The organism is Chitinophaga cymbidii (genome assembly GCF_007992715.1).
Lineage (GTDB): Bacteria > Bacteroidota > Bacteroidia > Chitinophagales > Chitinophagaceae > Chitinophaga > Chitinophaga cymbidii.
In genome coordinates this window covers 115,343-310,180 of the sequence record NZ_BKAU01000007.1, presented here as the reverse complement: position 1 = coordinate 310,180, position 194,838 = coordinate 115,343, and the positions used below count along the sequence as shown (strand labels likewise).

170 protein-coding genes, 1 tRNA gene and 1 riboswitch (1 of these 172 running past the window's edge) are annotated in these 194,838 nt (G+C 53.3%); of the genes, 72 read left to right on the top strand and 99 right to left on the bottom strand.

Annotated features, from left to right (window positions below; translation table 11 throughout):
• The coding region (locus tag CCY01nite_RS25435; protein ID WP_146867377.1) for a DUF8696 domain-containing protein at positions 1–4,152 on the bottom strand (4,152 nt) is incomplete at its 3' end.
• 443 nt (positions 4,153–4,595) lie between these two features.
• On the opposite strand from CCY01nite_RS25435, the gene rpmI reads away from it, so the two are divergent.
• A complete protein-coding gene (rpmI, locus tag CCY01nite_RS25430) occupies positions 4,596–4,793 on the top strand; it encodes a 50S ribosomal protein L35 (RefSeq protein WP_109700507.1) in 198 nt (65 codons plus the stop codon).
• Positions 4,794–4,832: 39 nt separating this feature from the next.
• Positions 4,833–5,177: a 50S ribosomal protein L20 gene (gene rplT, locus CCY01nite_RS25425; RefSeq protein WP_146867376.1), complete on the top strand. Its 345-nt coding sequence runs from the start codon at positions 4,833–4,835 to the stop codon at positions 5,175–5,177.
• Positions 5,178–5,413: 236 nt separating this feature from the next.
• Here rplT and ispE read toward each other — a convergent pair whose 3' ends face one another.
• The 4 genes from ispE to CCY01nite_RS25405 all read right to left on the bottom strand — a co-directional run bounded on the left by ispE (position 5,414) and on the right by CCY01nite_RS25405 (position 8,827).
• Positions 5,414–6,223, bottom strand: a complete 810-nt coding sequence (gene ispE, locus CCY01nite_RS25420) for a 4-(cytidine 5'-diphospho)-2-C-methyl-D-erythritol kinase (protein ID WP_146867375.1) — start codon at positions 6,221–6,223, stop codon at positions 5,414–5,416.
• A 6-nt stretch (positions 6,224–6,229) separates the two neighbouring features.
• The gene (locus CCY01nite_RS25415) at positions 6,230–6,832 is read right to left on the bottom strand and encodes a bifunctional nuclease family protein (protein ID WP_146867374.1); all 603 of its coding nucleotides are present in this window, start codon (positions 6,830–6,832) and stop codon (positions 6,230–6,232) included.
• A gap of 189 nt (positions 6,833–7,021) precedes the next feature.
• The gene (locus CCY01nite_RS25410; protein ID WP_146867373.1) at positions 7,022–7,996 is read right to left on the bottom strand and encodes an electron transfer flavoprotein subunit alpha/FixB family protein; all 975 of its coding nucleotides are present in this window, start codon (positions 7,994–7,996) and stop codon (positions 7,022–7,024) included.
• 87 nt (positions 7,997–8,083) lie between these two features.
• Positions 8,084–8,827, bottom strand: a complete 744-nt coding sequence (locus CCY01nite_RS25405; protein ID WP_146867372.1) for an electron transfer flavoprotein subunit beta/FixA family protein — start codon at positions 8,825–8,827, stop codon at positions 8,084–8,086.
• A 104-nt stretch (positions 8,828–8,931) separates the two neighbouring features.
• On the opposite strand from CCY01nite_RS25405, the gene CCY01nite_RS25400 reads away from it, so the two are divergent.
• Both CCY01nite_RS25400 and tilS read left to right on the top strand, forming a co-directional pair.
• Positions 8,932–9,243, top strand: a complete 312-nt coding sequence (locus CCY01nite_RS25400; RefSeq protein ID WP_146867371.1) for a tetratricopeptide repeat protein — start codon at positions 8,932–8,934, stop codon at positions 9,241–9,243.
• 57 nt (positions 9,244–9,300) lie between these two features.
• Entirely contained in the window at positions 9,301–10,626 is a 1,326-nt protein-coding gene (gene tilS, locus CCY01nite_RS25395; RefSeq protein WP_246130048.1) for a tRNA lysidine(34) synthetase TilS, read from the top strand.
• On the opposite strand, the gene CCY01nite_RS25390 is transcribed toward tilS, so the two are convergent.
• Together CCY01nite_RS25390 and CCY01nite_RS25385 are read right to left on the bottom strand one after the other, a co-directional pair.
• Positions 10,612–11,217: a rhomboid family intramembrane serine protease gene (locus tag CCY01nite_RS25390; protein ID WP_146867370.1), complete on the bottom strand. Its 606-nt coding sequence runs from the start codon at positions 11,215–11,217 to the stop codon at positions 10,612–10,614. The two genes, tilS and CCY01nite_RS25390, sit on opposite strands and share 15 nt — an antisense overlap.
• A 29-nt stretch (positions 11,218–11,246) precedes the next feature.
• Positions 11,247–11,720: a 23S rRNA (pseudouridine(1915)-N(3))-methyltransferase RlmH gene (locus CCY01nite_RS25385; RefSeq protein WP_146867369.1), complete on the bottom strand. Its 474-nt coding sequence runs from the start codon at positions 11,718–11,720 to the stop codon at positions 11,247–11,249.
• A gap of 126 nt (positions 11,721–11,846) precedes the next feature.
• On the opposite strand from CCY01nite_RS25385, the gene CCY01nite_RS25380 reads away from it, so the two are divergent.
• Positions 11,847–11,920: transfer RNA gene (locus CCY01nite_RS25380), tRNA-Arg, on the top strand.
• A 56-nt stretch (positions 11,921–11,976) separates the two neighbouring features.
• Here CCY01nite_RS25380 and CCY01nite_RS25375 read toward each other — a convergent pair.
• From CCY01nite_RS25375 to CCY01nite_RS25345, 7 genes are all read right to left on the bottom strand, one after another.
• Complete coding sequence (locus CCY01nite_RS25375; RefSeq protein ID WP_146867368.1) at positions 11,977–14,322, bottom strand: ABC transporter permease; 2,346 nt, start codon at positions 14,320–14,322, stop codon at positions 11,977–11,979.
• 126 nt (positions 14,323–14,448) lie between these two features.
• Positions 14,449–15,384 (bottom strand): glycerophosphodiester phosphodiesterase family protein, encoded by a 936-nt coding sequence (locus tag CCY01nite_RS25370; protein WP_186831264.1) that lies wholly within the window; start codon positions 15,382–15,384, stop codon positions 14,449–14,451.
• Between the two features lie 5 nt (positions 15,385–15,389).
• The gene (locus CCY01nite_RS25365) at positions 15,390–16,757 is read right to left on the bottom strand and encodes an arylsulfatase (protein WP_146867366.1); all 1,368 of its coding nucleotides are present in this window, start codon (positions 16,755–16,757) and stop codon (positions 15,390–15,392) included.
• On the bottom strand, positions 16,757–18,397 hold the full coding sequence (locus CCY01nite_RS25360; protein WP_186831263.1) for a RagB/SusD family nutrient uptake outer membrane protein: 1,641 nt from the start codon (positions 18,395–18,397) through the stop codon (positions 16,757–16,759). The genes CCY01nite_RS25365 and CCY01nite_RS25360 overlap by 1 nt, the downstream gene beginning before the upstream one ends.
• Before the next feature lie 19 nt (positions 18,398–18,416).
• Positions 18,417–21,707: a SusC/RagA family TonB-linked outer membrane protein gene (locus tag CCY01nite_RS25355; RefSeq protein WP_186831262.1), complete on the bottom strand. Its 3,291-nt coding sequence runs from the start codon at positions 21,705–21,707 to the stop codon at positions 18,417–18,419.
• Positions 21,708–21,898: 191 nt separating this feature from the next.
• Positions 21,899–22,966 carry a FecR domain-containing protein gene (locus CCY01nite_RS25350; RefSeq protein WP_146867363.1) on the bottom strand — a complete coding sequence of 356 codons (1,068 nt, stop codon included), beginning with the start codon at positions 22,964–22,966 and terminating at the stop codon, positions 21,899–21,901.
• An 89-nt stretch (positions 22,967–23,055) separates the two neighbouring features.
• Positions 23,056–23,616 carry an RNA polymerase sigma-70 factor gene (locus tag CCY01nite_RS25345; RefSeq protein ID WP_146867362.1) on the bottom strand — a complete coding sequence of 187 codons (561 nt, stop codon included), beginning with the start codon at positions 23,614–23,616 and terminating at the stop codon, positions 23,056–23,058.
• Between the two features lie 202 nt (positions 23,617–23,818).
• Between CCY01nite_RS25345 and CCY01nite_RS25340 the strand changes: the two genes are divergently transcribed.
• Positions 23,819–26,548 (top strand): family 78 glycoside hydrolase catalytic domain, encoded by a 2,730-nt coding sequence (locus CCY01nite_RS25340; protein ID WP_146867361.1) that lies wholly within the window; start codon positions 23,819–23,821, stop codon positions 26,546–26,548.
• Between the two features lie 50 nt (positions 26,549–26,598).
• Complete coding sequence (locus CCY01nite_RS25335; RefSeq protein ID WP_146867360.1) at positions 26,599–27,537, top strand: DNA-3-methyladenine glycosylase family protein; 939 nt, start codon at positions 26,599–26,601, stop codon at positions 27,535–27,537.
• Here the strand turns inward: CCY01nite_RS25335 and CCY01nite_RS25330 are convergent.
• From CCY01nite_RS25330 to CCY01nite_RS25305, 6 genes are all read right to left on the bottom strand, one after another.
• Positions 27,495–27,755, bottom strand: a complete 261-nt coding sequence (locus tag CCY01nite_RS25330; RefSeq protein WP_146867359.1) for an Ada metal-binding domain-containing protein — start codon at positions 27,753–27,755, stop codon at positions 27,495–27,497. The two genes, CCY01nite_RS25335 and CCY01nite_RS25330, sit on opposite strands and share 43 nt — an antisense overlap.
• Entirely contained in the window at positions 27,752–28,597 is an 846-nt protein-coding gene (locus CCY01nite_RS25325) for a methylated-DNA--[protein]-cysteine S-methyltransferase (RefSeq protein WP_146867358.1), read from the bottom strand. The genes CCY01nite_RS25330 and CCY01nite_RS25325 overlap by 4 nt, the downstream gene beginning before the upstream one ends.
• A 9-nt stretch (positions 28,598–28,606) precedes the next feature.
• Complete coding sequence (locus CCY01nite_RS25320) at positions 28,607–29,317, bottom strand: 2OG-Fe(II) oxygenase (protein WP_146867357.1); 711 nt, start codon at positions 29,315–29,317, stop codon at positions 28,607–28,609.
• A gap of 2 nt (positions 29,318–29,319) precedes the next feature.
• Positions 29,320–29,850 (bottom strand): methylated-DNA--[protein]-cysteine S-methyltransferase, encoded by a 531-nt coding sequence (locus CCY01nite_RS25315; RefSeq protein ID WP_146867356.1) that lies wholly within the window; start codon positions 29,848–29,850, stop codon positions 29,320–29,322.
• 62 nt (positions 29,851–29,912) lie between these two features.
• Positions 29,913–31,655 carry a hypothetical protein gene (locus tag CCY01nite_RS25310; protein ID WP_146867355.1) on the bottom strand — a complete coding sequence of 581 codons (1,743 nt, stop codon included), beginning with the start codon at positions 31,653–31,655 and terminating at the stop codon, positions 29,913–29,915.
• A 20-nt stretch (positions 31,656–31,675) separates the two neighbouring features.
• Positions 31,676–32,161, bottom strand: a complete 486-nt coding sequence (locus CCY01nite_RS25305) for a hemerythrin domain-containing protein (RefSeq protein ID WP_146867354.1) — start codon at positions 32,159–32,161, stop codon at positions 31,676–31,678.
• Positions 32,162–32,254: 93 nt separating this feature from the next.
• Between CCY01nite_RS25305 and CCY01nite_RS25300 the strand changes: the two genes are divergently transcribed.
• From CCY01nite_RS25300 to CCY01nite_RS25290, 3 genes are read left to right on the top strand one after another with little or no spacing between them, the layout of a single operon-like run.
• Entirely contained in the window at positions 32,255–32,680 is a 426-nt protein-coding gene (locus tag CCY01nite_RS25300; RefSeq protein WP_146867353.1) for a 6-pyruvoyl trahydropterin synthase family protein, read from the top strand.
• 29 nt (positions 32,681–32,709) lie between these two features.
• On the top strand, positions 32,710–33,162 hold the full coding sequence (locus tag CCY01nite_RS25295) for an RrF2 family transcriptional regulator (RefSeq protein ID WP_146867352.1): 453 nt from the start codon (positions 32,710–32,712) through the stop codon (positions 33,160–33,162).
• A 20-nt stretch (positions 33,163–33,182) separates the two neighbouring features.
• Positions 33,183–34,337, top strand: coding sequence for a hypothetical protein (locus CCY01nite_RS25290; protein WP_146867351.1), 1,155 nt, complete (start codon positions 33,183–33,185; stop codon positions 34,335–34,337).
• Here CCY01nite_RS25290 and CCY01nite_RS25285 read toward each other — a convergent pair.
• The 8 genes from CCY01nite_RS25285 to ric form a co-directional block, all read right to left on the bottom strand.
• On the bottom strand, positions 34,256–35,023 hold the full coding sequence (locus tag CCY01nite_RS25285; RefSeq protein WP_146867350.1) for an ABC transporter permease subunit: 768 nt from the start codon (positions 35,021–35,023) through the stop codon (positions 34,256–34,258). The two genes, CCY01nite_RS25290 and CCY01nite_RS25285, sit on opposite strands and share 82 nt — an antisense overlap.
• Complete coding sequence (locus CCY01nite_RS25280) at positions 35,017–35,736, bottom strand: ABC transporter ATP-binding protein (RefSeq protein ID WP_146867349.1); 720 nt, start codon at positions 35,734–35,736, stop codon at positions 35,017–35,019. The genes CCY01nite_RS25285 and CCY01nite_RS25280 overlap by 7 nt, the downstream gene beginning before the upstream one ends.
• Positions 35,733–36,956, bottom strand: a complete 1,224-nt coding sequence (locus CCY01nite_RS25275) for a nitrous oxide reductase family maturation protein NosD (RefSeq protein ID WP_146867348.1) — start codon at positions 36,954–36,956, stop codon at positions 35,733–35,735. Before CCY01nite_RS25275 ends, CCY01nite_RS25280 begins: the two co-directional genes overlap by 4 nt.
• Positions 36,956–37,363, bottom strand: a complete 408-nt coding sequence (locus CCY01nite_RS25270; RefSeq protein WP_186831261.1) for a nitrous oxide reductase accessory protein NosL — start codon at positions 37,361–37,363, stop codon at positions 36,956–36,958. The genes CCY01nite_RS25275 and CCY01nite_RS25270 overlap by 1 nt, the downstream gene beginning before the upstream one ends.
• Positions 37,360–37,947, bottom strand: coding sequence for a hypothetical protein (locus tag CCY01nite_RS25265; RefSeq protein WP_146867346.1), 588 nt, complete (start codon positions 37,945–37,947; stop codon positions 37,360–37,362). The genes CCY01nite_RS25270 and CCY01nite_RS25265 overlap by 4 nt, the downstream gene beginning before the upstream one ends.
• A gap of 55 nt (positions 37,948–38,002) precedes the next feature.
• Positions 38,003–39,973 (bottom strand): Sec-dependent nitrous-oxide reductase, encoded by a 1,971-nt coding sequence (gene nosZ, locus CCY01nite_RS25260; protein WP_146867345.1) that lies wholly within the window; start codon positions 39,971–39,973, stop codon positions 38,003–38,005.
• A 31-nt stretch (positions 39,974–40,004) separates the two neighbouring features.
• Positions 40,005–40,502 carry a c-type cytochrome gene (locus CCY01nite_RS25255; protein WP_246130047.1) on the bottom strand — a complete coding sequence of 166 codons (498 nt, stop codon included), beginning with the start codon at positions 40,500–40,502 and terminating at the stop codon, positions 40,005–40,007.
• Between the two features lie 86 nt (positions 40,503–40,588).
• The gene (ric, locus tag CCY01nite_RS25250) at positions 40,589–41,344 is read right to left on the bottom strand and encodes an iron-sulfur cluster repair di-iron protein (protein ID WP_146867344.1); all 756 of its coding nucleotides are present in this window, start codon (positions 41,342–41,344) and stop codon (positions 40,589–40,591) included.
• A gap of 341 nt (positions 41,345–41,685) precedes the next feature.
• Here ric and CCY01nite_RS25245 point away from each other — a divergent pair, with 341 nt between their 5' ends.
• The 5 genes from CCY01nite_RS25245 to CCY01nite_RS25225 all read left to right on the top strand — a co-directional run bounded on the left by CCY01nite_RS25245 (position 41,686) and on the right by CCY01nite_RS25225 (position 48,214).
• Positions 41,686–42,729 carry an NAD(P)-dependent alcohol dehydrogenase gene (locus CCY01nite_RS25245; RefSeq protein WP_146867343.1) on the top strand — a complete coding sequence of 348 codons (1,044 nt, stop codon included), beginning with the start codon at positions 41,686–41,688 and terminating at the stop codon, positions 42,727–42,729.
• A 101-nt stretch (positions 42,730–42,830) separates the two neighbouring features.
• A complete protein-coding gene (locus CCY01nite_RS25240) occupies positions 42,831–44,570 on the top strand; it encodes an alpha-L-rhamnosidase-related protein (RefSeq protein WP_146867342.1) in 1,740 nt (579 codons plus the stop codon).
• A gap of 69 nt (positions 44,571–44,639) precedes the next feature.
• Positions 44,640–46,064, top strand: coding sequence for an alkaline phosphatase (locus CCY01nite_RS25235; RefSeq protein WP_146867341.1), 1,425 nt, complete (start codon positions 44,640–44,642; stop codon positions 46,062–46,064).
• A gap of 121 nt (positions 46,065–46,185) precedes the next feature.
• Positions 46,186–47,469: an acetyl-CoA hydrolase/transferase family protein gene (locus CCY01nite_RS25230; RefSeq protein WP_146867340.1), complete on the top strand. Its 1,284-nt coding sequence runs from the start codon at positions 46,186–46,188 to the stop codon at positions 47,467–47,469.
• Between the two features lie 235 nt (positions 47,470–47,704).
• Positions 47,705–48,214, top strand: a complete 510-nt coding sequence (locus CCY01nite_RS25225) for an RNA polymerase sigma factor (RefSeq protein ID WP_222614497.1) — start codon at positions 47,705–47,707, stop codon at positions 48,212–48,214.
• A 27-nt stretch (positions 48,215–48,241) separates the two neighbouring features.
• On the opposite strand, the gene CCY01nite_RS25220 is transcribed toward CCY01nite_RS25225, so the two are convergent.
• On the bottom strand, positions 48,242–48,718 hold the full coding sequence (locus tag CCY01nite_RS25220) for a DUF4405 domain-containing protein (RefSeq protein WP_146867338.1): 477 nt from the start codon (positions 48,716–48,718) through the stop codon (positions 48,242–48,244).
• A gap of 108 nt (positions 48,719–48,826) precedes the next feature.
• Positions 48,827–49,339: a Crp/Fnr family transcriptional regulator gene (locus tag CCY01nite_RS25215; protein ID WP_262713330.1), complete on the bottom strand. Its 513-nt coding sequence runs from the start codon at positions 49,337–49,339 to the stop codon at positions 48,827–48,829.
• A 123-nt stretch (positions 49,340–49,462) separates the two neighbouring features.
• Between CCY01nite_RS25215 and CCY01nite_RS25210 the strand changes: the two genes are divergently transcribed.
• From CCY01nite_RS25210 to CCY01nite_RS25150, 13 genes are all read left to right on the top strand, one after another.
• Positions 49,463–50,581 (top strand): FecR family protein, encoded by a 1,119-nt coding sequence (locus CCY01nite_RS25210; protein ID WP_146867336.1) that lies wholly within the window; start codon positions 49,463–49,465, stop codon positions 50,579–50,581.
• Between the two features lie 113 nt (positions 50,582–50,694).
• The gene (locus CCY01nite_RS25205; RefSeq protein ID WP_146867335.1) at positions 50,695–54,126 is read left to right on the top strand and encodes a SusC/RagA family TonB-linked outer membrane protein; all 3,432 of its coding nucleotides are present in this window, start codon (positions 50,695–50,697) and stop codon (positions 54,124–54,126) included.
• A 99-nt stretch (positions 54,127–54,225) separates the two neighbouring features.
• Entirely contained in the window at positions 54,226–55,632 is a 1,407-nt protein-coding gene (locus CCY01nite_RS25200; RefSeq protein ID WP_186831260.1) for a RagB/SusD family nutrient uptake outer membrane protein, read from the top strand.
• Positions 55,633–55,646: 14 nt separating this feature from the next.
• A complete protein-coding gene (locus tag CCY01nite_RS25195; RefSeq protein WP_186831259.1) occupies positions 55,647–56,375 on the top strand; it encodes a DUF4843 domain-containing protein in 729 nt (242 codons plus the stop codon).
• 19 nt (positions 56,376–56,394) lie between these two features.
• Positions 56,395–57,900: a PKD-like family lipoprotein gene (locus CCY01nite_RS25190; protein ID WP_146867332.1), complete on the top strand. Its 1,506-nt coding sequence runs from the start codon at positions 56,395–56,397 to the stop codon at positions 57,898–57,900.
• 16 nt (positions 57,901–57,916) lie between these two features.
• Positions 57,917–59,005 (top strand): TlpA disulfide reductase family protein, encoded by a 1,089-nt coding sequence (locus tag CCY01nite_RS25185; protein WP_146867331.1) that lies wholly within the window; start codon positions 57,917–57,919, stop codon positions 59,003–59,005.
• A 158-nt stretch (positions 59,006–59,163) separates the two neighbouring features.
• Positions 59,164–59,376, top strand: a riboswitch (cobalamin riboswitch).
• A gap of 112 nt (positions 59,377–59,488) precedes the next feature.
• Positions 59,489–60,796: a DUF5074 domain-containing protein gene (locus CCY01nite_RS25180; protein ID WP_146867330.1), complete on the top strand. Its 1,308-nt coding sequence runs from the start codon at positions 59,489–59,491 to the stop codon at positions 60,794–60,796.
• Positions 60,797–60,879: 83 nt separating this feature from the next.
• Positions 60,880–62,973: a TonB-dependent receptor gene (locus tag CCY01nite_RS25175; RefSeq protein WP_186831258.1), complete on the top strand. Its 2,094-nt coding sequence runs from the start codon at positions 60,880–60,882 to the stop codon at positions 62,971–62,973.
• Positions 62,973–64,085 carry a DUF5074 domain-containing protein gene (locus tag CCY01nite_RS25170; RefSeq protein WP_146867328.1) on the top strand — a complete coding sequence of 371 codons (1,113 nt, stop codon included), beginning with the start codon at positions 62,973–62,975 and terminating at the stop codon, positions 64,083–64,085. Before CCY01nite_RS25175 ends, CCY01nite_RS25170 begins: the two co-directional genes overlap by 1 nt.
• Before the next feature lie 11 nt (positions 64,086–64,096).
• Positions 64,097–65,065 carry a PKD domain-containing protein gene (locus CCY01nite_RS25165; protein ID WP_146867327.1) on the top strand — a complete coding sequence of 323 codons (969 nt, stop codon included), beginning with the start codon at positions 64,097–64,099 and terminating at the stop codon, positions 65,063–65,065.
• Positions 65,066–65,136: 71 nt separating this feature from the next.
• Positions 65,137–66,045 (top strand): mechanosensitive ion channel family protein, encoded by a 909-nt coding sequence (locus CCY01nite_RS25160; RefSeq protein WP_146867326.1) that lies wholly within the window; start codon positions 65,137–65,139, stop codon positions 66,043–66,045.
• A 40-nt stretch (positions 66,046–66,085) separates the two neighbouring features.
• Entirely contained in the window at positions 66,086–66,631 is a 546-nt protein-coding gene (locus tag CCY01nite_RS25155) for a DUF8685 domain-containing protein (RefSeq protein WP_146867325.1), read from the top strand.
• A gap of 50 nt (positions 66,632–66,681) precedes the next feature.
• On the top strand, positions 66,682–67,422 hold the full coding sequence (locus tag CCY01nite_RS25150) for a Bax inhibitor-1/YccA family protein (protein WP_146867324.1): 741 nt from the start codon (positions 66,682–66,684) through the stop codon (positions 67,420–67,422).
• Between the two features lie 54 nt (positions 67,423–67,476).
• On the opposite strand, the gene CCY01nite_RS25145 is transcribed toward CCY01nite_RS25150, so the two are convergent.
• From CCY01nite_RS25145 to CCY01nite_RS25135, 4 genes are all read right to left on the bottom strand, one after another.
• Complete coding sequence (locus CCY01nite_RS25145) at positions 67,477–68,034, bottom strand: hypothetical protein (RefSeq protein WP_146867323.1); 558 nt, start codon at positions 68,032–68,034, stop codon at positions 67,477–67,479.
• A 22-nt stretch (positions 68,035–68,056) separates the two neighbouring features.
• Positions 68,057–68,230, bottom strand: coding sequence for a hypothetical protein (locus CCY01nite_RS26700; RefSeq protein ID WP_186831257.1), 174 nt, complete (start codon positions 68,228–68,230; stop codon positions 68,057–68,059).
• A 50-nt stretch (positions 68,231–68,280) separates the two neighbouring features.
• Positions 68,281–68,784 carry a hypothetical protein gene (locus tag CCY01nite_RS25140; protein ID WP_146867322.1) on the bottom strand — a complete coding sequence of 168 codons (504 nt, stop codon included), beginning with the start codon at positions 68,782–68,784 and terminating at the stop codon, positions 68,281–68,283.
• A gap of 105 nt (positions 68,785–68,889) precedes the next feature.
• Positions 68,890–69,144, bottom strand: coding sequence for a hypothetical protein (locus CCY01nite_RS25135; RefSeq protein ID WP_146867321.1), 255 nt, complete (start codon positions 69,142–69,144; stop codon positions 68,890–68,892).
• 258 nt (positions 69,145–69,402) lie between these two features.
• On the opposite strand from CCY01nite_RS25135, the gene CCY01nite_RS25130 reads away from it, so the two are divergent.
• The gene (locus CCY01nite_RS25130) at positions 69,403–71,577 is read left to right on the top strand and encodes a S9 family peptidase (RefSeq protein ID WP_146867320.1); all 2,175 of its coding nucleotides are present in this window, start codon (positions 69,403–69,405) and stop codon (positions 71,575–71,577) included.
• A gap of 113 nt (positions 71,578–71,690) precedes the next feature.
• Positions 71,691–72,080, top strand: a complete 390-nt coding sequence (locus tag CCY01nite_RS25125) for a hypothetical protein (protein ID WP_146867319.1) — start codon at positions 71,691–71,693, stop codon at positions 72,078–72,080.
• 30 nt (positions 72,081–72,110) lie between these two features.
• Here CCY01nite_RS25125 and CCY01nite_RS25120 read toward each other — a convergent pair whose 3' ends face one another.
• Genes CCY01nite_RS25120 through CCY01nite_RS25110 form a run of 3 tightly spaced genes read right to left on the bottom strand, consistent with a single transcriptional unit; the run spans position 72,111 to position 74,256 of the window.
• Positions 72,111–72,746 (bottom strand): VIT1/CCC1 transporter family protein, encoded by a 636-nt coding sequence (locus CCY01nite_RS25120; protein WP_146867318.1) that lies wholly within the window; start codon positions 72,744–72,746, stop codon positions 72,111–72,113.
• On the bottom strand, positions 72,743–73,981 hold the full coding sequence (gene rocD, locus CCY01nite_RS25115) for an ornithine--oxo-acid transaminase (protein WP_146867317.1): 1,239 nt from the start codon (positions 73,979–73,981) through the stop codon (positions 72,743–72,745). Before rocD ends, CCY01nite_RS25120 begins: the two co-directional genes overlap by 4 nt.
• 17 nt (positions 73,982–73,998) lie before the next feature.
• The gene (locus CCY01nite_RS25110) at positions 73,999–74,256 is read right to left on the bottom strand and encodes an acyl-CoA-binding protein (protein ID WP_146867316.1); all 258 of its coding nucleotides are present in this window, start codon (positions 74,254–74,256) and stop codon (positions 73,999–74,001) included.
• Positions 74,257–74,386: 130 nt separating this feature from the next.
• Between CCY01nite_RS25110 and lepA the strand changes: the two genes are divergently transcribed.
• Both lepA and CCY01nite_RS25100 read left to right on the top strand, forming a co-directional pair.
• On the top strand, positions 74,387–76,186 hold the full coding sequence (gene lepA / locus CCY01nite_RS25105; protein WP_146867315.1) for a translation elongation factor 4: 1,800 nt from the start codon (positions 74,387–74,389) through the stop codon (positions 76,184–76,186).
• Entirely contained in the window at positions 76,179–76,844 is a 666-nt protein-coding gene (locus CCY01nite_RS25100) for a Dph6-related ATP pyrophosphatase (RefSeq protein ID WP_146867314.1), read from the top strand. Before lepA ends, CCY01nite_RS25100 begins: the two co-directional genes overlap by 8 nt.
• A gap of 55 nt (positions 76,845–76,899) precedes the next feature.
• Here CCY01nite_RS25100 and CCY01nite_RS25095 read toward each other — a convergent pair whose 3' ends face one another.
• On the bottom strand, positions 76,900–77,493 hold the full coding sequence (locus CCY01nite_RS25095) for a DUF6580 family putative transport protein (protein WP_146867313.1): 594 nt from the start codon (positions 77,491–77,493) through the stop codon (positions 76,900–76,902).
• 37 nt (positions 77,494–77,530) lie between these two features.
• Positions 77,531–78,727, bottom strand: coding sequence for a mannose-6-phosphate isomerase, class I (manA, locus tag CCY01nite_RS25090; protein ID WP_146867312.1), 1,197 nt, complete (start codon positions 78,725–78,727; stop codon positions 77,531–77,533).
• 35 nt (positions 78,728–78,762) lie between these two features.
• Here manA and CCY01nite_RS25085 point away from each other — a divergent pair, with 35 nt between their 5' ends.
• Both CCY01nite_RS25085 and CCY01nite_RS25080 read left to right on the top strand, forming a co-directional pair.
• A complete protein-coding gene (locus CCY01nite_RS25085; protein WP_146867311.1) occupies positions 78,763–79,119 on the top strand; it encodes a YraN family protein in 357 nt (118 codons plus the stop codon).
• Positions 79,120–79,242: 123 nt separating this feature from the next.
• The gene (locus tag CCY01nite_RS25080; protein WP_146867310.1) at positions 79,243–79,524 is read left to right on the top strand and encodes a hypothetical protein; all 282 of its coding nucleotides are present in this window, start codon (positions 79,243–79,245) and stop codon (positions 79,522–79,524) included.
• A 136-nt stretch (positions 79,525–79,660) separates the two neighbouring features.
• Here CCY01nite_RS25080 and CCY01nite_RS25075 read toward each other — a convergent pair whose 3' ends face one another.
• Together CCY01nite_RS25075 and folP are read right to left on the bottom strand one after the other, a co-directional pair.
• Positions 79,661–80,470, bottom strand: coding sequence for a diadenylate cyclase (locus CCY01nite_RS25075; protein ID WP_146867309.1), 810 nt, complete (start codon positions 80,468–80,470; stop codon positions 79,661–79,663).
• Positions 80,471–80,497: 27 nt separating this feature from the next.
• Positions 80,498–81,274 (bottom strand): dihydropteroate synthase, encoded by a 777-nt coding sequence (folP, locus tag CCY01nite_RS25070; RefSeq protein ID WP_246130045.1) that lies wholly within the window; start codon positions 81,272–81,274, stop codon positions 80,498–80,500.
• Between the two features lie 126 nt (positions 81,275–81,400).
• Between folP and CCY01nite_RS25065 the strand changes: the two genes are divergently transcribed.
• The 7 genes from CCY01nite_RS25065 (at position 81,401) to CCY01nite_RS25035 (ending at position 86,450) form a co-directional block, all read left to right on the top strand.
• Positions 81,401–81,943, top strand: coding sequence for a DUF1599 domain-containing protein (locus CCY01nite_RS25065; RefSeq protein ID WP_186831256.1), 543 nt, complete (start codon positions 81,401–81,403; stop codon positions 81,941–81,943).
• Positions 81,944–81,946: 3 nt separating this feature from the next.
• Entirely contained in the window at positions 81,947–83,035 is a 1,089-nt protein-coding gene (locus CCY01nite_RS25060; RefSeq protein ID WP_146867306.1) for a BT_3928 family protein, read from the top strand.
• A gap of 88 nt (positions 83,036–83,123) precedes the next feature.
• Entirely contained in the window at positions 83,124–84,182 is a 1,059-nt protein-coding gene (locus tag CCY01nite_RS25055) for an ABC transporter permease (protein WP_146867305.1), read from the top strand.
• 145 nt (positions 84,183–84,327) lie between these two features.
• Positions 84,328–84,816 carry a GFO_1088 family ECF-type sigma factor gene (locus tag CCY01nite_RS25050; RefSeq protein ID WP_246130044.1) on the top strand — a complete coding sequence of 163 codons (489 nt, stop codon included), beginning with the start codon at positions 84,328–84,330 and terminating at the stop codon, positions 84,814–84,816.
• Complete coding sequence (locus CCY01nite_RS25045) at positions 84,803–85,306, top strand: PG0215 family putative anti-sigma factor (protein ID WP_146867303.1); 504 nt, start codon at positions 84,803–84,805, stop codon at positions 85,304–85,306. Before CCY01nite_RS25050 ends, CCY01nite_RS25045 begins: the two co-directional genes overlap by 14 nt.
• 59 nt (positions 85,307–85,365) lie before the next feature.
• Positions 85,366–85,887: a DUF4252 domain-containing protein gene (locus tag CCY01nite_RS25040; protein WP_146867302.1), complete on the top strand. Its 522-nt coding sequence runs from the start codon at positions 85,366–85,368 to the stop codon at positions 85,885–85,887.
• A 59-nt stretch (positions 85,888–85,946) separates the two neighbouring features.
• Positions 85,947–86,450 carry a DUF4252 domain-containing protein gene (locus CCY01nite_RS25035; RefSeq protein ID WP_186831255.1) on the top strand — a complete coding sequence of 168 codons (504 nt, stop codon included), beginning with the start codon at positions 85,947–85,949 and terminating at the stop codon, positions 86,448–86,450.
• Here the strand turns inward: CCY01nite_RS25035 and CCY01nite_RS25030 are convergent.
• From CCY01nite_RS25030 to CCY01nite_RS25020, 3 genes are read right to left on the bottom strand one after another with little or no spacing between them, the layout of a single operon-like run.
• Entirely contained in the window at positions 86,447–86,734 is a 288-nt protein-coding gene (locus CCY01nite_RS25030; protein ID WP_146867300.1) for a DciA family protein, read from the bottom strand. The genes CCY01nite_RS25035 and CCY01nite_RS25030 overlap by 4 nt on opposite strands.
• Before the next feature lie 17 nt (positions 86,735–86,751).
• Entirely contained in the window at positions 86,752–87,174 is a 423-nt protein-coding gene (locus CCY01nite_RS25025; protein WP_146867299.1) for a DUF6841 family protein, read from the bottom strand.
• Between the two features lie 49 nt (positions 87,175–87,223).
• A complete protein-coding gene (locus CCY01nite_RS25020; protein ID WP_146867298.1) occupies positions 87,224–88,837 on the bottom strand; it encodes a M1 family metallopeptidase in 1,614 nt (537 codons plus the stop codon).
• An 85-nt stretch (positions 88,838–88,922) separates the two neighbouring features.
• On the opposite strand from CCY01nite_RS25020, the gene CCY01nite_RS25015 reads away from it, so the two are divergent.
• Positions 88,923–90,533, top strand: a complete 1,611-nt coding sequence (locus CCY01nite_RS25015; RefSeq protein ID WP_146867297.1) for an ABC transporter substrate-binding protein — start codon at positions 88,923–88,925, stop codon at positions 90,531–90,533.
• A 117-nt stretch (positions 90,534–90,650) separates the two neighbouring features.
• Complete coding sequence (locus tag CCY01nite_RS25010; protein ID WP_146867296.1) at positions 90,651–91,427, top strand: acyl-CoA desaturase; 777 nt, start codon at positions 90,651–90,653, stop codon at positions 91,425–91,427.
• Positions 91,428–91,485: 58 nt separating this feature from the next.
• Here the strand turns inward: CCY01nite_RS25010 and CCY01nite_RS25005 are convergent, their stop codons facing one another.
• The 6 genes from CCY01nite_RS25005 to CCY01nite_RS26695 all read right to left on the bottom strand — a co-directional run bounded on the left by CCY01nite_RS25005 (position 91,486) and on the right by CCY01nite_RS26695 (position 96,324).
• Entirely contained in the window at positions 91,486–92,064 is a 579-nt protein-coding gene (locus CCY01nite_RS25005) for a YdeI/OmpD-associated family protein (RefSeq protein WP_146867295.1), read from the bottom strand.
• A 16-nt stretch (positions 92,065–92,080) separates the two neighbouring features.
• Positions 92,081–92,635, bottom strand: a complete 555-nt coding sequence (locus CCY01nite_RS25000; protein WP_146867294.1) for a DUF4256 domain-containing protein — start codon at positions 92,633–92,635, stop codon at positions 92,081–92,083.
• Between the two features lie 44 nt (positions 92,636–92,679).
• Positions 92,680–93,063, bottom strand: a complete 384-nt coding sequence (locus CCY01nite_RS24995; RefSeq protein WP_146867293.1) for a DoxX family protein — start codon at positions 93,061–93,063, stop codon at positions 92,680–92,682.
• Positions 93,064–93,069: 6 nt separating this feature from the next.
• The gene (locus CCY01nite_RS24990; RefSeq protein ID WP_146867292.1) at positions 93,070–93,537 is read right to left on the bottom strand and encodes an SRPBCC family protein; all 468 of its coding nucleotides are present in this window, start codon (positions 93,535–93,537) and stop codon (positions 93,070–93,072) included.
• A gap of 6 nt (positions 93,538–93,543) precedes the next feature.
• Positions 93,544–93,867, bottom strand: a complete 324-nt coding sequence (locus CCY01nite_RS24985; RefSeq protein WP_146867291.1) for an ArsR/SmtB family transcription factor — start codon at positions 93,865–93,867, stop codon at positions 93,544–93,546.
• Between the two features lie 162 nt (positions 93,868–94,029).
• Positions 94,030–96,324: a family 43 glycosylhydrolase gene (locus CCY01nite_RS26695; protein WP_186831254.1), complete on the bottom strand. Its 2,295-nt coding sequence runs from the start codon at positions 96,322–96,324 to the stop codon at positions 94,030–94,032.
• 227 nt (positions 96,325–96,551) lie between these two features.
• On the opposite strand from CCY01nite_RS26695, the gene CCY01nite_RS24975 reads away from it, so the two are divergent.
• Positions 96,552–100,673 (top strand): hybrid sensor histidine kinase/response regulator transcription factor, encoded by a 4,122-nt coding sequence (locus tag CCY01nite_RS24975; RefSeq protein ID WP_186831253.1) that lies wholly within the window; start codon positions 96,552–96,554, stop codon positions 100,671–100,673.
• A gap of 6 nt (positions 100,674–100,679) precedes the next feature.
• On the opposite strand, the gene CCY01nite_RS24970 is transcribed toward CCY01nite_RS24975, so the two are convergent.
• The 7 genes from CCY01nite_RS24970 to CCY01nite_RS24940 are packed head-to-tail and all read right to left on the bottom strand — an operon-like array spanning position 100,680 to position 115,206.
• Positions 100,680–102,353, bottom strand: coding sequence for a glycoside hydrolase family 43 protein (locus tag CCY01nite_RS24970; protein ID WP_146867289.1), 1,674 nt, complete (start codon positions 102,351–102,353; stop codon positions 100,680–100,682).
• Between the two features lie 18 nt (positions 102,354–102,371).
• Positions 102,372–104,531, bottom strand: coding sequence for an endo-1,4-beta-xylanase (locus CCY01nite_RS24965; protein WP_146867288.1), 2,160 nt, complete (start codon positions 104,529–104,531; stop codon positions 102,372–102,374).
• A 31-nt stretch (positions 104,532–104,562) separates the two neighbouring features.
• Positions 104,563–105,516, bottom strand: a complete 954-nt coding sequence (locus tag CCY01nite_RS24960; RefSeq protein WP_146867287.1) for a DUF5627 domain-containing protein — start codon at positions 105,514–105,516, stop codon at positions 104,563–104,565.
• A 28-nt stretch (positions 105,517–105,544) separates the two neighbouring features.
• Positions 105,545–107,317: a RagB/SusD family nutrient uptake outer membrane protein gene (locus tag CCY01nite_RS24955; RefSeq protein WP_146867286.1), complete on the bottom strand. Its 1,773-nt coding sequence runs from the start codon at positions 107,315–107,317 to the stop codon at positions 105,545–105,547.
• A 25-nt stretch (positions 107,318–107,342) separates the two neighbouring features.
• Complete coding sequence (locus CCY01nite_RS24950; RefSeq protein WP_146867285.1) at positions 107,343–110,144, bottom strand: SusC/RagA family TonB-linked outer membrane protein; 2,802 nt, start codon at positions 110,142–110,144, stop codon at positions 107,343–107,345.
• A 32-nt stretch (positions 110,145–110,176) separates the two neighbouring features.
• Positions 110,177–112,054 carry a RagB/SusD family nutrient uptake outer membrane protein gene (locus tag CCY01nite_RS24945; RefSeq protein WP_146867284.1) on the bottom strand — a complete coding sequence of 626 codons (1,878 nt, stop codon included), beginning with the start codon at positions 112,052–112,054 and terminating at the stop codon, positions 110,177–110,179.
• A gap of 11 nt (positions 112,055–112,065) precedes the next feature.
• The gene (locus CCY01nite_RS24940) at positions 112,066–115,206 is read right to left on the bottom strand and encodes a SusC/RagA family TonB-linked outer membrane protein (protein ID WP_146867283.1); all 3,141 of its coding nucleotides are present in this window, start codon (positions 115,204–115,206) and stop codon (positions 112,066–112,068) included.
• A 488-nt stretch (positions 115,207–115,694) separates the two neighbouring features.
• Here CCY01nite_RS24940 and CCY01nite_RS24935 point away from each other — a divergent pair, with 488 nt between their 5' ends.
• Positions 115,695–116,042 carry an MmcQ/YjbR family DNA-binding protein gene (locus tag CCY01nite_RS24935; protein WP_146867282.1) on the top strand — a complete coding sequence of 116 codons (348 nt, stop codon included), beginning with the start codon at positions 115,695–115,697 and terminating at the stop codon, positions 116,040–116,042.
• 185 nt (positions 116,043–116,227) lie between these two features.
• Here CCY01nite_RS24935 and CCY01nite_RS24930 read toward each other — a convergent pair whose 3' ends face one another.
• From CCY01nite_RS24930 to gyrA, 4 genes are all read right to left on the bottom strand, one after another.
• Positions 116,228–117,163, bottom strand: coding sequence for an NADP-dependent oxidoreductase (locus CCY01nite_RS24930; RefSeq protein ID WP_146867281.1), 936 nt, complete (start codon positions 117,161–117,163; stop codon positions 116,228–116,230).
• A gap of 116 nt (positions 117,164–117,279) precedes the next feature.
• Entirely contained in the window at positions 117,280–117,669 is a 390-nt protein-coding gene (locus tag CCY01nite_RS26815) for a KGG domain-containing protein (RefSeq protein WP_222614496.1), read from the bottom strand.
• A 303-nt stretch (positions 117,670–117,972) separates the two neighbouring features.
• The gene (locus CCY01nite_RS24920) at positions 117,973–119,226 is read right to left on the bottom strand and encodes a tetratricopeptide repeat protein (RefSeq protein ID WP_146867280.1); all 1,254 of its coding nucleotides are present in this window, start codon (positions 119,224–119,226) and stop codon (positions 117,973–117,975) included.
• A gap of 47 nt (positions 119,227–119,273) precedes the next feature.
• Positions 119,274–121,853: a DNA gyrase subunit A gene (gene gyrA / locus CCY01nite_RS24915; protein WP_146867279.1), complete on the bottom strand. Its 2,580-nt coding sequence runs from the start codon at positions 121,851–121,853 to the stop codon at positions 119,274–119,276.
• Positions 121,854–122,228: 375 nt separating this feature from the next.
• On the opposite strand from gyrA, the gene CCY01nite_RS24910 reads away from it, so the two are divergent.
• On the top strand, positions 122,229–123,554 hold the full coding sequence (locus tag CCY01nite_RS24910) for a saccharopine dehydrogenase C-terminal domain-containing protein (protein ID WP_146867278.1): 1,326 nt from the start codon (positions 122,229–122,231) through the stop codon (positions 123,552–123,554).
• A gap of 2 nt (positions 123,555–123,556) precedes the next feature.
• On the opposite strand, the gene CCY01nite_RS24905 is transcribed toward CCY01nite_RS24910, so the two are convergent.
• From CCY01nite_RS24905 to pdhA, 8 genes are all read right to left on the bottom strand, one after another.
• Positions 123,557–124,243 (bottom strand): SIR2 family NAD-dependent protein deacylase, encoded by a 687-nt coding sequence (locus CCY01nite_RS24905; protein ID WP_146867277.1) that lies wholly within the window; start codon positions 124,241–124,243, stop codon positions 123,557–123,559.
• A gap of 8 nt (positions 124,244–124,251) precedes the next feature.
• The gene (locus CCY01nite_RS24900) at positions 124,252–125,121 is read right to left on the bottom strand and encodes a hypothetical protein (RefSeq protein WP_146867276.1); all 870 of its coding nucleotides are present in this window, start codon (positions 125,119–125,121) and stop codon (positions 124,252–124,254) included.
• A 56-nt stretch (positions 125,122–125,177) separates the two neighbouring features.
• Positions 125,178–125,348 carry a hypothetical protein gene (locus CCY01nite_RS26690; protein ID WP_186831252.1) on the bottom strand — a complete coding sequence of 57 codons (171 nt, stop codon included), beginning with the start codon at positions 125,346–125,348 and terminating at the stop codon, positions 125,178–125,180.
• Between the two features lie 41 nt (positions 125,349–125,389).
• Positions 125,390–125,797 carry an EVE domain-containing protein gene (locus tag CCY01nite_RS24895; protein WP_146867275.1) on the bottom strand — a complete coding sequence of 136 codons (408 nt, stop codon included), beginning with the start codon at positions 125,795–125,797 and terminating at the stop codon, positions 125,390–125,392.
• 29 nt (positions 125,798–125,826) lie between these two features.
• Positions 125,827–126,546, bottom strand: a complete 720-nt coding sequence (locus tag CCY01nite_RS24890) for a (Fe-S)-binding protein (protein ID WP_146867274.1) — start codon at positions 126,544–126,546, stop codon at positions 125,827–125,829.
• A gap of 106 nt (positions 126,547–126,652) precedes the next feature.
• On the bottom strand, positions 126,653–127,147 hold the full coding sequence (gene ribH, locus CCY01nite_RS24885; RefSeq protein ID WP_146867273.1) for a 6,7-dimethyl-8-ribityllumazine synthase: 495 nt from the start codon (positions 127,145–127,147) through the stop codon (positions 126,653–126,655).
• A 9-nt stretch (positions 127,148–127,156) separates the two neighbouring features.
• Complete coding sequence (locus tag CCY01nite_RS24880) at positions 127,157–127,846, bottom strand: tetratricopeptide repeat protein (RefSeq protein WP_146867272.1); 690 nt, start codon at positions 127,844–127,846, stop codon at positions 127,157–127,159.
• A 46-nt stretch (positions 127,847–127,892) separates the two neighbouring features.
• Positions 127,893–128,885 carry a pyruvate dehydrogenase (acetyl-transferring) E1 component subunit alpha gene (gene pdhA / locus CCY01nite_RS24875; RefSeq protein WP_146867387.1) on the bottom strand — a complete coding sequence of 331 codons (993 nt, stop codon included), beginning with the start codon at positions 128,883–128,885 and terminating at the stop codon, positions 127,893–127,895.
• Between the two features lie 134 nt (positions 128,886–129,019).
• Between pdhA and recF the strand changes: the two genes are divergently transcribed.
• Positions 129,020–130,096, top strand: a complete 1,077-nt coding sequence (recF, locus tag CCY01nite_RS24870; RefSeq protein ID WP_146867271.1) for a DNA replication/repair protein RecF — start codon at positions 129,020–129,022, stop codon at positions 130,094–130,096.
• Between the two features lie 7 nt (positions 130,097–130,103).
• Here the strand turns inward: recF and CCY01nite_RS24865 are convergent, their stop codons facing one another.
• The 3 genes from CCY01nite_RS24865 to CCY01nite_RS24855 form a co-directional block, all read right to left on the bottom strand.
• The gene (locus CCY01nite_RS24865; protein ID WP_146867270.1) at positions 130,104–130,265 is read right to left on the bottom strand and encodes a DUF1328 domain-containing protein; all 162 of its coding nucleotides are present in this window, start codon (positions 130,263–130,265) and stop codon (positions 130,104–130,106) included.
• Between the two features lie 73 nt (positions 130,266–130,338).
• Positions 130,339–130,995, bottom strand: coding sequence for an NADPH-dependent F420 reductase (locus tag CCY01nite_RS24860; RefSeq protein WP_146867269.1), 657 nt, complete (start codon positions 130,993–130,995; stop codon positions 130,339–130,341).
• 51 nt (positions 130,996–131,046) lie between these two features.
• Entirely contained in the window at positions 131,047–131,784 is a 738-nt protein-coding gene (locus CCY01nite_RS24855) for a menaquinone biosynthetic enzyme MqnA/MqnD family protein (RefSeq protein WP_146867268.1), read from the bottom strand.
• Between the two features lie 93 nt (positions 131,785–131,877).
• Here CCY01nite_RS24855 and purB point away from each other — a divergent pair, with 93 nt between their 5' ends.
• Positions 131,878–133,218 (top strand): adenylosuccinate lyase, encoded by a 1,341-nt coding sequence (purB, locus tag CCY01nite_RS24850; RefSeq protein ID WP_246130042.1) that lies wholly within the window; start codon positions 131,878–131,880, stop codon positions 133,216–133,218.
• Between the two features lie 43 nt (positions 133,219–133,261).
• Here the strand turns inward: purB and CCY01nite_RS24845 are convergent, their stop codons facing one another.
• From CCY01nite_RS24845 to CCY01nite_RS24835, 3 genes are all read right to left on the bottom strand, one after another.
• Positions 133,262–135,625, bottom strand: coding sequence for a TonB-dependent siderophore receptor (locus CCY01nite_RS24845; RefSeq protein WP_146867266.1), 2,364 nt, complete (start codon positions 135,623–135,625; stop codon positions 133,262–133,264).
• Positions 135,626–135,803: 178 nt separating this feature from the next.
• Complete coding sequence (locus tag CCY01nite_RS24840) at positions 135,804–136,679, bottom strand: FKBP-type peptidyl-prolyl cis-trans isomerase (protein WP_146867265.1); 876 nt, start codon at positions 136,677–136,679, stop codon at positions 135,804–135,806.
• Positions 136,680–136,741: 62 nt separating this feature from the next.
• Complete coding sequence (locus CCY01nite_RS24835) at positions 136,742–137,746, bottom strand: DHH family phosphoesterase (RefSeq protein WP_146867264.1); 1,005 nt, start codon at positions 137,744–137,746, stop codon at positions 136,742–136,744.
• Between the two features lie 196 nt (positions 137,747–137,942).
• On the opposite strand from CCY01nite_RS24835, the gene CCY01nite_RS24830 reads away from it, so the two are divergent.
• A complete protein-coding gene (locus CCY01nite_RS24830) occupies positions 137,943–138,359 on the top strand; it encodes a nucleoside-diphosphate kinase (protein WP_146867263.1) in 417 nt (138 codons plus the stop codon).
• Positions 138,360–138,439: 80 nt separating this feature from the next.
• Here the strand turns inward: CCY01nite_RS24830 and CCY01nite_RS24825 are convergent, their stop codons facing one another.
• Positions 138,440–141,892 (bottom strand): pyruvate carboxylase, encoded by a 3,453-nt coding sequence (locus CCY01nite_RS24825; protein ID WP_146867262.1) that lies wholly within the window; start codon positions 141,890–141,892, stop codon positions 138,440–138,442.
• Between the two features lie 260 nt (positions 141,893–142,152).
• Here CCY01nite_RS24825 and CCY01nite_RS24820 point away from each other — a divergent pair, with 260 nt between their 5' ends.
• Together CCY01nite_RS24820 and CCY01nite_RS24815 are read left to right on the top strand one after the other, a co-directional pair.
• A complete protein-coding gene (locus CCY01nite_RS24820) occupies positions 142,153–142,713 on the top strand; it encodes a hypothetical protein (RefSeq protein WP_146867261.1) in 561 nt (186 codons plus the stop codon).
• Positions 142,714–142,899: 186 nt separating this feature from the next.
• On the top strand, positions 142,900–143,865 hold the full coding sequence (locus tag CCY01nite_RS24815; RefSeq protein WP_186831251.1) for an AraC family transcriptional regulator: 966 nt from the start codon (positions 142,900–142,902) through the stop codon (positions 143,863–143,865).
• Between the two features lie 160 nt (positions 143,866–144,025).
• On the opposite strand, the gene CCY01nite_RS24810 is transcribed toward CCY01nite_RS24815, so the two are convergent.
• Positions 144,026–144,697 carry a tyrosine-protein phosphatase gene (locus CCY01nite_RS24810; protein ID WP_146867259.1) on the bottom strand — a complete coding sequence of 224 codons (672 nt, stop codon included), beginning with the start codon at positions 144,695–144,697 and terminating at the stop codon, positions 144,026–144,028.
• A gap of 70 nt (positions 144,698–144,767) precedes the next feature.
• Here CCY01nite_RS24810 and xerD point away from each other — a divergent pair, with 70 nt between their 5' ends.
• On the top strand, positions 144,768–145,664 hold the full coding sequence (gene xerD, locus CCY01nite_RS24805) for a site-specific tyrosine recombinase XerD (protein ID WP_146867258.1): 897 nt from the start codon (positions 144,768–144,770) through the stop codon (positions 145,662–145,664).
• Positions 145,665–145,772: 108 nt separating this feature from the next.
• On the opposite strand, the gene CCY01nite_RS24800 is transcribed toward xerD, so the two are convergent.
• Positions 145,773–146,654: a hypothetical protein gene (locus tag CCY01nite_RS24800; protein ID WP_146867257.1), complete on the bottom strand. Its 882-nt coding sequence runs from the start codon at positions 146,652–146,654 to the stop codon at positions 145,773–145,775.
• A 449-nt stretch (positions 146,655–147,103) separates the two neighbouring features.
• Between CCY01nite_RS24800 and CCY01nite_RS24795 the strand changes: the two genes are divergently transcribed.
• Genes CCY01nite_RS24795 through CCY01nite_RS24775 form a run of 5 tightly spaced genes read left to right on the top strand, consistent with a single transcriptional unit; the run spans position 147,104 to position 150,522 of the window.
• The gene (locus CCY01nite_RS24795) at positions 147,104–147,493 is read left to right on the top strand and encodes a hypothetical protein (RefSeq protein WP_146867256.1); all 390 of its coding nucleotides are present in this window, start codon (positions 147,104–147,106) and stop codon (positions 147,491–147,493) included.
• A gap of 10 nt (positions 147,494–147,503) precedes the next feature.
• A complete protein-coding gene (locus CCY01nite_RS24790; RefSeq protein WP_146867255.1) occupies positions 147,504–148,184 on the top strand; it encodes a hypothetical protein in 681 nt (226 codons plus the stop codon).
• Entirely contained in the window at positions 148,181–148,975 is a 795-nt protein-coding gene (locus tag CCY01nite_RS24785; RefSeq protein ID WP_146867254.1) for a sensor histidine kinase, read from the top strand. Before CCY01nite_RS24790 ends, CCY01nite_RS24785 begins: the two co-directional genes overlap by 4 nt.
• 17 nt (positions 148,976–148,992) lie before the next feature.
• Positions 148,993–149,652 (top strand): response regulator transcription factor, encoded by a 660-nt coding sequence (locus CCY01nite_RS24780; protein WP_146867253.1) that lies wholly within the window; start codon positions 148,993–148,995, stop codon positions 149,650–149,652.
• 27 nt (positions 149,653–149,679) lie between these two features.
• Entirely contained in the window at positions 149,680–150,522 is an 843-nt protein-coding gene (locus tag CCY01nite_RS24775) for a DUF2911 domain-containing protein (protein WP_146867252.1), read from the top strand.
• A 70-nt stretch (positions 150,523–150,592) separates the two neighbouring features.
• On the opposite strand, the gene CCY01nite_RS24770 is transcribed toward CCY01nite_RS24775, so the two are convergent.
• The 5 genes from CCY01nite_RS24770 to CCY01nite_RS24760 form a co-directional block, all read right to left on the bottom strand.
• Positions 150,593–152,314: a sodium:solute symporter family protein gene (locus CCY01nite_RS24770; RefSeq protein WP_146867251.1), complete on the bottom strand. Its 1,722-nt coding sequence runs from the start codon at positions 152,312–152,314 to the stop codon at positions 150,593–150,595.
• Positions 152,311–152,433: a hypothetical protein gene (locus CCY01nite_RS27015; protein WP_262713329.1), complete on the bottom strand. Its 123-nt coding sequence runs from the start codon at positions 152,431–152,433 to the stop codon at positions 152,311–152,313. Before CCY01nite_RS27015 ends, CCY01nite_RS24770 begins: the two co-directional genes overlap by 4 nt.
• Before the next feature lie 15 nt (positions 152,434–152,448).
• Positions 152,449–152,610 (bottom strand): hypothetical protein, encoded by a 162-nt coding sequence (locus tag CCY01nite_RS26685; protein WP_186831250.1) that lies wholly within the window; start codon positions 152,608–152,610, stop codon positions 152,449–152,451.
• A gap of 1 nt (position 152,611) precedes the next feature.
• On the bottom strand, positions 152,612–155,086 hold the full coding sequence (locus CCY01nite_RS24765; RefSeq protein ID WP_146867250.1) for a PIG-L family deacetylase: 2,475 nt from the start codon (positions 155,084–155,086) through the stop codon (positions 152,612–152,614).
• 99 nt (positions 155,087–155,185) lie between these two features.
• On the bottom strand, positions 155,186–155,515 hold the full coding sequence (locus tag CCY01nite_RS24760) for a DMT family protein (protein WP_146867249.1): 330 nt from the start codon (positions 155,513–155,515) through the stop codon (positions 155,186–155,188).
• A 156-nt stretch (positions 155,516–155,671) separates the two neighbouring features.
• On the opposite strand from CCY01nite_RS24760, the gene CCY01nite_RS24755 reads away from it, so the two are divergent.
• Entirely contained in the window at positions 155,672–158,032 is a 2,361-nt protein-coding gene (locus CCY01nite_RS24755) for an ABC transporter permease (protein WP_146867248.1), read from the top strand.
• Between the two features lie 4 nt (positions 158,033–158,036).
• On the opposite strand, the gene CCY01nite_RS24750 is transcribed toward CCY01nite_RS24755, so the two are convergent.
• Both CCY01nite_RS24750 and pyrR read right to left on the bottom strand, forming a co-directional pair.
• Positions 158,037–158,963, bottom strand: a complete 927-nt coding sequence (locus CCY01nite_RS24750) for an aspartate carbamoyltransferase catalytic subunit (protein ID WP_146867247.1) — start codon at positions 158,961–158,963, stop codon at positions 158,037–158,039.
• A gap of 23 nt (positions 158,964–158,986) precedes the next feature.
• The gene (gene pyrR, locus CCY01nite_RS24745; protein ID WP_146867246.1) at positions 158,987–159,517 is read right to left on the bottom strand and encodes a bifunctional pyr operon transcriptional regulator/uracil phosphoribosyltransferase PyrR; all 531 of its coding nucleotides are present in this window, start codon (positions 159,515–159,517) and stop codon (positions 158,987–158,989) included.
• 93 nt (positions 159,518–159,610) lie between these two features.
• Between pyrR and CCY01nite_RS24740 the strand changes: the two genes are divergently transcribed.
• Positions 159,611–160,123 carry a peroxiredoxin gene (locus CCY01nite_RS24740; protein WP_246130041.1) on the top strand — a complete coding sequence of 171 codons (513 nt, stop codon included), beginning with the start codon at positions 159,611–159,613 and terminating at the stop codon, positions 160,121–160,123.
• A gap of 58 nt (positions 160,124–160,181) precedes the next feature.
• Here CCY01nite_RS24740 and CCY01nite_RS24735 read toward each other — a convergent pair whose 3' ends face one another.
• The 7 genes from CCY01nite_RS24735 to prfB form a co-directional block, all read right to left on the bottom strand.
• The gene (locus tag CCY01nite_RS24735; protein WP_146867245.1) at positions 160,182–161,813 is read right to left on the bottom strand and encodes a SusD/RagB family nutrient-binding outer membrane lipoprotein; all 1,632 of its coding nucleotides are present in this window, start codon (positions 161,811–161,813) and stop codon (positions 160,182–160,184) included.
• A 34-nt stretch (positions 161,814–161,847) separates the two neighbouring features.
• A complete protein-coding gene (locus tag CCY01nite_RS24730) occupies positions 161,848–164,964 on the bottom strand; it encodes a SusC/RagA family TonB-linked outer membrane protein (protein ID WP_146867244.1) in 3,117 nt (1,038 codons plus the stop codon).
• 102 nt (positions 164,965–165,066) lie between these two features.
• Positions 165,067–168,369: a SusC/RagA family TonB-linked outer membrane protein gene (locus CCY01nite_RS24725; protein ID WP_186831249.1), complete on the bottom strand. Its 3,303-nt coding sequence runs from the start codon at positions 168,367–168,369 to the stop codon at positions 165,067–165,069.
• Positions 168,370–168,514: 145 nt separating this feature from the next.
• Positions 168,515–169,777 carry a FecR family protein gene (locus CCY01nite_RS24720; RefSeq protein WP_186831248.1) on the bottom strand — a complete coding sequence of 421 codons (1,263 nt, stop codon included), beginning with the start codon at positions 169,775–169,777 and terminating at the stop codon, positions 168,515–168,517.
• Positions 169,778–169,813: 36 nt separating this feature from the next.
• Positions 169,814–170,431: an RNA polymerase sigma factor gene (locus tag CCY01nite_RS24715; RefSeq protein WP_146867241.1), complete on the bottom strand. Its 618-nt coding sequence runs from the start codon at positions 170,429–170,431 to the stop codon at positions 169,814–169,816.
• A gap of 12 nt (positions 170,432–170,443) precedes the next feature.
• Positions 170,444–172,075, bottom strand: a complete 1,632-nt coding sequence (gene pruA, locus CCY01nite_RS24710) for an L-glutamate gamma-semialdehyde dehydrogenase (protein WP_146867240.1) — start codon at positions 172,073–172,075, stop codon at positions 170,444–170,446.
• Positions 172,076–172,101: 26 nt separating this feature from the next.
• Positions 172,102–173,200, bottom strand: a protein-coding gene (gene prfB, locus CCY01nite_RS24705) for a peptide chain release factor 2 (RefSeq protein ID WP_146867239.1) whose coding sequence is annotated in 2 segments (ribosomal slippage) — positions 172,102–173,139 and positions 173,141–173,200 — 1,098 coding nt in all. Because the reading frame shifts where the segments join, the coding sequence is not laid out codon by codon here.
• Between the two features lie 138 nt (positions 173,201–173,338).
• On the opposite strand from prfB, the gene CCY01nite_RS24700 reads away from it, so the two are divergent.
• The 3 genes from CCY01nite_RS24700 to pgi all read left to right on the top strand — a co-directional run bounded on the left by CCY01nite_RS24700 (position 173,339) and on the right by pgi (position 176,502).
• Entirely contained in the window at positions 173,339–173,935 is a 597-nt protein-coding gene (locus CCY01nite_RS24700) for a MuF-C-terminal domain-containing protein (protein ID WP_146867238.1), read from the top strand.
• Between the two features lie 86 nt (positions 173,936–174,021).
• Positions 174,022–174,831: a TspO-related membrane protein gene (locus CCY01nite_RS24695; RefSeq protein WP_146867237.1), complete on the top strand. Its 810-nt coding sequence runs from the start codon at positions 174,022–174,024 to the stop codon at positions 174,829–174,831.
• A 45-nt stretch (positions 174,832–174,876) separates the two neighbouring features.
• A complete protein-coding gene (gene pgi, locus CCY01nite_RS24690) occupies positions 174,877–176,502 on the top strand; it encodes a glucose-6-phosphate isomerase (protein WP_146867236.1) in 1,626 nt (541 codons plus the stop codon).
• A 280-nt stretch (positions 176,503–176,782) separates the two neighbouring features.
• On the opposite strand, the gene CCY01nite_RS24685 is transcribed toward pgi, so the two are convergent.
• The 3 genes from CCY01nite_RS24685 to CCY01nite_RS24675 all read right to left on the bottom strand — a co-directional run bounded on the left by CCY01nite_RS24685 (position 176,783) and on the right by CCY01nite_RS24675 (position 180,987).
• The gene (locus CCY01nite_RS24685) at positions 176,783–177,220 is read right to left on the bottom strand and encodes a DUF3276 family protein (RefSeq protein ID WP_146867235.1); all 438 of its coding nucleotides are present in this window, start codon (positions 177,218–177,220) and stop codon (positions 176,783–176,785) included.
• 164 nt (positions 177,221–177,384) lie between these two features.
• Positions 177,385–179,181, bottom strand: coding sequence for an ABC transporter ATP-binding protein (locus CCY01nite_RS24680; protein WP_146867234.1), 1,797 nt, complete (start codon positions 179,179–179,181; stop codon positions 177,385–177,387).
• 99 nt (positions 179,182–179,280) lie between these two features.
• Positions 179,281–180,987: a chloride channel protein gene (locus CCY01nite_RS24675; protein WP_222614495.1), complete on the bottom strand. Its 1,707-nt coding sequence runs from the start codon at positions 180,985–180,987 to the stop codon at positions 179,281–179,283.
• A 101-nt stretch (positions 180,988–181,088) separates the two neighbouring features.
• Between CCY01nite_RS24675 and CCY01nite_RS24670 the strand changes: the two genes are divergently transcribed.
• Positions 181,089–181,760, top strand: a complete 672-nt coding sequence (locus CCY01nite_RS24670; protein WP_146867233.1) for a Crp/Fnr family transcriptional regulator — start codon at positions 181,089–181,091, stop codon at positions 181,758–181,760.
• A gap of 122 nt (positions 181,761–181,882) precedes the next feature.
• Here CCY01nite_RS24670 and CCY01nite_RS24665 read toward each other — a convergent pair whose 3' ends face one another.
• Positions 181,883–182,818: a phosphoribosylaminoimidazolesuccinocarboxamide synthase gene (locus tag CCY01nite_RS24665; protein WP_146867232.1), complete on the bottom strand. Its 936-nt coding sequence runs from the start codon at positions 182,816–182,818 to the stop codon at positions 181,883–181,885.
• A gap of 84 nt (positions 182,819–182,902) precedes the next feature.
• On the opposite strand from CCY01nite_RS24665, the gene CCY01nite_RS24660 reads away from it, so the two are divergent.
• Entirely contained in the window at positions 182,903–183,145 is a 243-nt protein-coding gene (locus CCY01nite_RS24660) for a hypothetical protein (RefSeq protein ID WP_246130039.1), read from the top strand.
• A gap of 69 nt (positions 183,146–183,214) precedes the next feature.
• Positions 183,215–183,889, top strand: a complete 675-nt coding sequence (locus CCY01nite_RS24655; RefSeq protein ID WP_146867230.1) for an MgtC/SapB family protein — start codon at positions 183,215–183,217, stop codon at positions 183,887–183,889.
• Between the two features lie 2 nt (positions 183,890–183,891).
• Here CCY01nite_RS24655 and CCY01nite_RS24650 read toward each other — a convergent pair whose 3' ends face one another.
• The 3 genes from CCY01nite_RS24650 to CCY01nite_RS24640 all read right to left on the bottom strand — a co-directional run bounded on the left by CCY01nite_RS24650 (position 183,892) and on the right by CCY01nite_RS24640 (position 187,244).
• The gene (locus CCY01nite_RS24650) at positions 183,892–184,779 is read right to left on the bottom strand and encodes an EamA family transporter (protein WP_146867229.1); all 888 of its coding nucleotides are present in this window, start codon (positions 184,777–184,779) and stop codon (positions 183,892–183,894) included.
• Positions 184,776–185,393 (bottom strand): CGNR zinc finger domain-containing protein, encoded by a 618-nt coding sequence (locus CCY01nite_RS24645; protein ID WP_146867228.1) that lies wholly within the window; start codon positions 185,391–185,393, stop codon positions 184,776–184,778. Before CCY01nite_RS24645 ends, CCY01nite_RS24650 begins: the two co-directional genes overlap by 4 nt.
• A gap of 231 nt (positions 185,394–185,624) precedes the next feature.
• Complete coding sequence (locus CCY01nite_RS24640) at positions 185,625–187,244, bottom strand: hypothetical protein (RefSeq protein WP_146867227.1); 1,620 nt, start codon at positions 187,242–187,244, stop codon at positions 185,625–185,627.
• Positions 187,245–187,308: 64 nt separating this feature from the next.
• On the opposite strand from CCY01nite_RS24640, the gene CCY01nite_RS24635 reads away from it, so the two are divergent.
• The 7 genes in view from CCY01nite_RS24635 to CCY01nite_RS24605 are tightly spaced (at most 54 nt apart) and all read left to right on the top strand, a layout consistent with a single transcriptional unit that may run on beyond the window.
• On the top strand, positions 187,309–188,244 hold the full coding sequence (locus CCY01nite_RS24635; protein WP_307726091.1) for a decaprenyl-phosphate phosphoribosyltransferase: 936 nt from the start codon (positions 187,309–187,311) through the stop codon (positions 188,242–188,244).
• 1 nt (position 188,245) lies between these two features.
• Complete coding sequence (locus CCY01nite_RS24630) at positions 188,246–189,574, top strand: FAD-binding oxidoreductase (RefSeq protein ID WP_146867225.1); 1,329 nt, start codon at positions 188,246–188,248, stop codon at positions 189,572–189,574.
• A gap of 9 nt (positions 189,575–189,583) precedes the next feature.
• The gene (locus CCY01nite_RS24625) at positions 189,584–190,315 is read left to right on the top strand and encodes an SDR family oxidoreductase (RefSeq protein WP_146867224.1); all 732 of its coding nucleotides are present in this window, start codon (positions 189,584–189,586) and stop codon (positions 190,313–190,315) included.
• Positions 190,312–190,905, top strand: a complete 594-nt coding sequence (locus CCY01nite_RS24620) for an HAD-IB family hydrolase (protein WP_146867223.1) — start codon at positions 190,312–190,314, stop codon at positions 190,903–190,905. The genes CCY01nite_RS24625 and CCY01nite_RS24620 overlap by 4 nt, the downstream gene beginning before the upstream one ends.
• A gap of 54 nt (positions 190,906–190,959) precedes the next feature.
• Positions 190,960–192,507, top strand: a complete 1,548-nt coding sequence (locus tag CCY01nite_RS24615; RefSeq protein WP_146867222.1) for a patatin-like phospholipase family protein — start codon at positions 190,960–190,962, stop codon at positions 192,505–192,507.
• On the top strand, positions 192,507–193,175 hold the full coding sequence (locus CCY01nite_RS24610; RefSeq protein WP_146867221.1) for a hypothetical protein: 669 nt from the start codon (positions 192,507–192,509) through the stop codon (positions 193,173–193,175). The genes CCY01nite_RS24615 and CCY01nite_RS24610 overlap by 1 nt, the downstream gene beginning before the upstream one ends.
• Positions 193,176–193,197: 22 nt before the next feature.
• On the top strand, positions 193,198–194,838 hold the 5' portion of the coding sequence (locus tag CCY01nite_RS24605) for an ABC transporter ATP-binding protein (protein ID WP_146867220.1). 135 nt of this gene lie beyond the right edge of the window; only the first 1,641 of its 1,776 coding nucleotides appear in the window; it begins with the start codon at positions 193,198–193,200; its stop codon lies off the right edge, out of view.

Sequence of the window (194,838 nt, the reverse complement as noted above, 5' to 3'; positions counted from 1 at the left end):
ACCGTTGGTGCGGGTTTCAACAAATGACGTGTCAATATTGGCCTCCACGGAGCAGTTATCAGATACCTGGAAGGTAGCCGGATCAGGCACCGCGTCGCAGGATACCGTAGTATCAGCAGGAGCGGGGCCCACCACAACAGGATGCGTAGTATCGATCACATAAATCCGCTGGCTGATAACCGTGTCATTACCACACTCGTCCGTCAACGTCCACTCCCTCAACAGCTCATAAGTGTTGGCGCAGGTGACATTGATGCGTGTTTCAGTAAACACCGTATCCACATCCGCATCCGCTGAACAGTTATCGGACACAGGGAACGTGACCGGATCAGGCACCGCATCGCAGGAAACCGTCGTGTCCGCAGGCGTCGGGCCTACGGGCCAGGGTTTGATCGTGTCAATAACCGTGATCGTCTGCGAAGTAGTGGTGGTCTTGTTACAGGCGTCTGTCGCCGTCCACGTACGGGTAATGGTCTGGCCGCATGCTGCCGGCGTCACCACGTCCGCATAGGTTACGTCGATCGCCAGTCCTTCCGGATGATCGAACTGCGGTGTGCCGAAATAGATCGTATAGTCGGTACCGGTATAGCATTGAACGGAAGTATCCGGCGGAGTGGACACAATGTTTGGCACTGCGGTGGAAACGGTGATCTCCACAGCGTTGCTGTTGGAAGTACATGCGCCGCTGGTCACTACTCTTCTATACCACGTGGTCTGCGTCAGGGCAGGCGGCTGGTAGTTGATGCCGGTTGCGGAACCGATATTCATGAAACCGCTTGTTGCGCTCGTGGTGCTGCGCTGCCATTGGTAAGTATAGGAGCCGTTGCCGCCGGTTGGCGTGCCTACGGCGGTGATCTCTTCAGGCTGATCGCCGGAGCAGATCAGTTGATCTTCTTCAATTACATTGTTAATTATCGGCGCCAGGTTTGTCAGCAGCACGGTATCGGGGCCCACAACGCATTTGCCGAGGACGACGGTCCATCCGAGCGCAACGGTCTGGCCTACGGGTACGGATACGGTCGATTTCGGGTTAAGGATGCTGCCGGAGACGAAGGTAACGCCTGGCGGCAATGTCCATCTGCCGGTGCCGACGTTCGGCGTCTCGGCATCCAGTACGAACAGCGGGTTGTTACAGTTTTCCTGATCTACACCGGCATCGGGAAATGCGGGCCTTTGGTTCACCGTAACTGAAACGGAGCCGCAGGCTGTGTTCGCGCATGGTCCGCCACCTTCCGCTCTCACGTAATAAGTGGTGGAACTGGTGGGAGATACCGTAATGGATGCTCCGGAGCCTATCGATGTTCCCGATCCGCATCCACCTTCATACCAAACCCATTGCGCATTGGAGCCTAAGGTGCCGGTTACGGTCAGCGTAGCGGAATTTCCTATACATATGGTATTCTCGTTGGAGCTTACCGAACTGAGCGTTGAAGGCGTTTCGATCCTTACCGAGAAGAAGGTTTCCACTTCGCAGGTGGCAAGGTTCGTTCTTCTCGCTACCATGCGGAAAGTATAAGTGCCTGCCGGCGTACTGGCCGGATAGGTGATCCGCAGCGGAGTTACGAAAGCGCTGTTGGTGATGTTGGAAAAGCCGGGCAGGGGGTTGGGGCCTACAGCCTCCAGATCGAACACCTGCGCATTGGTCTGGGTGTACGGGATCTCGAAGCGGTAGAATCCGCCGGCGCCGCGGCAGCTGGATATATCGGTGCTGTTGATCGTCAGGGTCGGCGGGTCTACATACCGGATGGTCATCGTTTTGGTATCGGGTCCGCAGGCGGACGGGCTGTTCAGCTTGGCCATGGTCCAGGCCAGCGTTACGATCCCTACACCGCTGGTAATGGTAGCGGTGGTGTTCGGGTCGTGAATATCGCCAAAGGTCACGGAGCCGGCTCCCGAAACGCTCCAGGTGCCTTGCATGGTGGCGTTTGCCGGTGCATTCGCCGCCAGGGTGAACACATTGGTACAGCTTGTCTGGTTGGGGCCAGGTGTTGATACCGGCCTGGATTCCCGTATAATGTCCTGCTCCGCGTAATCGGAACAATCGGTGCCGTCCGCTGTTACCGTCCATCTTACGGTTACGGGCTGATCAAACGGCATGTTCAGCAGGAGGGCGTTATCGTAGGAGGTGGGATCATCGATGCTGGCGCCATGATCGTCGCCAACGATGGTCCATTCGCCGGAATAGCCGGGATCAGGTTCCACTGCTACCAGCGGAATAGGGCTGGTATTACAGAAGGCTGCCTGGCTGACGATGGTGGCTTCAGGATAAGCCACCGCGGTAATATTCACGGTGTCGCTTACTTTACATTCGCCATTGGTCACCGTTACACGGTATGCCTGCGTGCTGCTCACACCGGGGGCGTTCACCGTGATGGTTTGCGTGGTGGCGTTTGTTGGTTGCCAGAGGATGGGGTATACGGCGTTCGCGGCGCCCGCATCCAGGGTTATCGGCTCGTTTACGCAGACACGTTGATCCGGCCCGACGTTAACGGTTGGCGGCTGGTCTACTTCAATGGTGATGTTCGCTTCCTTCTGGCAGACGCGCGGCTGGCCGTTACCATACTGACCGTACAGGATACTGCCCGTTACTTCATAGGTGCTGGTGACAACGGGTGTTACCATTACTTTGTCTTTCGGCGCGGGCAGCGTGGGCCAGGTGAGAATATTCGGACCGGTAAACTCGAAGGTCTCATAACCGGTAATGCCAGGCCCTTCCAGGGGCGTGGCGGTAAGCGTGGTGGTATCTCCCCGGCATATTCGCGGCCGGGACGCGATGATCGTTGGCAGCTCGGGCACGCTGATCGTTACCATGTTCCCGGGCGTGTAGCATCCTCTTGTATTGACGTTATTTCTTTCAAATACGTATAGCCGGTACTGTATGTAATCCAGTTCCTGTAATACGCCGGGCCCGATGTGCAGGATAGAATCACCATTCGGATAAGTATAACCCGGTTCGGTGATCGGTCCCCATCCGGCGCCGTTCTTGTTCATTTCCCATACATACACGGGATCTTCAAAATAATCTGCGGGTTCTATTTTGGAAGTGATGGTCAGCTCGGCTCCGGGGCACACCATGTCGTTATCCACACCAAGGCCATCTATATAAGAATAAATTTTCGGCGCGCAGAATACGAATTCGATATCATCCACCGCAACGTCGTTACCGCAACCGCCGGGGTTGTTGTTCATGATCTCTACGATCACATTCTCTTCACCGGGGGCCAGTGTTACGGTACCGCCGAATTGTTGCCAGCCTGTTAAACGATGATCTCCCGAAAGGTTCCGGGAGAGGTCCATCGATACATCATAGGTATTGAACTGTTTGATGATGCTGTTGTCGCTGGCGTTCCGCACAATGAACGTTACGCCGGCATAGCGGTAGTCTTCCGTTTGGCAGACATTGTTCAGTACTTCCAGCGAGTTCAGGTTGATGAACCATGCGGAGAAGTTATATTTCGCACCGGGACAAAGATTGTTGACCGGTCTTCTGTAGAAGAGTTTAGGGGTGTTGGAGGAGTTGGCGATAAGCATGCCGCCGTAGCCGTTATCCGTGTGGTCGAACACGTTATCCCATTGCGCCTTGCCGCCTAACCTTGCACTATAATAAATACTATATTGATCATCCGCCAGCTCGCCGCTTGCCAGAAAGTTATAGGTAATGGTGGCGGGCGCTTCTACCTGCCTGCGGGGCGCGCCGGAGTAGAAGGTGCCGAACGTTTCCTTGAAGTTGGTGGCCGGCGTAAAAGTACCTTCGCACTCATCCATCGTACAATCGTAGGAGGTGAATGTTTTGGTACGTTCTTCTGACCAGTTGCCATCGCGCCGGATCCTGATGGTGACCGTGTAGGTACCTACCTGTCTGACTTCAAAAGTAACAGACTGTCCCGCGCCGGGGCTCATATATCTGAAGTCGGGATGATGGTCGTCCGGATAATTATCTTGCCAGGTAATCCTGTGATCAAGTACGGTCCCGTCGGGGTAAGTAATTTCCCAGTTCACCAGGTCTTCCGTGCCGCTGGTCAGAAAGGCATGCATGGTGGCATACCCGTTCAGACACACGTTCTTCGGAGCGGTGAGCCTGGGCTCTTGTGCCTGTACCTTTGATATAAATACAGAACATAGGATGGATAATAGGAGTAGAAATCTTCTCATTGTCGCAAACGTTAGGTGAAACATAGGCAGGGCAACGCAGGGATAGGCGTTACACTCCGGATGCCAGCGGCATTACATTATTATTATACGTTTGTGAACAGGAGAAGCCTTTCAGCAGGCTTTCAGAGATACAGGTGTAGAGGATCGGTTTCATAGGCTTTCGGTTAATTCGGTTCGGTAGATATGGAATAAATTTTAAATAAAACTAAATTAAAATTAATGATAATATGGTTAACTGCAAAAATAGAAAATTTCCTCAAATAGATAATTTGAGCTTAATTGCTGTTTATAAAGTATGAGCAATTTGAGATTCAACTAATTACCCCGGGTGGAAAAGTTGTTAACTTTTTTTTGTGGAAAACGGGAATGTGGACAATTTTTGCGCTGCGCTGCGTTATTTTTAAAATAATTACCTACCTTTGCAGACCTTAATTCAATGTAAGATGCCTAAAGTAAAGACTCATAGCCGTGCGAAGAAGACGTTTACGGTGACCGGAAGCGGAGCTATCAAACGCCCGAAGGCTTATAAAAGTCACTTGTTGACGAAGAAGTCTAACAAAAGAAAGCGTTCTCTGAGAGGTAGCAGCCTGGTAGCAGATGCCAATCTGAACCTGGTGAAGCGTATGCTCGTACTGCGCTGATTTTAATCAATTTATTAAACAAGTTTTAAAAAGCATAACATGCCTCGTTCAGTAAACGCAGTTGCGTCCAGAGCCAGAAGAAAAAAGATCCTGAAACAAGCGAAAGGCTTCTACGGGAAACGTAAGAACGTATATACGGTTGCCAAGAACGTTCTGGAAAAGGGCCTTACATATAGCTATGTTGGCCGCAAACTGAAGAAAAGGAATTACCGCCAGCTCTGGATCGCCCGTATCAACGCTGCGGCAAGGGCAGAAGGCCTGACCTATTCCGAGTTCATTCACAAATTGTCAGAAAAGCAAGTAGGTCTTAACAGGAAAGTGCTGGCCGACCTGGCAATGAACGAACCCGAAACGTTCAAAAGCCTTGTTGCTTCTGTGAAATAAGAGATGTTCATTTTTAGATAAGTATTAGCCGGTTCTTGCAGAGGCCGGCTAATTTTTTGCCCCATACCCATCCCTTCTCCCTGCCACATCCGCATCAAATCCGGGGATTACCCATGGATTATCCATGGATCATCCATAGCATATCCATGGCATACCCATAGATACGAAAAGTGAATAATTCTCCATTAGCGTTTTCTGATTCAAAAAAGGAGGGGAGGGTTAAAAAAGAACCTGTTTCAGGGAACCTCAAATGCCCGGTAACCTTCTTCCCATTGCAATACCGGGATGCTGTTCTTCGGATAGATCGCCACCACCGCCGAGCCGCTGCCGCTCATGGCTGCGTAAACCGCGCCGGTGTCGTACATTTTCCGTTTGATCGCGCCGATGGCGGGGTAGGCGGCCAGCACCACATCTTCAAAATCATTCGTCAGCCGGTCTTTCCAGGATAGCACGTCCTGCCAGTCTATTTCGCGCAGCGGTATGGCCGGGGGGCCGGGCGTCAACCGGGAGAAGGCCCAGCCGGTATTAACGTGTATGCCGGGATGCACCAGCAGGAAGGAATAGCCGCTGAGGTCCAGCTGCAGGGGCTCCATGATCTCCCCGCGGCCACTGGCGAAGCAGGCGGTATTGCGGATGAAGAAGGGGCAATCGCTGCCGAGGACGGCGGCGTACTGTTCCAGCTTTTGCGCCGGTATGTTCAGGTTGTATTTTTCGTTCAGCAGTTTCAGGGTGAAGGCGCCGTCTGAAGAGCCGCCGCCGAGGCCGGCTCCCGTGGGAATGTGTTTGTGCAGGTGCATATGCACGGGAGGCAGTTGGGGGTGATCGGCTTTCAGCAGCTGGTAAGCCTTCACGCACAGGTTTTCGGTAGCGTCGCCGGGTATCTCTATGCCGCTCTGGCTGAAGATCATCTCGGTGGTGGTGAGCACTTCCAGCGCATCTTCGAGGGGCAGGGGGTAGAAGACCGTTTCCAGGTCGTGGAAGCCATCTTCCCGCTTCCGCAGGATGTGTAAGCCAAGGTTGATCTTGCAGTTGGGAAAAAGGATCACAAGTCGTTATTTACTTTTACGGCTATTGATCTCATCGCGGATGGCGATGGCGCGGATGTAATCCTCCTGTTCGAGCACTTCCTGCAGCAGTGTGTTCAGCTCGTCCAGGTTCAGCGCTTTCAGGTCATCTTCCACCCCTTTTTCGTGCTCTGAAATAGAGGGGCCGCCTACCGGCTTGGTGACCTTTTTGCCCGCCGGATCATCCAGCAGGATGCCGGCGCTGTTCAGAATATTCTCGTACGTATAGATGGGGCATCCGAAGCGCACCGCCAGCGCCAGGGCGTCTGAGGTGCGGGAATCTATTTCGATGGTGTCTTCATTATTGGAGCAGATCAGCTTGGAGTAAAAAATGCCTTCCTGCAAATTGCTGATTATCACTTCATGCAATTCAATGTTAAATGCATTCATGAAATTCTTCATGAGATCATGCGTAAGGGGTCTGCTGGGCTGCATTTTTTCCAGTGCCACCGCGATGGCCTGTGCTTCAAATCCGCCGATTACAATGGGCAAACGTCTCAATCCGTTCACTTCTCCCAACACCACGGCGTATGAGTGGGTCTGCGTAATACTGTGCGACAAAGCAACTATTTCCAATTCTATTTTTCTCATACTGTCAATACGCGTTAGCGCTCACGTTTTAATCGGTATAAGATGTGAAGTTAGAAAAATATCCGATATCTAAAAAGCGCTAACATTAGTGAATTACGAATTATTAATTACGAATTACGGATATGTTTTAAAACGTATGTATAAATGCTATCCGTAATCCGTAATTAATTGCCTTTGGCATCCTGACTGTCAGGAGATCCCTTTGTATTTTTTTACTGCTTCCGTCAGCTTCGGCACTACTTCAAATGCGTCGCCAACGATGCCGTAATCTGCTGCTTTAAAGAACGGCGCTTCCGGGTCTTTATTGATGACCACGATCACCTTACTGCCGTTTACACCCGCGAGGTGCTGAATGGCGCCGGAAATGCCGATGGCCACGTACAGGTTCGGGCGTACGGTAAAGCCGGTTTGCCCCACATGCTCATGGTGCGGGCGCCAGTCGGCATCGGCAACGGGGCGGCTGCAGGCGGTTGCGGCCCCGAGGGCATGCGCCAGGTCTTCCACCAGTCCCCAGTTCTCGGGACCTTTCAGCCCGCGTCCGCCGCTCACTACGATCTCCGCTTCCGTTAACGGCACTTCGCCGCTGACGGTTTCCACTTTCAGGGGCTTCACCCTGAAGTCGCTATCACTGATCGTAGCCGCAAAAGGCTCTACCGTGGCGGTTCCGCCGGTGTTTTCCAGGCTGAAGGTATTCGGCAGTACGGAAACGATCTTCTTTGGAGAAGTAATATTTACGTTAGCAAAGGCCTTGCCGGAAAATACGTTCTTCTTCACCACAAAGCCGTTCGATGTATCCGGCAGTGCGATGGCGCCCGCTACCAGTCCGGCTTTCAGGCGGGCGGACAACTGGGGCGCAATGGCGCGGCCGGAAAAGTTATGGGAAAAGATCACCACACCCGCATCTTCCTTACCAACGGCTTCCGCTATGATCTTCGCGGCTACGCCGGTTTCCAGTTCATTCAGACGGGCGTCCGCCACATGCAGCACTTTTGCGGCGCCATATTGTCCGGGCAGGGCCAGCTCTTCCGCGGCCACTTCTCCCAATACGAGCGCCGTTGCCGTAGTGCCCAGCTGCTGTGCTACCTTTGCGCCGTATTGCACGGCTTCCAAAGCTGATTTTTTTATCTTTCCCTGAAATTGATCGGCAAATATTAAAACAGACATTCTTTAATTTTTTAGGATTTAATGATGGTTTCCGGCTTTTAGCGCCTGATCCGCAGATAACCTGATCGTTCTGCGCAAACCGTTTTATCAGATCACTTTCGCTTCATCGTGCAGCAGCTTCACCAGCTCTTCCACATTTTCCGGCGCGATCATCTTTACACCGGCCTTGGCTGGCGGCAATTCGAAAGACACAATGCTGGTCAGCGTTTCCACCTGCTCCGGTTCAATCACTTTCAAAGGTTTGGTGCGGGCGGCCATGATACCGCGCATGTTGGGAATGCGCGCTTCCGCCATTCCTTTCTGGCAGGAGATCACCACGGGCAGGCTCACTTCACATACTTCTTCTCCGCCTTCGATCTCTCTTTTCAACGTTGCGGTGCTGCCGTTCAGGTCCAGCTTTGACGCGATGGAAACATAGGGGATATCGAGCAAAGCGGCCACCATGCCGCCTATTGAAGAACCGTTGTAATCAATGGTTTCCTTGCCGGTAAGGATCATATCGTAGTTTTCCTGCCGGGCATGCGCCGCGATCTGCGAAGCGATGAAATAACTGTCCTGGCTGTCTGCATTCACCCGGAAAGCCTCATCGCCGCCAAGGGCAAGGGCTTTGCGGATCACGGGCTCCGTGTCTGCACCGCCGACAGTGATCAGGTGCACAGCGGTGGCGCCGCCGCTTTCTTTCAGCTCCAAAGCCCTAACCAGTGCATACCATTCGTCATACGGGTTAATGATAAACTGTACGCCCGCTTCACTGAATTTCGTGTTGTTGTCTGTGAAAGCTATTTTTGCAGTTGTGTCGGGCGTTTTACTGATACATACTAAGATCTTCATATCCGTTAGCTGGTTTAGTGAATAATGCAGTATTAGCAAATATATGGGATTTAGCTTTTGCAGCCTCAACCGTCAAAGGAGCATTTAAATTAGAAATAAATAATATGGATAGAATCGCGCAAATAAAAGCTTTCCTGGAAAACAGTCCGGGTGACAGCTTCCTGAAACACGCGCTGGCACTGGAATACATCAAGCAACAGAACGATGCGGCGGCAAAGGATATCTTTGAAGAATTATTGGCGGCGGAGCCGGGATATGTAGGTTCTTATTACCATCTCGGGAAATTATTGGAACGCAACGGGGAGCACTTTGCGGCGATCGCCACGTATGAAAAAGGAATGCTTGTAGCGAAGGAGGCGAGAGATATGCATGCCTATAGCGAGCTGCAGGCCGCATTCGAGGATTTGACAGACTGATACCTTTTAATGACCTGCCTGCTGCGGCAAATAGCGGCTGCGGTCAAACACCAGATCATGATGCTTTCACAGCTGCAATCATATATTCACCGGGAACGGCTTTTTGACCCCGCGCAACGCCTGCTGCTGGCCGTCAGCGGGGGAATGGACTCTGTCGTGCTGACGCATCTGTGCGTAGCCGCCGGGTTTAATATCGGCATCGCGCATTGCAATTTCCGGTTGCGGGGCGGAGAATCGGAGCGGGATGAACAATTCGTACGCCGGCTGGCGGAGCGGTATAACGTGCCGTTCTACTTGCAGCAATTTGACACGGCGGAACGGGCGCAGGCGCAAAAGCAATCCATCCAGGTGGCGGCGCGCGAGCTGCGCTACATGTGGCTGGAAAAGATACGGCAGGAGGAGGGATATGATCATGTCGCTACCGCGCATCATATGCAGGACAATGTGGAAACGCTCTGGATGAACATCTCCAAAGGCACGGGCATGGCGGGTTTACACGGCATCCTGCCAAAGCAGGGCAAGCTGGTGCGGCCGCTTTTGTTCGCCACCCGCGAGGAGATTACCGCCTATGCAAACGCGCATCAGCTGGAACATGTGGAAGACAGCTCCAATGCAACGGACAAGTATACACGAAACTTTTTCCGGCACCGCGTATTGCCTTTGCTGGAAGAAGCCTATCCGCAAGTGGTAAAGAACACCGGCGCCGGCATACAAAGGTTCCGGGAGGCGGAAATGCTCTATCAGCAGGCGATTGCCGTACACCGGCGCAACCTGCTGGAACAGCGGAAACAGGAATATTTCATTCCCGTGCTCAAGCTGAAACAGGCGCAGCCCCTGCAAACCATCTTATATGAATTGCTGAAACCCTTCCAGTGCAGCGCCGCGCAAGCCGCGCAGGTGGCGGAGCTGGTGGACAGCGAGCCGGGTAAATGGGTGGCTACGCCCACCTACCGCATTGTGCGTGACCGGAAATGGCTGATCATTACGCCCCTGGAACCTGCGGCATCCGCGCATTTCGTGATCGAAAAAGGGCAGGAGACGGTACAGCTGCCGGAAGCGCAGCTGCTGCTCAAAACCTGTGATCCGGCGCATATTTCAACAGATCCCCACATCGCCTATATCGATAAACAACAGGTGCAATTCCCGCTGCTGCTGCGCAAATGGAAGCAGGGTGATTATTTCTATCCCCTCGGCATGGATAAAAAGAAAAAACTCAGCCGCTTTTTCATCGACCAGAAATTATCCCTCCCCGAAAAGGAAAAAATATGGGTACTGGAATCGCATAAAAAGATCGTCTGGATCGCGGGCATGCGGATAGACAACCGTTTCAGGATCACCCCCGGCACCAGGGAAGCGCTCAAAATAGAACTAAAAAATACTTAACAGCTGCTGCACGAACAGCTTGCCCAGCTCGGGCCGGAAGATCAGCGGGTACACCAGTCCGAGTACCGCGCCCCAGAAGTGCGCATCGTGATTGATGCCGTCGCCGCCGCGCCTGGACATATAAGCCGAGTATGCCAGGAAGAGCACGCCGTAAATCACGGCCGGCAGGGGAATGAAGAACACGAGTAGTTTGGACCAGGGAGCGAGCAGTATGGCGGAGAACAGTATGGCGGATACGGCCCCGGAAGCGCCGATCGAGCGGTAACCATACGTATCCTTGTATTTAAAATAGGTGGATATATCCGGCAATACCAGTCCCAGCAAGTACAACAGCACAAAATGCAGCTTCCCCCCGAAAATGATCACGAAAGCGGATTCTATCGTCCTTCCAAAGAACCACAACGTAAGCATGTTAAAGAAAAGATGCATGTAATCCGCGTGCACGAAACCGGAGGTAATGAAGCGGTAGAACTGCTTGCGCTCCTGCACGTAATAAGGCCAGAAGCTCAGTTTGTCGATCTGCTCCGGGCGGTTAAAGGATGTAAAAGATATAATACAGGTGAGAATGATAATGGCTAAGGTAATGGTCATGCGATTGTGCTGTTAGTTTGTAAAAATAATCATTGATGATGATATTTTTCGTTGTTGAGGACAGTATATGCCCGGTAAACCTGTTCTGTTACGATGAGGCGCACGAGCTGATGGGGAAAGGTGAGCGCTGAAAGCGAGAGTTGCAGCTGCGCGCGCTGCAGCACCGCCGCATCGATCCCGAAGGCCCCGCCGATGAGGATGATCAGCTGCCGGGTGCCGGCATTGGTGCGCTGCTGCAGGAAGTCTGCCAGCTGTACGGTGGTCATCGTTTTGCCTCTTTCATCGAGGGCCAGCAGGTAATCCTGCGGCTGCAGCATGTCCAGGATGATCCTGCCTTCCTGTTTCTTCAGTTCGGGAACAGAAAGACTGGCCGCCTGCTTCACGGTGGGGATTAGTTTAATGTCAAAATCGGTGTAATGCTGTAATCGTTTTTGAAAAATTTTAATACCTTCATTGATGTAGGCGTCGTTTTCCTTTCCAATGCTCCAAAGCTGTATTTTCACGGGTTTCAGCGTGTTTGATGATCATTCAAATGTAAAAGGAAAAATAAATTTGGAGAAAAAAAGGCGAAAGATTTGCAGAAATAAAAATTCTACCTACATTTGCATCCCGTTCAACACAAGAACAACGGCTCTGTAGCTCAACTGAATAGAGCATCTGACTACGGATCAGAAGGTTTCAGGTTTGAATCCTGACAGAGTCACAAAAGAGCTTCAACGAAAGTTGAGGCTTTTTTTATTTATGCCGGGACATATACAATTATTCCATCCGCAGCGATTTAACCGGATCTCTCAACGCCGCTTTTACACCCTGGAAACTCACGGTTATCACCGCAATGATCAAAGCCACCAATCCGGACAGCACAAACATCCACCAGGATAGCTCTATCCGGTAGTCTGCATCATTCAGCAGTTGCTGCATTACCCAGGCAGCGAGGGGAGAGGCGAGCATAAATGCCACCAATACAGGTTTTATAAAGTCTTTGGATAAGGAGAACCATATCTTCGTAATCCCGGCGCCAAATACTTTGCGGATACCGGTCTCTTTTGTACGTCTTTCAGCAAGGAAAGTAGAAAGGCCAAAAAGCCCGAGGCAGGAAATGATGATCGCAAGCACACCCAATGCGAAAGTAAGCTGTGCCCCTGCACGAAGGCCGCGATATTCTTTATCATATTCGGCTTTCATGAACTGCAGCTCAAAAGGATAATTGGGATTGCTTCGTTTGGCGGCAGTTTCTATCAGGCTCACCGTTTTTCGCCAGTTATTATCATTCTTTATTCTGATGAAGAAATAGCTGCCGCCATTGCCCAGGTTGATCATCATGGGACCGGGATCGGAATTGACCTGGTTGAACACAAAATCCTCCACTACACCAATCACCGTTTTATCGCCCAGCTTAGTACCGATAACAGGTTCTTTCAATCCCATTTTTCTTACCGCTGCCTCGTTGAGCAGGCAGGCGGATGAATCCGCACCATAAGCAGGGTCGAAATCACGGCCTGCCGTCATTTTTAAACCAGTCGTTTTTGTCCAGTCGTAGTTCACGGTTGTAACAGTAACCGCGAAATTCTGATCATCTGTTTTGCCCGGCCATGGAATGCCATCCGTACTACCACCAAATTTGATCATATTGTTGCTGCCTGCTGAAATACTCTGTACGCCGGGGATCTGCTGCACTTCTGCTTTGAATAAATTAAACTTGTCACCCATATCGCCTCTTGCCGGTATGATGAGCAGGTTTTCTTTATCATAACCTATCGGCCGGTTTTGTATATGTTGCTGTTGCTGAAAAATAACAACGATGGAAATGATCAGGAAGATGGAGATCACAAACTGGAAGGTCACCAGTCCTTTCCGGAGAAGAGCGCCTCCCTTGTTATTGGTAACCACGCCTTTCAATACCTTTACAGGTTTGAAATTACTAAGAAAGAAAGCCGGGTAACTGCCAGCTACCAGGCCGGTGACAATGGTGATGCACGTTAATGCACCCAACACCGGCCAGTTAAAAACATCAAAGCTGAAATGAACATCAGGGAAACGGTTCACAAAAGGCAATATCATCCGGGCCAGCAACAAGGCTAAAAGCAACGCAAGGAAGGTCATGCACAATGCTTCCGCCAGGAATTGCATAATAATCACTTTCCTCGGGGCGCCCAGAACTTTTCGTACACCCACTTCCCTGGCGCGGCGCTCGGAATGTGCCGTGGCAAGGTTCATGAAGTTTACGCAGGCGATCAGTAAAATGAATATCCCTACGATGATCATTACTTTCACCCCGTCTATCAATCCGCCGCTTACCTTGCCGTTCCTGAAACTGCCATACAGGTGGAGGTCTGCCAGGGGATATGCAAAGAAGGTGGTTTTAACAACGTCCGTATGTCTTTTTACGGCCGCCTGTATCTTGTTGTTCACGATAGTTACATCGGAAGAAGGGGTTAGTGCTGCCCAGGTCTGGATGCTGTTGTTGTCCCATTTGTTGATCCATCCGCTGTTTTGCTGCTCAAATAATTTAAAGGGTAGTACTATATCGAACTGGAAAGTGCTGTTATGCGGAATATCCCTGATCACCGCGCCCACTTTCAGATCGCTGACGTTATTGTGCCGTAGTATTTTGCCGAGCGCATTTCCTGTACCGAAGAGCTTTTTAGCCGTTCGTTCCGTGATCACTACCGATCCGGGGTCCTGCAAGGCTGTAACGGGATCTCCTTCAATTGCCCCGAAGCTGAGCATACGGAAAAGGTCCGGCTCGGCATAGAAGCCTCTTTCATAGAAACTGTTTTCACCGGCACGGACCATCTGCTGACCGGTATAGCTTGTACGGGCTGCATATCTGATCTCCGGTACATCCTCACGCAGCACAGCCGCTAATGGTCCAGCTACAGACCTTGATGTGCCAATATCTCCACCCAGCTGGTGATTGAACATCAATTGGTGTATCTGTGGAAGATGCGCATGGAATTTATCATAGCTCATGGCATCCCTGATCCATAGCAGGAGCATAATGGTAATGGCCAGCCCCACAGCCAGCCCGCCTATATTGATGATGGAAGAAACCTTGTCTTTTACGATGTTCCTCCAGGAAACAAGAAAGTAGTTATGCAGCATATCCAGGTAATTGACCGGCAGGGCATGCACCAAGAGAATGCCAGAATCCTTACCTGTTATAAATCAAATGGATATGATTTTTGTAATAGCAGGAAATGTCCGGTTTTAGTACATGGTGTGTTCGAATTAGTAACTGAAATATTTCGATTTGGAAGAAGCGCTCTGCCGCAATCCCCCCAGCGCTTCACCGCCCTCAATCCCCAGGTCCGCCTCAATAATATCCGCCCCGTCACCAATCAATTTCAGGTAACCTTCCTTCAGCGCCGCCGCATCGATCTTCCCCTGCATAAACGCCCGGTCAATATTCCGGGAACTGCCCAGCACGCACATCGCGCCGCGTTTATGCACTTCTTCGAAGATGCTTTTATCCTCCGGCTGCTGATGGCTCACGAACGCAATGATGTTCTCCCAGGGAACGCCGCTTTTATCCATCATGTCCAGCTGCTCCTTTTTACCCATCATCACTTCCATCATAATATCCCTGTTATAAGCATAACATCGCCGGATATCTTCCATCGAATAGGCGATCAGCACTGCATGCCCTTCGGCATGGTTCTCCACCACCTTCCGCGCGCGCACTTCAACCGGTACGTCCTTCGCGTCTATGACAAGAATAGTTTTGCCATTGGCCCATTGCAAGGCTTCGTCCAGCGTGGGGATCGCGTAGCCGGTGAGGTTACCTTCGGTATCTTTGAGGCGCAGCTTGCGCAGCTCTGCAAGCGTGTAGTCGGACACTTTCCCGTGCCCGTTGGTCGTACGGTCCAGCGTAGGATCATGCATCAGCACGATCGCGCTGTCTTTCGTGTAATGCGGATCGATCTCCAGCGTGGCGGGCGTATGGGCCAGCGTGTTCTCGAATGTGGCGATGCAGTTCTCCGGGAAGCCTTTCCGCGGGCCGCCGCGGTGGGCGCTCACAAAAGGGATGCGGTCCGGCGTATACCGGAAGAAGGCTTTCAGTGCGGCGGCATTCTCTGTTTTGATCGTATGCAGCTTTTCAGCGGGTTTGCGGAAAGCATGCGCGGCAATAATGGCCAGTGGAATCAATAAATACCGGGCTATCATAAAATTCATTTTTGTTTGTATGGAAAATAGGATGCGTCTGGGCGGGACGCGGATGAAAGAATGGCGTTAGCCTGCCGCACCACATCGGGATGCTGCGCGGCGACGTTTGTTGTTTCGGATGGATCGGATTGCAGATCGTACAGCTCAACCGCGGCATTTTCCCCGCGTGGACTGCTTTTCACGACGGCTTTCCAATCCCCGAACCGCACAGCGCGGCTGTCCAGCCAGTTGCGCGGAAGCTGGCTGTCCGGCTTGTTCCAGTTATAATTGTAAGTGTAATATTCCCAGTACAGGTACGGATGCCGCGCCTGGCCGGAACGGCCTGTAAACGTGGGGTAGAACGAAATACCATCGATCCCCGCAGGCGGCTGTACGCCCGCAGCCTCACAGAGCGCAGGCAGCATATCCCATCCCGCCGTAACATGCTCAGATACCTGCCCCGCTTTGATCATGCCGGGCCAGCAGGCGATCAACGGCGCGCGGATGCCTCCTTCGTACAGGGTGGTCTTGTGCCCCCGGAAAGCGCCGTTGCTGGAAAAGAATTTCGCAAAGCCCGGGTTGGCGCCGTTATCGCTGGTAAATATGATCAGCGTGTTCCGGTCCAGCCCGTCTTCTTTCAGTTTGCTGATGATGCGGCCAATGTCCTTATCCAGTTGCGTGATCATGGCCGCGTAGTTCCGGTACTGCTCCGGCCAGTCTTCCTGCGCATATTCGGAAGCGTCGGGTATCACGTGCTTGCCATGCGGAATGGTGTAGGGGAGGTACAGGAAAAACGGTTTGTCTTTCGGACGTTGATCGAGAAAGCCCATCGTTTTCTCCACGAAAAGATGATGGCTGTAGGTACCTTCCGGCACCGTCACTTTCCGGCCGTTTTCGTAGAGGAACGGCGGATAGTAATTGTGCGCCTGTATCTGGTCAAGATAGCCGTAGCTGTAATGGAAGCCCTGCTTTTCCGGCCCATGCGCTTCGCCGCCCAGTCCCCATTTCCCGATCAGGCCGGTGTGGTAGCCGGCGTCCCGCAGTATTTCCGCGATGGTGCGCTTTTCATCCGGCATCGGCGGATCTTCTTTTTCGTCTGTCAGGAAGTTGCCGCGTATCGCTGTGTGGCCGGTGTGCATGCCGGTCAGCAATGCTTCTCTGGATGGCGCGCATACCGTGCTGCCGGTGTAATAGCGGGTGAAGCGCATGCCGTTTTTCGCCAGCGCATCGATGTGCGGCGTGCGGATGCGTGGCTGGCCGTAACAGCCCAGATCACCATATCCCATGTCGTCGGCCATGATCAGTATGATGTTCGGCCTGCCGGTGGATGTTTGTCCTGTAGCCAGGGCCGCGAACAGCAGCAGCCCTGGCAGGAAAAAGAATATTCTGGTCATCAGTAATGAGGGTTCTGGTCGATCTTTACATTTTGTGCGCGGACGGATTCGGGGATCGGCATCAGGTAATTTTTGGAAGGATCGAATGCGATCTTGCCGCCGCCCGCATTTACTTTTTCATATACGAGATGGCCATCCACGGTGGTGATCTTCATGGCGCGCAGGGGTTTGCTGAAGATCTGTTCCGCCGTTCTCCATCGCCAGATATCGAACAGCCTTTTACCTTCAAATGCCAGCTCCACCCGGCGTTCCCGCCTGATCCGCGCACGCATCTGCGGCTGGGTAAGGCCGGTGGGGAGGTCGGGAAGACCGGCTCTTTTCCGCACTTTGTTCATGGCTTTATACACGTCGTCATCCGGACCAACGGCTTCGTTCTGCGCTTCCGCGAAGTTGAGCAGCACTTCCGCATACCGCCAGATGATGGAGTTGGAGCCGCTGCTGATGCCCGGCACCACGGCGGGGTCTACGAGCTTTTTCAGGAAGTAGCCCGTGCGTCCTTTGCCGCCGGCGCCGGAGGCGTCCAGCTCGTTGTTGTTATTGGGAATGCCGAGGCGGGTGTAGATGACGCCGCCTTTCCAGGTGGAGCCGTCGTAAATGATGGAGGCGGCAAAACGTTTGTCCCTGTTGATATACGGATTTTCAGGATCAAACATCGCGGAGCCTTCGGCTTCCGTTTTCCCGTCGAGAAATTCATAGTCATCTACCAGATCCTGTGTCGGATTGACAGCGCCCCAGCCCGTGCCGTCGGCTACCCGTACGGGGTTCCAGTATTTTTCCTTGATATGGCCTTTGATGTTGGCGGCATATTGCACGTCGAAGATCACTTCTTCGTTGTTTTCATTCGCGGGCAGGAACAGCGTTTCATAATCGGGGAAGAGGTCGTAGCCCGCGCCGGATTCCATGATCTTCCGGTTGGTGGCGGCCGCATCGGTCCACTTGCCCGCATAGAGTTCCAGCTCGCCTTTCAGCGCCCATGCAGCGCCTTTGCTGGCGCGCCCGGCATCTTTTGGCGGGATGGTCAGCGGCAGGTCTTCCGCCGCTTCAGCACATTCTTTCTGGATGAAGGCCACACATTCCTCGTACGTATTTCTTGGATTGAAGATGGCATCGCCCTGCGTTTCGCGGTTGAGCGGAACAGTGATGATGGGCACGCCGCCATAAAGGTCCATCAGCGATTTGTAAAAGTAGGCGCGCAGAAAACGGGCCTGCGCCAGCATGCCTTTCTTTACATTGTCGTCAAAATCCGCGGCGCTCACGTTCTGGATAAAGACGTTGCATTTCCGGATGTTGGTGTACATGTTCTTCCAGTGCGGCGTGAATATCGGCGCGGAAGGGCCATAGGCGCCCTGCGCGAAGTTCTGATACGAAGGAATGCCCGCCAGCGGGCCGCTGATGCTGTTATCGGAAAAATTGTCCAGCGGATCATTGCTGATCTCCGACGGCACGTTGGTCCAGATAGTGGACTGCGGACCGGGATTCAGGTTGTTATAAATATCGTTCAGGAACAGGCCCGCATTCGAAGCGGATTTCCATACGGATGCGTCTGTGAGCTGGTCCGTAGGTTCCACGTCCAGCGAGGTATCGCAGGCAGCGAGGAGCAGCATGCCGGCGGCTATATATCGAAAAAATAAGTTCTTCATCGTTTGAATGATTGACCGGTTAGAAATTTGCATTTAATCCGAAGGCGAACACCTTTTGCTGGAAGTAATACCGCGCTCTTTTGCTGGCGCTGCTGATGCCGATCTCCGGATCAAGATATTTTTCCGAAGAGAAGGTGAGCAGGTTTTGCGCGGAACCGTACAGGCGGATGGACTGAATGCCGATCCTGTTCATGATGCCGGAGGGGATGGTATACCCCAGCTCTATGTTCTTCAATCTTACGTATGAGCCGTCTTTCTGCCAGAAGGAAGATACCTGCTGGCTGTTGGTACTGGGCGAGGGGAGGATCACCGGATATTTGGCGTTCCTGTTGTCCGGCGTCCAGTAATCCAGCTGTTCGCGGAAGATCTTCGCGCCGTTGAAGAACGGGTTGGAGGCTTCGTTGGTCAGCTGGAAGCTGCTTTGCGCGGCGCCTTGCCAGAGCATGCCAAGATCAAATCCTTTCCAGCCCGCATTTACCGTGAGGCCGAAGATCATCTGCGGAAACGCGGGATGGCCGATCACCACCTGGTCGTTCTCATCGATCTTTTTATCGCCGTTCACATCTTCATATTTGATGTCGCCGGGTTGCAGGGGGCCGAATTGTTTCGGCGAAGCATCTATTTCTTCCTGTGACTGGAAAAGCCCGATGGCCCGCAGGCCGAACTGTGTGTCCAGCGGTTTGCCCGTGCGGCTGCGGTTGGGATCGTTGCGGGTAGATGCGTTCTCGAAGGTTTCCACCAGCCTGTTTTTCGCATAGGAAAAATTGAAGCCGGCGTTCAGCGTCAGCCCGTTGCTGGAAGTGTTGGCGGTGTTCACGGAGAAGTCGAACCCTTTATTGTCCATAATACCGGCATTGACCTGGGAGATGCCGATGCCGTATTCTACCGGTACCACCGCATTGGGGGCCACCAGCATGTCTGAGCGGCGTTCTTTAAAGAAGTCCAGCTCAAAGCCCAGCCTTCCGTCCAGGAACAGGCCTTCCAGCCCGATGTCCGTTTTCTTCGCGGTTTCCCAGGTGATGTTCGGGTTGGATTCGTTCCTTTCAAACACGCCCTGCACCTGTGTGAACTGTGTGCCGCCGAAGCCGTAGCTGCTGGTGAGGCCATAGCTGCTGAGGTACTGGAACGCGGAGCCGGCGAGGTTTCCCGAGATGCCGTAGGAAGCGCGTATTTTCAGGTTGTTGATCCACTTGTAGTTGTCCTTGATGAAGTTTTCTTCGGACAGGCGCCATCCGAGCGAGAAAGCGGGGAAGAACGCAAAGCGTTTGCCGGGCGCGAAGAAGTAGTGCCCGTCGTAGCGGCCGGACAGCTCCGCGATGTATTTCTGGTCAAAATCATACCCGGCCCTGTACACGAAACCGAGCTGCTTGTAGGAGCTGGAAGAGCCGCCGTTGTCCAGGTCGTTTTTGGAGGAGCTGCCGAGTGAAAGCTCATCGAGGCCCACCTGGTAGTTGAGGCGGGACGCCTGGAAGCCGTTGCTTTTTCCCTGGCGAAGCTCCGCCACGGCGAGGGCGTTGATGCCATGTTTGCCGAAGGTCTGGCGGTAGGTCAGGTACCCTTGCAGCGTGGTGTTAACGGATTCCCCGAATTCCTGGCTGAGGCTGGGCGCCGCAACACCGGCTTTCGTTTCCACGAACTCGTCGTCCGCGTTCAGGGAGTAGATGCTGTAGGGCGTCTGCCATTGCTTGAAGGTCGTGTAGTTTTTGTCGTAAGCCGCCACCGCTTTCAGGGAAAGCCCTTTTACGGCGGGTATCTGCTGCTCTATGGTCAGTTGGGTGAACAGCATGTTTTTATTATCACGGGTGTAGCCGCTTTCATAGATGGAAGGCAGCAGCGTATTGCCCGGCAGGCCGTTGGAAAAGCGCAGCTGGTTGTTGAGTAGCGGCGGGTTTTTGGTAACGGAGGTATAGATGCCGTTGCCGCTTTGCGAACCGGGATTTTTGGTAACCTCCAGCGTGCCCTTGATGTCCAGCGACACGATGGTGGATTTGGTAGCGTTGATGTCCACATTGGATGCCAGGTTGTAGCGCGAGAATTTGATCGCATCTACAGAGCCTTGCTGGTAAAGATGTCCCAGCGAGCTGAAGAACCGCACTTTATCCGATCCGCCGGAGAAGGTGAGGTTCTGCCGCGTCATGGGCGCGCTGAAGTCGAGCACCTCTTTCATCCAGTCGTGGTCCGGGTAATGATCGGGATCGGAATGGTCGCGGTATTTTTCCAGCTGTTCATCCGTATAGGCAGGGGCGAGGCCGGCATTCGCATTGGCGGCGTTCAGCGTTTTGGCGAATTCGTAGGCGTTGAGGTAATCCGGGTATTGCGTGGGCCGTTGAATGCCGTACCAGGTATCGAAGTTCATCTGCACCTTGCCTTCCTTCCCGCGTTTGGTGGTGATGAGGATCACGCCGTTGGCGCCGGCAAGACCATAAGGCGCAATAGCGGCGGCGTCTTTCAGCACCGTGATGCTTTCTATTTCACTGGGATTGATCTGCGAGAACTCTCTCGGAATGCCGTCCACGATCGTGAGCGCGCCATTGCGTGAGCCGGTGGTGCCAACGCCTCTGACGCGGATGGTGGCGGCATCGGCGCCGGGTTCCCCGCTGCTTTGGAATGCCAGCACGCCGGAAACACGGCCTGCAATGCTGTTATTGATATTGGCGACAGGGTTCTGCACGATGGCGTCACCTTTCAGGGTGGATACCGCGGCTGTCATAGAGGCTTTTTTCTGAGTGCCGTATCCTATCACCACCACTTCGCTCAGCCCTTTCAGCTCATCCGGCAACGCTACGTCCAGCACCGTTTTTCCATCCACCGCAATTTCCTGCGTCTGGAAGCCGATGTAAGAAATAACCAGCACGGCATCGGCAGGCGCATCGAGCTGGAAATGGCCGTCCACATCCGTGACCGTACCGGTGTTCGTTCCTTTTATTTTGACGGAAACCCCCGGCAACGGCGTACCCTTGCTATCCTTCACCGTTCCGCGCAGGGGAATGAACCGGACGTTCGGCGCCCGCGTAATAGCGATCACATTATCCGGCAGTAACTGGTAGTTGAGCCCAACGGTGGTCAGCAATTCCGTGAGCACGTCGGTGAGCTTCCTGCTGCCGGGCGTGGTCAGCGACACTTCCCTGTGAACAGCAACTTCTTTTGAGTTGTAGAAAAAACGGCAGCCGGTGGCGCTCTCTATTTTTTCCAGTACCCGGGAAAGTCTGGTATCCTTCACGGTCAGGGAGAGCTTCACGTCTTTTTGCGAATAAACTTTTGCGGAGAGCTGCATGCAAAATAGAAAAACGGCCAATAGCGTCAGTCGCATGATTCTGAAAATTTGCTTGACACAAACGGGATGGCACGGCCAGCCGTTAAGTAGATTTTTTTTCATACTTTTATCTTTTACGGGTTTTTGGAAGCCGGGCTTCGAAATTCAGCTTCCAAATAAAAATCCATACTTCCGGAAGAGGGATGTCAGCGCATCTCTCTTTCTTTTTTAACAGCACCTATCCCGGATCATTCCGTTTGGTGGATCGTGATCTGTTCATTGTTGATTTCATATTTAAATGGTGCGATAACCTGTAGCAGCTTCAATGCTTCTGCTATGCTCTCGTTGTGAAAAATCCCCGTCAGCTCGTAATCCTTCACCGCTTCATCCGCTATCACGATCGATACGTTATACTTTCTCTCCATCATATGCGCGAGGTCTGCAAATTTTTCATTGCGGAAGATGAGCTTGTTGTCTACCCACGCTGTTTCCACGATGTCTTTCGTCTGTGAAAAGGGAACGATCTTCGATACTTCGAAAAGCTCCGTTCTGGCGCGTTTGCTATGTAGTGTCACCTTTTCGTGGGGAGCAATCATGATCTTCCGCGAAGGGTCTTTTTTCAGCGAAACCTCTACCGCGCCTTCTATCAGCGTGGTTTCCGTTGTTTCGCTGCCCTCATAGGCTTTTACATTGAACGTGGTGCCGAGGTCGCGGATCACGGCCTCCGGCGTATGCACGGTGAAGGAATGATGATCGTTGTGCACGACCTTGAAATAGGCTTCGCCGGTGAGATGTACCTCCCTGTTTTCCATGCTGAAGTTCTTCGGGTACGTCAGCCTGCTGCCGGCGTTGAGCCAGATGGTGGTGCCGTCGGCCAGTGTGATCTGCGTTTTGGCTCCCTTCGGCGCCACGATCTCGTTCATGGCCGTGGCGGACGTGTGGTGGCCGGTCATTTGCCGGAAGAGATAAATGCCCGCCCATCCGGTTAAAATAATGCCTGCCAATACCGCGGCATAGCGGAGCAACGGCTTGCGGGAAACGCGGCGGGCGGGTGGTTCGGGCACAAGTTCCAGCTTGTGCTGCAGCAGTGTATTCAGCTTTTCCGGTTCCGGCGAAGTATCCAGCAGCGATTTGATCTCGTCCACAAATTCATTCGTCACATCATCCATATTATTGACCGCCTGGATCAGCTCATAGGAATACCACAGCTCCGGCTCAAGCGCGAGCAATGCTTCCAGTTCCTGCTTTTCAGCAGGAGTCATGGAGCCGGACAATTCCCGCCCCATCAGGTACCACATCCTGTTGGTGTGTTTCATTTAACGTGTGTTTTTGTACCAGTATATCTGTATGACAACGGTACCGGCATATTCTACTAAGCCGTTCAAAAAAAAATCGGGGAGAAATATCAGGGCTTTTCTTTCCGGGTGAAGGCGCTGACAGCCAGCACCAGCTTTTTCAGGGCAATAGCCAGCTGTACGTCAATGGTGTTGACGGAAATATTGAGCTTTTCGGAAACGTCCTTGTTGCGGAGCCCTTCAATGCGGATCATTTCATAGATCTGCCGGCAGCGGGGCGGGAGGGAATGGATGGCGTTGCGGATGCAGTCGTACAGCTCCATGGAAATGATGATGCTTTCCGGGTCTTCCGTGGTCAGGTCTTCAAAGGTGAGGGTGGACAGCAGCTGTTTTTCTTTCTTCTGTTTATTGAGGAGGTTCAGGGAGGCGTTTCTTACGGCGGTAAAAAGATAAGCCCGGAGGTTGCTGATCGCGGTGATGTTCGCTTTCATCATCCAGACTTTATACAGCACATCGTTTACAATTTCTTCCGCGGGCTCCCTGGCTTTCAGGTAGGCGGACGCGAATTTCAACAGGGTAGCATGGAACTGCCCGTGCAGGAAACGGTAAGCGTCGTCCTCTCTTTTTTCAGCAATAAGGTCAATGTAGGTTTTTGTATCAGTATCCAACATATAGATTGCCTGAATGTTCTGCAATGTATGTAACGAAAATCAGAAAATTTATAAAGCAGCATTTCCTTTATGTTAAGAATGCCGCTTCGCTGGCAGGAATTTGAACTGTTTGGTTGTATAAACAAATTTAGAAGTTTGGCGGACAAATCCAAAATAATGCGAAGGGTTGCAAAATACGCTTCCGCGTTATAACTTCAGGGCTATGATAAGACTGATCCCCACGTTATTGTTCCTTGTGATTTCCTGCGCGCTGTATGCCCAGGATGCCCGTATCGTTCGCCAGCTTTGCAATTTCCGGGAAAGCCCCGGTGGTATAGACAGCCGTCCACCGGTATTCAGCTGGGAAGTCAGCGCCGGCGGGGAAAGCTTTGTGCAGTCGGCGTACCGGATCACGGTCAACGGCGCCGGCGCTTCCTGGAACAGCGGAAAGGTTAATTCGGGCCAATCCATCAATGTACCGTATACCGGCAAAAGCCTGTCGCCCGCGCAGCTGTACCACTGGCAGGTGGAGGTGTGGGACAAAAACGGGCGGTCTTTCAAAAGCGGTGTTGACAGCTTTTCTACGGCCTTGTTCGGAGAAAAGGACTGGAGCGGGGCGAAATGGATCGGGTATGACGACCTGCCGGATTCCATGCTGGTGGTGCCCGGCGTGCACGGGAATGCGAAGAGCCTCGGCAACAGGGCAAAAGAACGCGCCGTAGTGCCGCTTTTCCGCAAGGAGTTCAGCATTGATAAAAAAGTGAAGCGGGCTATGGCGTACGTCAGCGGCCTGGGGCATTATGAAATGACCATCAACGGTGAGAAAGCAGGCAACAGCTTCCTGGCGCCGGGCTGGACTTACTACGATAAGCGTGTGCTCTATAATACGTATGATATCACCTCCGCGGTCCGCAACGGTGAAAACGCCATCGGCGTCATCGTAGGCAACGGCTTTTATCACATCAACCGGGAACGGTATTTTAAACTGATCAGCGTATTCGGGCTGCCCAAAATGATCTGCAAGATACAGGTGGATTATGAGGACGGAAGCCAGGCCGTGATCGTGTCTGACCAAAGCTGGAAGACCGCGCCTTCGCCTGTCACCTACACCAGCATTTTTGGTGGAGAGGATTATGATGCAACATTGGAGCAGGCGGGATGGAACGAACCGGGCTTCCGGGACGCGCCATGGAAACAGGCCATGCTGGTGAAAGCGCCGAAGGGCGAATTGGAGCCGGAATCCATTTATCCCGTGAAGATCATGGACAGCTTCACGCCGGTGAAGGTATTACAGCCCAAACCCGGTGTGTATCTGTACGACTTCGGGCAGAATGCTTCCGGCATCGTGGAGCTGAAAGTAAAAGGCAAAAAGGGACAGCAGGTGAAGCTGATTCCCGCCGAGCTGATCAAAGATACGCTGGCCAACCAGCGCGCTACCGGCAGGCCGTATTATTTCAGCTATACGCTGAAGGGGGAAGGCGTGGAAACCTGGCAGCCGAAGTTTACGTACTATGGTTTCCGTTATGTGCAGGTGGAAGGCGCCGTGCCGGATACCGCTGCCAACGAGGCCGGCGCGCCTGTTATCGTCAGCCTGAAAGAACTGCACAACAGCACCTCCGCGCCGGAAGCAGGCACGTTCACCTGTTCCAACGACCTGTTCAACCGCATCAACACATTGATCAAATGGGCGATCAAAAGCAATATACAAAGCGTGGTCACCGACTGCCCGCACCGCGAAAAGCTGAGCTGGCTGGAACAGGATTACCTGATGGGCAACTCCATCCGCTATAACCTCGAACTTTACCAGCTGTACAGGAAACTGGTGTACGACATGATCGATGCGCAGACGCCGGACGGCCTCATACCGGACATTGCGCCGGAGTTCGTGGTATTCGAAGGCGGGTTTCGCGATTCCCCGGAATGGGGCAGCGCCGGTGTGATCCTGCCCTGGCTGCTGTACAAATGGTATGGCGATACCAACATTATGCGCGACGCCTACCCGATGATGAAAAAATATGTCGCTTACCTCGAAAGTAAATCCAGCGGTCATATTCTTTCGCATGGGCTGGGAGACTGGTTCGATTACGGCCCCAACCGTCCCGGTGAAGCGCAGCTGACGCCCAAAGAGCTGACCGCTACGGCCATTTATTATTACGATGTGGCATTGCTCGGTAAAATGGCGGCCCTGCTGAAAGACCGGCAGGAGGTATCGCGGCTGGGCAGGAAAGCAGGGGAGATCAAAGCGGCGTTCAACCGGAAATTCTTCAATGATACTACCAAGGTATATTCCACGGGCAGCCAGACCGCCATGGCGATGCCTTTATGCGTGGGGCTGGTGGCGGAGCGCGACCGCAAGGCGGTGTTTCAGAACCTGGTGGATTCCATCCGGCATTCCGGCAAGAAGCTGACGGCCGGGGACGTGGGGTATCATTTCCTGGTGGAGGCATTGCATGCGGGAGGCGCCTCACAACTGTTATTCGATATGAATTACCGGGATGATGTGCCCGGCTATGGCTTTCAGCTGAAGAAAGGGGCTACGGCGCTGACCGAATCCTGGCCGGCGCTGGAAGAGGTGTCTAACAACCACCTGATGTTAGGGCATATTATGGAATGGTTTTATTATGGCCTCGCGGGCATCAGCCAGTCTGAAACCTCCGTCGCGTATAAGGATATCGTCATCCGCCCGGAAGTGGTGGGCGACCTGACGCACGCTCGCGGCACTTTTCACTCGCCATATGGCCTCATCACCAGTGAATGGAAAAAGGAGAACGGCCGTTTCGGGCTGGATGTGGAGATTCCCGCTAATACAACGGCCACCGTTTATCTGCCGGATGCTGCCGGTAAGCAGATCAGCCGGAACAGACAACCATTGAAGCAGGTGAAAATCGGGAAGGATGGAAGAGCGGTGATAAAGACCGGCGCGGGGAAGCATAGTTTTGAAGTGCGGGAGTAATTTCGCAATAAACGGGTTGCCCGGATTCCCGGCGATCTTACATTTGTGCCATGAATAATGTGATAGCGATTCCCGTCAACGATACATTCAGCTTTCCCGAATGCCACTGGTTCCTGGACCGCAATTTTGACGAATGCCTGCACCGGATCGGGGAAGATCATGTGATCAAGGCTTTGCGGGTGGATGGCCGGCCGGTGCTGGTGCGTATTTCGGCGCAAGCGAAGGCGGATGCAGATGCGAACGTCAATGCGGGTACCCTGCACGCCGCTGTGTTGAATCAACCGTTAACACCCGCCATACAAAGCGCCGTCACCGCCTATATCCGCGAATGGTTCGATCTGGACCGCGACATCCTGCCATTTTACCGCCTGCTGAAAAAACACAAGCCGCTGGCCTACATGGCGAACGATTTCCGGGGGCTCCGCCTCATTGGTATTCCGGATTTATTCGAAGCGATCGCGTGGAGCATCACCGGGCAGCAGATCAACCTGAAATTCGCCTACCGGCTCAAACGCAGACTGGTGGAAGCATACGGAGAAGCCATCCATTTCGGTGGCGAAACACATTATATCTTCCCGGAAGCATCACGACTGGCAGCAGCCGACCCCGAAGACCTCCGCGCCATGCAGTTCTCCGCCCGAAAAGCGGAATACCTCATCATCGCGGCCCAGGCGTTTGCCACCGGACAGATCAGCAAGGAAAAACTAAAGCAGTTGCCAGACCTGGCGGCGCGCCAGAAAGCGCTGACCGATATTAAAGGCATCGGGATATGGACGGCCAATTATTCGCTGATGAAAAGCCTGCAGGAACAGGCCAGCATCCCCTATGGCGATGCCGGCCTGCTGAATGCGCTCTTGCAGCACGGTGTGATCCGTGATAAAAACGATCAGGCAAGTATGGCGCGTTTGTTTCAACAATTTCCGGGATGGGAGAGCTACGTTGTGTTCTACTGCTGGCGAAGCCTTGCCCGGCCTGCTTTCCAGCGTTGATATTGTTCCGGCATGCAATGCCCGCAGGGCCGGTAACCCGCGTCTATCGCTTCCTGTTCGCTTTCAAAGAAAACCCTGTTTTCCGTTTTCATTCGTTTCCCGGATGGGCAATGCAGCGTGCCGTAGATCTTTCCGGGCCTGTATCCGCCGAACTTTATTTTACCGGCGTGGACCAGCCGGCGAAGCGTGTTACGGTCAATTTCGCTGTGGCGGATCATCGCTGGTGTATTTTGCTGGCTTCCCATCCGATCATCGCCGCTTTGCGCACGTCGCCCCAGTGATACCCGCCCAGTTCCCCCGACGCTTTGATCACACGGTGACAGGGAATCAGGAAAGCCACCGGGTTGCAGCCCACGGCCGTGCCCACCGCGCGCGAGGCCGAAGGGTGATCGATCTTCTCCGCAATGCCCGCATAAGTAGATACGCCGCCCGCGGGAATGCGGAGCAAAGTTTCCCAGACCTTCAGCTGGAAAGGCGTGCCCTTCAGGTGCAGCTTGATCTCGTGCAAACGGCTCCAGTCCTGCGTAAAAATGAACAAAGCATTTTGCTGTACCGTATCGAGCAACTGCGTATAATGTGCGTTCGGAAAACGTTCCAGCAGCTCGCGGAACGCAGCTTCCCGGCCTCTGTCCGCAAAAGCCATGTGGCAAATGCCCTTGTGCGTGGAAGCCACGATGACCGGCCCGAACGGGCTTTCCGCAAAGCTGTAGTTGATTTCCAGCTGCTCACCGCCGTTCTTGTATTCACCGGGCGTCATGCCTTCCATGCGGATGAACAGGTCGTGAAGGCGCCCCGTGCCGGAGAGGCCGGTTTCATGCGCCGTATCAAACAGGGTAGCCGATCGCTTCAGCAATCCCTTCGCATATTCCAGGCTCAGGTATTGCAGGAACTGCTTGGGCGTTACGCCCGCCCACTCGCGGAACATCCGCTGGAAATGGAAAGGGCTCAGGTGCACATGCTCCGCGGCCTCCTCCAGGCTCGGCTGCTCCCGGAAACGCTCCCGGTAAAATGCAATGGCTTCCGCTATCCGCTTATAGTTGATGGCCTGTTGAGTTTCCATGTTATAAAGTTAAGACGCATCGTGGAAAATAATACCGAGCGTATGCCGGTTCCCGCTGTGCAGCGGGCTGACGCCATGCTTCATGCTTACGCGGTAATAGCCCCGGCTGCCTTTCACCGGCCGGAAGTTCGTGGTGAACAGCAGCATGTCCCCACGCCGGGGCTGTATCACCTGGGCTTTCGACTGCGCCCTTGGTATGGCTTCCGTCAGCACAAATTCCCCGCCGGTATATTCTTCTCCCGGTTCGTTGAGGAAAAGCACCAGCTGCATGGGAAAGAAGATCTCCCCGTACAGGTCCTGGTGCAGCGTATTGAATCCACCTTCGCCGTATTTCAGGATCAGCACGGTAGGCCGTGTTTGTCCCGCTGCATGGCACAACGCCTTCAGTTCCGGGTGCGTGGCCGGGAAGCGCTTGTTGATATTCAACACTTCCATCCATTTGTTCGCCACCGGCGCAATATAAGGATACACCGTTTCCCGGATGCTGTTGATCAGCGCTGGCAGGGGATACTGGAAATATTTATATTCCCCCTGCCCGAAGCGGTAACGTTCCATCGAGATCGTTTTGCGGTAGGTATTGTCCGCATTGTAAGCTGCGATCAGTTGTTCACATTCCTTTTTGGTCAGCACGTTTGTCACCACCGCATATCCTTTGCTGTGCAGATCGCCGGCGATGCTTCCCCAATCCTTGCTGTGGAGTTTTTCTATGACTGTTTGCATGATCACCGGTTTACCTGTTGTGCTTCCCATTTGATCATCGCCGATTTGCGGCTGCTTCCCCAGTGGTATTGGCCTGTTTCTCCGCTGGCCTTCACCACACGGTGGCAGGGGATCAGGCAGGCAACGGGATTGGCGGCCACCGCGGAGCCCGTTGCACGGGAAGCCCTGCTGTCGCCCGCCAGCGCGGAATAGGAGATGACCTCGCCTTTCGGCACTGCCAGCAGCTTCCGCCAGACCTGTTGCCGGAAGGGCGTTCCTTTCACGTGCAGCGTCACCGCGGCGTCTTTACCGTTGATTACTGCAATGGCTATACGATGCTGATCATCCTCTTCTTCCAGATAAGCGGCCGCCGGAAAATGTTGCTGCAGCTCCGCGATGGCGGCATCTTTCCCGTTATCCGCAAATGCGATGTAACAAATGCCCCTGGATGTGGAGGCGGTCAATACCTCCCCGAACAAGGTTGTTCCGAAACTGTACCGGATGGAAAGCGTGGCGTACTCTTCCGGTTGCATGACAGCTATTTGTGTTTTCATGATATCTTCATTTTATAACACAAAACTAGCCCATTGCAAGCCGGTGAAAAACCCGGTTCTTGCTATCTTATCTGTGCCTCCGCTTCGTCCAGCATCGTTGAAAAATGTTCGTCGCGGATCACGCCGGAACCGTGGAGGTTGCGGTAATAAGAAATGCCCTGCAGCAGGTTTTCCCGGAATGTTTCGAGGTATTTCGGGGATTTGTCCGCCTGCCGCTGTTCCATGAAGTAGGTGATATACAGCCGCAGCTCGGCGATGAACATATGCGGCCTGCGTTCGTCTTCAACAATATTGGTGCGGCCATAGATATGGTCCGTCATTTCCTGCAAGGATACTTCGCGGTTGAAATAGGCGATGTTCGGGCCGGGACAAACGGTCACCGCCCGCTGGTTTTTGACGAGCGTTGTGTTGTATTGAATGGCCGCCGCGTTGCTGAGCCCCGTGCAGAGGCATTCTTTGCCCAATACATATTCCAGCTGCGCCTGGTATTCCTCCGCCGGCAGATCGCTTTTTTTCAGCTGCGCGATCTTCAGCCGCTGGTATTGTATGGAAGCGGTGCAGATGGGCTTTTCGGTAAATTCTGTGTTGAATGACAGATGTTTTTCCGTACAGGGACTGCCGGGCTTGCCATCCTGGATGCGTTGCAGCCTTTCGGCTTCGCCGCTCAATCCTTTCAGGTAATGGAACCGCACGCCCATGGGCGAATGATGGCTTAACGTCACGTCTTCTCTCCGGGCTTTACAGAGCTGCTGCAAGGTATGCGCATCCACGGTCGTAGCTTCTGGAACCAGCAGGAACGGCGTTCCCCAGCCGGTGCTGCTCATGCCGTAATGCTCGCGCAGCATGCGCTGCTCCGCATAGCTGCCGATGCCGCCCTGGGCTGAGATGCTCAGCGGGGGAGGCGCCGCGGGAACCTGCGCGCCTCTTTTGGCAAGGGCCGCCGTATACAGTGAAAACAGCGAGTCCACCAGCTCCTGCTTCAAATGCCGGAACTCCTCCAGGATAGGCCCCATCAGGTAGCCGTCCGTTGCAAAGGCATGGCCGCCGCAATTCAATCCCGATTCGATCCTGAATTCGCTCACCCAGATGCCTTTCTTGGCGAGGTATTTTCCCTGTATGAGCGCGGAGCGGTAGTCGCTTACCTTGATGATGATCTTTTTCCTGAAAGCGCCGTTCTCGTCCGCATCAAACTGGCGGCATCTTTCAAGGTAGTTGTACAGGCGCGGGTTCATGCCCGCGGAAAACACGATCGACGATCCTTCGAGGTTGCTGTTCACGTATCCTCTCAACGCGGCGACCGCATCGGAACCGTCTTCCACAAGGGAGCCGTCCGCATGATAATTGTTTTTGTCCGTCTTCGTCATAATATTGACATCGATGCTGCCCGGCCGTATCTGCCCGCGCAGGTGCTCCTGCAAAGAAGCGCGCGCACCGGGATCTTCGGTGCCGGTCATCTGCAGGTACAGCTGCTTTATCCGGCTGTCATCCGGCAGCATCTCGAAATATTTTACGATCTCCGAACCCGCTTCAAACGCGGCCTGCCGTAGCCTTTCCACCTGTTCCTGCACCATGCGGTTGACGAGGTTCAGGTAGTCCGTGATGCGCCGGGCGCGGTAGTCGGGCTCTTTGGAAGAAATAGCGTGATAAGGCTCGTTCAGTTGCGGGTAATAATGGCTTCGCATCATTTCTATCAGCCGGTCTTCAATAATGGAGATCACGGATGAAATGCCGAAGCGCGCCACTTTAACGGGACTATCGATCGTGTAAGCCAGTCCCATTACAGGGATATGAAATTTATGCAGCATAGGAATTGATTAAAATATCGTCAGCTTTTTTTCCAGAATTCGTCGTCCCACTGCGCTTCCAGCTCCGGCCCGCGATTCTTTGTTTGTATCGCCGCCTGCTCCAACACGGCAGGCGCCAGTGTTTCCTGCAGGTGATTGAATAATGTTCTTTCTTCGAAACGGATGTGATACCGCAGCGTATCGGCAAATGCTTTCAGCAGCACCGTGTCTTCCGGATGCTGGCGGACGCTGGTGGCCAGTTCCCGGAGCGTTCCATGCTCGGTTTCGGCCCTCTTCCGGAACTCATCGGCAGCCGGAAGCTGGTTGAATAACAACGTTTCTTCTTCCTGAAAATGCTGTTGCAGATCGTTATCGAAATAGAACAGTACATAACGGCTGATACGGTCGGGAGCAATGCTGCGGCGCAAGCCTTCTTCTATCTTCCAGGCCAGCAGGAGGCCGAAGTGGTGATCGGCGGATATAGCCACGAGGGACGGGTGCCGCTTGATGGGCGTGTGTTGTTTCATGTCGAAACAGTTTTGTGTGATACTGCAAATTTAAGATAAAAGGATATACTTGTCTTTATTTATTTTAACTTTGCATAAAACGGCGAACGAAAAATGTTACAGGTTACAAAGATCTTCCGTTTCGAAATGGCGCATGCCCTGCAGGGGCATGCCGGGGCGTGCCGCCATGTTCACGGCCATTCTTATCAGCTGCATGTAACGGTACGGCAGGAGCGGGAACAGGAGGGCTATTTGCCGGGCGCCGGCATGCTGATCGATTTCAAGGAATTGAAGAAGCTGGTGAAAGAGGCGGTGATCCGGCGGCTGGACCATCAGTTGTTGCTGTCAGGAGATTACCTGGCCGCAAATCCGGGCATCCTGCGGCAGGAGAACCTGCTGGTGCTGGAAGCGGAACCCTCCGCCGAAAACCTCCTGCTTTTCGTCCGCAACGCCATCCGGGAAAAGCTGCCGGCAGGCATTGCGCTGGCGAAGCTGAAGCTGTACGAAACGGCGGACTCCTATGCGGAATGGGTTTTATGATTATTTTGCAGGCAAATCGCTAACAACATATGCTTTCAAAATCTGCGGAATATGCGCTCAGGGCTACCATTTACATTGCTTTAAAAGGCTCGGTAGACAACAAGCTGGGGATTGACGAGATCGCCACGGCTATTGATTCTCCGCAGTATTTCACCGCGAAGATCATGCAGCTGCTGACGAAGAATAACCGCGTTGTAAGTTCCGTGCGCGGGCCCAACGGCGGTTTCTACCTCACGGATGCGGCCCGGAAACTGCCGGTGCGGGCGGTGCTCGAGGCAGTGGGGGAGGACGGGATCATTACCAAATGCGTGCTGGGCCTCAAGGAATGCTCCGAAAGCAGGCCATGCCCCATGCACGAGCAATACCGTTCCATCAAGGTGCAGCTGAAGCAGATGTTCGAGAAAACAACGATCCAGAGCCTCGCCGAAGAAACCGGCAAAGGCAAACTGGTGATCAATAACCGGCTCGTGAAAAAGAAATGATAGCGGAAAGAACGATCCAATTGAACAGATGGACAGGCATCACTTTGATCAATCTCTTTGTTGTTGCCGTGCTGGGCGTGCTCCTTCGCTCCGTTCAGCTGTTTCCCATACCTTTTGTGGAGTATAAGTTTGTTTTGCATGCCCATTCGCATTTTGCCTTCGGGGGATGGGTGACGTTGGCGCTGGCGGCCTGGATGACAGGCGAGCTGCTTGTTCACCGGCCTGTGTACAAATGGTGGTTGTCCGGCCTGCTGCTCACTTCTGTAGGCATGTTGCTGAGCTTTCCGTTCCAGGGGTACGGGCCGGTTTCCATCCCGTTTTCCATGCTGTTCATCACCTGCACTTACGGATTCGCCTATACGTTTATTAAAGATCTCCGGCATGCGGCTGTTAGCCGCTCCGTCCGCCTCCTGGTAAAGGGGGCGTTGGGGTTTCTGGTGCTTTCATCGCTCGGCCCTTTTACGCTGGCTATTCTTATGGCGACCGGCACGCATAACCCAGTGTTGTACAATGATGCGATCTATGGTTACCTGCATTTGCAGTACAGCGGGTTCTTTACGCCGGCCATCTTTGCGCTGCTGTTTCACCGGTATAAAGTGGATAACCGGCAGTTTGTGAACTGGCTCTTGCTGTCTGTACTGCCCACCGTTTGCCTCACCTGGCTCTGGCATGCGCCGGGAATCATTGTCTATATCATCGCTATGGTGGGAAGCGTGTTGCTGATCGGTGGACTGACACCCTTTATGCGCATGAGGATCGCGGGTTTGCCATGGCTGGCGAAGGTGGCGCTGGGGTGTTTCGTATTGAAGCAGGTATTGCAGGCGTGTACGGTGATTCCGGGGGTGGGGGATTTCGTTTTCTTCAACCGGCCGGTAATCATCGGATACCTGCACCTGGTGCTGCTGGGGTTTGTAACGCTGTACCTGTTATCGCATTTCAGACTGCCTGCGGGTAACGGGATGGCCGTGTTTGTTGCCGGTGTGGTAATGAACGAAGTGGCATTGTTCGCGCAGGGCCTGCGGTATAACAATGTTTATCCCTGGTTGCTGCTGGCTGCATCGGTCCTTTTAGCAGTTGGCGCACTGCTGCTTTGTCACAGGTCTTTTTTCCGGAACACGCGGATCGCCAGCAGCAAAGGCGCCACGGCCCAGCATATCATACAGGCCACGGAATAAATGCTGCCGGTGGCCGAGCCCAGGAACTCCTTGAATAAGGCCCCGGAATATCCCATCAACACCGCCACATCCAGCTGTAACAACATCAATACTCTCGCCAGGTCCACCGGGTTGAAGCTCATGATGCCCACCAGTGCACGGTCTATCGGATAGTCGCTGAAGGTGAAAATAAACGCCATCATCAATCCATCGAACAACAACGTAAAGAACAATGACACGATGATCGCCGCGCCGATCCCCCGCGTCTTGTCTTTCGACAGTACAAAGATCAGGAGCGCCACGGAAGTAAAGATAAACGTCAGCAATACGCCCGTCAACACCAGCATGAAAGATGCGGCCACCGGCACCATGATCAGCAGCGGCAGGCCAACGCCCAGTATGAACGCAGCGGCCAGCGACAGGGCCATGCCCGCGTATTCCGACAAAAGGATGCCCGTCCGTTTCACCGGCTGGGACAGCAGCAGCTCAATAAACTCCAGCGAGTTAAAGAAGTAAATGGTCGCAAAAAGTGTAGTGATCACCGGCACAAAAAGCAGCGTAATGTTCAGCAGGCTCAGCAACCCTTTGGCGCTGCCGCCGCTTAGCCCCAGCAGGGTAAAGGACAATACCGCCAGCACGATCGAATACACGAGTATGGACCTGTTCTTCAGCAGGTCGAGGAATACATATTTACTTACGGTCAGCATGTGATCAGGTTTTGTTTTTCGAGGATACTGGCGATGATCTTGTTGAGCTTTCGCTCGCCCGTTCGCGCCTGCAATTGCTCCACGCTTTCATGGAACATGAGCCTGCCGTCCTGCAGGTAAATGATGTGGCTGGTGAGGCCGTCCAGGTCGCTGAGCACGTGGGAGGTGATCAGCACCAGCTTGCCCCGGGCGCATTCAGCCGCGATCTTGTCTTTCAGTATTTCATTGGCTACCGGGTCAAGCCCCGCGGTTGGCTCATCGAGAATATAAATATCGGGAGAGAACAGGAAGGCGAGGCTGGCGCTTACTTTCTGACGGGTGCCGCCGGAGAGCGTGCGCATTTTCTTGTGCCGGACCTTGTTCAGGCCAAAGCGGAAGTACAACTCTTCATCACAGTCTGCCGGATCTTTCCGGATGTCGCGGACCATGCGGATGACCTGCTCAATGGTCATATTATCCGGATAACGCCCGATCTGCGGCATGTAGCCGATGCCGGCGCGGTAGCTTTCGTCCTTGCTGACAAGACGGCCATTGATCGTAATGCTGCCTTTCCCGGGAACCACCAGCCCGAGGATGGACTTGATCAGTGTGGTCTTGCCGGAGCCGTTGGGACCGAGCAGCGACACGGCCTGTCCCTTTTCCAGGTGCAGGCTGATGTTGTCCAATGCCTTGAATTTGCCGAAAGATTTGGTCAGCTTTTCTATCCGGATCATAATTTCCATTTTTTCGTTTTCGGCGCATCGTCGCGCAACTGGTCGGGGATGATGGAGGGCATTACTTTTTCCGCCTGGTCCATGATATTCGTCAGAAAGCTGCGGTAGAGGATCATGGTGGCGGGGATTCTTTCAGAAAGGATGGAATAAACGCTCACGGGATGATAGGGCACATCGCCCGTGCCGTCCCGGTTCAGGTCGTATCCCTCGTACTTGTCCCAGTAGTTGCCGCGGAAAGTATTCAGCATCATGGTACCGTTGGTGGCCACATCGAAAGAATTATCAACGAAATTGTTCTGCTCTATCACATTCGCTTCGCAGCTGGCCTGCACGCGCATGGCCCATCCGTTGGAGGAAAATTCGTTGCGGGAGATGTGGATGCGGCTGCTGCCTTCCATGAAGATGCCGATGGTATTTTTGGAGAAGCGGTTGCCGGTAATGCGGCTGTCTGAAATGTCTTTCAGCAGGATGCCGTAGGAAGCGTCGCCCCAGTTGTGGTAAAAAGTATTCGCGGTCATGGTCACGTCTTTGGTGTACATCACCGCCACGCCCGCGCCGTTGTTGCGGAAGGTGTTATGGCTGTAGGTATCGTGGTGGGAGAACATGAAATGCAGGCCATAACGGATATTGTTATACGAAACATTATGGAGGATGGAAGAGCCGGTCACAAACTCGAAATAGATGCCGTCCCGGTGCCCTGCAATGGTGTTCCCTTTGATCAGCAGGCTGTCCGACTTCCAGGCGTGGATGCCGTTGCCGGACTGCAGCTCGTCCGTGGCGGACGCTTTGATCTGGTTGCCGGTGACGGTGCAATGCCTGCTGTGCTGGATGTACACCGCGTAGGTGGTTTCGAGGAAGCGGCAGTTCTGTATAACGGCGCCGGATACGTTCTGCAGCCTGATGCCTGCCATGTCTACCAGGCTGCTGCGCCCGGTGTGCTGCACGGTAATGCCCTGGATGCGCACGTTTTCAGCGGTGACGATGAATACCTGGTATTGCTTCCCGCCGTCAAACACGGGGTAGTTTTCACCGATGATGGTCAGCGGTTTGCGGATGATGATGTCGTGCTGCGGGTAAAGCCCAGCGGCCACGAGTATCGTATCGCCGGGTTGTGCTTTATCGGCAACGGTTTGCAGCAGCGCTGAAGGCCCCATTCTGATAACGGCGGCATGCAAGGCATGCGGCAGCAGGAAGCAGCATAGCAGGATTCTGATGAGCATTACGGCAATGTTTCCCAGGTGAACAGTTCCAGCTGCAGGCTGTCCTGCAGGGCTTTCGCGGCCGCTTTGTCCGCAAAAGCGGCCAGGTTGCCGTTCATCGGGCTGTTAAAGGATTCATGATGAAGGTATACCGCCATGACGGCATTCAGCGGCGTTTCCGATTTTCCGAGATAATCGTTCACGAACAGCATGCTGCCCGGCACTTCGGAAAAGGCGCGGAGGCAGCTGATGTCGTCGAACTTGAACACCTTGCCTTTCGGGTTCACCAGCTCCGCGGCGAAACGTTTGTCCATGATCGTCATTTTGCAATGCGCGCAGGCGTCCTTCCCGTAGTTGATCGGCTCAAATGCCCTGTTACAGGCGCTCAGGAGGCATACCGCAACGAGCGCCGCGAAGATCATCTTCATAAATTCATCTTTTTTGCGCGCCTCCATTCGTAGATGGACACGCAGGTAAGCAATGTAACGGCGGTAATGAAGCACCATCCGCCGATATCAGGCTGGGAAAGCGCTTCGAAGTTCAGCATCTTCTTGTAACCGATCAGCGGCGGCTGATAGGCCATGCCCGGCACTTTGATCGGCGCAGTGGGATCGAGGTTGTGGCCGTAGTCATATTCCCATTTCCAGAAGTCGTACATGGACAGTGCGGCCATCAGCAACAGGGCGCCCGTCCAGATATAAAAATAGCGCCGCCGGTTCAGGATGAACACCACGAGGCCGAACAGGCAGAAAGCGGCGAGCGCTATGGGGAGGTAGACAAATTCCCGGAAGTCCTCTTTGTGGATCGTCTTCATGCCGATGTAGTGGTTCAGCCCGTTGATGATGTCCACATCGCCCTTTACGTCATTGATCCATATCTGCATGAAAATGCCCTCCGGGTATTGCGGTGCGGCGAGGTCTATCCGCCACATGGGCACAAACCAGAGCGTCACGATACAGGCGATGGCGATGAAAATGCTGGCTCTGGCGGTCTTGCTTAGTTTCTTTTTCATGATGGTGAGGAAGAGAGCAGTACACGCTGACCGGTGTACTGCTCCGGTTGGAGAATCATCTTGCTGCCACGGGCTCCTGTTCGCCGGTGCCCCATTTCAGGGGAACGTTGCTGCCTTTCGGCGATACCCGCAGGTAGCCCTGCATTTCCTGGTGGAGGGCAGAGCAGAAGTCGGTGCAGTAGAAGGGATACACGCCGGGTTTTACCGGCACGAATTTCAGCGTGCTGGTTTCGCCGGGCATGATCAGGAGTTCGGCATTGGGAGCATGTTTGATGGCGAAGCCATGCGGGATGTCCCAGTCCTGTTCCAGGTTGGTCACATGGAAATACACCTCGTCGCCTACCTGTATGCCTTCAATGTTGTCCGGCGTAAGGTGGGAGCGGATGGCGGTCATGTACACATGCACCACGTTCCCTTCGCGCACCACTTTCGTGGCCTTTTCTCCGGGGGAGGCATAGGGATGTTTGTTCTTGTTGATGTCGTAAAACTTGACGCTCTGGTCTTTGATCTTTTCGGCCGGGATGGCTTGCGCGTAGTGCGGTTCGCCGATGGTCGGGAAGTCCAGCAGCAGCTGCATCTTGTCCCCGTCTATGGAGTACAGCTGCGCGCTCTGCGCCAGCTCGGGACCGGTGGGCAGGTAGCGGTCTTTCGTGATCTTGTTGTATGCCACTACGTATTTGCCGTAAGGCTTGCGGGTATCGCCGCCGGGCACCATGAGGTGGCCGATGGAGTAGTAGGTGGGCACGCGGTCCAGCACCTTCAGGTCTTTAATGCTCCATTTCACGATCTCGGAAGACACGAAGAAAGACGTGTAGGCGTTTCCTTTACCATCAAACTCGGTATGCAAAGGTCCCAGCCCCGGCTTCTGCACTTCGCCGTGCAGGGCCGCTTCGTATTTGATCACGGGGATGCCGTTGTATTCGCCTTCAAAGGCTTTGTCTTCGATCGCCTTGATGAATTTCTGGTAGGAGAATACCGGGATCAGCGCCGCCAGCTTGCCGCTGCCGATGATGTACTCGCCGGAGGGGTCCACATCGCATCCGTGCGGAGATTTCGGGCAGGGGATGAGGTATACGATGTCTTTCAGCTCTTCCGGGTCCAGCGTAAGCACTTCGCGGATCACTTCAGATGCGGCGGTGTGGGTTTCTTCATTCAGCTGGTTATGATAATATTCCGTCGCCATTTTCTTCGCTTTGCCGGCTTTCACATATTCTTCCGCTTTTTTCCAGTTCACGGCCACGATAAAGTCTTTGTCCTTCTGCGAAGCGTTCACTTCCAGCAAGGTGCTGGCCTGCTCCGTATTGTAGGTGGAGAAGAAGAACCATCCGTGGGAAGGCCCTTTGCCGGCGCGGCTGAGGTCCAGGTCCATTCCCGGCAGGATGATCTGGAAGCTCACGCTCATGTGGCCGGTATTTTTGTCTACGCCAATGAAGGACGCGGTGCTTTTGAAGTTCTTTTTGTAAGAGTCATTGTCCAGCGCGGATTCCTGGTTGGCGATGGGCACGGCAAAGCGGGTACCGGCGATCACATATTCCGTGTTTTCGGTGATGAAGGGGGAGGAGTGGTTGCCGCCGCTGTTGGGCAGTTCGATGATCTCTACGGTTTTGAACGTTTTCAGGTCGATGCGGCCTACGCGGGGGGTGTTGTTGGCGTTGGCGAAGAGCCAACGGCCGTCGTGTTCCCCGTTGGTCTGCGAAAGGGCGAGGTGGTGCTGGTCGTCCCAGGGCACGAAGCCGAAGGAGGTTTCCAGCATCGGTTTGGTTTCTTCGCTGTAGCCGTAGCCGTTTTCAGGGTGCACGGAGAAGACGGGGATCAGCTTCAGCAGGCGGCCGGAAGGAAGGCCGTACACCGACACCTGGCCGTTGAAGCCGCCGGAAACAAAGTTATACAGCTCATCGTATTTGCCCGGCGCCACGTAGGTGCGCGCCGCGGCGTCGCCACCCGCCGCGGATTCAGCGCTTTTCATCTTGCAGCTTTGCACGGCAAGCGCGGAGGCCATCGTGATCAGAAAAAATGAAAGTTTCATAAAATGAAGATTAAGGAGGAATAAATAACTGTTAGTTCTTTCCGTCGTTCTTGCGCAGGTATTCAAGGATGGCCCTGGCTTCATCGTCCGTCAGGTTCTGATTGGGCATCCTTACCATGCATAGCTCCAGCATGGACTGCGCTTCCGGATCTTTGTCCAGCATTTCGTCCACATTGGTAATGAAGTTCATGATCCATTCCGGCGTCCTCCTGTCTGTTACGCCCTTCCAGCCGGGCCCCACGAGCTTTTCTTCCGTGAGCCGGTGGCAGGAAGTGCATTTCACTTCCGCTATTTCGCGGCCTTTTTGCACCATGGCTTCGTCCAGCGGATGCGTGAGCTTCACGTCCCTGAACTTGCCGATGCCTTTAGGGTCCGCATCAGCGGGTTTGGCGGCCACGAGGCTGTTGTCCGCCTGCGCCGTGGAAGAGGACGATTGCTCTTCCGTCGATTTGTCCTGGCTTCCGCCGCAACCGGTCAATGCCAGGAGCAATGCCAGCGAAAAGGTGATAAGATATCTGAGATTCATCATGATTGAGTAGGTATTATGTTTCAAAGATCGATCGTGGTGCTTGCGTAACCCATGATGCGGATCAACGCAAGTGATGATCGTGGAAGTCACCGCCGGATGGAGCAGCTGTCGCCGGCCTGCGGCATGTTAGCCTCCAGCACTTCGGCTTTCGGGAACAGGATGTTGTTTTCCAGGTGGATGTGCAGGTGCAGGTCGTCCTGGAACTCTTTCAACAAGGCGTAGGTCACGCGGAAGGTGTTGCAGCCGTCCGGCGGTACGGTGAAGTCGTTGCTCAGTTCCTGTATTTTGCGGAAGCGTTCGCCTTCCTGGTCGTGTTCACGCATCATCACAGCAATGGGATTGGACACGCTGCCAAAGGCGGCGGTATTGGCGGTCGTGCCGTTCCGTTCCGCCTGCACGATCTGTTTGATGTAGGGGAAGAGCATCAGTTCTTCCTTTTTCATATGCATTGTCAAGTCTGCCGCGCAGGCGCTGAAGAGCAAGGCAATCTGCGGCAGCTCGGGATGTTCCTTGCCGTGTACGCTTTCCAGCTTACGCAGGTAAGCCTGCAATACGGGTATCTGCTCGGTTACGTAGCCGTGATGTTTCTGAACAACGTGGTCTGCCAGCGCGTCCAGCGCCCAGCTGTTGTAATCTTCGCCGCTGGTGTCCGGTGGTGCCGCCAGCGCTGCTTCCAGTTCCGCTTTCACTACGTTGATATCAATTTTTTTCTGCTGGCAGGCGTCCTCCACTGTGCGGTTGCCATTGCAGCAGAAGTCGATGTTGTGTTTCCTGAAAACGGCCGCTGTGCGGTACTTGTAGGCGACCAGCTGGCCAATAACAGCTTGCTCCAGATTTTCCATGAGTGATTTTTTTTGTGTAAGAATAATTAAATACCTTTTTGTCCTTAATTAGATCATTTTAAACGGCACAAAGCTACTGGATATTTTTATAATAAAGGATAAAGAAGTGTTTTATTTCACAATGTTCCATCATTCCGGTGTTGTAAGGAATGACCGGCGTCAGCCGCGCCATTAATAGCGGTCATCGGCGGGGGGGACTGTGCGGGTTTTCCGCAGATCCGGGAAGCTACCGCTGCCGGCGGAGCACGAAGAAGCGGCATGCGCTGCCTGCTCATAATTTGAGGAGTTGAAACGCTGAGAACTTTCTTGCAGTAAGTTTGTTGATATAAAAAACATCAATTATGACTGAAGCAAAAGGATACGCGGCCCAGACCGCCACGACGCCACTGGCGCCGTGGACGTTCCAGCGGCGTGAGCCCGGCCCGCATGACGTGCAGTTTGACATCCTGTATTGTGGCGTATGCCATAGCGATCTCCACCAGATCAGGGACGAATGGGGCGGCTCGATCTTTCCGATGGTGCCGGGGCATGAGATCGTGGGAAGAGTAACGAAAGTGGGGGACAAGGTGACGAAGTTCAAAGCCGGCGACCTCGCGGCCGTGGGGTGCATGGTAGACAGCTGCCGGGAGTGTGAAAGCTGCCGGGAAGGTCTGGAGCAATATTGCGAGAACGGTAATACGGGCACCTACAATTCGCTGGAACGGGATGGCAAATCGCCTACCTACGGCGGTTATTCCAATTATATCGTAACGGATGAGGATTTTGTGCTGAAGGTATCGGACAAGCTGCCGCTGGCTAACGTGGCGCCGTTGCTCTGCGCCGGCATTACCACTTACTCGCCGCTGCGCCACTGGAAAGTGGGCAAGGGGCACAAGGTGGCGGTGATCGGTCTGGGCGGCCTGGGGCATATGGCCGTGAAGTTTGCCGCTTCCTTTGGCGCGGAAGTGACCATGCTCAGCACTTCCCCGTCCAAAGAAGCCGATGCGAAAGCGCTTGGCGCGCACAAGTTCGTGCTGACGAAAGACAAGGACCAGCTGAAATCCGTCCGCAATTATTTCGATTTTATCATCGACACTGTATCCGCACCGCATGATTACAACATGGTGCTGTCGCTGTTGAAAACCAACGGTGTGCAGATATGCGTAGGCGTGCCGCCCACGCCCGCGCAAATACTCGGTTTCAACCTCATCGGCAAGCGCCGCAGTCTTGCCGGTTCCATGATCGGCGGCATTGCGGAAACGCAGGAGATGCTGGATTACTGTGCAGAGCATAACATCGTTTCCGATGTGGAAGTGATCGATATCAAAGACATCAACGAAGCGTACGAACGCATGCTGAAAGGCGATGTGCGGTACCGCTTTGTGATCGATATGGCGACGTTGTAACAAGATCGCTGCCTGCTTGAAAGGTCATCCGCAAGGGTGGCCTTTTTTATTGCAGGAAGGTGCAGGATGACAATCTGCCTGTTTCCGCTTATTTTGGGGATATGAAGTCACTGTTCTCTCTTGTTCTCGTATTCACCGCCATGCAATTGCATGCGCAACAACTGCCGCCTGTTTTCGGCGCTAACACCAAAGCACATACGCCGCAGCTGACACGCACCTACCTTACGCCGCAAAGGATCGTCTGGGAAAGCGGCGCCGCACATGCACAGCATCTGCTTGCACAGCGGAACGGGCAGGCGGACCTTTCCAACCGCAATATGTGTACGCTGGAGAAAACGGGCTCGGGCATCCTCCTCGATTTCGGACGGGAAATACATGGCGGGTTGCAGTTGATCACCGGCATCTACAAAGGCAATAAACCGGTAAAAGTAAGGATACGCTTCGGGGAATCCGTCAGCGAAGCCATGAGCGACATTGGCGGAGAGAAGAACGCCACCAACGATCACGCCATGCGCGATATGATCGTGGAGGTGCCCTGGCTCGGCAGCCTCGAAGTGGGAAACACGGGTTTCCGTTTCGTGCGCATCGACCTGGTAGAAGAAAATGCCAGCCTTCCGCTGAAAGAGGTAAACGCCATCTTCGTATACCGCGATCTGCCCTATAAAGGCTCTTTTCATTGCAGTGACACCTTGCTGAATAAAATATGGCTGACTGGCGCATACACCGTGCACCTGAACATGCAGGACTATTTGTGGGACGGCATCAAGCGGGACCGGCTGGTGTGGGTGGGTGATCTCCACCCCGAGGTATCCACCATCAGCGCCGTGTTCGGGGAACAGGACGTTGTTACCAAAAGCCTCGACCTTGCCCGCGATATCACGCCGCTGCCGCAATATATGAACGGCATCGGCGCGTATTCCATGTGGTGGGTGCTGCTGCACCGCGACTGGTACCTCCACACCGGCAACATCCGGTATCTCCGCGAACAGTCCACTTACCTGAAAGGCTTGCTGGAACTGTTGATCTCGAAGATCGGACCGGATAATAGAGAGAAGCTGGACGGTGGAAGCATGCGTTTCCTGGACTGGCCTTCCAGCGGCAACGAGCCCGCCATCCACGCTGGCCTGCATGCCATGATGGTGATGACCCTCAACGCCGGCGCGGAGCTGAGCAAAGTATTGGGCGACGCCGCTACCGCCCGGCAATGTACGGAGGCGGTGGCACGTCTTCGTCAGCATGTGCCCGATCCCAACCGCTCCAAGCAGGCTGCCGCGCTGCTGGCCCTGTCCGGCCTCGCGCCAGCGGAGAAAATGAACCGTGAGGTGATCGAAGTGGACAGCATGCGGCGCTACTCCACCTTTTTCGGCTACTACATGCTGCAGGCCAAAGCGAAGGCCGGCGATTACCCCGGCGCGCTGCGGGACATCCGCCGTTACTGGGGTGGCATGCTGGACCTGGGCGCCACCACCTTCTGGGAAGATTTTAATATGGACTGGATACCGAACGCCGCCCGCATCGATGAACCCGTGCCGGCTGACATGAAAGACGTGCACGGGGATTACGGCGCGCACTGCTACATTGGTTTGCGGCACAGCCTCTGCCATGGCTGGGCTTCCGGCCCCACAGCCTGGCTCACGGAGCATGTGCTGGGTATTAAAGTAACGGCGCCGGGCTGCAAGGTCATCCACGTAACGCCGCACCTCGGTGACCTCGCATTCGCGGAAGGCACTTTCCCCACACCCTATGGCATCGTTTCCGTGAAACATACGAAGCTGCCGGACGGCAAGGTCAGATCAACCGTGAAAGGCCCGAAAGAAGTGAAGATCATCGTAGCGAAATAACATTATTTCTTTGTTAATTACCCGCCGTCCATTGGACAGGCAATTGCTTCACCGCATCTTTGCAGCACTATGAAGAGAAGAGACTTTTTCCGCAATGCATCACTGGCCGTAGTCGGCAGCTCCATCGCAGCGCCGGTGCGTTCCCTGGCCGCAGTTACTGGTTCCAGCGCCACACAGGCGAAGAACATCATCTTCCTGGTCAGCGACGGTATGAGCACCGGTACGCTGAATATGGCGAACATGCTGTTAAAACGGAAAGAGGGGCGGAGCAGCGAATGGGTGCGCCTGTACGAAGAAGGGCTGGTAAAACGCGCGCTGATGGACACCGCCTCTGCCAGCTCGCTGGTGACGGATTCCGCGGCAGCCAGCTCCTCCTGGGGCGGCGGCATGCGCGTGAACAACGGCTCCCTCAACGTAGGACCCAATGGAGAAGCATACAAGCCCATCCTTCAGAAATTCAAATCCGCCGGCAAATCCGTAGGATGCGTGACCACCGTGCCCATCACACACGCCACGCCGGCCGGTTTCTGCGTGAACAGCAAAAGCCGCGGCGATCAGGCGGATATCGCCCTGCAGTATCTCGACCTTCAGTTTGATGTGATGATGGGCGGCGGCGCCGAGTTTTTCAGCAAGGAGAAAAGAAAAGATAAAGCCGACGTATTCGGCCGGTTCAGGCAGAAAGGATTTGCGGTGGTGCAGGACCGTGATGCCATGCTGGCCCTGCAGCCGGGCGCAAAGAAGCCCGTGCTCGGCGTATTTCATGAAGATGGCCTGCCTTACACGCTGGACGCCCAGCAGGACGCTGCCATCACCAAAACCGTACCCACGCTGGCGGAAATGACGCAGGCCGCCATCCGCCATATGAACACCAACAGTAAAGGGTTCGTCTTGCAGGTGGAAGGAGGGAAGGTAGACTGGGCGGCGCATGCGAACGACGGGGCTGCCTTGCTGTATGATCAGATCGCCTTTGACGATGCGATAAAAGTAGCGGTGGATTTTGCGGAGAAGGATAAAAATACGCTCGTCATCATCACCACAGATCACGGCAACGCCAACCCCGGCCTGTTCTCCGGCTCCAAAGCCAATGCCAATTTCGACAGGATACAGACCTACAAACATACAAATGACTGGATACTGCGCGGGATCACCCGTGATTTCTCCGCCGCGCAGGTGATAGAGCGGATCGAGGCCGCGCAGGGATATGCGATCACGCAGGACGAAGCTGCGCAGCTATTGCAGCATTATGCGAAAACCGACGGCGATGGATTGTACAACCCTTACAAACTGCCGTTTAAAGAACTCGCGTTGATACAGCGGCGTTACAATTCCATCGGATGGGGTTCTATGGACCATTCTGCGGATTATGTGGAACTGGCGATGCTCGGCCCCGGCAGCGAAAAGCTCGGGCAGTTCGTGAAGAACACGGACCTGCATTATCTCATGCTGGAAGCCGCCGGGATGGAAGTGGAGCGAAGGAAGCTGTCTGCCCGCTAGGCACCGGGGCGCATATCCACGGCTACGAAGCCGGTCATCGCTACCGCCCGCAAATAGCCATCATCCACCACCATGATGTTTATCATCCCCCGGTTGCACAAAAAATCGCACTTTTGTAACCATGAAGGGAAATTACATCGATGCGGCTACGGCCGTTCAGGCTATTCAGTCAGGACACCGTGTATTCATTCACGGTAGCGCCGCCAGTCCTGTTCATATCATTAAAGCCATGCAGGCCCGGCACGCGGAACTGAAAAACGTGGAGCTGGTCAGCATTACCACACTTGGCGATCTGGACTTCGATCAACCCGCTTTCCGGGAAAGCTTCTTCTTCAACTCCTTATTCGTTTCCGCCGCTACCCGCAGTGTGGTGAACAGTGCATCCGGCGATTACGTGCCCATTTTCCTCAGCGAAATACCGCAGCTGTTCTACCGCAACATCCTGCCGCTGGATGTAGCTATCATACAGGTATCCCCGCCGGACGTGCACGGCTACTGCTCTCTCGGCACATCGGTAGACATCGCCCGCGCGGCGGTAAACACCGCGAAACATGTGATCGCGCAGGTGAACCCCCGCATGCCGCGCACGCATGGCGACGGCTTTATTCATATGGACAAGATCAATGCGATGGTCATTCACGAAGCAGAGCTGCCCATCGTGGATTATTCCTCCGTTACATCCCCCGCCATTGAACAGATCGGAAAGAGCATTGCCGCATTGGTGGAAGACGGCGCCACGCTGCAATTGGGCATCGGCAGCATACCGGACCAGGTATTGAAGAACCTGCAGCATCACAGGGACCTTGGCCTGCATACGGAAATGATGTCGGACGGCGTGATACCGCTGATCAACAGCGGCGTGATCAATAATGCCCGCAAGAAGCTGAACCCCGGCCGTTCCGTGACCTCCTTCATGACCGGCACCCAAAAGCTCTACGACTTCGTGCACGATAATCCGTCCATCCGCGTGATGGACATCAGCTATGTGAACGATACGAGCGTCATCCGCCAGAACCCCAAAGCCACGGCCATCAACAGCGCCATCGAGATCGACCTCACCGGCCAGGTTTGCGCGGACTCCATCGGCACCTGGCAATATTCCGGCATCGGCGGGCAAATGGACTTCATCCGCGGCGCAGCCCTTTCTCCCGGCGGAAAACCCATCATCGCATTACCATCCGTCACCAATAAAGGCATTTCCCGCATTACACCTTTCCTGAAAGAAGGCGCGGGCGTAGTCACCACCCGCGGGCATATGCACTGGGTGGTAACAGAATACGGCGCCGTTGATCTGTTCGGCAAAAGCCTGAAGCAGCGGGCGAAGGCGCTGATCGCCATTGCGCACCCGGATCACCGGGAGGAGCTGGAACGGGCGTATCATAAGCGTTTTGGCGGTCCGCTCTGATAAATATTACCCTGCCTTACCTCCACGATGCCTCACACTCAACAGATCAACCCATCCCGCCGGCCGGCTGAGAACACACGTTCAAGCCCCGGGTTTAGAAATTTTTCCACAATTTCCCGGTTAATGTGTATTTTGTGCAATCAACCAACCAGTTTTATTGATAAGATCGATTTAGAACCGTGCTGTATTAGTGTTATTTTGTATGCATCTTTTGGAGGACACCGCATTATTGGACATGATCAAAAACGACGACCGCAAAGCGTTCACAACCATTTATGACCGCTACTGGGACCGTTTATTCGCCTCCGCATTTTACCATCTTAAAAATACCGCCGCAGCTGAAGAGATCGTGCAGGATATATTTGTCACCATCTGGCAGAAAAGGCGCGGGCTGGAAATCGACGAGCTTTCCAGGTACCTTGCCGCAATGGTACGTTATGCCGTGTACCGTTACATGGCAAAGGAACACCAGCGCCGGGAGCTGCATGAATCCGCTCCCATGCCCGCCGTAGCGCCGGCAGCCCCTTTGGAGCACAAGCTGATGCTGGAAATCGTGGACAAGCTCAGCGGCGACCTCCCCGAGAAATGCCGCATCGTGTTCAGGGCTACCAAGTTATATGATCAGTCCCTCAGCGATGTCGCCAAACAGCTCAATATATCCCCCAAAACCGCAGAAGCCCATCTCACAAAGGCTTTGCGTATTATCCGCATGAACCTCGGCAAGGCGTTCCACCTCTTTTTCTGAATTTGGCCGTGCAGATTACCCCATAAATTATTCAGTGATTAGATCAATTACTTTTTCAGGGTCGGCATTATTATTTATCCAGATGTCTTCGATGGTCATCGCTTTTTCAATCGATATCCCATTTGCTTTTAATCTTCCGGATGCTGCCGAATAATCAACGTCCAATGCTTTGAATGCATCATTGATAGGTGCTTTTATTACTTTGTTGATAATGGTAATGTCTACGGGCGGGTTCATTATTTCTACAATGATTAACGTAACCGATATTGTCAGCACTCCCAACAGGGAAGGAATAAAAACGCCCTTTTTGAAATGAATTTTTAATGCTTTCCAATTGAGGATGATGTGAAAAACCGCACAAACAACGAAAAACAAGCCTAAACACTCGTGCACGACTTCTGTATATCCATCGAACAAATGAAAAAACATCAGAATGCCCGAAACGCCAACGGCAAGAAAGACCACAGAAATAAAAGGAGTAATATATTTTCTATCCAGTTTCATACGGTTAGATTTTAACGATAAGGCTATATTGTTTAAGTACAATACAAAATTGAGAAGCATTTCGGCCTTCGTACGATAACAATTGTAAAGAAATGGGATTGTTCCGGTTTATCGCCTGTTGCGTATCCGGCTCAATGAAACGGACGTAATGCCCAAATAGGAAGCGATGTAATGCTGTGGAACACGCTGAACAATATGAGGATATTGTTTAATTAACTCCTGGTAGCGTTCCTGGGGATTGTTTTTGAGGTAAGAATAAAAAAGCTGTTGGGAGTGAAGAAGTCTTTTGAATAGATGCTCTTCCAGTTCCTTCCTTAACTCAGGCGAGTTTTCGATAATATCCCGGAAATCTTTTTGTGAAATGGTTTGCAGGATACAGGGTTCCAAACTTTCAATACTATATAAACTTGGCCGGTTGGTTCTGAAACTCTCGATAGAAGCAACCCTGTCGCCTTCAAAGAAGAATTGCGTAGTTATTTCCTTTCCGTCATTGTTTACCCAGGTCCGTAAGCATCCTTTTTCAATGAAGAACATTGTCCTCGAAATTTGCCCCTCCTGTAAAAGGGTTGTTTTCGCAGGAACTTCTTGCTGTTTAAAAAAATGACTGAACCTACTAATCATCATTTCATTACTAAGGGCCTTGTTAAATTAGGTATAAAAGCTTCAAATCCAAATTATTTTTCAAAACACTAAGGGTAATCTTCCCTGAGAAGACTCATTATATAAACGCCCTTCCTATCAACCATGGATCAGGATCATTTAAACAAGCTTGCACAGAAGTTCCTGGAGGGGACGGCTACCGACGTTGAAAAAGCGCAACTGCATGAATGGTACGACCGTTTGTCCGCCAGCGGGGAGATCCCTGAGGATGCCGAGGCATTGCGCCTGCGGATGCAGCAGCAGATTGCCCGCCGCACCGCCGGCAAGGTCCGCTGGTACAGGCTGACCGCCGCCGCAGCGGCTGTGTTGCTCCTTGTATCAACAGGCGTTTACTTCCTCCGCAGCAGCAAGCCTGCACAGGAGGCAGTTAAAACGCACCACTACAAGCAGGACGTAGCGCCGGGCGGCAACCGCGCCACGCTTACCCTCGGAGATGGCAGCGTGATTGAGCTGGACAGTGCGCAGAATGGCGCATTGGGCAGCCAGGGTAATACGCAGGTGATCAAAATGGCCGGTGCGCAGCTGGCTTATGACAATGGCGATCCCGGCGGCCGGGAGGTGTTTTATTATAATACCGTGAACACCCCCCGCGGCGGCCAGTACCAGATCATACTCCCGGACGGCAGCAAGGTGTGGCTGAACGCCGAGTCTTCCCTGCGATTTCCTACGGCGTTTTCGGGAGATGAAAGAAAAGTGGAACTCACCGGTGAAGCATATTTCGATATTGCAAAGGATGCCGCGAAGCCATTTGTTGTGCAGGTGAACAGGATGGAAGTGGAGGTGCTCGGCACGGAATTCAATATCATGGCCTATGCTAATGAAAGAACAGTGAACACATCGCTGCTGCGCGGCGCCGTAAGGGTGCGGAGCGGCGGCGCCGGAAGCCTGCTCAGGCCCGGACAACAGGCGCAACTGCATAAAGACGGCAAGCTGAACGTTGTAAACCATCCCTTTATTGAGGAAGAAGCAGCCTGGAAAGACGGCATGTTCATTTTTAACAATGCAGCCCTCGAAAACATCATGCGCAGGATCTGCCGCTGGTATAATGTGGAGGTAGACTTTACATCAGAAAAATTAAAAGGCCAGCTGTTTACCGGCCAGGTAGCACGACAGGAGAACTTGTCCGAAGTGCTGAAAATGCTGGAATTAACAGATGCCGTACATTTTGACATAGAGAACAGAACGATTGTAGTAAAGCAGTGAATGAAGATCAACCATCAACATGAGATTCAAAATCAAACGAGTACTGCGTAATTATCCCGCGCAAAAGAAGCGCCGTTGTTGCATTTAATGATTAATTAAAAAGGACTGCTAGTATGAAACTAACTGACTATCTGAAGTCACCTCCCGGGGTGATCTGGCATCGCCATGCGGTGAAGTTGCGATTATTCCCGCTGTTTACCTTGCTATTTATCCTGACGGCATTTTCAAATGCGCAGGCGCAGGAAGTAACCTTGAATGTAAAGGATGCGCCGCTGAGCACGGTTTTCCGGCAGATCAGGCAACAAACAGGATATTCCTTCCTGTACAACAATGCATCGCTGGAAGGTACCAGGAATGTAACGGTCAATGTGACCAAGGCACCGCTGGTGCAGGTGTTGCAGATGGTGCTGGATGAACAGCCGATCACATTTACGATCTCTAACAAAACGATCGTTCTGAAGCCGGGGCCTGTTTATCCGAAAGTTCCGCAACCGGCCCCCAACCAACCGCTGGAAGTACGGTCAAAGGTCGTTGACGAGCGTACAAAAGAGCCAATTCCCGGTGCTTCCATCGCCGTTGTAGGTGCTAAAACGGGCGTGATATCCGACCAGGATGGCCGTTATGTGATCCATGTGCCGAAGGGCACAAAATTGCAGATCAGCTTCATGGGATATGAAACGCTGATCGTCACCATCCAGCAGGCAGGCGAGCATGTACATCCGTTGAGGGTTTCGCAGCAGTCTATCAAGGACGTGGTAGTGACGGGCGTTTTCAGCCGTCCAAAGCAGAACTTTACCGGCGCGGCTGTTTCCTTCACGCAGGAGGATCTCAACAAGGTCACCAACACCAACGTGCTGACCGCCCTGAAATCCCTCGATCCCTCTTTCCAGATGCCGGACAACCTCAACCTCGGCTCCAACCCCAACGCATTACCGGAAGTGGTGCTGCGCGGCGGTAACAGCCTGGTAGACATCAGTCAGGCCGGCGACGCCTCCATATTCAATTATAACAATGCGCCCAATGTTCCGCTCTTCATCCTGGATGGTTTTGAAACCTCCCTGCAAAGGATCAACGACCTGGACATGAACCGCATAGCTAAAGTAGACATCCTCAAGGATGCGGCCGCCACGGCCATCTACGGTTCCCGCGCTGCCAACGGCGTGATCGTGATAGAAACGATCCGTCCCCAAAGTGGTGACCTGCGCGTTACCTACAACGCCAGCATGTTCGTGGAAGCGCCGGACCTTACGGGCTATGATCTGCTGAATGCCCGGGAAAAGCTGGAACTGGAAAAGAAGACCGGCGTTTATACCTTTTACGGATGGAATCTGAGGGAGGAACAATTACAGTACTTCTACAATAAAAGACTTGCAGACGTTGAGCGCGGTGTGAATACAGACTGGCTCTCAAAACCCCTGCGCACGGGCATCGGGCACAAGCACAACATCTATGTAGAAGGCGGGGCGCAGGACGCATTGTACGGCGTCAGCCTGACGTACGAAAACCAGGAGGGCGTTATGAAGGGCTCGGACCGCCGCAATATGATGGGAAATACTTACCTGAGCTACCGTATCAAGAACTTCCAGTTCCGGAACGACCTTACACTCAGCTTCAACCGCGGCAACGAGTCACCCTATGGTTCCTTCCAGCAATATACCCGCCTGAACCCTTACTGGACGCCCTATGATGATGAAGGCAATATGAAAATATACCTCGAAGAAGTACGGGATATCAATGGCAATTACCTGAACAACTTTGATCTGTATGATAATCTGAACGGACAGCGGCCAGGCAGAGCAGTGAATCCACTGTACAACGCGAGCCTGAACACGATGCATCAGACCAACTACCAGAACATTACCAACAATTTTTCTGCGCAATGGCAGGCGCTGCCCTGGCTACGTTTCTCTACCCGCCTGGCTTTCTCGCAGCAGAAAGACGAGCTGGACGTATTCCGGCCGGCGCAGCATACGGCTTTTGTAGCTGTTCCTACTTTTGAGAAAGGAGATTATCAAAAAGGGTATGGCCGGCGTACCAGCACGGAAGGCATGCTGATGGGGGATGTGAACAAACGTCTTGGAGATCACATGATCTTCGGTACCCTGGGCCTGAATTTTCAGGACATCGCGCACCGGGGCGAGCATTTCAGGGTGCAGGGATTTCCGAATTCCACGCTCGACCAGCTGATACTCGGCAATCAGTTTCCGGCAGGCAGCAAGCCCCTGGGCACCGAATTCCGCTCCCGTCTTCTCGGCTACCTCAGCAACCTGAGCTATTCTTATGATAACCGGTACCTCCTCGACCTTTCATACCGCCTGGATGGATCTTCACAGTTCGGTTCCGATCAGCGCTTCGCACCCTTCTGGTCCGCCGGCGCCGGCTGGAACCTGCATAATGAAGACGTGCTGCGGAAATTACGTTTTGTCAACCGCCTGAAGCTCCGCTATTCCATCGGCTACACGGGCTCCCAGAACTTCCCGAGCTATCTCGGACTGAATACCAGCCAGTATTATACCGGGATGGAATATCGCGGCATCATCGGCACGCGGCTGCTGGGGTACGGCAATACCGCCCTCGCATGGCAACAAACCCGGAAAAGCAACTTCGGTGCGGACATCACCCTGTTTAACCGCCTGGACGTAGTGGCCAATTACTTCGTGGAAAGAACGCAGGGCAGTATCGCTAATATCACCTTGCCACCCTCCACAGGCTTTACAACGTATGCCGAGAACATGGGCGACGTGCTCAGCAAAGGATGGGAAGCAAATGTCCGCTTCAATATCATCAACAATCCCGGATCGCGCGACAACTGGTCCGTTTTCGTGAATGCATTCCATGTGAAAAGCACCATCGAAAGGGTATCCAATACATTACAGCAAATGAATAAAAGGGCGGATACCACCTATTCCTCCACGCCGCTTATCCGCTATGCGGAAGGCCAGTCCACCGCGGCGATCTGGGCAGTGGAGTCCCTGGGCATCGACCCCTCTACAGGTGTGGAGATCTACCGCACACGCGACGGCAGGCTCACCAATATCTACAATCCGCTGGACCAGGTGATCGTGGGAGACAGCCGGCCGGATATTGAAGGTACCTTCGGCACCAACGTGGAGATCAAAGGCATCGGCATGAATGTTTTCTTCCGCTTCCGTTATGGCGGTCAGGCTTACAACCAGACGCTGATCGACCGTGTGGAGAACATAGAATATGCTTATTATAATGTGGACAGAAGGGTAGCGGAAGACCGGTGGATGAAGCCGGGTGATCACACATTCTTCAAAGCGCTCACACCGGCGGACGGCATGGGCACAGGACTTACAAGGGCTTCTTCCCGCTTCGTGCAGGACAATAACGAACTGATCTGCGAAAGCCTTTCGGCTTACTACCGTTTTTCCGACGAGCTGAATAAAAAAATGCGATTGCAGAACACCAGGATCACCTTCTTTACAGGCGATCTCTTCAGGATCACCAGTATCAAACGTGAGCGTGGCCTGTCATATCCCTTCAGCCGCACCTTTACGCTTCAGCTACAAACTTCCTTCTAGTCCTTTAAATAGATGAATATGAAATTCAGCAGAAAATATCGACTGGTTCTTGCTTTAGGGGCTGCCATTTCACTCTCGTCATGTTCAAAATGGCTGGACGTGTCTCCTAAAACACAAACCCGGGAAGAAGACCAGTTTTCTTCCGCCCAGGGTTTCATTGATGCGCTATTCGGCGCTTACCAGCAGGCGGCAAGCGATTCCCTTTATGGCAAAGAGCTTACTTTCGGTGCGCTCGACGTACTGGCCGGCAGGTATGAAAACAAGGCGAGCGGGGCCTTCTACGGCGATTTTGCCCGATATAATTATACGAACGTATCCAGCACTACGTCTTCCCGCATGAACGCGGAGGCCACGCTTGAGGGTATATGGTCTACTGCATACGCTACGATCGCGCAGTGCAATTATATTCTCAAGAATATAGAAGCCGGCCGGTCTATGCTTGGTACCGTCAACTACAGCGTCATTAAAGGCGAGGCCATAGCCCTGCGCGCATTTTTACATTTCGACCTGCTGAGGATGTACGCACCGGCATACCTGGATGGCGCAAATGCCGCAGTGAATGCCATTCCTTACATGGAGCAGTTCACAGTGCTGCCGCAGGAAAAGCGGACAGTAGCCGCGATACTCGACCGGTGTGAACAGGAACTCCTGGAAGCAGAGCAACTTTTGTCCGTGCACACCGACATCGATCAGATAGCCGGCAACCAGGGCTCCGTTTCAATAGACCTGTTCCTCATGTACCGCCAGAACCATCTGAACTACTGGGCAGTGAAAGGCGCCCTCGCCCGCCTGTACCTTTACAAAGGCGACAAACCGCAGGCATTGAAATATGCGAAAGAAGTGATCGAAAGCGGGAAGTTCCGTTTCATGACCGTAGCGGAACTGGGCGTAGATCCCGGTACCACCGCCTCCGATATCACCTTCACGCCTGAACACATCTTTTCCGTTTATAAATCCGATTTGAGAAGATTGGCGGAAGATCTGTTCAAACCTTCGGCGGACAACCGGGAAGATAACCGCGACCTGTATTCCACCGTCACCAAGGTGAACAACATGTACGAAACGTCCGTACCCGGGTATGGCACCGACATGCGTATTCCCGCGGCTTCCAAACCCATCTGGTCCGCCTCCACGGCCGGTGGCTGGATATATACCAGGAAGTATTACGCAGACAATCAGAATAACGTAAAACAGCGTGTGATGCCCGTAATGCGCCTGCCGGAAATGTATTACATCGCAGCGGAAGCTGCCGCTTTGCCGGCAGACGGACTGGCTTACCTCAATGAGGTAAGGACCGCGCGCGGGCTTCCGGTGCTGACAGATGCTGCTACGCTGGATGTTGAGCTGCAGAAAGAATACCGGAAGGAGTTTTATGGCGAAGGCCAGTTCTGGTTTTACCTCAAACGCAGAAACGTGACCACGGTCCCCGATGGCGTAGGCAATCCCATGACGGAAGCGAAATATACATTCCCGCTGCCGCTGGTAGAAATCGAATTTGGTAAATAAAAAAAACAGGAATGATGGAAAATAACAAACTGATCATATATGCCGCACTATTCCTCGCCGTGCTGGCAACCGCCTGTTCAAAGGAAGAAAGGGTCATGTACCAGCAGGACCCCAGGGTATATTTTACAAAGTTCGTCACGAACTCCGACAGCACGATGTACACCTTTGCCACAGGGCCGGATGACATCACTGTAGACACCGCCTGGCTCAACTTCAGGATCATGGGAGATGCCGTTGACCATGACCGGGAGATCAAACTGACAGTGCTGGATACTTCCACCGCTGTGGCGGGCTATCATTATGCGGTACAGCCGCTGATCATACCGGCGAATGCATTTGATGCCCGCATACCGGTATTGTTATACCGGCGTCCCGGTTTGAAGGACAGCATGGTGCATGTTGTTTTCGAGATCAGCGAATCAGCGGATTTCAAACCTGGTTACAGCGATAAACCCAATCCTTTCGCCAATAAATATGACCGGCTGCACTACAAGGTGAGCATCAACGATCAGCTGCTGAAGCCGGGTAACTGGGACGGCAGCCTGTCACCGAGCTTCGGCGCCTATTCCATGGTGAAGTTCAAATTCATGATAGATGTAACAGGAAAGACCGTCTGGACCGGCGCCATTTTCCCCGGTGACATGCAATACCTGATCCAGTCCGTAAAGCTGGCGCTTTACAATTACGAGCAGGCCAACGGGCCTATGTATGACGAGAACGGAGAACAGGTAGTGTTTCCTTAATAATCTTAAAAGCATTGAAATGAAATTTTCAGGAACCATATTATCTATACTGCTGGCCGCATTGCTGACAGGTTGCTATAAGGATAAAGGCAATTATGATTACAAGCCCATCAACCGGCTGGCAGTATCCGATCCCGCCAACCCGGTGAACATTTCCATTACACTTGGGGATTCGCTGAAGATCACGCCCGTCATTGAGCAGTCGGCCAGCCAGCATGAAGACAGCCTGTCCTACGAATGGATGGTATTCGATAACTCGCCCGCCAGCAGCTATACCATGCCCAGGACGGTGATCTCCACCGATCGTAACCTGGCCGTGGAGATCAAGGACCCGCCTTTTTCCCTCGGGCAGAATTACCGCCTGACCTACCGGGTAACAGACAGAAACACCGGTGTCAGTTCCGCTATTTATTACAATCTCACCATCATCAATAAGTATGCGACCGGCTGGATATTGCTGGAAAGCAAGCCTGCCGGCGGCGATCTCTCGATGATCCTGCCGGACGGGAGCGTGGAAAGAGGTATTTACACTTCGCTGAACCCGTCCTATCCGCTGGAGAATCCCGTAAAAGTGGAGCTTTCGCCGTTCCAGGTAACGGACGATGTGTCCGTCACCTCCCGGAAGATCTATCTGCTGGGAGCAGGTAGCGGTATGGAGCTGGATTACCAGACCATGTTGCGGAAATTCGATTATGCTTACCTGTTCTACGGCGCGCCCGCGGTGATCAAACCCCTGCGTATGACCTGGATGAGCACCAGCGCCAATGCCAACAGCCTGTTCGCTTCACAGGGTATTGTGATCAATGATGGAAAGGTACATGCGAACCTGGTAGGCGGTTTCCCCGGCTCCAAGAAATGGGGGGCGGCGCTGAGCACGCCGGAAGGGCACTATAATTATGAGGCTACGCCGTTTGTTGCCGGAGGCACTACTTATAGCGCCGTGATATATGATAAGGTGAAAAAGCGTTTCTACCAGGTAGGCAATACGGCGTTGACCAATCTGCCTATTGCGGCCAGTACATTGTTTGATATGAATGATGTGGGGCTGGACATGCTTTATCTCGATTCCGCAAATATCACCCGGGAGTATAATGCGGTGATGAAAGATGCGTCCAATGTACCCTGGCTGCTCCGCTTCAAGCTGGCGATAGCGAACAACGACCCGCCGAACGTCACCCTCCAGAAAACACAAATGAATGCCCCCGGCATCCTCAACATGACCGGCATGGCCTCATCCACCATCACGCCGCACATCTACTACGCCACCGGCAACACCATGTACCGCTACGAAACCACCTCCAACACCACCGTGCAGCAATACACCTTCCCGGCAGGGGAGACGGTGACGCAGATGAAGTTCCTGCGCCAGCCGGAAGGCGCTTCGCTGCTCGCGGCTGTGACCTGGGACGGTACGCAGGGCCGGCTGTATTTCTTTGAAGTATCCTCCGTTGGTAATTTCAGCGAATACAGGAACCGCTATGAAGGCTTCGGCAGGATCGTGGACATCGGATTTAAAGTACCATAACCTTAAATACAGTTGAATGAAAAGATTGTTAGCCATTGCGCTTTTATGCTCTTCTGCCGCTTACGCCCAGAAGAAGGAGGCTTTCGTTCTTAAAGGAACGATCAAAGACCGCCCCTCCGGTAAAGTATACCTCGGCCATACCGAAAACAAAAAGCAGGTGCTGGATTCCACCATGCTGCAAAACGGGCAATTCAGCTTCAGCGGCAAGACCAGCAGCGGACAATTCTACTTCCTGCGCTTCGAAGGCGTCCGCAACGGATACAGCTTCTTTGCAGATAAAGGTACGATGACGTTTACGGCGGACAGTGAACTGAAGGATGTAACCCTTACCGGCACACCGCATCAGGCCGCGTACAAAGCGTGGAATGAAGCCTGGAGCGTGATCCATACCAAAGCCGGTACTTTATATCAAAAGCTGGATGCCGCCGAAAAGTCGAAAGACTCGGTAGCCAGGGCAGATGTCAAAAAGGGATTTGACGAGCTTGGTGAGGAAATGGATACCGCCGTATTCAGGTTCGTACGCAAATACGCTGCTTCGCCGGTTGCGCCCTGGGTCATCATCAGCCGCTATATCGATTACCCCGCTCCTGAAAAAGTGGACATGCTGATGCCTGTGCTGAAGCCCGCTGCGCTCAACTCCGTATACGGAAAGCAGATCGTGGAGATGAAGGCAATCGCGGCAAAGACCGGCATCGGTGCGCGGCCCGATTTTGCACTGGCCGATACCGCAGGCAACATCGTAAAGCTATCCAGTTACAAAGGAAAATATGTGCTGGTTGATTTCTGGGCCAGCTGGTGCGGGCCCTGCCGCAGGGAGAACCCGAACGTGGTGGCTGCCTTTAACAGGTACAACGGCAAAGGCTTCGAAGTGCTCGGCGTAACGCTGGACACCAAGCGCGATGCATGGCTCGCCGCCATCGCCAAAGACGGGCTGGCATGGGTACATGTGGGTGATCTGAAAGGATGGAAAAGCGATATCGTGGAGGAATACGGCATCCGTTCCGTACCCACGAACTTCCTGCTGGACCCCTCCGGCAAGGTGATCGCAAAAGACCTGCGGGCAGAAGCATTGCAGGAGAAACTGGCGGAGCTGTTTGCACAATAGCCATACTGAAACCTGTACCATAATAAGGGTCGCTTCCATGCGGAGGCGGCCCTTTTTTTATCCTGCGGCAGGCGCCTCCCGCAAGCGCTGACATACTGTGCCGCCCGCCGATGACCACCATCATCCCTTTAAATTTTGATAATTCCCCCCGTTATCTTAGGTTTGCATCCGCATTTGGTTGCTGCGTCCCAACACCGGGACGCGCATTAAAAGGGAATCCGGTGCAAGACCGGAGCTATCCCCGTAGCTGTAATCCTGCTTCCGCTCCGCGGAACGTTTTTCCGGATCATCTCCAAGCCACTTTCGAAAAGAAGGGAAGGCCGCCGGAAAAGCAGGAAAGCCAGAAGACCTGCCAACTGAATTTCCATCAACGCTTTCGGGTGAAAAGTCGGGATGTAACGCCATGTCAGCGATATATTCTTGTTATGCGTTGGGTATGCAGCGAACTGCGTACGGTTTTTGTTGAGAAAAATAAAACAGCATATGAAAAAACATGTACACCTCCTGGTGCTGGTGCTGGCATTCGCCGCCTGCCGCCGGAATGATGATGTGTCGCCAATGGCTCCCAAAGCATGGGCCGCGAAGGTGCAGGACACGCTTGCACTCGGTGAATCCGTCCGCCTGGCGCCGCTCATTAACCCCACCGCCGGCGTTACCTACCAATGGCAGGTGAACGGCGAAGTTTCCGGCGCTGATTCCGTCTATACCTTCCAGGCCACCGAAGGCGGCGAATTCCGCGTTGTGCTTCACCTCAGCAACAACGTCGGCAGGGATTCCCTGGTGTACAACATCAAGGTATGGGGCAAGTACGAGAACGGATTTTTCATTCTTAACGAAGGATGGTTCGGCACGGAAACCGGCAGCGTGCACTATTACGCATATGGCGCGGATACGGTGAACACCCGGGTATATAAAAAGGAAAACCCCGGCAACGCCTTCGGTACAATTACCAACACGCTGCAATACGGCGCTATCTATCATAACAAGCTGTACATGATGCTGAAAGCCGGCGGTCCGCTTATCGTGACGGACGCGCAGACGCTGAAAGAAACCGGCCGCGTGGAAAGCGTGGCAGACGGCAATGGCATGACGTTCGTGGGGGTGGATGATAACCGCGGGCTGATCGGCGCGGGTGATGGTATTTACCCGGTCAACCTCAATACTCTTGGCCTCGGCGGCAAGATCGCCGGTATTTCGGGAACAGTGGGCAACATGCTGCAAAGCGGCGATTATATTTTCGCGCATACCGCGGCGGACGGACTGGTAGTGCTGGATAACGCCACCTTCGGCATCGTGCAGAAGCCTTACAAAGCGACCATCGGTTTTGTGCAGGGGAAAGACGGGCTTGTTTACGGCGCAAAAGATTCGCTCCTGATGAGCATCGATCCGAAAACCCTGGAGCTGGATTCCGTGAAAATGCCCTTCCATACCGTAGTGCCCTGGGGCGCGTGGAGGAGCGTGAACATGACGGCATCCACAAAAGAAAACAGTATCTATATCGTTCGTCCCGGTGCGGGCTGGGCATATGGCACACAGCTCTACCGCTATACTTCCGGCAACGCCGCTTCTCTCGACGAGCCGTTCATCACCCTGCCGGACGGGCAATATTTCTATGGCTCCGGCGTGACCTACGATCCGCGGAATAATGAGCTGGTGATCACCACCATCAACGGTCCGTTCTCGGGCAGCACCAACCGCCTCCTGTTCTATGACGCGGCAAGCGGCGCCCTGAAGAAAACGGTTTCTTTCGAAGGCTGGTACTTCCCGGCCATGGTGGTGCTGCAACCATGAAGTTAAAACCAATCCTGACCATATGTTGCGTTGAGGCCTGCCTGTTACTCACATGCAGTGCTTCCGCGCAGCAAAAGGCCGATATGCAAAGACAGGCGAATTACGTTGCCCACGCAGGGGAGTCCCGGCGCAACCTATGGAGCGGCAGGCGGGGTGCAGCAGATACAATGGCCGCACTGCCCCGCAACCTTTGGAACGGCAGACCCGATGCAGCGGATACAACGGCCGCACTGCCCCGCGACCCTTCGGACGGCAGGCCCGATGCAGCGGATACAACGGTCCATCCCGCCCGCGATCTCAAAGGTATCACCGTGGAAGCCAAACGCATGCAGCTCCTCATCCGCACCAGCCATCCCGTACAGATACTCGCCGGCGAAGACCTGCAAAAACGCAACAGTCTCAGCGTAGCGGATGCCGTACGGTTCTTCTCCGGCGTGCAGCTGAAAGATTACGGCGGGATAGGCGGGCTGAAAACCATCAACGTCCGCAGCATGGGCACCAACCACACCGCTGTGTTCTACGATGACCTGCAGCTCGGCAATGCGCAGAACGGACAGGTAGACCTCGGCAGATTTTCCCTTGATAATATCGACAGCATCAGCCTGTACAGCGGGCAGCAGAATAATATCTTCCAGCCGGCGCGGGGCTTCTCCGCCGCCAGTGCGCTGTACATCACGTCCCGGCAACCGGGCGATTCCGCATACGGGAACGCCAGGATCAGGACCGGTTCCTTCGGCCTGATCAATCCTTCCGTCCGCTGGCAGCAAAAGATCAGTAAACGTATATACGGCAACGTGAGTGCGGAATACCTGCATGCACACGGGAGATACCGCTTCCGGTACACCAACGGCGCATATGATACCACCGCCATCAGAAACAATGCGGATGTAAAAGCCTGGCGCGTGGAAGGCGGACTGAAAGGTTATTTGAAGGACAGCAGCAACTGGACGTTCAAAGTCTATGGTTACCAGTCGGAACGCGGCCTCCCCGGCGCGATCGTGGCGAATCATTTTGAATACAGCCAGCGTTTGTGGGATAGGGACCTCTTTGCGCAGGCAGGCTATAACAAACAGTTCACCCGCCGCTACAGCATGCAGGCGCGGGCAAAGTACACCCATCTGTTCACCCGTTACCATGATCCTGAATACCAGAATGAAAAAGGCTTTTTAGACAACCGTTACACCCAGCAGGAGGTATACCTGTCCATCGCCAACCGGTATCAAATTAAAGATTGGTGGGAAGCAGTGCTGAGTATGGACTTCATCGCCAACAAATTAGACGCGAATATTTATCGCTTCAGTTATCCCGTTCGTTATACAACCCTCGTGGCCCTGGCCTCCCGCATATATTCCGAACGCTTTGAAATGCAGGGCAGCCTGCTCGGCACCATGGTGGACGAGTACGTGCGCTTCTACACCGGCGCCGGCAGCAAGCGCGAACTAACACCTTCATTTTCCGCATCCTGGCAACCATTTGCGGAACATCATTTCCGCATCCGCGCCTTCTACAAAAACATATTCCGGATGCCCACGTTCAACGATCTGTACTACACCTTCATCGGCAACACCAGCCTGCGCCCGGAGTACACGAACCAGTACAATGCGGGCTTCAGCTATGCAAAGCCTTTCCGCGGCCGCCTGCAATACATCGCGCTACAGGCCGATGCGTATTACAACAACGTGAAAGACAAGATCGTAGCGGTGCCTGCTGCCAATTTATTCAGATGGACGATGATGAACCTGGACAAAGTAGTGATTAAAGGAGTGGACGTAAGCCTGCGTGCGGGCATGCAGCCGGTGGATGGAGTAGACGTTACGCTCGGCGTGAATTATACGTTCCAGGAAGCGCAGGACCAAACGCCCGGCGGCTACAACTACGGTCACCAGATACCCTACACGCCCCGGCACAGTGGCTCCTTCACGGCCAATGCAAGCTGGCGGAACTGGGACCTGAATTACAGTTTTATTTACACTGGCGAACGCTACAGCCAGAAAACCAATATTCTCATCAACTACATCGAGCCGTGGTATACTAGCGATATGTCGTTGTCCAAACGCTTTTCGCGGTACGGCATTACCGTGGAAGTCAATAATCTTTTGAACCAGTATTACGATGTGATCCTGAACTTTCCCATGCCTGGCAGGCATTTCAGGATCACGGGAAACATATCATTCTGATGATGAACAGGATATTCATATTGAGCTGCTTCGTGCTGCTGGCCGCCTGCCGGAAAGGTGTGGTGATTCCGCGCGTGGAATCGGAGATGGTGCGGAACTTCCAGCACTCCGCGCCGCCGGATGGAAAGGTGCGCGGGCTGTACCTGCTGAACGAAGGGAATATGAACATGAACAAAGCTTCACTGGATTACCTCGACCTGACCACCGGCCGGTACGACCGCCGCATCTTCACCGCGTATAACCCGGAAGTAACCAGGGGCCTGGGGGACGTAGGCAATTACATCGCCATTTACGGCGCAAAGATGTACCTCGTGATCAACAACTCCAATAAGGTAGAAGTGGTAGATGCGCATACGGTCACGCGCATACGTCAAATCAACGTGAACCAGTGCCGTTACGTGGATTTTTATAAGGATAAAGCCTACATCACTTCCAACGACGGCTACGTAGCGGTGGTGGATACCGCCACGCTGGAAGTAGAAGCAAGAATACCCACCGGCCGTAATCCCGAGCAGCTGATCGTAGCGGGGAATAAACTGTATGTCGTTAACTCCGGTGGGTACAGTCCACCTAACTATGAAAAAACCGTTTCTGTCATCAACCTGGATACGCAGCAGGAAATCAGGCGGATAGAAGCGGGCATCAACCTGCACCGCATGGCGCTGGATGCCTACGGCGATCTTTATGTGACCTCCCGCGGCGATTACTATGATGTGCCGTCGAAAATATTTGTCATTGATACCCATACCGATCAGCTGAAGCAGACGCTGGACATCGCGGCGAGCAACCTCTACATTCATAACGACCTGGCATATATCTACAGTGTGGAATGGAGCTACATCACCGGTACTAACGCCATCAGCTATACGTTGTTGAATGTCAGGGATGAAACGGTGCTGGATAAAAGTTTTATTACAGACGGAACAGAAAAGCAGATCAAAATACCTTATGGCATTGCGGTGGACCCGGAAACGGAAGATGTGTTCGTGACCGACGCAAAAGATTATGTAACGCCCGGCACGCTGCATTGCTACGATAAAAGCGGGAAACGCAAATGGTCGGTAATGACCGGCGATATTCCCGCGCACTTCGCATTCCTCAAAACCAATTAAAACGCTATACGATGAAAAGGAGATACTTCCTGTTGTTGACCATCGCCGCGGGCATTGCCGCGTGCTCGAAGAATGATAACCCCGCGCCGGAGCCTGCGCCTGACCACTTCCGGCCGGCCACCGATACGAGCAGCGAATTTATCAGCGCTGTGTATGCATACATGCCGGCACCCGGACAGTTCGTGAACTCCTCCATGACGGGAGATTCCGCCGGCGCGCAGCGGCTGATCGGCGGGTTCAGCGGGCTGCTGTCGCTCGGTGGCTTCGGGGGATATGTGATCGTGGGCTTTGATCATTCCATCGAAAACAAAAGCGGGAACGACCTGGGCATTTACGGCAACCCGCTGGTGAACGCCGGCCAGGAATGGTCGGAACCCGGTATTGTAAAGGTGATGCAGGACCTGAACGGCAACGGCATACCGGATGATGATGCCTGGTACGAACTGAAAGGCAGCGAATACGACAAGCCGGAAACCATTAAAAATTACAGGATCACGTACTACAATCCCAAAAACCTGACGGACGATATCATATGGAAAGATAACCAGGGACAGACGGGCGTAGTGCTCAGGAATATGTTCCACGCGCAATCCTATTATCCCGCCTGGACGCCCAACCAGGATTCCATGTCGTTCGAAGGCACGAAGCTGAAGAACACTTTGGAGCAGGTGAACGATCCGGTTTACGGTCCCGGCCTGATCACCAACAAGCCGTTTGAAAAAGGGTATGCGGACAATTGCTCACCGGTGTTCCTGCAGATCCGTGACGAAGAGGGGCGGGGGTACAATGCATTTGACATCTCCGCGGCGGTCGACAAACAAGGTCAGCCTGTGGCCCTGCCGTACATCGACTTCGTAAAGATATACACCGGCCAGAACTGCAACGGTGATCCCGGCACGGACCCGGATACGCCCAACCGCATGCTCGGCGAGGTATCCACGGAAGTCTCCGGTGCGGTGGACCTCCACATCCGTAAATAATTATATATTCCTCAATTAGCAAAACGGCTGGCATCATTCTGTTGCCGGCCTTTTTTTGTAATTTTGGCGGCATGCTTACCGATCAGGCTACATATAACAGGAAGAAATTCAGGAACCAGATACTCATCTTTATTATCAAGCTGGTAGTATACCTCGGGGTAGTGTACCTCAATTTTACCTTTCACGAACGTTTCGAGAAAGAATATGAATGGGTCAGCCGGGTTATAAAAGCCCTTTCGCTGTTCCTCGGCGCTAATTTGCTGATTTCCATCGGCTGGATCGTGATGATCTTCTGGTACCTTCAGAAGCACCGCCTGCAAAAGCTGACGCGCGACAACTTCGTACTGGGCATCAACCGTATTTCCTCCGTGCTGAACAGCGTATTTTTCCTGGTGGCCCTGCTGCTGCTCTTCGGGCAGAAGATATCAGACCTGTTCTTCAGCCTCAGCATTGCCGCCGCAGCGTTCGCGCTGCTGTCCAAAGACTACGTAACGAATATGATCAACGGACTCCTCATCATGTTCTCCGACCAGCTGTCCCTCGGCGACCAGATCCGGGTGAACGAATACCGGGGCAAGGTGCTGGACATTACGCTGATCAACGTGGTGCTGCAGAACGATGACGACGATATCGTGCTGATCCCCAACTCGGTGATCTTTTCCTCCATGGTGCTGAACCAGAGCAAGCAGAACATCAAAAAGCTGACGATAGAGTTCGAGCTGGACCTGAAGCACCATACTTCCCCCGAAGTAGTGGAAAAAGAGCTGAAGAGCGTGCTGCGCCCGTTTTCCAATAATATTACCGACAACAGCTTTTCGCTGAAGATACTGGAGATCAAAAAAGATTCCGTCCACTACAAGGTGCAGTTCCTGATCCCCCGTCCGGATAAAGAAACCGAACGCCGGATGCGCCGCCTGCTGAACAGCTGCATCCTGTCCTTTTCCGGCCGCGAGGTGAACACCGCTGAAACGCCTTCGTAAAAACGCCGGTAATCATTATCTTGACAACAAAAAAATACCCATGGAAGAACTCACCGCAGGCGTAGGCTCGCGTGTACAACACGCACGTTTCGGGCCGGGCGTGATCATCGGCGTGAAATACGCGCAATTTGTAGTCACCTTCATGAATCATGGCATCGAGGAGATCGATAAAACAGATCCGCTGTTCGAGATCCTCTACATGGAGAACCAGACGGTGGAAATCGAAACCGTGTCGCAGGTGGAAAGATCATTGCTGAAGATACTGCGCCTCTGGGGCGGTTTTTCGGAAGTGGTGCCGCTGGGCGAACGGTGGACCGGCGGAACGCTGGTGCTCCAGCCGAAAGACACTACCCTCAAAGCCAAGGAAGTGCCCATTGAAGTATTCTTTCACAAGATCGTGATGGTGCGCGACCGGTTAAGGGTGCTGGAACAGCAGATCAACAGCCACAAGCAGCTCAGTGACGAGGACAAAGTGAACATGCAGCAATACATCACCCGCATTTACGGCTCCCTCACCACCTTCAACGTGCTGTTCCGCGACAAAGAGCATTGGTTTACAGGCGAAAAAGGAGGGAAGGACGACTGATTTCAACTCGGGAAAACATTGTATATTTACGCTAATCAAACAATTTTAACATGGCTCTTTTTGAATCCAACAACCCTGTACTGAAGGAAAAAACATTCCAGGAGGCATCCCGGATAGAATATACGGAATCGATGACGCTCGGCGGCACGATCGGCAAGATGGCTTTTCTGCTGGCGATGGTGCTGGCGGCTTCCGTTTATTCCTGGGGCGTTTTCGCGAAAGGGGAGAACACCATGCCGCTGGTGCTTGGTGGCGCTATCGGTGGTTTGATCATCGCGATCGTGATCATATTCAAGAAGGAGTGGAGCCCGTACCTGGCGCCGGCGTACGCCCTGGCAGAAGGTCTGTTCCTCGGCGCTATTTCCGCCATGTACAGCAGCCTGTACGACGGCATCGTATTACAGGCGGTGGGGCTTACCATCGCTACGTTCATTGCAATGCTCATCCTGTACCGCGCAAGGATCATCCGCGCCACGGAGAAGTTCAGGGCCGTTGTGGTGACTGCCACCGCAGGCATCGCCATCTTTTACCTGATCGCTTTTGTGCTGGGATTCTTTAACATCAATATTCCCTTCCTGCATGAAGGCAGCCTGCTGGGTATCGGCTTTTCCCTGCTGGTGGTATGTGTGGCCGCGCTGAACCTGATCCTTGATTTCGACCTGATCGAGAACGGCGTAGCGCAGGGCGCACCGAAATACTTTGAGTGGTTCGGTTCATTTGCCTTGCTGGTGACGCTGGTGTGGCTGTACCTGGAAATGCTGCGGTTGCTTTCGAAGTTGAATAACAGGTAAGATATTCTTATATCATTGCAAAAAGCGGGGCATACTGTATGCTCCGCTTTTTTGTTATAGAAGTACCGTGCTGAGGATCTTTGACAGAGAGATTTCATTTTTTACGAACGCCTCAAATGCAAGCGGGAATTGGGTCGTGTAAGGGTGATTTTCATGGATCAATAGACCCAGGAACCAGGGATCTCTATCTGTGTCACTTTCCCGCAGTTCATAATTATAGAGATGCCAGTCGTTCAACGATGACTGAGCATACCATCTGTTGGCAAAAAGCTTCCGCCTGGCCGCTTCTTTTTCGTCGCTGTTTTCACATACATAGAAATATACCGGTAAGGTACCATTGCTGCGGATAAAATTGTTGAGAATTTCTTTCAATGTAGGTTCTACAAAGCTGTCGAATTTTCGTTCTTTCTTTTGCGGTGGCTGATCGAGGTAGGTTCTTGTAATATTGATTTCGTATATCAACCCGCTGTTAAGAAGCATGTGATCACCTGAAAAGCCGCCTGTTCTATTGTAAAACTCCACCGAATAAAAACAGCCGAGGTCGGTTGGAAATACGAAAGTATGTGACGGAGGCACAGAAGGGCCTGCCGCGTACGGGTACAACAATGGCATCGAACTATTTTATTTAGTTGCTTTAGCTGTTAAGAGACAGACGGCGCATATCCCGGAGCTTGTCAATCATCCCGCTTTCCTTCATCTTGCGCGACAGATTTTCTGCTCTTTCCGTTTGGAGCTGACGGGATTGGAGCAGTGTTTCTCTTAAAGAAGCCTTGTTAACAATAACTGATCTGTTTATGATCTTTTTCATCGCAGTAAATTTACGGGAAAAAAAATCATCAGAAAAAAAATATTCAAAAATTACGGAGTGATACATGCTTTGCATTCCCCATTCACATTCCGCGCAATCACGCTCCAGGCCTCGCGGTTCCAGCGGAAGTGAATGCAGTTGCGATTGATAAATCTGTTTTGCCGCTGTGGAAAATAATGCATGCGGGTGGAGACAAAAATGGTCAGCGGCCATTTATCATGCAGCGCAAGATCGCCCTGTCCGGGCTGATGGGGATAGACTTCGCGGTTCCTCACATAATACACGCCGCAGGCACGCACGTCGCGCCACAGAAAATGAAGATTCCAGAAAGGACTTTTGTAACGGATGCCTTTATCGTCCAGCGTCACCACCGTGCGGCGGCGCACCAGTGAAAGCAGTGTCAGCAGCGTGCATATCGCAACGGCTACCCACATCAATGCCTTCGCCTCTTTCATCCATCCGATCACGAAAAAGAATACTGCCGTAAGAAAAAAAACAAAGCCGGTCATCGTTTTGCTGCCCCGGACCCTGATGGTCCTGGTTATCTTTGCCATAGTGTCTTCCGTTTATTCCAGAGGTATAAAAAAAAGCGGTGCACAGGATGCACCGCTATTATCAGTAGGTGTTGTAAAAATGCGGTTAAATGGAACGTATTGAAATCAAGCATCGTGATCCTCGCCTCTCAGCGTGCGCTCGATCTTGTGCTTAACGGGTGCGCTGAAGCCTTCCAGCTCAATGTTGGGATGCTCGTCCAGGCAGATCCTGATCTTGCCATTTTCCTGCATCAAAACGTCGTGAATGGGTTCCAGCAAGGCAAAAAGCATGCGCTTTCCGCTCTCCGCGATCTGGTTCATGATGGAATCTTCTAAATGAATAAATTCCCGGTTTTTGTAAGAATAGGATACCTGTACCATTTGTGTTTAGTTTTTCAATAGGAGTCTGAATTAACGTAAAAGTAATGAAAAATATAAATCAACAAAAATTTTTATGGATAACTTATCCACATTCTAGCGTTACACATTATCAATATTTTGATTACAATCGTTCTCACTTTATCCACACCTTATATCAACTACTGTTCCTTTTTGTTACCGCTTTTGCCATTCAACATTTTCCCCCGCCGGCATTGCAGATATTTCCGTTATTTTTACCCATTCCAATTTTCAGTCAATATGCAATTAATCCGCACAATCCGGGTGCTTTGCCTCCTGGTGATCATCACAGGGCCGGTACTGGCACAGGAACTTAAATGGGCAAAGAACGGGGAATCGATCTGGCGGGAAGAAGAGGGCGCCATTGTGGCCTATCAGGTAAAAGACAACCAGCGCACCGTGAAAGTGACCGCCGCGGCGCTGACGCCCCAGGACAGCAGCCTTCCGCTGGATATCAGTGATTTCAGCTTCACGCCGGATGAAAAATACCTGCTTGTTTTTACCAATACCCGCCGCGTCTGGCGCTATCATACCCGTGGCGATTACTGGCTGTACGACCTGACCGCCGGCAAACTGCGCCAGCTCGGCAAGTCATTGCCGGAAGCATCCCTGATGTTCACCAAGATATCCCCGGACGGCACTAAAGCCGCTTATGTCAGCGGCCATAACCTCTACGTGGAAGACCTCGCCGGTGGAAAAACGGAGAAGCTGACGCAGGACGGTTCCCGCCGGTTCATCAACGGTACGTTCGACTGGGCTTATGAAGAGGAATTCAGCTGCCGCGACGGTTTCCGCTGGAGCCCGGACAGCAAAAGCATCGCCTACTGGCAGATAGACGCCCGCAGCATCCGGGACTTCCTGATGATCGACAACACCGATTCCATCTACTCCTTCACCATACCGGTAGAATATCCCAAGGCCGGCGAAAGCCCGTCGGCCTGCAGGGTAGGCATTGTGAGCCTGCAAAGCAAAAAGACCACCTGGATGCAGGTGCCCGGTGATCCCCGCCAGCACTATATCCCGCGCATGGAATGGCTGCCGGGTAAAAATGAGCTGGTCATTCAGCAGCTCAACCGCAAACAGAATACCTCCCGCCTCATGCGCTGCCTGCCGTCCGGCAAGGTGGAAACCATTTATACGGAACAGGACGAAGCATGGATCGATGTGAAATCCCGCTGGGACAATGACGACATCACCGGCTGGGACTGGATACAGGATGGCCGCGCGTTCGTCTGGGTGAGCGAAAAGGACGGATGGCGTCATCTTTACAGCATTTCGGCGGACGGTAAAAAAGAGCAGCTGCTCACGCCGGGCGATTATGACGTGATCAACATCGCCCGCATTGATGAAAAGGATAACGTCATTTACATACATGCGTCGCCGGAGAACGCCACGCAGCAATACCTCTATAAAGTGCCGCTCAGCGGCGGGCCGGCGGAACGTGTAACACCCGCTAACCAGCCGGGAACGCACAAATATGATGTATCGCCGGGTGGTCAGTATGCCATGCATGTGTTCGAGAACCACGCCCTGGCGCCGGTAAGCGAACGCATCACGCTGCCGGACCATAAAGGTCTCAGCGGCAAAGACCTCGGCGCGGAAGCGGCAAAGGCCGCGGCCAGGCAAAGTCCCGTTCATTTCTTCCAGGTAACCACGGAAGACGGCGTAACAATGGACGGCTGGATGACCCGGCCGGCGGACTTCGATTCCACCAAAAAATATCCCGTGGTGTTCTACGTATACGGTGAGCCCGCGGGCTGCACGGTGAAAGACGGCTTTGGCGACGGGCGTAACTTCCTGTATGAAGGGGACATGTCCGCCGACGGCTATATCTATATTTCACTCGATAACCGCGGAACGCCCGCACCGAAAGGGCGCACCTGGCGGAAAAGCATCTACCGCAAGATCGGCCGGCTGAATGCCCGCGACCAGGCGATGGCGGCGAAAGAGATATTAAAATGGCCGTATGTGGACAAAGACCGGATAGCGGTATGGGGCTGGAGCGGCGGCGGGTCCATGACGCTGAACCTGCTTTTCCAGTATCCTGAAATATATAAAACAGGCATCGCGGTGGCGGCGGTGGCACAACAGCTGACGTACGACAATATTTACCAGGAACGTTACATGGGCCTGCCGCAGGAAAACCGGCAGGATTTCATAGACGGCTCGCCATTGACCTATGCGCGTAATTTACAGGGCAAGCTGCTGTACATTCACGGCACGGGGGACGATAATGTGCATTACCAGAATGCGGAGCTGCTGGTGAACGAACTGATCAAACATAAAAAGATCTTCCAGTTCATGCCCTATCCCAACCGCACGCACAGCATCAGCGAAGGGGAGGGGACGTTCGAGCATCTTTCCGCGCTGTACACGCATTTCCTGAAAGAGAACTGCGCGCCGGGCGGGAAATGATGGTGGCTGAATGAAATTATCCGGGAGCCGCCGGAAGTTGCCGGGACGCATCCGCCCCGCGGGCTTGTGTATTCCGTTTTTTCCCTTTTACTTTGCCCTCTCAATCAACGACAATGTCCAGAACCACTATCATCGGCATCGCCGCCATTATTCTTGTGATCATCAGCGCTTTCCTTCCCTGGATCTCTATTCATGCGGATGGGCAACAGATGGTTTTCACGGGCTTGAACACAAAAGGCTCCAGCTTCGGGGAGCCGGCCAAACTAAGTATAGGCGTGTCCGTACTGATACTGGTGTTATTTCTTCTTCAAAAACCCTGGACGCCGCGCGTGAACCTCTTCACCACGGCTTTTCTCGCCGCATGGACTTTCCGGAACATGCTTATTTTCTCACGTTGTGAAATGGGGATCTGTCCCGAGCAGAAAGCAGGTTTGTACCTCTCCATGCTGGGAGCGTTCGTGGCTTTCGGCTGCGTGATCTTTCACCGCAGCAGGAAAGCGTAAAATTTTCGGCAGTTTTTACCGCGGGGACAGCTAAATAGCGGAAGTGATCAGGTAAGAAGCCAGCAGCACCAGCGATCCGAGTACCAGGTAGCGCAGGGTGGTGCGCACCGCGCGCTGGCCGGTGATGCGGGATTTCAGGAAGGCGAATGCCAGCAGGCAGCTGACGCTGAGCGCAAGGCTTACTTTGGCGGCGGCGTTGAAATCTTCCTGCACGAGGAACGGCACAAAAACCACCAGCCCGCCTAACAGAAAGAACAATCCCGTTGCCAGCATGCTTCTCACGGCTGGCAGCCAGCTATAGCCGCGCAACTGCACCTGTTCCTGCTGCAGCGTTTGTTCCCATTGCTTTTGGTCGGACTGCATCTCGTCCGCGATGTGCGCGATCGTGTCCTGCGAGAGGTCCAGCCGCTGGAGCTTTTGCTTTTCTTCCGGCGTCATTATTCCTTCATCATCATCTTCCCCGCGGTTGGCGCGGAAAACGGCGATCATCATCAGCAGGGTGGAGATGCCGAGCAGTAATAAATGTATGGAATAGAAAGCCTGCACCGTCAGCGCCTTGGTATAGAGGATCTGGGTGGTGAACAGTAACAGCAACAGCCCGTCGGGAAAACCGATCATCATGTCTGTTTTCCATCCGGAGCTGCGTATGGCTTTACGTGGGATCATTTTTGTAAGGATTCAAGGCTTTTGTGGATGATGGCTACGCATTCGTCCACCTGTTCCGCGGTGATGAGGAGCGGGGGAGCGAAGCGGATCTTGTCCCCATGCGTGGGTTTGGCCAGCAGGCCGTTTTCTTTCAGCGCCAGGCACAGTTCCCAGGCGGCGTCTTCATGCGGGTGATCGATCACGATGGCGTTCAGCAGCCCTTTTCCGCGAACGATGCTGATGAAGGGAGACTGAATGGCTTTGATGCCCTTGCGCAGGCGTTCTCCCATTTTCACGGCGTTGTCCGCCATTCCTTCCGTGCGCAGCACTTCCAGCGCTTTCATTGCCACTTTGCAGGCGAGGGGATTGCCGCCGTAGGTGGAGCCATGCTCGCCGGGCTTGATGGTGAGCATGATCTCGTCGTCCGCCAGCACGGCGGAGATGGGCAGCATACCGCCGGAGAGCGCTTTGCCGAGCACCAGGATGTCTGGCCGCACGTTCTCGTGATCGCAGGCCAGCATTTTGCCGGTGCGCGCCAGCCCGGTTTGTATTTCGTCTGCAATGAACAGCACCTGTGCGTCGCTGCAGTATTGTTTGGCTTTGGAAAGGTAGCCTTCGTCGGGCACCACCACGCCGGCTTCGCCCTGGATGGGCTCTACCATGAATCCCGCCACGTTGGGGTCCTGCAACGCTTTTTCCAGCGCGGGCAAGTTATTGAAGAGGATCACTTCGTAGCCGGGCATATACGGTCCGAAATCTTTCCGGGCCGTGGGGTCGGTGCTGAAAGACACCACGTTCAGCGTGCGCCCGTGGAAGTTGTTGGCGCAAACGATGATCTTCGCTTTGTTCTCCGGGATGCCCTTTACGGCATATCCCCATTTGCGGCAGAGCTTCAGCGCCGTTTCCACCGCTTCCACGCCGGTGTTCATCGGCAATACCTTGTCGTACCCGAAATAACGGGTGATATAAGCGGCATATTCCGCCAGCAGATCGCTGTAAAAGGCGCGGGAGGTAAGGGTGAGCCGGGAAGCCTGCTCCACAAGCGCGGCCACGATGGCGGGATGGCAATGCCCCTGGTTCACGGCGGAGTAGCCGGACAGGAAATCATAATAACGTTTACCGTCCACATCCCACACAAAAACGCCTTCCCCTTTCGTCAATACAACGGGCAGGGGATGATAATTGTGTGCTCCGGACTGTTCTTCGAGGGCCAGGAAATGTTGGGTCTTTTCGCTGATCGTGTAATCGGGTACCATAGTCCCAAAGGTACTCTTTATCCTTTTAATTTATGAACCAGGTCCACATACGCCTGCATGGCCTCGTCCTTTGATTTGCCCTTCAGGGAGGTCCAGGCGTCGAATTTCGCTTTGCCCACGAAATCGAAAGGGTTGGCGGGCGGTTCTATATTGATATCGCCTTCGGTAGCCTGTTTGTACAGGGAATAGAGTTGCAGCAGCACGTCATTGTCGGGCTTGGATGCGAGCGTTTTGCTGGCCGCTACGGCCTCATCGAATTGTTGTTGCAGCGCCATGTCGTAATTTTCCTTTAAAAGTAAGAAATAGGAACAGATGAAACGTCTATAGAAGGATAAAATTTAATACCTTTGCGCCTTGAACTTTGCCTGAGCTGCCTTTAGAACGCAGTGTACATAGGAAATATATATGAAGAATATCCGGAATTTCTGCATCATTGCGCACATCGACCACGGGAAAAGCACCCTGGCCGACCGCCTGTTAGAATTTACAAAGACGATTTCCGACCGCGACATGCAGGCGCAGGTGCTGGATGATATGGATCTCGAGCGCGAAAAAGGCATCACCATCAAGAGCCACGCCATCCAGATGAACTATACCGCCAAAAACGGCGAGGTATATGTTTTTAACCTGATCGACACACCGGGGCACGTTGACTTCTCCTACGAGGTATCCCGCGCGCTAGCCGCTTGCGAAGGCGCGCTGCTGCTGGTGGACGCCGCGCAGGGCATCCAGGCGCAGACCATTTCCAACCTGTATCTCGCGCTGGACAACGACCTGGAGATCATCCCCGTGATCAATAAAATAGATATGGCCGGCGCCATGATCGAAGAGGTGAAAGACCAGATCATAGAGCTGATCGGGGTGAAGGATGAAGACATTCTGCTGGCCTCCGGCAAAACCGGCATCGGCATCGAAGAAATACTGGAAGCCATCGTGAGCCGCATCCCCGCGCCCAAAGGGAGCCCGGATGCACCGCTGCAGGCGCTGATCTTCGACAGCATGTTCAACTCCTTCCGCGGTATCATCGCGTATTTCCGCATCTACAACGGCAGCATCAAAAAAGGCGACAAGATCAAATTCATGAATACCGGCGAAGAGTATGAAGCGGACGAGGTAGGTATCCTCAAGCTTGGCCTTCAGCCGGAAAAAGAAGTGAAGACCGGCGACGTGGGATATATCATTACTGGTATCAAGAACGCGAAGGAAGTGAAAGTGGGGGATACCATTACGCTGGCGGGCAATCCCTGCAAAGAGGCCATCAAAGGTTTTGAAGAAGTGAAGCCGATGGTATTTGCCGGTATTTTCCCGGTAGTGACGGAAGATTTTGAGGAGCTGCGCGATTGTATGGACAAGCTGCAGCTGAACGACGCTTCCCTCACCTACGAGCTGGAAACCTCCCAGGCCCTGGGCTTCGGCTTCCGCTGCGGATTCCTCGGCATGCTGCACATGGAGATCATCCAGGAACGCTTGGAAAGGGAGTTCAACCAGACCGTGATCACCACCGTGCCCAACGTAGGTTTCATCGCCTACGGAACAAGGGAAGAAGATAAGCCCATTATTGTGAACAACCCGGCCGAAATGCCCGATCCCACAAAAATGAGCCGCATCGAAGAACCCTTCATCCGCGCACAGATCATCACCAAACCCGAATACATCGGCAACATCATGACGCTCTGCCTCGGCAAGCGCGGCATCCTGCTCAATCAAAGCTATCTCACCACCACCCGCGTAGAGCTGATGTTCGAGCTGCCGCTGACGGAGATCGTGTTCGACTTTTACGACAAGCTGAAGAGCCAGACCCGCGGGTATGCCTCTTTCGACTATACGCCCATCGGTTTCCGCGAAAGCGATATCGTGAAAATGGACATCCTGCTGAACAGCGAGAAAGTGGACGCCCTCAGCGCCCTGATCCACCGCAGCCGTGCGAACGACTTCGGCCGCAAGCTTTGCGAAAAGCTGAAAGAGCTGCTTCCGCGTCAGCAATTCCTCATCGCCATACAGGCCGCCATCGGCGCCAAGATCGTAGCCCGTGAAAACATCAGCGCCATGCGTAAGGACGTAACGGCCAAATGTTACGGCGGCGACATCTCCCGTAAACGCAAGCTGCTCGAAAAGCAGAAGGAAGGCAAGAAGAGAATGCGCCAGATCGGAAGCGTGGAAGTGCCGCAGGAAGCCTTCCTGGCCGTACTCAAACTCGATGACTGATCCCCGTTTTATTTGCTCCTGGAGCGGCGGGAAAGACAGCTGCTTTGCCTTCATGGAAGCCGTACGGCAGGGCCTCCGCCCCGTTGCGCTGCTTAATATGATGAACGAGAACGGAGAGATCTCCCGCTCTCACGCCCTTCCCGCATTCCTTTTACAGCAGCAGGCCGCAGCGCTTGGCTTGCCGCTAACCGCCATTGCCAGCACCTGGCAGGATTACGAACGTAATTTTACAGAAACATTGACCCGCCTTGCACAGCAGCACCAGGCAGGCTCCGCTGTTTTCGGCGATATAGACTTAATGCCGCACCGCGAATGGGAAGAGAAAGTATGCGCCGCGGCGGGGATCGAAGCGGTGCTTCCCTTGTGGCAGGAAGACCGCAAAATGCTGGTCTACCGCATGCTGCAGGCCGGCATCCGCTGCATGATCGTTTCCTGTAACGCTCACCTCGGCGAACCCTTCCTCGGCCGGATGCTCGACGATGTGCTGATCGCGGACCTGGAAGCGGCGGAAGTGGATGTTTGCGGGGAAAATGGCGAGTTTCATACCCTGGTGGTGGATTGCCCGCTTTTTACCGCCCCGCTGACCCTGCCCGCATACCGGAAGGTGGAGCATGACGGGTACTGGTTCCTCCAGTGGGAAACCGCAGCTCATCCGTAGCACAAAAAAAGACGATGGTCACCCATCGCCTTTTTAATATAAAATCTTCAACAGTTTATGCAATTGATTCGCTGCCAGCTTCCTGCTTGATAAAAATTGGCTTCAGCAAGGCATACGCCCCGAACAGCAGGCCGGTGTAAAACACATTGCCCATGATGGTGTTCAGGAAGAAGCTGCCGAACAGGTCCGCCTTGTAGAAGGGGATGGCCGTGTAATAGCAGGTCAGCAGTCCCGCGAAAGTATGCGGGTACATGTCCCGGAACAGCCAGGTGCCGAAGTTGGACATGAGGAAGAACATTACGCCCACCGCAATGGAGGCCAGCAGCATATTGCCGGTGTTCACCTTGCGGATGCGGGTGCCGATATAAGTGGTCAGCACAAAGGCCAGGTACACGAACAGCATTTCGCCGCCGTAGAAGCCCTGGATGCTGGTGAACAGTTCAAAGAACACGTCGCTCAGGAAAAGCGCGGCGATCGGGATGAGGTAGGCATAACGTTTGTCCTTCAGCGTTACACCGGCAAACAGCGCGCCCGCGCCGATAGCGGTGAAGTTATAAATGCCCAGGTGGTTCGTTACCAGGCGGCCGAGGATCGTCAGGAAGATCAGTCCGGAGATCAGGGAAACTTTGGATATTGTTTCTTTGCTCATAATGAAGCTTTTGCTTTAACGGTGTAAAGGTAATAAATTATGGTATAGCAGCCTTGAAGATCACCGTCTGCTTTTCCGCGGTGATGCTGTAACGTTCGCCGAACGCCGCGAAAACGGACTGGCCTTTCCGCAAAGGCAGCTCCGCGGAGCCTTTCGCTACGGCTTCTCCATCCATCACGATCCAGGTTTCGGGCGCCGTGGCCGTATGCTCATACACATCCCCGGGTTTGAGGAGGATGGTGCTGATCACGAAGTCCGGCGCCGGTGTGCGGTACAGCTGCTCCTGTCCGTTGTGGATGGGTTCGCCTTTGAGGATGTGCGGATGTACGGCTTCAAAGCGGGTATGCTTCAGCAGCTCTTCCACATCAATGTGCTTGGGCGTCAGCCCGCCGCGCAATACGTTGTCCGAATTCGCCATCAGCTCCGCGTTCTGTCCCTCGAGATAGGCGTGGGGAATGCCCGCGTCCTGGAACACGGCTTCTCCCGGCGACGCATATACGATATTGAAAAAGTAGATCGAGAAGATGCCCCGGTCCAGCCGCTTCATTCCTTCCGGATCATTCGCAATGGCGCGGCCCGCCCAGAAAGCGGGATCTTTCTTTTCCAGCTGGCCGGCTTCGTAGGCGGGCAGCACTCTTTCCGCGAGGGGGCGCAGCACGGTGTTCACCTCGTCCTGCGGCATTTCCATCACTTTTTTATACAGCCCGAAGTAGCCTTCCTGTTCAAATACAGGCGCCAGCGCCTTGAACTCCGGCACCGTACGCAGCACTTCTTTCAACTTGTTTTCCGGGAGAAAACCGTGCAGCAGCCAGAACTCGCTGAGCGCTACCATGATCTCCGGCTTGTGGTTGTCATCTTTATAATTACGGTTGGATGCATTCAGCGGGATGCCTGCCGCATTTTCCCGTGCGAAGCCTTTTTCGGCCTCCGCTTTGGTGGGGTGCACCTGGATCGACAGCATATCTTTAACATCCAGTATCTTGAAAAGATAAGGCAGCTGCCCGAACCGCGCCGCTGCCGCTTTGCCTAATGCTTCTTCCGGCTGCGCCGCGATGTATTCATTCAGCAATTGCCCGTTGATCTTCGAAGGTGCGCTCTGATGCGCGCCCATCCAGTATTCCGCCGAAGGCTGCTCTGCCGGCGGCAGTCCCAGTAAGGCCGGGATGTAAGTAAAACCTCCCCAGGCATAATGTTGTACCTTTCCATCCAGGTAAAATAATTTCCGGTTGCTCATGATTCATTGTTGAGCTGTAAAAATATATAAATCGAATGGCTTCTCATCACGAGCTGGGGAAAAAGGGCGAACAGCTGGCCGTTTCCTTTCTCCGGCAAAAGCAGTACGAGATATTGCATTGTAACTGGACCTGGGGCAGGAGGGAGATCGATATTGTTGCGCGGCAGCAGGATACGATCGTTTTCGTGGAAGTGAAAACACGCAGCAGCCAGTCCTTCGGCATGCCCGAGGAAGCCGTGCACCACCGCAAAGCCGAGCACCTGCTGCTGGCGGCGGACCGTTACCTCGAACAGTATGACCTTCAGCCCTCCGCCATCCGTTTCGATATTATCTCCATTACCGCTACTGCGGCGGGACCGCAGGAGATCCTCCATCTTGAAGACGCTTTCTGATGGCTTAACATCGTCTTAACAAAATTGGTCATATAAGGATTAAAATAGTTGTATCTTTGGCTTCCGATCGATTTAGTCATCTCCTGTAAAGAACCGTCATGATTCCCTTTAAAAACGGTTCATATGTATATCTGGAGTTTGATGTTGTTCACGTTCACCAATACGGTTACCATGCGACAATTGCCGTCTGCGGCAGGCACGCTTCGTATAGCAGTGCCCGTGCTGGCGCAGGAGAAAGGAATAGCGCAGTGTACGATCTATGACGACCGGCTGATGCCAGTGAGGATGGTCCCGCTAACGGGAGGGCTGGAGAAAGGCGTTTATACGTTACAGTTAAAAACGCTGCCGCCCGGAGCATATACGGTGTGCGTACGCCAGCAAATGATAACGATCACTATTGAATAAAGATATTTTCTCAGAGTCATCCCCCCAAACATAGATCCTCCGACCCAGTCGGAGGACTTTGTATTTTAGGGGTATCCCCGTAGTGGCGCCTGGTATTTTGAGGGCATCCGTTACTATGCACCTGGCGCCAAAGGGTTTAATACCCGTCTACCAGTATCTCGTACAATTTCACTTTCAGTTCCTCGAGCGACACGTTTTGCGTCAGCTGCCCGTCCTGCGCGAAAGAAACGGTGCCTCTTTCCTCAGACACCACAATGGCGAGGTTATCGCTGTGCTCGGTGATGCCCACGGCGGAGCGGTGGCGCATGCCCACGCGGGTGGGGAGGTTCGGGTTTTCGGACACCGGCAGTATCACCTTGGCGGCGAGTATCTTGTTGCCCACGATGATCAGGGCGCCGTCGTGCAGGGGGCTGTTCTTCTCAAAGATGCTTTCCAGCAGCTTTGCGCTCACGTTCCCGTCGATCGCAATGCTGGACGCGGTATCGAATTTCACGCGGTAAGTGGTGGCGATCACGATCAGCGCGCCGGTCATGCTGGCGGACATATGGCTCACCGCAATGATGATCTCGTTGATCATATGCTCTTCTTCCTTGTAGCTTTTGAACCGGTCCGGCAGGAACAGCTTGGTGAGGAAGCTGTCCTTGCTCAGCGGGGTTTTCTTGCCCAGCACAAGCAGGAACTTGCGGATCTCCGGCTGGAAGATGATGATAATGGCGATCAGGCCGACATTGATAAAGTTTTGCAGGATGCTCGTGAGAATGGGCATCTGCATGGAGCGTACCAGGAAGTACGCCGCGTATACCATCAACAGGCCGATGAATATATTAAAGGCCAGGCTGCCTTTCAGTAACCGGTATAATTGAATGACAAGGAAAATAACGATCAACAGGTCCAGAACATTCAGCCAGCGGAACTCAAATCCATAAAACTTATATACATCTTGCATGGAGTAAAAATAGAAATATTCAGTTAATTATAATGTGTTGAGATAGGAAACGATCTTTACCGCTTCCAGGGCTTCCTTTACGTCGTGCGCCCGCAGGATGGAAGCTCCCTGCTGCAGGGCGATGGTGTGCAGCACCGTGGTGCCGTTCAGGGCTTCTTCCGCGCTGTTCCCCAACAGCCTGTAGATCATGGACTTCCGGGAAACGCCGGCCAGGATGGGAGTTTCTGCTATTTGCAGGGTATGGAGGTTTTTCAGCAACTGGTAATTGTGTTCCAGCGTTTTCCCAAAACCGAAGCCGGGGTCGATGATCACATCACGGATGCCCAGCTGCCGGCACTGGTGTACTTTGCGGATGAAGTAGTCCAGCACTTCGCGGGTCACATCTTCATATTGCGGGTCCTTTTGCATGTTGGCCGGCGTGCCCTGCATGTGCATGGCGATGTACGGCACTTCCAGCCTGGCCGCTGTGGTCAGCATCCGGTCGTCCATTTCACCGGCGCTGATGTCGTTGATGATGGCCACGCCCGCCAGGATGCATTTCTCCGCAACGTCCGCATGCCAGGTGTCTACCGAGAGGATCGCGTCCGGATAATGGTGCAGGATGGAATGGATGGCGGGGAGGAGGCGGGCCGTTTCCTCGGCGGCGCCTACTTCCGGCGCACCGGGGCGGCTGCTCTGGGCGCCGATGTCCAGCATCCCCGCGCCCTGCTCCAGCATGGCGCCCGCGCGCTCCGTGATATGATGCAGCTCACGGGTGCGGCTGCCCGCGTAAAAGGAATCATCCGTCACGTTGATGATGCCCATTACAACAGGTTTGGAAAGATCAACCAACTTTCCCCGGCACCTGATGGTGAATTCTTTATGTAAAACTGTATTTTTGAAACTCATTGAGCAGGCAATTTAATATATCTGCCGCTAACTGAGATCATTATGAGCAGAACATCGGAACAATATCAAAGCATTATCAACAGCAGCAAGGAAATATTTATTAAAAAGACGAAGGACTACGGTACTTCCTGGAGGGTATTGCGGCCGATATCGATCGTGGACCAGATTTTTATCAAAGCGCAGCGCATCCGCAACATCCAGGAAACGGGCGTGCAGAAAGTGGAGGATGACATCAGCAACGAATTCCGCGGTATTATTAATTATGGTGTGATCGCCCTGATGCAGATGGACCTGCCGCATGATCCCTATACCGACCTGCCCGTGGAAACCGTGTCTGCTTTGTATAACGACAAAATGAGCTTCATCCGCGGCGTGATGGAAGCTAAAAACCATGATTACGGCGAAGCCTGGCGCGATATGAGCCAGGAATCTTTCGTAGACCTTATCCTGACCAAACTGTTGCGCGTAAAGCAGATCCTCCGGAACGACGGCAAAACGCTGATCTCCGAGGGCATGGACGCCAACTTTGTAGATATCGTTAACTATGCAGTTTTTGCATTGATACAACTGGATGAAAAAAACTAACCAATGAAGATTATCCTTACCCTGTTCCGCATCCTTGTAGGGGTGCTGTTCATTTTTTCCGGGCTGATCAAAGCCAATGACCCGCTTGGCCTGAGTTACAAGATGGACGAGTTCTTTGAAGTGCTGCACCTGCACTTCCTGATCCCGTTTTCTCTCGCCTTTTCCCTCATCATGAACGCCTTCGAGATCATCGCGGGCGTGGCCGTGCTGCTGGGATACCGGATGCGCATCTTTTCATTTCTTTTATTACTGCTCATCATCTTTTTCACCTTCCTGACCGGCTTCGCGCTGTACAGCGGCCTGATCCGGGAATGCGGCTGCTTTGGCGACTGCATCAAGCTCACCGCTGAACAGTCATTCTGGAAGGATGTGATATTGCTGGTAATGATCGTTGTGATATTCATCTACCGGAAGCAGATCCGGCCGCTCTTCTCCGGCAAGGTAACCGGCATTCTCATGATCATCGCCGTGCTGTTCCCCGTGATCCTGCAATGGTACACGCTGGCGCACCTGCCGATCGTGGATTGCCTGCCCTACAAAGTAGGCAACAACATCCCGGAGAAAATGAAAGCGCCCCCCGGCTCCACGCCTGATGTATACAAGACCGTACTGATCTATGAAAAAGACGGCAAGCAGGAGAAATTCACGGAAGAGAACTTCCCCTGGCAGGATACTACCTGGAAGTATGTGGACCGCAAAGACGAACTGGTGAAGAAAGGCAATGCGGAACCGGCGATCAAGGATTTCATTCTGACGGACTTCGACGGCAACAACCAGACCTCCGCCGTGCTCACCGAAACAAGGCCTGTTTATCTTTTCCTCGTGCGTGATGTGAAAGAAGCCGGCTCCGGCTGGGAAGATAAAATGAAAGCCTTGCAGCAGTCATGGAAAGAAGGGAAGGTGATGATCTATGGCATTACCAGCTCCAACCAGGCGGCTGTTGAGCTGTTCAAGACCTCGCACGGCATGGAGTTCCCGTTCTTCCAGATGGACGGTACGGCGATCAAGACAGCAGGCCGCAGCACGCCTTGCCTGATCCTGCTGGATAACGGCACCATCAAAGGAAAGTGGCATCATAATGATATACCGTAGTAAAAGGTGATTTCAGGATCTTTCGCCGGCGGAAGACCGGCGCCGGTTGCTACGGAAAGTGCAGGCAGATAAAAGATCAATATATATTATGTTTCGATTTCTCTTGCGCAAGCTCGGTTACGGCATCCTCGTTCTTCTCGGCGTGGTGATCGTAATCTTCCTGCTGTTCAACGTGCTGCCCGCGGACCCCGCGCGGCTCACCCTCGGGCAGCGGGCGGACGTGGCTTCGCTGGAGAATGTGCGAAAGGAATTACATCTTGATAAACCGATGGGCGTACAGTTCATGTTATACCTCAATGATCTGTCGCCCATCGGTATTCATACCAGGGAAGAACAGCAAAGCTCCCTCAACGGCGTAGCGCTGTTCGGCGTGGGAGGGGGGAAAGACCTGGTATTGAAAACCCCTTACCTTCGCAGAAGCTACCAGGGAAAAAAAGACGTGTGGGAGATATTGACGGAGGCTTTGCCGGGCACGCTGGTGCTGGCGCTTGCGGCGATGATCTTCGCCACGGTCGCCGGGATTGCACTTGGCATTTTGTCAGCCGTCAAACAAAACACCTGGATGGATACCAGCGCCGTTTTTGCGAGCGTGACCGGTATTTCGGCGCCTTCTTTCTTCACCGGGATCATTTTTGCCTACCTTTTTGGTTTTGTGTTAAGTGACTATACCGGGCTGCATATGACCGGCAGCCTCTTTGATATCGATCCCTTCAGGGGAAGGGTGCTCAACCTCGGCAATCTTGTTCTCCCCGCTATTACACTGGGAATCAGGCCATTGGCAATTATTGTACAATTAACACGAAGTGCGATGCTGGACGTATTGGGGCAGGATTACATCCGCACGGCCTATGCAAAAGGGCTTGGCCGCACCATCATCCTCTATAAACACGCTTTACGCAACGCCCTCAACCCCGTGATCACCGCTATCACGGGCTGGTTCGCTGAACTTTTGGCAGGCGCCTTCTTCGTGGAGTATATCTTCGGCTGGAAAGGCATCGGCAAAGTAACGGTAGACGCGCTGGAGAAATTCGACTTCCCGGTGGTGATGGGAGCGGTGCTGTTCACCGCCGGCATCTTCGTGATCATCAACCTGCTGGCGGACGTACTCTACAGCCTGGTAGACCCGCGGATACGCCTAAGTAACTGACAGCCAGCGCCGCTAAAATTATTTCCGGAAATTTTGTAACAAAGCAATTGATGGGTCGTCTTCTTATTGTAACACATTTGAAGGGGCAGCTCCTTCCGCCAAACTAAAAATCTGTATGTCGTCCGAAGTATTTATTGCTCAAATAATGCCTATCAAGCAGAAGCTCTACCGCTTTGCGCTTCGTTTGCTCGGCAATGAGGAAGATGCGAAGGACATCATCCAGGACGCCCTGGTCAAAGTGTGGCACAACAAAGAAAAAATGGGTGAACTGCAGAACCTGGAAGCATGGTGCATGCGCATCACCCGCAACCTGGCGCTGGACAAGATCAAGAGCCGGAAGTACAGGATGACCGACGATCTGGACCGCGCGCAGGAAGTACCGGCCACCCACCAGCAAAACCCGCATCAGACCGCTGAACAAAGCGATCTGATGCGCAGGGTGCACGGGCTGATCAACAAACTGCCGGAGAAATTCCGCACCATTCTGCAATTGAGGGATATGGACGGATTGAGCTACCAGGAGATCGCGGAGGTGCTGGAAATAGAAATGAGTGAAGTGAAAATTAACCTGCACCGCGCCAGAAAGCAGGTGCGGGAACAACTGCAAAATTTACATGTATATGGAATACAGTAAGATCAGGGAACTGCTGGACAAGTACTGGGAGTGTGAAACGTCCCTGGCGGAAGAAGCGCATCTGCGCGACTTTTATGCCCATCATCATGGTGAGCTGCCACCCGACCTGCGGGAAGCGGCGCCGCTGTTCCAGTACTATCATGCCGCGGAAGCGGATACCATGCCCGAGCTGTTCACGGACGGGCCGGCGCCCTGGGAAACCGCCACCGTCATCGTACGTCCGTTCTGGCACAGCTGGATGAAATACGCCGCCGTACTGCTGATGGCCGCGGGGCTGGGGTACAGCGTGTTCTCCTTCCAACAGCGCCGTGATGATCCGCAGGATACGTACGCTTTCCGCGACACTTACAGCGATCCGAAGCTCGCCTACCAGGAAACGCAACGCGCTTTGCAGATCCTTTCCAAAAACCTGAACAAGGGCAAGGAACAAATGGAAAAGCTCAGCTATTTCCACGACGCAACAGAAATGATCCAGGGAAAAAACAACTAACGGCTATTCTAAAACCACATATCAGACAAAACAGTAACTAAACGCAAATCAAGCATCACATGAAACGAGTACTTTTCCTCATAGTCGTCGGCCTCTGCTGCAGCCAGCTCGCTTCCGCGCAGGTCATCGACAAGTTCTTCCGGAAGTACCAGGATGATCCCGCTTTTACCGTGATCAACATTACACCGAAGATGTTCTCCATGTTCTCCAAGCTGTCCGTTGACGACCCGGACGTGCAAAAGCTGTCCAACGTGGTAGGCAAGCTCAAAGGTCTGCGCATCCTCGTGAAAGAGAACGCGAAAGACGGCAAGAAGCTCTACGCGGAAGCCGCGCAGTTCCTCACCGCCGATCTTGAAGAGCTGATGACCGTCCGCAACCAGGACGCGGACGTGAAGTTCATGATCAAGGAAACGCCCAAGGGCAACATCGCCGAGCTGATCATGCTCGTGGGAAGCCCCAGCGAATTCGTGGCCCTCTCGCTCTTCGGCGACATCAGCCTGAACGAGATCGCGGAGATCGCCGGCGATATCAAGATCGACGGCTTCGAAAACCTGACCAAGCTGCCGAAAAAGAAAAAATGACAATGGAAAACGCCGCCCTCCATCCGCGGCGTATCCTATCACCATAAAACATGATCCTTATGTACCGCTTTTTACTCATCCTTGTCCTCAGCTTTACCGCTCTCAGCGCCAGCGCACAGCGCAAACAGCTCCGCCAGTTCACCGACGAATACGGCGACGCTACCGTTAGCCAGAGCTTCGGCCTCAACCTGTTTCCCTTCCGGATGATCAGCTGGTTCATACCCAATAAAGCGCTCGACGGTGATGCCCGCGATCTGAAATGGGCCCTGAAAAAAGTGAGAAAGTTACGGGTATATGCTATCGGCGATGGGGACGTGACCCGGGAATCCGTTAACCTGCTGAAAGAAGATCTTTACAGAAACAGCCACTTTGAGCCGCTCGCGGAAATAAGCAGGAAAGGGGCGAACATTGAAGTATTAAGCCAGGGAAAGAATGAGGACCGGCTGGATAACCTGGTGCTGCTGATCCGTCACGATGATGATTTTATGATGATGCACCTGCGTACAAAAATTACGATCAATGACCTGAACCGCCTCGTGAACAGGCTGTACGATCATATCTAACGGATCATCACTTCCTTCACAATATCTTCCCCAAGCATGTCATTCACCAGCCGGATGATCCTGTCTTTCGAATAATTCAGTTCCTGCTTTAACGGCGCTACGGTAGTGGTGATCACCAGCTTGCCGTCGAACAGCTGCACGCTTTCGGTGTAACGCGCAATGGTCTTGCCTACCACCTGTTCCCAGTTTTCCTGTATGCGGACCTCCATCAGCCGCGGTTTGTAACGGCTTTTGTTGAGGAACTCCTTCAGGGCGTCGCCCATACTCACTACCTTGTAACGCATGTGGCAAAGATAGGGAATTAAACGAGTCCGTTTTCCGATAAAACCTTCTGTTCATCTCCCGTGATGTACGCAAATATTTTCGGCGTGCCATTCAACATGTTCAGGAAATAGTGCACATCAAATTCTATCTGCCGGTTGCCTTTGTAAGCAGAAATCCAATGCACCTTCGCCATCGCATGAAACTCATCGAGTTCGGTGATGTCCAGCTGCCCGATCTTCATGGAGAGGGTGCCGATGCTTCTGTAGAATTCAAAGCCTTTGGGGATCTGTTCTTTGAATTGGTCATCGTTTTTTCCACCCATTACGCCGGCGGGACTGGACTCCACGAAATAATCCGCGAATGCGGCCGTTGTTTCGTTAACATCCACCTGCTGTCCCGCCAGGGCATCATTGAAGCGCTGTTCATAAGCCGCAAAGAAGGTCTGTATTTTGTCTTTCATAAGCGAATATTTGCTCTATTGCCCGCAAACATTACGCCATGGCTATAAACTACCTGCGGGTGATGTTGATGTAGAAATTATTATCCACTTCCAACGGCTCTTCATCGTTCAGCTGTACTTTTTTAGGCTCGTTGGCAACGGGATGGATCATCTGCCATTTGCCGTTCACCTTTACCTTTACCGGCATGTCGAATCCCGGCACATCCGATTTCCACTGGTAGGTGACCAGGCTGCCCTGTTGTTTTAACAGCAGGGTGGGGATATTACGGTAGCGGAGATATTGATCGAAGACCTTTGAAAAGTCGATGCCGGACTGCTGATTGATGTATGCTTCCACTTGTCTGGTGGTTACGGTCTGATGATAGAAGGTTTTGTTCAGGCCGCGGAGGATCTGCCGGAATTTTTCATCGTTGCCGATGACCTGGCGGATGGTATGCAGCATGTTGGAGCCTTTATAATACATGTCGCCGGAACCTTCCTGGTTCACGCCGTAAGGGCCGATGATGGGAATGTCGTTCTGGATGTTCTTGCGGATGCCCTGCACATATTGTTCCGCCGCTTCTTTCCCGTACAGGCATTCCGTGAAAAGGGTTTCCGAATAGTTGGTGAACGATTCATGCACCCACATATCGGCGATATCTTTGGTGGTGATGTTGTTGCCGAACCATTCATGGCCGCTTTCGTGGATGATGATGAAATCCCATTTCTCTCCCCAGCCGGAGCCGGAGAGGTCTTTGCCGCGGTAGCCCATTTTGTACTGGTTGCCGTACGCCACGGCGCTCTGGTGCTCCATGCCGAGGTGGGGCGTTTCCACCAGCTTGTAGCTGTCCTTATAAAAAGGGTAGGGGCCGAACCAGTGCTCGAAGCACTGCATCATAGGCTTCACCACTTCAAAATGCGTTTTGGCGCGGGCGAGGTTGTAGTCCAGCACCCAGTAGCTCAGATCGAGATTTCCTTTTTCGCCTTTATAACGATCGGTGAAATTGCTGTAATGCGCGATGTTGAGCGCCACATCATAATTATTGATGGGATTGTCCACGAACCACACGTACGTATTGTTTTCCCTGCTGCGCAGGCGGCCGTTGGATACGTTCACAAGACCATCCGGCACTTTCACGCTGATGAGCATGCTGTCCGGCTCCTCGGTCTGATGATCCTTGTTCGGCCACCACACGCTGGCGCCGAGGCCCTGGCAGGCCGTTGCGATCCAGGGGCGGTGCAGGGAATCCTGTCCCCATACCACACCGCCGTCCCACGGTGCGCGCTTGGCTTCTGTCGGCTTGCCCTGGTAATACACGGTCAGCCGCATGATCTTTCCCTTGACCTGCGGCGCTTTCAGGTCTACGAACCAGGCATTGCCGTCGCGCGTGACGGAAAGCCGCTGGCCGTTCTGCACGATGCTGTCGATCTGCAGCGGCGCTTGCAGGTCGATCTGCATTCTTGAAGCGGGCCGCAGCACGCGGTAATGGATCGTATTGCTGCCCTGCAGGGATTTTTGTGCGGGGAGTACTTCCACTTTGAGATCGTAATAGGTCACGTCCCACCAGCTTCGTTCAGGCGTGAGCGTACCGCGGAGCGTGTCCGCGCGGGAAAAAGTCTTTTGTTGTGCAAGCGCGTTTGTCAGCATACAGCCGGCAAACAATACCAGGAGAAGCCTTCTCATTACAAGTTTGTTTGAAACGGAAAGATATTTGAAATAGGGGATTTTGCGCGCGATAATTTGATCACCGGCATTATCTTTACCTGTCATGAAGTATTTCATCTGCATACTTTCTATTTTTTGTTTGTCCTGCGGACAAGGCTCCCGGGAGCAGCGGCAGATTTTCCGGTACAACCAGCCGGAAGGGATACCTACGCTGGACCCGGCTTTCGCCAAGAATCAGGCCATTCTCTGGGCGGTGCGGCAGATCTATAATACACTGGTGGAGCCGGACAGCCTGCTGAACATCCGTCCCTCGCTGGCTACACGCTGGGAAGTGTCGGCGGACAGGAAGACTTATATTTTTCACCTGCGTGATGATGTATATTTTCACGACAATGATATTTTCCCCGGCGGCAAAGGCCGCAAAATGACCGCGGAGGACGTGGTATACAGCCTGCAAAGGATCATGGACCCCGCCACCGCATCGCCTGGCGCGTGGATATTCAACGGGAAAGTAGATCCCGAAACCGGCTTCAGCGCTTTGGATGACAGCACTTTCCAGCTGCGGCTGCTGCAGCCTTTCCACCCGATACTCGGTATTTTGAGCATGCAGTATTGCTCCGTGGTGCCACATGAAGCGGTAGAGAAGTACGGTAAGGATTTCCGCAAGCACCCCTGTGGTACCGGTCCGTTTACTTTTCATTACTGGGACGAAGGGCAGGCGCTCATCCTGCATAAGAACCCGCATTATTTCGAGAAAGATGAAGCGGGGCAGCGGCTGCCGTACCTCGATGCGGTGAAGGTCAGCTTTGTGGACAGCAAGGGCACGGAGTTCCTGCTGTTCCGGCAGGGGCAGCTTGATTTCATCAATGACATTGAAACTTCTTTCAAGGATGAAGTGCTCACGAAGCAGGGGCAATTGAAAAAGGAGTGGGAGGGGAAGATCGTGCTGGACAAAACGCCTTACCTGAATACGGAATATTTCGGTATTGTGATGGACCCGGCGATGCCCGGCGTGCAGGGATCGCCGCTGCTGGACCTGAAGATACGCCAAGCCATCAACTACGGGTTCGACCGTACGAAAATGATGACGTACCTGCGGAACAGCATCGGCATTGCGGCTACATCGGGATTTATTCCCGCCGGGCTGCCGTCTTTCGACACGGCGAAGGTAAAGGGATATCATTACGATCCCGCGCTGGCGCGGAGGTTGCTGCGGGAAGCAGGGTACCCGAACGGCAGGGGATTGCCGGTGATCAAACTGGTGTCTATCCCGATCTATGCAGACCTGGCGAATTACGTGGCGCATCAGCTGCAGGAGATCGGGATGAAGATACAGGTGGAAGTGATCCAGAAAGGCACGCTGATGGACCAGGTGGCGAAATCGGCCGTGCCGTTCTTCCGCGGCAGCTGGATCGCTGATTATCCCGATGCGGAAAGCTACCTGGCGATGTTCTACAGCAAAAATCCCGCGCCGCCGAACTACACCCGTTACAGTAATCCCCGTTTTGACCGGCTGTACGAGCTGGCGTTGCAGGAAACGGACGATTCTCTGCGGTACCGGTATTACCAGGAAATGGACCAGATGGTGATCCGGGATGCGCCGGTGGTACCGTTGTTTTACGATATGGCGGTGCGTTTCCGTCAGCCTAATGTCACGGGCCTTACCAGCAACGGGCTGAACCTGCTGGAATTGCGGCGGGTGAGAATAAATTAGGACGGAAATTCATATGATATATTAATATATTCTTTAACAGCAAGTTAAAATATTCTCTATTACCGCTTTTTTGGGGTAGCTTTGTGGCTTATTTTTTTTATCTATTAACGAGCGAACATGGTAGCGATCCTGACATTCTTTTTTGCACACTGGTTCCTTTCACTGTTTTTTCATACATTCTTTCTGCACAGATATGCTTCTCACCGGATGTATGATACGAGCAAAGGATGGGAGCGTGTGTTTTATTTCTGCACCTGGTTTTTCCAGGGCTCATCTTATCTGATCCCGAGGGCTTATGGCGTGATGCACCGCATGCACCATGAGTTCAGCGATACCGAACAAGATCCGCATTCACCGCATTTCTTCAAGGATGTGTGGCATATGATGGTGCATACCCGCGAAATCTACGCCGGGTTTGTAACCGGTAAAACCCTGCCTGCTGCGGAATTCACGGAAGAACCGCTGCCTGTATGGGACAGCATGGACAAATTCGGCGATCACCGCGCCACCCGTCTTGCCTGGGTAGCGATCTATATTGCTTTTTACGCGGTATTCGCGCCGAGCCTGTGGTGGTGGCTGCTGCTGCCGATCCATTTCCTGATCGGGCCTGTGCAGGGTGCGGTAGTGAACTGGTGTGGCCACAAGTACGGTTACAGTAACTTTGATAACGGCGATCATTCGCGGAACTCCGAGCCCTGGGGGATCTTCCTGCTGGGCGAACTGTTCCAGAACAATCACCACAAGCATAAGGACAGCGCCAACTTTGCCAAGAAATGGTATGAGTTCGACCCTACTTATCCGGTGATGAAAGCAATGCATTGGGTGGGGATGATCAAGCTCCGCCAGAGTGCAACGGCGAAGATCAAAGTGGAGAAGGAGAAGGCCGCGGCGTAAGGGCGTGGTTGTAAATGATATTGGAGCAGCAGGATTTTATTCTGCTGCTTTTTTTATGCTAGTCATCCAACCCCTTGCCGTCAAGTATCTGCGGGATATACTTCTCCACCCGTGCCTCGCGGGTTTTGGATTGCTTCGCGGAAGAGAAATGAAACAGGTACGCCCGTTGGCGCCCCGGCGTGAGTGCTTTAAAAGCAGTTTTCAGCGCGGGCATTTTATCCAGTTTCTTCTGAAACTCTTCGGGGACGGGGAAATCGGAAGTCTTTTTAAGTTCTACCTTCAGGCCGGATTCCTCTACTTCAACGGCTCTGTAGATGTAATCTTTCAGGGCAGATTCCAGTTTTGTTATTTCGCTGAGGCTGGTGAACCGGATCTGGCGCGCTGATTGCACATTCTTCGTTTGCTGGATCAGGATGCCTTTGGGGTCTTTCAGCAAGGCGCCTTTGAAAAACAACAGCGCACAGTATTCCTTGAAGTCATGTATTAAAACGATGTTGCTCTTTCCGTACAGGTAGCACGGGCAGCCCCATTTCAATTCTTCAGCGAGGTGACAGTCGAGAACGATCTGTCTTAGTTTCTTCAGTTCTTTCTGCCATTTTGTGGCTTTAGCGAAATAGAAATCAACCTTGGGATTCATATGTCGTATTTTATTTTTAAACCCGCAGCGAGCCCCGGAAGCCCCGGGCGGCGTAGTAAGATTCCGCACCGTTATGGTACAGGAAAACCGTGTTGTAGCGGCGGTCGCAAAACAGCGCGCCGCCGAGCTTTCTCACTTCAGGCGTAGTTTTTATCCAGCTCGATGTTTTCAAATCGAAATTTCCGAGTTCCTGTAATGCGCGGTATTCTTCCTCTGTTAAGATCGTGATGCCCATGTCGTTCGCCATGTTGATGGCGCTGTCTTCCGGCTTGTGTTCTTTCCTGGCTTCCAGTGCCTGATGGTCGTAACAGATGCTCCTGCGGCCTTTGGGGCTTTCGGCAGAGCAATCGTAAAAGATGTACTCGTCTGTTTTCTTGTCGTAGCCCACCACGTCCGGCTCACCCTGCGTTTCTTCCATGGCGTTCAGCGACCAGAGTTTCGCGGGTTTGCTTTCCAGCTTTTCCTGTACTTCGGACCAGCTGATACCTTTATGGCGGCCCATGTGTTTTTCAAAACGGGTCTTCAATGTTTTGAGCAGTTGTTCCTGCTGTTCTGGTGACAGTTTCTTCATATCGTTGTATTATGTCCTGTTAAAAATAAATATACATCAACTTATCAACTGGTCAGCGCCATTTTTCTGTTAGACGGCCTGAAATACCAGGATACAACGGTCAGCACCAACAACAGGAGGGGAGGGAATATTACGCCCATGCTGGCGTTACCCGATGCGATGTGTGAAAAGATGGCGCCCAGCATGGCGAAGAAAAAGCCCGCATATGCCCATTCTTTCAAGATCGGGAATTTTGGAACGAGCACAGCTACAGCCCCCAAGAGTTTAGCGATACCCAGCAGTGTCAGAAAATAAATAGGGTAGCCGAGGCCGGTGATAACATCTGTTTCTTCTTTCACTTTCAGCAGCTGAACGATGCCGGTAGACACCATGCCTAATGCCAGCCAGAGTGTAGCGATCCAGTAGATGATTTTGTTTCTTTTTGACATAATGTGTTATTTTAGTTTGCTTACGATTTCCTGTAGTCTGTTGTGCGCCATGTTGATGCCTTGTGCGAAGGGCATTTGCAGCAGCATGTTCCTGAGTTCGAGTGATTTGAATATGATATGCATGGTGAGCTTGCTGGTGTCGTCCGTGAGTTTTTCAAACTCCAGGAATTCCAGCTGCGGAGCGAAAGGCGTGTTTTCCATTTCAAAAGTCCGTATGATCTGCTGGTTGGGAACAAACTCGTGATAAATCCCGTTGGCCTGAAAAACCACATTGCCCTGCGGATCTGACGTTTGAAACCGGTAGCTGCCGTGTTTTTTATTTTCAAGCTGCAGTACTTTGTTGCCCATCCATTGTTCAATGATCTCCGGTTCCTCATAGGCTTTGAACAGCAATTCCACCGGCAGGTCAAATTCCCTGGTGATGATGAGTTCCTGCTTGCCGTCTTCGGCATTGACTTTTGTTTTCAGTCCCATAATGTGTTATTTGTTTGGTTTGAATTTTTTCATGATGTCTTCCAGTTTGTTGAACCGGTCATCCCACAGTTTCCGGAATGGCTCGATGAAGTCTGCTATGTCTTTCATTTTCTGAGGATTTAGGTGATAGTATATTTCTCTGCCGTTTTGCTCTTGCTGCAGCAATTCGCATTCGGTGAGTATTTGCAGGTGTTTGGACACGGTGGGCCTGGCCGTATCGAAATTAGAAGCGATGGCGCCCGCCGTCATGGATTGTGTGGCTACCAGTACGAGGATGGCTCTTCTGGTTGGATCTGCGATGGCCTGGAATACGTCACGTCTTAGATTCATTGCGTAGCTATTTGACTACAAATATATGCGTAGTTATTTAGCTACGCAAATTTATCTTTGCAGATAGATGGAATTCTTAGCCTACTACTATCCTATAATTTATGTTATGTTAAATAGAAATAAACGGGATTTCTCCCTCGCAACTCCCTGTCAACAAGCATATTACTTAGGCTCCGACACCCTGAACCAATCCACGTCCACAACCCCGCCAACAGATTTCGTGGCGTAATTGAACAGACAGAATTTATTCCCCGTAAAAATCCTGAGATTGAATTTCATCGCCAGCGCATTCCCCAACGGATGGAATTCCTGATTGTCGAAACTATATTCAAACGAGGCTTTATCGGTGCTGTTGGATGCCGTTGCCCGCAGATATGCGACCTCGCCGGTCATCCGCACGGAATCGATCGTTTCGCCGTTATTGACCATCGTGATAAATTTCGAACCACCTGTCTGTTTAACGCCTATATAGGCATATGGGTCTTGGAATACGGCCAGGCCGGCTACATCTCCGTCTTTCATTTTCCCCGTTTCCATTTTCGTTGCCGCCACCGTTGGAATGCGCTGATCGTAGCTGGCAAATGGCCGCTGTGTAAGCGAGTTCCGCGCTTCCCGCAGGTTCGTCACGACTTTTGCGGTGGTCAGCCGCAAATACCCGGGGCGCTTTTGCAGCGACCAGGCGGACGGATCAGGATTGTGATTCCAGCCCCATTGCATCCCAAGCTTTTTTTCACCGAATTCATCCGACGTGGGCAGCGTTTTCTCCGGATAAACATTTCCGACATCGGGCTTTTTATATTTTACCACCGCTTTTCCGTCCACACCCACCATCGGCCAGCCATCTACCCAGGTGACGGGCTGTAAGGATGGAAAGCGGCCGAATGGACCACTGTCTACAAAAAGGATCGTCCACCACTCGCCTGTCTGCGTTTGTATCAATGCTCCCTGGTGAATGCCAAAATTCACGCCTTCCGTGGTGTCTTGTATTACAACCTTCTGCTCGTAGGGGCCATAAATATTTTTGGAGCGGAGCGCCACCTGAATGCCATCCCTGCCGCCATAGGTACCATAGAGGTAATAATAGCCATTGATCCGGTATACGTGCATGCCTTCCAGCCCTCCCCTGATATTTCCCGTGAACACCAGGGAATCCTTTCCCCGGGGCGCAAAATTTTCGTCCAGCTCCGTTATGGAGATTTTACCGTAACCATGTGCTACATAAATGCGGCCGTCTTCATCGAAGAACAACCCGGGATCATAAAATCCTTTGGGCAGCTTTCTTATTTCCCAGGGGCCTTCGGGCTTCGATGCGGAGCATAAGAATCCACCTTCGTCCAGCGTTATGAAAAGCAGGTAGAATTTGCCGTTATGATACTTCAGGCTGGTAGCCCACTGGCCATGCGCGTACCGGTGGCAGCCATCGAGATCATAACATTTGCTGAAATCGAAACGCTGCACGGCGTTGGCGCAATACTCCCAGTTCACCAGGTCTTTCGATTGCAGCAGCGTTACACCAGGAAATATGAACATGGTGGTGCTGACCATATAATATGTATCGCCTACCCTGATCACATCAGGGTCCGGGAAGTCGGCGGGAATAACCGGGTTTGTGAAGGTGCCGCCGTCATTCCTGAAAAGCAGCTGGGAGAACATGAAAAGCCCGTTTTTCCAGACCTTGAAATCATGACCGCCCGGCTCGATATAATAAATATGCGGCACCTTTTTTTCTTCCAGGTAATCATGCGTGCGTTTGCTGAAGCTGATGAGGTTATCCTTATCCCCGCAGGATATCCAGAGCAGCTTCAATTGTTTTTTTGCCGCTTCCGGATCGGGAACCAGTTGTTCCGGGCGCTTCGTGTTGGGCGCCGCGGAGAAGGCTCCCACCCAGGCGAATTTGTTCAGGTTGCCCAGCCCGAAGTTCAGCGACTGCCCCCCTCCCATGGATAATCCCGCGATGGCGCGATGTTCCCGGTCGCCATACACCGGGTAATGCTGCTCAACGAAAGGGATCAGGTCATTCAGCAGATCCTGTTCAAACCGGGCAAAGGCCTGTACCTTGATGCTGTCAAATATGTTGCCCGTAGCACGGTCGTCCCGCATGGCCCTGCCATTGGGCATTACAACGATCATCGGTTCAATTTTTCCCTCCGCATAAAGATTGTCAAGGATCGCCTGCGGTTGCCCGTTCAGCCATTCTTTTTCATCTCCACCGATGCCATGCAACAGGTAGAGGACGGGGTATCGTTTGCCGGGCGAATAACCGGGCGGAGTATACAGCAAGGCTTTTCGTGTAGTGCCTACCGTGCCGGATGCATACAAGATGGTATCGATCTTTCCATGTGCTATGCCGGAACGTTCAACATCAAAACCGGGCTGCGCCTGTGCGGGCAGGTCTTGTGAAGCAAGCGGATGAATAATGCCGGTCAATGCCGCGAGAAGTAAGAACAATTGTTTCATATGGATATAAAAAGGTAGTGGTTGACTTGTCATGATGCCTTCAGGAGCGCTTGTTTTCAACGTGGAAAATGAAAAATAATTGTTAAATTCACACTAAAACAAAGATAGCAGAAAGCGGCATTCATCACATGCTTCATTTGTTGAAATTTGTAGTACAAATGTTCTGCCTGCTGATCGTTGTTACCGGACTCAACCAATTTCCACGCGATGTACTATGCCTGATTTTTATGCCCAAATACATATATACGCCACTTTTTTTTATCCTCACGTTCTTACATGCCGCATCGGCACAAACAGCACACATAAATTTTACAGCGCTTTCCTCAAAAGACGGGCTGCTGTCCAATTCCGTCAATGCGATCATTAAAGACCAGTATGGCCTGATGTGGTTTGCCACAGATGACGGATTGAATAAATTTGATGGAACCAACTTCACGGTGTACCGGCATATTCCCGGCGATACAGGCAGCCTGCGCGCCAATGAGATACTGGCGTTGCATGAAGACAAAGCTGGTAACCTCTGGATTGGCACCAGTGGCGGAGGGCTGAGCCGGTACGACCGCAAGAAGGATATCTTCATTCACTATGCGGCATCCACGCCGGAATCCGGTCCGCTGCCGAATGCCGTTATAAGAAGTATTTGCAGCGACGACGCGGGAATGGTGTGGATTGCCCAGTACGAAAGACTGTTCCGCCTTGACCCGGCTTCCGGCAGCATTTTCAGGCTTGATCTGGCCGGCGCCCGTCCCGCTTCCATGATATTGACATGCGTACTGGTGGACAGCCGGCAACGGGTATGGACGGGAACCAATACCGGGCTCTATTTGTACGACAGAACATCCGGTAGCATAAAATGTTTCCGGCATGATGAAAGGCTGCCGCAAAGCCTGATCAGTAATGATGTCAGAGCGATCGCGGAAGACAGGGACGGCAATATCTGGATAGGCACCATGGCGGGTTTGTGTACCTACCGGCAGGATGGCGCCGGATTCAACATTCATCATCGCCTCAGTGGGGCAACCTCTGCATTAAGCAGTAACGAGATCGCCTGCATCGTGGCAGATGAAAAGGGAGACCTGTGGGTTGGCACGGCCGAAGGCCTGAGCATCATCCACCTGCCGTCGCAAACAATTACGAATCACGTTCCCCGGCAAGGGCATGCTTACAGCCTGACCAGTAAAACGATCCGGTGTGCGTATATCGATCAGCAGAGTATTTACTGGCTGGGTACTTTCCGTGGAGGCATCAACAAGTATGATCCCAACCTGAACCTCTTTGATATCAAACCGGGCCGTGCTTTTACCACGGGTGGCCGCCCCCCTGCTATCATTAGCGCTTTTGCGGAAGACGGGAACGGCAGCGTGTTTGTGGGTACGGAGGAAAACGGATTGTTCAGATTCAATCCCCGGACAGAACAGATCAGTCCCGTTACTTTGCAATCACCCGCGGTACAATCCGCGCACCTGACCATACTGGCACTGCTCAGAAGCCGTAACAACAAGCTATATGCCGGCACTTATGCCAACGGGCTTTTTATCCTGGATCCCGCTACAGGCAGCAGCCGCCACCTGGAACAGGGCGCCGGCGCAGGTGACCTGAGTGCTAACGATATCTTTTGCATGAAGGAAGACCGGAAAGGAAGAATATGGATCGGTACGAACGGTCAAGGGATCAACCTGCTGCAGGATGAAAAAGTAGTGAAGCGGTTTACGCCCTATCCCCGCCCCGGTGCAAAAAATGAAACATTGCTGCCCATCAACGGATACATCCGGGCCATAGAGGAAGACGCGGAGGGAAATATCTGGATCGGTACGCACGGTGGCGGGATGGCCGTTTACAACCCGGAGAACGGTGAGTGGAAAATATATACGCAGAGCAACAGCCGGCTGCCGTCCGACAAAGTGCAGGCGCTGCTGCCTGACAGCCACGGCAACATGTGGGTGGGAACTTATGGCGAAGGACTGAGTATGTTTGATAAAAAGCTGCGCTCGTTCATCAACTTTTCTGAAAAGGACGGATTGCAAAACACTACGATCTACCACGTTCTTGAAGACCTGAACGGCCTGATCTGGGTGAGCACCAACACCGGCATCAGCAGCTTCGATCCGGTAAAGAAGAAATTCCGCAACTTTACTTATCACAATGGTGTTCAGAACAACAACTTCGTACATGCGTCGGGCATCCGCCTGTCCGGCGGGGAATTGATGTTCGGGGGGCTGGACGGGTTCAACTATTTCGATCCCGCCCTGCTGACCGTAAACAGGAATGTACCGGTGGTATTGCTGACCGATCTGAAAGTATCCAACAAATCAGTCGCCGCCGGCGACGATGCGCCCATCAAAGAGCATATATCCGTTGCCAGCGAGATCAGGCTTGCATATAAACAGAATTTCTCCCTGGGTTTTGTTGCCCTGAATTACACCATCCCCAAGCAGAACCATTACGCTTACAGGCTGGAAGGGTTCGACAAGGACTGGAATTACACCGGCACCGTCAACACGGCATCCTATACGAATCTTGATCCCGGAGAATATACCTTTCATGTAAAGGCCGGTAACAACGACGGGGTATGGAGTACGAAAGACACGGTGATAAAGATCTACGTTCTCCCACCCTTCTGGCGAACGATCTATGCTTACATATTTTATATAGCAGCCGCTGGTGGTTTGTTGCTGTACAGCCGTCACAGAGGCATCACCCGGCTCCGGAAGAAATTCCTGCTGGAGCAGGAACGCGAAGAAGCGAAGCGCATACAGGAGCTTGACCGGCAGAAGATCAAATTCCTGACCAACCTGAGCCATGATTTCAGAACGCCGATATCGCTGATCATGGGGCCGGTCGATCAGCTGATCGCCGGGGAAAAAGCGGACAACAGGCTTGAGAAGCTGGGCATGGTCAAACGGAATGCCCGCAGGCTGCTGAACCTCGTCAACCAGCTGCTTGATTTCAGGAAGATGGAAGAACACGAGCTGCAATTACAACTATCCGAAGGCGAATGGGTGTCTTTTGTAAAAGAGGTAACGGACTCGTTCAGGGATTTTGCGGAGAAAAAGCACATCCGTTTAAAGTTCAGCTCCCGGCTGCATAAGCTGGACGCATTATTTGACCACGACAAGATGGAGCGCATTCTCTTTAACCTGTTGTCCAACGCTTTCAAGTTCACGCTGGAAGACGGATCTGTTATAGTGGAATTGCAGGAAGCGGACCAGCAGTGGGTATGTATAAAGATCACGGATACGGGCATCGGTATTCCTCGGGAAAGGCAGCAACAGGTATTCGACCGTTTCTATCAGGCCACTACTACCGCGGCGATACTGAACCAGGGAACGGGGATCGGTTTGTCCATTACCCGTGAATTTGTCCGGTTGCACGGCGGCACTATCGGGGTGGAAAGCGAGGAAGGAAAAGGCGCCGTTTTTTTCGTCCGGATCCCGCTGATGCCGGTTCCCGCGAAAGCGCCTCAACAAACCTTCCGGCAGGCCGGAGTTCCGGCATCCACGGAAATGACGGAACCATCCGGCCGGCAGGTTGCGCCCGCACCCGCGGAGGCGCCGGCAGCCACGGCAGATATGCCGCTGGTACTGCTGGTGGAGGATAACGAAGATTTCAGGATCTACCTGAAAGACAACCTCTGCGGCAGCTGCAAGGTAATAGAAGCGGCTGACGGAAAGGAAGGATGGCAGAAAGCGCTTGCACTTCATCCGGAACTGATCGTCAGCGATATCAGCATGCCGCAGATGGACGGGATCAGCCTGCTGCAAAAGCTGAAGGCGGACAAGCGCACCAGCCATATTCCCGTTATCCTGCTCACGGCGCTTGCCAATGAGGAACAGCAGATCGCCGGACTGGAAACAGGCGCCAATGACTACATCACAAAGCCGTTCAATTCAGATGTGCTGTATGCCAAGATCAGGAACCTGCTGCAACTCAATCATACCCTGAAAAACACCTATTCCCGGCAGGTCAGGGTGCTTGCGCCGGAAGCGGAAATAGAGTCGGCCGGTGAAAAGCTGATGAACAAAATTGCCGGCTACCTGGAAGACAACCTGGCCAGTTCACAGCTTTCGGTGGAAAGCCTTAGCAAGGAAGTGGGCATGAGCCGCAGCTCCCTGTACAGCCGGTTACTGGAACTGACCGGTCAAACGCCGGTGGAATATATCCGTTCCTACAGGCTCGAAAGGGCGGCGGCGCTGATGGAGAAAAGCGAAATGACCATCGCCGAGATCGCTTATCTCGTTGGATTCTCCACGCCGAACTATTTTGCCAAATCATTCAAAAGCAAATTCAACATGCTGCCATCCGAGTTTATCGCCAGTATGAAAAAAAGCGACGCGGGCAGCCACAACTAGCAGGGTTTACCGGTACATCGGATCGTTGCCGCTGTATTTCAGATATTGATACCTGGCGGCGTTGCCGGAAGGTTTGCCGGAAGATGTTGTGTACATCGCAAAAAGACATCCCGTAAAACCGCCGGCATTCCTGGTGCTCAGATACCGGGCGTCCAGCCCGCCTTTCAGCTTCACCCATGCACCGGGCTTCGTGGCATAATAAAAATCATAATAGTCCCCATGCGCTTCGATCTTCAGTTCAACCTTCTCCGATCCGTCCTTTAACGGTGTTTCCGCAACGATCTCCATCCCTCCTTTAAACAGCTGCAACACAGGCTTTCCGTCCGCTATGGATTTACACAGATAATAAAAATGATCTTCATCGTAATAGACCATGAAACCTGCTTTTTCATTTTCGGAAGATGCGGCAAAGGTCATCGCCGTTTCAGCTTTGCAATACAGATGTTGCTGCCGCTTGCCGATGAACGAAGGCGAAACTGTTTCCATGCAGGTTTCGGGCTTCACCTTCAGGGTGAGCCCTGACCGTTTGTCCAGGGAAAAAGAAGCGCTGTCGCAGGTGCGCAGAAAAAGCAGCGAGGGATCAAGCGTTTTTTCAAAAGGGATGGTGTACGAAAAATTGCCGCTCTGCGGTGTGGCGCCCGGTTGCCTGTTTTCGTTGAAGGCGGCTTCGTAATGGTATTGCACTTCTTTATGGGCGGGATTGATCACCGGCCAGTCATTCTGCCATTCCACCGGCGCAATGAAAGTTTCCCTCCCGGTATTGTAGTAGTCGCCGGCATAAGGCCGGCAGGCCAGGAAGATCGCGTAGGTGTTGCCATCGGGACCTTCCAGCAGCTGGGCGTGACCGGTGGACGTAACCGGGTGCTTCCGGTCTTCCGGCAGCTCCCGTTGTGTGAGAATGGGGTTGCCTTCATAGGGAACGTAAGGGCCCCATACGGATTTGCTGCGTAGCACTACTTCGGAATGATTCACGGAGGTACCGCCTTCGGCGGCATAGAGGTAATACCAGCCATTTCTTTTAAGAAGATGCGGGCCTTCGATCCACACCGGTTTCTTGCTGATGTCCACCCCACCGTTCACCAGTATTTGCTCCTCTCCTGTCACCTGCATGGCAACGGGATCAAACTCGTACATCCGGATGGTGCGGTGGCCGGGGTACAGTGATTGATGGCCGGGAGGATCGCTGTTGTAAATGATATACGCCTTGTCATCTATAAAATGAATGCACGGATCGATGCCCCGCACTTTAGGCAGCCACACGGGATCGCTCCATGGCCCGGCTGCGTTTTTCGCCGTGATCACAAAATTGCCGCCGTCATCGATATTGGTACAGGTAATGTAGAAGGTGCCGTTATGATGACTGATGCCGGGTGCAAACAACCCCCGCGTGGTGCGCTGCTGCAGGAATTGCATCTGTGTGGTCCGGTCTATGGCGTTACCCACCTGCTTCCAGTTTTTCAGGTCTTTACTATGAAATACCGGCAGACCGGGGAAATAGGAAAAGGTGGAGTTCACGAGGTAGTAGTCCGTGCCCACTTTTATCGCACTGGGATCAGGATAGAAGCCGCTTAACACGGGATTTACCAGTGTAGTGGACTGTGCTTTGCCGGTATGCCATAGCAGTAGTAATCCCGCCAGCAGGCAGAAAGCCCGGCTGGGAACAATTCGTAGTATGCTCATATGTCCTTTGTTTTTTTGCTATTTAGTATTCGCTTCCAGTGCCTGGGCCACGGCTGCATAAGCCAGCTTGCGCACATACGCTTCTGTCCATATCCCGATGGGCTCTCCGGCTCTCCAGCTGGAACTGGCGGGGCTGTCCATCGGGCTCCAGAGCGTAATGCCGTAGCGTTGCTGCGCAGGTATCAGCTCGAAATATTTATCGATCACATATTTGTACATATCCGCCTGTGCCTGGTAGTGTTCCGCGGTTGCTTCCGTGGTCTTCACGCCAACGCCTATATCCAGTTCAGATATCTTTACCAGTTTACCCGTGGCCGCGAGCAGCCGGAACATTTCGGCGATCTTTTCCTTGTCGGACGTAATACTGATGTGCATCTGGGTACCGATGCCGTCTACTTTTGCGCCTTTGCTTTCGATGTAGTTTACATACGCGATCAGCCCGCGGCATTTGTCGAGGTTATATTCAAGATTGTAATCGTTGATGAAATGAATATCATCCGCATTACCGTATTGCCGCGCCATTTTAAAGGCTGTCACGCCGTACTCTTTTCCATCGAGATAATCCTGCCAGTAAAATTCGTCCGCCGCCATGTCAGGCTTGCCTACGCCGGTTTTCAGCTCAAAGGGATTGCCGTCGTCCATCGGCTCGTTAACAACATCCCATGCTTTGACCTGTGTTTTGCTGACGCCCAGCATGCCGGACATCCATTTGTTGAGGGCTTCCGTGATGATCATCGTTTTCTCCGCGGCGGTTTTCTCCACGATGGTAGTACCGCCGCCGGTAGCGCTGTTGCTTTTGAGTACTACATCATCTATATACACCGTACCCGCAAATTCACCATAGCTGAAGATCAGCCTGCTCCTGTCCGCCGCCGTGGCGGTTGTGGAAATATCCACCAGCTTCCATTCGGTGGTTACGGGCACCTGTCCGAATCCGTTGGACGAGTAGTTGGCGCTTTGCAGCTCCGGTCTGATAACGCCTTCGGCGGAGCCTTTCACCCAGAAGCTCAGGTTATACGTTTCGCCATTGGTCAGCACTTCAGCAAAGGGATAACTGGTTTGAACGTCCCAGTAGTTCGCTGTTTTGGAAGGATTGGTCACATAAAATGCTTTCCCGTTGTTGCCCAGGCCCATGCCATCGGCGGTGATGCCGCGGGTGGAGCTGTTGCCCCATCCTCCCCAGCCGCTGCCTGATTCAAAATTGCCGTCCGTTACGAGATTTTTGATGGCGGGGGTGCCTTGCGTATCGTATACATACAGGTTGTTTATATCGATGTAATAGGTTACGCCCGGTTTATACCCGAGATCAAAATGCAGCCGGAAGCTGCCACCGGCGAAATCCGTTACGGGAAACCTGATCTCTTTCCAGGAAATGCCGGTGGTGAATGTCGCGGCAGGCGTTCCGGATGTTGTCCAGTCTGTCTCAGGCGTATTATTATTCAATCCGTCGAAAGCGATGCGGCCCTCGCCCGGTACGTCTGACTTGATGTAAACGACCACTTCGTATTTATGTGTATTGTCTACCGTAATGTACGGGCTGATCAATTGCAGGTCTGCCGCTGCGGAGGAACCGGCTGATGCGGTCAGCTTTACGGCCCTGTTGCCGGCGCCCATCCCCTCGCCTTCCGCTATGGAAATGCCGGCGCCGGGCCGGGACAGATTCCAGCCCGTGAAAGTATGGTCCTGCAATCCTGCCGTATTTAGTTCATTGGCATACGCGGGCGACGTTACTACCATCGGTGCGATCAGCCCTTTCAGGTAAGCCGCGTTCTGGTTGGCATGCCAGACGAGCGTATGGCCGTAAACCGTCATTCCGGCCTGGCTGGCGGCGCTTAGCAGCTCCTCCACATTACCGAGGTCCAGGCTGCCGTCGGCCTGTACTACGGCGCCATGCTTCATTTCGTACCCCAGTGCGATCTCGTCGAAGTTCCTGTTGGCCAGCCTGTATTTCACACCTTTACCTACATATTCCTGCAAGCCCATCGCCATTCCCCATTTGAATCCGGGATGTGCGGAGCGGTTGATATAGGTCTTTAGCGCGGGGTATGCGTCTATTTCTTCCTGGAGGGCAACGCTTTCCGGCTTATCCGGTTTGAAATCGAGGGATTTGTATTTGTTGCATGCGGCCATCATGATCAGTGTGGCGAGGCCAGCTGCAGTTGTATATCGTTTATTCATAACAGTTATATGATTTGGGATGGCGAATGAATTATTTGTCTACCGGTGTAAAAGTTTCCATTACCACCGCGCGGTCGCGCATCACAAGCGTGTCTGTAGCACTCACCTGCATATCAGGCAGCGTTACCTGGTAGCTCAGGTAAAGTACGTCGCGGTCTTTTCCTCCCCAGCTGTTCTTCTCGCCTCTTTTCACGAACTGGCCGTTGCCGGTGGCGGTAAAGCTGCTGTTGGCGGCTGATACGGTACACTTGCCTGCTTCGTCGAACGCCAGCAGCAACGGGCAGTTCACATTCACGCCGTCCTTGTCCTTGAACACTACGGGAAACTCGATGGTGTTCATGGAACGGGTGTACAGTTTGTTGACTTCATCTTTTTCCACATACTGCTGATGCCGCACGATAGTCTGGTTCACGCTGCCGGTGAACACGTCTTTGCCGCGGCGAAGGTAATTGCCGTGCCAGGGATTAACGTACTTGATGGCGTACAGTATGAAATCCTTCCCCGCCAGAATGGAATCGGCGCTGCCTTTTTCGCTTATCCGCAACGGAATGACGTAGGTGTTCATGATCGCCCGGGGATCGTTGAAAAAAGCGTCCGTAAGCTGTACCTCCACGCCTCCGGTGAGGCCGCCCTGCGGAATAACGATGTTGCCGGCCGCCAGCGAATAGTAATGATCGGGCATGGGCAGTATTTCCTGCTGGCCCGCGCCGAACAAAAGGCCATTGCCCAACAGCGAGTGATCTACCCTGATGCCGACATGAATATCTTTCTTGCTGTAATAAACACCTCCGGTAGTGGCCATGATCCTGCATTTGCCCTGGTTGTCCAGTTCGGTGCTGAATATGTCCTCGCCAAAGGTGATCGTTCGTACAGGGTATTGATAAGCAAAGTAAATTGTCTGGTATTCGTAGTCCGGAAATTCCACATCCTTGTTGCAGGACGCCAGCACGAAGATTATGATGATGGGTATTAGAATCTTTTTCATCCGTTTGTTTTTTTATTTGATTGCCTGTTTATTGCCATCCCTGGTTTTGCACCAGCGCGCTGAATTTGAGTATCTCGCCGTAAGGAACAGGCCCGTAGATCATAAACGGCTGAAACCGTCTTTCTTCCACGTTGATTACGGATGGAACGTTGTTCCTGATGCTTACTCCTTTGGCGGTTTCGGTCAGACTGGTTTTCCATCGGCGGATGTCCCAGAAGCGAAAACCTTCGAAGCATAATTCCAGCCGCCGTTCATTTCGTATCAGTGCCCTCATTTGCTCCTGGTTGCTTTTTGCGGCTTCCAGGTATGGATCGCCGTTGGAAGTGCCTACCCCTGCCCTTGTGCGGATGGCTTTGATGACATCATATGCGGAGAATCCGTTAGAGCCGGCGCCGGTAGGTCCCCAGGCTTCATTCGCCGCTTCGGCGTAATTGAGGAATATCTCGGTGTACCGGATATGCGGTTTGTAGTGCCTTTGGTTGTTTGCGGAAGTTGGATTAAGGTTCACGTCCTGGCGAAGCAGCTTGCGGAGGTAATAGCCTGTTCTGGTAGATGTTTCCACCTTGTTCAATCCATCATTGGTATTACCGTCGGCGGTAGTGTTAATAACGGTGCTGTTCGGGCCGGCGGTGCCTCCATTCACGAGGATGAACCGCGTCAGCCGGGGATCGCGGCCGGCGTAGGGCGTTGCCGGATCGTAGCCGCTGGCCGGGTCTGCAATGGGGTATCCGTTGGCCATGGGAAATGCGTCCACCAGGTTTTGCGTGGGGTTGATGCGTCCGCTGCCGAACAGGCTGGGCGGATAGTTGGCCTGCTCCAGCGTTCTGTTATCGCCGTAATTATTCCTCCATAATATTTCGGGCGGGTTGGCGCCATCTGCCAGTCCCGCTATCTCCCCGGCGTCTGAATACCAGTTCAGCCCGTTGGCGGCTAATGTTTTGCAGCCGCCGCCTTCCGTTTGCAGCACTGCTGCGGCGTAGTTGGCAGCATCGGCCCATGTGGTTGTGGTACCTTCACTGAATGCGGGGCTTGCAGCCAGTAAAGCGGCTTTGGCTCTCACGGCCCTGGCAATGCGGCCGGAGAACAATCCGCGGAACGCCACACCAAATGCGCGGTCGTACTCCACTTTGGTGGCGGGGCTGTACCTGGCAGGTATCTGCGCCGCACCGGGGATGTTCTCATAATCCAGCGGAAGCAGCTCCTCTGCTTTGTCCAGGTCGCTGTAGATCTGCTGCATGCATTCTTCCAGCGTTGCCCTGGGTTTATTGAAGTCTGTATTCACGCCCTGGACTTCAAGGTTAACCGGTACGCCGAGTATGGATGAGCCGCCGGAAAGGCCCGCATGCGCCTGGATGAGATGGTACATGAACAGCGCACGGAGACCGTATGTTTCGCCTTTAATGCGGAGCGTAAATAACCTGCTCACATTTTCATCGGCGGTCCATTTTACTTTATCTACCTCGCCGAGCATGATATTGAGGTACTGGATAGCAGCATAAGCATTGGTCCACTGGTTGAGCGGATTATTGCTGGCCGTCCATTGCCCGTTTGCCATTTTCAGGAATGCGTTGGCCTGGTCGTTGGTCACCGCATCGTCCGTTGCCACGTCGTTGAACGACCAGGAATTGGTGGGGATGCGGTTATAGCCATTGAGCAGCACACCATAAGGAAAGCGGGAGTCTGTTGGAAGGTAGGCCGCCGGATCAAGCTTCCGGTTGTTTTCTATTGCGGGCTCCAGTAGATCCGAGCAGGCGGACAGCATCAGGATGGACGCCAATAGTATGATGATGATCTTGTTCATATTCTTTTACTTGATCGGTGATGATTTAAAACTGGGCATTCACGCCGAGGTTATACAAGCGGGTTTGTGGCGCACTTCCGATGTTCATTTCCATTACCTCGCGTTCGGGCGACACGGTCAGCAGGTTGAATCCGCTTACATATACGCCGAGCCCCTTGATCAGCGCATTTTTCCGCAGCAGGCCGGCCATGTCGTAAGTGATCTGCACTTTTGCGAGATCGAACCGGTTGGTTTTGTAAAGCCAGAAATCGGAAGAGCGGAAATTGTTATCGCTGTTAAAGGTTGTCAGCCTCGGATATTTTGCGGTGGCATGCGTTTCGGGCGTCCACCTGTCCCGCACTACAACACCGTATTTATCTTCCCCGTCTATCCAGAAGTAGGAGCTGTTTTTCATGCCGATGGCGCCGAAGCGGCCGGTACCCAATGCGAAGAAGGAAAGATGCTTCCATTTTGCCGTGAGGTTGATGCCCAAAGTCAGCGGCGCGCCGAACCAGCCGCCTCTGCCGAGAAAGACCTCGTCCCGGTTGTCGATGATCCCGTCACCGTTCTGATCCTTGTATTTGATATCGCCGGGCTGTACCTGGCCAAAGGCCGGCGCGGGAGAATGGTCGATGTCGTCCTGGTCCCGGAAGAAGCCGAGGCTTTGCAATCCCCAGATCGCATCCAGCGGCTTGCCCTGGCGGTACTGGTAGTCGTCTTCATAAACTTCCGCACGTTTGCTGGCGGTAGTTTTGTAATAGGCGCCGAGGATGCCGAGTGTTGTATTTACCTGGCCGAGTTTTTTTGAAAAGCGGGCGTTGAAATCGAAACCGATGCGTTTATCGTTGTTGTAGTTCACATACGGGATGAAGGAAGACTCCGGCCAGCCGGTAGTGAAATAAGAAGGAAACAATACGCTGGCCTGGATGATATTGCCGGTGATCCTGTTCACAAAGAAATTTCCGTCGATATTTACGAAGCCTTTAAAGAAGGAGCCTTCCAGCCCGATGCTGATCTCTTCGCGTTTGGGAAAGGTCATGTCCGGATTATCGCCTCTTCTTGATTCGGTGGCGGGCATGCCGGCGCCGTCTTTCCATCCGAACCAGCTGCCGAGGGTGTAAACGCCCTGGTAGAGGTAGTAGGAATTAATATCGAGGTCTGTGTGCAGGATGCCGGCAGCGGCGGTGAGGCGGAGGTTGTCTACTACGGGGGAGCCTTGCAGGAAGGGTTCGTTGCTGATACGCCATCCGAGGGATACGGTAGGCGAAAAGGCGCGGCGGTTTCCTTCAGGCAGTTTGGCAGAATGGATAAAGGCGCTGCTGAAATCCGCATAGTAAGTATTCCTGAAATTATATCCAACCTGCAAACCCAGGTTGGCATTGCTCGTGCGGTGGTATACAGCGGATTCTGATTGCTGGAAGCCGTTCACCAGCAGTATGGCGGAAAGATGATGTTTGTCCCGTATGTTGTTCACATAATTGAGCTGGCCGGAAGCTGAAATGGTTTGACGGTACCAGCTGTTACTTACATTCTGCACACCGGAAGTAGCATCCTGCCCGTATTGGGTAAGGCTGCTGATCAGGTCTGTTCCGGAATAATTGTTCCAGGAAGGAGCATATACCGCATAGGTATTGTTGAAAGCCAGGTTGTAAGCGGCATTGTAGTCCACTGCGAATGCAGACCGGAAAGAAAGCCCTTTCAGCACATTGCCGAGGTCTGCGTTGATGCCTGTATTGAACTGGTATTGCCGGCTGTTGTATTTGTTGTTGCCGCCTGCATAGATTGCCGCGAAGGGATTGGTCTGGTCCAGTTGTGTTCCGCCGAGCAAGTATTTGCCATCGATGATATGATTGCTGTTGCTCACAAATACCTGTGTTGCTTCATCTTCCGGTTCTATCATGCTCAGCGGGATAAGTGGCGTGAACCGGTGCGGGCGGAGCGTGGCGGCACTGCTCCAGTAGTTGGTATTCACTCCCCTGCCGGTATAGAAAATAGCCGTGGCGTCTACATTCACGGAGATGTAGTTGTTCAGCTGTATATCGATGTTGCCGCGTACGTTCAGACGGTCTGCCCGGTCGTTTTTAACAGCTTCCCCGAAATTGAGCAATGACCCCGAGGTATTATAGCCGATATTGGTGTAGTACCGCGCCTTGTCATTCCCTCCCGAAATTTCCGCGGTGAGGTCGTGACGGCCGTATACTTTTTTCAGGTACTCGCCGGAATAGTAGTCCACATCCGGATAGCGGTATGGATTTTTGCCGGAGGCGTAGTGATAGATCGTTTCCGGGCTGTAGAGTTCGGGCAGTCCGTCGTTGCGCCGGGCTTCATTGTACAACGTCATGTATTCGGCGGACCCCAGGTATTGTGGGTACGCTTTCGGTACCTGTATGCCGGAGTTTACCCGCACATCTATCTGTTGCCTGCCGGCTTTTCCTCTTTTGGTGGTGATGTATATAACACCTTTCGCGGCGCGGCTGCCGTAGAGCGCCACGGCATTCACGCCTTTGAGGAACGATATCTGTTCGATCTCTGTGGGCACCACGTTGCCGGCTTCGCGGGGCACCCCGTCGATCAGCAGCAGGTAGCCGCCCATGCCCCACATGCTGTTTCCATTGTAACCGCCAGCCCAGGCTTCCATGTTTTCCAGGCTGTAGGTCATGTAATTCTGCTTCATCATTTCCGGTATGTCCACTACGGACACGCTGCCCGGAAGATCCGCTTGCGGTACTTTACGAAACGCCACCTGCGCTGTTTTTGATACTGTCCGCGTAGCGGTATCCTGCGCGCGCGCAGCCGGAAGGCTTGCCATCAGACTGCAGAACACCATCAGTATTATTGTATGCTTCATGAATTTCAAGATTAATGGTATACGTGTAAGGATTACCAACCCGGATTTTGCGGGAACTCCAGGTACATGCTGGCGTCCGCATTCTTGAGCGGCAGCCAGTAATGTTTTTCGGAGAAGCGGCGTTCGAGGATGGTTGTTTCCCGCAGGTTGATCACCCGGTTGTTCTTCGGGTCCGTGGTGCTGAATTCCGGCGCACGGTCGAACTCAACGGATTTTTTCAATGTGTATGGACGCTGGATCAGGAGCATCCAGCGGCGGAGATCGTTAAAACGATGCCCTTCGAAGGACAGTTCCACGGCGCGTTCACGGCGCAACTCGGGCATAAAAGCATCCAGCGAACCAAGGAACTGCGGCGCTATATGCCCTACTCCCGCACGGTCGCGGATAAAATTGACGGCGTCCGCAGCGGTCTTGCCATAGCCGGCATCTTTGCCGGAGGATGAGCCATATCCCTGCGCAGCTGCTTCTGCATACATTAAATACACATCAGCCAGGCGCATGTACGGCAGATGAATATTCAGCCCCTTGTCGTAGCTCCAGCCGTTATCATATTTATTCGCGGTAATGGGTATGAATTTGTAAAGCACATATCCTGTACGGCTGCCGGTGCTGACGTTGCGGTAGCTGCCGCCGGTATAAAGATTGGCGTAACGGTTCGGCTCATCAGGAGTTGCGCCCTGTACGCATTTTACGCCGTCGTATACGATATCATTATAAAAGCGCGGGTCCCTGTTCCGCCAGGGATAAGCCGGATCATAACCGGATTCCGGATCGGCCATGGTAATATCCTTGATGGGTAAGCCATTGGCCATTCCATAATAGTTCACATAGTTGGAGGTAGGAACAAACTTTACATCGCCATCTGTTATTACCGCCGGTCCGTATTGCTTGCTGGTACCGTAGTTAGAGCCATTGGCGCCAAAGAAGGGCCCGCGGAAAATGGCCTCCGTGCTTCCCGGCATGCTCCAGTTCTGGCCGGTCGTATAAAAATTGGTATAGTATCTTGAAAACTCCACCAGCTTGTAAGGCGCTTCTCCTACCTCGCAGAGTTGCAGCAACTGACCAAACGCCTCCGCCGCTTTCTTGCAGTATTCGGTGTTGTAGGTTTTGCTACCGGTAGAAACGTAATTCATCAGGGGGCTGCCGGCCCAGAGATAGTTTTTGCCCAGGTATCCAAGCGCCATGATCTTGTTGATGCGCAGCTGGTTCTTGCCCAGCGTTCGTTTGCCGGCGGTGGTGTTGTCCCAGTTTACCGGTAACAGGTCCGCCGCTTCCCTGAAATCTGCCGCGGCTTTGTCTGCACACTCGTTATATTTCAAACGCGGCAGGGTGAGCTTCTGATCGCCGGGCAGCACCTGGTCGATATAAGGCAATCCGCCGAAGTACTGGATGAACATAAAATGGAACCAGCCGCGGAAAAAGAGCAGTTGTCCTTTAATAAGGTCTTTTTCCTCCTGGGTGGCGTCTGTGAGCTTGTCCATATTCGCCAGCCCCATATTGGCTTTACGGATGCCATACCAACCCAGTTTCCAGAGCGACTTATGAAAGCGGTCGTCATCTGTACTGGTGTTGGTACGGTCCATCCATCCGGCCTGCCAGCCGTCAAACTGGGTTTGCCAGCCCCAGAAATCGCCGTTGTCGATCTTTATTACGAAATGAAAATTGAGTGCGGCCGATTGTATTTCATCATCTCCCCAATTCCAGGAATTGGTCCAGTATGCATTGGTAAAATCCGGGATGCAATGATACAGCTCTTCTGTAAAGCCCTGGAAGTTGGTGAAGTTCTTGAACGCATTTTCTTCGGATACGATGGATTGCGGCTCCCTGTCCAGGAATTTCTTGCACGAGGCCAGGCTGATGGCAGCGATCAGCATTACAAAAGAAAGCAATCGTTTATTATACTTGTTCATGTGATGCATGTTTAGAAAGTAATGTTGGCGCCGAGGTTATAGCGTTTTACGGTAGGGTAAGCTCCCTGCGATGCCCAGCCGGTGCCAGCAAAGTTGGATTCCCTGTCATCAGGCATCTTGCTCCACACCGCGAGATTGTTACCGTTCAGGTAGATGCGGAACGATTCCAGCCCGGTGTGTTTTATTAATCTTTTGCTGAACGTGTAGGCGATCTCCGCATTTTTCAACCGCAGGTACGAGCCGTCATACATGTATTGCGTGCCGCGGTAATAGCCGGCGGGAGAAGACAGCCAGCGGGGCATCGGCACATCCGCATTAATATCGTCTTTCGACCAGTAGCTGCCTTCATCATACACTACATGGTTTTGAGAACCAAGACTGTTGAACACTACCTGGCGCGTAACGTTGTTGACGCCATAAAACTGTACAAAGACCGCCAGCCCTTTCCAGTCAGCGCCGAGCGTAACATTGTAGGTATTCTGCGGCCAGCCGCTATGGCCATAAGGGATATTATCCCGCGCATCGATCACGCCGTCGCCGTTGTAGTCAACGATATAGTAGTTGCCGGGGAGCTTCTGGTTGTCGTTGGTATTGTGTATGGTACTGCCATACAACTCGTCCCAGGTATTGTAGTATCCCTGGCTCACATAGGAGTACGCCTGGCCGATCTGCATTCCTTCCGATTTCTGGTAAGCGGGCAGCAGGGCCGGATTGTCCGCATCCAGTACTTTGTTTTTGGTATGCGTCATGTTCAGGTCGGCCCAAAGGCGGAGATTGCGGGCGGTGGGGTAGTTAATATGCAGCTCCAGCTCGTAACCCTGTGCGTTTACCCGGCCCAGGTTAGCTACGGGTGGTGTGGCGCCGAAGTAGGAAGGCACGGAGGTCCGGTTAGCCAGCAATATTTTGCTGCGCCTGTCGTGAAAGACATCGGCCTTTGCTTTTACGAGTCCTTTGAACAGTTCAATATCGGCGCCGGCATTGAATTTTTCCGCCTGCTCCCACTGCACGTTGGGATTGCCAACGGTGGCTTCGCGGTACCAGCTATAGGGACTGGCTTCGGCCCTGTCCTGGTCCGCACCGTTCATCCCCATCCTTGCCTGGCCGCCATAAGCCCATTCCGTCAGGTAGAGGAACCGTCCCGTTACATCATCAAAACCGGTTTGGCCATATGATGCCCGTATTTTTAAAAGATCTATAAACCCGGCATTCTTCATGAAGTTTTCGTTCGAAACGATCCAGTTCACGCCGCCGGAAGAAAAGAATGCAAAGCGGTATTCCGGCGCAAACTTCTCCGAGCCGTTGTAGGCGCCGTTATACTCAATGGTGTATTTGTTGTTGTATGTGTAGGTGGTACGGAAAACCCAATCTTCCCGGTAGGAAGGGATCATGCTTCCGCTGGCCGTGACATTGCGGTTCAGCAAACCCATCGCCGTTACGTAGTGTTTCTGTGCAATGTTCCTGGCATAATTGAGCTGCAGCTGGTAGAAAAGCCTGCGCTGGTTGCCGGTTATGGCGCCGGCGGCTGGTGACCATTTGATGCCTTCCTGGAAATCGAAGTTGGTCACGCCGTCGAATGCTTCCTTGTAGGTAGCGACGCCGGTTTCAGGATTGATCCATTTGCGCTGAACGTTGTTGTACAGATCGTTCACGCCGCGGTCGCTTTCGATGAAAGTATTGTCCAGCGATACGGTACCGCTGAAGCGCAGTCCTTTCACGATCATGTCCAGGTTCTGTTCCAAAGTAAAGTCGGTGGTGATGCGTGTGGTGGTCTGGTACTGAATGCCACCGATCGCCATGCTTCTCGCCGAATTTTCCGCGCGTCCTTCATTGGGAGAATAGAAGCCCCAGGAGCCGTCCGCGTACACCGGCATGAATACGTCCGGCGCTGTAGTGTAGGCATCGATCCAGGTACCGTATTGATTGCCGGAGAAGCCCCAGGGGCTTTTTCTTACGCCGTATGAACCCGCGAGGTTGACCTTGAAAACAGTAGAAGGCGTTAGTTGAAAATCCAGGTTGCTGCGTGCGTTCAGCCTGTTAAAGCCAAAGCCCGGATTATATCCCCGCTTATTATCGTACACCCGGAAAAGATCGCCTTCATGGAGGAAATCCGCGCTGGTAAAATATTTAACGAAAGCAGTTCCGCCGCTGACATTCAGGTTGACATTCTGGGACATTGCGAAGTCTTTGAACAGCACGTCCGCCCAATCTACATTCGGATAGCGTTCCGCCTCTTCCCGGCTGGCGGGGTAACGGTACTTGTTGATGATATCAAGGGGAAGGTAATTGTTCCAGCTGGTGGGGTTCAGCGCCAGCTCATATTCTATGGCCTCGTTGATGGTGCGTAGCGCGTCGTAGGAGTCGGCCTTCCCGGGCAGCCTCGAAGGAACTTTCATAACGCTGTTCACCGTACCGCGGATGGAAGCTTTACCGGCCTTTCCCCTTTTGGTGGTGATCAGTATTACGCCATTGGCGCCCCGCGAGCCGAATACCGCGGTGGCGGAAGCATCTTTCAACACCGTAACGGTTTCAACGGAGCCGATATCCACACCCGACATGGGCCGTTCTACGCCGTCCACCAACACCAGCGGATTTGAATTATTCCAGGTGCTGCGGCCGCGGATGATGATCTGGGGATCTTCCTCTCCCGGCAGGCCGGTGCTTTGTGCGGTAATAAGGCCCGGCACATTCCCCGTCAGTGCAGCGCCGATATTCGACACACCGCCCGCCCTTTCCAGGACCTGGCCCGTGGTCTGGGAAACGGCGGCTACCACACTCTCCCGTTTTTGCTTGCCATAACCGACCACTATCAGCTCGTCCAGCCCCACCGTATTGTCCAGCAACGTTACCGTGATGTTGTTTTGTTGCTGGATGTTTATTTCCTGGGGCACTTTACCTACGAAGCTAAAAATAAGCACATGCTTTCCGGCGGGAACAGACAGCGAAAACTTCCCGTCGTTGCCGGTTGCGGTGCTGATGTTGGTTTGTTTTACCTGCACGGTTACGCCAGGTAGCGGCGCCTTTCCCAGGTCCAGGACAAGGCCCTGCACCTGGCGGAAATCCTGGGCAAGTAAGGGTGAAAAAGCAGCAGCTATGCATACCGATGCCGCTGTAATGAAGAATCTTTTACATGATCGGGTAAAAATTCTGAGCATTGCGAATGTTTTAATATGAGGACAAAAGAAGTCCGGGACGGTTCTTGGCGCACCGTCACACGAAAAAACAAACCAGGAATTAAGGCAACTTATAAAACCGGCCAGGCCGGAAGCCCGGTACAGATTTTTTAAATGTTAAAATGACACTAATAATATCCTGAATGGAAAATCGAGGTTTGGGATAATTTAAATTTCATAACGTTAATCATTTAGAATTTAATAAAGTAATACGTCTTAAAAAGTATCAGGCCGCTGTTCCGGCAGGTAATCTTGTACTAATGGAATTCGTTGTCAAATATATGATTGTCTAATTGACACTAATGGCACGAATCTCCAAAATGATGGAAATTATGTTTGAAAACGGGGGGTGACAGCTTCTTATCTGTTTTTATAATGAATTGATTTTCATTTATGTATATAAAGATTATAGGATCGTTCCGGATTGGTCTTTAAAACATTCCTAAATTCGCCATTCACAACTTTCAACCATGAACCTGGAAAAATACCGCGATTTCTGCCTCTCCCTGCCCGGCACCAGCGAAGCATTCCCATTCGGGGAAACCACACTCGTTTTTAACGTCATGGGAAAATTGTTCGCGCTGCTGGACATCAACGAATTTGAAAGCGTCAACCTCAAATGCGATCCCGAGGAAGCTGTGGAGCTGCGCGAACGTTATGAAGGCGTGATCCCCGGCTACCACATGAATAAGAAGCACTGGAACACCGTGTCGTTCGACGGATCGATACCCGACCGGCTCCTGCTGGAATGGACGAAAAATTCTTATGACCTGGTGGTGGCGGGGCTTCCCAAAAAAGTCAGGGAAAGTCTGCAATAATTCCTTGCCGGGTAATCCGGTAATGGTGGCTCATGGAAAATAGCTGGGCCCGTGGTGGCGGGGCTTCCCAAAAAAGTCAGGGAAAGTCTGCAATAATTCCTTGCCGGGTAATCGGGGTAATGGCGGCTCATGGAAAATGGCTGCGCCCGTGGTGGCGGGATAACTAAAGAGGCGCAGCGACAGCTCTACAGCTGATCATTAATTTCGATGATCGTTTTGCCTTTGCTTTTCCGTTCCCGGCTTTCCGCAATGGCGGCGGCAGCCTGGCCTAAGGTTATTTTTTTATCAATGGGTATCTGTAACCCGCCGGCATCGATGATCGTGCTCAGCGCATCCAGCGACGCGGGCGTACCGTTGGTTTCGAAATTCTGTTCTTTTACACCGGCAACGAACATGGTCGTGAGCGCTGCACCATTTTTCCTTACCAGCGCGGTCAGCCGGCCGAACGTTTCTTTATTGCTCACAAGATCTATCAATCCGTCAATGCCATCAGGATATAACGATTTCACCTGCTCTTCCAGCGGCGCGGATTTGTAGTCGATCACTTCGGCAGCGCCGTAACCCTTTACCTGTGCCGCCTTTTCCGGTGAAGATGCGGTGGCGATCACGTGAATGCCTCTTGCGGCGGCGAGCTGAATGGCGAATGAACCTACACCGCCGGTGGCGCCAACGATAAGCAGGGTCTGGCCTTTCTGCAATCCTGATCTGTCCAGCATCTGCAGCGCGGTCATGCCGGCGGTGGGCACGGCAGCGGCTTCTGTGAGAGGGATACTTTCCGGGGCGAGCGAGATCGCGGCATCCTCGGGCACTACCACGTATTCGGCGTAAGAGCCCTCTCCCACAGGCTCATGCAGCATCTGGCCGTATACCCGGTCGCCTTTTTTGAAACGGGTGACGCCGGCGGCTGTTTCTTCTACGACACCGGCGCCGTCTACGCCGAGGATCAGCGGAAATACGTGCTGCATGTGATCTTTGAGAATGCCGTCCACCATTTTCCAGTCGAAAGGATTCAGGCCGGCAGCGGCGAGCCTTATCCGGACAGTACCGGGTTTCAGAACGGGCTCGGGCAGTTCGGTCAATGCAGGGATGGCTTTAAAGGAGGATGCGGCTACAGCTTTCATACGTACAATTTAGGATTTTTTACGCTTGTTTATAAATAACGAATGGTTGGATAATGAACGTTTTTCCATTCATCATCCAACCATCGTTTTTACAAAGCAGTTTCCGTTAACGATCTTTACTGTTGGCGATTTTTACTTGGTTTACGCCCGCCTCCGTGAGAGGCTTTGCCGCCTTTACTGGCGATCATTCTTTGCTTTTCTTTATCCATGGCTGCAAACCCTCTCCTGCTGGGAGTTTTGGCGGGTTTTGCAGGTTCATGCGCTGCTTCGTCGCCGTCGGCCATTTCGCCTTCGCGACGTTTACGCCGGTCATCCGCATCATATTCATTTTCATCATAGCCTTCCAGGCGCTGATTCTTGTCGTCATTGTACTCGTCCTGCAGATCATCTATATCATCCAGATCATCTTCCTCCATATGTCCCGAACGGGTACTGCGGCCTGGATGAAGGTAGGTGTCGCGTTGTGGCGTTTCCCGGTTTCCGTTAGTTTTAGTTCTTGTGACCATAATTTTAAGGATTTTTTGATATGGTAAAATGAAGTTTACGCTGATAATCTATCAGTTATGATGTAATTACCATGCCAAGCGGCGGAACAGATGTCTATATATTAATATGATATGCGTAATTGCCATTAAATCAACAATAAAAAGGATGTTAAAACGCCTATCCGGTCAATCAGCTATGTAGACTATTGTAGAATTTTATGCACTATACAGCAACAAAAAAGGCAAGCGTTGAACCGGCCTGCCTGAAAAGCAAAGCGCCCCGGGTGATGTTCCCGGGGCGCTTTGTGCTTATTGTGATGATGATTATTGCAATGCTTCCAGTTTCTTTTTGGTCGCTTCCACTTTATCATTCATGCTTTTGATAGCGTAGATCTTCTGCAGGGCATAGAGGCAGCTTTCGTAGGTGCGTTTGTCGCTGGCCTCGAGGTTGCTGCCGGCTGCGGTGAAACCTGCGTCTGCTTTCTCGAAGAAAGGCAGGGACTGGTTCATCAGCTCTTCTACTTTGGTTTGCAGTTCTTTCGCTTTGGCGGAGCTTTGCTGTTTGCTGTCCATGCCGTTCAGCTCCTTGTTAAAGGCTACCGCGCGGTTGAAATACAGCGCGCCGAGCTGGAAGTTGGCGGTTGCGTCGTCCGCTTTCAGCTCCAGTGCTTTTTTATAGGCTGCTTCCGCTTTGTTCATCAGCTCGTCGTAATTAGCGGGCTTGGGCAGGTCCGCGCCTTTCTCGTCGCGGGGATTGGCCACATTGTCCAGGCGGATGGCGTAGTCCAGCTGCAGGCCGAAATCATTCGGATTTTCCTGCACTTTCTTTTCCATCATGCCCATCAGCTCGTCGGTTTTACCGGTCTTGGAATAATACAGCATTTCCATTTCGTTAAAACGCTTGTCATTCGGGAACAGCACTTTGGCGGAGTCGATGGTGGCGATCCAGTTGGCGTTGTCGCCGCGCTCTTCATACTGCTGTGCGAGCACAACGTACAATGCGGGCTCTGCCTTGAACTTCAGGTCTGCGGCTTGTTTCAGGTATTTGAAAGCATCATCTTTCTTACCTGCCTGGTTGGCTGCATATCCTGCGTAGAACACCATGGCGGTGTCGCGGGGAATGCTGCCGCCGAGGTCTTTACCATTATAATAGTCCTGAATTTCGAATGCTTTCTGGAAGTAAACATATGAAGAGTCCCATTTCTGCTCGTTCAGCTGGCCGTAACCGGCGTTGCCAACGGTAGCGTATACATTGAACATCCGGTTCTGCATTTCCAGGATGGCTTCTTTCAGCTTGGGATCTATCTCCAGTGCTTTTTTGAAAGATTCATAAGCAACGATGGCGTCGCCGGCGCTTTTGTTCTTGGTGGCGAGGGCTTCATAGATCTTGCCTTTCACATACCAGGTCTTGGCGTCGTCTTTCGTTTTCTCATGCTGCAGTGCTGCCTCTATATCTGCTTTTGCTTCATCGAGCTTGTTGCCTGCAAGGTTTTCATCCGCACTATTCACTTTTGCTTTCTGTGCCACCGCCGTGAAGCCGAGGCCGCAAAAGAGAAGAGATACAAATAGTTTTTTCATGTAACTCAGGTTTTTTATGATCGTTAATTGTTTATGGTTCGCAATAGTTATGCTTCTGTGTCTGTTTCCGGAGATGTTGCCTCCGGTGCTTCCCCGCCGTTACCTTCACCTTCTGCTGTTTCTTCTCCTGCTTCATTCAGTTCTGTTTCTTCCTCCTCTTCGTCCAGGCGGGCAACTGCTGCGATCTCGTCGGAATCGTCCATCCGTATCAGGCGTACGCCCTGAGTGGCGCGGCCGGCTTCGCGGATGTCTCCTACCGCCATGCGGATCGTGATGCCGGATTTGCACGTGATCATCAGGTCGTTCGTTTCCGTTACGTCCAGGATGGCGATCAGCGGCCCTGTTTTTTCAGTAATGCTGATTGTTTTTACACCTTTGCCCCCCCTGTTGGTGATGCGGTATTCCTCAATATCTGTGCGTTTGCCGAATCCTTTTTCCGATACTACGAGTACGGTACGGGTTTTATCCTCCTTATCAACACAAATCATACCAACTACTTCATCTTTCTCATTATCTACCTCAATACCCCTTACGCCGATGGCGCCGCGGCCGGTATCACGCACGGTATTTTCCGGGAAACGGATGGCGCGTCCGCTGCGGATGGCCATCATGATCTCGCTGTTACCGTTGGTGAGCTTCGCTTCCAGCAGCTGGTCGCCTTCGTTCACGGTGATGGCGTTCACACCGTTCTGACGGGGACGGCTGAATTCTTCGAGCAGCGTTTTCTTGATAATGCCGTTACGGGTGCAGAGCACGATGTAATGACTGTTGATGAAATCCTTGTCGTTCAGGTCCTTGATGTCGATGATCGCGCGGATCTTGTCGTCAGACGGGATCGTGATCAGGTTCTGGATGGCGCGGCCCTTGCTTTGCTTTTCTCCTTCCGGTATTTCGTAGACCTTCAGCCAGTAGCAGCGGCCTTTTTCCGTGAAGAACAGCATGGTGTGGTGGGTGGAGGCCACGAACAGGTGTTCGATGTAATCCTCGTCCCTCGTTTTTCCGCCGATGGCGCCGCGGCCGCCGCGTTTCTGCTGGCGGTAGTCGTACGCGGAGGTACGCTTGATATAGCCGAGGTGGGAAATGGTGATCACCACGTCTTCTTCGGCAATGATGTCTTCGATGCGCATTTCCGCAGCGAGGTACTGGATCTCCGTTCTGCGCTCGTCGCCGAACTTTTTCTTCACATCTTCCAGTTCATCTTTGATGATCTGCATCCGCAGCCCTTCGTCGCCAAGGATCTCTTTCAGCCGTGCGATGAGTTTCATAATGTCTTCATATTCTTCGCGGATCTTGTCGCGCTCCATGCCTGTGAGCCTTTGCAGACGCAGTTCCAGGATGGCTTTGGACTGTATTTCGGTGAGCCCGAAGCTGGTCATCAATCCTTCGCGCGCGATCTCCGGCGTGGCGGAGTTGCGGATCAGGGCGATGACTTCATCGAGGTGGTCCAGCGCAATGAGGTAACCGGCGAGGATGTGGGCCTTTTTCTCCGCTTCGCGCAGCTCGTACTGCGTGCGGCGGGTCACCACTTCATGCCGGAACTCCACGAATTCCTGCAGCAGCTCTTTCAGGTTCATCACGCGCGGGCGGCCTTTTACGAGCACCACGTTGTTGATGCCGTAAGAGGTTTGCAGCTCGGAATATTTGTAGAGCTGGTTGATGATCACGTTCGGGATGGCTTCGCGTTTCAGATCGATCACGAGGCGCATGCCGTCGCGGTCCGATTCATCGCGCACATCGGAGATGCCTTCTATTACTTTATCATTGACGAGCTGCGCGATCTTCTGGTGCAGCACGGCTTTGTTGATCTGGTAAGGCAGCTCATAAATGATGAGCCTTTCCTTGCCGGACTTGGTGGTTTCGGAGTTGATCTTGCCGCGTACCACTACCCTGCCGCGGCCGGTCTCGAATCCCTGCTTTACACCTTCAAAGCCGTAGATGATGCCGCCGGTCGGGAAGTCCGGCGCCTTCACATGCTTGATCAGCTCGTCGATGGTGATATCTTTATTGTCAATCAGCGCGTGCAGGCCGTCCACCAGCTCGCTGAGGTTATGCGGCATAATGTTGGTGGCCATGCCCACGGCAATGCCGGAAGCTCCGTTGGCGAGCAGGTTCGGAATACGGGTGGGCAATACTACCGGCTCTTCCAGCGTATCATCGAAGTTCAGCGAGAAGTCCACCGTTTCCTTGTCGAGGTCCTCCAGCATCGCTTCCGCGATCTTCTGCAGACGCACCTCGGTATAACGCATGGCAGCGGGCATATCGCCGTCAATCGAGCCGAAGTTTCCCTGTCCGTCTATCAGCATGTAACGTAACGACCAGGGCTGCGCCATACGCACCATGGTGTCATACACGGAAGCATCCCCGTGCGGATGATACTTACCCATTACGTCCCCTACCACACGGGCGGACTTCTTGTAAGGTTTGTTGTGGGTGTTACCCAGTTCATTCATCCCGAACAAAACCCGGCGGTGCACCGGTTTGAACCCGTCCCGTACATCCGGAAGCGCACGTCCCACGATCACCGACATGGAATAGTCGATGTACGCGGTCTTCATTTGCTCTTCGATGTTGACCTGAACAATTCTACCTTCCTTTTGATTGTCTTGATTGTCCGTATTCTCTATCATTATGTTATTGGTTTACAGGTTTTTCAGTCCCTTTAAATAAAGAGCAAATATAACGCTTTCGCCGCGAATTCAGAGGGTTTGGGGGCTTAATGTTAATAAATAAGACGGGGGCCAAATAAAGGGGGCGGATTGGTGCTTAAAACAATTTATACTACTTTCGCGTCATCTCCGGTAAATGTTCTATATATGCAATCTTTGCTATATACAAGCTTGTCCCAGATTGGCAAGCTATTTGTTTATAACCCTGTGAAAATCAAAGCCTAATTGGGGAGGGAAAATGGATCCCGGGAAGGCCGGAATGCCTGTTTTTATTGAACATTGGCCGGGATTTTATTGTTTACTCCCTTGTAGTTTTAACCAGTTCTATAAAAAATTATGAAGAACATTCTATTGTTTGGTGCCGGCAAGTCTGCTACGTGTCTGATAGACTATTTACTGGCAAATGCTCCACGTCAAAAATGGCATATCACGGTGGCGGATAGCGACCTGATGCTGATCAAGTCGAAGATCGGAAAGTCGTATTACGCAACACCGGCCGCGATCGACATTAAAGATCAGGCCGTCCGCCAGCAGCTGGTCCAGGAAACCGACCTCGTTATCTCTTTATTGCCCCCGGCGCTGCACATTGTGATCGCCAAAGACTGCCTGAAGTTCTCCAAGAACCTCCTCACGGCTTCTTACATCGACCCGGAAATCCGCAAACTGGAAAAAGACATTGAAAAAGCGGGCCTGCTTTTCATGTATGAAATGGGGCTGGACCCGGGAATCGATCATATGTCCGCCATGAAGCTGATCCATTCGATCGAAAAGAAAGGCGGGCAGATCTTCTGTTTCAAATCCTACTGCGGCGGGCTCGTGTCCCCGGAGAGCAACGACAACCCCTGGCAGTACAAAATATCCTGGAACTCCCGGAACATAGTGCTGGCAGGCACTTCCGGCGCCACGTACCGGGAAAAAGGCAAGGTAAAGGAAGTGGAATACCAGCAGCTGTTCGATCAGTCCAAAACCATCCAGGTGCCGGGCCTCGGCAAGCTGGCCTACTACCCTAACCGGGATTCCCTGAATTATGTGGACGTTTATTCGCTCGGCAACATTCCCACTTTCATGCGCGCCACCCTGCGCTACCCTGATTTCTGCGAAGGCTGGAATGCGCTGATCAAGCTTGGGCTGACGGACGATACCAAAAAGATCGATACCAATAACATGTCCTATTTCAAATGGGCGTCGCAAAATATAAAGGTGGACAAACAGCTGAGCAATGAAGAGAACATTGCGCAGTTCCTCGGCGTCAGCAGCAAAAGCAAGCTGGTCCGCCAGCTGAAGTTCCTCGGCATCCTGAACGGGGACCTGGTGAACCAGGGCGAGCAGACCAATGCGGGCGTTTTGCAGAACGTGCTGGACGTGCGTTTGAAAATGGAGCCGTCTGATAAGGATATGATTGTGATGCTGCACGAGATCGAGTTCGAGCGCCGCAACATGGCTACCAAACTGCACAGCTACATGATCGTGCAGGGAGAAGATAATCTGCGTACGGCTATGGCAAAAACGGTGGGGCTGCCGCTGGGCATCATGGCAAAGCTGCTGCTGTCCGGCAATCTTTCTTTAAAGGGACTGCATGTACCGGTGATGCCGGAGGTTTATAACCCCGTACTGCGTGAGCTGGAAGAGCATGATATCCGGTTCGAGGAAAGCTTTGAATAGTTTCAGGGCATCAGTATTGTCAACAGCTCCGCCATTCCTTCCGTGGCGGGCTTTTCTATCAGGTGATAATTTCCTTCCCGCACAGGCGGTATCTTTTTATCGATGATATATTTCGGTACGTCTTCCCGCAGATAATCTACCAGTCCGGCCGCGGGATATACGTTCAGTGAAGTGCCGATCAGCACGAACACGTCCGCTTGCACGATCTCCAGTACTGCGGGCTCGATCATCGTCACCGCTTCCCCGAACCATACCACATGCGGCCTGAACTGCCCGCCATCCGGCGCCATATCTCCTATCCTGATATCATCCGCATAAGGATATAACTCGGTTTCGTTGATGTCGCTTCTCATTTTCACGATCTCTCCGTGGAGGTGCAGCACTCTTGATGATCCGGCGCGCTCGTGCAGATCGTCGATGTTCTGGGTGATGATGCGCACATCAAAATGTTCTTCCAGCTTTGCCAGGCCGGTGTGGGCGGCATTGGGCTGCGCGTTCAGCACATCTTTCCGCCGCAGGTTATAGAAATCGAGCACCAGCGCGGGGTCCTTCTCCCATCCCGCGGGCGATGCCACTTCGTAAATATCATATCCTTCCCAGAGGCCGTCGCTGTCCCGGAAGGTGCGGAGCCCGCTTTCTGCGCTGATGCCGGCTCCGGTGAGCACTACAAGTTTCGGTTTCGTCTGCATACGCCTGTTTATGAAGTCATTTTCGCGAGCAATTCGTTGATCCTGCTTTCGTTCTGGTAAGTGATATTCAGGTTTTTGATCTCACTGTACGGGATCACGAAATAGTCGCCGGGCATGTAATAATATTGTTTTTCTTCCATGTACTGCCTGATCCTGTCGAACTCCTGGGCCGTGCTTTCAAAGTTGACGTAGTCGATCTCCACGGTGCTCAGCGGTTCTTTCGGATCGTCCGCCTGGCGGTGCATCAGTCCCATCACCTCAAAGCTTTCGATGGGCGACATTTCCACCGTTTCGGCCGCTACCAGCACGGGCCTGCGCTGTACGTGCGTGAGGTAGATCCTGTCCAGCCCCTCATCCGGCGTAAGGATATACTGTTTCAGGTAGCCGGAGTACAGGTAAATGCTGCCGTCTTTCATTTCCACCATCGCATCTACCCAAAGGTCTTTCACATCATCGGTTTCACCGGGCTGGTTGGGCGCATCCAGCAGCAGGCCGGCGAAGATGTAATGCCAGTCGTTATAAAACCGGAAGATGGGCATTTTGAAATACAGCTTTTTCTTCTTCACATACTGCCGGAATTTTTTCCCGAGCCACCAGGCCAATGCGGTGACGATGAGGCTGTACAGCAGGAAAAGCGAAATGTGCAGGTCGGGAATGGGGCGGGCCTGCACTTTGTCGCTGTTGATCAGCAGCAGGTACAGCACGCTTTCGTTCACGTCCACCAGGCAATAGTTCACAAAGCTGTAGCAGGGCACCTGTATGATAAGGGCCGGCACGAGGGAGAACAGCAGCTCGTCCAGGAAAGAGGATTTGAATGTTTTGCGGGCGTAAGGGATATTCAAATAAGAAACCCGGAAGATGATTCCGGGCAATATCATGATAATAATAAAAAGGGCTCCAAATAAAATGTTCATCTTTCGGGGTTAAAAGCCATTTACTTGATTGACCTGGCGGTGGAGCGAGTCAGGGCGTACCGCTCATTCCCTATTTTGATGACCGGCGTAAGACCTTTTGCGAGCGCATAGGTTACATGCGCCGTAAGCATACGGGCTGTTTTCTCGTTCGATAATAACTTCTTTACAACTTCTCCCATTGGTGCGTTCATTGTAAAAGCGTTTTGTTCAAGTGCAATTTACGGAAAAAAAATTACATGCCGGCCATCTCCATGATCTTCTCATATTCGGCTTCTTTCACGGCGCCAACGGAGAGGCGGCCGAGGCGGATGAGGTCCATGCCGGCGAGGCTTTTTTCCGCTTTCATCTGCGCGAGGGTGACGGTTTTTTTCAGCTTTTTGAACGGCTTGAGGTCCACTGCCACCCAGGCGGGATCGGGCGTGGTGGGGTCCTGGTAATGTTCCTTCACCACCTTGGCGATGCCTACGATCTCCAGACCTTCGTTGCTGTGGTACCAGAATACGAGGTCTCCTTTTTTCATGGCCTTGAGGTTGTTGCGCGCGGCGTAGTTGCGCACGCCGTCCCAGAAGGTCTGGCCGTCTTTTACAAATTGGTCCCAGGAATATTTGAAAGGTTCGGATTTAACTAACCAGTATTGCATTGTTGAAGATAATTGGTGAAACCATGTTGTTACCAGCCGCTGGCGAGCACGTCGGCGATGTGCATGATCTTTATGTTGTGCCCGTGTTTGCGGATATATCCTTCCAGGTGCATCAGGCAGCTGAGGTCGGTGGAAATGAGGTAGTCGGCGCCGCTGTCGATCGCATTCAGCACTTTCTGCTCGCCCATGCCGATGGAGATGGGCTCGAACTTCACGGAAAAAGTGCCGCCGAAGCCGCAGCAGACTTCGCAATCGTTCATTTCTTTCAGTTCCAGTCCTTTTACATTGGAGAGCAGCTTGCGGGGGCCTTCCTTGATGCCGCATTCCCGCAATGCGCCGCAGGCGTCGTGATAGGTGCCGGTCCCTTCAAGGGTGGCGCCCAGGTCGCTGACGCGCAGCACGTCCGTGAGAAATTCGGTGAATTCGTAGAGGTTCTTTTTCAGCAGCTTCACATCGTTGTGCGCGGCGGAATTGTCGAACAGCTTGCCGTAATAGTTCCGAACAAAGCCGGTACAGGAGCCGCTGGGCGCCACAATGTAATCGTACGTGTGAAAGTCTTTGAGGAACTTGGTGGCAACGGAGCGGCATTCGTCCTGGTAACCTGCATTGAAGGCGGGTTGCCCGCAGCAGGTCTGCTCTGTATTATAGTTCACATTGCAGCCCAGTTTTTCCAGCACCTTTACCATATTGAAAGCCGTTTCGGGGAAAAGCTGGTCTACGAAGCACGGTATGAAAAGCTGTACGTTCATGCAGTATCAGTATCAGATTCCTAAATATAAATGTCAAAAGTAAGTAGCCGCACGGAATTAATATGCGCAAAAGCTTCCTTTATTTTAACCACTGCATTGCGCAGTACTACTTCGACAGTTGCCGCTGGAAGGCGATCATTTTCAGGGCGGTCAGTGCTCCCTCCTCCCCTTTGTGGCCGTGGGCGCCGCCGAGACGGTCTGTTGCCTGTTCTACATTGTCTACTGTGAGCACGCCGAAGATAACGGGTACGGGCAGCTCAAGGTTCAGTTGCAAAATGCCGTCCGTTACGGCTTTGCAGACATAGTCGAAGTGCGGCGTTTCTCCGCGGATCACGCAGCCGAAGGCGATGATGGCGGAGGGTTGTGCGCCGGTGCCTTTCGTCTGCTCCCATACCTGCCTGCAGGCGAATGGCAGTTCAAAGGAGCCGGGCACCAGCAGTTTCCGGTGGCTGATCTTGTACTGCTCCAGGATGCGTTCGGCGCCTGCGGTCAGCTCGTTGGTGACAAAATCATTCCATTCCGTATAAACAATAACAACACTGGCACCCTCCAGTTGAAGAATGCCAGTGTCGTTGAGTAAAGTCTGGTTGTGTATAGACATTTCCCGAAATTATTTCACCACACCAAGCCTGGCCAGGTACTTGTCCATTTCACGGCCTTCGTTCGTCTGTGGGTATTTTTGCTTGATTTCCTGGTATACCGCGATGGCGTCCTGCGGTTTGTTGGATTTTTCCAGTGCGAGCCCCGCGCGCAGCAGGTAGATCGGAGAGATCAGGTCGTTGTTGGACGCGCCTGCTTTTTTGTAATAGCTAACGGCTTCGTCCGCCTTGTTCAGCTCCATATATGCATCACCGATGAGGCCGTTGGCGAGTGGCTGTAAAACGAGGTCCTCGCTGGAAAACGCTTTCAGCTGATCGATGCCTTTCTGGTATTCGCCCAGTTTTACATAACAAACGCCTGCGCTGTATTTCGCGAGGTTGCCGGCTTTGGTGCCGCTGTATTTGTCGATCACCTGGAGGAAACCGTAGGTATTGCCGTCACCGTTGAGGGCGAGCTTGAAGGAATCCACGGCGAGGTAGTTCTGCGCCGCGAAGATCGCTTCCTGCGCTTTTTTCTCGTTCGGTTCCTTGAAGAAACGCTTGTAGCCGATGGTGCCGCCAATGATCGCCACTACCGCCACCAGGGCGAAAAGAATGATGTTCTTGTTCTTGGTATAGAAGTCCTGCGCCCTGTCTACGGAATGTTGCAGGTCAAATTCCTGGCTGGATGCAGGCTTGCTTGTAGTTTTGTGTTCTGCCATTTTTAGTTTTGCTGTATGTTCAAAAAAGTAAACAGGTTACTTTTTATTAGTCCATAATAAAAGGATAATCCTCCTGTGTGTACACGTCTTTCAGCAGTTCGTCGTCTGAAGGCCAGGGGCTTTCTTCTGCGAATTTCACGGATTCTTCCACTTCTGCCTTCACGCGCTCGTTGATAGCTTCGATCTCGGCATCGGTGATCCATTTATTATCTACCAAAGTTTTCAGCGTAACGGTAATGGGATCTTTCTCTTTATATTCTTCTACTTCTTCTTTTGTACGGTACTTGGCGGGATCGCTCATGGAGTGGCCGCGGTAGCGGTAGGTCTTGATCTCCAAGAGGGTCGGGCCGCCGGCTTCGCGCGCGCGGGATACTGCCCGCTGGATGCCTTCGTGCACTGCCTCGCAGCTCATGCCGTCGATAGAATCGGCGGGCATTTCGTAAGCGTCGGCCAGTTTATAGATGTCCAGTACGTTGGAGGTACGTTCTACTGAAGTGCCCATGGCGTAGTGGTTGTTCTCGCAGATGAAAATTACGGGGAGCTTCCACAGCATGGCCATGTTAAAGGTTTCGTGCAGCATACCCTGGCGGGCAGCGCCGTCGCCGAAGAAACAAAGCACCACATTGTCCGTATTCAGGTATTGCTCCGCAAATGCGAGCCCTGCGCCGGTGCCGATCTGCGCGCCCACGATACCGTGACCGCCGAAGAAGCCATGTTCTTTGGAGAAAAAGTGCATGGAACCACCTTTACCTTTGGAACAGCCGGTTGCTTTACCGTACAGCTCGGCCATACATGCCTTGGCGGAAATGCCTTTAGCGATGCCCAGGGCGTGGTCGCGGTAAGCAGTGATGAACTTATCACCAGGTTTGGTGGCTGTCATGGCCCCGGCAGCGATCGCTTCCTGGCCGATATAAAGGTGACAGAAACCACGGATCTTTTGCATCCCATACAGTTGACCGGCCTTCTCTTCGAAGCGGCGCAGTAACAGCATTAATTCATACCAGTATAGATAGGTCTCTTTGGTGAATTTCGTCTTCACGTCTGTTAAAGTTTGCACTATTTCTAAATTTGTTCGCAAATATAACAGGAAAATCTGCAAATTCAAGCAATTTTGCGGAAGGATGTAGAGATACGCAATGGATTGCGGCTCTATATGTTAAAAATTATTTAAGCTTGTTATCGGTTTCGAAAATATCACTTACCCAATTCAAGAATTACTCGCACCGTGTTTTTCACTTTTCCACGCGGATCGTAGGCATCACCGGCCGGAACGGCTCGGGAAAAACGAACCTGCTCGATGCGATCTACTATCTCTGTTTCACCAAGAGCTATTTCAGCACCGCGGAACATCAGAACGTGCAGTATGAAACGAACGGCTTCCGGCTGGAAGCGCTCCTCCACCGGCATGCCAAAGAAGAAAAAGTGGTTTGCACCATGAAGGAAGGAAAAAAGGAGATCGCGATGAATGATGAGGGGTATGAAAAGTTCTCCCGCCATATCGGGCAGTTTCCCGCTGTGATGATCGCGCCGGACGACGCCGAGATCATCCTCGGCGGCAGCGAAGGCCGGCGGAAGTGGCTGGACGGCCTCCTCTCCCAGCTGTCCCCCGGTTACCTCGACCATCTCATTGCCTATCACAAGGTGCTGCAGCAGCGCAACAGCCTGTTGAAGACCATGCAGCCGATAGACGCCCTGCTGGACGTGTTCGATGAACAGCTGGTACAGCACGGCACCCCGGTGCACGAAGCCCGCAAAGCCTTCCTGGAAACCTTTATCACGCAGGTGCAGGACCGCTACGATTATCTCGCCGGCAAACACGAAGTGGTGGCTTTCCGCTACCAGAGCCAGCTGCTGGAAACTCCCCTCGCCACCCTGCTCGCCGCCAACCGGCTGCGGGACAAACAGATGCAGCGCACCACGCAGGGCATTCACCGCGATGACCTGCTGTTCCTGCTGGACGAGCACCTGATGAAGAACAGCGCCTCCCAGGGGCAGCGCAAAAGTTTCCTGTTCGCCCTCAAACTTGCACAATACGAGGCGATCCGTGCCCACAAGCAGTTCCCCCCCATCCTCCTGCTGGATGATGTGTTCGAGAAGCTGGACCAGGAGCGGGTTTCCCGCCTGATCAAACTGGTGCAGGGGCCGGACTACGGACAGGTATTTATCACCGATACACATGAAGAACGGCTCCGGCAGGCGTTTTCAGACAATCCTGATACGCTCCAGCTGATCTCCATGCAGGACGCCTGATGTGGCATTATCTTCTCATCAACCCCGCTATCAGGGATATCAGGAAGATCACGATAAAAATGTAGAAAAGTATCTTGGCGATGCCCGCGGCGCCGGCCGCAATACCGCCAAAACCGAAAACAGCCGCTACGATCGCAATAATAAAGAAGATGAGTGCCCAGCGTAACATAGTGATAGATTTTAAGGTTAAACATTCTTTCCATTCAATAAAGGCAATTATCGTTCCATAGATAATGGCACGCTTATTTGCGGAGCAGCCGGAAAGCATGATGCCATTTGCCGGTGCGGAACCCCACCGCGCTCCATATCACGTACAGGGATTCAAGGTGGCGGCTCATTTCGATGGAGCCGGTGTCCTGCACGTCTTTCCAGCCGAGGTGACGCAGCAGGTCGGAGACCGCTTTCTTGGCCAGCTCGTCGTTACCGGCGATGAACATCGTGGGCGGGCCTTCTTCGAAGGCAGGATCTGTCATCAACGCGCTGCCGGTGCTGTTGAACGCTTTCACCACATGCGCGTCCTGCAGCCAGCGCTGTACCCGTTCCCCGCCGGAAGCGGCGTTGCCCGTGGCCAGCCGGAGCCTGCCCGCATGGTCCGGGCCTTTCCCGTCCAGCGGATTTGTAACGTCTACCACTACTTTGTTCCGGAAATTCCACACCCCGGCGGCTTCAATGGCCGCCTGCGTACCGGTCCAGCTGGTGCAGAGAAATATGATGTCCCCCGAAGCCGCGGCTTCCGCGAACGTGCCCAGGCTGGCTGCCGGCCGGTTTTCCTGTATCCATTGTTGCAACTTTTCCTTGCGCGGGTCCCTGGTGCCGATCATAACGCTGTAGCCTAAACGAATGAGGCCACGCCCGAGGGTACAGCCAGCTTCCCCCGAGCCAAGGATGCCTACTTTCATACTGCATGGAATTTAGTATGTTAAGTTAAGCATAAAAGCGCGAAATAGCAGCTATCGCAGGTGGCTCAGGAATTGCTGCATGCCCTGCCGTTTGGAAGGCGTCAGGCGGTAGCTGATGCTCTGGGTGTAATAAGTGGTCAGATCGAAATCAGGGCTGGCGTTTTCCGCCACCACAGCGGGAATATTGTTCAGGCCAATGGCGTTGGCATCGTTGAAAAGCTGGATGAATTCCACCGGCAGCGGGCGGTTGCTGATCCAGGCGGCAAATACGAAGGGAAGGCTGGTAAAGCGTATCCAGGCTTCGGCCAGGTCGTAGATATAAGGCGAAACGTGGCGCTGCGCCAGGGCGCGGTCCCCGATCACGAGGCCGGCGTCCGTACCTTTGATGTTGGCCTGGTAATCGCCGGTGGTTTCCACCAGCTCCACGTTCAGCTTCCAGTGGTCGCGCACCAGTAGCTTGAGCAGCGCCACCGAAGTGCGGCTCTGGTAATCGAGATAAATGCGTTTGATCTCGTGCAGGGGCACGTCGCTGAAAAGGCAAACCGAAGAAACCGGCCCTTCCGCGCCGATGCAGAAGTCGGCAATGATGTGATGTTCTTTCATCTTGGGGATGATCGCTACCGGCACCAGGGCCACGTCCACCTCCCCGTCTATCAGCTGACGGGCTATTCTGGCAGGGTAATCCATGCTCAGCTCCATCATGTTCATCACTTTGTGGTCCCTGAAACCGTACAACAAAGGTTTCGTATTCAGATAACTAACCGCGGCTACTTTTACTTTCCGTTCCAATTTCTGTAATTTTGAGCCTGCTAAAATAAAGTAATTCCTGCATACCGGCACGCTGAAGGTAACCAGGGGCAATTTTGAAAGGATAATTAATACATGATGCAATTACAAGCTTTAACTGCTATTTCCCCGGTGGACGGGCGTTACAGGAAACAACTCGAAGAGCTGGCTCCTTATTTTTCCGAATATGCGTTGATCCGTTACCGTGTACAGGTGGAGGTAGAATATTTCATTGCCCTGGCCGAGCAGAAGCTCTTTACGCTGCCGAAAGCGAAGATCCCCGCCCTGCGCAACATCTACCAGTCCTTTACCGTGGAGAACGCCCAGCTGGTGAAGGATACAGAGAAGATCACGAATCACGACGTAAAAGCGGTGGAATATTTCCTCAAAAACGAACTGAAAGCCCTCGGGCTGGAAGACAAGCTGGAATGGGTGCATTTCGGCCTCACTTCGCAGGACGTGAACAACACCGCCACCCCCCTGCTCTGGAAAGAGGCCATCGAGCAGGTATACCTTCCCGCCCTTGCCAACCTGGTGCTGCACCTGAAAAAGCTGGCGAAGGAATGGAAAGCGGTGCCCATGCTGGCAAGGACCCACGGCCAGCCCGCCTCTCCCACCCGCCTCGGGAAGGAGATCCTGGTGTTCGTGGAACGGCTGGAAGGGCAGATCAAATTACTGGGACAGGTGCCCTTTGCCGCCAAATTCGGCGGCGCTACCGGCAACTTCAACGCGCATCATGTGGCTTTCCCCGCCATCAACTGGGAAAAGTTCGGCAACAAGTTCGTGAACAACACGCTGGGCCTGCAAAGAATGCAGTACACCACGCAGATCGAGCACTACGATAACCTCGCCGCGCATTTCGATACGCTGAAAAGAGTGAATAATATTTTGGTGGATTTTTGCCGCGATGTGTGGACGTATATTTCGATGGATTACTTCAAGCAGAAGATCAAAAAGAACGAAGTAGGCTCCTCTGCCATGCCGCACAAGGTGAATCCCATCGATTTTGAAAATGCCGAAGGCAACCTTGGCCTGGCAAACGCGCTGTTCGAACACCTGAGCGCCAAGCTGCCGGTTTCCCGCCTGCAGCGCGACCTGACGGATTCCACCGTGCTGCGTAACGTGGGCGTTCCTGTGGCGCATTCCCTGCTGGCTACCAAATCCATCGAAAAAGGGCTGGGCAAGCTGATCCTGAATGCCGCGAAGCTGGAAGAAGACCTGAACAACAACTGGGCCGTGGTGGCGGAAGCTATTCAGACCGTTCTGCGCCGTGAGAACTATCCGCAGCCGTATGAAGCGTTAAAAGAGCTGACCCGCGGCGGTGAAGGCATTACGCAGAAAACGATGAACAAATTCATTGACGGACTGAAGATCAGCGCGGCGCTGAAGAAAGAGCTGAAAGCGATCACACCGCATAACTATACAGGTATCCACTGACGATAAAGAAAAAGGTTGGCGATGAGCCAACCTTTTTTATGTTTTAGAATTTGTATGCGACGCTGAAGCGTATATCCCTCGGCGCCTCGGCCTGCCAGTAGTAGTACGTGCCGTAGTCCGCGCCGGTATACAAATATTCATCCAGGATGTTGAACACATTGGCGGTAAGCCTGATCTTGTTCTTCTCCCAGAAAAGGCCGCCATCCAGCCGGAAATAATTGGGCAATGCCATGCGGCTCGGCTCTTCCGTCCATGACCAGGAGCTTCGTTCCGCCTGCCAGCTGAAACCGGCGGCGATGCCCGCGCCTTTCAGCGCGCCGCTTTGCAGGGTGTAAGTGAACCAGGTGTTCAGGTTGTGTTTCGCAAAACCGGCGATGCGCGTGCCTTTGGCGATAACGCTGCCATAAGATTCGCCTTCCTTGCTCACATAAGAATCCGTGAAGGCATAGTTTGCCACCACGCTCAGGCCATTTACTACCTCTCCCATCACGTCCACTTCAACGCCTTCCGCCCTGCTTTGCCCCAGTTGCTGTACAATGGGATTGGCCGGTGTGCTGTTTGGGTCGGGTGACAGCTCGTTGTTCTTGATGATGCGGTAAGCGGCCACAGAAGTGCTCAGCTTGCCGTCAAACCAGTTTTTCTTGATACCGAATTCGATATTGTTGCCGGTGATAGGCTCGGGCGTTCCGCCGGTGGCGAGCAGGCCGGTTTGCGGAATGAAAGACTGATCATACAGCGCATATACGGAAGTGCTGCGGTCGATGGAAAAGCTGATGCCCGCTCTCGGCGTGAAATGCCTTACGATCACGGTATCATCCTGTTTTACATACGTATACCGTCCGGCGAGCGTCAGCCGCAGTTTGTTGTCGAAGAAACCCAGCTCGTCCTGCAAGTACAGGCCGGTGTAGGATTGATTCACGCGGGATACCGCTCTTTTGGAAAGGCTGGTGGTGCGGTCGAACACCGGGATGCCGCCGATGGGCATGCCATAGTTGGGGTTGTGTGCGTTGAAATATCCGTTCACGGAATCCAGCTGGTAGCTCTGCCCCCAGTCGTACAGCCCTTCTTTCACACCCACATCAAGACCGCCCAGAATACGGTGACGGACAGCGCCGGTGGTTACATCACCGTTTACAAATGCCTGTCCGTACGTGTTTTTGAGGTCCGCGTCAAATGCGTAGAGGCGGCGGATGACGTTACCGTCTTCCAGCACGGCGTCCGGCCAGATGTCGCTGGAACGTTGCTTGAAATTGAAATGCGCGATCTGTGCGGTCAGCTTCCAGTTATCGTCCAGCTGATGCTGCAGGTTCACGAAAGCGCTGTGCTCATTGACCGTGTTGGGGTCGATGGCGGGGTTGGAAAAGGAGAAGTTCCGGGGATAAATGGCATAACCTTCGGTAGCAAAAACGTAGGCGGAGCCGATGTCTGACATGGTCACATGCTGGAAGGTGTATTCCGCGGTGAGCAGCGTCTTTTCATCCAGCTGGTAGCTGATGACCGGGGCGATGCTGTAGCGGTCGTTGAATTCGTAATCGCGGAAGGAGTTTTTGGTCTGCCCCATCAGGTTCAGGCGGTAGAGGAGCTTGCCGGGTTTGTCCAGCTTGCCGTCCAGGTCCAGCGTAGCCCTCATCAGGTCGAAGCTGCCGTAGGTAACGGTGGCCTCTCCTTTCTGAATGCCGGTGGGCTTTTTGGTGACTACGTTATAAATACCGGCGGGTTCGCCGTTGGACATCATGAAGCCGGCGGGACCTTTTACAAATTCGATATGGTCCACGAAGCTCATGTCTTCCGTAAGCGGTCCCCAGTCGGACGTGATGTTCACGCCGTTCCGGAACGCGGCCAGGCGGCCGCCGCGGGCGTTGATGCGGGTATAAAGGTCGCCCCAGTGTTCGAGGCGGGTGGCGCCGGCAACATTTTTCACCACGCCGTCGCTCATCGAAATGATGCTCTGGCTGGCCAGCACTTTATTGGTCACTACCTGCACGTTTTGCGGCAGCTCCAGCAAGGGCGTGGCTACGCGGAGGGACTGCGAGGTGCGGTCTGCCTTGAAGCTGTTCCTGTTGCCGGTGACAATGATGCCCTGCAGTTCTCCTACCTGCAGGCTGATCTGCATGGTCACCTCCGCGGACTGGTTATTTTCAACGGTCACCTGCCGGCGTACTTCCTCGTGATTGCGGAGGTTGATCAGCAAGGTGTAGTTGCCGGCTTTGACGTTTTTAAATTGAAATACGCCGTCGTGGTTCGAAACGGCGGTGGCGCCGGTTTCGGTCAGTTCAACGGTGATGCCGGCAACGGGATTGCCGTCGGCGGAAGTAACGGTGCCTGCAATGATGCCGCCGCCTTTCTGTGCGAATGCGAAAGTGGTGGTCAGCAGGCAAATGAGTGTGAGCAGTATATTTTTATTCATCCTGATGATGTTTATCTGAAATCTGCGCAAAGGTCGTGGGTAAGTGCGCGGGGAGTTTACGCGATCAGGTAATTGATTTACGCGATGCGGAATTTTTTGGGGATGGGGCGCAGTGGGGATCGAGCGCAATAAAAAAGGGCTGCCCGGTGTGGACAGCCCTGTATATGAACAATTTGCCTTATTTAGCGGGAGCCGGAGGCGGCGGAGGAGCAACCGGAGTTTCAGCGGGTTTGATGTCCAGCAGTTCAACGGTGAACACCAGTACGCTGTTCGGTTTGATCATCGGGGGGCTGCCGTCAACGCCGTAAGCGAGTGAGGACGGGATCACCAGGGTGGCTTTGGAGCCTTTTTTCAGCTCGGCGATGCCTTCGTCCCATCCGGGGATCACACGGCCCTGACCAACAGGGAACGTGAGCGGCTGCAGCGGCATGCCGGGGCGCAGGGTGGTATCCTGGTTGGAATCGAACATGGTGCCGTCCAGCAGTTTACCGGTATAGTTTACGGAAACAATATCGCCTGTTTTGGGCTTGTCACCGGTACCTTCCTGTGTTACAGCAATGTGAACGCCGGAAGCGGTCTTGGTGGTGTTCAGCTTGTTTTTGTCGATATATTCCTTGATCTCTTTTTCTTCTTTTGCGTTTTGTTTAGCCTTGGAGTACTTGCCTTCCACGCGGAAAGCGATCCTCATTTTGTCGCCTTTTTTAGCGAACATCGGCATCTGCGGCAGTGAATCCACGGGGAGCACGAAGGTGGCGCTATCGCCTTCAGACAGTTCCACGAAGCCGTCCATCAGGTCCAGTTTGTCTTTGGACTTGGTGATGTTGATGGTGATGGGAACGCCTGCTCTTTCCTTCCTGGAATCCATGAGCAGTGAATCGTTCAGATAAGTGGAAAAGTGCATCAGCACCGTATCTCCTTCTTTCAGTTTTTCACCCTTTCCTTTTTCGTCAATGGTATAATCAATACCACCGGGTGTTTTCCTCGGACCGCTGGAACCGCAGCTTGCCGCGAGCAAGCCCAGTGATGCAACAAGTAACAGATTGTTCTTTTTCATTACTTAATTTTAGATTTTTTTACGGGTTTGATGTCACCTTGCGGCATCATCGGTTTTGTTTTCTACTGCAAAAGATCTTCATTCTCATGCATGGCCTTCAGAAAGCGTTGTACCGTTCTATCCAGTGAGTCCGAGCTTCTGCCGCCGGATGCATTGAAGTGGCCGCCGCCTTCGAAATATTTACGCGCGAATGTGTTTACGTCAAAATTGCCCTTGGAACGGAAAGAGAGCTTCACCTCCGAATTCCGGTCAATGATCAGTGCCGCTAATTTAATGCCTTGAATGGACAAAAGGAAATTTACCAGCCCTTCCGTGTCTCCGGTCTGCAGATCGAACCTTTTCAGGTCGCTGTAGGGGATCGCCATCATGGCGGTATTGGTTTCGTAGAACACCTCCATGCGGTTCAGCAGGCTGTGGCCGATGAAGCGCAGGCGGTTTTCGAGGAAATTGTCATAGATCGCCTGGTGGATATATTCATGTTCCAGCCCCCTTTCCAGCAGGTCTGCCACCATCCGGTGCACCCGGGCGGAGGTGGAAGCGAAGCGGAAAGAGCCGGTATCGGTCATGGTGCCGGCATAAATGCACTGGGCGATGTCATTATCAATGTAATGTTCATCCCCGAGGCGGTAGATGATCTCGTAAATGAGCTGTGCGGTGGAAGCGGCCGTGGTGTCGCTGAGGCCGTAATCGAAGTCCGGCTGCGGCTCCAGGTGATGGTCTACCAGGATCTTGATGCAGTTCAGCTTTTCCAGGTAGGGCTCCATGTTCTTGGTACGGCCCAGGTGGTTGAAATCCAGGCAGAAAAGCAGCTCCACCCCGTCCAATGCTTTCAGCGATTTGTCCAGCGCGGATTCAAAATCCAGCACATTTTCGCTGGCGGGCATCCATTTCAGGAAATCCGGGAAATTGGTGGGTGAGATCACGGTAACATCGTGCCCCTTGCGGCGCAGGTAATGGTATAGGGCCAGGGACGAGCCCATGGCGTCCGCATCAGGTTTCTGATGCATGGTGATCACCACTTTTTTGGGGCTTTCCAGTAATGGCTTGATTTCCTCAATCGGCTTCATTCAAAAACTATAATATTATAAGATACAAGCGGTTAAATCACTGCCTGGAACCGTTTATGCAAACGAAGTGCGAAGTTCTTCATTTGAGCCAGAATTTCAAAATTTTTTACTGCTAAACAAAAACTGTTTACTTTTGCGCGCGAAACAGGCCCCGGAGGGCTCACTGCAGTTAAAACCTAAACGACTAATCTTCAATATGAGCAACAGAACATTTACCATGATCAAACCCGATGCCGTTCAGAACGGTCATATCGGAGGTATTCTCGACAAGATCTGCGCAGCAGGTTTCCGGATCGTAGCTATGAAGCAGACAAAGCTGTCCGCCGAAAAAGCCGGCGAATTCTACGCGGTGCACAAGGAAAGACCTTTTTACGGCGAGCTGGTGGAATTCATGAGCAGCGGGCACATTGTTGCGGCTATTCTTGAGAAAAGCAATGCTGTGGAAGATTTCCGCAAGCTGATCGGCGCTACCAACCCCGCGCAGGCCGAGGAAGGCACCATCCGCAAGATCTACGCCGAATCCATCGGCCGCAATGCCGTACACGGCTCTGATTCCGATGAGAACGCGGAGATCGAAGGCAACTTCTTCTTCAGCGGACTGGAGAAATTCTGATATACCAAAGCCAGTAATATTGAAAAAGGGTGTTCCGGACTACGGAAGCACCCTTTTTTATGAGCAGCCGTTAGAAAATTCTATTCCATCTCCACCACCAGGTCATCCTGCTGTACCATCGTGCCCTCGCGGAGGTGAACCGTCTTTATCCTGCTCTCACGTGTAGCCGTTACGGTTGTTTCCATCTTCATGGCCTCAATGATGAACAGCGGCGTATTGGCGCTGATGGTATCTCCCGCTTTTACGAGCAGCCTGGAGAGTTTTCCCTGCAGCGGGGCGCCCACTTCACTGGCGGGATCGCTGACCTTTTTGTTCACCGGCACTTCGCTTTTCACCGCTTTGTCCCTCACCTGCACCCGGCGGGCATAACCGTTCAGCTCAAATACCACGGTGCGCATGCCGCTTTCATCAGGCGGCATGATATACAGCAGTTTTACGATGATGGTCTTTCCCTTGCCCAGCGTGATGAGGATCTCCTCGCCCAGGCGCAGGCCGTAAAAGAATGCCGGCGTAGGAATGGCTTCCACGTTGCCGTACACCATCGCATGCTGGTAATATTCATCGAATACTTTCGGGAACATGTGATAGCTCAAATAATCCAGGAACTCCGCCAGCGGGTATTTCAGCTGGAAGGCGGCAAAGTCGCTGTCAAAGTCTACCGGTGGCAAATGCTCGTTGGGCTTGCCTTTCAGCGGCTCCTGCCCTTTCAGCACAATGCGCTGCAGCTTTTCGGGGAACCCGCCGTAGGGAGAACCGATCTCTCCCCTGAAGAAACCCTGTACTGACGCGGGAAACGCCAGGTTGCGGCTTTCATCCATCACGTCTTCCGCGGTGAGGTTGTTGGAGGTCATGAACAGGGCCATGTCCCCTACTACCTTTGAGCTGGGCGTTACTTTCACAATATCGCCGAAGAGCTGGTTCACTACGGCGTAGTTATGCTTGATGGTTTCCAGCTTGTCCCCCAGCCCGAGGGATTCCGCCTGCTGGCGGAGGTTGGAGTACTGGCCGCCGGGTATTTCGTTCTCGTACACCTGCGCCGTGCCGGCCTTCATGTCCGATTCAAAAGGATAATAGTATTCCCGCACGTCTTCCCAGTAATTGCTGTAGGCGTTGAGGGAAGCGAGGTTCATCGGTTGGCTGCGTTCGTGGTTCTCCAGGATGGCGGCCATGGCGTTGAGGTTCGGCTGCGAGGTAAGCCCGCTGAGGGATGCGATGGCGCAGTCCACTACGTTCACGCCTGCTTCAATCGCTTTAAGATAAGTGGCGGCCTGTACGGACGCGGTATCATGCGTATGCAGTACTACCGGCAGCTGCACGGCTTCCCGCAGGGAATTGACCAGTATGGTGGCCGCCTGCGGCTTGAGCAGGCCCGCCATGTCTTTGATGCAAAGCATATGCGCGCCGGCGTCTTCCAGGCGTTTGGCAAGACTGATGTAATAATCCAGCGAGTATTTGGTGTTGTCTTTGTTGAGGATGTCGCCGGTATAGCTGATGGCAGCCTGCGCGAGGGAACTGGTATTGTTGCGCACGAAGCCGATGCTGGGCGTCATGGCGTTGATGTCGTTCAGGGAATCGAAGATGCGGAACACATCGATGCCGTTTTCCGCTGCCTTTTCAATGAACCGGGCGATGAGGTTTTCCGGGTAGGCGGAATACCCCACGGCATTGGAGCCACGGAACAGCATTTGCAGCAGGACGTTGGGCATGGCTTCCCGCAATTGCTGCAGCCTGCGCCAGGGGCACTCATGCAGGAAGCGCATGGCCACGTCGAACGTAGCGCCGCCCCATACTTCCATGGAAAATATCTGCGGGTTGTTGCGGGCATAGCCTTCGGCTACAGCGAGAATATCCTTGGTGCGCACGCGGGTGGCCAGCAGGCTCTGGTGCGCATCGCGGTAAGTGGTATCTGTAAAGTAAACGGGCTTTTCGTTCCGCAGCCATTGCGCGAACTTTTCGCGGCCCATTTCCTGCAGCCGGTCGCGGGAACCTTTCGGCACCGGCGCCAGCGGATCAAAATAAGGAATATGCGGTACGCGGAATTTTTTCCCGTCGTTCTTTTCTTTTACGTCCACATGCCCGTTCACCGTCACGTCCGCCAGGTACATCAGCGTTTTGGTGGCGCGGTCGCGGATGGGCGACAGCTTGAACAGCTCGGGATGCTTGTCGATGAAGCTCACCGTGCAGTTGCCTTTGCGGAAGGTATCGTGCGTGATCACATTTTCCAGGAAGCGGATGTTGGTCTTCACGCCCCTGATCCTGAATTCTTTCAGGGTGCGGTGCAGGCGGCCCGCGGCGCCGGACAGTGTGCGGCCGGAAGCGGTGACCTTTACCAGCATGGAATCGAAGAAGGGCGAGATCTTCACGCCGGAATAGGCGCTGCCTTCATCCAGCCGGATGCCGAAGCCTCCCGCATTGCGGTAAGCGATCACGGTGCCGTAGTCCGGCGTAAAATTGTTCTCGGGGTCTTCCGTGGTTACCCTGCACTGGATGGCAAAGCCGTTCAGCCGCACATCCTCCTGGCTTTTCAGGAATATTTCGGGGTCGGACAAATGATGCCCTTTGGCAATCAGTATCTGTGACCGCACAATGTCTATGCCCGTCACTTCTTCCGTAACCGTATGCTCCACCTGGATGCGCGGATTCACTTCAATGAAATATACTTTGTTCTGGCGGTCTACCAGGAACTCCACGGTGCCCACGTTATTGTATTTCACTTCACGGGCTAACGCCAGCGCATATCCGTAAATCTCGTTCCTTGTTTCAACCGGCAGGTTCGGAGAGGGCGCGATCTCCACCACTTTCTGGAAACGGCGCTGCACGGAGCAGTCGCGTTCATACAGGTGCACGATGTGGCCGTGATTGTCGCCCATCAGCTGCACTTCTATGTGCTTGGGCTCTTCAATGAATTTTTCTATGAAGATGGTATCGTCGCCGAAAGCCTTGCCGGCCTCGCTGCGGGCTTCGATGAACGCTTTTTCCAGCTGCCCGTCGTGCTGCACTACCCGCATGCCGCGGCCTCCGCCGCCGGCGGCTGCTTTCAATATAACCGGGAAGCCTATACGATTAGCCTCTTTTTTAACGGTGTTGATGTCTTCCAGCTTCGCCTGACTGTCTTCGATCAGGGGCACTCCTATCCTCCTGGCCAGTGTTTTGGCCGCCACTTTATCGCCCAGCTGCGCCATCACCTCGTAATCCGGGCCCACGAAAATGATGCCTTCCTCCTTGCACCGGCGCGCAAACTGCACACTTTCGCTCAGGAATCCGTAGCCGGGATGGATGGCGTCCACCTGCTGCGATTTCGCCAGGTGAATGATCGCCTCCACATCGAGGTAAGGCTTCAGCGGTTCATCATCTTTTCCGATCTGGTAAGCTTCATCCGCCTTGTAACGGTGGAGGGAATAACGGTCCTCATACGTGAAAATGGCAACGGTCCTGATCCTCAATTCTGCGGCGGCTCTCAAAACCCGCACCGCGATCTCGCCCCGGTTGGCTACTAACAGCTTTTGTATCTTTTTTAGCGGTGAATCTGACATAACTGTGGTTAAATTCCGGTCAATATAGCATTATTGCTGAACTCCGGTGGGTATAAAAGTAGTAAAAGAATCACGTTTTTCATTTGTCCATTTCTAAAATTAAGCTGATTTTAATTAAATTTTTTCAATACGAATCGATTGTGTAATCGTTTTATATAAAAAATCGACCCTTTTTTCACTTTATGTATATTCATAATGTATTTTCAATTATCGATATAAAACAGAATTTAATAATATGACGATCCGGGCGTTATTAGTTTATGAAAGACCTTATCCTGAAAATCGATCTTGGAAGAGCATGGCCCGGCGATCTGAACACCCTCCCTCCATCCTGCAAGGGCTTCGCCACAGCGCGCCCCATCGAACCGGGCCTCTCCCTCTGCACCATCCGCCTCCGCACCCCGCAAAGCCTCTCCCTTCACTTTGACAAACAACCCGGCAGCGATCTGCTTTTTTGCCGTTATGATATGGAAGTACCGGCATTCGTCACCCATACGGCGGACCATCCTGTAAAACAGTCCTTCGGCAACGGCACCTCCTGCCGTCAGCTGATCATCGTTATGACACCGTCCTGGATGACCGCCAACCTCGGCCTGCTCGCCACGCCGGAAGGCAGAATGACGCAGGCTTATAATGCCGGGCTGGCGTGGTTTACGTACCAGGATAAAAACCAGCATGCCCGGAAGCTCTTTCAGCGGATCACGGCGCCATCCCTCGAAAATGTCATTTATAAAGGAATGGTGCTGGAATTGTTCTCTTTTACATGGAGTCATTTAACTTTACAGAAAAGACCTGATACCTATGCCAATAAAATCGCCTGACGCCTGGTAACCCCAGCCGTACCACAATGACACTATTCGAGTAAAAGAAGAATCTGCAGGAGCATAGCCCTTGCCCTGTTCTGTTTTTCTTTGACCCAGTTTTTAACCAAGCCCATGAAGCCAATAAGTCTTAAAATTGATCAGGATGGATCATGGCTCTCTGATTTAGCGGATAACGTCAACGAAATGTCGGGCTTGCATTACCGGGTACAGAACAACCGGTTTGTATTTCCGGCATCGGTGGCGGAAGGGTTTGCCGAAGTGATCCCTGTTGAACGCGGGCTTTCCCTATGTACCCTGGACCTCCTGACGCATACGGAACTGGCATTGATGATCAGCAGCAGGAATCCCGATACCGTGAATTTCCGTTACAATTTAGGAAGCATCAACAGCGAAGAGGCGGTTGGGCCGGAATATTTCAGCACCACCGGCAGCAACCTGCGCTCCCTGCTGGTCTATAAAGCGGGTGTGACCACCTGGCTCAGCGCCCGCCGCGGATCTTACCTCAATTACCTGTTTGTGGTCATGTCCGACGAATGGATGCGCGCCAACATCGGCGAAATGATCATGCCGGACAGCGCGCACCTCATGCGCAGGAACATGCACGATCATTTTTATCTCTACCAGGACCTTGACATGCCCATCTACGCCACCACCCGGCAGATCGGCGACGTGCGCTCCATCGCGTGGGACTGCCGGGCGGTGGCCTATAAAGGGATCACGCTGCAGCTGATATCGCTTTCCTGGAGCAGGATCATTTCGCAGTTCAGGGATACCGGGCAGATCAATATAGCGGACAAGGAAAAGATGGTGACGTTCATGGACCGTATTTTCGCGGACCTTTCAAAGCCGCTGCCGCCGGTGGAAAAGCTGGCCGCCACGATCTTCATGAGCAAATCGAAATTCAACCAGCTGTTTAAAAAGATCTATCAGAAGAATGTATATGAATATTATTCGGAGATCAGGATGCACAAGGCGATGGCCTTGCTGAAAACCGGCCGGTATTCGGTGGCGGAAGTGGCGCACGAGATCAGCTATATGAATCACGGGCATTTCTCCCGGGCTTTCAGCAAGTTTTACGGCATGCTGCCGAAGGACTGCATTCCCAAGATGCGGAACTTCCGCATCCGGCGAAACGTGGGCACCACCTGATAAAAAACCGCTGCGGGTAAAACGTTATTTCCTGCGAGTATTTTATTCAGCCGTTTCATCCCACCTTTGCATCGTGAAACATCAATGTTTTTCATAGGATTAAATCATAGGATGAATAAACAGAGGGATTTAGTTCTCTATGGCTCTCTCTTCTATTTTTTTATATGCTGTTATTCCTGAAAGGATATTCCTGTAAAAGCCTGACGAGCTTTTTGTCTTCGCCGATGGCCTTTATACCGCGGAGATGGCGTTGATGATGAAGGTCCGTTCCTATGAAATCCACCAGCTGCTGATCTATCAGCCACCATGCGGCCTGCTGGATCTGGCGGCCATAGTAGCCGGTGAGCGACAGCAGGTTCACCTGCAGGTCCACCCCACGGTTACGGATATCCCGGTACGCTTCCGGCCGGTCGTGAAAATAGCTGTACCGCTCGGGATGCGCCAGCACAGGGCGGTATCCTTTCGTTTGTATATCGAACAGCCAGCTGTGCAGCTGGAAAGGCTCGCTGATAAAAGATATCTCCACCAGCACCAGTTCTCCGTTCAGCGTCAGCAACGGCGCTTCCATCAGACCGCTGAAATTTTCGTCCATATAATACTCCGCAGCCAGGTGAACGGGCAGCGGCGCATCTTTCAATTGCCCGAAGGGGGCGGACAGCGTTTGTATTGAATTGGGGTACAGCTCCGTCATGATATGTGGCGTGGTAACGATCTTCCGGATGCCAAGCTCCTGCAGCTGTTCGATGAACGACAGCGAGGTGTGAATGTCCGGGGAACCATCATCCACCCCCGGAACGAGGTGAGAATGAATATCTGTGCCAATGGCCTTCAAGAAATCTGTGATGCGTTTTTTCCGGAAAAAGAACATCCTGCAAAGCTATGTTAATTTGTAATTTTATCGCATGTGGGATTCAAATATTGAAGGGTTTAAAGTCTACCTCCGGCTGGAAAAGTCGCTGGCGGCCAATTCCATCGAAGCATACGTGCGGGATGTGCGGCTGCTGACGCAATACCTGCTGGCCGTGAACAAGCCCGTATCGCCGCAACAGATCACGCTGGACGATCTGCAGGCCGCCGTGCAGTGGATCGCTTCCCTGGGCATGAGCGCCACCTCCCAGGCCCGGATCGTATCGGGCATAAAGGGCTTCTTTCGTTTCCTGCTGATGCAGGACATGATATCAGCGGACCCCACGCAGCTGCTGGAAGCGCCGAAGACCAGCCGCAAGCTGCCGGATTTTCTCAGTTTTGAAGAAATAGAAAACCTCATCGCCCAGATCGATCTCAGCAAGGCGGAAGGGCACCGTAACAAAGCCATCCTCGAAACCATGTACAGCTGCGGGCTGCGGGTAAGCGAGGTGATCACGCTGCAGATCTCCCACCTGTACCTGGACGAAGGATTCATCCGCGTGATCGGGAAAGGTGACAAGGAAAGGCTGATCCCTATTGGCGCGGCGGCCATTCAGTATATTCTCATCTATTATAATGAAACCCGGAAAGACATGCCGGCCAAAAAGGGGCAGGAAGACATCCTTTTCCTGAACCGCCGCGGCAGCGGCCTGAGCCGCGTGATGATCTTCCTGATGATCAAGGACCTGGCGGCGAAAGCCCGTATCAGGAAGACCATCTCTCCGCATACCTTCCGGCATTCCTTCGCCACGCATCTCGTGGAAGGCGGGGCCGACCTGCGGGCGGTACAGGAAATGCTGGGGCATGAAAGCATCACTACCACCGAAATCTACACGCATTTAGACCGGGAGTACCTCCGCGACACGCTCCAGCAATTTCATCCAAGATTTTGATCGCTAAACAGGAGAAAGAAAAGAAAAAAACAGCTACCTGTGGGAGGCTTGGCTGAGGGAAGGTAGCTGTTTGTAGATATTGGGGCTTTCCAACATTGGGTGAGACGGCTACATGACGTAGTGGTCTTTATAATTCGCTTGGGTTTTAGTTGTATGAATAAGATCATGGAGCCATCCGGTCAGCCTCGGTTGCTTTTTGACGGCATCCGGCCTGATGAGGATGTTCAGCTTCGAGCAGGGCGCCAGTTGCTGGCGTTCCGGCCGCAGGGCCGTTTCCTTGCTTTCACACCAGATCAGCCGGCTGCCGGCGTACACCTTGAAGTAAACGTCCGGTCCCAGATGCCTGATCCCCTCTTCCCTGATCAGGTGCAGCAAACGGCCGCCACTGACCTCCTTCTCCGAAAAATATATTTTATACCGGCCGTTGTCGCTGGTATCCGCCCAGCCCAGCAACCGGTTATTCCATGCATTATATGCCTCCACTCTCACTGCGCCGATGCCCTGGTGGCTGTTGGCATCCTTTACCGCGCCGGTGATCACCCATGTGCTGAAAGCGCCGCGGATAACGTTCCATTTGTCAGACGGCACCACATAGGCGAAAGCGGCCACATGTTTGTCCTTATTCCTTTTCCAGTGCGGCACGAACGTGCTCAGGTGGTATTGTACCCATCCCTGTTGCCCGTTTTGCCGGCCCTTCAGGTCGTTCAGGCAGATATCCATTTCCAGTGGCTCGGTAAACAGGTGAATGTCTTCCCAGTCAACAGAAAAATTGCCCCGATCATCCAGGGTGGATTCCGCCAGCAGACGCTCCGATTTAGCCAGCACATCCCTTTCGGATACCTGCCGGAGGTCTTTAAAAATTCCGCGTGCCAGCTGCTCGGCGTCATATTGTCCGTCGGGCAGGTAAATCCTGATACGCGCATTGGCAAGGGGTTCAATACAGTCTTCACAAATCAGTGCAGAGATGTTTCCTATCAACAAGTAACTCATGGCGATCTCTTTTGGTTTCAAATTTTGGGGTAACGTTTGTTTCTTTTACCGGACTCCGGGCTCCGGCCGACCCTCTGCTTACTAACGAACAAACGATGGTAGAAAGGCCCAAGTGCGTGAAAAATCTTTGTCTGGAATTAACACGGATGCTTCAAATCCTTTCTTCAAATCGACGCTACAAAGTTTAAGAAGAATCAAATGGTAGTCAAGCGTTCAAACACTGTATTTCGGGAATGCGTATTTCTACGCATTTTAAGGGGGAATCTACGTAAATCAGCTACCCTCCCGCCCTGCCCGGTGCCATCCAAATGCAGTGTGGCATGGGATTGATATTGATTTTCAGGGTATATCGGTAAGCGGGGCTGTGGGGAGGGCGGACTTTGAAAAGTGAGATTTTGTAATAATTTTACCGCGATATTTATTTATTCCCTATTTAAAATCTACACGCAATGTCAAAATTCACAAGAGATGCCGGAGAATTTATCTCCCTCGTAAAAGGTGCAAAGCTTACGCAGGCTTTCCGCATTGACCAGATCGAACACAAAAAACACAAGGATTTTACGATTTCCGCCTTTTTTGGCGAGAAAAAGCTTCACAAGCTGCTCAGCAATCCCGATGCGATCGGGTTGCGTATTTACTATGGACTGGATATAGATGGAGATGGCAAACGTGATAAGAAGTTCGTGATCGTGGCTGTTGATAAGGATGGTAACGACATTCTGCCGTCTTCAGCGCCCGGTTTTAATAAGGATACCGCAGCAGACGATATTCTGGATGACGGTGTTTACTGTCCTTATGACTGCCCGAAGGGAAATGCTTTGAATTCAGATAATGGATAAAGATTAATAAGTGCAGAATATTTTTCTGATTTTCTTTTTTGCGATGTTGGGGATCGAATGTTTACTTTTGATCCCCTTCTCGCAAAAATACAGGCGATTACGGATAGAAGAAAAGGTGGTATTCGCTTACCTTTGCACCAGTATTGTCTTTGCTGCCGGCTCTTACCTGTTGGGATTCATTTTGCGAATGAACAACATGTTATTTGTGGCGGTGATGACGCTCATACAATATTTTGTGCTTTCCCTGTTCTACTACCTCGCTCTGAAGGGCCCACAGAGCAAGAAGATCATTCTGGCCCTCACCCTTTGTGGCGTGCTTATTTTCATTTTTGACATCACAAAATGGGAAGGGCCGAAGCAGTTCAACTCAATATTTGCCAGCTACCGTACGCTTGTGCTGATCAGCTGCGGAATCGCGGTATTTCTTCAATTGTTGAGAGACGAAGACCTTATTGAACGTTCGATCTACATGAACCGTGTTCCTCTTTTCTGGTTCAATGCGGGACTATTCGTACACCTGTGCTGCTCGTTCCTGATCGCCCTTACCTATAACTTCACGCAAAACAGCGTTTATGTTGAATCTTTCCAGAGCTTACAGAAGATCACCCGTTCCCTTAATTTCATTGCTGGCATAATTCAGCTAATTCTTTTTTATATTGGGCTGTCTAAAATCAAAGGAGCGAGAACATGAACCTCGTAGAAATGATACTGGTCGGCACCCTGGTCATGCTCTTACTGGGTATTTTCGTGGTGATACTAGTCGTCCTGCAGCAAAAGCAGGTAGTCCAATACAAGCTGAAACTAAAGGATAAAGACCTTCAGATACAGAAAGAACGCCTGGTAGCCGTATTACAGGGCCAGGAAACAGAGCGCAAACGCATCGCGGAAGACCTCCACGATGAAGTGGGCGCCCAGCTGTCCGTACTCAAGCTCAGCCTGAACGCCCTTCAGCAACTCGCCGGCAACGGTGAAAAGGAACGCCTGCGGGATACAAAAGATCTTACAGACACCATCATCCAGCAGCTGCGCTTCATCTCCCAAAGCCTGCACCCCACCACCCTCGAGAACCTCGGCCTCAGCCACGCGCTGGACTCGTTTTCCAGCCTGATGAACAAGAACAGGCAGACATCCATCGCCTTCCGGACAGACGATTCCGCCTATAAAGTAGACCGGGAGAAAGCCCTGAACGTATACCGCGTAGTGCAGGAGCTGATCAACAACATCCTCAAACACGCGGAAGCATCCAAAGTGGTCATCAGCTACCAAAGCACGCCTTCCCTCCTGACCATCCGCGTGGAAGACGACGGAAACGGCAAGCTGGTTGACGGACTGGAAGCCTCCCGCCGCAAAACAGGCCACCTCGGGCTAAAAAATATCGAAAGCCGCTTGAATATTATCGGGGGAAACATCACCTTTGTGAGAAATTCACCTGCCGGCACCATCGCCGAGATCAAGGTGGAGAATTTTCAGCCTGTTATCTAAGCAAAATCTGATCTCATATGCCATCGCCCATCAAAGTGGCTATTGCCGACGACCATAAAATATTCCGCAGAGGCGTGATAGACACGCTCACTCCCTTCGGCAATATCAACGTGGTCTTTGAAGCGGAAGACGGCGAGCACCTCCTCGAGATCATGGAAAACGATATCCCGGACGTGATCCTGATGGACCTGAAGATGCCGAAGATGGACGGCGTACAGGCCACCATCAAGGTAAAGGAAAAATACCCGGACGTAAAGGTGATCATCCTTACCATGTATGAAGACGATAACTTCATCGTACACCTCGTGGAGAACGGCGCCAACGCCTACCTCCTCAAGAACAGTGAACCGGAAGAGATCTATGAGGCCATCTGCACTACGTTCGACAAAGGCTTTTACTTCAACGAGAACGTAAACCTCGCCCTGCTTAAAAAGGTGCTGCACAAGAACAAGCAACAGTTCAAACCAACCTTCCAGAACAAAGTACAGCTGACCGAGCGCGAAATGGAAGTGCTGCAGATGATCTGCGACGAGTGCACCACGCAGGAGATCTCCGAGAAGATATTCCTCAGCCCCCGCACCGTAGAAGGACTGCGCCAGAAGCTGCTGGAAAAAATGAATGTAAAGAACACCGTTGGCCTCGTTGTATATGCATTCCGCAACGGGTTGATCGAATAGCAAACTATTACCACCAAATAATCTGACATGAAACAATTTTCCATGATCTTATCCGCAGTGACCCTCTGCCTCGCCACCGGTTTCACTGCTGCCGGCCAAGGTATCAAAATGCCGGCGCCCAGCCCTACGCAAACCATCAAACAGGACTTTGCATTGTCCGCTGTGGAAGTAACGTATTCCCGCCCTGCCATGAAACACCGCACCGTAATGGGCGACCTCGTACCTTACGGCAAATTATGGCGTACGGGCGCTAACGGCGCTACCCGCATCAAATTCGGGGAAGACGTGAAGCTGAATGGCCAGCCCGTCGCAGCCGGCGAATATGCGCTCTACACCGTGCCTTCACAGAACGGCTGGGAAATTGTGCTGAACAAGGGCCTGAAGAACTGGGGCATCGACGGTTACAAGAAAGAAGACGATGTGCTGCGCTTCGAAACGGAAGTGGACGAACTGCCCTTCCCCATCGAATCTTTCATGATCCTCTTCGAAAATGTACAGCCTACCTCCATGACCATGATGCTGGCATGGGAAAAAACACTGGTGCCCGTGCAGATCACGGCTGACATTGATGGCAAGGTGATGGCGCAGCTGGATTCTGCGATGAAGACGGACAAAAAGCCTTATTTCCAGGCGGCTTCCTATTACTACGAAACCGGCCGTGACCTGAAACAGGCGCTGTCATTCGCGGATGCCGCCACCAAAGCGTCGCCCGATGCGTTCTGGGTGATGCACCTGAAAGCAAAGATACAGGCAAGGATGGGAGATAAAGCGGGTGCGAAAGCTACCGCCCAGCAATCCATCGCGCTGGCGAAAAAAGCCAATAACGCGGATTATGTAGCGTTGAACGAGAAGCTGATCGCTAATCTGTAAAACCGCTTGTGAAACGGGGCTGACGGAAAAACTCCGGTCAGCCCCGTTCTTATTTGGGTGGCCATCACTTTCAGGCCAGCCCGTCATTGACCGGAGCAACGTCTTCCGGCCTCTTTTTATCGAACAATTGCCATACGGCGGCGATCGCCATCACCAGTACACACCCGATCACATTCAGCCACAGGAACGACACAATATCCGCCATATAGATCGTGATCACCAGCAATTCCGCCACCAGCGCCCCCCAGAAAGCCGCATTCCCCTTCACCCGCTTCATCATGAACGCCACCACAAAGATCCCCAGGATAGTGCCGTAAAACAGCGAGCCCAGGATGTTCACCGCCTCGATAAGGCTGCCCAGCCCCGTTGCGAACTGCGCCACGGCAATGCTGAATATGCCCCATACCAGCGTCCATATTTTGGACATGCGCAGGTATTCGCCGTCCGTGGCATGCTGGTTGATCATCCGCTGGTAAACGTCCACCATCGTAGTGGAGGCCAGCGAGTTGAGCGCCGCGGCAATGCTGCCCCAGGACGCAAGGAAGATGATCGCTATCAGCAAGCCTACCAGCCCTTTCGGCAGGTTGTGCACCACGAAATGCAGGAAAATGTAATTGGTATCGTTGGCTTCCGCCGTGGGGTCTGCTTTCTGGATCAGCACCCGCGCGGAGTCGCGCATCAGCGCCGATGCGTCTTCCACCGACTTCAGCTCCGCCTGCGCATCGCGTATCCGCGCTTCGTCTTTCGTTTTCAAAGCCGCCGCCAGCTTGTGCACATGGTCCTGCTTGCGGTCGGACAGCTCATTGTATTCCTGTTCCAGCGCGCGCATCTGCGGCGCGTAGGCAGAGTTGTACACCTTGCTTACCTGCCCTTCGTTGAAGCTGATGGGCGCGCGGAAATAAAGGTAGAACACGAACACCAGCGCGCCGATCAGCATGATGAGAAACTGCATCGGCACTTTCACAAGGCCGTTCATCAGCAGCCCCATCCGGCTTTCCGTTAATGTGCGCGCGGTGAGGTAACGCCCCACCTGGCTCTGGTCCGTACCGAAATACGACAATGCCAGGAAGAACCCGCCGATCACGCCGCTCCAGATATTGTAGCGGTCTTTCAGGTCAAAATCGGTGACGATCACGTTCAGCTTGCCCATCTTGCCGGACACGTGCAGCGCTTCGCGGAAGCCGATCTCTTCCGGCAACAGGTTCATCGCCATGTAACCGGCCATGAACATGCCCGCGAAGATGATCCCCAGCTGCAGCGATTGCGTGTAAGACACCGCTTTTGTGCCGCCGTACATCGTATAGATAATCAGCAGGCCGCCCATAAAAATGTTCGTATAATAAATGTTCCATCCCATCAACGACGACAGGATAATGGAAGGCGCGTAAATGCTGATGCCGGTAGACAACCCGCGCTGGATAAGGAAAAGGAAGGATGTGAGCGTCCTGGTCTTCAGGTCGAAGCGCTGCTCGAGGTATTCGTACGCGGTGTAGACCTTCAGCCGGTGAAAGATCGGCACAAAAAAGATGCAGATCACGATCATCGCCAGCGGCAGCCCGAAATAATACTGCACGAAACGCATGCCGTCCGCGTAAGCCTGGCCGGGGGCAGACAAAAAGGTAATGGCGCTGGCCTGTGTGCCCATGATGGACAGGAGGATGATATACCAGGGCATGGTGCGGTTGCTGAGGAAATAGCTTTCCATGTCCCGCTGCCCGCGGCTTTTCCAGACGCCATACAGTATAATGGATACTAACGTTAAGGATAGTACGATCCAGTCGAGGTAACTCATGCGTACGTTTTGGTGAACGAATAGAAAAAGATGATGAGCGCCACCAGCCAGGCTGCTACAATAAAGTACCAGATGGACCAGCGCGGGAACAGTGGCGGTTTTTCTTCCTGTTTATTCATCGGCGTATTTTTTAATCAGTTCCTTCTGGACAGCAGGGCGCCGCTCAGCAGGCCAAGCGCCAGCCCTATCAGCAACCCAATGTGCACCCGCTTGATCAGGAAACCGATCAGCAGCCCCAGCCCTATGCAAAGGCCGGCGGATATCCGCGGGCGGCTATTGTTTGGTCTTTTGCTCATCTTATTTCGATATCATGTTCACGAACAGCCGGTATGCTCCCGGAACGCCGGCGGGTAGCTGGCGGAAGAAAGCAAGCCCGGTGTAGATATATTTTCCCTTGCCGTAATGCGCGATGATGGTGGAACCGTTCAGGGCGCGCTCGCCGGGATCGTTCATTTCAAATGGCTTGTCATATGCCTTGTCCGTCTGCGACGGGAAGTACAGCCCGCGTTCCTGCACCCATCCTTCAAAATCCTTTTGCGTGATGCTGTTCGGATAATGGAACAGTGAATCTTTGGGCAGCAGGAACTTCACCGGCGCCAGTTCATTCGTCACGCGGTCACGGGAAAGGCTGAACGGGAATGGTCCCATCTGGTTGGTGACGAGGCCGCCGCTGGTGTTGTATTGTATGAGCAGCGTGCCGCCGTTCTTTACATATTCCAGCAGGCGCGGCTGCCAGTAGCGGAGGCGCGGTTGCGTGTTGTAGGCGCGCACGCCGGTGATGATCGCATCGTATTGCGAAAGGTCGCCGCTCATGATCTCCTTCTCTCCCAGCAAGGTGACGATATATCCTACTTGCCGCAGCGATTCCGCTACTTTATCGCCCGCGCCGGAGATGTAGCCGATGCGCTGGCCGTTGTGCCGCAGATTAACGGTCACCAGCCTCGCGCTGGCGGGCGGAAAGAGGGTGATGGACGGAATATGGTCATACTGGATGGTAATCATGCTGTTCGTGTATTGCTTGCCGTTAGCGTCCGCCACTACCGTCATCGTATCTACGATGTTCTGCCCGTTGATCTTTACGGGCGAAACATGGAACAGTACTTCTGTTTCATCTCCCTTGCTGTTCAGCGTGTAGGGAATGGAAGCCTTATCCGCCCGGAAACCCGCCGGCAGCCGGAGGCTTACGGCGCCGCTGACATTGTTCTTCATGGCGCGGATCTTTACCGGCACGTCCTGCGGTTCGGCTTTTGTGTAGATGAACACCTGGTTGTCCAGCGAAGTGACCACAGGAGGCGCTATCACGAGGGAGCGGTATACTTCTCCCTTTACGGGGTCGGTGAATTTGTACGTGAACGGCCTGGTGACGCTGATCACCTGGTCTGCTATTTTCAGGTGGAAGGTGGCGGCCAGCGCGGGAATATTTTCAGGATGACCTGTCAGCTGCGGGTCGTTGATGATGTAGGTGCCGATGGGATGCGGCTCCTGCAGCCAGTAGGGCTGGGAAATGGCGGTGGCGGCCGGTACCTGTACGGTTGTTGGGATGGATTCAAATTTGTTGAAATCCAGCTGCCGGTTTTCCGCAGTTTCTTTTCCGTTGATGCTGATCTTTTGCAGGGTTACAGGGATTTTGCTGCGGTTGATGAGCTGAAGGTTGGTGTTGATGGGTTCTCCCGGCACGATCTCGCCCTGTGTGGTGAAGGCTTCCATCCAGATGCCGGCGCAGGCGAGTATCAGCCTGTCCGCCTCCTGCAGCTTTTTCGTTTTCCAGTAGCCGTCCGGCAGGGCGCTGATCTTTTTACGGATCGCGATCAATGCGGGCACGCTGGCGGAAGGGTCTTCCGCATTGTAATCATTCAGCGCGGCCTGAATCAGGTCACCGATCCCGTTTCCGCCGTCCACGCGCTGCCAGGTGGTGTTCACGCCGTCCAGCAGGCTTTGTCTGGGCGCTTCTCCCTTGATGGTGGAGAAATATTCTATGGAAGTGCCGCGGGACGCGGCTACGCCGAATCCCTGACTTTTATGCTGCGAGCGGCTTTCCGCGGCGATCTCGCCGAAGCCTTTGCCGAGCAGCGCGTTGTAAGCGCCTACGTCCAGCTTGAACTGGTCTTCCGAGGTGGTATTGTTACCGCCGAAGTTGAACGTGTTCCACAGCAGGCGTTTGGCCTGCCAGGGCTTCACTTTGTCCAGCTGCTCGGGAAACTGTTTCGGATCGGCCGCCGCAATGAATGCTTCGGCGGCGAGCATGGCGGAGGCGGTATGATGCCCGTGCCCCGCGCGGCTGTCCGCCGGAAAGCGGCAGATGATCACATCGGGCCGGAACTGGCGGATCACCCATACGGCGTCGCCCAGTACTTTTTTGCGGTCCCAGATGGAAAAGGTCTCTTCCGGGTTCTTGGAAAAGCCGAAATCATTTGCGCGGGTGAAGAATTGCTCGGCGCCATCAATGCGGCGCGCGGCCAGCAGCTCCTGTGTGCGGATCAGTCCCAATAGCTCGGCCTGTTCATTGCCGATGAGGTTCTGGCCGCCATCGCCGCGTGTAAGGGAAAGATAGCCGGTGCGGTACAGGCTTTCCTGCGCCAGGAAGCCCAGCAGGCGGGTATTTTCATCGTCAGGGTGCGCCGCCATGTACAGCACGCTTCCCAGCGTATTGAGCTTTTTCAGCTGCAGCCGGATCTCGGCGGCATTCAGGGGCGGGGCGGTCTGCGCCCGCAGGCCGGGGATGCTGTACAGCACGGCAGCCGTCAGCCAGCATAGGATGCGGTATTTTAACATGAAATAGTTACCAGTTTAGTCAAGTTGTCAAAAATAGGAATTAATCAGCGGATCAGGTTACCGCTGGTGGATTTGTAACAGGAATATAATGGCGCGCCGCTATTTTCTGAACATGAAATACACCGCCCCGAGCAGCAGCCCGAAAGAAACGAGGTAATTCCAGCGCAGGGGCTCCTTCAGGTACAGCACCGCAAACACGCAGAACACCGTGAGGGTCACCACCTCCTGGACCATCTTCAGCTGAAAGCCGTTGAATCCGTCCGTATAGCCGTAACGGTTAGCGGGCACCATGAAGCAGTACTCAAAAAAGGCAATGCCCCAACTGATAAGCACCACCTTCCACAACGGCACATTCGTGTGCCGCAGATGCCCGTACCACGCGAACGTCATGAAAACATTGGAGACCAGTAACAGGAAAATTGTACGCATAAACGCAATGAGTGATTTTTATGGTCTGTTCCGGAATGAACGGCGGATGACCGTTTGCGGACAGATGGTATAATACAAATGTATATATTTAACTTGTTATCAGTAACTTTTGGATGTGGCATTGCCTTTGAAAACCGGAATGTCTAAATTTCCCGTATGCTCCGCAACTATTTCCTGATCGCTTACCGCAATATTGTCCGGCACAAGCTGTTTTCCTTCATCAATGTTTTCGGGCTGTCGCTCAGCATGGCGCTGTGCCTGATCGTTATTATGCAGGTCAGCCATGATCTCGGCTACGATCATTTCCACCCGCATCCGGAGCGCACTTACCGCATTCTCACCAAGCTGCGCAACCCGCAGGGCAGCGAGTGGAAGTTCGCCAGCTCTCCCCTCCCGCTGCGCAACAGCGTTGCCGGGGAGGCTGAGGCTACGGTGCAGCTGTATCCCGCGCTGAACGGCAAAGCGGGCGGCGGGAACAAAACGTTGCCGCTCAACGGTTGCTTTACAGACCCTTCGTTCTTTACTGTCTTCGGTTTCACGCTGGCGAAGGGCAATATGGCTACCGCATTGCAATCGCCCAACAGCATGGTGCTGAGCCATGAAACGGCGCAGCGGTTCTTCGGCAAGGCGGACCCCATCGGGAAGATCATTACCATGGAAGCGCTCGGCAGCTACCAGGTCACCGGCGTGCTGCAACCGCAGACGGCCAGCACCCACATCGAATTTGACGCCTATGCGTCCGCCAGCACCGTGCCGCGGCTGGAAAAGGAAGGCCGCCTGCCCCGGCGGTCCGACAGCTGGAATTCTTACCGGGACGCCTATACGTATATCCTGTTGCCGGAAAACCGCTCCGAAGCGGCGGTGACGGCCAGCCTGGAACGGCTGGCGGCCTCGCTGGTGGAAGATCCCTCGCAGGGCAGCATCCACTTCCTGCTGCAACCCCTCAACCGCATCACGCCCAGCTGGGACGATGTTTATAACAATTTCCACCGCAGCACTACCTGGGGAAAGATGATGGCCGCGGTGGGCATCGCATTCATCATTTTATTATCCGCCTGCTTCAACTATACGAACCTTTCCATCGCGCGTTCGCTGACCCGCGCGAAGGAAGTGGGCATCCGCAAGGTGTCCGGCGCCACGCGCCTGCAGGTATTTGCGCAATACATCATGGAAGCCGTGCTGGTGTCGCTGCTTTCCCTGCTGATGGCCCTGCTGCTGGTGGAGCTGAACAAGCGCTTTCATGTACTGGATATTATGCCGGAAGTAGTGCTGGACTGGCGCATCTACGCGGCCTTCCTGGCTTTCAGCCTGTTCACCGGGCTGCTGGCAGGGTCGTTGCCGGCGTGGATACTGTCGTCTTTCAACCCGGTGCAGGTATTGAAGAACATCCCTTCCTTCCGGCTGTTCGGCCGCATGAGTTTGAGAAGGGGCCTGCTGGTCTTCCAGCTGTCCCTTTCGCTGGTGATCACGGTGTTCCTCTTTGCTTTTTACCGGCAGTTCACGTACATGGCGGATGCTGATCCGGGCTACGACGCGCAGTTGGTGTTGAGCGTGCAATTGCAGGGCAACCGGGAACAGCTGCTTGCGCAGGAGGTTTCCGCGCTGAGCAGCGTGGAATCGGTGGCCGCTACCTCCCGCAATCCGGGGCGTTTCAATGGCGACCGCATGCCGCTGAGGGTCAGCAAGGATAATGAGCCCGTGGAGCTGGGCTATTTCCATGTGGATGCGCGCTACATTCCGCTAATGGGACTGAAGATGCTGGCGGGCAACAATTTTCTCCCCCGCAGCAGCAGCGCCCAGCTGATCGTCAACGAAAAAGCGGCGGCCTCGCTGGGTTTTGCCACGCCTTTTGATGCGGTGGGACAACGGGTATGGATAAACGATTCCTCACAGGCGCAGATCACCGGCGTACTGAAGGATTTTCATTTTGAAAATATGGGAGCGGCCATAGCGCCGGTGGTCTTCCGGGCGGACACGGCCAATTTCCAGCTGCTGAACATCAGGGTGAAAGCGGGCGCCAAAGCACAGGCGCAGCAGCAGGTAGCCGCCATCTGGAACCGGCTTTACCCGGACCAGCCCGTGCAAACGTATTGGCTGGGTGAAAAGGTGCATGAAGATAACGCGCAGGTATCCAGCATTACTTCCCTGGGTTTCCTGGCGATGATGACGGTCGTGATCGCTATGCTCGGATTGCTGGCGATGGTGATCTATACTACGGCGCTGCGGCGCAGGGAGATTAGTGTGCGGAAGGTGATGGGGGCCGGTGTGCCGGGGCTTGTTCTCCTGCTGTCGCGCGGCTTTATGAAGCTGGTATTGATAGCGGGCTGCATCGCCCTGCCGCTGGGGTACCTGGCCAGCGATCTGTTCCTGCGGAATTTTGCCCTGCGTACGCCGTTCGGCGTGGGCAGCGTACTGCTTTGCTTCCTGGCGCTGGTGCTGATCACCTTGCTGACGATTGTATCGCAGACATGGAAGGCGGCATTGGTGAACCCGGCGGATAATCTCCGGAGCGAGTGAGTGATCAGGCTTCTTTTCTTGCCAGCAGGTACAGCACGGCCATACGGGTAGCCACGCCGTTCTCCACCTGGTCCAGTATGATGGACTGGCCGGAGTCCGCTACGTCGGAACTCAGTTCCACGCCGCGGTTAATGGGACCGGGATGCATGATCACGATGTCTTTCTGAAGGCTGTCCAGCAGCTTGCGGTTAACGCCGTATGCAAGGGAATATTCGCGGAGGGAGGAGAAGAGCGGCATGTTCTGGCGTTCCAACTGGATGCGCAGCACATTCGCCACATCTGCCCAGGCGAGCGTTTCGCGGATGTCATAACTTACATTTACGCCGAGTGCGGGGCCGATGTGCTTGGGGATCAGCGTGGGGGGACCTACGACTGTTACTTCGGCGCCGAGCTTTTTCAGGCAGTAAATGTTGGAGAGCGCCACGCGGGAATGCATGATATCTCCACAGATGGCTATTTTCTTACCTTCCACGCTACCGAGCTTTTCACGAATGGAGAAAGCGTCCAGCAACGCCTGGGTGGGATGTTCGTTGATGCCGTCGCCGGCGTTCACGATGGGCACCTGGATGTGCTTGGCTAGGAAGTGCGGCGCGCCGCTGGCGGAGTGCCGCATCACCACCATGTCCACTTTCATGGACAGGATGTTGTTCACCGTATCGATGAGCGTTTCGCCCTTGGATACGGAAGAACCCGAAGCCGAGAAATTCACCACGTCCGCCCCAAGCCGCTTTTCCGCCAGCTCAAAAGAGATGCGCGTGCGCGTGGAGTTTTCGAAAAATACATTGACGATGGTGGTATCTCTTAATGTGGGAACTTTCTTGATAGGCCGTTGTAAAACTTCCTTTAATTGATCGGCCGTTTGAAAGATGAGCTCTATATCCTGACGCGTCAGATCGCGAATACCCAGAAGATGTTTAACAGACAGTGACATTCTAAGGTGCAAATATAAGAGGTTTATGCTATCAACACAACTTCATCTTTCCCGTCCCTTTCTTTCCAGAGAACTTTTACCCGTTCGGTAATGATGGCGTCGATGGTCCTTCCCGTATAATCCGGCTGTATGGGCAGCTCGCGGCTGAAGCGCCTGTCGATCAGCACCAGCAGCTCCACAGCGGCGGGGCGCCCGAAGTCCAGCATCGCGTCCATCGCGGAGCGGATCGTTCTGCCGGTATACAACACATCATCGATCAGCACCACTTTTTTATTCTCCAGCGAAAATTCAATATCCGTTTCATCCGGCGCCTGCAAGCCCTTCCCGCTTTTGTAATCGTCACGGTAAAACGTAATGTCAAGCCGGCCATAAGGAATTTGCACGCCCGGCAGCAAGGTTTGCAGATTGCGATGTATCCTGTCTGACAGGTAAATGCCGCGCGGCTGCAAACCGATCAGCACCGTATCCGAAAAATTCAGATGGTTTTCTATCAGCTGATGACTGAGCCTGTCGATCGTGATTGCCAGTTGCCGGTCCGTTAAAATAGATTTCAAAACAAACGGGATTTAGAGGTCAAAAATAAGGATATGTTTTAACATTTCGGTATGAGCCGCCTTTTGTAGCTTTGGTAAAGAAAATTTTCCATCATGAAAATCATACGAACCATGCTGCTGACATTAGCCATATTCGGCTTTGGGGCTTCCGCGAAGTCACAGGTCGCCAACGGCACCAAGGTGCCGGACTTTGAGCTGAAAGACCAGGACGGACGGAATTTCAAGCTGTCCGACGCGCTGGCCAAAGGGCCTGTGGTTGTTTATTTCTATCCGAAAGACGATACGCCCGGCTGCACCAAGGAGGCTTGTTCCTTCCGCGATTCCTTCGAGCAATTCAAGGATGAAGGCGTGCAGGTGGTAGGCATCAGCGCTGACGATGTGGCCTCTCACAAGAAATTTGCGGAGAAATACAAACTGCCGTTCACCTTGCTCAGCGATGAGGACAATAAAGTACGCAAGCTTTTTGGCGTACCGAAAACGATGATGATGCCCGGCAGGGTAACTTATGTGCTGGATAAAAACGGCGTAGTGGTGCATCAGTTCAACTCGATGACCAAGGCCGAACAGCATGTGGAAGAAGCGATCGCAGCAGTGAAGAAAATGTAAAACAGCATCGCCTCCGGAGAACCGGAGGCGATCTTTTGTTGTGACCTTGTGAAAGAAATTATTTTTTATCCCACCATACTTTCGTGCCGCCGTTATCGGGGCCGTCGAGCATCGTGAGCGCTTTCGTATATCCACCCTGGTTACTGTTCCTGAATTTGGAAGGAATGGGCAGGCGGTTGATGAAACCGGAGATCGTGCCGTTGCTGTTGTTCACCACCACGGGGAAGAGCTTGGGGTAGCCGGTGCGCCGGAATTCCGTCCAGGCTTCCTGGCCGTCCGGGTACAGCGCGATCCATTTCTGCGTGATGATCCTTTCCAGCTTTCTTTCATCTGTATCAGCGGGGTTCCATTGAATGGTAATGGTGCTGAGGTTGGCGTTGCCGGCGGGAACGTTGTTCGCGTTGGCTACCATCGATTTGGGATCAACATATGGCGCGGCGGTGGCAGTGCTGTTCTGCAGATAAGCAGTGGCCGGCCCTGCACCCCATTCTTCAAACGACTTTTCTACGCCCGTTTCATAGTTGATCTTCGCTTCTCCCGCATTGGCCCAGCTCCGCAGTGCGGCTTCCGCTTTCAGGAACCAGGCTTCCGCCGCGGTCATCACCTTGGCTTTGGCTTTCAGCCGGTCGAAGTAATTGGCAGACGCGGCCGAGGCGATGGGTTTGGAATAGCCGGAGTACCGTGATTTGTCATCAATGGCCACGCCGTTGCGGATGCCGATGAACTGCCCGCTCACAGCGGCGTCAGACGCCGGGGTCATGTACCGGGTGATGCGCGGGTCGCCGTAGCCCTGGAGCAATGAAGCCAGGGGCGCACCCGTACGGATGTCGCTCCAGTCTTCAATGATCACCACGATGGGGCTTTCAGATCCGTAATCCACGAGGGCGTTGTCCGCATTCTCTTCCAGCAATCCGCCGTTGGCGGGATCTAACGCCTTCTCTCCTTCTGTTTTCGCCAGCGTGGCGTCTGCGTAAACGATCCGCAACGCCAGCCGTAAACGAAGCGTGTTGGCGAGCTTCAGCCATTTTTCGGGATCTCCGCCGTAGATGAGGTCTGCGTTCTTGAATGCACTGGTCACTGTTTTTGTACCGCTGACATAGGGTTTCAGTTTTTCCACCGCTACGTCCAGGTCTGCAAAAAATGCTTTGAATCCGTTTTGCTGCGAGTCAAAATCAATGGACAGGTCGGCGTTCGGCTTGCTGTATTTCGTGTAGATCAGCGGCCCGAAGATGTCTGCCACCTTGTGCATTTCCATCACCTTCAGTACCAGCCCGAGCGCGTCGGTATCGTTGAAGTCGATGCCTTCATATTCCGGCTTGAACTTCTCGTAGTCCGCCACGCCCTGCATCACGCCGTCGTATGCAATATTCAGTATCCATTCGTTCCAGCCGTCCATCATGAAGTAGTTGCTGTTGTTGTTGCCGCCGTTGAACGGTGTGGGCGTCATCATGTAGCCGCTGTAGATGTCAGAGTTCAGGTTGCGCTGCAGCTGGTATTCCCAGTTGATGTAATGGTGGAAGCTGCGTTGCGCGTTCTGCAGCGGAAGCGCCAGCGCCTTGAAATCCGCCAGGAACACATCGGGCTTCACGCCCGCGGGATTGGTGTTGATATCCTTGAAATTATCGGTGCAGGCCGTTGTCATCAGCAGGCAGGCGGCTATCAGCAACGGAAGTTTTTTATGCTTGTTCATATATTCATACAATTGGTCATAAAAAATGGGTGTCTCAGAAGGAGCATTTCAGGTTCATACCAATGCTCCGGGTAGCCGGCAGGCCGAATGCGTCGATGCCTACGCCGCCGGCGTTCACGCCTGCCACCTGTTCGGGATCAAACGGCGCTTCGCGCTTGAAGAAGAACAGGTTGTTGCCGATCAGGCCAAGGCGGAGATCTTTCACCGCGTTCCCTTTCAGCGGCAGCTTCCAGGCAACGGACAGTTCCCGGAGGCGGATAGCCGTGGCGTCGAAGATGTACGCAGCACCCGCCGGCGTTTTGCCGCCGATGTGCTTGTAATAGGTCTGCGCGTCTACGGTACCGCTCCATGCATGGCCGTTCTCGTCCACCGCATTGGCGATGTTCACGGTGCCGCCGTTGTCACGCGCTTCACCAGTGCGTTTGCTCACGCCGAGCTGGTCAAGATATCCTTCTGTGATGCTGAACACCTTTCCACCAAATTTACCATCTATCAGCATACCGATATATACATTACCAATGGAGAAAGTGTTGTTCCAGCCCAGTATGAATTTCGGATTGGGATTGCCGAACAGGCTGTCTATCAGCACCGGCAGATGCGTGGTGCTGTTCACCACTACCCTGCCCTGCGGGTCGCGCTGGAAGGTGCGGCCGTAGAAGTCGCCGAAGGAACCGTCCAGCTTCAGCGCGGTATATTCGCCGCTGCTTTTCAGTTTGTAGATCGATGCAGCATTGGCGCCTTTTACGATGGCGGGGTCAAACAGCTCCACGATCCTGTTCTTGTTCCGGGAGAAATTCACCGTGCTCGTCCAGTTGAATTTGCTGTTATTGAACACCTGGTAGGATACTGATGCTTCTATACCCGTATTCTGGATGTTGCCGGCGTTGATGTCGCCTTTGGTGCTGGTGCCGATCAGCAGGTCTATGCCGCTGAAGTACTGGTGAATGATGTTGGATTTGTACCAGGTAACGTCAACGGACAAACGGTTATTAAGCAGGCTCCACTGTGTACCGATCTCGATGGATTTGTTGCGCTCCGGCTTGAGGCCGAGGCCCAGCGAATCCGGCGCGGGCTGGCTGGCGGGAGGATTGGATACGCCGCCGGTGGTGAAGGTGTACAACGGATAAGTGCTGTTGGCTGCTACGTCGTTCCCTACTACGGCGTAGGAAGCCCGCAGCTTGGCGAGGTTCACGGCCGCGGGCAAGCGGAAGATGTCGTTCAGCACGGCGCTCAGGCCAACGGAATAGTAATTGTAGCCGCGTTTTTCCGTGGGCGTGAAAGCGAGTGTGGACGACCAGTCGTGGCGGTCCGCCAGGTCGAGGAACAGCATTTCCTTGTAGTTGAATTGCAGGCTGCCGAACAGGGATTGCAGCTGGCGGTGGGCGGTGGGACTGCCTTCCGTGGTATTACGGATATCGATGTTGGCTTTGTCCAGCGCGGATTCCAGGAAAACGTTGGGAACGGTGGGCGAACCGGCTACGGTGATGGTCTTCGCCTGCTGGTCCTGTATGGAGGTACCCGCGGTAAAGCCGATGCCCCAGTCGCCGCCGATCTTCCGCTCGCCGGTCAGCAGCAGGTCGCCATACAGCGAGCGGCTGGTGCTGCGGCTGCTGAACAGGTTGCCGTTGGCGCGGGCAAGGGTGGATTGTGTGGTGGCGAACATGTGCCGTTCATATTCATTGATGAAATGACTGATGTTGCCGCGTGTCTGCAATACCAGCCAGTCGTTCAGCAGGTATTTGAGCGATACCGCGCCGTAAACGTTCTGGTTGCGGTTGTCGGCAGGATTACGGTGCAGCGTCCAGTACGGATTCTGCTGGTAATCCTGGCCGCCCCAACCGCCTCCGTTGGCAAGGTCTTTATCGTAATTGATGTTCCACCAGTTCTGCGCGTACAGGTAACGGGCGGGTGAAAAATATTCGTATTGTTTGTAATCGTCGAAGTTCTGCCCGCGTGGGAACAGGTACAAGCCGGTCAGCGGGTTGAAGTAGATGCCCGGCGTGAGGCGGTTGTGCGCCTTTTGCAGGGAGCCCATGAACGTACCGTCGAAGATCAGGCGGTCGTTCAGCAGCTTGCTGCTTTGCCGGAAGCTGAGCGTATGCTGCTTGTAGCTGCTGGTGGGCAGTACGCCCTTATTGTCCGTATTGGAATAGGAAAGGTAGTTGGATGATCTTTCGTTGCCGGTTTGAAAGCTGAGGCTGTTGATGAAGGTAAGGCCGGTCTGAAAGAAATCCTTTACATAATCCTTGTCCGGCTGCGTAGCGCCTTTTGCGCCCCAGCTGTCGTCGCTGCCGGGCGCTGATGCGGTGGGCGCGGTCGTTTGCTGGTAGTCATGCTGCAGCTCCGGCAGTACGTTCACACGGTCCACCGTCATGCTGCTGGAAAAGTCGATCTTGCTGATGCCGTTCTTTCCTTTTCTTGTGGTGATGAGCACTACGCCGTTACTGCCCTGGCTGCCGTACAATGCGGAGGCGGAGGCGCCTTTCAGCAGGTTGATGCTTTCGATGTCGTCAGGGTTGAGCGTGCTCATGATGTCGCCCGCATCGGGGGCGTTGTTATAAAGGCCGGCATCGGGACCGCCGATCTGGTTGATGATCGGCAGGCCGTCTATTACATAAAGCGGCTGGCTGTTGCGGGTGGATTTATCGCCGCGCAAAACCATTCTCACGGAACCGCCCGCACCGCCGGAGGTGCGGTTCACCTGTACGCCGGCTACCTTGCCGTTGAGGCTGTTCAGCACGTTGGTGTTCTTTACTGTAGTGAGGTCGCTGCCGGAAACGGACTGCATGGAATATGTAAGGCTGCGCGCTTTGCGCGTGATGCCGAGGGCGGTAACCACTACGCCTTCGAGCTGCTGCACGTCGGGGTCCAATACCACCGATACTTCCGCGTCGGATGCGCCAACGCTGATCCGCCTCGTGGCGAATCCCGCGGAAGATACTTCAAGGGTCACTGTTCCCGCGGGAACGGCAAGCGTAAACCGGCCTTCTTCGTTGGCGATAGTGCCGGTACCTGTACCCTGCACACGTACGGTGGCCCCGATCAGCGGCGAGCCGGTGCTGTCTTTGACCACGCCTTTTACCTGGCGCGTCTGGGCCATCATGGGCAGGGATAGGAAGAGTAATACAACAGAAAACAATAAACGCATCATACGTTAGATTTTTGGTTGAACAATGATCATAGACACGTGGACCTTATTTGTAGTAAAGACTCGCTGATAAAACAGAGGTACCTATTGTTTTTTCAAAAAAAATCAGTGCGTGTACTTCAGCGTAATGCCCATGCTGCTGCTCATGGGCAGGCCGAATACATCCACGCCCACGCCTACGGGGTTTACGCCTGCTACCTGTTCGGGGTCAAAAGGCGCATCGAGTAAAAAGAAGAAAAGATTGCTGCCGGTGAGGCCGACCTGAAGCTGCTGTAATGCCGGCCGCCGGAAGGGCAGCTTGCAGGAAAAGGATATTTCCCGCAGGCGGATGGCCGTGGCGCTGTACATATATTGTTCCATTACCGGCGTTTTGCCGCTGGTTTGCGCAAAATATTCCCGCGCCGGGGTTTTTTGCTGCCAGGGGTGCCCGTTCTCGTCCACCGCATTTTCTATCGTCATATAACCGCCTTCGTCGCGCAGCCGCCCGGTTTCAGCGCTCACGCCCATCTGATCGAGGAAGGCATTGGTGAAGCTCAGCACCTTGCCGCCGAATTTTCCATCGATCAGAAAGCTGAAAGAAAAATCACGGAAGCGCAGGTCCTGCTTCAGGCCCACGGAAATACGGGGATTGGGGTTGCCGAGATATTGCCCGTTCTCATAATAAGGGATGCCCGTGGCGGAATTGATGACGATCCTTCCCTGCTCGTCCCGGCGAAAGCCTCTGCCGTATATATCGCCGTAGGCGCCGCCTTTTTTCAGGATGCCGTCTTCCGCCCCTGATCCGCCGGTTAAGCGGTATTGCTGGTTGGACGCATAATCTACCACTCCATAATCGAACAGCTCTATCACGCGGTTGCTGTTATGATAGAAATTCAGCGTGCTGGTCCAGTTCCAGTCCGGCCGGTCTATCAGCTTGCCGCTGAGCATGATCTCCAACCCTTTGTTCTGGATGTTGCCGGCATTGATGTCCGCCAGTGTACCGGGACCGGCCAGCAGGCTTACGCCGCTGAAATACTGGTGAATGATATTGGATTTGTACCAGGTCACGTCCAGCGAAAGCCGGTTGTCGAACAGCTTCCAGTGGGTGCCGATCTCTAATGACTTGTTGCGTTCCGGCTGCAGCTCAATGCCCGGCACGCCCACCACCGGCCGGCTGACCGGCGGGCTGGACACGCCGCCGCCGAGGAACGTATACAGCGGATAGGTGCTGAAGGGCGCAATATCGTTTCCCACGATGGCGTAGGACGCGCGCACTTTCGCCATGTTGATGAACGGCGGCAGCTGTATCCATTCATGCAGCATGGCGCTGAGGCCGGCGGAATAATAGTTGTACCCGCGGCCTTCCGTAGTGGTGAAAGCCAGTGTGGAAGACCAGTCGTGGCGGTCGGACAGATCGAAGTACAGCTTGTCCCGGTAGCTGAATTGCAGGCTGCCGAATACGGATTGCAGCTGGCGGTTGGTGGCGGTATTGCGGATGTCTATCGTGGCGCGTTCGAGCGCGGATTCGAGGAAGACGTTGGGTACGGACGGAGAGCCTTCAATGGTGGTCACTTTTCCCTGCTGGTCCTGCACGGAGGTGCCGGCGGTAAAGCTGACGCCCCAGTCGCTGCCAAGGCGCCGTTCGCCGGTGAGCAGCAGGTCGCCGTACAGGGCGCGGTTATTGGTGCGGCCGGAGAAGTAGTTGCCGTTGGCGCGGGCGAGCGTGGCTTGCGTGGTGGCATGGATGCGGCGTTCGTACTCATTGAGAAAGTAGCTCACGTTGCCGCGCGCCTGCACGGAAAGCCAGGTGTTGAGGATGTATTTCAGCGATACTGCGGCGTACACGTTCTGGTTGCGGTTCTCTGATGCGTTGCGGTGCAGCGTCCAGTACGGGTTCTGCTGGTAATCCTGGCCGCCCCAACCGCCGCCGTTGGCAAGGTCTTTATCGTAGTTGATATTCCACCAGTTTTGCGCATACAGATAACGGGCGGGAGAAAAATATTCGAACTGCTTGTAATCGGAAAAGTTCTGTCCGCGCGGGAACATATACAGTCCGGGTAAAGGATTGAAATAGATGCCGGGGTTGATGCGGTTGTGCGCCTGCTGCATGGCGCCGATGAAAGTGCCGTCGAAGTGCAGGCGGCCGTTCAGCAGCCTGCTGCTTTGCCGGAAGCTGAGCGTATGCTGCTTGTAGCGGCTGGTGGGCAGTATGCCTTTGTTATCGGTGTTGGAATAAGAGAGGTAGTTGGAGGAATGTTCGTTGCCGGTTTGCAGGCCGAGGCTGTTGATGAAGGTGAGGCCGGTCTGGAAGAAATCCTTTACATAATCCTTGTCCGGCTGCGTGGCGCCTTTTGCGCCCCAGCTTTCGTCGCTGCCGGGCGATGATTCCGTGGGCGGGGTGGTTTGCAGATAATCGTATTGCAGCTTCGGTAATATCTTCGCCTTTTCTACGGTAACGCTGCTGGAAAAATCGATCCGGCCGCCGCCGTTCTTTCCTTTTTTTGTGGTGATGAGCACTACGCCGTTGCTGCCCTGGCTGCCGTACAAGGCGGATGCGGAGGCGCCTTTCAGCAGGCTGATGCTTTCAATATCGTCCGGGTTGAGGGTGCTGATCACATCGCCGGCGTCGGGAATTTCGTTGTACAGCCCCGCGCTGGGGCCGCCTACCTGGTTATACACGGGCAGGCCGTCTATCACATAAAGCGGCTGGCTGTTGCGGGTGGATTTGTCGCCGCGCAATACCATTCTCACCGAACCGCCCGCACCGCCGGAGGTGCGGTTTACCTGCAGGCCGGCCACTTTACCGCTCAGGCTGTTCAGGATGTTCGTGTTCTTGACGGTGGTGAGGTCGCTGCCGGCCACTACTTCGGTGGCGTAGGTGAGGCTCCTGGATTTGCGGGCGATGCCGAGCGCGGTGACTGTAAATTCGGCGAGGCTGCTTTCGTCCCTTTCCAGCGATAGCGAAACGAATAACACGCTGTCGCTAACCTGCAGCTTTTTTTTCAGGGTGCGGAAACCGATGAAGGAAACTTCGATGGTACAGGGGCCGTGGAGTATATTTTTCAGCGTGAAGTTACCGTCCTTGTCCGCCAGCGTACCGGCGCCATGTTCCCGGACCATGATGCTGGCGCCGGGCAACGGTGTACCGGTATCGTCCACCACCTTTCCGCTTATTTTCGCAAGCACCGGTAACAGCTCCTCCCCTGTTTTTTTACGGATGACGATGATCCGGTCGGTGATCACCCAGGTGAGTTTCGTATGTTGCAGACTGGCCGCCAGCGCATCTTCCAGGCTAACGTTCTTCACATCGATCGTAACCGGTCTTTCATTTTTGAGCAGCTTGTTATTGTAGAGCAGCGAATAGCCGCTTTGTTGCTGGATGGCAGCGAAGATATCGCACAACGGCGCATTTTCATAAACGAGTGTCACACGCTGCGAATAGACATCAGTGGATAAACAGAGTAAACAAAAAAGTAAACGTGTAAAATTCCGCCTCATGTGAAGGTGATTTTCCTATACTCCTACATGCAGCAGCAATATCCTCTTTTTTTGAGGAATTTTCGAGGATTATTATTTATTGGGTAACGATGAGCTTGTTGCCTTCGAGGGTGCAGTGCACGCCGCCTTCACGCAGGGCGGTCACAACGCTGGACAGGCGGATGTTCCGGTCTATCTTCCCGCTCAGTTCATACCCGGTGGGTACGCCGTTGAACACCACTTCAATATTGTACCAGCGGGAAATCTCCCGCAGCAGGGTGGTTGCGTCGGCGCCGCTGAACTGGAAATACCCGTTCTTCCAGGCTACGGCTTCTTCGGTATTGGCGTTCCGCACGAGTTTTGCGGCGGCGGCTTTTTTATCGAATATGACCTGCTGGCCGGGTTGCAGCCGGTACCGGGCGTCGCCGGCCAGCACCTGTACTTTTCCCTGCAGCAGCGTGGTCTTCTGCCATGTTTCATCGCTGTAGGCGGATATATTGAAGCGGGTGCCGAGCACCTGTATGGTGGTTTGCGTTGTTTTTACGATAAAGGGCTGCCGGCTGTTCTGCGCTACTTCAAAATAGGCTTCGCCTTCCAGCTCCACTACCCTTTCGCTGCCGTTGAAGTCTACCGGGAATTGCAGTGACGAGGCGGCGTTGAGCCATACGCGGGTGCCGTCCGCCAGGTCTACCTGGTATTGCCCGCCGCGGGGGGTGGATACTTTGTTGCGCAGCGCAAGGCCGGTGGCGGTGACGTTGCCGGGCTGATATACCAGGCGGCCTTCGCTGGTTTTGATGATGTTGGTGTTGCCTTGCCGGGTGATGGTGTCCGGATGTTGTTCGTCGAGTGCCACGGTGGCGCCGTTCGCGAGGGTCAGCAGGGCTTTTTTGCCGCCGGGGAGCGCTTCTGTGGCCGGTTTATCCGGGGTGGTGCTCACTATGGCGGGTGGTGCGGGGGATGGTTGGCGGAGGAGGAAATACGCGGCTCCTGCCAGCAGTAAGATGGCGGCAGCGGCGGCGATCCTGCCGTAGCGTTTGCGGGGGGAAAGCGGGAGTATTTTGGCGGGGGCTTCATCGGCGGGCTGATGGATGTTTGCGGGTGCTCCAGCTGCGCCGTGTTGCCGCAAGTCTACGGCTTCGGCTGCACCGCTTTGCGGCTGGTCAATGACCCTGCCGGCTTCCAGAATTTCCGCCATCATCGCATTCGCGCGTGCTTCCCCGGGCAGGGCAATGCCCTGCCGGCGCTGCTCCAGCCATTCTTCCATGGAAGCCGTGACCGAACCATCCGGGTCCCGGTCCAATGCATCGGCAAGCTCCTGCAGCTCCTCTCCGGTAGCCTGCCTGGCGTGTGCCCGCTCCATGATTGCTATGATCCGCTCTTTATTCATTAATTACGCTCATACTAAAGACTGACAAACGCTAAAGTAGTACCTATAATTCAAAAATATTATTGCCGCGGCAAACAAAGGTGAATAACCGGCCTTTTCCAGGGCGGCGCGGATGAATTTCAGGGCGCGGACCATGGTGTTCTTTACGGATTGTTCGGAGAGTTCCATGAGCCCGGCTATTTCGCGGGTGTTGTATCCTTTTTCCCTGCTGAGCAGGTATACTTTTCGTTGCTGGGGAGGCATCTGTTCCACGGCCTGGCGAACGAGGCGGACGATGGCTTTACAGGTGAGCGATTCTTCCGTTGCGCTGTTCGTGAGCGGGGCGCGCAGCTCCGCGGAGATGGCTTCGGCGGCCTTCCGGTGCGTTTTCAGGTTACGCAGGCCGGTCAGGGATTTGTAGTAAGCGATGCGAAGCAGCCAGGCCCGGGGATGGCCGATGCCCGGCAGTTTCGCACGATGCGTCCATACGCTTAAAAATGTATCCTGCAGAATGTCTTCCGCCATATCCGCGTCTTCCACCATCCGGAAGATCATCGGATATACCTGGGGCATGTATAAGGTGAACAGTTCCCGGAAGGCCCGTTCATTGCCGTCGGCTATTTGCTGGAAAAGTTCTTTTTCATTCAACGTTACGGAATACTATGCTTCCTGCAGGAAGGGATATCTGTAATCTGTTGGCGGCACCAGCGTTTCCTTCACCGTTCTGGCGCTTAACCAGCGGTAGAGGTTCAGCTGGGAACCGGCCTTGTCGTTCGTGCCGGATGCCCGCGCGCCGCCGAAAGGCTGCTGCCCTACTACGGCTCCTGTGGGCTTGTCGTTAATATAGAAATTGCCCGCCGCATTCCGGAGCTTCGTGGTCGCCAGCTCCAAAGCATAGCGGTCCTGCCCCAGTACCGCGCCGGTCAGCGCATAGGTGCTGGTGCTGTCCACCACTTCGAGCGTTTCTTCGAATTTCTCCGCGTCGTACACGTAGATGCTGAGCACGGGTCCGAAGATCTCTTCGCACATGGTGATGTATTTCGGGTCGGTGGTTTCTATAACGGTCGGCTCGATGAAATATCCTTCCGACTTGTTGTAATTACCACCCGCGATGATCTTTGCGGACGGGTCTTTCTTCGCGTTATCTATATAACTGGCGATCTTGTCGAAAGACTTTTCATCGATCACCGCATTGATGAAGTTGGAAAAATCTTCCGTTGTGCCCATCTTCATGCTTTTCAGCGCGGCGGTGAGCTTTGTTTTGATCTCTTCCGCGATGTTGGAAGGAAGATAAGCGCGGGAAGCGGCGGAGCATTTCTGGCCCTGGTATTCGAAAGCGCCACGCGCCAGTGCGGTCACCACTGTGTCCACATCCGCGGATTTATGCGCGATCACGAAGTCCTTGCCGCCGGTTTCGCCAACAATGCGGGGGTATGTTTTGTATCTGGCGATATTGTTGCCGATGGTCTTCCACATGGTCTGGAAAACGCCGGTGGAGCCGGTGAAGTGAATACCCGCGAAGTCGGGGTGTGCAAAGCACACATCACCGATGGTGGGTCCGCTGGCATATACGAGGTTGATCACACCGTCAGGCAGGCCGGCTTCCATCAGCACCTTCATAAAGAAGCTGGCGTGGAACACCTGCGTGTTGGCGGGCTTCCATACCACCACGTTGCCGCACATGGCCGCGGAGGTGGGCAGGTTGCCGCCGATGGCGGAGAAGTTGAAGGGGGTTACCGCCAGCACGAACCCTTCGAGGGGGCGGTATTCCAGGCGGTTGTGCACGCCGGGAGAGCTGATGGGCTGCTGCCGGTAGATCTCGGTGAGATAATGCACATTGAAACGCAGGAAGTCGATCAGCTCACAGGCGCTGTCGATCTCCGCCTGGTAGGCGTTCTTGCTCTGTCCGAGCATGGTGGCGGCATTGGTATGCGCGCGGTATTTGGTGGCCAGCAGCTCGGCGGCTTTCAGGAAAATGGCGGCGCGGTGCTCCCAGGGAGTGTCCGCCCATTGCTGACGCGCGGCGAGCGCGGCGTTGATGGCGTCTGTAACATGACTGGCGTCTCCGGCATGGAAATGCCCCAGTTTGTGTTTGATCTCGTGCGGGGGACGGATGTCTACCGTTTTGCCGGTGCGTACTTCCTTTCCGCCGATATACATGGGGATGTCCTGTTCCGTTGCTTTGAACGCAGCCAGTTGCTTTTTCAGGGCGTCCCTTTCGGGAGAGCCCGGAGCAAAGCTCATGACGGGTTCATTTGCAGGATGTGCAAAGTTAAAATAAGCATTGTGCATGGCTGGATCTTGTTGTTGTTTGGTGTTTATTGAATTTTCTCGTCTTCCTTCTGCATCATCAGGTATGCTTTGATAAAGCCGTCCAGTTCGCCATCCATCACGGGCTGTACGTTGCCTACTTCAAACTCTGTGCGGTGATCCTTGATCATCTTGTAAGGATGAAAAACGTAGGAACGTATCTGGGAGCCCCATTCGATCTTGCGTTTATTGGCGTTGGTGGCGTTTTTCAGTTCTTCGCGCCGGCGGATCTCTTCTTCGTACAGGCGTGATTTCAGCATGGTGAGCGCTTTGGTGCGGTTCTCGCCTTGTGTGCGCGCCTGCTGGCACTCGATGATGATGCCGGAGGGGATGTGCTTCAACCGTACGGCCGTTTCCACCTTGTTCACGTTCTGTCCGCCCTTGCCGCCGGAACGGTAAAATTCCCATTCCAGGTCCGCGGGGTTCACGGCCACTTCGATCGTATCGTCTACCAGCGGGTATACAAATACGGACGCGAACGACGTATGCCTGCGGGCGTTGGAATCGAACGGCGAGATGCGCACGAGGCGGTGCACGCCGCTTTCCGCTTTCAGCAAGCCGTAGGCAAATTCTCCGTCGAACTCCAGCGTGGCGGACTTGATGCCCGCGCCGTCACCATACTGCACGTCAATTTCACTGACTTTCCATCCCTGTTTTTCTCCGTACATGCGGTACATGCGCAGGAGCATTTCTGCCCAGTCCTGGCTTTCCGTACCCCCGGCACCGGAGTTGATGGTCAATACAGCAGGCATTTCATCCTCGGGCTGGTTCAGCGTGCTCTTGAATTCCAGCTCGTCCAGCGCATCGAGCGCATGGGCATAAGCCGCATTCACTTCTTCTTCCGTCGCTTCCCCCTCCTTCTGAAAATCAAGCAACACCGCGCTGTCTTCGATCGCGGTCTTTACCTGCTCATAAAGGTCTACCCAGAATTTATTTACCTTAATTTCTTTCAGGATAGCAGTGGCCCTTTCATTGTCGTCCCAGAATCCGGGCGCAAGCGTCATCTGCTTATCGTTTTCGATTTTGTCTATGCGGTCCTGTACGTTAAAGAAAACCTCCCAGGACGTACAGACGGTCCCTCATAGCCTTCAATTGTTCTATAGTCATAGGGCGCGAAGTTAATTAAACCATCACGAATTAGCAATTGTAGTTTATGCGATGATATCCCTTTAAAGATTTTTTGTGTTTTCCGTTGAATGCCCGTTATTTGCCCAAATTTTATTTTTTGTTTGTTAATCCAGCAAGATGGAGAGTTTCAAAAATGCAGGAAACCCGGAACCGGGTTCCTATATTCAGAGCATAAGAGATATTTGTAACACTTATAATGAAAGGCTCAGGCTGATCCTTCGCGGCACCAATGACAATTATGCCCCATTGGAATTGGGAAATCCCTGTCAACACCTTCTCAATTGCGGCATTCCCGACCTGCCCCTTCAAATTTCGGTAAGACGCCTGGTAGATAAGAAATTGCAGGCCAATCACCCTTTCTCCCTGGTTTCAGTGGCACACCTGCCGGCATATTTAAACGATCCTATCGCTGTATTCCAAAGCAAAACACGGCAGGAAATAAAAGTAATTCTAACAGAAATGGAAGAGCGCGGGATCAACTTTGTTGTTGCACTTGAACCGCAAAAATTAAAAGGAAATCAGGAGGTGAATGATATCAGAAGCATCTATCCCAAAGATAATGTAAAAGAGATCTTACGCTGGATTGCAGAGGACGGGCTGCTGGAATATTGCCATAAAGAAAAAATCCTTAATTGGATTGGCAAACAACAGTCCTATTCCGTTGAGGTTGCCAATCTAATTAAGGACTGTACAAAGATAGTAAAATCCATATAAAATGCAGCAAAAAATTTACACTCCTTTCAAATCGGTTGTCAATTGGAGGGGTTTTTGCGGACAGAAAGCCGTAAATTACTATGGCTATGGAAACAATCATCAACATTCCCCGCTACCGTCAGCGGATCATCTTCAATGTGGTGGGACTGCTGATAGTGATAGCTGTAAACGTGCTTTCTTCCACCGGCAGGTTGAATAACAAAACGGCGGGCGAACTGTCTGAAAAATACCCCAACCTGTTCGTTCCCGCCGGTGTTACTTTTTCCATATGGGGCCTTATTTACCTGGCGCTCGCCGGCTTCGCGGCGTACCAGCTCTGGCTTGCGTTCAGCAGGGACCATGAGCTGGAACTGGAGGCTTTTGTGCGGCGGATGCGGGGCTGGTTCCTGCTGAATTGCCTGGGCAATACCTGCTGGCTTTTTGCCTGGCATTATGAATGGCTGCCCCTGTCCATGTTCTTCATGCTGGTGATCATCGTCAGCCTGATCATGATACACCGTAATTTCCGTATTGCGCATTCGGGGGCTTCGCCGCGGGAGAAGCTGTTCATTCATTTTCCTTTTGGCGTTTACTTCGGCTGGATCAGCATTGCTACCATCGCCAATGTAACGGTGCTGCTTATATCGCTGGGCATACCGGGCTTCGGGCTTTCCGGGCTGACCTGGACGGTGAGCATGATGTGCCTGGGCACGGTGCTGGCGCTGTTCATGATCCTCCGTTTTAACAATATCTACTATGGCCTGGCCTGTATCTGGGCTTTCTATGGCATTGTGCTGAAGCAGGATGCCGCCGCGGGTACCGACCCCGCGATCGTGGTGTCTACCGGCACGATCGTCATTGCCGTGCTCGGCCTCGCCGTACTCCTGCAACTGCTACGCAAAAAAGCGATTGTGTAAGTGAAACCCCATCCGTATTTTTGATCGAATTTAATCTGACCAATAATGTTCCCATCCGTACAACCGACTGCTACAAAAGCCTGGCAGCAACTGCAGGCGCATGCCGCTGACATGCAAAAGACGCATATGCGCCAGCTGTTCGCAGAAGACCCGCAACGCTTTTCGGCTTTCTCGCTGCAATTCGAAGACATACTGTTCGACTATTCCAAGAACATCCTCACTCCCCGCACCCTGCAGCTTCTGCAGGAGCTGGCGCGTGAATGTAAACTGGACGAAGCCGTGAAAGCCATGTTCGGCGCAGAAAAGATCAATGCCACCGAAAACCGCGCTGTGCTCCACACCGCGCTCCGCAACCGCTCCAATCAGCCGGTGCTGCTGGACGGAAAGGACGTGATGCCGGAAGTCAATGCCGTGCTGCAGCAGATGGAAGATTGCTGTAAACGTATCCATTCCGGCGCCTGGAAGGGTTTTTCGGGTAAGCGTATCCGTTATATCGTGAACATCGGCATCGGCGGCTCCGATCTCGGCCCCGTGATGGTCACCGAAGCGCTGCGCCCCTACTGGGTGGAAGGTATTCAGACCTACTTTGTATCGAATGTGGACGGCACGCATATTGCGGAAACGCTCAAAAAAGTGAAAGCGGACGAAACGCTGTTCCTCATCGCTTCCAAAACTTTCACCACGCAGGAAACCATGACCAACGCACATTCCGCGCGTACCTGGTTCCTCTCGCAGGGCGGCAGTGAAAAAGATATTGCGCTGCATTTCGCCGCTTTGTCCACTAACGAAAAAGCGGTAAAAGAATTCGGCATCGATACCAAGAACATGTTCGCTTTCTGGGACTGGGTGGGCGGCCGTTATTCCCTCTGGTCCGCCATCGGCCTTTCTATTGCGCTGACCATCGGATTCGATCATTTCTCCGCGTTGCTGGCCGGCGCGCATGCTACAGACCAGCACTTCAGGGATACGCCGTTCGAGCGCAACATTCCGGTGATCATGGCGCTGACTGGACTGTGGTATGGTAACTTCTTCGGCGCGGATTCAGAGGCCATCCTGCCTTACGATCAATATATGCACCGCTTTGCGGCTTACTTCCAGCAGGGCAATATGGAAAGCAACGGCAAGTATGTGGACCGCACGGGCGAGGCTGTTGCGTACCAGACGGGCCCCATTGTGTGGGGAGAGCCGGGCACGAACGGGCAGCATGCTTTCTATCAGCTGATCCACCAGGGCACCAAAATGATCCCCTGCGATTTCATTGCCCCGGCCATCAGCCATAACCCGCTTAGCGATCATCATCCCAAACTGCTGTCTAACTTCTTCGCACAAACGGAGGCGCTGATGAACGGCAAAACAGCTGAGGAAGTACGTGCGGAAGGCACACCCGAAGAGCTGGTGCCCTACAAGGTATTCACCGGCAACCGGCCTACGAACTCCTTCCTGCTGAAGCAGGTAACGCCCCGTTCCCTCGGTGCGCTGATCGCGCTATACGAGCACAAGATCTTTGTGCAGGGCGCTATCTGGAATATCTATTCGTTCGATCAATGGGGCGTGGAGCTTGGCAAGCAGCTGGCGAACAAGATACTGCCGGAGCTGAGCGGAAATTCGGCGGTTACCTCGCATGATTCTTCTACGAACGGGCTGATCAATGCTTACAAAAGCATGCGTTAGCTGATAATATTTTAGCGGTTTACAAGACCTGCATCGGCCTTACACTATTTTAACAAAAAGTCCCTGATCCATTCTTAAAACGATTAAAAGAAGATCAGGGACTTTTCGTATCTATGGGTATGCCATGGATATGCTATGGATCATCCATGGATAATCCCCCGGTCATCTATGGATAAACCCCGATTCATATCCGGTTTTCAGGCAGATGAGGGCATAAAAAAAGACCTCTGGCATTACCAAAGGTCTTGAATATCGTATCATAAAGCTGGCAGGGAGAAAATTACCACTTGTCCACATCTTCACCGGAGGAAGCCGGTGTTTCAGCGGCATCAACGGTTACTTCTGCTTCTGCCCTGGGAGCGGGAGCCGCAACAACTTCTACACCTTCACCATCCTGCTCGTCCTCACGGCTTTCAGAATAGTCGTGATTGTAAGCATCAAAATCGAAATCGGGCATCAATTCTGTTTTCACATAATTGATGGTTTCGGTTAAAGCGTTCAGGAACTTGTTAAAGTCTTCTTTGTACAGGAATACTTTATGCCTGTCGTAACCGTTATCGTTGAAACGCTTTTTACTTTCGGTGATAGTCAGAAAGTAGTCGTTCCCCCGGGTAGTTTTTACATCAAAGAAATAAGTTCTTCTTTTGCCCGCTTTCAATCTCTTGGAAAAGATGCTGTCGTTGTTTCTTTCCTGTTGATTGTTGTTTTCGTACGCCACAGTTGATAGATTTAAGTGTTAACGAATCAAATCCTGTTTGAATGATCAATAATCAACAAATATACTATTGTTTTACAAATATCAAAATAATTTTAAATGATTTTGAAAAATCATCTTATATTTCGCGCAAAGCTTGACGGGTGCGCAATCTGGCGGCACAAGCCCTATTCATTAACACTCTCCTCTTCACCGGTTTGCTGACGGGCGTAAAGCTCTGAATAGTAGCCGTTTTTAGCCAGCAGCTCTTCATGTGTGCCGGTTTCCACCATCCTTCCTTCATCGAGCACAATAATGCGGTCAAATGTAAACAGGGCGAATATCCGGTGGGTGATGATAATGGCCGTTTTATCCTGCAGATAGGCGTAGAGGTTACCGATGATCTCTTTTTCGGTGCGGGCGTCCACGGCGGATAAGCAGTCGTCAAACACCATGATGTGCGGATCGCGGATCAGCGCGCGGGCAATGGATACGCGCTGTTTCTGCCCGCCGCTGAGCGTAACGCCGCGCTCCCCTACCACGGTATTGAAACCATCGGGGAACTGCAGGATGTCTTTCTCCACAGAAGCCTGCCTGGCTGCCTGATGCACGGCTTCTTCCGTTGCCGCGGGCTCGCCGAAGCGGATGTTGTTGCTGATGGTATCGGAGAACAGGAATACGTCTTGCGGTACATAGCTGATCTGGTTGCGGAGCTGCGACAATTTGAGATCGCGGATGTCTGTTCCATCGATTTTCACCTGCCCCTGCTGCGGGTCGTACATGCGTATCAACAGCTGCGCCAGCGTGGATTTTCCGGAGCCTGTGCGGCCGATGACGGCTACTTTCTGGCCGGGCCTGATGGTCAGCTCAAAATCTTTCAGCGCCTGGATGCCGGTATGCGGATAGGTAAATGAAACACCGGAAAAGTGGATCTCCCCTTTCAGCGTCATGTCCTTTGCGTCCGGCGCATCCTGTATGCCGGGCCGCTCGTCCAGAAATTCATTGATCCGCTGCTGCGATGCCGCGGCGCGCTGTATCATGGAGGCTACCCATCCGATGGAAAAGAACGGGAACGTGAGCATGTTCACATACAACACAAACTCCGCGAGGTTGCCGATGGTGATATTCCCTTTGATCACCTGCACGCCGCCGATATAGATGGTCAGCAGCACGCTGAGGCCGATCATCAGCGCCATCGCGGGCTGGTATAATGCGTCTGTTTTAGCAAGACTGATAGAGCTTTGCTTGTAGGCTTCGCTGGCCTGCTCGAAATGCAGGGCGCTGGGCTCTTCCTGCACGTATGATTTGATCACGCGGATGCCGGAGTAAGATTCCTGCGCCACGGAAGTGATGTTGGATAATTGCGCCTGGATGCGCTCGCTTTTTTTGTGGATCACGCGGTTGACCAGGTAGATGGTGATGGCCAGCAAAGGCAATGGCGACAGGGTGTAGAGCGTGAGCATGGGGTTCACGGTCCACATGAGCCAGATGATCATCACCATCATGATCACGGTACGTGTGGCGTACATCAGCGCCGGCCCAACGTACATGCGTACACGCGAAACATCTTCCGTGATGCGGCTCATCAAGTCGCCGGTGCGGTTCATCTTGAAAAAGTTCAGATCGAGGCGCTGGTATTGCTGGAAGATCTCGTTCTTCAGGTCGTATTCAATGTAGCGGCTCATCACAATGAGGGTCTGCCTTTGCAGGAACATGAAGAAGCCGCTCAGCAATGCAAGCCCGAGAATGGAAAGTCCGTAGAAGGTGAGCGTACCGGAGAAGCCGGAGCGGAAAGCGCCGTTCAGCGCAGTGTCTTCCAGCATGCGGTAGTTGCGGATATTCTGGTCCAGCAGGTCAAAGATCTGCCGGACCAGGATGGGCTGAAATACGCTGAACACAATGGATACTGCTGTGAAAAGCGTTCCCAGTAAAAACCGCCATTTATATTTTACGAAGTATTTGTTTAAAGCTGCGAGGTGTTTCATCTGTTCTTTCGGTCTTTGCAAATGATCAAATGTAACCGCGCATCACGGTTACATCATGACTTTACAAATGTAGGCATTTTAGATTCCTCGGCTACCGCTTTATTCGTGTTTGCCGCCTAACAGATTTTTTCCGCGGAGGATGAGCTTGTATCCTCTGCGCCTCACCGAAATAGCGCGCTGGTATTGCAGGTTGCTCATGCGGTGTTTGCGGTATGCGGCAAAGATCGATGTGGCGGTGAGCAGCCCTTTTACTTCCTGCTTGTTTTCCTTGTTCACAACGAGTATCTGTGAAAGACCATAGCGGCCCATGATGTCCATCGCAAGGCTGAGGCTGCTTTCGGGATATACGTAGATGGTCTGGTATTGTATGGCGGCGGGATCTTTGGCGGGCTCCATCACGTTTTCCACTCTCAGCGCCTGCAGCACGTCCGGCTCATACGCATCTGGCGTAGGCACGCCCCTGCGCTGAATTTTTTCGGTCATGATCGATCCTTTCATCAAAAAGAAAGAAACGAAATAGGACGCTGTGCAGGCTGCGAGCAAAGGCATCAATCCGTGCGGCTGCATGGTGCATTCAAACGCGAATATGATGGACGTGAGCAATGCGCGTGCCGCGCCCGCGAACATGGCGGCCATGCCTATCAGCGCGCAGGTGGGCAGGTTGATATGCGCCTGGGGGAACAGGTGTAACACCAGCATGCCGAGGCCCACGCCTGTTGCGCCACCGATGGTCAGCAAAGGCGCCAGCGTACCGCCGGAAGTGCCGCTGCCGAGGGAAATGGACCAGGAGATGAACTTCAGGAAACACAGGCCCAGCACCATTTGCAGGGGCAGGGAGCCGGACAGCAGATGCGTGATGTTCTCATACCCTACGCCGAGCGTATACGGCGCAAAATAGCCGGTCACGCCAACGGCGATGGCGCCGATCGCGGGCCACCACATCCAGTGTATGGGCAGATGCTCGAACATATCTTCTATGAAATACACACTTTTTGAAACGAGTGCGGCGATGACGCCGATCATCACGCCGAGGCCCAGGTACCAGAGCATGTCCTGCCAGGTAGGCGCGGGAATGGCCGGCATGTGGAATACCGGCGCGGTGCTGAACAGCAGGTAGTGCATAGCGGTGCCGGTGGCGCAGGCCAGGGCAACGGGGATGATGGAACGGGGCGAAAATTCGAACAGCAGCAGTTCTATGGCGAGCAACACCGCCGCGATTGGCGTACCGAAGATGGCGGCCATACCGGCCGTAGCGCCCGCTGTGAGCATGATCTTGCGCTCGTTCGGGGTAATATGCATGATCTGGCCGGTGAACGAACCAAAGGCGCCACCGGTGGAAATGATCGGCCCTTCCGCGCCGAACGGCCCGCCCGTGCCGATGGAAAGCGCGGCTGACAACGGCTTGAGCCAGGTAATAATAGGTTTGATGCGGCTCTCGTTCGTCAGCACCTGTTCCATGGCCTCGGGAATACCATGCCCGCGGATAGCGGACGATCCGAGGCGCGCCATGATGCCTACGATCAGTCCACCTATAACCGGCACCACGATCACCACCAGGCCGAGCGTATTGGTAGCGGGACTGTTTTCCGCGAATGAAAATGTTCCATGAAAAGAAAGGTTGGTAACCAGGTTGATCAGGGCCACCAGCCCTTTTGCAACAAAACCGATGACAATGGCGTTGACGATCACCTGCAGGCTCAGGAAAAATACTCTTTTGGACACGACGGTTGTTGCCGGTTCCGCGACCATATCCATGTTGTTTTCCAGCGACGGCGCAATGGAAATGGCCTCATCTTGACGACTCATACTTATAGTTATTTGCTTGCAAAAGTATTATTTATGCAATACTTTTGACAATATTTCTTTACAAATCATCTGTAATATATTGCTTTGGCAATGTTTAGGACATGACACATCATCCCAATTGCTTCCTTTGCAGGCACAGCCTGCCTGCATGGTCAGGCGCCATTGAAACGAACGCGGAACTGATCCGTTTTAAAAAAGGCCAGGTGCTTTTCCGCGAAGGCGATCCTGCCATGGGCTTCTTTTTTATTCATGAAGGAAAAGTAAAGGTGCACAAGCAATGGGGCGATGAGAAAGACCTCATCATCAAGATCGCCGCGGAAGGCAATGTGCTCGGGCACCGCGGCATCGGCGTGAACCAGTGCTACCCCGTTACCGCCACCGCGCTGGAAGCGGGCAGCGCCTGTTTCATCACCACGGCCTTCTTCCGCACTACCCTGCAGGTGAACAGCGAATTATCCTACCAGATGATGATGTTGTACGCGCATGAGCTGCAGGCCGCGGAGCACAGCATGCGCAACATGGCGCATATGGACGTGAAAGGGCGCATTGCGGAGGCTTTGCTGAAGCTGCAGGAGATCTTCGGGCTGGATGAGGCGGGGCATATCAACAGCAGTATGACCAAACAGGAAATTGCTTCCTACGCGGGCACTACTTATGAAACGTTGTTTAAAGTGCTGAATGAATGGGCGCAGGACAAGGTGCTGGAGGTTTCGGGGAAGCATATCCGCATCCGGAAGGAGAAGCAGTTGAGGGCGTATATCCGGCATAGTTAGGAGCGCGGGATGACATAACCGGCGCAGCCGCTGTGTTAAGCAGATAGTTGCTTCGATGTTGGTGCAAAAAAATCCCGGCTACCTTTTGCGGCAACCGGGCGTCTCTTGTAGTACTTTCCTATTTATTTCAACCCGTTCAGGGTTTCGATGATCTTCTTTTCTGATGCTTCCGGGCTCACGGGTTCTTTTTTGAACGGCTGGCCGGTGATGTTTTCGAACAGCTCGATGTAGCGGTTGGTCACGCTTTCCACGAAAGCATCCGTCATTTCAGGTACCTGTTGCCCTTCTTTACCCTGGAAGCCGTTCTCCATCAGCCATTCGCGTACAAACTCCTTGCTCAGCTGCTTCTGCGGCTGGCCGGCCTTTTGTTTTTCCTCATAGCCTTCGGCATAGAAGAAACGGGAGGAATCGGGCGTATGGATCTCGTCGATCAGGTAAATGGTATCGCCGATCTTGCCGAATTCATATTTGGTGTCCACGAGGATGAGGCCGCGTTTCGCCGCCAGCTCCCTGCCGCGCTCGAACAGTGCGAGGGTGTATTTTTCAAGCTGCTCGTACTCGGCTTTGCTCACCAGGCCGCTGGAAATGATCTCGTCGCGGGAGATGTCCTCATCGTGCCCCTCATGCGCCTTGGTGGTGGGGGTGATAATGGGGCCGCCGGGGAAATAGTCGTTCTCCTTCAGACCTTCGGGCAGCGCCACGCCGCACAGCTCGCGCTTGCCGCTTTTGTAAGTGCGCCAGGCGTGGCCGGTGAGGTTGCCGCGCACCACCATTTCCACGGGGAAGGTCTCGCATTTCAGGCCCACGGTGGCGTTGGGCAGGGGTACGGATTTGACCCAGTTAGGTACAATGTCTTTAGTGGCGTCCAGCATGATCGCCGCGATCTGGTTCAGCACCTGGCCCTTGAAAGGGATCGGGCGGGGCAAGACCACGTCGAATGCCGAGATACGGTCACTCACAAACATTACCATCCATTTGTCTTCAATGGTGTAAACATCACGTACCTTTCCTTTATAAAAGGCCGTCTGATTCGGAAACTTAAAGGTAGACTCCAACATACCGGAATATTTTTACAGATTATTTTTTCAGTGTTGCAAAAATAGGGCACCGGGCGCGAACTTTGCAAAGCAAATTTTATGAAGATGTCTTATCAGCCAATCGACTGTAACTACTATGACCGCCTGGAGGCGTGGGCGACGATGAGAACGCCCTGCCTGCTGGTGTTTCTGGACGAGGAGGGCGCGCAGCAGGAAGTTTCCGGCCTGATCGCCGACCTGTACACGGTAAACAAGGCAGAGTATTTGCGTATGGATAACGGCCTGACCTTGCGGCTGGACCGGCTGTTGTCCGTGAACGGGATACCGGTGCCGGGGCAGTGCGGGTAGAATATGAACCCGTGCGATGCCGGCAGAACATTCCGGCAACGCCGGCAGAACATTTAAAAATTTCAGGAAATGCTGACAGAAGAACCTATCGAGATCACCTGTTCCCGCGTGGCCATGGCTTTGCTGGCCGGCTGCCTGCTGGGGCTGGAACGGGAATGGCGGCGAAAAGCGGCCGGCATCCGCACCATTGCCCTTATCTGCATGAGCTCAACCTTATTTACTATCCTCAGTATCCAGATCGGGGGCGTGATGAGCAGTGACCGTATTGCTTCCAACATCCTTACCGGCGTGGGTTTCATTGGTGCGGGCGTGATCTTTCGCGGTGGGTTTACGGTGGATGGGATCACTACTGCCGCTACCATCTGGATATCGGCCGCCATAGGCATGGCTATCGGGATCGGGGATTACCGGCTGGCGTGGTTCACGGAGATCGTGGCGATATCGGTGCTGGCGGGGCTTTCTTTTGTGGAAGACCTGATCATCCATGGACGGGAAAAGAAATATTACGCGATCCGCTATCAGCAGAATGCGATGTCAACGGAAGCGGTTGAGCAGATATTCCGTGACAACCAGCTGCGGATCAAAAAGATATCCACTACCAAAACAACAGAAACCGGCTCGGGGGAGGTTGTACTTGAAGGAAAATATGAATTGACGGGGCGCCTCCGGAATATGGTGCAAATGAATGAGGCTCTGATAGCTAACGAGCATGTAATTCATTTTGATGTTGAGATGGCGAAGTGAGTTTACTTCTTCTTCCATGTCATCAACACCACTCCCGCTATCACGATCGCGGAACCTGTCAGCGCGCGGCCGGACAACGTTTCATCCACAACCAGCCAGCCCAGCAGGATCGCTACCACAGGGTTTACGTAAGCGTAAGTAGACGCGAGCCGCGCGGGGGCATTGTTCACCAGCCAGCTGTACGCCGTGTAGCCGATCAGCGATCCGAAGATCACGAGGTAGAGCACGGCGGACCAGGTTCTGAGGGTGGCGGCTTCGAGTGCGCCCCACTCCTGTCTTTCCAGCAATGTGCTTAATATCACGGACGAAACCACGCCTGCGAGCATCTGGATGCCGGAGGACGTAAGCTGTTTGGGGGTGTTCAACCGGGGAGACAGCAGGGAGCCGAGTGCCCAGGCAACGGAGCCGAACGTCAGGATGGGGATGGGCCAGAGCGGGTAGTCACGGTGCGAGGTGTCCAGCGGATTGAATATGAAACAAAGACCAGCGAAACCGAGGAAAAGTCCCCACAATGTGAGGGCCTTTGGCCTTTCCTTGCTGAAGAATGCCCAGTCCAGCGCAATGAACCAGGCCGGCAAAGCGGCAATAAAAAGGGCAACGAGCCCCGAGGGCATATATCTAACGGCGAGGGCTACACTTGAATTGCCGATCCCTATCAGCATCACCCCAATGAAAGCCGCATTGAGCCACTGCCTGCCGGTGGGCATTTCCTTTTCCACCCGCAGCCCGATGCCGAACATAATGCTGCCGGCGATAACGAACCGGATGGCGGAGAGCAGGAACGGCGGCAGTATTTCCGTGGCGATCTTCATGCCCAGGTAGGTAGAGCCCCAAAGGATATACACCAGCCCGAGGGCGGTGACGAGTTTTGTTTTATGCGGGATGTTCATGGTGTCCGTTTCTTCTTTTTCTTTCTGTGATAGGCTTCCTTTACTTTAGCGACATCTCCGCAGGTAGCCATGCTGCACCAGCGCCGGGAGTGGTTCTTGCTCCGGTCCACGAACAGCCAGTGGCAGGCGGGGCATTTTTTCAGCATGGGCAGTTCCTTGCCGGTCAGTAACGCAACGGCGTCCTGTATGATCCGGCGGAATGGCTGCTCCAGCGCCGGGCGGGCGAAGCCGAGTTGTATGTGCGGGGCCTGCAGCAATTCAATGTGCCCGAACGCCTGGGCGGTAAGCTCGCCGAGCTGCTGCAATTCCCGGGCCGGGGGCTTGCCTTTGGCAATGATACCGGAAAAGACCGTATACAGCAATTCCCGCAACCCGATAGCCTTTTCAAATTCCTGCTGTGCCTGCCGCGGAAATGCCCGGGCCATTTTTTCCAGCACCTGCCGCTCTTTAGCGGTTACGGCGCCGGTGTAAGCGCAGAACTCCAATAAGTGACGGTAATGCTGAAGATATTGATGCGCATCTTCCCGGCGGCGGTTATCCACCGTGTTCACAAAATCGAGACAAAGCAATCCTCCGTCAAGACGCATGTTTTGTATGGATTTTTCTACCGGCATCTGATATTTTAACCAGTTAAAGGCGTTTTACTGGTTATACAAAGATAGGCTTTCCAGGCGCTTTTGCAAACCCTGTTTTTGGGTTGAAGTAGGATGACATAACTGATTGATAAAGTAGTTGTTGTATAAAGAAGGCAGCCCTTTATTGAGCTGCCTTCTGATATTATTTTGATCGGATAAATATTGCGCGGATGATCTGATTAGCGCTATTTCGGAACGCCTGATACCTGTTTACGGAACATACACTTCTATCGTTGCGTTGGTCGGACGGCGCGGCGCCAGGAAGGAATCTACCTGCCGGTAATGCCGCTTCAGTTCGTCCCGGATCGCAAAGGGGAAGAAATTATTGAGCGTAGGGGCATATTCAAAAACAACTACATCGTAATATTTGTTCCGGATCTTCTCGTTATAATCAGCCAGCTGTCTGTTAAACATGCCCACGCCAAGGTGATGCCACAAGGGAATCTGATGCCCCGTCTCCTGCTTGTAGCCGATGGCCTGATCCAGTGGGGTTAATTCACTGAGGTTCAAAACTTTCACCTCTCTCCCTTTGGATTTTATTACAGGCATGTCCATCAATCTGTCCATTCCATGCACTGTGGAGGGCGGCATATAGATCTTTTTGAACACAGGAATAGATGAAAAGATCCATTCAGAAGTTGAAACATCCGTTGTATCTGTATTGATCATGAAGTTGTTACGCGAAACTACATTTTCGCCGCCGGCCACCACTTCCTGCGCCGGAGGAAGCATCCTGGTCAGGATTTTATCGATGTATTTATAGAAAGTACCCGACCACCACAGCAGGATCAGCAACCCTGCGCCGGCAAAATACCGGAAGTCTTCCAGCTTTATTTGCAATATCCACGCTAACTGGGTGAAAATAAAGGCGAAAGCAAAGCTGTGGAAGAAGATATTATTGTCCGGCGGCGTATAGCTGGTCACCTGGAAGATCGCGGCCTCCACGAGAATGCCGACAGTCACCAGCAGGAACATCATCTGCTGTTTATCAGCCCATAAAGCCCGCCAGTTTCTCAGGGAAGGGATCATGAGCAGCACGATCAGCAAAAAGTAGAATTTGAGCCATTGGGAGAAATTCAGGATCTCGTCCGCGAAGTCCTTTACCGCCAACCGGGAGTTATGCGGCGGCTGCCCGTGGTTGAACCAGTAGCCGAACCCGTGCGGAACGAAAGGCAGGATGAAAATGCAGCCCACCAGGATGTAAAATCCAACGAACCCCAGCAGCTCCGTCCACCGCCTCTCATGCAAACTATGATACCCCAGGATAGCGAGGCAAAGCAGCAACGCCAGCCCTCCGCCGTCCTGTTTCGTAAAAAAGCTGAGGAAAGTGAAAAAAGCCGCCGCGAACAACGTCAGCCATCGCCATTTACCTCCCTTTAAGGAGCACAGCAAAAACGCCAGCCCGATCAGCTCGTAGATGATAACGGTATGGTTGTACCAGGGCCAGAAATTGAAAAAGGAATAAGACAGCACAAACAGCAAAACAGACAACACCCTGATCCCCGCAGGCAGCCCCAGGCTTTTCATAATGGAACGGAAGGCAAACCCGCCCATAATGTTGATCAACACCTGCGCCTTTATCAGCGAAATGAGATAAGGCCCGAAGATCTTGAAAAACAGCGCGGGGATCAGCCAGAACCCGAACCCGAGCGGTGTTCCGAAATCGCGGTAGGGCATTTGCCCTTCAGACAGGCGGAAGGCGCCCTCCCATGTTAAAAAGATGTTCACGCGGTACGGGAATGTCGAGAACAAGGGAACAAGCGCAAGGCCGATAATGATAATACTTTCTAATACGGCCGCATTGCGGCGGTTGATGGCTAGTCGGTTCATTTGGGGGCTAAATTACAAGATATTGTTATTAATGCTCAAATGTAAATACATTTTCCTGGATTCGTTGTATCTTGCGAAGCATCAATGCCTGATTCCCTTGCAGTATCTGAAACTACTTAGACCAAAACACTGGGCAAAGAACGCATTCCTGTTCATACCCCTCTTTTTTGCCGGCGAGATCTTCAACGTAGAAAAAATCATGTGGCTGCTACTGGGCTTTGCCTGCTTTTCCGCTCTCGCCAGCAGCATTTACATTATTAACGACTACCGCGATATTGAAGCGGACAGGATGCACCCCGTCAAATGCAAGCGCCCCCTCGCATCCGGCGCCGTGTCAAAGAACACTGCGCTCGTTGTCTTCTTTCTGCTCGTCATCGGCGGCCTCGGCGGCGCTTGCCTGCTCGGCTCCAAGTTTGCTTTCGTGCTGAGCATCTATTTTGTGCTCAACCTCGCCTATTCTTTCGGCCTGAAGAACATTTCCATTCTGGACATCTTCATCGTGGCCATAGGCTTTGTGCTGCGCGTGAAAGCAGGCGGCGTTCTGTCCGGCATCGCCGTTTCGGAATGGCTGATGCTGATGGTCTTTCTGCTGGCGCTCTTCATGGCCATTGCCAAGCGGCGGGACGATATCGTGCTTAAAATAGCTTCCGGCAAAGACATGCGCGTGGCCTCCAAAGGGTATAATATGGACTTCCTGAACGTATCCCTGGCGCTGGTTTCCGCCGTTATCATCGTGGCTTACCTCATGTACACGATGGCCCCCGCCACCATGGAACGCTTCCACACCTACCGGCTTTACTACACCACTATTTTTGTAATTGCCGGATTAATGCGATATTTGCAAATAACCTACGTGGAGAACGATACCGGGTCTCCCACCAAAATCCTGTACAAAGACCGCTTTATTCAATTAACCATTTTCCTCTGGATACTGAGTTTTTATGTGATCATTTATTTGATGCCGGCCATTTTACCGGCGGATAAAAGTTTTTTTGAGTAAAATGCGCAAACAATTAGCAAACTGGGGAAATTACCCCGCATTGGACTGTGAGGAAAGCTCGTTCTCCCAGGAAGAACAGCTGACACAGTACGTTAACACCCATGACCGCATCATCGCCCGCGGGAACGGCCGTTGCTACGGCGATGCCTCCCTCGGCGAACACAGCATTTCCACCCTCCGTTACGATAAGGTACTGCACTTCGATGTGGAAACCGGCGATTTTGAATGCCAGGCCGGCATGACGCTGGACCAGGTGCTGGAGATCGTGGTGCCGAAAGGCTGGTTCCTCCCCGTCACCCCCGGCACCAAGTTCATCACCGTCGGCGGCGCCGTGGCGTCGGACGTACATGGCAAGAACCATCACTCCGAAGGCAGCTTTTCCAATCACATCCTGCACATGGAAGTGCTCACCGGCACCGGTATGATGACCTGCTCCCGGAGCAGCAATACAGATTTGTACTGGGCCACCTGCGGCGGAATGGGCCTCACCGGCATCATCACCAGCGTACGGTTCCGGCTTAAAAAGATAGAAACGGCTTACATCCGTCAGAAACAGATCAAAGCGGAAAATCTCGATGAAATACTCCGCCTGTTTGACGAATACACGCATTATACCTACTCCATGGCCTGGATCGATTGCCTGCAAAAAGGGAAATCGTTCGGCCGGAGCATTCTCATCGTTGGCGAACACGCCGCAAAAGAAGAGCTGAATGCCAAACAGGGCCGCGAACCGCTGGTGCTGCCGCCCAAAATGAAGCTCACTGTGCCGTTCAACCTGCCGTCTTTCGTGCTGAATAACTTTACGGTAAAAGCATTCAACGCTTTATACTACGGCAAGAACTACAAAAAAGTAATGGAAAGCGTGGTGCCCTACGAACCTTTCTTTTACCCGCTGGACGCGATCCATCACTGGAACCGCGGATATGGGAAGGACGGCTTTGTGCAGTATCAGTTCGTATTGCCGATAGATAAGAAAGAAGGACTGGCGGCCATTCTGCGGGCGATCAGTGACAAAGGATGGGGCTCTTTCCTTGCCGTGCTGAAGGTTTTCGGCAAGCAGGACGACCTGATTTCCTTCCCCATGGAAGGCTATACGCTGGCGCTGGACTTCCCGGTACGTAAAGGTTTGTTCGCTTTTTTAGATGAGCTGGACGCCCTGGTGCTGCAATACGGCGGCAGGCTCTATCTCACCAAAGACGCACGCATGCAGCAGGAAGTATTCTGGAAGAGCTACCCGAATGCTGAACGCTTTGCCGGCATCGTGAAAACTTTTAACCCGGACGGCAAATTCCGCTCCGTGCAATCCGACCGCCTTCTGCTAACACAATAGATCCCGAACATGCCTACTGTATTGATATTGGGCGCTGCTTCAGACATGGCCGTTGCCATTGCCCGGAAATATGCCACCGAAAAATATGCTGTTCAGCTCGCCGCCCGCAAGCCGGAACAATTGTACGCGCTGCAGCAGGACCTCCAAATCCGTGCGGGCGTTCCCGTTACTACGCATGCTTTTGATGCGCTGGACTTTGCCAGTCACCCCGCTTTTTACCGGCAGCTGGAAGTAAAACCCGATATCGTGATCTGCGTGTTCGGTTACCTCGGCGACCAGCAGGCCGCGCAAAGCGACTGGAACGAAGCCGCGCGCATCCTGCACACGAACTATACCGGCGCTGTATCCATTCTCAACGTGGTGGCGGAAGACATGGCCGCCCGCCAATCCGGCGCCATCATCGGCATCAGCTCCGTGGCCGGCGACCGCGGCAGGATGAGCAACTACCTGTACGGAAGCGCCAAGGCAGGGTTTACTGCTTATTTGTCCGGCTTACGCAACAGGCTGTTTCATACAGGCGTTCACGTGATGAGCGTGCAGCCCGGCTTCGTAAACACCCGCATGACGGAGAACCTCACGCTGCCGCCATTGCTCACCGCGCAGCCGGAAGAAGTGGCGAAAGATATCTTCAAAGGCGCCGCCGCCCGCAGGAACGTGATCTACACAAAATGGTTCTGGCGTTACATCATGTTCATTATCAGGAATATCCCCGAATTCATTTTCAAAAAACTGAAGCTTTGAAGAACGTTGCAGTCTTCTTTGATTTTGATGGTACCATCACCACAAAGGATACCCTGTTCGAGATCATCCGGTTTCAGAAAGGGAGCGCTGCATTGTATGGCGGATTGCTGATCCTCTCACCTTTGCTGGTGCTGTTCAAATTGAAGGTGATCACCAACCAGCGGATGAAAGAGATCGTGCTGCGCTTTTTCTTTAAGAATGACAGCCTGCCTGTATTTCAGCAGCTGTGCGATGATTTCTGCCGGCACCGGCTGCCTTCCCTCCTGCGGCCGAAAGCGCTGAATGCGATCGCGTGGCACCAGACGGAAGGGCACGCCGTATACATCGTTACCGCCTCCGCCGAAAACTGGGTGGAGCCCTGGAGCCGCACGCTCGGCATCCCCTGCCTCGGCTCGAAACTGGAAGTGAAGGACGGCCGCGTTACCGGTCTGCTGAATGGAAAGAATTGTAACGGCGACGAAAAGGTTTGCCGCATCCGGGAGGCCGTGCACCTCACCACTTTTGAAACGATCTACGCTTACGGCGACAGCAGCGGCGACAAGGAAATGCTGGCGCTCGCGCAGCATAAGGGGTTTCGGGCGTTTGAATAAAGCCTCCGTTTTATTACATTTACATTTGATAGTTAACACCCAAACCCTCATGGTATGCCTGAAACCAAGAAAATTCCCCTGGAATTTTTCACGCAAGCGCCTGAAGTGCAAGCCGCATTGCAGCAGCTGGCCGACCGGTTCGACGAGCCCGGTCCTTCCCACAACTATAAAAAGCTGATCGTATCAGACACCCTCGATGCCGAAGGCCATCAGTACGTGCACCTCGTGCAGGAAGGCGGCGGTGTGCTCGGCGTAGCCCTGGTGGGTTACACCTACATCCTCGAGAAAGTCGGCATCCGCTTCATGCGCCTCGCCGGCACCAGCGCCGGCGCCATCAACACTACCCTGCTGGCCGTTGTGAAGGAAGACAGATCAAGGAACTGCACCAGTTCCGAACGCATCCTCGAATATCTCTGCGAGAAACCTTTTTTCGATTTCGTAGATGGCCATCCCTTCGCGCGCAAGCTCATCCGCTGGATCATCAAAACAGAACATTTCGCGCGGCGGATCAAAAACGCCGGCCTGATACTCGGCATCACGCTGGCCGTGCTGGTACTGACAGACATCGCCGCCACCGGCCTGCGTCACCTCTATCCCGTTTTTCACGGCATCGCCATTGCCAGTTACATCCTCACCGGGCTGGCGCTGCTCTGCATCGGGCTGGTGGCGGGCTATGGCTCCTACCTCCTGCAACGCCTGAAGAACCGCGGTTTCGGCATCAATCCCGGGGATAATTTTACCGAATGGATCAAAATGATCATGGCGGATAATGGCGTACATAATATCGATGACCTGGAAGCGGTCGCCGGCAAAGTCCCCGCGGGGCTGCACATCCGCAACGTGGAACACGACCGCCAGCTGGGCGGCGACCCCACAAAAGGGCTGCAGCCCGATATCACCCTTATCACCTCAGACATCATCACCCAGAACAAGATCGAGTTCCCGCGCATGTGGAACCTGTTCCGGGAAAACAAGCACGACATCCACCCCGCAGAATTTGTGCGGGCATCCATGAGCATTCCCATCTTCTTCGAATCGCACATCATCCGGAACATTCCGCGCGACCTGCCCATCATCCAGACGCACTGGAAAGAACACCTGCTGATGGAACCGGCGGACATCCCCACGGCCGTGCGTTTCGTGGACGGCGGCGTGCTCTCCAACTTCCCCATCAACATCCTCTACAATCCCGAAATAACCATCCCGCGCCTGCCCACGCTGGGCATAGAGCTGGATGACGCCACGCCGGCGGACAACACCATCAACCTGGCCGATAACCTCAGCCTGGGTGCGTACCTCGGGAAGCTCTTCAACACCGTGCGGTATTATTACGATAAGGATTTCCTGCTGAAGAACAGCCTGTTCCGCAAAGGCATCGGCGTGATCCATGTGCATGAATACAACTGGCTCGATTTTAATATCTCACATGAAAAGCAACGCGAGCTTTTCGTTCTCGGCGCACAGGCCGCCGCCCGTTTCCTGCTGGAAGACTTTAACTGGGAGGAATACAAAACAGCGCGCATCATCGTGCACCAACAGGTCAATTCCTCGCAGAAAAACCTGCGCGGCGTTTCCGATATCCTCACCAAAACCAGAAAATAATGGCAGTCATACTTTCCGATCCCTGGCTTTATTTTATCATCCTCTTCACCGTTTTCCTCGCCACCACATTGTGGATGATGGCGCTGGCCCGCCGCTTCCGGCAACAGCACGAAGACCTCGGCGAAGTACCCTTCACGTTGCTGGACCTACAGTTCCCCTCTTCACCCGCCGAGCTGGTCAGGCTGATACAGAATATGCCCGAAGACGCACGGCGGGCGGTGAGAGCGCACCTTTGGGTGGATTTCCTTTTCATGGCCGCCCTCTACCCGCTCATTGCGCTGCTTTGTCTTGTTCTGGGCGGGAAAACCGGCGCCGGACAATATTTTTTCTGGCTGATCGCCGCCCTGCAATTCTTCGCCTGGCTGTTCGACATCCTGGAAAATGCCTACCTGCTGAAAAAGCTGCGCCGTCCCTCCGTTCAGCCCGGAGCGCGGCCGTTCCGGAATTACACGTTCTACGTATATGCCAAATTCATCCTTGCTTTCCTCGGCGTAGCGGTAACGTTGCCCGTGATCTTCTACTTCTGGATGTCCGGCAGCTTTTTGCAGGAAACGCTGCCTTATGTGGGGATGGCGGTGGTGGAAACAGTGGTGTTTATATGGATCGCCCGGCGGATGAAAAACGCGGAGAAAAACAATATTTCGCCGGCCCGTTCGTCTACTCCATAGACGAAAGTCTTAATTTCGATCCATGGAGCAACAGAACAAGCGCGTTAAGGTTACATTTTCAAGCATCCGCAAAGCATTACGGCTCTATCAGTACGCAAAGCCCTACCGCTGGCAATTCGGCCTGGGGCTTTTCATGCTGCTGCTGTCCACTTCCGCCAGCCTGGCCTTCCCGAAGCTGCTCGGCGAGCTGGTGGACGCGGGGCATAAAGGCGTATTGCTGCAGCAACTGGACCGCATCGGCCTGCTGCTGGCGGCGGTGCTCATCCTGCAATCCCTTTTTTCCTATTTCCGCATCCGCATCTTCGTGACGGTCACGGAAAAAACACTGGCCGCACTGCGACAGGCCACCTACAGCCACCTGATCCGCCTGCCGATGCGCTTCTTCGCCGAGCGCCGCGTGGGTGAGCTGAACAGCCGCATTTCATCGGACATTTCGCAGTTGCAGGACATGTTCACCACCACCCTGGCGGAGTTCCTGCGGCAGGTGATCATCATCACCGGCGGTATTGTGCTGCTCGCGCTCACTTCCGGCAGGCTGACCCTCTTCATGCTCGCCGTCCTCCCCGTCATCTGTGTGCTGGCCGTGGTTTTCGGGCGGTTCATCCGCAAGTTTTCCAAACAGGTGCAGGCGCAGGTAGCGGATTCCAATACCATCGTGGAAGAAACATTACAGGGGATCTTTAACGTGAAGGCTTTCGCGAACGAATTTTTCGAGATCGGCCGCTACCGCAACAAAACCAATGAAGCCGCCAAAACAGGCATGAAAGCCGGCTCCTACCAGGGCGCTTTTGTATCGTTCCTGATACTCGGGCTGTTCGGCGCCATGGTGGCCGTGATCTGGAAAGGCGCCATGCTCATGGCCGAAGGGCAGCTGGAAGTAGGACAGCTTTTCTCCTTTATCCTCTACTCCGGTTTCATCGGCGGCTCCATCAGCGGGCTGGCCGAAATATATACCCGTATTCAGCGCGCGATCGGCGCATCGGAAAACCTGCTGGAAATACTGGACGAGGAGGTGGAAGATATTCGTCCACTTCCCGCCGCGCAGCGCATCCCCGCAATTTCCGGCGAGATCAGCTTTAACGATGTGAGCTTTCAGTATCCCAGCCGGAAAGACATTGCGGTGCTGCATAACGTGAGCTTTGAAGTGCAGCCGGGCGAACAGGTAGCGCTGGTGGGGCCCAGCGGCGCCGGCAAATCCACTATCGTTTCCCTCCTGCTGCGGTTCTATGATCCGGTGCAGGGCAACATTTCTTTCGACGGAAAGGATGCACGATCTTACGACCTTACCACGCTGCGCAGCCAGATGGCCGTAGTGCCGCAGGACGTATTTCTTTTCGGCGGTACCATCCGGGAGAACATCGCCTACGGCAATCCAGATGCAACGGAAGAAGCCATCACGCACGCCGCGCAGCAGGCCAATGCCTGGGACTTCATCCAAAACTTCCCGGAAGGCATGAACACGACCGTGGGGGAACGCGGCATACAGCTTTCCGGCGGGCAGCGTCAGCGCATTGCCATTGCGCGCGCCGTGCTGAAAGATCCTAAAATACTCATCCTCGACGAAGCCACTTCCGCGCTGGATTCAGAATCGGAACGCCTGGTGCAGGATGCGCTGGACAAACTGATGCGCGGACGAACTTCCATCGTGATCGCGCACCGGCTG

Excerpts from the sequence above, each read along its gene's own strand:
- rpmI (WP_109700507.1), top strand. The coding sequence starts at position 4,596 with ATGCCTAAAGTAAAGACTCATAGCCGTGCGAAGAAGACGTTTACGGTG.
- rplT (WP_146867376.1), top strand. The coding sequence starts at position 4,833 with ATGCCTCGTTCAGTAAACGCAGTTGCGTCCAGAGCCAGAAGAAAAAAG.
- CCY01nite_RS25415 (WP_146867374.1), bottom strand. The coding sequence starts at position 6,832 with ATGAGAAAAATAGAATTGGAAATAGTTGCTTTGTCGCACAGTATTACG.
- CCY01nite_RS25410 (WP_146867373.1), bottom strand. The coding sequence starts at position 7,996 with ATGTCTGTTTTAATATTTGCCGATCAATTTCAGGGAAAGATAAAAAAA.
- CCY01nite_RS25405 (WP_146867372.1), bottom strand. The coding sequence starts at position 8,827 with ATGAAGATCTTAGTATGTATCAGTAAAACGCCCGACACAACTGCAAAA.
- CCY01nite_RS25400 (WP_146867371.1), top strand. The coding sequence starts at position 8,932 with ATGGATAGAATCGCGCAAATAAAAGCTTTCCTGGAAAACAGTCCGGGT.
- tilS (WP_246130048.1), top strand. The coding sequence starts at position 9,301 with ATGATGCTTTCACAGCTGCAATCATATATTCACCGGGAACGGCTTTTT.
- CCY01nite_RS25390 (WP_146867370.1), bottom strand. The coding sequence starts at position 11,217 with ATGACCATTACCTTAGCCATTATCATTCTCACCTGTATTATATCTTTT.
- CCY01nite_RS25375 (WP_146867368.1), bottom strand. The coding sequence starts at position 14,322 with ATGCTGCATAACTACTTTCTTGTTTCCTGGAGGAACATCGTAAAAGAC.
- CCY01nite_RS25370 (WP_186831264.1), bottom strand. The coding sequence starts at position 15,384 with ATGATAGCCCGGTATTTATTGATTCCACTGGCCATTATTGCCGCGCAT.
- CCY01nite_RS25365 (WP_146867366.1), bottom strand. The coding sequence starts at position 16,757 with ATGACCAGAATATTCTTTTTCCTGCCAGGGCTGCTGCTGTTCGCGGCC.
- CCY01nite_RS25360 (WP_186831263.1), bottom strand. The coding sequence starts at position 18,397 with ATGAAGAACTTATTTTTTCGATATATAGCCGCCGGCATGCTGCTCCTC.
- CCY01nite_RS25355 (WP_186831262.1), bottom strand. The coding sequence starts at position 21,707 with ATGCGACTGACGCTATTGGCCGTTTTTCTATTTTGCATGCAGCTCTCC.
- CCY01nite_RS25350 (WP_146867363.1), bottom strand. The coding sequence starts at position 22,966 with ATGAAACACACCAACAGGATGTGGTACCTGATGGGGCGGGAATTGTCC.
- CCY01nite_RS25345 (WP_146867362.1), bottom strand. The coding sequence starts at position 23,616 with ATGTTGGATACTGATACAAAAACCTACATTGACCTTATTGCTGAAAAA.
- CCY01nite_RS25340 (WP_146867361.1), top strand. The coding sequence starts at position 23,819 with ATGATAAGACTGATCCCCACGTTATTGTTCCTTGTGATTTCCTGCGCG.
- CCY01nite_RS25335 (WP_146867360.1), top strand. The coding sequence starts at position 26,599 with ATGAATAATGTGATAGCGATTCCCGTCAACGATACATTCAGCTTTCCC.
- CCY01nite_RS25330 (WP_146867359.1), bottom strand. The coding sequence starts at position 27,755 with ATGATCCGCCACAGCGAAATTGACCGTAACACGCTTCGCCGGCTGGTC.
- CCY01nite_RS25325 (WP_146867358.1), bottom strand. The coding sequence starts at position 28,597 with ATGGAAACTCAACAGGCCATCAACTATAAGCGGATAGCGGAAGCCATT.
- CCY01nite_RS25320 (WP_146867357.1), bottom strand. The coding sequence starts at position 29,317 with ATGCAAACAGTCATAGAAAAACTCCACAGCAAGGATTGGGGAAGCATC.
- CCY01nite_RS25315 (WP_146867356.1), bottom strand. The coding sequence starts at position 29,850 with ATGAAAACACAAATAGCTGTCATGCAACCGGAAGAGTACGCCACGCTT.
- CCY01nite_RS25310 (WP_146867355.1), bottom strand. The coding sequence starts at position 31,655 with ATGCTGCATAAATTTCATATCCCTGTAATGGGACTGGCTTACACGATC.
- CCY01nite_RS25305 (WP_146867354.1), bottom strand. The coding sequence starts at position 32,161 with ATGAAACAACACACGCCCATCAAGCGGCACCCGTCCCTCGTGGCTATA.
- CCY01nite_RS25300 (WP_146867353.1), top strand. The coding sequence starts at position 32,255 with ATGTTACAGGTTACAAAGATCTTCCGTTTCGAAATGGCGCATGCCCTG.
- CCY01nite_RS25295 (WP_146867352.1), top strand. The coding sequence starts at position 32,710 with ATGCTTTCAAAATCTGCGGAATATGCGCTCAGGGCTACCATTTACATT.
- CCY01nite_RS25285 (WP_146867350.1), bottom strand. The coding sequence starts at position 35,023 with ATGCTGACCGTAAGTAAATATGTATTCCTCGACCTGCTGAAGAACAGG.
- CCY01nite_RS25280 (WP_146867349.1), bottom strand. The coding sequence starts at position 35,736 with ATGATCCGGATAGAAAAGCTGACCAAATCTTTCGGCAAATTCAAGGCA.
- CCY01nite_RS25275 (WP_146867348.1), bottom strand. The coding sequence starts at position 36,956 with ATGCTCATCAGAATCCTGCTATGCTGCTTCCTGCTGCCGCATGCCTTG.
- CCY01nite_RS25270 (WP_186831261.1), bottom strand. The coding sequence starts at position 37,363 with ATGAAGATGATCTTCGCGGCGCTCGTTGCGGTATGCCTCCTGAGCGCC.
- CCY01nite_RS25265 (WP_146867346.1), bottom strand. The coding sequence starts at position 37,947 with ATGAAAAAGAAACTAAGCAAGACCGCCAGAGCCAGCATTTTCATCGCC.
- nosZ (WP_146867345.1), bottom strand. The coding sequence starts at position 39,973 with ATGAAACTTTCATTTTTTCTGATCACGATGGCCTCCGCGCTTGCCGTG.
- CCY01nite_RS25255 (WP_246130047.1), bottom strand. The coding sequence starts at position 40,502 with ATGATGAATCTCAGATATCTTATCACCTTTTCGCTGGCATTGCTCCTG.
- ric (WP_146867344.1), bottom strand. The coding sequence starts at position 41,344 with ATGGAAAATCTGGAGCAAGCTGTTATTGGCCAGCTGGTCGCCTACAAG.
- CCY01nite_RS25245 (WP_146867343.1), top strand. The coding sequence starts at position 41,686 with ATGACTGAAGCAAAAGGATACGCGGCCCAGACCGCCACGACGCCACTG.
- CCY01nite_RS25240 (WP_146867342.1), top strand. The coding sequence starts at position 42,831 with ATGAAGTCACTGTTCTCTCTTGTTCTCGTATTCACCGCCATGCAATTG.
- CCY01nite_RS25235 (WP_146867341.1), top strand. The coding sequence starts at position 44,640 with ATGAAGAGAAGAGACTTTTTCCGCAATGCATCACTGGCCGTAGTCGGC.
- CCY01nite_RS25230 (WP_146867340.1), top strand. The coding sequence starts at position 46,186 with ATGAAGGGAAATTACATCGATGCGGCTACGGCCGTTCAGGCTATTCAG.
- CCY01nite_RS25225 (WP_222614497.1), top strand. The coding sequence starts at position 47,705 with ATGATCAAAAACGACGACCGCAAAGCGTTCACAACCATTTATGACCGC.
- CCY01nite_RS25220 (WP_146867338.1), bottom strand. The coding sequence starts at position 48,718 with ATGAAACTGGATAGAAAATATATTACTCCTTTTATTTCTGTGGTCTTT.
- CCY01nite_RS25215 (WP_262713330.1), bottom strand. The coding sequence starts at position 49,339 with ATGATTAGTAGGTTCAGTCATTTTTTTAAACAGCAAGAAGTTCCTGCG.
- CCY01nite_RS25210 (WP_146867336.1), top strand. The coding sequence starts at position 49,463 with ATGGATCAGGATCATTTAAACAAGCTTGCACAGAAGTTCCTGGAGGGG.
- CCY01nite_RS25205 (WP_146867335.1), top strand. The coding sequence starts at position 50,695 with ATGAAACTAACTGACTATCTGAAGTCACCTCCCGGGGTGATCTGGCAT.
- CCY01nite_RS25195 (WP_186831259.1), top strand. The coding sequence starts at position 55,647 with ATGGAAAATAACAAACTGATCATATATGCCGCACTATTCCTCGCCGTG.
- CCY01nite_RS25190 (WP_146867332.1), top strand. The coding sequence starts at position 56,395 with ATGAAATTTTCAGGAACCATATTATCTATACTGCTGGCCGCATTGCTG.
- CCY01nite_RS25185 (WP_146867331.1), top strand. The coding sequence starts at position 57,917 with ATGAAAAGATTGTTAGCCATTGCGCTTTTATGCTCTTCTGCCGCTTAC.
- CCY01nite_RS25180 (WP_146867330.1), top strand. The coding sequence starts at position 59,489 with ATGAAAAAACATGTACACCTCCTGGTGCTGGTGCTGGCATTCGCCGCC.
- CCY01nite_RS25175 (WP_186831258.1), top strand. The coding sequence starts at position 60,880 with ATGCAAAGACAGGCGAATTACGTTGCCCACGCAGGGGAGTCCCGGCGC.
- CCY01nite_RS25170 (WP_146867328.1), top strand. The coding sequence starts at position 62,973 with ATGATGAACAGGATATTCATATTGAGCTGCTTCGTGCTGCTGGCCGCC.
- CCY01nite_RS25165 (WP_146867327.1), top strand. The coding sequence starts at position 64,097 with ATGAAAAGGAGATACTTCCTGTTGTTGACCATCGCCGCGGGCATTGCC.
- CCY01nite_RS25160 (WP_146867326.1), top strand. The coding sequence starts at position 65,137 with ATGCTTACCGATCAGGCTACATATAACAGGAAGAAATTCAGGAACCAG.
- CCY01nite_RS25155 (WP_146867325.1), top strand. The coding sequence starts at position 66,086 with ATGGAAGAACTCACCGCAGGCGTAGGCTCGCGTGTACAACACGCACGT.
- CCY01nite_RS25150 (WP_146867324.1), top strand. The coding sequence starts at position 66,682 with ATGGCTCTTTTTGAATCCAACAACCCTGTACTGAAGGAAAAAACATTC.
- CCY01nite_RS25145 (WP_146867323.1), bottom strand. The coding sequence starts at position 68,034 with ATGCCATTGTTGTACCCGTACGCGGCAGGCCCTTCTGTGCCTCCGTCA.
- CCY01nite_RS26700 (WP_186831257.1), bottom strand. The coding sequence starts at position 68,230 with ATGAAAAAGATCATAAACAGATCAGTTATTGTTAACAAGGCTTCTTTA.
- CCY01nite_RS25140 (WP_146867322.1), bottom strand. The coding sequence starts at position 68,784 with ATGGCAAAGATAACCAGGACCATCAGGGTCCGGGGCAGCAAAACGATG.
- CCY01nite_RS25135 (WP_146867321.1), bottom strand. The coding sequence starts at position 69,144 with ATGGTACAGGTATCCTATTCTTACAAAAACCGGGAATTTATTCATTTA.
- CCY01nite_RS25130 (WP_146867320.1), top strand. The coding sequence starts at position 69,403 with ATGCAATTAATCCGCACAATCCGGGTGCTTTGCCTCCTGGTGATCATC.
- CCY01nite_RS25125 (WP_146867319.1), top strand. The coding sequence starts at position 71,691 with ATGTCCAGAACCACTATCATCGGCATCGCCGCCATTATTCTTGTGATC.
- CCY01nite_RS25120 (WP_146867318.1), bottom strand. The coding sequence starts at position 72,746 with ATGATCCCACGTAAAGCCATACGCAGCTCCGGATGGAAAACAGACATG.
- rocD (WP_146867317.1), bottom strand. The coding sequence starts at position 73,981 with ATGGTACCCGATTACACGATCAGCGAAAAGACCCAACATTTCCTGGCC.
- CCY01nite_RS25110 (WP_146867316.1), bottom strand. The coding sequence starts at position 74,256 with ATGGCGCTGCAACAACAATTCGATGAGGCCGTAGCGGCCAGCAAAACG.
- lepA (WP_146867315.1), top strand. The coding sequence starts at position 74,387 with ATGAAGAATATCCGGAATTTCTGCATCATTGCGCACATCGACCACGGG.
- CCY01nite_RS25100 (WP_146867314.1), top strand. The coding sequence starts at position 76,179 with ATGACTGATCCCCGTTTTATTTGCTCCTGGAGCGGCGGGAAAGACAGC.
- CCY01nite_RS25095 (WP_146867313.1), bottom strand. The coding sequence starts at position 77,493 with ATGAGCAAAGAAACAATATCCAAAGTTTCCCTGATCTCCGGACTGATC.
- manA (WP_146867312.1), bottom strand. The coding sequence starts at position 78,727 with ATGAGCAACCGGAAATTATTTTACCTGGATGGAAAGGTACAACATTAT.
- CCY01nite_RS25085 (WP_146867311.1), top strand. The coding sequence starts at position 78,763 with ATGGCTTCTCATCACGAGCTGGGGAAAAAGGGCGAACAGCTGGCCGTT.
- CCY01nite_RS25080 (WP_146867310.1), top strand. The coding sequence starts at position 79,243 with ATGTATATCTGGAGTTTGATGTTGTTCACGTTCACCAATACGGTTACC.
- CCY01nite_RS25075 (WP_146867309.1), bottom strand. The coding sequence starts at position 80,470 with ATGCAAGATGTATATAAGTTTTATGGATTTGAGTTCCGCTGGCTGAAT.
- folP (WP_246130045.1), bottom strand. The coding sequence starts at position 81,274 with ATGGGCATCATCAACGTGACGGATGATTCCTTTTACGCGGGCAGCCGC.
- CCY01nite_RS25065 (WP_186831256.1), top strand. The coding sequence starts at position 81,401 with ATGAGCAGAACATCGGAACAATATCAAAGCATTATCAACAGCAGCAAG.
- CCY01nite_RS25060 (WP_146867306.1), top strand. The coding sequence starts at position 81,947 with ATGAAGATTATCCTTACCCTGTTCCGCATCCTTGTAGGGGTGCTGTTC.
- CCY01nite_RS25055 (WP_146867305.1), top strand. The coding sequence starts at position 83,124 with ATGTTTCGATTTCTCTTGCGCAAGCTCGGTTACGGCATCCTCGTTCTT.
- CCY01nite_RS25050 (WP_246130044.1), top strand. The coding sequence starts at position 84,328 with ATGCCTATCAAGCAGAAGCTCTACCGCTTTGCGCTTCGTTTGCTCGGC.
- CCY01nite_RS25045 (WP_146867303.1), top strand. The coding sequence starts at position 84,803 with ATGGAATACAGTAAGATCAGGGAACTGCTGGACAAGTACTGGGAGTGT.
- CCY01nite_RS25040 (WP_146867302.1), top strand. The coding sequence starts at position 85,366 with ATGAAACGAGTACTTTTCCTCATAGTCGTCGGCCTCTGCTGCAGCCAG.
- CCY01nite_RS25035 (WP_186831255.1), top strand. The coding sequence starts at position 85,947 with ATGTACCGCTTTTTACTCATCCTTGTCCTCAGCTTTACCGCTCTCAGC.
- CCY01nite_RS25030 (WP_146867300.1), bottom strand. The coding sequence starts at position 86,734 with ATGCGTTACAAGGTAGTGAGTATGGGCGACGCCCTGAAGGAGTTCCTC.
- CCY01nite_RS25025 (WP_146867299.1), bottom strand. The coding sequence starts at position 87,174 with ATGAAAGACAAAATACAGACCTTCTTTGCGGCTTATGAACAGCGCTTC.
- CCY01nite_RS25020 (WP_146867298.1), bottom strand. The coding sequence starts at position 88,837 with ATGAGAAGGCTTCTCCTGGTATTGTTTGCCGGCTGTATGCTGACAAAC.
- CCY01nite_RS25015 (WP_146867297.1), top strand. The coding sequence starts at position 88,923 with ATGAAGTATTTCATCTGCATACTTTCTATTTTTTGTTTGTCCTGCGGA.
- CCY01nite_RS25010 (WP_146867296.1), top strand. The coding sequence starts at position 90,651 with ATGGTAGCGATCCTGACATTCTTTTTTGCACACTGGTTCCTTTCACTG.
- CCY01nite_RS25005 (WP_146867295.1), bottom strand. The coding sequence starts at position 92,064 with ATGAATCCCAAGGTTGATTTCTATTTCGCTAAAGCCACAAAATGGCAG.
- CCY01nite_RS25000 (WP_146867294.1), bottom strand. The coding sequence starts at position 92,635 with ATGAAGAAACTGTCACCAGAACAGCAGGAACAACTGCTCAAAACATTG.
- CCY01nite_RS24995 (WP_146867293.1), bottom strand. The coding sequence starts at position 93,063 with ATGTCAAAAAGAAACAAAATCATCTACTGGATCGCTACACTCTGGCTG.
- CCY01nite_RS24990 (WP_146867292.1), bottom strand. The coding sequence starts at position 93,537 with ATGGGACTGAAAACAAAAGTCAATGCCGAAGACGGCAAGCAGGAACTC.
- CCY01nite_RS24985 (WP_146867291.1), bottom strand. The coding sequence starts at position 93,867 with ATGAATCTAAGACGTGACGTATTCCAGGCCATCGCAGATCCAACCAGA.
- CCY01nite_RS26695 (WP_186831254.1), bottom strand. The coding sequence starts at position 96,324 with ATGAAACAATTGTTCTTACTTCTCGCGGCATTGACCGGCATTATTCAT.
- CCY01nite_RS24975 (WP_186831253.1), top strand. The coding sequence starts at position 96,552 with ATGCCCAAATACATATATACGCCACTTTTTTTTATCCTCACGTTCTTA.
- CCY01nite_RS24970 (WP_146867289.1), bottom strand. The coding sequence starts at position 102,353 with ATGAGCATACTACGAATTGTTCCCAGCCGGGCTTTCTGCCTGCTGGCG.
- CCY01nite_RS24965 (WP_146867288.1), bottom strand. The coding sequence starts at position 104,531 with ATGAATAAACGATATACAACTGCAGCTGGCCTCGCCACACTGATCATG.
- CCY01nite_RS24960 (WP_146867287.1), bottom strand. The coding sequence starts at position 105,516 with ATGAAAAAGATTCTAATACCCATCATCATAATCTTCGTGCTGGCGTCC.
- CCY01nite_RS24955 (WP_146867286.1), bottom strand. The coding sequence starts at position 107,317 with ATGAACAAGATCATCATCATACTATTGGCGTCCATCCTGATGCTGTCC.
- CCY01nite_RS24950 (WP_146867285.1), bottom strand. The coding sequence starts at position 110,144 with ATGAAGCATACAATAATACTGATGGTGTTCTGCAGTCTGATGGCAAGC.
- CCY01nite_RS24945 (WP_146867284.1), bottom strand. The coding sequence starts at position 112,054 with ATGAACAAGTATAATAAACGATTGCTTTCTTTTGTAATGCTGATCGCT.
- CCY01nite_RS24940 (WP_146867283.1), bottom strand. The coding sequence starts at position 115,206 with ATGCTCAGAATTTTTACCCGATCATGTAAAAGATTCTTCATTACAGCG.
- CCY01nite_RS24935 (WP_146867282.1), top strand. The coding sequence starts at position 115,695 with ATGAACCTGGAAAAATACCGCGATTTCTGCCTCTCCCTGCCCGGCACC.
- CCY01nite_RS24930 (WP_146867281.1), bottom strand. The coding sequence starts at position 117,163 with ATGAAAGCTGTAGCCGCATCCTCCTTTAAAGCCATCCCTGCATTGACC.
- CCY01nite_RS26815 (WP_222614496.1), bottom strand. The coding sequence starts at position 117,669 with ATGGTCACAAGAACTAAAACTAACGGAAACCGGGAAACGCCACAACGC.
- CCY01nite_RS24920 (WP_146867280.1), bottom strand. The coding sequence starts at position 119,226 with ATGAAAAAACTATTTGTATCTCTTCTCTTTTGCGGCCTCGGCTTCACG.
- gyrA (WP_146867279.1), bottom strand. The coding sequence starts at position 121,853 with ATGATAGAGAATACGGACAATCAAGACAATCAAAAGGAAGGTAGAATT.
- CCY01nite_RS24910 (WP_146867278.1), top strand. The coding sequence starts at position 122,229 with ATGAAGAACATTCTATTGTTTGGTGCCGGCAAGTCTGCTACGTGTCTG.
- CCY01nite_RS24905 (WP_146867277.1), bottom strand. The coding sequence starts at position 124,243 with ATGCAGACGAAACCGAAACTTGTAGTGCTCACCGGAGCCGGCATCAGC.
- CCY01nite_RS24900 (WP_146867276.1), bottom strand. The coding sequence starts at position 125,121 with ATGATATTGCCCGGAATCATCTTCCGGGTTTCTTATTTGAATATCCCT.
- CCY01nite_RS26690 (WP_186831252.1), bottom strand. The coding sequence starts at position 125,348 with ATGAACGCACCAATGGGAGAAGTTGTAAAGAAGTTATTATCGAACGAG.
- CCY01nite_RS24895 (WP_146867275.1), bottom strand. The coding sequence starts at position 125,797 with ATGCAATACTGGTTAGTTAAATCCGAACCTTTCAAATATTCCTGGGAC.
- CCY01nite_RS24890 (WP_146867274.1), bottom strand. The coding sequence starts at position 126,546 with ATGAACGTACAGCTTTTCATACCGTGCTTCGTAGACCAGCTTTTCCCC.
- ribH (WP_146867273.1), bottom strand. The coding sequence starts at position 127,147 with ATGTCTATACACAACCAGACTTTACTCAACGACACTGGCATTCTTCAA.
- CCY01nite_RS24880 (WP_146867272.1), bottom strand. The coding sequence starts at position 127,846 with ATGGCAGAACACAAAACTACAAGCAAGCCTGCATCCAGCCAGGAATTT.
- CCY01nite_RS24865 (WP_146867270.1), bottom strand. The coding sequence starts at position 130,265 with ATGTTACGCTGGGCACTCATCTTCTTTATTATTGCGATCGTAGCGGCT.
- CCY01nite_RS24860 (WP_146867269.1), bottom strand. The coding sequence starts at position 130,995 with ATGAAAGTAGGCATCCTTGGCTCGGGGGAAGCTGGCTGTACCCTCGGG.
- purB (WP_246130042.1), top strand. The coding sequence starts at position 131,878 with ATGATGCAATTACAAGCTTTAACTGCTATTTCCCCGGTGGACGGGCGT.
- CCY01nite_RS24845 (WP_146867266.1), bottom strand. The coding sequence starts at position 135,625 with ATGAATAAAAATATACTGCTCACACTCATTTGCCTGCTGACCACCACT.
- CCY01nite_RS24840 (WP_146867265.1), bottom strand. The coding sequence starts at position 136,679 with ATGAAAAAGAACAATCTGTTACTTGTTGCATCACTGGGCTTGCTCGCG.
- CCY01nite_RS24835 (WP_146867264.1), bottom strand. The coding sequence starts at position 137,746 with ATGAAGCCGATTGAGGAAATCAAGCCATTACTGGAAAGCCCCAAAAAA.
- CCY01nite_RS24830 (WP_146867263.1), top strand. The coding sequence starts at position 137,943 with ATGAGCAACAGAACATTTACCATGATCAAACCCGATGCCGTTCAGAAC.
- CCY01nite_RS24825 (WP_146867262.1), bottom strand. The coding sequence starts at position 141,892 with ATGTCAGATTCACCGCTAAAAAAGATACAAAAGCTGTTAGTAGCCAAC.
- CCY01nite_RS24820 (WP_146867261.1), top strand. The coding sequence starts at position 142,153 with ATGAAAGACCTTATCCTGAAAATCGATCTTGGAAGAGCATGGCCCGGC.
- CCY01nite_RS24815 (WP_186831251.1), top strand. The coding sequence starts at position 142,900 with ATGTCGGGCTTGCATTACCGGGTACAGAACAACCGGTTTGTATTTCCG.
- xerD (WP_146867258.1), top strand. The coding sequence starts at position 144,768 with ATGTGGGATTCAAATATTGAAGGGTTTAAAGTCTACCTCCGGCTGGAA.
- CCY01nite_RS24800 (WP_146867257.1), bottom strand. The coding sequence starts at position 146,654 with ATGAGTTACTTGTTGATAGGAAACATCTCTGCACTGATTTGTGAAGAC.
- CCY01nite_RS24795 (WP_146867256.1), top strand. The coding sequence starts at position 147,104 with ATGTCAAAATTCACAAGAGATGCCGGAGAATTTATCTCCCTCGTAAAA.
- CCY01nite_RS24785 (WP_146867254.1), top strand. The coding sequence starts at position 148,181 with ATGAACCTCGTAGAAATGATACTGGTCGGCACCCTGGTCATGCTCTTA.
- CCY01nite_RS24780 (WP_146867253.1), top strand. The coding sequence starts at position 148,993 with ATGCCATCGCCCATCAAAGTGGCTATTGCCGACGACCATAAAATATTC.
- CCY01nite_RS24775 (WP_146867252.1), top strand. The coding sequence starts at position 149,680 with ATGAAACAATTTTCCATGATCTTATCCGCAGTGACCCTCTGCCTCGCC.
- CCY01nite_RS24770 (WP_146867251.1), bottom strand. The coding sequence starts at position 152,314 with ATGAGTTACCTCGACTGGATCGTACTATCCTTAACGTTAGTATCCATT.
- CCY01nite_RS27015 (WP_262713329.1), bottom strand. The coding sequence starts at position 152,433 with ATGAATAAACAGGAAGAAAAACCGCCACTGTTCCCGCGCTGGTCCATC.
- CCY01nite_RS26685 (WP_186831250.1), bottom strand. The coding sequence starts at position 152,610 with ATGAGCAAAAGACCAAACAATAGCCGCCCGCGGATATCCGCCGGCCTT.
- CCY01nite_RS24765 (WP_146867250.1), bottom strand. The coding sequence starts at position 155,086 with ATGTTAAAATACCGCATCCTATGCTGGCTGACGGCTGCCGTGCTGTAC.
- CCY01nite_RS24760 (WP_146867249.1), bottom strand. The coding sequence starts at position 155,515 with ATGCGTACAATTTTCCTGTTACTGGTCTCCAATGTTTTCATGACGTTC.
- CCY01nite_RS24755 (WP_146867248.1), top strand. The coding sequence starts at position 155,672 with ATGCTCCGCAACTATTTCCTGATCGCTTACCGCAATATTGTCCGGCAC.
- CCY01nite_RS24750 (WP_146867247.1), bottom strand. The coding sequence starts at position 158,963 with ATGTCACTGTCTGTTAAACATCTTCTGGGTATTCGCGATCTGACGCGT.
- CCY01nite_RS24740 (WP_246130041.1), top strand. The coding sequence starts at position 159,611 with ATGAAAATCATACGAACCATGCTGCTGACATTAGCCATATTCGGCTTT.
- CCY01nite_RS24735 (WP_146867245.1), bottom strand. The coding sequence starts at position 161,813 with ATGAACAAGCATAAAAAACTTCCGTTGCTGATAGCCGCCTGCCTGCTG.
- CCY01nite_RS24730 (WP_146867244.1), bottom strand. The coding sequence starts at position 164,964 with ATGATGCGTTTATTGTTTTCTGTTGTATTACTCTTCCTATCCCTGCCC.
- CCY01nite_RS24720 (WP_186831248.1), bottom strand. The coding sequence starts at position 169,777 with ATGGAGCGGGCACACGCCAGGCAGGCTACCGGAGAGGAGCTGCAGGAG.
- pruA (WP_146867240.1), bottom strand. The coding sequence starts at position 172,075 with ATGCACAATGCTTATTTTAACTTTGCACATCCTGCAAATGAACCCGTC.
- CCY01nite_RS24700 (WP_146867238.1), top strand. The coding sequence starts at position 173,339 with ATGGAGAGTTTCAAAAATGCAGGAAACCCGGAACCGGGTTCCTATATT.
- CCY01nite_RS24695 (WP_146867237.1), top strand. The coding sequence starts at position 174,022 with ATGGAAACAATCATCAACATTCCCCGCTACCGTCAGCGGATCATCTTC.
- pgi (WP_146867236.1), top strand. The coding sequence starts at position 174,877 with ATGTTCCCATCCGTACAACCGACTGCTACAAAAGCCTGGCAGCAACTG.
- CCY01nite_RS24680 (WP_146867234.1), bottom strand. The coding sequence starts at position 179,181 with ATGAAACACCTCGCAGCTTTAAACAAATACTTCGTAAAATATAAATGG.
- CCY01nite_RS24675 (WP_222614495.1), bottom strand. The coding sequence starts at position 180,987 with ATGAGTCGTCAAGATGAGGCCATTTCCATTGCGCCGTCGCTGGAAAAC.
- CCY01nite_RS24670 (WP_146867233.1), top strand. The coding sequence starts at position 181,089 with ATGACACATCATCCCAATTGCTTCCTTTGCAGGCACAGCCTGCCTGCA.
- CCY01nite_RS24665 (WP_146867232.1), bottom strand. The coding sequence starts at position 182,818 with ATGTTGGAGTCTACCTTTAAGTTTCCGAATCAGACGGCCTTTTATAAA.
- CCY01nite_RS24660 (WP_246130039.1), top strand. The coding sequence starts at position 182,903 with ATGTCTTATCAGCCAATCGACTGTAACTACTATGACCGCCTGGAGGCG.
- CCY01nite_RS24655 (WP_146867230.1), top strand. The coding sequence starts at position 183,215 with ATGCTGACAGAAGAACCTATCGAGATCACCTGTTCCCGCGTGGCCATG.
- CCY01nite_RS24650 (WP_146867229.1), bottom strand. The coding sequence starts at position 184,779 with ATGAACATCCCGCATAAAACAAAACTCGTCACCGCCCTCGGGCTGGTG.
- CCY01nite_RS24645 (WP_146867228.1), bottom strand. The coding sequence starts at position 185,393 with ATGCCGGTAGAAAAATCCATACAAAACATGCGTCTTGACGGAGGATTG.
- CCY01nite_RS24640 (WP_146867227.1), bottom strand. The coding sequence starts at position 187,244 with ATGAACCGACTAGCCATCAACCGCCGCAATGCGGCCGTATTAGAAAGT.
- CCY01nite_RS24630 (WP_146867225.1), top strand. The coding sequence starts at position 188,246 with ATGCGCAAACAATTAGCAAACTGGGGAAATTACCCCGCATTGGACTGT.
- CCY01nite_RS24625 (WP_146867224.1), top strand. The coding sequence starts at position 189,584 with ATGCCTACTGTATTGATATTGGGCGCTGCTTCAGACATGGCCGTTGCC.
- CCY01nite_RS24615 (WP_146867222.1), top strand. The coding sequence starts at position 190,960 with ATGCCTGAAACCAAGAAAATTCCCCTGGAATTTTTCACGCAAGCGCCT.
- CCY01nite_RS24610 (WP_146867221.1), top strand. The coding sequence starts at position 192,507 with ATGGCAGTCATACTTTCCGATCCCTGGCTTTATTTTATCATCCTCTTC.